This is a genomic window from Halomonas sp. DP3Y7-2 (assembly GCF_019800795.1).
GTDB lineage: Bacteria > Pseudomonadota > Gammaproteobacteria > Pseudomonadales > Halomonadaceae > Halomonas > Halomonas litopenaei_A.
Genome location: NZ_JAHVKJ010000011.1, coordinates 1 through 230,686 on the forward strand (window position 1 = coordinate 1; position 230,686 = coordinate 230,686).

General features: G+C 61.2%; 203 protein-coding genes, 6 tRNA genes and 2 pseudogenes (1 of these 211 cut by a window edge). 103 read left to right on the plus strand and 108 right to left on the minus strand.

Annotated elements, in window-relative coordinates; translation table 11 throughout:
- Positions 1 to 486, plus strand: a pseudogene (locus tag KUV45_RS15585) (aldehyde dehydrogenase (NADP(+))); the annotation flags it as partial.
- 411 nt (positions 487 to 897) lie between these two features.
- On the opposite strand, the gene KUV45_RS15590 reads toward KUV45_RS15585, so the two are convergent.
- On the minus strand, positions 898 to 1,764 hold the full coding sequence (locus KUV45_RS15590; protein WP_261315982.1) for a LysR family transcriptional regulator: 867 nt from the start codon (positions 1,762 to 1,764) through the stop codon (positions 898 to 900).
- A 278-nt stretch (positions 1,765 to 2,042) separates the two neighbouring features.
- Between KUV45_RS15590 and KUV45_RS15595 the strand changes: the two genes are divergently transcribed.
- The 12 genes from KUV45_RS15595 to KUV45_RS15650 all read left to right on the plus strand — a co-directional run bounded on the left by KUV45_RS15595 (position 2,043) and on the right by KUV45_RS15650 (position 17,071).
- Positions 2,043 to 3,380: an L-fuconate dehydratase gene (locus KUV45_RS15595; protein WP_206944526.1), complete on the plus strand. Its 1,338-nt coding sequence runs from the start codon at positions 2,043 to 2,045 to the stop codon at positions 3,378 to 3,380.
- A gap of 79 nt (positions 3,381 to 3,459) precedes the next feature.
- Positions 3,460 to 4,548, plus strand: a complete 1,089-nt coding sequence (locus KUV45_RS15600; RefSeq protein WP_224852082.1) for a TRAP transporter substrate-binding protein — start codon at positions 3,460 to 3,462, stop codon at positions 4,546 to 4,548.
- Positions 4,549 to 4,676: 128 nt separating this feature from the next.
- The gene (locus KUV45_RS15605; RefSeq protein ID WP_206944527.1) at positions 4,677 to 5,168 is read left to right on the plus strand and encodes a TRAP transporter small permease; all 492 of its coding nucleotides are present in this window, start codon (positions 4,677 to 4,679) and stop codon (positions 5,166 to 5,168) included.
- Complete coding sequence (locus KUV45_RS15610) at positions 5,165 to 6,421, plus strand: TRAP transporter large permease (RefSeq protein WP_206944529.1); 1,257 nt, start codon at positions 5,165 to 5,167, stop codon at positions 6,419 to 6,421. The genes KUV45_RS15605 and KUV45_RS15610 overlap by 4 nt, the downstream gene beginning before the upstream one ends.
- 130 nt (positions 6,422 to 6,551) lie before the next feature.
- A complete protein-coding gene (locus KUV45_RS15615) occupies positions 6,552 to 7,979 on the plus strand; it encodes an FAD-binding oxidoreductase (protein ID WP_206944531.1) in 1,428 nt (475 codons plus the stop codon).
- A 182-nt stretch (positions 7,980 to 8,161) separates the two neighbouring features.
- Positions 8,162 to 9,316: a fumarylacetoacetate hydrolase family protein gene (locus KUV45_RS15620; RefSeq protein WP_222163262.1), complete on the plus strand. Its 1,155-nt coding sequence runs from the start codon at positions 8,162 to 8,164 to the stop codon at positions 9,314 to 9,316.
- Positions 9,317 to 9,928: 612 nt separating this feature from the next.
- Positions 9,929 to 10,531, plus strand: coding sequence for a cytochrome P460 family protein (locus KUV45_RS15625; protein ID WP_206944536.1), 603 nt, complete (start codon positions 9,929 to 9,931; stop codon positions 10,529 to 10,531).
- A gap of 814 nt (positions 10,532 to 11,345) precedes the next feature.
- Positions 11,346 to 12,095, plus strand: a complete 750-nt coding sequence (locus KUV45_RS15630) for an SDR family oxidoreductase (RefSeq protein ID WP_222163263.1) — start codon at positions 11,346 to 11,348, stop codon at positions 12,093 to 12,095.
- An 89-nt stretch (positions 12,096 to 12,184) separates the two neighbouring features.
- Positions 12,185 to 13,036 (plus strand): fumarylacetoacetate hydrolase family protein, encoded by an 852-nt coding sequence (locus KUV45_RS15635; RefSeq protein WP_222163264.1) that lies wholly within the window; start codon positions 12,185 to 12,187, stop codon positions 13,034 to 13,036.
- A complete protein-coding gene (locus KUV45_RS15640) occupies positions 13,033 to 14,106 on the plus strand; it encodes a zinc-binding alcohol dehydrogenase family protein (RefSeq protein ID WP_224852081.1) in 1,074 nt (357 codons plus the stop codon). The genes KUV45_RS15635 and KUV45_RS15640 overlap by 4 nt, the downstream gene beginning before the upstream one ends.
- A 134-nt stretch (positions 14,107 to 14,240) precedes the next feature.
- Positions 14,241 to 15,902 (plus strand): UxaA family hydrolase, encoded by a 1,662-nt coding sequence (locus KUV45_RS15645; protein WP_222163265.1) that lies wholly within the window; start codon positions 14,241 to 14,243, stop codon positions 15,900 to 15,902.
- Complete coding sequence (locus tag KUV45_RS15650) at positions 15,899 to 17,071, plus strand: mannitol dehydrogenase (RefSeq protein ID WP_224852080.1); 1,173 nt, start codon at positions 15,899 to 15,901, stop codon at positions 17,069 to 17,071. The genes KUV45_RS15645 and KUV45_RS15650 overlap by 4 nt, the downstream gene beginning before the upstream one ends.
- 93 nt (positions 17,072 to 17,164) lie before the next feature.
- Here KUV45_RS15650 and nanR read toward each other — a convergent pair whose 3' ends face one another.
- The 5 genes from nanR to KUV45_RS15675 form a co-directional block, all read right to left on the minus strand.
- Positions 17,165 to 17,896: a transcriptional regulator NanR gene (gene nanR, locus KUV45_RS15655; RefSeq protein WP_222163266.1), complete on the minus strand. Its 732-nt coding sequence runs from the start codon at positions 17,894 to 17,896 to the stop codon at positions 17,165 to 17,167.
- A 174-nt stretch (positions 17,897 to 18,070) separates the two neighbouring features.
- Complete coding sequence (locus KUV45_RS15660; RefSeq protein WP_222163267.1) at positions 18,071 to 19,147, minus strand: Ldh family oxidoreductase; 1,077 nt, start codon at positions 19,145 to 19,147, stop codon at positions 18,071 to 18,073.
- A 96-nt stretch (positions 19,148 to 19,243) separates the two neighbouring features.
- Positions 19,244 to 20,623 carry a TRAP transporter large permease gene (locus tag KUV45_RS15665; protein WP_224852079.1) on the minus strand — a complete coding sequence of 460 codons (1,380 nt, stop codon included), beginning with the start codon at positions 20,621 to 20,623 and terminating at the stop codon, positions 19,244 to 19,246.
- A gap of 14 nt (positions 20,624 to 20,637) precedes the next feature.
- Positions 20,638 to 21,264: a TRAP transporter small permease gene (locus KUV45_RS15670; RefSeq protein WP_206944549.1), complete on the minus strand. Its 627-nt coding sequence runs from the start codon at positions 21,262 to 21,264 to the stop codon at positions 20,638 to 20,640.
- Between the two features lie 48 nt (positions 21,265 to 21,312).
- Complete coding sequence (locus KUV45_RS15675; RefSeq protein WP_206944551.1) at positions 21,313 to 22,311, minus strand: sialic acid TRAP transporter substrate-binding protein SiaP; 999 nt, start codon at positions 22,309 to 22,311, stop codon at positions 21,313 to 21,315.
- A gap of 723 nt (positions 22,312 to 23,034) precedes the next feature.
- Between KUV45_RS15675 and KUV45_RS15680 the strand changes: the two genes are divergently transcribed.
- From KUV45_RS15680 to KUV45_RS15705, 6 genes are all read left to right on the plus strand, one after another.
- Positions 23,035 to 23,679, plus strand: coding sequence for a response regulator (locus KUV45_RS15680; protein ID WP_045994188.1), 645 nt, complete (start codon positions 23,035 to 23,037; stop codon positions 23,677 to 23,679).
- A 306-nt stretch (positions 23,680 to 23,985) separates the two neighbouring features.
- Entirely contained in the window at positions 23,986 to 25,800 is a 1,815-nt protein-coding gene (uvrC, locus tag KUV45_RS15685) for an excinuclease ABC subunit UvrC (protein WP_222163268.1), read from the plus strand.
- 94 nt (positions 25,801 to 25,894) lie between these two features.
- Positions 25,895 to 26,443 carry a CDP-diacylglycerol--glycerol-3-phosphate 3-phosphatidyltransferase gene (pgsA, locus tag KUV45_RS15690; RefSeq protein WP_206944553.1) on the plus strand — a complete coding sequence of 183 codons (549 nt, stop codon included), beginning with the start codon at positions 25,895 to 25,897 and terminating at the stop codon, positions 26,441 to 26,443.
- Positions 26,444 to 26,513: 70 nt separating this feature from the next.
- Positions 26,514 to 26,588 (plus strand) — tRNA-Gly (locus tag KUV45_RS15695).
- A gap of 25 nt (positions 26,589 to 26,613) precedes the next feature.
- Positions 26,614 to 26,687, plus strand: a tRNA-Cys gene (locus KUV45_RS15700).
- A 105-nt stretch (positions 26,688 to 26,792) separates the two neighbouring features.
- A tRNA-Leu gene (locus KUV45_RS15705) sits at positions 26,793 to 26,879 on the plus strand.
- Positions 26,880 to 26,885: 6 nt separating this feature from the next.
- Here the strand turns inward: KUV45_RS15705 and KUV45_RS15710 are convergent.
- The 4 genes and pseudogenes from KUV45_RS15710 to KUV45_RS15725 form a co-directional block, all read right to left on the minus strand.
- Positions 26,886 to 27,917, minus strand: coding sequence for a site-specific integrase (locus KUV45_RS15710; protein ID WP_224852078.1), 1,032 nt, complete (start codon positions 27,915 to 27,917; stop codon positions 26,886 to 26,888).
- A 44-nt stretch (positions 27,918 to 27,961) separates the two neighbouring features.
- Positions 27,962 to 28,102 (minus strand): annotated as a pseudogene (locus tag KUV45_RS20490) (helix-turn-helix domain-containing protein); the annotation flags it as partial.
- A 203-nt stretch (positions 28,103 to 28,305) separates the two neighbouring features.
- Entirely contained in the window at positions 28,306 to 29,292 is a 987-nt protein-coding gene (locus tag KUV45_RS15720) for an HAD family phosphatase (RefSeq protein ID WP_222163271.1), read from the minus strand.
- Between the two features lie 125 nt (positions 29,293 to 29,417).
- Positions 29,418 to 31,055 (minus strand): arylsulfatase, encoded by a 1,638-nt coding sequence (locus KUV45_RS15725; protein ID WP_222163272.1) that lies wholly within the window; start codon positions 31,053 to 31,055, stop codon positions 29,418 to 29,420.
- Positions 31,056 to 32,313: 1,258 nt separating this feature from the next.
- Between KUV45_RS15725 and KUV45_RS15730 the strand changes: the two genes are divergently transcribed.
- On the plus strand, positions 32,314 to 33,111 hold the full coding sequence (locus KUV45_RS15730) for a hypothetical protein (RefSeq protein WP_222163273.1): 798 nt from the start codon (positions 32,314 to 32,316) through the stop codon (positions 33,109 to 33,111).
- A 71-nt stretch (positions 33,112 to 33,182) separates the two neighbouring features.
- Here KUV45_RS15730 and KUV45_RS15735 read toward each other — a convergent pair whose 3' ends face one another.
- From KUV45_RS15735 to KUV45_RS15775, 9 genes are all read right to left on the minus strand, one after another.
- Positions 33,183 to 34,091 carry a recombination-associated protein RdgC gene (locus tag KUV45_RS15735; protein WP_222163274.1) on the minus strand — a complete coding sequence of 303 codons (909 nt, stop codon included), beginning with the start codon at positions 34,089 to 34,091 and terminating at the stop codon, positions 33,183 to 33,185.
- 230 nt (positions 34,092 to 34,321) lie between these two features.
- The gene (locus tag KUV45_RS15740) at positions 34,322 to 34,732 is read right to left on the minus strand and encodes a hypothetical protein (RefSeq protein WP_222163275.1); all 411 of its coding nucleotides are present in this window, start codon (positions 34,730 to 34,732) and stop codon (positions 34,322 to 34,324) included.
- A 43-nt stretch (positions 34,733 to 34,775) separates the two neighbouring features.
- Entirely contained in the window at positions 34,776 to 36,326 is a 1,551-nt protein-coding gene (locus KUV45_RS15745) for a YqaJ viral recombinase family protein (protein WP_222163276.1), read from the minus strand.
- Positions 36,323 to 36,997 (minus strand): recombinase RecT, encoded by a 675-nt coding sequence (locus KUV45_RS15750; protein WP_222163277.1) that lies wholly within the window; start codon positions 36,995 to 36,997, stop codon positions 36,323 to 36,325. The genes KUV45_RS15745 and KUV45_RS15750 overlap by 4 nt, the downstream gene beginning before the upstream one ends.
- Positions 36,998 to 37,293: 296 nt before the next feature.
- Positions 37,294 to 37,545: a hypothetical protein gene (locus KUV45_RS15755; RefSeq protein WP_222163278.1), complete on the minus strand. Its 252-nt coding sequence runs from the start codon at positions 37,543 to 37,545 to the stop codon at positions 37,294 to 37,296.
- Complete coding sequence (locus KUV45_RS15760) at positions 37,542 to 37,814, minus strand: hypothetical protein (protein ID WP_222163279.1); 273 nt, start codon at positions 37,812 to 37,814, stop codon at positions 37,542 to 37,544. Before KUV45_RS15760 ends, KUV45_RS15755 begins: the two co-directional genes overlap by 4 nt.
- A gap of 85 nt (positions 37,815 to 37,899) precedes the next feature.
- A complete protein-coding gene (locus tag KUV45_RS15765) occupies positions 37,900 to 38,082 on the minus strand; it encodes a hypothetical protein (protein WP_222163280.1) in 183 nt (60 codons plus the stop codon).
- Between the two features lie 822 nt (positions 38,083 to 38,904).
- Complete coding sequence (locus tag KUV45_RS15770; protein ID WP_222163281.1) at positions 38,905 to 39,147, minus strand: hypothetical protein; 243 nt, start codon at positions 39,145 to 39,147, stop codon at positions 38,905 to 38,907.
- Positions 39,148 to 39,608: 461 nt separating this feature from the next.
- On the minus strand, positions 39,609 to 40,250 hold the full coding sequence (locus KUV45_RS15775; protein ID WP_222163282.1) for a LexA family transcriptional regulator: 642 nt from the start codon (positions 40,248 to 40,250) through the stop codon (positions 39,609 to 39,611).
- A 152-nt stretch (positions 40,251 to 40,402) separates the two neighbouring features.
- Here KUV45_RS15775 and KUV45_RS15780 point away from each other — a divergent pair, with 152 nt between their 5' ends.
- From KUV45_RS15780 to KUV45_RS15980, 41 genes are all read left to right on the plus strand, one after another.
- Positions 40,403 to 40,594, plus strand: coding sequence for a Cro/CI family transcriptional regulator (locus KUV45_RS15780; RefSeq protein ID WP_222163283.1), 192 nt, complete (start codon positions 40,403 to 40,405; stop codon positions 40,592 to 40,594).
- A gap of 64 nt (positions 40,595 to 40,658) precedes the next feature.
- The gene (locus KUV45_RS15785) at positions 40,659 to 40,985 is read left to right on the plus strand and encodes a hypothetical protein (RefSeq protein ID WP_222163284.1); all 327 of its coding nucleotides are present in this window, start codon (positions 40,659 to 40,661) and stop codon (positions 40,983 to 40,985) included.
- Between the two features lie 19 nt (positions 40,986 to 41,004).
- The gene (locus tag KUV45_RS15790; RefSeq protein WP_222163285.1) at positions 41,005 to 41,208 is read left to right on the plus strand and encodes a hypothetical protein; all 204 of its coding nucleotides are present in this window, start codon (positions 41,005 to 41,007) and stop codon (positions 41,206 to 41,208) included.
- A gap of 107 nt (positions 41,209 to 41,315) precedes the next feature.
- Complete coding sequence (locus KUV45_RS15795; RefSeq protein WP_222163286.1) at positions 41,316 to 42,344, plus strand: replication protein; 1,029 nt, start codon at positions 41,316 to 41,318, stop codon at positions 42,342 to 42,344.
- On the plus strand, positions 42,344 to 43,027 hold the full coding sequence (locus KUV45_RS15800) for a DUF6475 domain-containing protein (protein ID WP_224852093.1): 684 nt from the start codon (positions 42,344 to 42,346) through the stop codon (positions 43,025 to 43,027). Before KUV45_RS15795 ends, KUV45_RS15800 begins: the two co-directional genes overlap by 1 nt.
- A 185-nt stretch (positions 43,028 to 43,212) precedes the next feature.
- A complete protein-coding gene (locus tag KUV45_RS15805) occupies positions 43,213 to 43,488 on the plus strand; it encodes a hypothetical protein (RefSeq protein WP_222163288.1) in 276 nt (91 codons plus the stop codon).
- Positions 43,485 to 43,781 (plus strand): YdaS family helix-turn-helix protein, encoded by a 297-nt coding sequence (locus KUV45_RS20495; protein ID WP_222163289.1) that lies wholly within the window; start codon positions 43,485 to 43,487, stop codon positions 43,779 to 43,781. The genes KUV45_RS15805 and KUV45_RS20495 overlap by 4 nt, the downstream gene beginning before the upstream one ends.
- Positions 43,778 to 44,041, plus strand: a complete 264-nt coding sequence (locus KUV45_RS15815) for a hypothetical protein (RefSeq protein ID WP_222163290.1) — start codon at positions 43,778 to 43,780, stop codon at positions 44,039 to 44,041. The genes KUV45_RS20495 and KUV45_RS15815 overlap by 4 nt, the downstream gene beginning before the upstream one ends.
- Entirely contained in the window at positions 44,041 to 44,550 is a 510-nt protein-coding gene (locus KUV45_RS15820) for a hypothetical protein (RefSeq protein ID WP_222163291.1), read from the plus strand. Before KUV45_RS15815 ends, KUV45_RS15820 begins: the two co-directional genes overlap by 1 nt.
- Complete coding sequence (locus KUV45_RS15825) at positions 44,547 to 44,846, plus strand: hypothetical protein (protein ID WP_224852077.1); 300 nt, start codon at positions 44,547 to 44,549, stop codon at positions 44,844 to 44,846. The genes KUV45_RS15820 and KUV45_RS15825 overlap by 4 nt, the downstream gene beginning before the upstream one ends.
- Positions 44,847 to 44,893: 47 nt before the next feature.
- Positions 44,894 to 45,262 carry a hypothetical protein gene (locus KUV45_RS15830; RefSeq protein WP_222163292.1) on the plus strand — a complete coding sequence of 123 codons (369 nt, stop codon included), beginning with the start codon at positions 44,894 to 44,896 and terminating at the stop codon, positions 45,260 to 45,262.
- Between the two features lie 127 nt (positions 45,263 to 45,389).
- Positions 45,390 to 46,031 carry a hypothetical protein gene (locus KUV45_RS15835; RefSeq protein WP_224852076.1) on the plus strand — a complete coding sequence of 214 codons (642 nt, stop codon included), beginning with the start codon at positions 45,390 to 45,392 and terminating at the stop codon, positions 46,029 to 46,031.
- A 202-nt stretch (positions 46,032 to 46,233) separates the two neighbouring features.
- Positions 46,234 to 46,428 carry a hypothetical protein gene (locus tag KUV45_RS15840; protein WP_222163293.1) on the plus strand — a complete coding sequence of 65 codons (195 nt, stop codon included), beginning with the start codon at positions 46,234 to 46,236 and terminating at the stop codon, positions 46,426 to 46,428.
- 113 nt (positions 46,429 to 46,541) lie between these two features.
- Positions 46,542 to 47,093, plus strand: a complete 552-nt coding sequence (locus KUV45_RS15845) for a glycoside hydrolase family 104 protein (RefSeq protein ID WP_222163294.1) — start codon at positions 46,542 to 46,544, stop codon at positions 47,091 to 47,093.
- Positions 47,090 to 47,386 carry a hypothetical protein gene (locus KUV45_RS15850; protein ID WP_222163295.1) on the plus strand — a complete coding sequence of 99 codons (297 nt, stop codon included), beginning with the start codon at positions 47,090 to 47,092 and terminating at the stop codon, positions 47,384 to 47,386. The genes KUV45_RS15845 and KUV45_RS15850 overlap by 4 nt, the downstream gene beginning before the upstream one ends.
- Before the next feature lie 10 nt (positions 47,387 to 47,396).
- Positions 47,397 to 47,711 carry a phage holin family protein gene (locus tag KUV45_RS15855; RefSeq protein WP_222163296.1) on the plus strand — a complete coding sequence of 105 codons (315 nt, stop codon included), beginning with the start codon at positions 47,397 to 47,399 and terminating at the stop codon, positions 47,709 to 47,711.
- Positions 47,708 to 48,115 (plus strand): hypothetical protein, encoded by a 408-nt coding sequence (locus tag KUV45_RS15860; protein ID WP_222163297.1) that lies wholly within the window; start codon positions 47,708 to 47,710, stop codon positions 48,113 to 48,115. Before KUV45_RS15855 ends, KUV45_RS15860 begins: the two co-directional genes overlap by 4 nt.
- 77 nt (positions 48,116 to 48,192) lie before the next feature.
- The gene (locus KUV45_RS15865; RefSeq protein ID WP_222163298.1) at positions 48,193 to 48,699 is read left to right on the plus strand and encodes a hypothetical protein; all 507 of its coding nucleotides are present in this window, start codon (positions 48,193 to 48,195) and stop codon (positions 48,697 to 48,699) included.
- 924 nt (positions 48,700 to 49,623) lie between these two features.
- Positions 49,624 to 50,202: a hypothetical protein gene (locus KUV45_RS15870; protein WP_222163299.1), complete on the plus strand. Its 579-nt coding sequence runs from the start codon at positions 49,624 to 49,626 to the stop codon at positions 50,200 to 50,202.
- Entirely contained in the window at positions 50,186 to 51,796 is a 1,611-nt protein-coding gene (locus KUV45_RS15875) for a terminase (protein WP_224852075.1), read from the plus strand. Before KUV45_RS15870 ends, KUV45_RS15875 begins: the two co-directional genes overlap by 17 nt.
- Positions 51,797 to 51,815: 19 nt before the next feature.
- Positions 51,816 to 52,259, plus strand: coding sequence for a hypothetical protein (locus KUV45_RS15880; protein ID WP_222163300.1), 444 nt, complete (start codon positions 51,816 to 51,818; stop codon positions 52,257 to 52,259).
- Positions 52,259 to 54,559, plus strand: a complete 2,301-nt coding sequence (locus KUV45_RS15885) for a hypothetical protein (protein WP_222163301.1) — start codon at positions 52,259 to 52,261, stop codon at positions 54,557 to 54,559. Before KUV45_RS15880 ends, KUV45_RS15885 begins: the two co-directional genes overlap by 1 nt.
- Before the next feature lie 263 nt (positions 54,560 to 54,822).
- Positions 54,823 to 55,791, plus strand: coding sequence for a hypothetical protein (locus tag KUV45_RS15890; RefSeq protein WP_222163302.1), 969 nt, complete (start codon positions 54,823 to 54,825; stop codon positions 55,789 to 55,791).
- A gap of 53 nt (positions 55,792 to 55,844) precedes the next feature.
- Positions 55,845 to 56,786 (plus strand): P22 phage major capsid protein family protein, encoded by a 942-nt coding sequence (locus tag KUV45_RS15895; protein ID WP_222163303.1) that lies wholly within the window; start codon positions 55,845 to 55,847, stop codon positions 56,784 to 56,786.
- Between the two features lie 67 nt (positions 56,787 to 56,853).
- Positions 56,854 to 57,174 (plus strand): hypothetical protein, encoded by a 321-nt coding sequence (locus KUV45_RS15900; RefSeq protein WP_222163304.1) that lies wholly within the window; start codon positions 56,854 to 56,856, stop codon positions 57,172 to 57,174.
- 3 nt (positions 57,175 to 57,177) lie between these two features.
- The gene (locus KUV45_RS15905) at positions 57,178 to 57,840 is read left to right on the plus strand and encodes a DUF6682 family protein (protein WP_222163305.1); all 663 of its coding nucleotides are present in this window, start codon (positions 57,178 to 57,180) and stop codon (positions 57,838 to 57,840) included.
- Positions 57,827 to 58,381, plus strand: coding sequence for a hypothetical protein (locus tag KUV45_RS15910; RefSeq protein ID WP_222163306.1), 555 nt, complete (start codon positions 57,827 to 57,829; stop codon positions 58,379 to 58,381). The genes KUV45_RS15905 and KUV45_RS15910 overlap by 14 nt, the downstream gene beginning before the upstream one ends.
- Positions 58,382 to 58,388: 7 nt before the next feature.
- Positions 58,389 to 58,748 carry a hypothetical protein gene (locus KUV45_RS15915; RefSeq protein WP_222163307.1) on the plus strand — a complete coding sequence of 120 codons (360 nt, stop codon included), beginning with the start codon at positions 58,389 to 58,391 and terminating at the stop codon, positions 58,746 to 58,748.
- Complete coding sequence (locus KUV45_RS15920; RefSeq protein WP_222163308.1) at positions 58,745 to 60,676, plus strand: hypothetical protein; 1,932 nt, start codon at positions 58,745 to 58,747, stop codon at positions 60,674 to 60,676. The genes KUV45_RS15915 and KUV45_RS15920 overlap by 4 nt, the downstream gene beginning before the upstream one ends.
- Before the next feature lie 984 nt (positions 60,677 to 61,660).
- Positions 61,661 to 62,047, plus strand: coding sequence for a hypothetical protein (locus KUV45_RS15925; protein ID WP_222163310.1), 387 nt, complete (start codon positions 61,661 to 61,663; stop codon positions 62,045 to 62,047).
- A 467-nt stretch (positions 62,048 to 62,514) separates the two neighbouring features.
- Positions 62,515 to 62,817 (plus strand): hypothetical protein, encoded by a 303-nt coding sequence (locus tag KUV45_RS15930; protein ID WP_222163311.1) that lies wholly within the window; start codon positions 62,515 to 62,517, stop codon positions 62,815 to 62,817.
- 23 nt (positions 62,818 to 62,840) lie between these two features.
- Positions 62,841 to 64,466, plus strand: a complete 1,626-nt coding sequence (locus tag KUV45_RS15935) for a hypothetical protein (RefSeq protein WP_222163312.1) — start codon at positions 62,841 to 62,843, stop codon at positions 64,464 to 64,466.
- Between the two features lie 22 nt (positions 64,467 to 64,488).
- Positions 64,489 to 66,147, plus strand: a complete 1,659-nt coding sequence (locus tag KUV45_RS15940; RefSeq protein ID WP_222163313.1) for a hypothetical protein — start codon at positions 64,489 to 64,491, stop codon at positions 66,145 to 66,147.
- Positions 66,144 to 66,551 (plus strand): hypothetical protein, encoded by a 408-nt coding sequence (locus KUV45_RS15945; protein WP_222163314.1) that lies wholly within the window; start codon positions 66,144 to 66,146, stop codon positions 66,549 to 66,551. Before KUV45_RS15940 ends, KUV45_RS15945 begins: the two co-directional genes overlap by 4 nt.
- The gene (locus KUV45_RS15950; RefSeq protein ID WP_222163315.1) at positions 66,544 to 66,891 is read left to right on the plus strand and encodes a hypothetical protein; all 348 of its coding nucleotides are present in this window, start codon (positions 66,544 to 66,546) and stop codon (positions 66,889 to 66,891) included. Before KUV45_RS15945 ends, KUV45_RS15950 begins: the two co-directional genes overlap by 8 nt.
- Positions 66,892 to 66,937: 46 nt before the next feature.
- Entirely contained in the window at positions 66,938 to 67,420 is a 483-nt protein-coding gene (locus KUV45_RS15955; RefSeq protein ID WP_222163316.1) for a hypothetical protein, read from the plus strand.
- A complete protein-coding gene (locus tag KUV45_RS15960; RefSeq protein ID WP_222163317.1) occupies positions 67,417 to 68,052 on the plus strand; it encodes a hypothetical protein in 636 nt (211 codons plus the stop codon). The genes KUV45_RS15955 and KUV45_RS15960 overlap by 4 nt, the downstream gene beginning before the upstream one ends.
- 14 nt (positions 68,053 to 68,066) lie before the next feature.
- Positions 68,067 to 68,549, plus strand: coding sequence for a hypothetical protein (locus tag KUV45_RS15965; RefSeq protein WP_222163318.1), 483 nt, complete (start codon positions 68,067 to 68,069; stop codon positions 68,547 to 68,549).
- A 34-nt stretch (positions 68,550 to 68,583) separates the two neighbouring features.
- Entirely contained in the window at positions 68,584 to 68,823 is a 240-nt protein-coding gene (locus KUV45_RS15970) for a YMGG-like glycine zipper-containing protein (RefSeq protein WP_222163319.1), read from the plus strand.
- 10 nt (positions 68,824 to 68,833) lie between these two features.
- Complete coding sequence (locus tag KUV45_RS15975; protein WP_222163320.1) at positions 68,834 to 70,060, plus strand: hypothetical protein; 1,227 nt, start codon at positions 68,834 to 68,836, stop codon at positions 70,058 to 70,060.
- Between the two features lie 17 nt (positions 70,061 to 70,077).
- Positions 70,078 to 78,282 carry an LPD38 domain-containing protein gene (locus KUV45_RS15980; protein WP_222163321.1) on the plus strand — a complete coding sequence of 2,735 codons (8,205 nt, stop codon included), beginning with the start codon at positions 70,078 to 70,080 and terminating at the stop codon, positions 78,280 to 78,282.
- Here KUV45_RS15980 and KUV45_RS15985 read toward each other — a convergent pair.
- Together KUV45_RS15985 and KUV45_RS15990 are read right to left on the minus strand one after the other, a co-directional pair.
- Complete coding sequence (locus tag KUV45_RS15985) at positions 78,240 to 78,824, minus strand: hypothetical protein (RefSeq protein WP_222163322.1); 585 nt, start codon at positions 78,822 to 78,824, stop codon at positions 78,240 to 78,242. The genes KUV45_RS15980 and KUV45_RS15985 overlap by 43 nt on opposite strands.
- A 239-nt stretch (positions 78,825 to 79,063) precedes the next feature.
- Positions 79,064 to 80,689 (minus strand): arylsulfatase, encoded by a 1,626-nt coding sequence (locus KUV45_RS15990; RefSeq protein WP_222163323.1) that lies wholly within the window; start codon positions 80,687 to 80,689, stop codon positions 79,064 to 79,066.
- Positions 80,690 to 82,628: 1,939 nt separating this feature from the next.
- Here KUV45_RS15990 and KUV45_RS15995 point away from each other — a divergent pair.
- From KUV45_RS15995 to nadB, 3 genes are all read left to right on the plus strand, one after another.
- Complete coding sequence (locus KUV45_RS15995; protein WP_206944555.1) at positions 82,629 to 82,847, plus strand: hypothetical protein; 219 nt, start codon at positions 82,629 to 82,631, stop codon at positions 82,845 to 82,847.
- Between the two features lie 483 nt (positions 82,848 to 83,330).
- Positions 83,331 to 84,476 carry an FUSC family protein gene (locus tag KUV45_RS16000; RefSeq protein ID WP_222163324.1) on the plus strand — a complete coding sequence of 382 codons (1,146 nt, stop codon included), beginning with the start codon at positions 83,331 to 83,333 and terminating at the stop codon, positions 84,474 to 84,476.
- Entirely contained in the window at positions 84,457 to 86,025 is a 1,569-nt protein-coding gene (gene nadB / locus KUV45_RS16005) for an L-aspartate oxidase (protein WP_222163325.1), read from the plus strand. Before KUV45_RS16000 ends, nadB begins: the two co-directional genes overlap by 20 nt.
- Before the next feature lie 122 nt (positions 86,026 to 86,147).
- On the opposite strand, the gene KUV45_RS16010 is transcribed toward nadB, so the two are convergent.
- Both KUV45_RS16010 and purU read right to left on the minus strand, forming a co-directional pair.
- Positions 86,148 to 86,825 (minus strand): energy-coupling factor ABC transporter permease, encoded by a 678-nt coding sequence (locus KUV45_RS16010; protein ID WP_222163326.1) that lies wholly within the window; start codon positions 86,823 to 86,825, stop codon positions 86,148 to 86,150.
- Positions 86,826 to 86,888: 63 nt separating this feature from the next.
- Positions 86,889 to 87,743, minus strand: coding sequence for a formyltetrahydrofolate deformylase (purU, locus tag KUV45_RS16015; protein ID WP_206944563.1), 855 nt, complete (start codon positions 87,741 to 87,743; stop codon positions 86,889 to 86,891).
- Between the two features lie 288 nt (positions 87,744 to 88,031).
- On the opposite strand from purU, the gene KUV45_RS16020 reads away from it, so the two are divergent.
- Complete coding sequence (locus KUV45_RS16020) at positions 88,032 to 89,618, plus strand: ribonuclease J (protein WP_222163686.1); 1,587 nt, start codon at positions 88,032 to 88,034, stop codon at positions 89,616 to 89,618.
- Positions 89,619 to 89,914: 296 nt separating this feature from the next.
- On the opposite strand, the gene KUV45_RS16025 is transcribed toward KUV45_RS16020, so the two are convergent.
- The 7 genes from KUV45_RS16025 to mobA form a co-directional block, all read right to left on the minus strand.
- Positions 89,915 to 90,199, minus strand: a complete 285-nt coding sequence (locus tag KUV45_RS16025) for a hypothetical protein (RefSeq protein WP_206944564.1) — start codon at positions 90,197 to 90,199, stop codon at positions 89,915 to 89,917.
- Between the two features lie 301 nt (positions 90,200 to 90,500).
- Positions 90,501 to 91,493 (minus strand): GTP 3',8-cyclase MoaA, encoded by a 993-nt coding sequence (gene moaA / locus KUV45_RS16030; protein WP_222163687.1) that lies wholly within the window; start codon positions 91,491 to 91,493, stop codon positions 90,501 to 90,503.
- Between the two features lie 8 nt (positions 91,494 to 91,501).
- Positions 91,502 to 91,960: a molybdopterin synthase catalytic subunit MoaE gene (gene moaE, locus KUV45_RS16035; RefSeq protein ID WP_206944763.1), complete on the minus strand. Its 459-nt coding sequence runs from the start codon at positions 91,958 to 91,960 to the stop codon at positions 91,502 to 91,504.
- 2 nt (positions 91,961 to 91,962) lie between these two features.
- Positions 91,963 to 92,775 (minus strand): cyclic pyranopterin monophosphate synthase MoaC, encoded by an 813-nt coding sequence (gene moaC / locus KUV45_RS16040; RefSeq protein WP_222163327.1) that lies wholly within the window; start codon positions 92,773 to 92,775, stop codon positions 91,963 to 91,965.
- Between the two features lie 9 nt (positions 92,776 to 92,784).
- Positions 92,785 to 94,038: a gephyrin-like molybdotransferase Glp gene (gene glp, locus KUV45_RS16045; protein ID WP_224852074.1), complete on the minus strand. Its 1,254-nt coding sequence runs from the start codon at positions 94,036 to 94,038 to the stop codon at positions 92,785 to 92,787.
- Positions 94,038 to 94,598 (minus strand): molybdopterin-guanine dinucleotide biosynthesis protein B, encoded by a 561-nt coding sequence (gene mobB / locus KUV45_RS16050; protein ID WP_222163328.1) that lies wholly within the window; start codon positions 94,596 to 94,598, stop codon positions 94,038 to 94,040. The genes glp (KUV45_RS16045) and mobB overlap by 1 nt, the downstream gene beginning before the upstream one ends.
- Positions 94,595 to 95,203, minus strand: coding sequence for a molybdenum cofactor guanylyltransferase MobA (mobA, locus tag KUV45_RS16055; protein ID WP_222163329.1), 609 nt, complete (start codon positions 95,201 to 95,203; stop codon positions 94,595 to 94,597). The genes mobB and mobA overlap by 4 nt, the downstream gene beginning before the upstream one ends.
- Positions 95,204 to 95,380: 177 nt before the next feature.
- On the opposite strand from mobA, the gene KUV45_RS16060 reads away from it, so the two are divergent.
- Positions 95,381 to 95,962, plus strand: coding sequence for a cupin domain-containing protein (locus KUV45_RS16060; RefSeq protein WP_206944764.1), 582 nt, complete (start codon positions 95,381 to 95,383; stop codon positions 95,960 to 95,962).
- Between the two features lie 119 nt (positions 95,963 to 96,081).
- Here KUV45_RS16060 and KUV45_RS16065 read toward each other — a convergent pair whose 3' ends face one another.
- The 14 genes from KUV45_RS16065 to KUV45_RS16130 form a co-directional block, all read right to left on the minus strand.
- Positions 96,082 to 97,347 (minus strand): uracil-xanthine permease family protein, encoded by a 1,266-nt coding sequence (locus KUV45_RS16065; RefSeq protein WP_222163330.1) that lies wholly within the window; start codon positions 97,345 to 97,347, stop codon positions 96,082 to 96,084.
- A 308-nt stretch (positions 97,348 to 97,655) separates the two neighbouring features.
- On the minus strand, positions 97,656 to 99,395 hold the full coding sequence (locus KUV45_RS16070) for an ABC transporter substrate-binding protein (RefSeq protein ID WP_206944572.1): 1,740 nt from the start codon (positions 99,393 to 99,395) through the stop codon (positions 97,656 to 97,658).
- 76 nt (positions 99,396 to 99,471) lie between these two features.
- On the minus strand, positions 99,472 to 99,744 hold the full coding sequence (locus KUV45_RS16075; RefSeq protein WP_206944573.1) for a DUF2160 domain-containing protein: 273 nt from the start codon (positions 99,742 to 99,744) through the stop codon (positions 99,472 to 99,474).
- A gap of 11 nt (positions 99,745 to 99,755) precedes the next feature.
- Positions 99,756 to 100,532 carry a carbohydrate ABC transporter permease gene (locus KUV45_RS16080; RefSeq protein WP_374107045.1) on the minus strand — a complete coding sequence of 259 codons (777 nt, stop codon included), beginning with the start codon at positions 100,530 to 100,532 and terminating at the stop codon, positions 99,756 to 99,758.
- Positions 100,533 to 100,641: 109 nt separating this feature from the next.
- Positions 100,642 to 101,529, minus strand: coding sequence for a carbohydrate ABC transporter permease (locus KUV45_RS16085; RefSeq protein ID WP_206944575.1), 888 nt, complete (start codon positions 101,527 to 101,529; stop codon positions 100,642 to 100,644).
- Positions 101,526 to 102,626, minus strand: a complete 1,101-nt coding sequence (locus KUV45_RS16090; RefSeq protein ID WP_222163331.1) for an ABC transporter ATP-binding protein — start codon at positions 102,624 to 102,626, stop codon at positions 101,526 to 101,528. Before KUV45_RS16090 ends, KUV45_RS16085 begins: the two co-directional genes overlap by 4 nt.
- Positions 102,627 to 103,769 carry an ABC transporter ATP-binding protein gene (locus KUV45_RS16095; RefSeq protein ID WP_222163332.1) on the minus strand — a complete coding sequence of 381 codons (1,143 nt, stop codon included), beginning with the start codon at positions 103,767 to 103,769 and terminating at the stop codon, positions 102,627 to 102,629. It abuts the gene before it with no gap.
- Positions 103,770 to 104,130: 361 nt separating this feature from the next.
- Complete coding sequence (upp, locus tag KUV45_RS16100; protein ID WP_206944580.1) at positions 104,131 to 104,760, minus strand: uracil phosphoribosyltransferase; 630 nt, start codon at positions 104,758 to 104,760, stop codon at positions 104,131 to 104,133.
- Positions 104,761 to 104,936: 176 nt separating this feature from the next.
- The gene (gene ung, locus KUV45_RS16105; RefSeq protein WP_222163333.1) at positions 104,937 to 105,620 is read right to left on the minus strand and encodes a uracil-DNA glycosylase; all 684 of its coding nucleotides are present in this window, start codon (positions 105,618 to 105,620) and stop codon (positions 104,937 to 104,939) included.
- Positions 105,621 to 105,625: 5 nt separating this feature from the next.
- Positions 105,626 to 106,102, minus strand: a complete 477-nt coding sequence (gene gpt, locus KUV45_RS16110) for a xanthine phosphoribosyltransferase (RefSeq protein ID WP_206944584.1) — start codon at positions 106,100 to 106,102, stop codon at positions 105,626 to 105,628.
- Positions 106,103 to 106,105: 3 nt separating this feature from the next.
- Positions 106,106 to 106,651 carry an adenine phosphoribosyltransferase gene (locus KUV45_RS16115; protein WP_206944586.1) on the minus strand — a complete coding sequence of 182 codons (546 nt, stop codon included), beginning with the start codon at positions 106,649 to 106,651 and terminating at the stop codon, positions 106,106 to 106,108.
- 155 nt (positions 106,652 to 106,806) lie between these two features.
- Positions 106,807 to 108,138 (minus strand): NCS2 family permease, encoded by a 1,332-nt coding sequence (locus KUV45_RS16120; RefSeq protein ID WP_206944588.1) that lies wholly within the window; start codon positions 108,136 to 108,138, stop codon positions 106,807 to 106,809.
- A gap of 238 nt (positions 108,139 to 108,376) precedes the next feature.
- Positions 108,377 to 108,871, minus strand: coding sequence for a cytochrome P460 family protein (locus KUV45_RS16125; RefSeq protein WP_222163334.1), 495 nt, complete (start codon positions 108,869 to 108,871; stop codon positions 108,377 to 108,379).
- Between the two features lie 229 nt (positions 108,872 to 109,100).
- Positions 109,101 to 109,727: a riboflavin synthase subunit alpha gene (locus KUV45_RS16130; protein WP_222163335.1), complete on the minus strand. Its 627-nt coding sequence runs from the start codon at positions 109,725 to 109,727 to the stop codon at positions 109,101 to 109,103.
- Between the two features lie 493 nt (positions 109,728 to 110,220).
- On the opposite strand from KUV45_RS16130, the gene KUV45_RS16135 reads away from it, so the two are divergent.
- The 4 genes from KUV45_RS16135 to KUV45_RS16150 all read left to right on the plus strand — a co-directional run bounded on the left by KUV45_RS16135 (position 110,221) and on the right by KUV45_RS16150 (position 113,340).
- On the plus strand, positions 110,221 to 111,264 hold the full coding sequence (locus tag KUV45_RS16135; RefSeq protein WP_222163336.1) for a methionine ABC transporter ATP-binding protein: 1,044 nt from the start codon (positions 110,221 to 110,223) through the stop codon (positions 111,262 to 111,264).
- The gene (locus KUV45_RS16140; protein ID WP_206944596.1) at positions 111,245 to 111,898 is read left to right on the plus strand and encodes a methionine ABC transporter permease; all 654 of its coding nucleotides are present in this window, start codon (positions 111,245 to 111,247) and stop codon (positions 111,896 to 111,898) included. Before KUV45_RS16135 ends, KUV45_RS16140 begins: the two co-directional genes overlap by 20 nt.
- Before the next feature lie 96 nt (positions 111,899 to 111,994).
- Positions 111,995 to 112,789: a MetQ/NlpA family ABC transporter substrate-binding protein gene (locus tag KUV45_RS16145; protein WP_222163337.1), complete on the plus strand. Its 795-nt coding sequence runs from the start codon at positions 111,995 to 111,997 to the stop codon at positions 112,787 to 112,789.
- Between the two features lie 83 nt (positions 112,790 to 112,872).
- Positions 112,873 to 113,340 carry a GAF domain-containing protein gene (locus KUV45_RS16150; protein WP_222163338.1) on the plus strand — a complete coding sequence of 156 codons (468 nt, stop codon included), beginning with the start codon at positions 112,873 to 112,875 and terminating at the stop codon, positions 113,338 to 113,340.
- Between the two features lie 319 nt (positions 113,341 to 113,659).
- Here the strand turns inward: KUV45_RS16150 and KUV45_RS16155 are convergent.
- From KUV45_RS16155 to KUV45_RS16165, 3 genes are all read right to left on the minus strand, one after another.
- A tRNA-Val gene (locus KUV45_RS16155) sits at positions 113,660 to 113,736 on the minus strand.
- Between the two features lie 29 nt (positions 113,737 to 113,765).
- Positions 113,766 to 113,842: transfer RNA gene (locus KUV45_RS16160), tRNA-Val, on the minus strand.
- A gap of 90 nt (positions 113,843 to 113,932) precedes the next feature.
- A tRNA-Val gene (locus KUV45_RS16165) sits at positions 113,933 to 114,009 on the minus strand.
- Between the two features lie 282 nt (positions 114,010 to 114,291).
- Here KUV45_RS16165 and KUV45_RS16170 point away from each other — a divergent pair.
- The 4 genes from KUV45_RS16170 to KUV45_RS16185 all read left to right on the plus strand — a co-directional run bounded on the left by KUV45_RS16170 (position 114,292) and on the right by KUV45_RS16185 (position 119,691).
- On the plus strand, positions 114,292 to 115,050 hold the full coding sequence (locus tag KUV45_RS16170) for a DeoR/GlpR family transcriptional regulator (RefSeq protein ID WP_222163339.1): 759 nt from the start codon (positions 114,292 to 114,294) through the stop codon (positions 115,048 to 115,050).
- A 187-nt stretch (positions 115,051 to 115,237) separates the two neighbouring features.
- Complete coding sequence (gene glpK, locus KUV45_RS16175; protein WP_222163340.1) at positions 115,238 to 116,740, plus strand: glycerol kinase GlpK; 1,503 nt, start codon at positions 115,238 to 115,240, stop codon at positions 116,738 to 116,740.
- 21 nt (positions 116,741 to 116,761) lie between these two features.
- Positions 116,762 to 118,390: a glycerol-3-phosphate dehydrogenase/oxidase gene (locus tag KUV45_RS16180; protein WP_222163341.1), complete on the plus strand. Its 1,629-nt coding sequence runs from the start codon at positions 116,762 to 116,764 to the stop codon at positions 118,388 to 118,390.
- Between the two features lie 224 nt (positions 118,391 to 118,614).
- Positions 118,615 to 119,691 (plus strand): endonuclease/exonuclease/phosphatase family protein, encoded by a 1,077-nt coding sequence (locus tag KUV45_RS16185; protein WP_222163342.1) that lies wholly within the window; start codon positions 118,615 to 118,617, stop codon positions 119,689 to 119,691.
- Positions 119,692 to 119,802: 111 nt separating this feature from the next.
- On the opposite strand, the gene KUV45_RS16190 is transcribed toward KUV45_RS16185, so the two are convergent.
- Positions 119,803 to 121,182: a lyase family protein gene (locus tag KUV45_RS16190; RefSeq protein WP_222163343.1), complete on the minus strand. Its 1,380-nt coding sequence runs from the start codon at positions 121,180 to 121,182 to the stop codon at positions 119,803 to 119,805.
- Positions 121,183 to 121,528: 346 nt separating this feature from the next.
- On the opposite strand from KUV45_RS16190, the gene KUV45_RS16195 reads away from it, so the two are divergent.
- Both KUV45_RS16195 and KUV45_RS16200 read left to right on the plus strand, forming a co-directional pair.
- On the plus strand, positions 121,529 to 121,912 hold the full coding sequence (locus KUV45_RS16195; RefSeq protein ID WP_206944765.1) for a phasin family protein: 384 nt from the start codon (positions 121,529 to 121,531) through the stop codon (positions 121,910 to 121,912).
- A gap of 125 nt (positions 121,913 to 122,037) precedes the next feature.
- The gene (locus tag KUV45_RS16200) at positions 122,038 to 122,634 is read left to right on the plus strand and encodes a carboxypeptidase-like regulatory domain-containing protein (RefSeq protein WP_224852073.1); all 597 of its coding nucleotides are present in this window, start codon (positions 122,038 to 122,040) and stop codon (positions 122,632 to 122,634) included.
- Positions 122,635 to 122,662: 28 nt separating this feature from the next.
- Here KUV45_RS16200 and hda read toward each other — a convergent pair whose 3' ends face one another.
- Positions 122,663 to 123,364, minus strand: a complete 702-nt coding sequence (hda, locus tag KUV45_RS16205; RefSeq protein WP_206944611.1) for a DnaA regulatory inactivator Hda — start codon at positions 123,362 to 123,364, stop codon at positions 122,663 to 122,665.
- A complete protein-coding gene (locus KUV45_RS16210) occupies positions 123,361 to 124,467 on the minus strand; it encodes an AI-2E family transporter (RefSeq protein WP_206944613.1) in 1,107 nt (368 codons plus the stop codon). Before KUV45_RS16210 ends, hda begins: the two co-directional genes overlap by 4 nt.
- A gap of 172 nt (positions 124,468 to 124,639) precedes the next feature.
- Here KUV45_RS16210 and purM point away from each other — a divergent pair, with 172 nt between their 5' ends.
- A complete protein-coding gene (gene purM / locus KUV45_RS16215) occupies positions 124,640 to 125,710 on the plus strand; it encodes a phosphoribosylformylglycinamidine cyclo-ligase (protein WP_222163344.1) in 1,071 nt (356 codons plus the stop codon).
- The gene (purN, locus tag KUV45_RS16220) at positions 125,707 to 126,438 is read left to right on the plus strand and encodes a phosphoribosylglycinamide formyltransferase (RefSeq protein WP_222163345.1); all 732 of its coding nucleotides are present in this window, start codon (positions 125,707 to 125,709) and stop codon (positions 126,436 to 126,438) included. The genes purM and purN overlap by 4 nt, the downstream gene beginning before the upstream one ends.
- A 158-nt stretch (positions 126,439 to 126,596) precedes the next feature.
- Here the strand turns inward: purN and dcd are convergent, their stop codons facing one another.
- From dcd to arfB, 4 genes are all read right to left on the minus strand, one after another.
- Positions 126,597 to 127,163 (minus strand): dCTP deaminase, encoded by a 567-nt coding sequence (gene dcd / locus KUV45_RS16225; RefSeq protein ID WP_206944619.1) that lies wholly within the window; start codon positions 127,161 to 127,163, stop codon positions 126,597 to 126,599.
- Between the two features lie 161 nt (positions 127,164 to 127,324).
- Positions 127,325 to 128,128 carry an iron-sulfur cluster carrier protein ApbC gene (apbC, locus tag KUV45_RS16230; RefSeq protein WP_206944767.1) on the minus strand — a complete coding sequence of 268 codons (804 nt, stop codon included), beginning with the start codon at positions 128,126 to 128,128 and terminating at the stop codon, positions 127,325 to 127,327.
- 159 nt (positions 128,129 to 128,287) lie between these two features.
- The gene (locus KUV45_RS16235; protein ID WP_222163346.1) at positions 128,288 to 129,853 is read right to left on the minus strand and encodes a hypothetical protein; all 1,566 of its coding nucleotides are present in this window, start codon (positions 129,851 to 129,853) and stop codon (positions 128,288 to 128,290) included.
- A gap of 411 nt (positions 129,854 to 130,264) precedes the next feature.
- Positions 130,265 to 130,675 carry an alternative ribosome rescue aminoacyl-tRNA hydrolase ArfB gene (arfB, locus tag KUV45_RS16240; RefSeq protein WP_222163347.1) on the minus strand — a complete coding sequence of 137 codons (411 nt, stop codon included), beginning with the start codon at positions 130,673 to 130,675 and terminating at the stop codon, positions 130,265 to 130,267.
- Positions 130,676 to 130,792: 117 nt separating this feature from the next.
- Here arfB and KUV45_RS16245 point away from each other — a divergent pair, with 117 nt between their 5' ends.
- On the plus strand, positions 130,793 to 131,779 hold the full coding sequence (locus KUV45_RS16245) for a YihY/virulence factor BrkB family protein (RefSeq protein ID WP_206944625.1): 987 nt from the start codon (positions 130,793 to 130,795) through the stop codon (positions 131,777 to 131,779).
- Here the strand turns inward: KUV45_RS16245 and KUV45_RS16250 are convergent.
- The 10 genes from KUV45_RS16250 to KUV45_RS16295 form a co-directional block, all read right to left on the minus strand.
- Positions 131,715 to 131,936, minus strand: coding sequence for a LapA family protein (locus KUV45_RS16250; protein ID WP_222163348.1), 222 nt, complete (start codon positions 131,934 to 131,936; stop codon positions 131,715 to 131,717). The two genes, KUV45_RS16245 and KUV45_RS16250, sit on opposite strands and share 65 nt — an antisense overlap.
- A gap of 219 nt (positions 131,937 to 132,155) precedes the next feature.
- The gene (locus tag KUV45_RS16255) at positions 132,156 to 133,631 is read right to left on the minus strand and encodes a phospholipase D-like domain-containing protein (RefSeq protein ID WP_222163349.1); all 1,476 of its coding nucleotides are present in this window, start codon (positions 133,629 to 133,631) and stop codon (positions 132,156 to 132,158) included.
- A 127-nt stretch (positions 133,632 to 133,758) separates the two neighbouring features.
- Positions 133,759 to 134,370 (minus strand): HupE/UreJ family protein, encoded by a 612-nt coding sequence (locus KUV45_RS16260; protein WP_222163350.1) that lies wholly within the window; start codon positions 134,368 to 134,370, stop codon positions 133,759 to 133,761.
- A 62-nt stretch (positions 134,371 to 134,432) separates the two neighbouring features.
- The gene (gene ureG / locus KUV45_RS16265; protein WP_206944634.1) at positions 134,433 to 135,083 is read right to left on the minus strand and encodes an urease accessory protein UreG; all 651 of its coding nucleotides are present in this window, start codon (positions 135,081 to 135,083) and stop codon (positions 134,433 to 134,435) included.
- A gap of 127 nt (positions 135,084 to 135,210) precedes the next feature.
- Positions 135,211 to 135,915 (minus strand): urease accessory protein UreF, encoded by a 705-nt coding sequence (locus tag KUV45_RS16270; protein WP_222163351.1) that lies wholly within the window; start codon positions 135,913 to 135,915, stop codon positions 135,211 to 135,213.
- Positions 135,915 to 136,520 carry an urease accessory protein UreE gene (gene ureE, locus KUV45_RS16275; protein WP_222163690.1) on the minus strand — a complete coding sequence of 202 codons (606 nt, stop codon included), beginning with the start codon at positions 136,518 to 136,520 and terminating at the stop codon, positions 135,915 to 135,917. The genes KUV45_RS16270 and ureE overlap by 1 nt, the downstream gene beginning before the upstream one ends.
- 134 nt (positions 136,521 to 136,654) lie before the next feature.
- Complete coding sequence (gene ureC, locus KUV45_RS16280; RefSeq protein ID WP_222163352.1) at positions 136,655 to 138,358, minus strand: urease subunit alpha; 1,704 nt, start codon at positions 138,356 to 138,358, stop codon at positions 136,655 to 136,657.
- The gene (locus KUV45_RS16285; protein WP_222163353.1) at positions 138,355 to 138,693 is read right to left on the minus strand and encodes an urease subunit beta; all 339 of its coding nucleotides are present in this window, start codon (positions 138,691 to 138,693) and stop codon (positions 138,355 to 138,357) included. The genes ureC and KUV45_RS16285 overlap by 4 nt, the downstream gene beginning before the upstream one ends.
- 90 nt (positions 138,694 to 138,783) lie before the next feature.
- Positions 138,784 to 139,086 (minus strand): urease subunit gamma, encoded by a 303-nt coding sequence (gene ureA / locus KUV45_RS16290; protein ID WP_206944647.1) that lies wholly within the window; start codon positions 139,084 to 139,086, stop codon positions 138,784 to 138,786.
- Positions 139,087 to 139,143: 57 nt separating this feature from the next.
- Complete coding sequence (locus KUV45_RS16295) at positions 139,144 to 140,079, minus strand: urease accessory protein UreD (protein WP_222163354.1); 936 nt, start codon at positions 140,077 to 140,079, stop codon at positions 139,144 to 139,146.
- A gap of 485 nt (positions 140,080 to 140,564) precedes the next feature.
- Between KUV45_RS16295 and KUV45_RS16300 the strand changes: the two genes are divergently transcribed.
- From KUV45_RS16300 to KUV45_RS16320, 5 genes are read left to right on the plus strand one after another with little or no spacing between them, the layout of a single operon-like run.
- A complete protein-coding gene (locus KUV45_RS16300) occupies positions 140,565 to 141,926 on the plus strand; it encodes a TolC family protein (protein WP_222163355.1) in 1,362 nt (453 codons plus the stop codon).
- Positions 141,923 to 143,149, plus strand: a complete 1,227-nt coding sequence (locus tag KUV45_RS16305) for an efflux RND transporter periplasmic adaptor subunit (RefSeq protein WP_222163356.1) — start codon at positions 141,923 to 141,925, stop codon at positions 143,147 to 143,149. The genes KUV45_RS16300 and KUV45_RS16305 overlap by 4 nt, the downstream gene beginning before the upstream one ends.
- Entirely contained in the window at positions 143,142 to 146,294 is a 3,153-nt protein-coding gene (locus tag KUV45_RS16310; RefSeq protein WP_222163357.1) for an efflux RND transporter permease subunit, read from the plus strand. Before KUV45_RS16305 ends, KUV45_RS16310 begins: the two co-directional genes overlap by 8 nt.
- The gene (locus KUV45_RS16315) at positions 146,288 to 146,980 is read left to right on the plus strand and encodes a response regulator transcription factor (protein WP_222163358.1); all 693 of its coding nucleotides are present in this window, start codon (positions 146,288 to 146,290) and stop codon (positions 146,978 to 146,980) included. Before KUV45_RS16310 ends, KUV45_RS16315 begins: the two co-directional genes overlap by 7 nt.
- Complete coding sequence (locus KUV45_RS16320; RefSeq protein ID WP_222163359.1) at positions 146,958 to 148,307, plus strand: HAMP domain-containing sensor histidine kinase; 1,350 nt, start codon at positions 146,958 to 146,960, stop codon at positions 148,305 to 148,307. Before KUV45_RS16315 ends, KUV45_RS16320 begins: the two co-directional genes overlap by 23 nt.
- Positions 148,308 to 148,372: 65 nt before the next feature.
- On the opposite strand, the gene urtE is transcribed toward KUV45_RS16320, so the two are convergent.
- The 11 genes from urtE to KUV45_RS16375 form a co-directional block, all read right to left on the minus strand.
- Complete coding sequence (gene urtE / locus KUV45_RS16325) at positions 148,373 to 149,071, minus strand: urea ABC transporter ATP-binding subunit UrtE (protein WP_206944661.1); 699 nt, start codon at positions 149,069 to 149,071, stop codon at positions 148,373 to 148,375.
- Between the two features lie 139 nt (positions 149,072 to 149,210).
- Positions 149,211 to 150,044, minus strand: a complete 834-nt coding sequence (gene urtD, locus KUV45_RS16330; protein WP_222163360.1) for an urea ABC transporter ATP-binding protein UrtD — start codon at positions 150,042 to 150,044, stop codon at positions 149,211 to 149,213.
- Complete coding sequence (urtC, locus tag KUV45_RS16335; protein ID WP_222163361.1) at positions 150,041 to 151,180, minus strand: urea ABC transporter permease subunit UrtC; 1,140 nt, start codon at positions 151,178 to 151,180, stop codon at positions 150,041 to 150,043. Before urtC ends, urtD begins: the two co-directional genes overlap by 4 nt.
- Positions 151,181 to 151,182: 2 nt before the next feature.
- Complete coding sequence (gene urtB / locus KUV45_RS16340; protein ID WP_222163362.1) at positions 151,183 to 152,826, minus strand: urea ABC transporter permease subunit UrtB; 1,644 nt, start codon at positions 152,824 to 152,826, stop codon at positions 151,183 to 151,185.
- A gap of 105 nt (positions 152,827 to 152,931) precedes the next feature.
- Positions 152,932 to 154,182, minus strand: coding sequence for an urea ABC transporter substrate-binding protein (gene urtA / locus KUV45_RS16345; protein ID WP_224852092.1), 1,251 nt, complete (start codon positions 154,180 to 154,182; stop codon positions 152,932 to 152,934).
- A gap of 373 nt (positions 154,183 to 154,555) precedes the next feature.
- On the minus strand, positions 154,556 to 155,179 hold the full coding sequence (locus tag KUV45_RS16350; protein ID WP_222163363.1) for a 4'-phosphopantetheinyl transferase: 624 nt from the start codon (positions 155,177 to 155,179) through the stop codon (positions 154,556 to 154,558).
- Positions 155,180 to 155,426: 247 nt separating this feature from the next.
- The gene (locus tag KUV45_RS16355; protein WP_222163364.1) at positions 155,427 to 168,644 is read right to left on the minus strand and encodes a non-ribosomal peptide synthetase; all 13,218 of its coding nucleotides are present in this window, start codon (positions 168,642 to 168,644) and stop codon (positions 155,427 to 155,429) included.
- A gap of 666 nt (positions 168,645 to 169,310) precedes the next feature.
- A complete protein-coding gene (locus KUV45_RS16360; protein WP_222163365.1) occupies positions 169,311 to 170,399 on the minus strand; it encodes an isocitrate/isopropylmalate dehydrogenase family protein in 1,089 nt (362 codons plus the stop codon).
- Between the two features lie 132 nt (positions 170,400 to 170,531).
- A complete protein-coding gene (locus tag KUV45_RS16365; RefSeq protein WP_222163366.1) occupies positions 170,532 to 171,149 on the minus strand; it encodes an FMN-binding negative transcriptional regulator in 618 nt (205 codons plus the stop codon).
- Between the two features lie 65 nt (positions 171,150 to 171,214).
- On the minus strand, positions 171,215 to 171,976 hold the full coding sequence (locus KUV45_RS16370; RefSeq protein WP_224852072.1) for a GNAT family N-acetyltransferase: 762 nt from the start codon (positions 171,974 to 171,976) through the stop codon (positions 171,215 to 171,217).
- A 76-nt stretch (positions 171,977 to 172,052) separates the two neighbouring features.
- Entirely contained in the window at positions 172,053 to 172,514 is a 462-nt protein-coding gene (locus tag KUV45_RS16375) for a GNAT family N-acetyltransferase (RefSeq protein ID WP_222163367.1), read from the minus strand.
- A gap of 88 nt (positions 172,515 to 172,602) precedes the next feature.
- On the opposite strand from KUV45_RS16375, the gene KUV45_RS16380 reads away from it, so the two are divergent.
- Positions 172,603 to 174,135: a PLP-dependent aminotransferase family protein gene (locus KUV45_RS16380; protein ID WP_224852071.1), complete on the plus strand. Its 1,533-nt coding sequence runs from the start codon at positions 172,603 to 172,605 to the stop codon at positions 174,133 to 174,135.
- Between the two features lie 82 nt (positions 174,136 to 174,217).
- Here the strand turns inward: KUV45_RS16380 and KUV45_RS16385 are convergent, their stop codons facing one another.
- From KUV45_RS16385 to KUV45_RS16395, 3 genes are read right to left on the minus strand one after another with little or no spacing between them, the layout of a single operon-like run.
- Positions 174,218 to 175,741: a tripartite tricarboxylate transporter permease gene (locus tag KUV45_RS16385; RefSeq protein WP_206944684.1), complete on the minus strand. Its 1,524-nt coding sequence runs from the start codon at positions 175,739 to 175,741 to the stop codon at positions 174,218 to 174,220.
- On the minus strand, positions 175,741 to 176,196 hold the full coding sequence (locus tag KUV45_RS16390; protein WP_206944686.1) for a tripartite tricarboxylate transporter TctB family protein: 456 nt from the start codon (positions 176,194 to 176,196) through the stop codon (positions 175,741 to 175,743). The genes KUV45_RS16385 and KUV45_RS16390 overlap by 1 nt, the downstream gene beginning before the upstream one ends.
- A complete protein-coding gene (locus tag KUV45_RS16395; protein WP_222163368.1) occupies positions 176,193 to 177,182 on the minus strand; it encodes a tripartite tricarboxylate transporter substrate binding protein in 990 nt (329 codons plus the stop codon). The genes KUV45_RS16390 and KUV45_RS16395 overlap by 4 nt, the downstream gene beginning before the upstream one ends.
- 258 nt (positions 177,183 to 177,440) lie before the next feature.
- Between KUV45_RS16395 and KUV45_RS16400 the strand changes: the two genes are divergently transcribed.
- The 4 genes from KUV45_RS16400 to KUV45_RS16415 are packed head-to-tail and all read left to right on the plus strand — an operon-like array spanning position 177,441 to position 181,265.
- Complete coding sequence (locus tag KUV45_RS16400; protein WP_222163369.1) at positions 177,441 to 178,043, plus strand: helix-turn-helix domain-containing protein; 603 nt, start codon at positions 177,441 to 177,443, stop codon at positions 178,041 to 178,043.
- Positions 178,043 to 178,702, plus strand: coding sequence for a response regulator transcription factor (locus KUV45_RS16405; protein ID WP_206944692.1), 660 nt, complete (start codon positions 178,043 to 178,045; stop codon positions 178,700 to 178,702). The genes KUV45_RS16400 and KUV45_RS16405 overlap by 1 nt, the downstream gene beginning before the upstream one ends.
- Complete coding sequence (locus KUV45_RS16410; protein ID WP_222163370.1) at positions 178,699 to 180,111, plus strand: sensor histidine kinase; 1,413 nt, start codon at positions 178,699 to 178,701, stop codon at positions 180,109 to 180,111. The genes KUV45_RS16405 and KUV45_RS16410 overlap by 4 nt, the downstream gene beginning before the upstream one ends.
- Complete coding sequence (locus KUV45_RS16415; protein ID WP_224852070.1) at positions 180,108 to 181,265, plus strand: ABC transporter substrate-binding protein; 1,158 nt, start codon at positions 180,108 to 180,110, stop codon at positions 181,263 to 181,265. Before KUV45_RS16410 ends, KUV45_RS16415 begins: the two co-directional genes overlap by 4 nt.
- Before the next feature lie 159 nt (positions 181,266 to 181,424).
- On the opposite strand, the gene KUV45_RS16420 is transcribed toward KUV45_RS16415, so the two are convergent.
- The 6 genes from KUV45_RS16420 to KUV45_RS16445 all read right to left on the minus strand — a co-directional run bounded on the left by KUV45_RS16420 (position 181,425) and on the right by KUV45_RS16445 (position 186,554).
- Positions 181,425 to 181,739 (minus strand): septal ring lytic transglycosylase RlpA family protein, encoded by a 315-nt coding sequence (locus tag KUV45_RS16420; RefSeq protein ID WP_224852091.1) that lies wholly within the window; start codon positions 181,737 to 181,739, stop codon positions 181,425 to 181,427.
- Between the two features lie 178 nt (positions 181,740 to 181,917).
- Positions 181,918 to 182,757, minus strand: coding sequence for a uroporphyrinogen-III C-methyltransferase (gene cobA, locus KUV45_RS16425; protein ID WP_206944694.1), 840 nt, complete (start codon positions 182,755 to 182,757; stop codon positions 181,918 to 181,920).
- 179 nt (positions 182,758 to 182,936) lie between these two features.
- Positions 182,937 to 184,403, minus strand: a complete 1,467-nt coding sequence (locus KUV45_RS16430) for a sodium-dependent transporter (RefSeq protein ID WP_222163372.1) — start codon at positions 184,401 to 184,403, stop codon at positions 182,937 to 182,939.
- Between the two features lie 24 nt (positions 184,404 to 184,427).
- The gene (locus KUV45_RS16435) at positions 184,428 to 184,622 is read right to left on the minus strand and encodes a hypothetical protein (protein ID WP_222174271.1); all 195 of its coding nucleotides are present in this window, start codon (positions 184,620 to 184,622) and stop codon (positions 184,428 to 184,430) included.
- Positions 184,619 to 185,707: a 4-hydroxyphenylpyruvate dioxygenase gene (gene hppD / locus KUV45_RS16440; protein WP_222163373.1), complete on the minus strand. Its 1,089-nt coding sequence runs from the start codon at positions 185,705 to 185,707 to the stop codon at positions 184,619 to 184,621. The genes KUV45_RS16435 and hppD overlap by 4 nt, the downstream gene beginning before the upstream one ends.
- Positions 185,708 to 185,948: 241 nt before the next feature.
- Positions 185,949 to 186,554 (minus strand): LysE/ArgO family amino acid transporter, encoded by a 606-nt coding sequence (locus KUV45_RS16445; protein WP_222163375.1) that lies wholly within the window; start codon positions 186,552 to 186,554, stop codon positions 185,949 to 185,951.
- 226 nt (positions 186,555 to 186,780) lie between these two features.
- Here KUV45_RS16445 and KUV45_RS16450 point away from each other — a divergent pair, with 226 nt between their 5' ends.
- The 3 genes from KUV45_RS16450 (at position 186,781) to KUV45_RS16460 (ending at position 191,082) form a co-directional block, all read left to right on the plus strand.
- Positions 186,781 to 187,668, plus strand: coding sequence for a LysR family transcriptional regulator ArgP (locus KUV45_RS16450; RefSeq protein WP_222163376.1), 888 nt, complete (start codon positions 186,781 to 186,783; stop codon positions 187,666 to 187,668).
- 309 nt (positions 187,669 to 187,977) lie between these two features.
- Entirely contained in the window at positions 187,978 to 188,910 is a 933-nt protein-coding gene (locus KUV45_RS16455; protein ID WP_222163378.1) for a GGDEF domain-containing protein, read from the plus strand.
- Positions 188,911 to 189,099: 189 nt separating this feature from the next.
- A complete protein-coding gene (locus tag KUV45_RS16460) occupies positions 189,100 to 191,082 on the plus strand; it encodes an ATP-dependent DNA helicase RecQ (RefSeq protein WP_222163382.1) in 1,983 nt (660 codons plus the stop codon).
- A 10-nt stretch (positions 191,083 to 191,092) separates the two neighbouring features.
- Here KUV45_RS16460 and KUV45_RS16465 read toward each other — a convergent pair whose 3' ends face one another.
- Positions 191,093 to 192,649 carry a sigma-54-dependent transcriptional regulator gene (locus KUV45_RS16465; protein WP_222163695.1) on the minus strand — a complete coding sequence of 519 codons (1,557 nt, stop codon included), beginning with the start codon at positions 192,647 to 192,649 and terminating at the stop codon, positions 191,093 to 191,095.
- 320 nt (positions 192,650 to 192,969) lie between these two features.
- Here KUV45_RS16465 and phhA point away from each other — a divergent pair, with 320 nt between their 5' ends.
- Genes phhA through KUV45_RS16480 form a run of 3 tightly spaced genes read left to right on the plus strand, consistent with a single transcriptional unit; the run spans position 192,970 to position 195,434 of the window.
- On the plus strand, positions 192,970 to 193,848 hold the full coding sequence (phhA, locus tag KUV45_RS16470) for a phenylalanine 4-monooxygenase (protein WP_222163384.1): 879 nt from the start codon (positions 192,970 to 192,972) through the stop codon (positions 193,846 to 193,848).
- 44 nt (positions 193,849 to 193,892) lie between these two features.
- The gene (locus tag KUV45_RS16475) at positions 193,893 to 194,243 is read left to right on the plus strand and encodes a 4a-hydroxytetrahydrobiopterin dehydratase (protein ID WP_206944708.1); all 351 of its coding nucleotides are present in this window, start codon (positions 193,893 to 193,895) and stop codon (positions 194,241 to 194,243) included.
- Complete coding sequence (locus tag KUV45_RS16480; protein WP_222163385.1) at positions 194,244 to 195,434, plus strand: amino acid aminotransferase; 1,191 nt, start codon at positions 194,244 to 194,246, stop codon at positions 195,432 to 195,434.
- A gap of 123 nt (positions 195,435 to 195,557) precedes the next feature.
- Here the strand turns inward: KUV45_RS16480 and narL are convergent, their stop codons facing one another.
- Both narL and KUV45_RS16490 read right to left on the minus strand, forming a co-directional pair.
- A complete protein-coding gene (narL, locus tag KUV45_RS16485) occupies positions 195,558 to 196,202 on the minus strand; it encodes a two-component system response regulator NarL (protein ID WP_206944726.1) in 645 nt (214 codons plus the stop codon).
- Between the two features lie 48 nt (positions 196,203 to 196,250).
- Positions 196,251 to 198,092 carry a histidine kinase gene (locus KUV45_RS16490; RefSeq protein ID WP_222163387.1) on the minus strand — a complete coding sequence of 614 codons (1,842 nt, stop codon included), beginning with the start codon at positions 198,090 to 198,092 and terminating at the stop codon, positions 196,251 to 196,253.
- A gap of 271 nt (positions 198,093 to 198,363) precedes the next feature.
- On the opposite strand from KUV45_RS16490, the gene KUV45_RS16495 reads away from it, so the two are divergent.
- From KUV45_RS16495 to glp (KUV45_RS16530), 8 genes are all read left to right on the plus strand, one after another.
- Positions 198,364 to 201,084 carry an MFS transporter gene (locus KUV45_RS16495; protein ID WP_222163388.1) on the plus strand — a complete coding sequence of 907 codons (2,721 nt, stop codon included), beginning with the start codon at positions 198,364 to 198,366 and terminating at the stop codon, positions 201,082 to 201,084.
- 139 nt (positions 201,085 to 201,223) lie between these two features.
- Positions 201,224 to 204,991, plus strand: a complete 3,768-nt coding sequence (locus tag KUV45_RS16500) for a nitrate reductase subunit alpha (RefSeq protein WP_222163390.1) — start codon at positions 201,224 to 201,226, stop codon at positions 204,989 to 204,991.
- The gene (gene narH, locus KUV45_RS16505; RefSeq protein ID WP_222163392.1) at positions 204,988 to 206,544 is read left to right on the plus strand and encodes a nitrate reductase subunit beta; all 1,557 of its coding nucleotides are present in this window, start codon (positions 204,988 to 204,990) and stop codon (positions 206,542 to 206,544) included. The genes KUV45_RS16500 and narH overlap by 4 nt, the downstream gene beginning before the upstream one ends.
- On the plus strand, positions 206,537 to 207,307 hold the full coding sequence (gene narJ / locus KUV45_RS16510; protein ID WP_222163394.1) for a nitrate reductase molybdenum cofactor assembly chaperone: 771 nt from the start codon (positions 206,537 to 206,539) through the stop codon (positions 207,305 to 207,307). The genes narH and narJ overlap by 8 nt, the downstream gene beginning before the upstream one ends.
- Positions 207,304 to 207,981: a respiratory nitrate reductase subunit gamma gene (narI, locus tag KUV45_RS16515; RefSeq protein ID WP_222163396.1), complete on the plus strand. Its 678-nt coding sequence runs from the start codon at positions 207,304 to 207,306 to the stop codon at positions 207,979 to 207,981. The genes narJ and narI overlap by 4 nt, the downstream gene beginning before the upstream one ends.
- A gap of 11 nt (positions 207,982 to 207,992) precedes the next feature.
- Entirely contained in the window at positions 207,993 to 208,808 is an 816-nt protein-coding gene (locus KUV45_RS16520) for a peptidylprolyl isomerase (protein ID WP_222163397.1), read from the plus strand.
- 126 nt (positions 208,809 to 208,934) lie between these two features.
- On the plus strand, positions 208,935 to 209,516 hold the full coding sequence (moaB, locus tag KUV45_RS16525) for a molybdenum cofactor biosynthesis protein B (protein ID WP_222163398.1): 582 nt from the start codon (positions 208,935 to 208,937) through the stop codon (positions 209,514 to 209,516).
- A 1-nt stretch (position 209,517) separates the two neighbouring features.
- Positions 209,518 to 210,780, plus strand: coding sequence for a gephyrin-like molybdotransferase Glp (gene glp, locus KUV45_RS16530; RefSeq protein ID WP_222163400.1), 1,263 nt, complete (start codon positions 209,518 to 209,520; stop codon positions 210,778 to 210,780).
- Positions 210,781 to 210,884: 104 nt separating this feature from the next.
- Here the strand turns inward: glp (KUV45_RS16530) and KUV45_RS16535 are convergent, their stop codons facing one another.
- From KUV45_RS16535 to leuB, 21 genes are all read right to left on the minus strand, one after another.
- Positions 210,885 to 211,223 carry an antibiotic biosynthesis monooxygenase gene (locus KUV45_RS16535; RefSeq protein ID WP_222163402.1) on the minus strand — a complete coding sequence of 113 codons (339 nt, stop codon included), beginning with the start codon at positions 211,221 to 211,223 and terminating at the stop codon, positions 210,885 to 210,887.
- Positions 211,220 to 211,738, minus strand: a complete 519-nt coding sequence (locus tag KUV45_RS16540; RefSeq protein ID WP_222163406.1) for a GNAT family N-acetyltransferase — start codon at positions 211,736 to 211,738, stop codon at positions 211,220 to 211,222. Before KUV45_RS16540 ends, KUV45_RS16535 begins: the two co-directional genes overlap by 4 nt.
- A 4-nt stretch (positions 211,739 to 211,742) precedes the next feature.
- Complete coding sequence (locus KUV45_RS16545) at positions 211,743 to 212,084, minus strand: hypothetical protein (protein ID WP_222163407.1); 342 nt, start codon at positions 212,082 to 212,084, stop codon at positions 211,743 to 211,745.
- A gap of 160 nt (positions 212,085 to 212,244) precedes the next feature.
- Entirely contained in the window at positions 212,245 to 212,649 is a 405-nt protein-coding gene (locus KUV45_RS16550) for a hypothetical protein (protein WP_222163409.1), read from the minus strand.
- Positions 212,646 to 213,023 (minus strand): SH3 domain-containing protein, encoded by a 378-nt coding sequence (locus KUV45_RS16555; protein WP_222163410.1) that lies wholly within the window; start codon positions 213,021 to 213,023, stop codon positions 212,646 to 212,648. Before KUV45_RS16555 ends, KUV45_RS16550 begins: the two co-directional genes overlap by 4 nt.
- A 569-nt stretch (positions 213,024 to 213,592) precedes the next feature.
- Complete coding sequence (locus tag KUV45_RS16560; protein ID WP_222163411.1) at positions 213,593 to 214,852, minus strand: D-amino acid dehydrogenase; 1,260 nt, start codon at positions 214,850 to 214,852, stop codon at positions 213,593 to 213,595.
- Positions 214,853 to 215,092: 240 nt separating this feature from the next.
- Positions 215,093 to 216,379, minus strand: coding sequence for an MATE family efflux transporter (locus tag KUV45_RS16565; protein ID WP_222163696.1), 1,287 nt, complete (start codon positions 216,377 to 216,379; stop codon positions 215,093 to 215,095).
- 187 nt (positions 216,380 to 216,566) lie between these two features.
- On the minus strand, positions 216,567 to 217,148 hold the full coding sequence (locus KUV45_RS16570; protein WP_222163413.1) for a YceI family protein: 582 nt from the start codon (positions 217,146 to 217,148) through the stop codon (positions 216,567 to 216,569).
- A gap of 49 nt (positions 217,149 to 217,197) precedes the next feature.
- Entirely contained in the window at positions 217,198 to 217,779 is a 582-nt protein-coding gene (locus KUV45_RS16575; protein ID WP_222163414.1) for a cytochrome b, read from the minus strand.
- A gap of 465 nt (positions 217,780 to 218,244) precedes the next feature.
- On the minus strand, positions 218,245 to 219,435 hold the full coding sequence (locus KUV45_RS16580) for an O-succinylhomoserine sulfhydrylase (RefSeq protein ID WP_222163415.1): 1,191 nt from the start codon (positions 219,433 to 219,435) through the stop codon (positions 218,245 to 218,247).
- A gap of 78 nt (positions 219,436 to 219,513) precedes the next feature.
- Positions 219,514 to 221,031: an amidophosphoribosyltransferase gene (gene purF, locus KUV45_RS16585; RefSeq protein WP_206943213.1), complete on the minus strand. Its 1,518-nt coding sequence runs from the start codon at positions 221,029 to 221,031 to the stop codon at positions 219,514 to 219,516.
- A 70-nt stretch (positions 221,032 to 221,101) separates the two neighbouring features.
- Positions 221,102 to 221,764, minus strand: coding sequence for a CvpA family protein (locus KUV45_RS16590; RefSeq protein WP_222163417.1), 663 nt, complete (start codon positions 221,762 to 221,764; stop codon positions 221,102 to 221,104).
- Entirely contained in the window at positions 221,764 to 222,459 is a 696-nt protein-coding gene (locus KUV45_RS16595; protein ID WP_222163419.1) for an SPOR domain-containing protein, read from the minus strand. The genes KUV45_RS16590 and KUV45_RS16595 overlap by 1 nt, the downstream gene beginning before the upstream one ends.
- A complete protein-coding gene (locus KUV45_RS16600) occupies positions 222,456 to 223,874 on the minus strand; it encodes a folylpolyglutamate synthase/dihydrofolate synthase family protein (RefSeq protein ID WP_222163421.1) in 1,419 nt (472 codons plus the stop codon). Before KUV45_RS16600 ends, KUV45_RS16595 begins: the two co-directional genes overlap by 4 nt.
- Positions 223,875 to 223,877: 3 nt before the next feature.
- Positions 223,878 to 224,912, minus strand: coding sequence for an acetyl-CoA carboxylase, carboxyltransferase subunit beta (gene accD, locus KUV45_RS16605; RefSeq protein ID WP_224852069.1), 1,035 nt, complete (start codon positions 224,910 to 224,912; stop codon positions 223,878 to 223,880).
- A gap of 73 nt (positions 224,913 to 224,985) precedes the next feature.
- A complete protein-coding gene (trpA, locus tag KUV45_RS16610) occupies positions 224,986 to 225,789 on the minus strand; it encodes a tryptophan synthase subunit alpha (RefSeq protein WP_206943223.1) in 804 nt (267 codons plus the stop codon).
- A 19-nt stretch (positions 225,790 to 225,808) separates the two neighbouring features.
- Positions 225,809 to 227,023 carry a tryptophan synthase subunit beta gene (trpB, locus tag KUV45_RS16615; protein ID WP_222163422.1) on the minus strand — a complete coding sequence of 405 codons (1,215 nt, stop codon included), beginning with the start codon at positions 227,021 to 227,023 and terminating at the stop codon, positions 225,809 to 225,811.
- Positions 227,024 to 227,138: 115 nt separating this feature from the next.
- Entirely contained in the window at positions 227,139 to 227,792 is a 654-nt protein-coding gene (locus tag KUV45_RS16620) for a phosphoribosylanthranilate isomerase (RefSeq protein WP_222163424.1), read from the minus strand.
- Positions 227,789 to 228,760, minus strand: coding sequence for a tRNA pseudouridine(38-40) synthase TruA (gene truA / locus KUV45_RS16625; RefSeq protein WP_206943229.1), 972 nt, complete (start codon positions 228,758 to 228,760; stop codon positions 227,789 to 227,791). The genes KUV45_RS16620 and truA overlap by 4 nt, the downstream gene beginning before the upstream one ends.
- Before the next feature lie 258 nt (positions 228,761 to 229,018).
- Positions 229,019 to 230,131 carry an aspartate-semialdehyde dehydrogenase gene (gene asd, locus KUV45_RS16630; RefSeq protein ID WP_222163425.1) on the minus strand — a complete coding sequence of 371 codons (1,113 nt, stop codon included), beginning with the start codon at positions 230,129 to 230,131 and terminating at the stop codon, positions 229,019 to 229,021.
- Positions 230,132 to 230,269: 138 nt separating this feature from the next.
- Positions 230,270 to 230,686, minus strand: the 3' portion of a protein-coding gene (gene leuB, locus KUV45_RS16635; RefSeq protein WP_206943232.1) for a 3-isopropylmalate dehydrogenase. Its footprint extends 657 nt past the window's final position; the window shows 417 of its 1,074 coding nt (coding positions 658-1,074); its start codon lies beyond the right edge, outside the window; it ends in the stop codon at positions 230,270 to 230,272.

Below are 230,686 nucleotides of genomic sequence, written 5' to 3' on the forward strand. Positions count from 1 at the left end.
GCAGGCGACGGTCCCAACCAGTGTCAGGCAGGGCTGTTCGTGGCCGACGCCCAGGACTTCCTCAAGGATGACGCCCTGCAGGCGGAAGTGTTTGGCTCCACCTCCCTGGTGGTGCAGTGTGCCGACCTCGATGAGGTCAAGGCTCTGGCCGAAGGCCTGGAAGGCCAGCTGACCGCCACCCTGCAGATGGACGATGGCGACGTCGACGCCGCCCGTGGTCTGCTGCCGATCCTCGAGCGCCGCGCTGGCCGAGTGATGGCCAACGGCTGGCCGACCGGTGTCGAGGTATGTCACGCCATGGTTCACGGTGGCCCTTACCCGGCGACCTCGGACTCGCGTACCACCTCCGTGGGCAGCGCTGCCATTCATCGCTTCCTGCGTCCGGTGTGCTACCAGAACCTGCCCGACAGCCTGCTGCCTGATGCGCTGAAAGACGGCAATCCGCTCAAGCTCCGTCGTCTGGTGGATGGCCAGCGCGAGGCGTGAGACTTGCCGCCAGTCATCTAGCAGGAAGGTAGATGATTCGGCAATACGTCGTACTGCAAGGACCGGCATATCATGCTGGTCCTTGTTTCTCCCTTATCCCAGGTTGTGCTTTCCCTTTGGCAGGCTCGCCGGTCCCTTTTCGTGAACGCTATCGTCTGAATGACGAACATCAGGCGGCGACATCCGCTATCGACCAAGCTGAAGCATCCCCCTTACATCCGCCATGTCAGCAGTGCCTTTTCCTGCCCTTTATACCGAATTTCCGCGAAGCATTGACGTTGGAGTGATGCGCTCAGGTCATCCTGTCAGCCTTGGTGTCTCTTTGCCTATTGTGCTGAAATTGCGCACTGACATCGTCCGATGCCCCGGCTCCCAAGCCTTGAACAAGCGGGCGGCTGTATTGCGTCCGGTCTATCCGGTCAGCTCTTGCACCAGCTCCTTCAACGCTTGTGGCCAAGGCTCATTCTTGCGCGTGAGGATGCCGTAGTAGCCAAGCGGCTCACCGATGGTCAGCGGCAGTACCGCAAAGCGACCCTGAGAAAAGGCGGTCTTGACCACCGAACTCGGCAACACCGACAGGGTGTCCGATGACGCCACCAGCTGCAGCGACGCCTGGGTTGAGGTGGTTTCGATGACGTTGCGCGGTGACGCGACACCCGCCTCGGCCAGTGCCGCTTCAAACAGGCCGCGCATGGGACTGGCCATGGGATGCAATACCCAGGGCCAACGCACCACCTCGGCAAGCTCTGGCACCCCTTGGCACAGCGGATGCTCCGGACGCGCCACCACCGATACCGGTTCTTCCTTCAGCGGCAGAAAATCGAACAGGTGGCGCTGGGAGGGGTCGGTATATCGGCCAATGACCGCATCCAGCAACTTGTACTCCAGGTCCACCAACAGCCTGTCGCTTGAGTTTTCCATCAACGAGATCGCCAGACGCGGTCGCTGGCGTTTCAAGGCGGCCATGGCGTGGGGCAGCATCACCGGTGCTGCACCGGGTACTGAGCCCAGCGCCAACCGGCCATGCCCGCCCTCGCGCAAGGAAGACAGCTCTTCTACCAGCCGATCGGTATCGTTCAATAGCCTTCTGGCATAGCGCAGCACTGTCTCACCGGCGGCAGTCGGCTCCATCCGCCCTGGTTCACGCTCGAACAGCGGCAGACCGAGAAAGCCCTCGATGTCCTTGAGCATCTTGCTGGCGGCCGGCTGACTGATATTTAGCTGTCTGGCAGCGGCATGCATGTTACGACTTTCGTCCAAAGCAACCAGCAACATCATATGTTTTACCCGCAGCCACGTCTTGACGTGAACGCCGCTATCATGGGCCATTGCGTGCCTCCGATGGGGTCGGTATTCACGCATGATAACCTGTGGTTATCGGCACGACAAAAACTTCCATTGGCCGGTCTTTTTTCTGTCTGATTAGACTCTCCCTACGCCACTACATATCACAACAGATTTTTCTGACAGGGCTCTCTCTTCATCCTTTTCACAGCGCTTAATGGATGCGATATCGAGCCCTGCCTTTCAACAACATCAATGACAAGGCCGCCAGCATGACCACCATCACCCGCGTGGACGCCCGCGACATTCGCTTCCCCACATCCCGCCAGCTCGATGGCTCCGATGCCATGAACGAGGCCCCGGACTACTCCGCCACCTATGTCATCCTGCACACCGACCAGGAGACCGAAGGCCATGGCCTGAGCTTTACCATCGGCCGCGGTAACGACCTCTGCGTCGCTGCGGTAAAGGCGCTGGCGCCGACCCTGGTCGGGCGTCGGCTGGAAGACATCACCGCGAACATGGGCACCTTCTGGCGAGAACTGACCAGCGGCGATAGTCAGCTGCGCTGGCTGGGCCCCGAAAAGGGTGTAATGCACCTGGCCAGCGCTGCCCTGGTCAATGCGCTGTGGGACCTGTGGGCCAAGCACGAAGGCAAGCCGATCTGGAAGCTGCTGGTCGACATGCAGCCGGAAGAGCTGGTGCGCTGCCTCGACTTCCGCTTTGTCACGGATGCCATCACCCCGGAAGAAGCGATTGCCCTGCTCCGCCGCAATGCCGCCACCAAGGCGGATCGCGAAGCCGAGATGCGCGCCGACGGTTATCCCGGCTACACCACATCCGCTGGCTGGCTGGGCTACTCCGAAGAAAAGATGCGCAGGCTCTGCCGCGAGGCCCTGGCCGAGGGCTGGGAGCACTTCAAGCAGAAGGTCGGTGGGGACATCGAGGAGGATCGTCGCCGGGCCGCCATTCTGCGCGAAGAGATTGGCGAAGAGCGCACGCTGATGATGGACGCCAATCAGATGTGGGATGTGGACGAAACCATCGTCAACATGCGCCGTCTGGCCGAATTCAATCCGCACTGGATCGAAGAGCCGACCAGTCCTGACGATATCCTCGGCCACGCCGAGATCCGTCGACGTCTCGGTGGCGGCGTGTTCGGTCCCTCCCAGGGCAAGCAGCCGGGCGCCATTGGCGTGGCCACCGGCGAACACTGCCACAACCGGGTGATGTTCAAGCAGCTGCTCCAGGCAGGTGCGATCGATTACTGCCAGCTGGACGCTGCACGTCTGGGCGGGCTCAACGAAGTGATCATCGTGGTGCTGCTGGCGGCCAAGTACGGCGTGCCGATCTGCCCCCACGGCGGCGGTGTCGGCCTTTGCGAATACACCCAGCATATTTCGCTGTTCGACTACATTGCGGTCTCTGGCTCCCTCGAAGGTCGCCTGCTCGAATACGTCGACCACCTGCACGAACACTTCATCGATCCGGTGCGCATTCGCCACGGCCGCTACCTGGTACCCGAGGCGCCCGGCTACAGCATCACCATGAAGGCGGAATCTCTCGACGCCCACCAATTCCCCGAAGGCGCGGCCTGGCAAGACGCCTGAATCGCGCCCACCCCGGCCCATCCCACCCTGTCGGATGGGCCAGCATGCCACTCACCACCGCCTCTGAAAGGAGAGCACCATGACAACAACCACAATGCCCCAAGGCCCCTTCGCTCTTAGCCGACTCAAGCTGGCGATCTCAACCCTGACCGTCGCGTCGCTGGCCGCGGGCTTCGCCGCCACCAGCCAGGCGGCGACGGAAATGCCGCCGATTCCCGAGGTCTCCGGCAGCACTGTCGAGGGCGACGGCGACGACTACACCCTCAAGTTCAGCATCGGCACCACCCAGTCCGGTGCGCAGTATCGCGGACTCGAGTACTTCGAAGACATCGTCGAGACTCGCAGTGACGGCCACATCCAGGTCGAACTGTTCCACAGCGCCCAGCTGGGTGACGACCTGCAGGCCGTCAGCGCCCTGCAGTCAGGCACGCTGGAAATGACCGCCCCGTCGACCTCTCCCCTGGTCAACATGTTCCCGCAGTTCGCGGTGTTCGACCTGCCGTTCCTGTTCCCGACCCCGGAAGTGGCGGATGAGGTGCTCGACGGCGAGATCGGCGACAGCATGCTCGAGGTGGCCAGCACCAACGGCCTGAAGGCCATCGGCTGGGCCGAGAACGGCTATCGCCAGCTGACCAACAGCCAAACGGCGGTGGACTCACCTGACGACCTGGATGGCCTCAAGGTCCGCACCATGCAGAATCCGATCCACCTGGATATCTGGAAGACTCTGGGCGCGAACCCCACACCGATGTCCTTCGCCGAGCTGTTTACTGCACTGGAGCAGGGCGTGGTCGACGGCCAGGAGAACCCCTGGATCACGATCCAGTCGTCCAAGTTCAACGAAGTGCAGGGCTACGCGACCGAGTCCAACCACGTCTATACGCCGTTCATCACCCTGGTGTCGGAGCGCTTCTGGAACAAGCTTCCAGAGAGCTACCAGCAGCTGCTGGTCGAAGCCGCAGGCGAGATGGGTGACTACCAGCGCCATGTCAGCCGCACCCTGAACGGGCAGATCAAGCAGGAATTGATCGATGAGGGCATGACCATCACCGAGTTGACGCCGGAACAGGTGGCCACCTTCCAGGACACCCTGGCCCCGGTCTATGACGACTGGCGCGACAAGATTGGCGGCGAGCTGATCGACGATATCCGCGCCGTGTCCCAGTAAGTCGGCACGACACTGGATGCGGACCCACGAACGTCCATGACAGGGCTTGGCGCCACAGCACCGTGCTGTGGCGCCAAGCCCTGCCGCCGCCCGCGGCGGCGGTGCTGTTGTCACCACGGAGGTGACCCATGACCACCCTATCTTCCACGACCACCCCGGGCATTCTGGGATGGCTCATCACGACGCTGCGTGTGGCCGTTGGCCTGCTGGTCCTCGGCGTCGTGTTCTGTGTGACCGCCAACGTGTTCGGTCGCTTCGTGCTCAACACCTCCTACGCCTGGGCGGAGGAGATGTCGCGCGTCATGTTCATCTGGCTGGTGCTGCTCGGTGCCGGTCTCGGCAGCCTCGAGAAAGAGCACGTGGCCGTCACCTACTTCAAGGACCTCGCCCCGGCGGGACTGCGTCGCCTGCTCGGATTTGCCGCAGTCGCGGTGATCTACCTGGTCTGTGCCTGCATCCTGATTGGCTTCAAGGAGCTGATTTCGGGCTACACCAGTTCGACCCCGATGCTCGGCATTCCCAAGACCTGGCTGTACAGCGCAATGCCGGTCATGGCTGGCCTGACCCTGATCGCCAATACCCTCGCCCTGGTGGCCCTGTGCAGGAGATCTGAACCATGATCCTCTGGAGCATTCTGATCGGTCTCGCGATCTGCATCGTCATCGGCATGCCGATTTCGTTTGGTCTTGGGGCCATCAGCCTGTTTATCTTCTTCTATTCGGACTACTCGCTGTCCCCCATCGTCGACCAGGCGGTCAATGGTCTCGACTCGTTCCCGCTACTCGCCATTCCGCTGTTCATCCTGGTCGGCGAAGTCATGAGTGAAGGCGGCATTGCTACGCGCCTGGTACGTCTGGCCAGCGCCCTGGTGGGCTTCGTGGCAGGCGGGCTTGGACAGGTCGCGGTCATGACCTCGATGTTCTTCGGCGGCATCAGTGGTTCTGCCGTGGCGGATGCCTCGGCCGTAGGCAGCATGATGATCGAGCCGATGAAGCAACACCGCTACACCGCTTCCATGGCGACCGCCATCGTGGTGGCGGCGTCGGTGGTCGGTATCATCATTCCTCCGTCGATTCCGATGATCCTGTTCGGGGTCGTGACCAATACCTCGATCTCGCAGCTGTTCCTGGCAGGTATCGTGCCAGGCATCTTGATCACCCTGGCACTGGCAGGAACCACCTACGTGCAGTCGCGCAAGAACGGCAAAGGACAGGCGTTTTCCTTTCCGGAGCTTGCCAGCGCGCTCAAGGACGCGATGTTGGCACTGCTGCTGCCGGTCATCATCGTCGGCGGGATTCTGACCGGCGTCTTCACCCCCACCGAGAGCGCGGCTATTGCGCTGGTCTACGCCTTCGCGGTGTCGTTCTTTGTCTATCGCAGCCTGACCCTCAAGCGCTTCTTCGAGCTGTGCATTGCCACCGGCCGCCTCACCGGCGTGGTCATGCTGCTGCTGGCCTTTGCCAGCGTGCTGGCGTGGCTGCTGACCGCCAATATGATCCCGCAGCAACTGGTGGTCAGCCTGTCCGCGATCACCGAAAACAAGCTGCTGCTGCTGTTGATCCTGTCCGGTTTCCTGCTGATCGTCGGCTTCTTCATGGACCTGACTCCCGCCATGGTGATCCTGGCCCCCTTGATGACCCCCGTGGTCGTGAAGCTGGGTATCGATCCGGTGTACTTCGGCGTGCTGATGTCCTTCATCCTGGGCATCGGGTTGATCACGCCGCCGGTGGGAACCGTGCTCTACGTCGGCTGTGGCGTTGGCAAGGTGGGCATGGAAAGCCTGGTCAAGAGCCTGCTGCCCTTCTACTTCACCCTGGTGGCGCTGCTGGTGCTCTTCCTGCTCTTCCCTGGACTGGTGCTGTGGTTCAAGTGAGCCAGCGTGAACAACCCAGGGCGCCCGGAAAACCGGCGCCCTGGCCCCCTTTAGCGATGCGACCGAGCGCCTGTCTCGTCAAGACACTGGAGGGCGACGATCCATCGCCCACTAAGCGGAGTTGGCCCATATGAGCCCCCACGATCCTCTTTTGCAATTCCTCGTACAGACCCTCGGCAACAAGGGGGTACTGACCGAGACGAGCGACATGGAGCGCTACCTGGTCGACTGGGCCGGAGCACGCGGTGGCCTGCCATTGGCCGTCGCCCGGCCCGACACACCCCAGCAGGTGGCGGACGTGCTTGGCTACTGCCATCGTCACGATATTCCGGTGGTGCCTCAGGGCGGTGGCAGCGGCCTGGTGGAAGGTGCGCTGCCGGACAGCCATGTGCCTGAGCTGGTGATCAGCCTCGAGCGACTCAATCGCGTGCGCTCGATCGACCCCCTCAACTTCAGCATGAGCGTCGATGCAGGCTGCATTCTGCAGACCGTAAAGGAAGCCGCTGAGGTACAGGATCTGACCTTCCCGCTGTCACTGGGCGCCCAGGGCAGCTGCCAGATCGGTGGCAATATCGCGACCAACGCCGGCGGTCTCAACGTATTGCGCTATGGCATGATGCGCCAGCTGGTGCTCGGCATCGAGGTGGCACTGCCCGACGGTCGCCTGCTCACCGATATGAAGGCGTTGCACAAGAACAACACAGGCTACGATCTGAAGCAGCTGTTCATCGGCGCCGAAGGGACCCTTGGCATTGTCACCGGAGCGGTGCTCAAGCTCTATCCTCGTCCCCAGGTCACCCGCACGGCCCTGATCGGCTGTCCCAGCGTCGAGGCCGTGCTCGGGCTCTACGCCCAGGCACGCCGCCACTGCTGCGATCTGTTGACGGCGTTCGAACTGATTCCCCGCGCCTGCCTGGAGCTGGCCTTCGAAGCCGATGCAACGTTACCCGACCCGTTGGACGGTGCCCATCCGGTGTATGTGCTGATGGAGGTGGCCGCCAGTGGGCCAGCAGATCTGGATGCGATGATCGAAGCGCTGTTCGAGCGTGGTATGGAAGACGGCCTGCTCGACGATGGCGTGCTGGCCTCCAGCGAGACCCAGGCCGCCCAGCTGTGGCAGCTGCGCGAGGCCATGCTCGAGGGCCAGCAGCGCCGTGGTGAACACCTGCGCACGGATGTTTCCCTGCCCATTTCCCAGCTGCCAGCGTTTCATGCTCAGGCGGAGGCAGCGGTGCTCGAGTCGTCACCGGAGTCCCAGGTCATTGCCTATGGCCACGTCGGCGACGGCAACCTGCACTTCAACATCCTGCCTCCCGGCCACCTGGACGATGACGCCAAGCGCAGCCTGCTGCACGAGCTGGAGGAACAGATCTTCTCCATTGTCGGCGAGTACAACGGCAGCATCAGCGCCGAGCATGGGATCGGCCGCGTCAAGCAGCCTCCCTTCCTCGAGAGCCTGTCCGCCCCGGAACACGACATCATGCGCGGCCTCAAGCGACTTCTCGATCCACGTGGCCTGATGTGCCCTGGACGCATCCTGCCGCGTACCCAGGGTTGAGCCAGGGCTAAGCGATAGGTAAGCGATAGGTAAGCGGTAGGTGAGAAATAGTTCAGACATCGTTAAGAGCTAGTTAAGCCAAAAGTGGTCAGGGCCGAGACACGCCCTGCCCCATGTGACGCTCGAGCGGCTGACGCGACATATAGCAACGCGAACTGACAAACGAACCAAAGGATGACCCTATGAATAGCCTGCCTTCTGCCCACGACGTGCTGCCGCAAGACGCCGAGCGCGCCCTGCTGGTCGGCCGAATCTGGCGTGATGATCAGCGCGGCCCTGTCGTCGTGACGGTGCGTAATGGTGAGGTGATCGACCTGTCCGCCACTGTCAACGTGATGGCTGACCTGCTGGAGCGGGATGACGCTGCACATATCGTAGCCAACGCCGAGGGCGAGTCCCTGGGGACTCTGGACCGCCTACTCGACAACGCTGGCTCCTCCAGCGCTCCTTACCTGCTCGCCCCCTGCGACGTCCAGGCCATCAAGGCCTGCGGCGTGACCTTCGCGGTCAGCCTGCTTGAGCGAGTGATCGAAGAACAGGCCGGCGGCGACGCCGCCCGTGCCGGTGAGCTTCGAGAAGAACTCAAGCGCGTCATCGGCGGCGACCTGTCAAAGATCCGTCCTGGCTCGGACGAGGCCATGGCGCTCAAGGCAGAGCTACAGTCCCGAGGCGCCTGGTCGCAATATATGGAGGTCGGCATCGGCCCCGATGCCGAGGTCTTTACCAAGGCTCAACCGCTGTCCGCCGTTGGCCACGGTGCTGCCGTCGGCCTGCACCCGTCGTCACACTGGAACAACCCGGAACCGGAAATCGTGCTGGCAGTCGACGCCCGCGGCAACGCCCGCGGCGCTACCCTGGGCAACGACGTCAATCTGCGCGACATCGAAGGACGCAGCGCGCTGTTGCTGGGCAAGGCCAAGGACAACAACGCGTCTTGCGCCATCGGCCCCTTCATCCGCCTGTTTGACGAACACTTCTCCATGGATGACGTGCGCTCGGCGATGGTCAGTCTGCGTATCGAGGGGGACGATGATTTCCTGCTGGAAGACGCCAGCGACATGCGTGAGATCAGTCGCGATCCGCTGGACCTGGTAAGTCAGACCATTGGCGACCACCACCAGTACCCGGATGGCTTCATGCTGTTCCTTGGCACCATGTTCTCGCCCATCCAGGATCGCGATGGTCCCGGCCAGGGCTTTACCCATCATCTGGGTGATCGTGTCACCATCTCGACGCCACGCCTCGGCGCCCTGACCAACCAGGTCCAGCGCTCCGATCGGTTGCCCCCCTGGACCTATGGCATCCGCGCCTGGCTGAAGCATCAGAGCCGCGGCTAGCCCTTGATATGGCGCTTCGGTTGGCTCTTCGGATCCACAGACAGCGCCTCCCACTCCCTTTTGCCTCGTCTCGCGACGGGGCTTTTTTCGTTATAGCGGTGCCTACACCGCGTCTCCCCAACGGCCGCTAACTCTGAGCTGAACCGCGCGGATACTACAGAAATCTCGCATGCAGTATGCGAGTTCCAGCACCACCCGTAGCTGCCTTTTCGAGCTTGACGTATACCTTCCACGACACCGGGCGCCCGCGGCCGCACTCGCTGCACCCCATGGCGACACAGCCAAACAACATAGCCGAGCGACATAGCCGAGCGACATAGCCAAGCAGCGCAAGCCGCCCACGCCCGCGCTCCTATAAGAGCGACCGGAAACGTCTGATCAGAAACGCCTGTCCCGAAACGACTAACCGGAAACGCCTAACCGAAAGTCACTGGCTGGCAATCACTGGCCGGCAATTACTGACCGGCAATCACTGACAAAGGAACCGGACTGAATCCAAAAGGCCAGCCAAGAGCCTTATGACCGACCGACTACCGTGCACAGCCCACAAGCGAGGCGACATCAGGCCTACAAGGCCGTCCCCTGCGCAAGGGCGATCAAGGAGGAACTACCATGCTCAACCTGCTGCGCTACTCAGCCGCCATGGCTGCAGGCCTGATGGCTACCAGCGCCCTGGCCGATACCTACTTCGAGATCAAGGACGGGGAGTTGACCCGGCCTACCGGCTTCCGCGAGTGGGTGTTCGTGGGGACCCCGCTGACCCCCAATGACATGAACAATGGCAAGGCCCCTTTCCCGGAATTCCATGCTGTCTACCTTGACCCGGAAAGCTGGGAGCATTGGAAGGAGACTGGCGAGTTTCGCGATGGCGCGATCATGGTCAAGGAGCTGATCAGCGTCGGCAGCAAGCAGGCTGCAAGTGGCAACGGCTACTTCATGGGTGAGTACATCGGCCTCGAGGCCACCATCAAGAGCAGCGAGCACTTCCCGGACGAGCCAGGCAACTGGGCCTACTACAGTTTCTCGACGCCGGATCACTCAAGCCTCAAGGAGACTGCGGCCCCCTTTCCCACCGCCGCCTGTAACGCCTGCCATGCGGCAGCGGCGGCAGACGACTTCGTCTTCACCCAGTACTACCCCGTGCTGACAGCGGGCAAGGGTGCTGGTGTAGACGCAGGCGGCGGCACGCAGTCCCAACTGGGCACCACCCCATAGCCTGACTGACAAATTCCACCTTAGCGCCTGACGCTTACCGGTTCCCTGCCCTTCTGGCGGCCACCTACGGCCGCCTCTTTTTTACATCAAAGACCCTTCTTTACTGAGGCCTGCTGCTTGTTTCTGACGGCGCCGGTCACCGCGCTTTGCTGCGACCATGGCCACGGCGCCAGAGCGATACTTATGCACCCGTCCTCTCACCCCAGTTCTTTGCCCAGCCCTTTCCAGCTCAGCACTTTCAAGCTCAGCTCTTTCAAACCCAGCCCTTTCACCTTCGACTCAGTCCACCCCAGTCCCTTGAAGTGAAGCCTCTCATGGGTGGTTGCCGCCGTATCGCGATGATCAGGCTCGACCAAAGTCGACCCGTTCAGGCAATTGCAATCTCTCGTAGCTACGCCATACTGCACCTACCATCATGCTAGCATCCTGTCATACCACTAAGACTAACGTCGAACAAAAGGGCTCGCCCTGGCGATTCCAGCGTCACGGCCACCATAAGCAAGTCGCGATGCCCTGTTAGGTGCTGCATGACGACACCGCCGAGCCATAACTGAGGCATAACTGAGGCATAACTGAGGCATACCTGAGCCATCGCCGAGCCGTGACTGAGGAATGGCCGAGCCGTGACTGAGGAATGGCCGAGCTGCGAGACAGCAGAAGAGCACAGGCACGGGCCGGCGGGAGAAGTGAAGAAAAGGACTGAGGTTGCCTCTGAACTCTCGCCGCGGGTGCGGCAGATCAGCAGGTCGCTGTCGCCGAGCAACGAGGTCCACAACGATTCACAACAACGATGACCCGGATTACAGGAGTTGCCATGCGCCTGTCAGGAAAGACCGCCTTAATCACCGCCGCAGGTCAGGGCATTGGACGCGCCACCGTCGAACGTTTCTTGGCAGAGGGCGCCGAGGTCCACGCCACCGATATCGACGTGAGCAAGCTGGAGGATCTCGCCGGCACGCCCCGTCTTCACTGCCATCACCTGGACGTGACCCAGCCAAGTGCCATTGACGCCCTCAAGCACTCACTGCCAGGCCTGGATATTCTGTTCAACTGCGCGGGCTACGTGCACAGCGGTAGTCTGCTCGAATGCTCGGAAGACGCCTTCGAGCGCTCCATGGCGATCAACGTTACTGCCATGTACCACACCCTTCGCGCCTTTCTTCCCGGTATGCTGGACGCGGGCGGCGGCAGCATCATCAACATGGCGTCGGTTGCCAGCAGCCTCAAGGGGGTGCCGGGACGCTTCGCCTATGGCACCAGCAAGGCTGCCGTGATCGGCCTGACACGCTCGGTGGCGGCGGACTACGTCACCCATGGTATTCGCTGCAACGCCATTTGCCCGGGGACCGTCGAATCACCTTCCCTGAGCGAACGTATTCGCGCGCAAGCCGACGCGCTGGGCCAGGACGAAGCTCAGGTACGCCAAGCCTTTCTCGATCGTCAGCCCATGGGCAGACTGGGCAAGACGGACGAAATCGCGGCACTGGCCGTCTACCTGGGCTCAGACGAATCGGCCTATACCACCGGCACCTGTCAGATCATCGACGGAGGCTGGCTAGCCTGACGCCAGTCGACCGTGAGGTCTCGGCGCCTCACCTTGCCGCCCTGATATCGACGCCCTGTCATTGACACCACAACGCACAAGGACCACCCATGAAACTATTGAGATTCGGCAACCCAGGACAAGAAGCGCCAGGCATCCTTGATCAAGCCGGCCGCATTCGCGATCTGTCAGGCGTCCTCGACGATCTTTCCGGCGCAGCACTGGGTCGTGAAAGCCTGGAGAAAATCGCCCGCCTGGATCTTGAGCAACTTCCCCTGGTGCCTGCCGATACTCGTATCGGCCCCTGCGTCGGCAACGTCGGCAAGTTTATCTGTATCGGCCTGAATTACGCCGATCACGCCGCAGAGAGCGGAGCTGAGGTCCCGCCGGAACCGGTCATCTTCAACAAGTGGACCAGCGCTATTTGCGGCCCCGATGACGATGTCATGATTCCCCGCGACTCCAGCAAGACGGACTGGGAAGTGGAGCTCGGTGTCGTCATCGGCAAGGCCGGTCGCTATATCGACGAAGCGGAAGCGCTCGAACATGTTGCCGGCTACTGCGTCGTCAATGACGTGTCGGAGCGTGAGTTTCAGCTCGAGCGCAGCGGCACCTGGGACAAGGGCAAGGGCTGCGACACCTTCGGCCCCCTGGGCCCCTGGCTGGTCACCAAGGATGAAGTCGCTGACCCCCAGGCTCTCAACCTCTGGCTTGAAGTCGACGGCAAGCGCTATCAGGACGGCAGCACCAAGACCATGGTGTATCAGGTCGCTTTCCTGGTCAGCTATCTGAGTCGTTTCATGAGTCTGCAGCCGGGCGATGTCATCTCCACCGGCACGCCCCCAGGCGTTGGCCTTGGCCAGAACCCACCGGTCTTCCTGCGCCCGGGCCAGACCATGCGCCTGGGTATCGAAGGGCTGGGCGAGCAGACCCAGAAGGTCATTGCGGATCCGCTGGCATGACCACCCCCGCTGCCCAGATGGATGTCGCCGTCTGTGTCGAGCCCGGTCACCTGCGACTGGAACAGCGCCCCCTTCCCCGGCCGAAGGCCGGGGAAGCGCTGGTGCGCATTCAGCGTATCGGCGTCTGCGGGACCGATATCCATGCCTTCTCCGGTCGTCAGCCCTATTTCTCTTACCCTAGGGTTCTGGGACACGAGCTCGCCGGCACCGTTGAAGCCCTGGCCGATGACGTGCCGGGGGCCTTGCGGGCGCAGCTGCTGGGGCAGCAGGTCTACGTGATTCCCTACCTTCACTGTGGCCAGTGCCGCGCATGCCAGCGCGGCACCACCAACTGCTGCCAGCAGATGCAGGTCGTCGGGGTCCATCAGGACGGTGGTATGGCCGAGTGGCTCACGGTCCCCGTCGGCCATCTTGTTGCTTGCCAGACGCTGACGCTGGATGAGCTGGCGCTGGTGGAATGCCAGGCCATCGGCGCCCACGCGGTGCGTCGCGCCGCCGTCACCGAGCGCGACTTGGTTGCCGTTGTCGGCACCGGTCCCATCGGTATCGGCGTGGCCCAGGTCGCTCGTGCCCAGGGCGCGCGGGTGGTGGTACTGGATAGCAATGCCGAGCGACTGGCGTTCTGCCGCGAGGCGCTTGGCTTCCATGACACCCTACTGGTGGGACAGGACGACCCGGCGCAGCAGCTCGTACAGCTTAACCAAGGTGCCCTGGCCGACGTCGTGTTCGATGCCACCGGCAATCCCGCTGCCATGGAGGCGGGGTTCGAGCTGGTGGGCCACGGCGGACGCTACGTGCTGGTCAGCCTGGTCAAGGCCGACATCCGTTTTCATGACCCCGACTTCCACGCCAAGGAAGTGACCCTGCTGGCCAGCCGCAATGCCACCGGTGAAGACTTCGCCAAGGTGATTGACCTGCTGGCCACTGGCCAGCTCAAGGTCTCCCCGATGATTACCCACCGCGCCGAGTTATGCGAGCTGCCGGACACCATGGCGCAGTGGTGCGACAGCAGCAACGGGGTGATCAAGGCGATGATCAGCGTGCCCGACAGGACAGCGGATCAGTCCTAGAACGCGACAGGCCAGGACACCTATGAGCCAGCTAAAGGCAGACGCGCAATCGCCCCTCTTTCTGGCGCCTGGCCATACCCAGCTTCTCAACACATAACGACAGTATTGACCGTGACGATGAGGACATCACTATCATGACCACGCAAGCCAGCCACGGCGCCTCGACCGCGACCATCGCCACCGACCTGCCGCAGGAAAGCCTGCGCGTGCACCCCGACGACAACGTCCGCGTGGCCTTGCGTGATCTTGCTGTGGGGCAGCAAATCGAAGATGAAGCGGGTTCGCTGACCCTGGTGGAGGCGATCCGCCGCAAGCACAAGTTTGCCCTGGTGGACCTCGCCGAGGGCGACATCGTCACCATGTACGGTGTGACCGTGGGAAAAGCCACCCGAGCCATCACCAAGGGTAGTGCGATTCGTACCGACAACCTTGAACACTTTACCCATTCGGACACGCCCGTCAGCCGTCGTCAGAGCTGGCAGGGACCGGATGTCTCGCGTTTCGACGGCACCACCTTCGATGGCTACCATCGCCCGGATGGCAGCGTCGGCACGGCCAACCTGTGGCTCGTGGTGCCCCTGGTATTCTGCGAAAACCGCAACATCGAGGTGCTGCGCCAATGCGTTGCCGACGCCCTTGGTGACGATCCTTTCCGCGACTACAAGCAGCTGGCGCGCACCATGCTGCACGGCGACACGTCCGCCAGTCTCTCGGCTCCGCTGACGTCTCCCTTCCCCAACGTCGACGGGGTGCGCTTCCTCACCCATACCCTGGGCTGTGGCGGCACTGACGACGACGCCCAGGCATTGTGCAATCTGCTCGCCGGGTACATCACCCATCCCAATGTGGCAGGCGCTACCGTGTTGAGCCTGGGCTGCCAGAAGGCTCAGATCGCCATGCTCAGGCAGGCGGTCGCCACCAAGGATCCCGACGGCCTGCGGCCGGTACACTATCTCGAGCAGCAGGCCAGTGACAGCGAAGATGCGCTGATCGAGCGCGCGCTGGGCACTATCTTCGACGGCCTCAAAGAGGCCAACCAGGTGACCCGTCAGCCAGCTCCCCTTTCCAAGCTGCGCATTGGCGTCGAATGCGGCGGGTCCGATGGTTTCTCCGGTCTGTCTGCCAACCCGGTGGTCGGGGGCACCATCGATCGCCTGGTCACCCTCGGGGGTAGCGGGATTCTCAGCGAATTTCCCGAACTGTGTGGCGTGGAGCATGAGCTGCTGGCCCGCTGTGTCGATGATGCCACCGCCGAACGCTTCTCGAGCCTGATGCAGGCCTATCAGCGACACGCCGAAGCCGTCGGCGCGAGCTTTTCCATGAACCCCTCACCGGGCAATATCCGCGATGGCTTGATCACCGATGCGATGAAGTCTGCAGGGGCCGCCAAGAAGGGCGGGGACAGCCCGGTGGTGGAAGTGCTCGACTACACCGAGACCGCCACTCGGACGGGGCTTGCCCTGCTCTGCTCCCCTGGCAATGATGTCGAGTCCACCACCGCCCTGGCGGGCTCCCACGCCAACCTGATCATCTTTACCACCGGACTGGGCACGCCGACCGGCAACCCGGTCGCCCCTACCTTGAAGGTCGCCAGCAACTCGGAGCTGGCACAGCGCATGTCCGATATCATCGATTTCGACACTGGCGCTGTCATCCGCGGGGAGGCGTCCATCGACGAGCTGGCCGATGCGCTGCTGGCGCTGTGCATCGAGACCGCCTCCGGGCGCTACACCACCCGTGCGGTGGGCCTCGCCCAACATGACTTCATCCCCTGGAAGCGGGGTGTCTCACTGTGACGCTGGCGCCGACAGAGACACCAGCGGCATTGCCACCGGCGACGCTGATGCAGTTCGGCGTGGGACGTTTCCTGCTCGCCCACGTCGACCTGTTCGCCAGTCAGGCCCGCTCAGTCGGCGGTGACGTCGAGATCATCGCCGTACAGACCTCCGATCGCCCTGCCGGTCGCGGCAAGGCCCGCGCCCTCGCCCAGGCAGCAAGCTATCCGGTTCAGCTGCGCGGACGACGCCACGGCGAGCTGATCGACACACGGCTCGCTGTCGACAGCATCACCCGCTCGCTGGTGGCCGCGGAGGACTGGGCGGAGGTACACCGGTCCTTCTGCAACGACGTCACCCATGTGGTGTCCAACACCAGCGAATCGGGTTATCTCGTCGCCACCGGAGACAGCCCGCTGGCGCCATGCCCGGTCAGCTTTCCTGCCAAGCTGACCCAGTTGCTCAAGGCACGCTTCGACGCTGATCGCCACGGGGTCACGCTGCTCCCCTGTGAACTGCTGACCGACAATGCCGGCGTGCTCAGAGACGTGGTGCTGGGCCTGGCCCGGGACAGCTATCAGGATGCCGCCTTCGAGCAATGGCTCACCGCTGAGTGCGTCTGGGTGCCTACCTTGGTGGATCGTATCGTCTCCGCCGAGCTTGAGCCGGTGGGCGCCGTGGCTGAGCCTTATGGCCTGTGGGCGATTCAGCAGGTGGACGGGCTGACACTTCCCTTTCGGCATGACGATGTGCTGCTGGTGGAGGACCTGGGCCCCTATGAACGTCGCAAGCTTCATCTGCTGAACCTGGCCCATACCTGGCTGGTGGCACGAGCGCGGCAGCTGGGGGTGATGGAGCAGCTGCCGCTAGTGCGCCAGGCCATGGAGGATCCGCGACTCGGCGGTGAACTCATTGCGATGCTGAGAGAGGAAGTCGTGCCGGTGCTCGATCATGAGTACCCGGGGATGGCGCTCGACGAGTACGTCGACAGCATCATCGAGCGCTTCTGCAACCCCTGGCTGGACCACCAGCTGGTCGATATTGCCCAGAATCATGAACAGAAGCTGGAGCGAAGACTGGCGCCTGTGCTCGCCATGGCAAGACGCCAAGGCAGAGCGCTGCCTCGCCTCGCTGCAGCCCTTGCGCCACACACGAGAGACACGAGAGCGACCCCGCCATCAGCGCAATAGGCTGACAGCAGATACGACGCAGGCCCAGAGGGTTATGCCCCTGGGCCTGCACGTCTGGCGACCAGCGCCCACCACACCGACCACCAATGCGAGTCAGTCTGCGTCCTGTCGAGAACCCAGCCGTTGCTTCATCTGCATGTAGGTTCCGTAATGGCGGTCTAGATGACGTCGCATCGCTGACTCGGCAGCTTCGGGGTCATGGGCAGCAATCGCCTCCACAATCTCGGTATGCGCCTCCAGTGCCGCCAGATCCTCTCCGGGTTGTTGCAGCGCCTGGGCCCGACGATCGTCCAGCCATTCAGACAGGGCCTGATGGATGGCATCGTAGATGGGGTTGTGACCGATCCGCGCCAGCACCCCGTGAAAGTCGTTGTCGGCGCGTTTGACCGCGGCCTCGTCACCGATGACGGAGCGCTGCGTCTCCAGCGCATCCCTCAGGGCCTGAACCTCTTCATCGGTGGCATGCTGAGCCGCCTGGCGAGCCAGCGCCACTTCGAACAAGGCCCGCGCCTCCTGGAAGTACTGCTGCCCCTCGGGCTTGGCCAACAGCTGTCGAGTGACCCCCGACAGGCGCGCCATCACCGCCTCGGCGGTAGGTCGAATCACCCTGGCTCTGGTGCCACTATTAATGGCGATCAGCCCAAGCTGCTGCAGGTAGAACAAGGCCTCCCTCACCGCAGGGCGGCCAACACCGAACTGCTCCATCAACTCACGCTCCGAGGGCAGCTGATCATTCTCCCCCAACCTGCCTTCCAGAATCTCGGCCTCAAGTTGTTCGGCCACCTGCTCGGACAGCGTCTTGCGCTCCACCCGAAATCTGCTCATCGACGCGTCTCTCCCTCAATCACGCCCCCGAGACATGCGGGGCATGGCGCACATGGTACTGCAACAGGGTGGCCCTGTGGGACTTCCCGCGTCAGCCAGGGCCGCGATTCCCTTGTGCTTCGCCGCTTGTCTGCGGCCCATTGACATCGTTGGGCGCGACGAGTGACTTGCTCTTCAGCCCTCGGTGAGGGGCTCAACGCGGTATTGCTCGGCGATGCGGCGATAGGCATCCCGCTGGGCATGATCCAATGGAATCCCCTCGGCACGTCGCTCGCGACGGGTCTGCCACTCTCGGTCTCCTGGCGCCAATACCTTCGCTTCTGCGCTTGACGCCATACCGCGCAAATCCCTGAGGTAGTCACCCATGCGCTGCGCAAACTCCCCTTGTCCTGCAAAGGCGTCTGGATGCATCACCAGAAAGAAGTGACCGACACCTCTCGGTGTGTGCATGTCGGGCCCGCCCATGGGCAATAGATGGAAGCCGTGGACCATATTGGACAGCGTCGAGCTAAGCACCTCGACCATGCCCGCCAGCCCCGCCCCCTTGAAGCCGAAGCTGCCTCCACCTAATGGCAGCAGCGCTTCCACCCGCTTGGCATCAGTGGTAGTGGTGCCGTTGCCATCCGCGGCAATGTCGGGCGGCAGCGGCCGATCGATGGCGGCATACTGCTGCACCCTGTTCCAGGGCACCGCGCTGGTGGCCATGTCCAGCAGATAGGGGTCGTCGTTCTCCACCGGTGCGGCAAAGGCGATGGGGTTGGTGCCGTGGAAGGGGGCCTGACTACCATGCAGCAGAACAAACGGATCGGAATTGCAGAACGCCATGCCGATCAGCCCCTGTTCCGCCGCAGCCAGGGCATAGCATCCCGCCGCACCGAAGTGAGAAGAATGACCGACCGCAACCGCACCCATTCCGGCCTGCCTTGCCATGGCGGCAGCGTGCTCCATCGCCCGGTAACCCGCCAGGTGGCCCAGGCCATTGTCTGCGTCCAGCACTCCTGTGGCGGCGAGGCGCTGTTCAAAGCGCATCTCGGGACTGCCATTGATGCGCCCGCCCTGCAACGCCTGCAGGTAGTGTGGCAGCAGCCGCAGACCGTGACTGTCGGTGCCCATCAGTGACGCCGTGACGAGGGCTCGGCTCACCGCCTGCTGCGACGCGGTATCGGCCCCCGCCGCTGCCAGCGCCTGCTGGATAAAGCGACTCAGGTCGTCTTGGCCCACCCTGCAGGCCAAGTATTGGCTGTGACTCATGTCGAGATCCTTGCGTGTCCTTGCGTGTGGTGAAATCCGTCCGGCATGGCGGGGAGCCCTTCACTCACCCGCCACACCCCGACGCGATGGGGTAACTCAGCGATAGACCAGCGTCGGCAACCATAGGGAGATCGCCGGAATGAAGGTGACCAGCGCCAAAGCCACGACCAGCGGCACCAGGAACGGCAGGGTCCCCCGCATGCATTTCTCGAAGGAGATATTCGATACCCGGGACAGCACGTACAGCACCATCCCTACCGGCGGCGTCAGCAGCCCGATCATCAGGTTAAGCACCATGATGACGCCAAAGTGCACCGGATCGACGCCCGAGGCCACCGCCACCGGCAGCAGTACTGGCACCAGGATGGTGATGGCGGCGATGGTTTCCATGAAACATCCCACCACAATCAGCACCAGGTTGATGATCAGCAAGACCGCGATTGGATTATCCTGGAACGGGCCGAGCAGCCCCATCACGTGCTGGGTGACCTGGTTGCTGGTCAGTATCCAGGCAAAGATCGAGGCGCCGGCGACGATGAACAGGATCACCGCCGTGGTCTCGATGGTCTCGAAGCTGACCTTCAGCAGCCGTCGCCAGGTCAGGGTCCGGTAGACCAGTCCGCCAAGAATCAAGGCATACACCACCGCGGCGATGGCCGCCTCCGTGGGCGTGAACGCCCCGGTGACAATGCCGCCCACGATGATGACCGGAGTCAGCAGCGACAGCAGCGCCCTGGAAAAGGTCTGGCCCAGCACCGACACCGAAAAGCGCGCGTCACGCTGATAGCCACGACGACGGGACAACCAGGTAATCATCAGCATCAAGGTGAGCCCCATCAGCAGGCCCGGCACCAACCCTGCCGCGAACAGCTGGCCCACGGATACCGACGCCATCACACCATAGATGACCATCGGCAGGCTGGGCGGAATAATCGGGCCGATGGTGGATGACGCAGCGGTGATGCCGACTGCAAACTCCTGGTCGTATCCCGCGTCACGCATGGCTTTGATCTCGATGGTACCGAGCCCCCCGGCATCTGCCACGGCGGCGCCGGACATGCCAGAGAACACGATGCTTGCGCCCACGTTGACGTGCCCCAGGCCACCGCGCATCCAGCCCATCAAGGCCTTGGCGAAATCGAAGATGCGTGTGGTGATGCCGCCGTTGTTCATCAGGTTGCCAGCCAGGATAAAGAAGGGAATCGCCAGCAACGGAAAGCTGTCGATACCATTGATCATCCGGTGCACCACGACCACATCGGGCACCCGCCCGGTGAGCAGGACGTACATGAGGCACGAGCCAGCCAGACTGATCGCGATAGGCACGCCACAGACCAGCAAGGTGAACAGCGACGCAAACAAGAACGACAGATGGTAGTCAAACAGCGCCAGCCCAACGCACCCAACAACCGCCATCGCCGCCACGATGGGCGGGATGACGGAGCCGCGTCGAGCGCTGATCATAGCTTCAGTCATGTTGTTATTCCTTGTCAGTCGTCTTCACGGCACATCAGTTCGCTCTCGCCCGTCTTCCAGTGGCGAATCGCCAGCTGAATGGACCGCACCAGCATCAGCACCACGCCGACGAAGACCACGTAGTAAAGCAGGCTCTTGGGCAGGTCTATCGACACCATCATCGAATTGGTGCGTCCCGCCAGCTGCCAGGTAATCCAGGCCAGCATGCCGAGAAAGGCAATCCGCACCAGGTCGACCAGGGTCCACATGGTGCGGGCGACCGGCTCCGACAGATAGCGATAGAAGAACTCCACTGCGATATGCGAGCCCTTGCGCGCCGCCATGGCGCTGCCAAGAAACCCGACGGCGACCAGCAGGTAGCGAGCGATCTCTTCCGTCCAGGCCAGCGAGTTGCCGAGGACATAGCGGCTGAAGAACTGCACAAAGACATCCAGCGCCAGTAACCAGAACACCACCAGGGTCAGGTAGTCCTCGAGGCCAACGTCACCCTTGCGAATGGCGTCGTCGTCCTCGGGAACGTCAAATGCGACGGTTGTTTGCTGGCTCGGGCCTTGCCCCGAAGATGGGCCGGCATCGGGTGACGGGCGCGCCGCCCCATCAGGTGCATGATGGATGTCAGCACCTTCATCAGAATGTGTCATCGATAGTCTCCTTCGGGGAGGGCGTCCAGCGCCCTCCCCGGCCGTGGATTACTGGCCGATGGCCTGGAGACGGTCGTAGGTTTCCTGATCCCAGGTCGCCACGTCACCGTTATGGGCAGGCAATACCGCCTCACGGAAAGGTTCGGTATCGACCTCGTTGACCGTGACGCCCTGCTCTTCGAACCAGGCAATCAAGTCCTGCTCCTGTTGCAGGATATCTGCGGTGATTTTCTCGCCGGCTTGCTGGTAGACATCGCGGAAGATCGCCCGATCCTCTTCGGACAGCCGATTCCACAGCGGGCCGCCAGCGATAGTGATCAGCGAGTCGGTAATGTGGCCGGTCAGGTTGATGTAGTCCTGCACTTCATAGAATGCCTTGGCCTTGATCGTGGGCAGCGGGTTTTCCTGCGCGTCCACCACGCCCTGCTGCAGGGCCAGATAGACTTCGGCGAATGCAATCGGGGTCGGGTTGGCACCGACCGCCTCGGGGAACATCATGTACATCGGTGCGTTGGGCACCCGAATCTTGAGATCCTCCATGTCCGCCGGAGTATCGATGGCGACATTTGAGGTAGTGTGGCGCTTGCCATAGTAGTTCATGGCCAGCGGGACGTTGCCCGTAGCCTCTTCGTAGCCCTGGGCGATCTCGGCGAAGAGGTCACTGTCCACATAGGCCTGCCAGTGGTCGACATCGCGGAACATGTAGGGAGCCCCGGCAATGCCAATCGGTCCGTAGGAACGGCCAGCGAATTGATTGCCGGTAAAGATCAGATCGACGGTACCAAGACTTAGCCCCTCATTGATGTCCGCTTCCTTACCCAGAGAAGATGCAGGGTGCACTTCAACGGAATAGCGACCATCGGTTCGCTTCTCGATTTCTTCTCCTGCCCACACTGCCCACTCGTGATAGGGCTCGGACGTTTCGTAGACGTGGGCAAAGGTCAGGGTCTCTGCCTGAGCCGCAGCGGACATACTCAGGCCGACGGCGACCGCCAGGAGGGATCGACGTGCGAGACGGTGTGACGACTGGCGTTGGTTGGAGCGCATCTTGTTATTCTCCCGTGCTCTTGGACGGATGGATGTGGGACCGGTAAACCGCTCGTCAATCTGACGCCCTGATAGGACGACTGTATACGTGTCATACCAGTCAGGCTGAATCTAGATGTGCATCACATCCTGTGCAAGCGTGTCAGGGACCAACTTTGGTCGACCAGGTACCGCTAGAGTGCTATCGCTTCCATGCTACCGATGCCGTCCAGACGCTGCGTGGCGGGCGTCCCATACGCTTCACCCCGATGACTCGCACGACAACCTCACCCACGATTGATCTCGGTCAACCATCTGAGTCAGTTCAGAGAATAGTACGTCACCGAAGATCCCCCTCAATCACCAATAAAGTGTGCACTCTCACCTTTAACGGGGCATCGAGCATGCCTATTTTCACCCTTATCGTCATCACGACTGATACACTACAGCGGCAAAGTTGATAGAGGTAAGCCAGTTCGACCAATACGTTGCGAGCTCTGTAGCACTACTCATGAGGCGCCCGCATATAAGTAAAACGCAAAGCATTAACCGCTTAACAAAGAACGGGCACACTATCAATATTGCTATGCCGGAAACGTCGCCACCCCCTGGCAACCCAATTCCCCTTAGGAACAAACTGTGACAACCTACCGCAAAGCATCATGAGAAGGACTCTGACGGAGCACTTGCTCTACTCGGTCAACCCCATGGTCCCAGACATCACCTTTTCCAGGAGTATCGGCATTGATCAGAGTTCTCGTCGCTGACGATCATCACCTGGTTCGCACCAGTATCGTTCATCTGCTGAACGCAGAAAAAGACATCAATGTGGTGGGCGAGGCTGCCGATGGTGAAGAAGCCATTGCGCAGACCCGGCGCCTCAATCCGGATGTGGTGGTCATGGACATACGCATGCCAGGCATCGGGGGCTTGGAGGCGACGCGCAAGATTCGGCGCCTGACCTCGGATATCCGCATTCTGGTGCTGACCGCTTTTATCGAAGAGGCCTTTGCCCAGCGCCTGCTGGAAGCCGGTGCCCATGGATTTATCAGTAAGGGCTCCCAGCATGACGAAATGGTAAAGGCTATCCGCGCGGTATTTGCCGGCCAGCGCTTTGTCAGCCCGGAGATCGCTCAGCGGCTGGTGCTGTCACGCATCGATCACGAGGAAAACCCCTTCGATCAGCTGTCCCAGCGCGAGCTGCAAGTGGCCATGATGATTGTCAACGCTCAGCGCGTTGCCGATATTGCAGATCGCATGTTCTTAAGTCCCAAGACGGTCAACACCTACCGCTATCGCATTTTCGAAAAGCTCGGGGTCAACTCCGATGTGGCGTTGACTCACCTGGGCCTGCGACACGGGCTGGTCGAGGGCTTCAAGGAAGACTGACGATATGGCGGCGCGCCGAACCCTCTCATCTGCCATCAGATGTCGGCGCGCACACCCTGTGACGGTCTGTCGAACGTCCCTTCTCTTTTTCTTTTCTGTTTCAGCCCCAACCAACGCAGCATGTCGTCCCCCCGTTCCCTAGACCGTCCTTCCTGCTGATAGCGTCTTTCGCTTCCTTAAGGCGTTTACCTAGATTCTTGCCCTTCTGCACCGACAACCTGGTGCGCAGCAATTGACGCAGCGTGTTCATTGCTCTGGTAGCATGGCTCGACGATGCTACGCCAACGGAACACGCCACGCTCGCCTATGACCTTCGACGCTCGACGCTTTCTTGAGACGGTCAGTGAATCGCCCGGTATCTACCGGATGTACGATGACCAGTCCAACACCCTGTACATTGGCAAGGCTCGTCGTCTCAAGCCTCGTCTCGCCAGCTATTTCCGCGGCGCCTTGAATGCCAAGACACAGGCGCTGGTGAGCCGCATCCACGATATACAGGTCACGGTCACCAACAGCGAGACGGAAGCTCTGCTGCTCGAGCAGACCCTGATCAAGCAGCTGCGCCCGCCGTACAACATCCTGCTGCGTGACGACAAGTCGTATCCTTTTGTGTTTGTCAGCGATCGACACCCCTATCCCGCGCTGGAGTACAAGCGCGCCCGTACACGGCACCAGGACGGGCGCTACTTTGGCCCCTATCCCAGCAGCAACGCGGTACGAGACACCTTGTCCTTGATGCAGAAGGTGTTTCGCATCCGCAATTGCGAGGACAGTGTCTTCGCCCACCGCACTCGTCCCTGTCTGCAGTACCAGATCCAGCGCTGCAGTGCTCCCTGCGTCGACTACATCAGCGAAGAGGACTATCGCCGCGATATCGAGCATGCCATTCAGTGCCTGGAGGGACGCAGCGAGGCGGTCAGCAAGGAGCTGACCGAGGAAATGGAAGCCGCCAGTGAGGCACTGAATTTCGAGGAGGCCGCGCGCCTGAGAGACCAGCTTCAGGACCTTCGCCGCCTGCAGCAGCGCCAAGTCGTTGATACTGGCAGCGGCGACGCTGATGCCTTTGCGCTGGCATCGCAGCCCGGCGCGCTGTGCATCTCGGTGCTGTCTATTCGACAGGGACGCCTGCTGGGCGCGCGCCACTACAGTCCCACCAACAACCTGGACCTGGGGGAAGCGCAGCTGCTGGGCGACTTCGTCAGCCAGTACTATCTCGGACAGGCCAGGGAAATCCCTTCTGACGTGCTGACCAGTCACCCGGTACCAGATGCGGAGCTGATCGCTAGCGCGCTCAGCGAAAATGCTGGGCGACGCATTCGCCTGACTGACAAGGTACGTGGTCATCGCGCCCAGTGGCGGGAGCTGGCCAGGACCAACGCCGAGCAGCAGCTGGCGGGACAGCTGGCGAATCAGACCCAGCTGGCCAAGCGCTTTGAAGACTTGCGCCAGGCACTCGACCTTGAACACACCCCCCAGCGGCTTGAGTGCTTTGACATCAGCCACAGCCACGGCGAAGCGACGGTGGCCTCCTGCGTTGTCTTTGACCAGGACGGACCGCGCAAGAGCGACTATCGCCGATTCAACATCAAGAACATCGCGCCAGGGGATGACTATGCGGCGATGCAGCAGGCGTTGACCCGGCGCTTCAAGCGCCTGGCGGAAGGCGAAGGGGTGCTCCCCGATATTCTGGTAGTGGACGGCGGCAAGGGTCAGCTCAACATGGCACGGGACGTGCTCGCTGAACTCGGCGTTACCCAGGTCCAGCTACTCGGCGTCGCCAAGGGCACTACCCGCAAGGCCGGGTTTGAAACGCTGTACGTCGATACTGTCGATCGCAGCTTAGCGCTGCCCCCCACCTCGCCCGGTCTTCATCTGATCCAGCATATCCGCGATGAATCTCATCGCTTCGCCATCGCCGGTCACCGGGCAAAACGCGACAAGGCCAGGCGCACCTCAACCCTGCAGGATATCCCCGGCGTCGGGCCCAAACGCCGCCGCGAGCTCCTGCGCTTCTTCGGTGGACTGCAAGGCATCAAGCAGGCCACCAAGGATGAGCTGGCTCGCGTCCCTGGCATCAGCGCGACCATGGCCGACACAATTCACCGCGCTCTGCATGGATGAGTTGAGGTATCGCGGATAGAATGGATCACCCTGACGGGGCACCGCGCATCCCCGACCCCTATTACAGCACCCTCCAGCAAGGACAGCGGTATCCATGAACATTCCCAACATTCTGACCCTGGCACGCATCGTCTTCATTCCTCTGCTGGTGGTACTTTTCTACCTCCCTTTCGAATCCAGCATGCTGGTCGCTGCGGCGCTCTTCGGACTGGCCTCGGTGACCGACTGGCTGGACGGTTATCTGGCACGCAAGTGGGATCAATCCACGCCCTTCGGCGCCTTCCTCGACCCCGTGGCCGACAAGCTGATGGTGGCGGTGGCGCTGGCCCTGCTGATCGAGCGCTATGACGCAGCCTGGCTGACACTTCCCGCCCTGGTGATCATCGGGCGAGAGATCGTCATCTCGGCCCTGCGTGAATGGATGGCGGAGATGGGCAAGCGAGGCTCAGTTGCCGTTTCATGGATCGGCAAGGTCAAGACCACGCTGCAGATGGTGGCGCTGCTGTTGCTGCTGGCCTTCCCGCCTGGACACCTGATCGCAGAGGCGGGCGTCGCAACCCTCTACGCTGCCGCCATTCTGACCCTGTGGTCGATGATTCAGTACCTGCGGGCCGCTTGGCCCCATCTGGCTCGCTCGCTCTGATAAAAACATCGACTCGAGGAAAAGCGTTTGACAGTCACCGACTTATCCGTATAATACGTCCTCGAGTCAGGCGGGAATAGCTCAGTGGTAGAGCACAACCTTGCCAAGGTTGGGGTCGCGAGTTCGAATCTCGTTTCCCGCTCCATCAACAAACGATGGTTGACTCTTGAGGCTGGATGGCAGAGTGGTTATGCAGCGGACTGCAACTCCGTGTACGCCGGTTCGATTCCGACTCCAGCCTCCATCTTTTCTTTTCAGACCCCCATACTCTGGAAAGTCTGATGGTTGCCCTGCCGCACCAGGTACAACGGCACCCCTCCTCTATTGCCACATGGCTGGCGATCTTGTTGCCCGGATGGCGAAATTGGTAGACGCAAGGGACTTAAAATCCCTCGGTGGTAACACCGTGCCGGTTCGAGCCCGGCTCCGGGCACCAGTAATATCAATGCCTTACGCCACCTAGTCCCTCGGCGCCCTCCTCAGTGGTCGCAATTTGGTCGCAAAGCTTCGGCAACCTGCCCGCCACATGATCCAGACGCGAGTCGAACATATGCGCGTAGCGACTGGTCACCACCAAGCTGCTGTGGCCCAGTAACGCCTGCACCGTCGTCATCACTTCCCCTGCCTCAGCCAGTAGGCTGGCATAGGTGTGGCGAAGGTCATGAAAGCGCAGATCGTCACGCCTAATAGCCCGTCGCGCAGCTTCAAAAGCCCTCCTCAGTTGGTGAGGGTCAGATGCAAACGGAAGATTGGCCACCAAGGCCGCACCGTCTTCCGGGAGCGGCACTACCCGAGCCTTGCCGCTTTTGGTCTGCCCTGGTCGCAGCAGAATGCGACCACCTTGGATGTTGCCTGGTTCCAGCGACAGAAGTTCGCCGCGGCGCAGCCCAGTGAGAGCAGCCAACGTGATGATTCGCCGCTCCTCCGGACAATCCTCTGGCACCGCCTCAACCAAGCGCCGAATGTCTCCCGCAGTCAGGTAGACATGACGCTCGTTTTTCGGAGTAGGCTTGCGCAACTTGCCGTCCAGCGGCTGATCCAGCCAATCCCACTCCCGATACGCAAGGCTCAGCACTCGCTTGACCACTTGGGTTCGGTTATTGATCGTGCTTTGGCTGAGCCGCCTCTTGCGCATATCCTTCTGCATCGCCCGGGCGGCATCCAGCACCTCATGACCAAGAAGCACGTCCGGTGCGTTCTCGTCGAACCAGCGAGCGACTGCACGAATGCTCGCGCCCTGGCTGTTCGTGTCATACTCCTCGACCCAGCGCAGAAGCCCCTCCATGAAGGTTCTCCGCTCCTGCCTTCCCATGAGGCCATTGAATTGAGCCTCGTTCAGTTCAGCCTCTCGCTTCGTTGCGAACTGCTTTGCTTCCTTTTCCGTGACAAACGTTCGCTGATATCTGCCGCGCTCACCCGACTCGGTGACGATCCACCTTCTCCGAGATGCGCGGTATCGAACCGTGATACCCATTTTTCTTGCTCCCCTCGTGAGGGGCCGCGCTTGCAGCTCTCAATGTAAGCGTCGACCGCCTCTCGCTCAAACCTAACGTTGCCGCCCAGGGCGACATAGCCAATCAGGTGCTTGATCGCATAGACCTTGCGCTCACTGATGGCCAAGAGTTCCGCCACCTCGCTCGGCGGCATCAGAGGTGTCATGATCAAGCTCTCCTTTTGGGCAAAAAAAAGCCGCCTTGGTAGGCGGCTGTTGATCTCGCATCAGTTCTAGGTAGTGCTGTCTAAACAGCTCCAGTTGTGCCGGTGCCCGCTGCTAGGACTTTCTGCCACGTCGCCGTACATGTAATTGACGTTAGTAAGAATCAGTCCTATGACATTTCATCTTTAAGGATTTAATGCCAATATTACTGAGAATCAGAGGATGGATAAATTACTCGCCAGTCATTAGCCATATCGACCAACGCCCATTCCCTATCTGCTGCTTCTTTAAGCCCTTGATCCAAGCCACCTATGGCGCTGTCCCGATCGTAAGAGGCTTCACGCTCACTGTCTGTATGATGGATCATAATGCCTAATCGTGGCCCGTCCCCCTGAGTTGTCCATATCATCATCGGAACATCTCCATCAGAGTTGCCCCCGGCGATAATAGGCCTCTGTCCAATATGTCGATCAATAGCTATTATCTTAGAGTTTCCATCATTATACCAACCTATCCCCGGCGTCTTGCTTATAACCAAATCGCCATTCTCATCTGATACTTCAGTGTTTGTGGTGCTACCAATAACATTTTGTGGATCTATACCGTATGCCTTTGAAGCAAACGTTCTCATAAAGTGTAATCCACCAGCGGATACTATATATGTCTCAAATTCGTTGTCCCTCAGGTATGAAAGGAGCTCAAGCATTGGCTGATATATCATATCATCATATCTTAGATTTGTTTCAGGATGACGAGAGTTTTCAAGCCAGTCCGACACAGCCTCGCTGAATGCACCAACAGTCTGCCCCGAGTGTGTTAAATCAAAAACTTCCTGTAGTGATTCTTGTCCACCTTTAAGCATTCCTTCTGAATCACCTTGTGCCGCAGCTCTCTGAGCATCTGTCTCTAGCATCTCTGGCGGCATCTGAGATGCCCTGTTCATGGCAAAAATTATTTGAAAATATAAAGGCTGCTCGCCCCACAATGTACCGTCGTTATCAAATACTGCTATCCTCTTATTCTCAGGAACATATTCATCGCTACCGAAAGTGCTTACTGACTCCACGAACGAGATTATTTTTTCCTTGTTGTTTCCTTCGTTCCATGAGGGCAATGGATCAGCGTACACTACCGTAGGAAAGAGAAAGAAAAGTGCACTAAGTTGAAAGGTGCGTATGTGCGTAAGTTTCATATCGACTCCTCAGAAAAAAAATGGCACGCATCCATGCGTGCCCTAATGACTAGCGACCTACTGGGAACATCTTTTACTTCTACATCGCGCTAGTTCTTACACAACATCTACTACTATCTGACTCTTCATTGAACACTGGGAGGATCCTGAAGCTGCTCCATTACTTTATCCAAACTGAAGCTGGCTGCCTCCATACGTGGAGGAAAATCCTTGAAGGTTTGTAGGAACTGAGCAACATACTGCTGGGCTGGAACAAACAAGAATGCATGGTCGAGTTGCCAGTCGTAGAAGGTGTTAGAAGTGATCTGAGAGCGCTCATATGGATCTCGACGAAGATTAAAAATCAGCGGAACGCGGAGAGGTGTGAAGGGATTCGCCCATACCTTAAAGGTCCCAGTAGCTCTCTGCTCCATGAAAATCAACTTCCAATCATCGTAACGCATAGCGGTGAGGTCACCATCATCAGAGAAATAGAAAATCTCATGTCTCGGTGATTCTTCAGACTCACCTAAAAGAAATGGAAGGAAATTGTATCCATCGAGATGAACGTTGTACTCTCTACCTATTGCCTGCACGCCACCTTCCATCAAATCATCCTTGACTGAGTCGTTTCCGGCGGCTGCAAGTAGTGTAGGCATCCAGTCCATGTGATGCATTACTTCATTGGATATTGTGCCTTCTTCAATATGTCCAGGCCACCGCACCATCGCCGGCACACGCCATCCACCTTCCCAATTAGTATTCTTTTCGCCCCTAAATGGAGTCATGGCTGCATCAGGCCATGTGTTCATGTGAGGACCATTGTCTGTTGAGTAAAAAACAATGGTGTTTTCAGAAATTCCAAGCTCGTCAAGTTTCTCTAGGAATTGCCCAACATGCATATCATGTTCAACCATACCATCGGAGTATTCATCTTGACCAGATACTCCACGCATCTCATCTTTAACATGAGTTCTGAAATGCATCCGAGTAGCATTCCACCAAACAAACCATGGTGTTCCTTCTGCTGTCTTTCTTTCTATGAAATCAAGTGCTGCAGCAGATGACTCCTCATCTATCGTTTCCATACGTTGTTTTGTAAGAGGTCCGGTATCTTCTACTTCACCGTCAGCTGAGGACCGAATCACTCCGCGAGGTCCATACGCCTCACGGAACGTCTCCCCACTAGCCAGAACCATATCTCCCGGGTAGTCAGGAAGCTCTGGTTCTTCTTCTGCATTTAGATGATATAAGTTTCCGAAAAACTCATCAAAACCGTGGTTCGTTGGTAGATGCTCATCTCTGTCGCCAAGATGGTTTTTACCAAACTGACCTGTTGCATAACCCTCGGCCTTGAGAAGACCAGCGATTGTCGGGTCCTCTACACTTATACCCTCTTCAGCACCAGGCATACCGACCTTCGACAATCCGGACCTAAAGACACTTTGTCCGAGGATGAATGACGACCGCCCTGCAGTACAGGATTGCTCACCATAATAATCTGTGAACATCATGCCCTGGTCCGCGATACTGTCAATATTAGGTGTCTGATATCCCATCAATCCGTGAGTGTAGGCAGAAATGTTTGACTGCCCTATATCATCGCCCCACAGAACCAAGATATTTGGCTTCCCAGATGCGGTTTGTTCGCTTTCCTGTGCGTTCTCGTTTTCAACGCTCGAGCTTTCCTGAGCAAATACGCTACTACTGATTGTCGCAAAGAGCAGCACTGTTATTGGAACATGGCTGGGTTTGAAAAGCCCTATTCGTGTAGGTTTGAACACGACATACCCTCCAGAAGTTCGATGCAGGACTTACCTGTGACACGCCTAGATAACATCGGCGATGGCTGTAGTATAGGTTGTCTCACCACTCTCGCCAGCGCCATCACCCACTGAGTCGTCAACGGACAACTAAGATGTTGATAACTGGAAACATTTTCACTTAAAATTCTTAGGAAGCCTAATTTCTCGCCCTCACTTCAGACTGGGCAAACTGCCGTTTTTCCGGCTTTGGTAGCGTACTTAGGGCTTTGTCTATACTGTTTGTATTTTACTCTTAAATCACTTAGATTCTGCAAAAGGCAAGAGCTGCTACCAAGATGAAAATAAAGATGCCTTTTAGGTAGAGAGGATAATCATAACTGAGCATTATGGACATCAGGATTACATCTTAAGCCACGACACAAATATTGCAAGACGTGTCTCATGCGGAATCTGAGTCACCAACAAAGAAAGTATTAAGCCTACTGACATAATTTGTTTTTAGATTGCTATTAGGATATAAGCATTATTGCTTACACAACAGGATGGTGGCCCACAATGAAATTAATAGCTATAAAAGTCGAGTCTAGATTTTCAAAAGAATTCGATTGCACGATGTGGGACGTAGTAAGATATAGCGAGCATGGCGTTAGAAGGGTTTTAATGTCATACAAAAATGAGTTTCATGCACGCAGGGACGCCTCAATTATTGCTTTTGAAATAGCACCTCGCACAAGTTGTGATGACTGAATCAGTCTAAGAATCTCCAGGGTGTTCTGGCTCAAGCGACTAGGTCGCTGCATAAGCGTCAAATATTCATTGGGCTCTACTATCGACATATAGTTAACTTACTTTTAAGTAAACTGGCAGCGCCAAGTTCCCACAGTATGGTTCAGAGGATCTTCCCCGCCTGTCACTATTCACAGCCCTTCGGAGGCACGTATCCAGGCTTCTGTATATCGCAACGCGGTTCACTCGCGAGACCCGTCATCCTCACGGCTACCACCAGCGTGGCATGGGCAGATGATTCTTTGGCGCGAGAACCGTCAACGTGTACTACTCTTGTAGGCAGGTAGCAAAACTCCGGTCACAGGTGCTAAGAGCTGAATCCCTCACTCAGTTATAGAATGAGCAAGGAACAGCAGACAAGGCACCTAACAATTAGGTGATTGTGTGTAGAGATTTCACTATTAAATCGTAAATCTCAACACATTATAATATTGACATGATGACCATTAACGTTAAAAGCTTTCCAAATCCACATTAGCAAGGTGAGATGATGAACAGAAAATTTACAACTCTGGGTTGTGCAGCATCTCTATCGGTCTTTTACATTTCGTGCTCTTACGGTAGTGAAACTCCTGGATCTCCTGCGCAAGCAAATAATCCATTAGCGAACATGACTGCATTCAATATGCAGAATTATTTTATAGGGGACATATCAGGATCTGACAAGGAAGCTAATCAATTTTGGTTTCGTTATGCACAACCATTCAGCTTAGGTGAGTCTAACTGGCTCATGAGAGCGTCACTACCCGTCAACAGCTACCCAGTTATCGACAATGGAAGTACAGAGACAGGTATAGGCGATCTTAATGTATTTACGTCCTACTTGTTCGACACCGGTAATCCAGCTGTCAGCTTCGGCGTCGGACCACAGGTCACAGCACCGACGGCTTCAAAAGATGAAGTAGGCAGTGAAAAATGGTCGGCTGGCCTGGTCAATGTTTTATTTAATGGATCCTCTCCCGATTTTCAGTACGGTTACTTACTCTCATGGCAAGAGAGTTTTGAAGGTAACGCTGATAGAGATGATCTTGATGTTGCAGCATTCCAACCGTTTTCGTTCTATCAACTGGGCGGAGGCTCTTACTTAAGAAGTGCACCAATTTGGCAGTTTAACCTTGATAATGGTGACTACGGAATTCCTGTTGGGCTTGGTATTGGGCAAGTACTAAAAAGAGATAGCACGGTATACAATTTTTTCATTGAACCACAGGTATCCATAGCTGACGAAGGGCGTGGCCAAGCAGAGTGGCAAGTCTTTTTTGGTTTGAACCTCCAGTTTCTAAAATAATTAAGACACAGACTCAGCCTGACTTGATCCACTAGCTATTTTTGCAAGTCGTCCTTATGGCCCGCGCCGTACTACTGAGCTTCGCCGCCCATCCACTCCACGACGCGATCCACGCTTTCGCCCAGGGTTTGAGCCATCAGCAGGAAATCGGTCTCGAGGCGCGCTACAGCGTCATCGCCGTCATCAGCCTCGTTCGCCTCATCAATTAGCGCGTCATCGAAGCGAATTGCCTTGACGGCCAGGTCATCGTGGAGCACGAAGGTCATACACCCCTCGATCCCCAGGGCGAGCTTGCTTGCATGGCGCCCGCTCTCCAGCAGGTGCTGCATGTCTTCGCTGTCCAAGTCCACCTGGCGACCGCGCACGACGCCGTCATCGCCTTTCGCCTTGAGCTCGACCCGATCCCCGATCTGCATGTCAGCCGGTCGGCTGCCAGGATCGCGAAGCCAAGTCGTCATGGCGCGCATTGGAGGGGCCTGAGTGGCAAGAGGCGTGACCTTCAGGCTTCCCAGCGTCTCGCGCAGCAGGTCCAGTGCTTCCTCTGCACGCTTGCGGCTCGAGGTGGCCACGCCAACCAGGTTGCGGCGCACGTCCCACCACACATCCACTCGCTGCGTCCGCACGAATGCCCGCGGCAACAGTTCCTCGTAAACCTGCTCCTTGATTGCCTGCTTCTCTTGACGCCGCAGCTTTCTGCACTTCTCCCCCTCGATCACATCGACTCGCTCCTCGACTTCCTCTCGCACCACCGAGGCTGGAAGGATCCGCTCTTGCCGGCACATGCTCATGAGGCAATGACTCTGAAGCACATGCAGGTGGCGATTACTTCCGCGCCCTGCCGGGGTCACCCAGCCAACGCGACGCGCTTCGCTGCCACCGAGGGCGCGCAACGCCTGCTCGCCCAGAGCTTGCTCGAGCCACTCCAGGCTTGAGATATGAGCGCTGTGAACGCGGTAGAGATGAAGATTCTTGAACCACATGATCGTGCTCCCATGAAAAAGCCCCGGCGTGTGCCGAGGCTGGAGAAGAAATTGCCGCTTCACGTGCGGCACCCGGCCACCCCTGACGCCTCCCGCTTTCGGCGGTACTCACGTCTGGCTGACACCAGATAGCAAGGGAGGGCGGCGCCCGAGTGGCTGACGGTGTTATATCGCCACCTCCGCCTAGGCTGGGCTCCGGTCATTGGCGCCACCGGGCACGGCGCGTTTATTCATGCCGCCCGCTTGATCCGCAGGCGCATTCGATAGGCGTTGCTGGCTTGGCGACGGGCCGCGTTGATGCTGGCCTGAAACTGGACCGAAGCGGGCATCAGCTTTACCCGGTTATTGATGCTGGAATAACAGGTCGATATGCCCTGAAGCCGCAGGTAGCTGACGACCTGACGAATGGACATGCACTGGACTTCGATGCAGTCTCGCACCGTTCGATCGATGTCCGTCCAGTCACGCCGACGCCACGCCCCTTGGCGAATGGGATCGGTAAACCCACTCCGCCTGGCAAGGCCGCATACCTGGTCACGCCCAAGCCCCAGCTCTGTCGCGATGTCCTGGTAGGTGGCGCCCTCATCGAGACGGCGCTTCACGTAGCGTTTTTCCGTGGTCTTCCATTGGTGCTGTTCCATACCGCCTCCCACAAAAAAAGGCCCCGGTGTGGGGCCTGTTTGCTCAAGCGGCGCGAAGATGCTCCATGGCATCGTCATAACCGCTCCAGTTATCGACGCCGGCTGCCTCAAGTGCGTCCAGCTTGTCGCGGGCAGCCAGCAGCGCCTCGTACTCTTTACGGGAAATCGTGACGGTCTCTGGCTGAGCGATATCACTGCCTCGCTTGAAGCTGTCGGCTGCTGCATTCAAGCGGCTGGTGTCGATTGGCGGCCGATAGCCAGGGTCGCCCTTGCTCGGGCTGTGGGTCTGGATGGCTGGCTCTTGCTCAACCTCCTGCCGCTTCGCCTCCGCCTCCTTATGCTCGGCAACGCGCACCTTGATGGTTGCCACCAGATCATCCGGAGCCTTAGAGATCAGCTCTTTCCAATCCGCGAACAAGAACCCGTACTCACCTTGCTCCTGCTCGAACAGCTCCCGGTTGCTGTTGAGCTGCTGGGCCAGCTGCTGGCACTCGACCTTGGCCCGGGCTACCTCGTCATCGGCCGCAGACTGCAGGGTGGCGATGGTCTTCTTACCCTTCATGGCGCCAGCGACGTTGAAGCTGTGCTGCGGCTCCACCGGGCAATCCAGTTTTGCCAAGAAATCGTCAAAGGCCTGGTGCGCTTTCTGCTGGATCTCTAGTCGGCGGTTCTCTTTCTCCGCCTTCACCAGCTTGTCGAGATGCAGGCGCTTCTGGCGCATCGTCTCGCGCAACTCATCAATGGTGCTGAACAACTCCGAGATGCTTGCCGTCTGTTCCAGAGCAGCCTTCTTGCTGGCCTCGAGCTGTTTCTCCCCCTTCTGCAAAAACTTCACTGTCTCGGCGGCATCAGCGAAGTGCTGATCGGTAGTCAGCTTGGTGCGGATGCCTTCGATCATGGCCATGGCCCGCGCCTTGAACTGCGGCAGGTTGCTGGCCTTGACCATGCCGGTCAGGTCGATCTTGAGCGCTGGCAGGGCCTCGGGCGCCTCGCCCTGGGGCGCGACAATCTGCTCGCTAGGCTGATAGGCCTCGAGGTCTGCACTGAACTGCTCCCAACCAGCAATAAGCTGACTGGCATGGAAATCATCGAGTGTGACCCAAGTGCTGACAGTGTTTTCCTCGGTGCCGTCCGTGACCATGTAGAGCCACTTTTCTGCACCGCTCACCACCAGCTGCTGAACCACCTGCCAGTAGTCCTCTTGCGGCACCTCCCCCGAACTCACGACCTCAGCCTTCGCAGCGTTCCACTGTTTACACTCCCAGCCGACGTCCTCAAGCATCGTGATGCCATCGAACGAGGCCAGCAGAGCGCCGTCATCAGACACCGCAGTAACCGGGTACAGCTCCTCGCCAACGATGAGCTCCGCGATGGGGCGAGCCGTGGCCTCGATGCGGTGGCCCTTGTCAAGCACGTTCTTCTGGAACCACGCACTGAATTCCTGCTCTGAGCCGGTAGCCTTCATGTGCAGCAGCTCGTTGCGCTTCACGTTCTTCGAGCAGGCCATCATGATCGAGGCTTCGCTAGCAGTGAAATACCGGGAACGGTAGGCGCACCACTCGTCGCTACCCTGAACCAATTCGATGATCTTCATGCTGCTACCTCCAAGATCTGCTTTTTCTGTTCCTCGCTCAGCTCGGCTTTGCTGCTGACCATATTGATGATCTGCTCAGGCGTTCGCTTGCCGGCTTCGATGGCGTCTCGCCACTTCGGAAAATTCGCGTTAAAGGAGTCGGCGGGATAATGCTCAAGCGCTGGACGCGCCGGTTCGCTGGCTGCCGGATTGATTTCCCGCTCGGTAGGAATGTCCTGAGCCTCCTCGACGGTGATCAGGCCGCCCAGGGCGTCGGCAAACTTGTCTCGCAGCGCATAGCCGCGGGCGCGCCACATGAGCATCCGCTTGGGGTAGTTCTGCCAGGGGCCTTGCTTGCCCCATAGGGTGGCCTTCTCTGCATCAGCCTTGCTGAACGACACGGTATGGCGTGTGTCATCGCCCTTTCGCCAGACAGAGCAGGTGGCCGTCATAGTGGCGTCGTCAAAATATTCTTCGTGACCACCAAATTTCGGGTGGCTCTGCACGAGAGCCAACAAGGCATCGCCGTAGATGGCTGGCTTGCCATTGATGACCGCGATGTTCTGCAGTGACTGGATGGGATTGAGGCCTAGCTCAGAACCCATCATCATTGCGACCAGTGTGTCTTGTGGCTTTCCCTGGTAGGTCTTCGGGACCATCTGACTGGATGACAACATTTCAGCCATCTGCATGGCCTCATTCATAGTTGAGGGCTGCAAAGCGAACCCGCTTCCTTTAGTTCGTACTATCGAATTCATACTGCTATCCTCATACTTGATGGCATCGACAAGCGCTCTGGGTTGATGGCAGTCGGCTCCAGGGCGCTTCCACTTAATCGACGCCGTTACGCATCGGATTTGTGCTTCCCATCATCGATCGCATAGCCTCGTAGCCGTGGCGGTGCCCAAAGTCCTGGTCAATCGGCTGGCTGCTGCATCCAGCCAGAGCCAGAAACGACATCAACAACAGTATTCGCATGCTCCACTCCTCATGCCGCTCGAGCGTCCCGTTCTCTGCGGTACTCCTCGAGCAATCGGTCATAGTCAGTGTCAACGAGCTTAGCCTCGAGCCATGCCGCTGGATAACTGCGGCGGTCGAGGATGTCGAACTCGAACTCCTCAGGCTCGCCGGGATCACAATCGCCGTATCCCCAGCCAGTGGTGCGCATCGACGCCCCAGGGCTGTAGAACGTCACCTTGCACCGGCAGGGGATGCCGGCAACGGTGGTCAAAAACGTCATGCCGCTGCCCTCCCCTGTGTGCCTGTGGCGTGCAGCCAATCAGCCAGCATGTCGATGACACATCGATAGGCGTTGTCGCCGCCGCTGTGGCCCCCGCTGGTGGCCACTCGCTCCAAGGCATAGACCAAATCGCCCAGGCTGCCGGTGTGCACGGCATGAGTGATAGCCGCCTCAATGGCGTCTGTCGCTGACTGCGCGTCGGGCTGGCCAGCTGAAGTAATCAGCCACTTGGCGTCACTGCGGGCATCCACGTAGCGTTGGTAACTCATGCTCACCTCCTGCCGCACCAAGCGGCGCCGATGATGGCCAGAGTGATCAGGCCCGCCGCGATGACGAGCCAGCTATCGTTGGGAGTCATACTGCCCTCCAAATCTCGATCGGCGGCGTCACACCCTTCGCCGCCATGGTCTTGCGTCGCTGCCATCGCTCTTTGCGCAACCACCGCTTGCGGTGCTCGCTCGTGATGATCTTGTCGGCCCAATGCTCGCCGATGAGAGGCCGCAGTCCGAGGCGGCGTCGTGCTGTGTCTGCGGTCATGCGACCTCCTGGAAGAAAAAAGCCCGCTCGATGGCGGACAATGCAGAGAACAGATGGTGATGCGGCGGCTGGATGCCTCCAGCGGCACGGGGCCTCGCTCCGTGTTGTCACCAGCACTTCCGACTTAGCTAGTCGGCGCTTGCACCGCATCGGGGAGGGCTCGGGTTTGCGTTTGATACTGCCGTCCCGTTCAGCCAATTGGCGTCTCTGGCATCCCAGTCGCTGCTGGGGCGGTAGAATTTAAAGCGTCTACCCGACGCTCCGAACCCTCTCCGATGGGCAGATACTGTCAGCCTCTGCCGGGGCGCTGGTCCGCACTGCGCAGCGGATCGCGTTGATGCCTCTTACATCTACGTCTATGGTGTGAGGCACAGGGGATTAATAACTTGATACTGAGGCGATGATAAAAACAATGTTCAAATGCAGCGCGTGTGGAGGTGAAATCAAACCTCAACCGGATGCTCGCGACACATCGAACCTGCATCTCTGTACTTGCGTTAAGTGTCATAAACCCTTCACATCAACCGAGTATCGCGACCAGGTAGCTGAACAAGCCTGTGCGGCCTTCGCTTTGGCCTGTAAACAAATGGCCCGCCAGCGGGCCCAACAGGCTCGGCGCCGAAAGAGGACCATCTCCTAACTTCCTAAGCGTGCCGCCCCTCTGTAATGGCCCCGTACTCTGGCCCGAGGCGCTAGGCCGCACTTTCGCAGTGCATTGCGCTGCCGGTCAGCCCCGGCTGCCTCACCACTACGCAGGTGACGCGTTTCGCCTATGCTGAAGTTTCCACACATCAGCATAAGGAAAGCTCTATGGAAAACGGTTCATTCAAGTGCCCAGAGTGCGGCGGTCAAAACATCAAGGTTCCTGCCGAAACTAAGTCTCTGGAGGGCATGACAGGTGCCATCTGCGTCGACTGTAGTAGAGAGTTCACCAAAGATGATGTCATCGCCCAGGCTCGGGAGGTGGCTATCAATCGCGTTCGCGATGCGATCCAGCGAAGCCCGAAGTGATTCAACACCCTGCTGTAATTCCTTGAACTGGGCATCCAGCTCAGAGGTGTCCATGCTCAATGTCCATGAGCTGCCAGGGATAGTCTGTTCTCCTGTGCAACCCGAAAGCCCACTCACTGAATGAGCTTTCGGATGCGCCCTGGATTACCAAGGCGCGGAATCCTTTTCTCCCCGTGCCGCTGGACTAGCGCCGACTCAAGACAAGGTTTGCTGTCCCTTGCCCAGGCCTACACCCCACCTCTTTTAGGGGCGCCCGGAACGGTTCCCCTGCTGGGGGATTGCCGCCTGCTACCGGATGGCGTCACGGGTACTTCGTCGAACTCTTAAAGAGCGTGGCCAGGTGGCCGGTGGTGGGCTGCTGCCCTGTCCACGCCTCACAATGTAAGCCATACTTTCTCTAAGGATCAAGAAGAAAGTAAGCCTAGCTTTCCAATTGAAAGTAAGCATATGTTTTTCGGGCACAAAAAAACCGGCCAAATGGCCGGCTGGGTTAGCACTTCTTTCTTTCCTGCGTATCAATGCTTCCTGATGATCATTTGAGCCATGACTACGCCAACGATGCGGCAGTCAGACGTCAGGTCCATGTACTGCTGCCGCCAATCCTTATTCATAACCTTGAGCACCGGCCCCGACCCTGGCTCCAAGATGTAGCGCTTGAATGTCGCCTCAGCCACGCCGTGTTGCTCGCAGTGGACGATGACGTCGTCACCTGAGACCGGCTCGACGTCAGGATCAACGAAAATCAGGGTGCCTGGAGCGTAGACGTCGACCATTGATTCTCCGCGAACGCGCAAGCCAAAAGTGTTCGGTCCGCACCCTGGGGGTGCCGGATAGTAGTCAACTTCATCATCCTGCAAAGGTACAGCTTCGCACCAGGAGCCAGCCTGAACCCAACTGATGACTGGCACCATGCCCGTGATCGGCGGGACATCATCAAACTCACTGATATCAGCGCCGGTGAAAAAATAAATGAGAGGCTTGCCAGTGGCGGTCGCGACCCCGCGAAGGTTCTGAGCCGACGGGCTGGTGCGCCCCTTTTCCCACTGAGCGACAGCGGGCCGAGATACGCCAACCGCGGCAGCCAGCTGCTGCTGAGTTAATCCAGCCTCTTTGCGGGCTGCCGCGATCCGAGAGCCCACCTTCTCGTCTTCTGTCATTCCCTGCCCATCCCATGAAGTCGCACAAGGAATTGTGAAAGGATAGCTTACATCGGGCAACGGAAGAATGACTTGCCCTTTAAAGTAAGCCTGGCTTACACTGCAGTTAAATTAGTTAAGTATGGGTTCCATTCATGACTCCGGAACAAGCGATGCAAGAAGCAATCCGTTTCGCCGGTGGTGCCGCCGCGCTGTCGCGCGAGATCGGGATCAGCTCCCAGGCCATTTCTCAGTGGAATGTGGTACCGGCGGCTCGCGTCATGGCTGTCGTAAAAGCTGCCGGGGGCAAGATCAGTGTCAACCAGCTGCGACCTGACATCTTCGGTGAGCGCCCTGCCGCTTAACCAATCCCATCCGCCTGCCTGCGAAGGCCGCGATATTTCTGGTTCAGAAGAAGGAACTGTATCCATGCTTTCACACCTCAGTGATCGTCGCTGTAAGCCCGAAGGCGAACATCTTCAGCACCTCGTCAAGCCTCGTTTCACCGACGAAGAGTTTGAACGAATCCAGGCCGAGGCCGCTATGCGCCACAGTGGCCGACTGGCCTCGCTGGTGCATGAGGCAACGATGCTAGGGCTCGACGTTATGCGTCAGCGTCGCGAAGCCCTTCTCGCCAGGTTGGCCAACGGAGAGGCACCCCCACCGGAAGATCTGCAGGAGCTCGAGTGCCTCCTGGCCGAAATGGCCGATCGCCAGCTCTCCTCCAGCATTATTAATCAATCTCAGTCGGCCTGATAGGGCCAAGGAGTCCGCGATGATCAGTCGCGATTCATTGACGCGGGTGTTTGAACGTATGTCGCCCGAGTCTCAGAAGGCTGCCCAGTCCGAGGCAGCTGCTCGGCGCATGAGCGTAGAGGATGTAGTGCTTGAGGCTTGCTTAAACGACGTTCAAGGGCAGCTATACGCCCTTCGGCGTCGGGTGCCTGAGCTCATGGTGATGGAGGGTGGCCGCGCGTAAATCCGGCCATCGATACATGAGGCCCCAGTAGGCCTAAGACCAGACGCAAAAAAGCCCGGAAGGCGACCAAACCAATCCCGGGCTTTTCCAACAAGGCAAGGTGCATTATGACCGATACAGCAGAGATTATCCAGTTCCCCGACCGTCGTGATGACGGCCAATCGCCAGGCCCTGATAGGGCTGGCAGGAGTCCGCAAGTGGAGGATGGGTTTGTTCGCATCGCCAACGAGCTGCATCAGGCGCTTGCCCGGTCGAGAATGACGGGAAATGAGCGTGCCGTCGTTGATGCCGTCATTCGCCTGACCTACGGGTATCAGAAGAAAGAAGCTCGGATCACTGGGGAAACGTTTGCCAAATGGACAGGCCTGGACAGCAGTGACTGCGGGTCTATCGTTGCCGAGCTCGTTCGTCGACACATCTTGGTTAGGGCCGGCAGTCGCTCTCCGATCAGCCTGAACAAAGACTACAGCCAGTGGGAGAAGCCCCGAGGGGCGCAGCGTCGAGTCAAGAGGAAGGGTATCGAGTCGGGTGAAAACCGCCCTTCTCGGGAATCCGAGGAAGAAACGCCCCAGTTGGGTGATAACCACCCCACTCAGTCGGGTGATAACCGCCCGACATATAAAGACAGTAAAGACATACCCCCTCTCCCTTCGGTCGAGGGGGAAGGAACGCCGGACGAGCCCAACCTGAATTCCGATCCGGTCGGACCGCAGCCGGAGACGACTCACCAGAAGCCAAAAACTCAGCCGAGCAGGCTCGACCTGAGCAACCTGCCCGCCGCGGTATCTGTCGAGGCCGTCCAGGGTTTCATCGAGCACCGCAAGGCGCTCAAGAAACCGCTGACCCAGCGCGCACTGAACCTGAACGTCAACGAAGCCGTTCGAGCCGCAGAAATTATCCCCGGCCTGACGGCTGACCAAGCACTGGACGAGGCTGTGCTCGCTGGATGGCAGGGAGTCAAGGCTGACTGGCTGGCTCGCCGTTTCAGCACCCAGCAGCGCCCAGGGAACGGGATGAATCCAGCGCAGCGACTTCATGCTGCCAACCAGCAGGCCATTCGTGAAGCCGTAGCACGCCGTCAGGCCAACCCCGGTGACATGAGCGACCTGCTTGACGCAGAGGGAGGGCACTGGTGATGACTGAACAAGACTTTGAGGCATTCGCTGAGGTGTGGAGCCAGGCGCAGGAGATCTACAACCGCAGCGTCACGCCGGGAACCATCGAACTGGTGTTCCGCGCCCTCGAGCAACTCGATCTGAATGAGATTCGACGGGCCCTGACACTTCACATCCAGAGCCCAGACACAGGGCAATTTCCGCCAAAGCCCGGTGATGTCATTAAGTTCGCCCGGGGCGACAGTCAGAGCCGCACCCTGCAAGCCTGGGCCAAGGTCGAGCGGGCTATTCGCAGCGTTGGCCACTACCGGGACGTCGTCTTCGATGATCCTCTGATTCACGCCGCCATCGAGCGCATTGGAGGCTGGACCAAGGTGGCAATGATCGAAAGCGAAAAAGACATGGTATGGCTTCGCCAGCGCTTTGAGGCGCAGTACCGCGCCTATGCCGTGCACCGCCCCGATTCCTGGCCCGCGTTCCTGGCCGGCGCCGCTACCCTGCAGAACACGCTGATCGGACAACACACTCGGGGCAGCCTCCCAGGGAAAGACATCGCCGTCATCGGCAACCAACAGCGCGCATTGCGAGTCATGGAGGGAGGCCGCCAGGGTGTCGCCAACGGCACGAAGGTTCAAAGGATTACGACCAACAGTCTGGCTGGCGTGATCGAACACATGAAGAGAAAAGACCAGGGGGCTGCATAGGGATGAGAGTTTCAGCGGAAAAGCAGTTGCCAGGTGTGAGCCGCCGAGAGTCGTTTTGGTCCCGAGAGGCGCTCGACTTCCTGTCCACGCACTACGGTATGGAAGGCTGGCCAGTATCTAGGATCCGCAACGAACTCCCTGGCCTCCCTAAGACAGACCGAGCTATCCGCTCGAAAGCCGCCTACTTGGGCATCACCAAGGACCGCAAGTCAGGACGGCAGGCCCATCGGCAGCACATGATCGACGACATCATTGACATGATGCTGCTGGACAGCACACAGCGCGAGATCGCCGAGGAGCTCTCACGGCAGTACGAGACCAGGGTCCACCCGGACTGGGTCTCCAGGGTCATGCGCAAGGAGATCAATCCGTCATCGTATTTCGCCTGGCGTCAGCGCCAGATGGATCGCAACTCTCGTTGCATGAAGCGGACTCTCTTTCTCAGAAAGGTCGCCCAATGAAGATTACAGACTACGAGCGAGGCAGCCGCTCGACGCGCCACTTTTTCTCACCTGAACCAGGTCAAGAACTGCGAGGGCCTGCCGCTGCTTCCAAAAGGTACACGGCTGACGAGATTCATCGCCGGAAAGTCCTTAGCGAGAAGGCCTGCGAGATCACTGGATCTCGGCATGCGCTTGCAGAGACGCTCGGTGTAGCGAAAAGCACGGTAGACGCCTGGATCTCTGGTTACGGAGTCGTTCCAAACAAACGTCTTCCTACTCTGCAGCAGCTCATAGCCGAGGGTTGCTCGTGAACAACATGGCCGACGAGGCCGGTCTGCGAGACCACGAGAGCAAGATCCTGGCCGCCCTTTGCTGGTTCGGCCCGATGACTCGGCACCGGATCACCGAGATCACGGGTATCAAGCTACCCAGCGTGTACTGCCGATGCTGGGAGCTTTCGCGCGTCGGCCACATTCGCCTGGTAGGTCGTGAACTCCTGGGTAAAGGACGTACTCGAGGCATCATCGACGGCGTTCCAGACATGATCGATCAGATGAGGGGCAAGGCCTGATGGCAGCCAAGGCAAAGCGACAGCCGGTCTACCTGACCGTCAAGAAGCTGATCGACCCCGCCACTGGCGAGACCATCGCCGCCATGGTGCCGGCGTCCGCCGCCGACAGGTCGATCCTCCGAGAACGCAGGATTCGCGTGGGCCAGCAGCTGCGCAGCGATCTGACCAAGCCCAGGAATGACGGTTTCCACCGCCTAGTGCATGCCCTGGGCACGCTGGTGCGCGAGAACATCGACGGCTACCGCGACTGCACCGCCCACGAGGCGATCAAGCAGCTGCAGATGAATAGCGGCCACGGCTGCAACGAGACACGCACCCCAGTGCCAGGCATGGGAGAACTCGTCAGCCGTCAGCCAAAGTCGATCGCTTACGATTGCATGGACCAGGCCGAATTCTACCAGCTAGCCCGCAACCTCTGCCGGTACATCGCTGAGACCTACTGGCCGCAATGCACGCCGGAGCAGGTCGAGCGGATGGTGGACCTGATGCCCCAGGAGGAGACCGCATGATGCTCCGCCCTCGCCTGCAGCCCTTCCGCTCTGCGGACTGGCTGTCAGCCGTCCACACCATCGAAAACTGTGTACGCTGCGGCGCGCACGGTATCCAAGCAGCCCACCGCAACCAGGGCAAGGGAACCAGTATGAAAGCCAGCGACTGCCTCGTCGCTGCACTCTGCCCGACCTGCCACCACGCCATCGACAACGGCCAGCACATGACGCTCGCCGAACGTCGCGAAGAGATGGACACCGCCATCCTGGCCACCATCGAAGAGCTCGCCATCAATGGAAGGATCGGAGCGCAATGACTTGCAAAGCGACTGAAGGCTCACGGCGAGTTACAGGAGGTGACCCATTGATCACCCTGTTCATCCCCTTCATGGGGCCCAGCACAAACGACATCTATGCTGGCAAGCACTGGCGCCACCGAAAGGCCGACAAAGACTCGGCCAGGCTCTACGTCGCCAATGCTGTCCAACGCGCCGGCTTGGGTGCCCTCAAGAAGCGAGTCAGCCTGGTGTTCCGTCCTCAGCACGACAAGCACTCATCAATCCGTGACACCGGGAACTACTCCTACACCGCCAAGCTGATCGAGGACGGTCTGGTGTGTGCCGGTGTCCTGGAGGACGACAAGCCGCAATTCGTTGCCGACTTCTGCATCAAGCCTGCCATCCATCAGCCAGGTGGCCCCAACGGCGTCACCGTGGAGATCGTGTCGGTATGAGTGACAAGCACAACAACAATCCCCAGGACTCTCGATACGTGAACAAGCCGAGGAACCGATAGGGAAGTCATCGGCATCGTCTGAAGATAATAAATCGAGACAAATTGCAACACTTTCGGAGCGACTCATGAGATACGCCACCGCCAGGCAGATGGTGTTCGACGCATACCGTACAAGCCGTGGATCCGTGATCGCTGCCGCCATTGATCGCGCAAGGATAGGAGCCGAGATCCAGGAGACTGCGAGGGACCAAAGCTGGTGCATCGTCCATGGCTTGGAGGCCGGTGCTGTGATCAGTCGCGTTGAGGCGCTGTCACCCCATCTGCGCGACTTGGTGCTGGTGTGCTTCGGTCCCTACACCCATGACGAGCTGACAGATCGACGGGAAACGGTCGCCCTGGCGTTGTATCGCGCATTCCTCCTGACAGGTAGACGCCTACCAGGGCAAGGCAAGAGTGGCCCTACTGCAGCTGCCGTGGTCGAGCAATTGAGGGCGCTATGCCAGGCAGCGCTCTACCACCACAGCCAAACGACCTGGCCTTACCGTCGGCAAGGCCTGTCGACGCCCCAGGCTGTTCGCCGGTGGATGTGGGAGGAATGCGGAGTCAATCTTGAGGGGCGCTGGAGCAACGCCGGCAGGGTCGATTGGGACTCGGTGTGGGCCTGGCTGCGCACCAGGCTCGATGACTGGGAGGCTTCTGGCCTGGCTCCTGTTTCGGCACTGACGAGGCGTCAGACACAAAAACAACTTGCGGGTGCCGGGTCGTGACTGCGCGGGATACCATGCTCAAGGACCTGGTTGAGAAGTTGCCAACTGTGCAGGAATCTTCTACGATCTCCCCATGATCGACCACTGCGCCCTGACATTTATGTCGGGGCGTTTTTTGTGAGACCTCGCGACCAAGTATCGATTGTCCTGAATGGCGTGCAAGTGCATCCATTCCAACAATCTGTGATCTGATGGAGATATGGTGAAAAAGGTTATTGCTATGGCAGGCAAGGCCGATGGCCAATTCCCACGCTCTGCCTACGTCCAGAATGATCCCAAAGTTGGCGACACGCTGCCCTTTTTTGGTGAGCCAATGATCATCAGAGAGGTAATAAGCACGCCACACATTGCTGAGTACGATTTCATCGTGTCGCTTTCCCGGCGTCATGAGTCGTGACCAGATGAAGCTATCTTTCCGAGGCCTTGCCGGCTAAAAACGTCGGAGCTTTACCTTGACCGGGACGCCCGGCGCTCCTCTTCTCTCACGCCGTGACGGCGCTGGAGGTCACCATGCCCCGCATTTTCCCCGACCAGGCGGGAGGACTAAACGTCTGCGCCTTCCTGGATATGCTGGCTGTGTCCGAGATAGGCGAAGCCATGCTCGCCATGTCTGACGACGGCTATGACGTCCTGGTCGGTTCCCTGCCGAGCCGGATGTCCCTGTTCGACGACTACACCACGCACCCGCTGCCCCGCGGTCATGCCGTGGAGTATCGGTCAGGCCTGTGGTCAACCGCTGCCGGCCGATACCAGATCCTCTCCCGCTACTGGCCCCACTACCGTGACCAGCTCCGCCTACCCGACTTCGGGCCCGAGAGCCAGGACCGCTACGCCATCCAGCAGGTCAAGGAGCAGCGCGCCCTGCTCCTCGTCCAGGCTGGCGAGTTCACCCAGGCGGTAGACCGCTGCCGCAATATCTGGGCATCACTCCCTGGTGCCGGCTATGGCCAGCACGAGAACTCGATGGAGAAGCTGGCCCGCGCCTACGTCCAGGCTGGGGGCACCTTTGCCCGCGATGACGCCACCTGGTACGACCGCGTGGTCAAGGAGTCCGCTGTATGAGCGAGGTGCTGGCAGAGATTCTCGGTGGGGCCCACATCCCGCTGGGCGCCTATATCGTCTACCGGTGTGTCATTGCGCTGAGAAGCATAAAGGACGCGAGCGCCAGGTTTGCGGTCGAACTGGTGCTGGGCATCTGCGCCGCATTGATCGCGCTACGGCTGACCGATTACACCATGCCCCTCGAGGGCGATGCTCGATTCGCCGTGTGGCGGGCATTGGTCTCGCTGACCATGCTTTCGTTCCTCCCCCTCATCAACGCTCTGGCGAGGTCAGATCGGCGATCTGCGAGCTGAGAGGTGCGCCATGCCAGACCTGCTTCTGACGGCCTGGCTGTCCTTTCGGGAGTTCACAGCAGAGCCTCCCGTTAGTGCCGCGATTGCCGCAATGACCATGGCGGGACTGAAGATCCTCGGGTCTCTCCCTCCGCGACCGCCACGCAAATGGCTCGAGATTCCCATGGTGGGCCTCGCCAGCTACGGCATGGTGCCGATTTCCATCACCCTTGGTGCCGACCCGTCCTGGGCCGCCGGCATAGGCGCCGGCATTGGGTACGTCGGCATGGTGAAGCTGGAGACACGAATCGACCGCCTTCTGGGCGTCAAGGGTGACAAGAAATGACGCAGAGCGAGTACAAGGCGCTGAACGCGCAGATCCGGCGATACAGGCGCCTCTACCGTGGTTTTCTTTGGTCGTTCTGCCTGGCCGCCGCCTTCGGCGTCGCGCAGACGTTTGACAAGGCCGCGATCCGGGAGGAATACGCCGACACGGTGACCGCCTACCGGGCAGCTGTGTATGGGCTTACCTACGCCCTCTCCGAGGAACAGGCCAAGGCTGGCAGCTTCGAGGCCGAGGCAATCGACAAGAGCGAGGCGCTCGACGACGAGAAGGGCCATGCCTGGAATCTTCGTCGCCGGGTGGCACAGCTTGAGCAGGAGCTGCAGCAGTGTCGGGCGACCCAGGAGATGGTCACCAGCCCGGACTGGACCGGTAGCGCCGCCATCATCTTGGAGAACAACCAATGAAATGGAACGACGTAGGTGGCTTCCTATCAGAAATCGCCCCGAGCGTGGGCCAGGCGCTCAAGGAGGCTGCGCCGGGAATGGCCCAGGTCGCAGGCGCCGCGGCAGGTAATGCTGTTGTGCCTGGTGCTGGTGCTATGGTCGGCGCTGCTTTGGGTAAGCGCGTCGCTGACGCGCTGGGTACTGAGGCCACGCCGCAGGCGGTAATGAATCAGGTACAGGCTGACCCCGAAGCAGCAAAGACAAGGCTGCGAGAGCTCGACATCGAACTAACGCGCCTCTACCTGAACGACCGACAGGACGCCCGAGCGATGCAGGTCGCCACTCTCCAGGCTGACAACGCCGGCTGGCTGGCCCGCAATTTTGTGTACCTGCTCGGCACCTTGGTGATTGTCGCAGTGTTCGCCTACATCGGCGCGGTGACTTTCGTGGAACTGACACCTACTGGTGAGCGGTATGCCGATATTGCGGTAACTGGTATCGCAGCAGGCCTGGTCAGCAGTGTGATGGGCTTCTTCCTCGGCAGCCGGCAGCGGCAAGAGAGCCGAGCGCCCCGCACGTTCATGGACGCGGTCAAGACGAGGTAAGTTCGAACAGCAGTCAGTCAGAATCGCAATCGCGATTACGCTTCTCAGCTTCTCGCTCAGCTGCCTCGCAGTCGTGGTGAGAAGCAATCACGTCATCGTCAAGTTGTGTATCTACCACCTGCCAATAGTCGATCTTTTTACTATCGGGATCAGTGAGAACTGAGCGCACCTGATATCGGGCGGGCATTTTGAAGCCTCCTCGCAACCAAATGGAAAACACTTAGGATAGCTCAGGGGCAGACTGCAGATTGAAGGACAAAGCGGCTGCTTCAGCGCGAGCATCCTCCTCATACGCATGACGCGACACTACCTCCCTACTCTCCTCGTTAAAATGCCAAGTAAACTTGACCACAGCCCACCGCAGCTGACGGCGCTTGGGGGTCAGATAGCTCTCGACCACGTACTTGTTCACCTCAGCTACTCCTGATAGTTGACTGTAGCGAATGCAGGATATTCTTGGTGGGACATGGGGGCAACAGGCCAATCATCGGTTTATCAACGGTTGTGCTTTGGTTTCGCTACTCATGCGCCGAGGCTCAAGCCAATTCATCAAGTAGCCGGGCTGACCTAAACGTGCTCCAGCATCGGCGTTGGCAGGCAATCCGTGAACGACTGACCTATCCACCCAAGCGCACCTGCTGGCTACTTTTCCTCAAAAGCCGGGCAGATTATTGCCTGCGATGAAAGGCAGGTCAGAGTGCCCGTCGAGACCACAGCGATGTCGGTATAATTCAGATGTCGCGGCATAGAGCAGCCAAGATTCTGCCGCCGTAAGGCATTCGGAGATAATTGTTGGCTCCGCATGCAGCAACGGTAAGCGGCAGGGCCACGTCGAGAGACGCCGCCCGATCCCCGCCCGGCTCGTCGTGAGACGCCCGGGCACCTTTTTATGGAGGCGCTGCCCGTGAGGGCACCGCAACGCATATGACACGACAGCGATACGACTGGGAGGCGATCGAACGCGAATATCGCACCGGTCGCTTGTCTCTCCAGGAACTCTCCCGCCGATACGGTCCACACCCCTCGACCATCAGTGCGCGCGCCAAGAAGCGCAACTGGGCCCAGGATTTGACCGAAAAAGTCCGCCAGCGCACCCGGGAGAAAATCTCCCGCCGCATGGACGATGCCCACCTGGATGGCCTGGACCCCTCCAGCGACGAGGCCATTGTCGAGCTTGCAGCACAGGAGAACGCCGGTGTCGTGCAAAACCACCGCGCCCGACTGCAGCGCTGGCGTGACCTCGAGGAACGTTATGCCGCCCTGCTCGGCAACCAGATGGTGGCCGACAAGGTTACCACCCTCGACCGCAACGGCAACCTGGTAGAGATCGACCAGCCTCTGGAGTACTTCGGCAAGGCCATGGGCCACGGCACCCAGGCCCTGGATCGCCTACTGAAGCACGAGCGCTTGGCCTACGGACTCGATGACGACAATGACGACGAAGAGCAGACGTTCGAGCAGATGATGCGAAGCGTGGCGCCTGCGGATGATGACCAGGACTGATCGCGAGAAAGAGGTCAAGCGCGCCGCAGCCTATCTCCGGGCGCACGCCAAAGGACGGCTGACCGATCCTGAGGATCTACGCGAGGCCATGTCCCTGAAATGGTTCCGCCTGGCGTCGCTGTATCACATCAAGGACAAGAAAGGTCGCAAGGTCAGATTCCGCCCGAACCACGCCCAGCGTGAGCGGTACATCAACGACCACGTCCTCAACATCATCCTCAAGGCTCGTCAGCTTGGCTTCACGACCTTCGAGATGATCGACGCCCTGGACGACTGCCTGTTCCGTGACAATTTCAGCGCTGGCTGTATTTGCCACAAGCTGGATGACGCCCAGGACATCTTCCAGAACAAGATCGTTTTTGCCTTCGAGAACATCGACCCGTCATGGCGCCAGATCTGCAAGCAAGCCCTTGGCTTCGCGATCCCCAGGGCAAAGAGCGACAAAAGCGGTTCAGGCAGCTACACGTTCACCAACGGATCGAGCATCAAGGTCTCGACCTCCTACCGTGGCGGCACCCTGCAGCGCCTGCACGTCTCCGAGTTCGGGAAAATCTGCAAGCAGTTCCCGCACAAGGCACAGGAAATCGTCACCGGTGCCTTCGAGGCGGTGGGCCTTGGCAACGTCATCACCCTGGAGTCAACCGCCGAGGGGCGCGAGGGATACTTCTTCGACTACTGCCAGTCCGCACGCAACCTGCAGGACGAGCGTCGCCCACTGACCGAGCTCGACTTCCAGTTCCACTTCTTCCCCTGGTGGGGCGAGCTCAGCTACACCATGGACCCGGAGGGGGTGTCGATCCCCCAGCGGCTGCGCGAGTACTTCGAGGATCTCGAGCACAAACACGGGATCCCGACCACCGCTGGCCAGCAGGCCTGGTACGCCAAGAAGGCGGAGAAGCTTCAGGACGACATGCAGCGGGAGTACCCGTCCACACCGGACGAGGCATTCGCTCAGTCGATCGAGGGCGCCTACTACGCCACCCAGATGCGCGACGCGCGCAAGGGCAAGCGCATCACCAGCCAGGTCCACGTCAACCCGAGCCTACCGGTCTATACCGCTTGGGATCTGGGCATGAACGACACGATGTGCATCTGGTTCGCTCAGGTCGTCGGCCGGGAGGTCCACCTGGTGGACTACCTCGAGAGCGAGGGGGAAGGCATCGAGTACTACGCCGACATCCTGAACAAGAAGGGCTACCGGTATGGTGGCCACTTTGGTCCCCACGACCTAGCAGTCCGAGAGCTAGGCACCGGCATGAGCCGTGCCGACAAGGCCAAGGAGTTCGGCATCCGCTTCGAGATCGTGAGCAGGATCTCCAACCAGGCCGAGGGCATCCAGGCCGTGCGCAACTTCCTGCCGATGTGCTGGTTCGACGAGGAGGCGTGCGAGCAAGGGGTCAAATGCCTGGATAATTACCGCAAGGAATGGGACGAAAAGCGCGGCGTCTACAAGGACAGGCCACGACACGACTGGGCCTCTCACGGCGCCAAAGCCTTCGAGACGCTGGCACGCGCCCCGTTGTTCAAGCTCACGCAACTGCCGGCCAGCCGCCCCGCCCGCCGAGAGCGCGGTGGCTGGGGCGCCCACACATAACATCCTGCCGGGAGGCACCATGCAACCACAGCAGCACACCCAGCGAGATGTCGCCCGAGCAGGGCGCACCGTCTATCGCCTGACAGGCATGAGCCACGATCAGGTGGTGGCGACGATGCGCGACTACGGTCGGCAGATTGCCGAGGAGCTCACCCGCCATGGCATCCCGGTGCCATCGAAGCGTCACCGCCCGGACGTCGGCCATGTCCAGATCGACACCATCGTGATCCAGGAGAAGGTTTCCCATCCCGAGCCGGGCATCCGCATCGCCTTCGACGTGGAGGGCGATCTTGGCGTCACCTTCACTGTAAAACTACTCGAACTCCTTGAAGATCCGGCGGAATATCTTCGCAGCCTGTTCAACCAGCTTGGGCCGATGCGTCGCAACATGATGCGGCGTCGTCGCGACCGGAAGGCTTTAGACGCGGCCTTCTACAAAGCGCTGACTCAGGGGGCTAACTGATGGCAGGCCTAGGCCTTCTTCACTACCAGTCAGCCTCTGATCTGCGACAGCAGGAGATTGAGGCCGAGATGCAGGAGCAGGAGGAGCGTCGACGCATGCTCGTCGAGAGCTCCTTGGCCTCGCATATCCGCCGCTCGTGGGAGGACGCCAAGACCGCTAGGCGCGACATCGACTACCGCCTTCTGGATTGCCTCCGCCGTCGCAAAGGGGTCTACGATCCGAGCAAGCTGGCCAACATCCGCAAGGAAGGCGGCTCCGAGATTTATATGATGCTGACGGCCACCAAGTGCCGCGCAGCCGCTGCCTGGATCCGTGACATTCTGATGCCGGTGAACGAGAAGCCCTGGGGGCTCTCGCCGACGCCGGTGGCCGAGGTTCCTGATGCCTACCTCAAGCCGATGATCGGCCAGATCCGCCAGCAGGCCCTCGAGCTCCAGCAGCAGGGCCAGCAGGTGGACATGAGCCAGCTCATGGAGCAGGCGAAGGAGCAAATCCGTCAGGCCGCCCAAGAGGCCGCCGAGAAGGCCGCAGAACGCCATGAGGTGGTGGTTGACGACCAGCTTGCCGAGGGCGGCTGGGACGAGGCCTTAGAGGCCTTTATCGACGACTTCGTCACCTTCCCCTCCGCGTTCATCCGGGGTCCGGTGCTGGTCCGCAAGCCCACACTCGCATGGCGTGAAGGCTGGCAGCCCATCAAGGTCAGCGAGATCCTGCCCCAGTTCGTCCGGGTCTCCCCGTTCGACATCTACCCTTCCCCGGACTCGACCACCACCCAGGATGGCGCCTACCTGATCGAGCGCGCCAGGTTTACCCGGGGTCAGCTCAACGAGATGCTGGGAGTGGCTGGCTACAGTGACGACAGTATCCGCACCGTGCTCCGCGAGTATGGCCAGGGCGGCCTGCGCGACTGGATCTGGAACGACGGCGAGCGTGAGGAGCTCGAGGGCAAAGAGCACCAGTGGAGCAACCCCGGTGGCACGATCGACGGCTTGATCTACTACGGTGGCGCCCAGGGCACCACCCTGCTGCAGTGGGGCGTCAACCCTGACGACGTCCCCGACCCGTTGGCCGAGTACGAGGTCGAGGCGATCCTGATCGGCAACTACGTGATCCGAGCCAAGATCAACCGCGACCCGCTGGAGCGCCGCCCGATCAACGGAGCCTCGTTCCAGGGCGTCCCTGGCTCATTCTGGGGCACCGCTATCCCCGAGCTAATGGCCGACGTGCAGGACGTCTGTAACGCCACTGCGCGAGGCCTGGTGAACAACCTGGCGATCTCCTCAGGGCCCCAGGTCGAGGTCTACGAGGACCGCCTGGAGGCGACCGAAGACCCGACCGACATCTACCCATGGAAGGTCTGGCGCACCAAGGAAGGCGCCCTGGCGAGCAACAACCCCGCCATCCGCTTCTTCCAGCCGAACTCGAACGCCGGCGAACTGCTGTCCGTCTACGACAATTTCGAGCGCAAGGCCGACGACGCCACCAACATCCCGCGCTACATCTACGGCAACGAGGGTGTGGGTGGTGCCGGCGAGACCGCCAGCGGCCTGTCCATGCTGATGGAGTCGGCCAACAAGGGCATCAAGGATGCCATCCGCCACATCGATCGTGGCGTGATCCGCATGGCCATCGAAGCGCTCTGGCTGCACAACATGCAGTACAGCAAAGACAACTCGATCAAGGGCGACGCCTCCGTGGTGGCGCGCGGATCTAGCGCAATGCTGATGCGCGAGCAGACCAACCAGCTGCGCAGTCAGTTCCTACAGCTCACCGGCAACGAGCTCGACATGAGCATCCTCGGTCGGGAGGCTCGCCGCCGGCTACTGGACACCATTGCCGAGCGCCTGGATATGCCGGGCATCGTCCCCACCAAGGAAGAGATGGAGAGCCAGGCCGCCCAGCAGGCCGAACAGGCCAAGGTGCAGCAGCAGCTGTCCTTGGCCAAGCTCCAGGCGGAGATCGCAGAGCGCCAGGGCAAGGCTCAGAAGTACGGGGCCGACGTGGCAAAGACTCAGGCCGACGCCCAGCACACCCAGGCGGAGACCGCGCAGACCCAGTCGGACACCCAGATCAGCCAGGCGATGGCACCCCTCGAGGCGCAGAAGCTGCTGATGGAGATCATGTCCCTGCTGAACCACGCACAAGGAGCAACCAATGGCACTGGACGAGCGCAGATGGAAGGCCATGGCGCGCCTGGCGTCCTCCCCAGAGGGCAAGGAGCTGCGGGCGTACCTGGAGGAGCGCCTGGAGGAGTGCCGCGATTCCCTGGAGCAGATACCCGAGGGCTCGGAAATATCTAAGGCCCAGGGCCGGGCCAAAGAGCTCCGGCACCTGATCGAGAAGCTCGACCGGTCCGCCGAGGTGATTAGGACTCGATACAATTGACGCGTGGCCGGGGGTGACCCGGCCCCACCGCAAAGGTCTCTGACTCACCCAGTGACCTTTGTCGTGGGAAGCGCTCTCCGCTGCACTGCAGGCAGAGGGAGAACCCGCAACCCAGATCGTGAACCCCGGCGATAGTCCGGCTCACACGTCGCGCCGTGAGGCGCCACAGGAGCAGAAGATGTCCCTACCCAAGAGTGTTCAACGCCAAGCCGCCGCTGCTGCTGACCACTACAAGCCGAAGCAGGAAGACCGTCCTGAGGACGACTCCCGCGAGGACGTAGAGGCCAAGGAGCAATCCGGCAAGCCTGACGCTGAGCAACAGGCAGCCGCCGAGAAGCAATCCTCCCCCACCAAGCAGGAAGCCCCCCCGAAGGACGAGACGCCCCGCGACCAGGACGCTGCGTACTGGAAGCACCGGCATGACGTCATCCAGGGCAAGTACAACCGCGAGGTGCCGGAGCTACATCAGAAGGTGCGCGCGCTGGAGAAACAGCTCTCCGACAAGGACACCGAGCTCGCCACAGCGAAACAGGCCGGACCAGAGCCGACCGATGGTAACGGCAACCTGGACCTGAACCGCCTTCGCGAGACCTACGGTGACGAGATGGTCGACGACCTGGTGGCCCTCATCCAGAGTCAGGCAGGCAGCACTACAGCGAAGACTCCTGAAGAGCTCGAGCAGCTCAACCAGCGGCTCTCCTCCATCGAGGAAGACCGCCAGGTGGATGCTCAGGCCCGCTTCTGGACTGATCTGCAGCGACTGGTGCCCGACTTCAAGCAGGTGAACCAGGAGCCCGGCTTCCACAGCTTCCTGGCGGGCTTCGACCCTCAGACCGGCGAGCAGTACCAGCAGAGCCTGTCGTCTGCGCAAAAGCGCAATGACGCCTATGGGGTGGCGGAAGTTTTCAAGCTCTACAAAGAGCGATCTGGCAAGACCAAGCAGCGCGAGATCCCGGATGACGAGGTAACCCCTCACTCCACCCGTACCACCGATGCACCGCAGGGAAGTGGGCAGAAGCAGTGGACGCGGGCAGAGATCCGGCAGTTCTACCGTGACAAGACGTCCGGTCGCGTGAAAGGCAAGAAAGCCGAGGAGCTCGAAGCCGACATTTTCGCCGCACAGGCGGAAGGCCGGGTTACCGGCTAACCCCTGGCGGTTTCCGATTCCTCGCCGTGAGGCGACAAAAAAGGTAATTCACCATGGCAGGCCCGACTCGTGGTGCTCAGCACCCTGACTACTCCAGCTCTTCCTCCGCGGGTTTTATCCCGGAGGTATGGTCTGGAAAGATGATCGAAAAGCTGTACCAGCGCACCGTGTTCGCTGAAATCTCCAACACCGACTACGAGGGGGAGATCAAGAACAAGGGTGACACCGTACAGATCCGTACCACCCCCTCCATCACCATCAACGACTATGAGATCGGTGGCGGCCTCACCTACGAGAAGCCGACCAGCGACAAGGTCGAGCTGCAGATTGATCGTGGCAAGTACTTCGCCTTCGAGGTGAATGACGTTGACGAGTATCAGTCTGACATCAAGCTGATGGACGATTGGTCCGACGATGCTGGCCAACAGATGAAGATCGCCATCGACAAGGTGATCCTCGGTGAAGTCTATGCTGATGCCGCCGCTGAGAACGCCGGCGCCACTGCTGGTGCCGAGTCTGGTGGCTACAACATGGGCGAAGCCGGCGCGCCGGTGGCTGTCGACAAGACCAACATCCTCGACGTGATCGTGGACTGCGGTTCAGTGCTCGACGAGCAGAACGTGCCGGACGAGAACCGTTATATCGTCCTGCCGGCCTGGGCCAACGGCATGCTGAAGAAGTCCGATCTCCGTGATGCCAGCGCCATGGGCGACGACACCTCGGTATACCGCAACGGCAAGGTGGGCATGCTGGACCGCTTCATGGTCTACGTCAGCAACAACGCCTCCAAGGTCGTTGATGGCACCACCGGTCGCCAGGCCACCAACATCATCTTCGGCCACAAGAAGGCCCTGACCTTCGCCTCCCAGATGACCAAGATGGAGAACCTGCTCAACCCCAGCGACTTCGGCCAGCTGGTCCGTGGCCTGAACGTGTTCGGCTTCGAGGTCATCGACCCGGACGCATTCGGTCATCTCTACGCCGAAAAGGCGTAAGACCAACGCCGCCCTTCCTCTGAGGGGGCGGCGCTTTTCCATCCCATGACACCGAAGGAGGATCCTGATGGATCTGCTGAAGATGATCGAAGACGCCGAGACCAAGGACGAGCTCGAAGCCATTGGCAAAGAGCACCTGGGCACCGACGTCGACAAGCGCAAGGGCATCGAGACCATCCGAGCCGCGCTTGAGGAGCTGGCTGTCGAGAGTGCGGACGAAGAGCCGCAAGCTGCTGAGCCTGCCGCTGAGGCGAAGCCTGAGCCGGCCACGGCCCCGGTCAAGCCTAAGGGCAAGGGTGAGACCCGCCTGCTCAAGAACACCAAGAATGGCCGAGTGGTTGCCTATACCGCCGCTCTGGCGAAAGTTAAACACATGAAAGAGGTCTAACCCATGGCCTCGAGTGTCGGCACCGTCATCGCTCGGGCCAAGGCCATTCTCCAGGAGCGCGGCACCGGTATCCGCTGGACGGATAGCGAGCTGATCGACTGGCTGAACGAGGCCTATACCGCCATCGCGGTGGAACGGCCCGACGCTCACTCCGAGATCGTCACGCACGAACTCGTTGAGGGGGCGCGGCAGCAGCTGCCCTCCTCTGCCCTTCGCCTGATGGATGTGATCAGCAATCCCAGGGGTCGGGCTGTCCGCAATATCGATCGGGATGGCCTCGACCGCCTGCGGCCCACCTGGCGCAGCGAGCGTCCTACCGAGGACATTGAGCTGTTCATGGAGGACGTGCGGAAGCCCGATGTGTTCTGGGTATATCCGCCTGCCAAGAGCGGCATCGAGATCGACATGCTGGTGGTTGCGTCCCCTGGCGCTCACGCCACCGCCAACCTATCGGCGATCAGCGATGACCCTCTTCTGGTTAGCGCGCGCTTTGCTACCGCGGTGGTCGATTACGTGCTCTACCGGGCCTTCGCCAAGGATGCGGAAGGCCAGGCCAACTCGGCGCGCAGCGGCAGCCACTACCAAGCCTTCATGAACGCCGTCCAGGGCAAGGGTCGCGGTGATCTCCTGGTCACACCGGAGAGCGAGCAGAATGCGAACGGATGACCTGATCGACGAGATCCTGATGGATATCCCTGCTCCCCGGGCAACGATCCGAGAGGCCATCTCCCGGGCCGCCAGGCGCCTATGTACCGAGGCTGATGTCTGGGTGCAAAGGCGCGAGCCGGTGGTGGTGGCCGCCAATACCGACTATCCGCAGATCGCCGCGGCTGACGGCGAGCCCCTGCGGATCCGCTACCTGACCATCGGTGGAAGGAAGACCCGCGCTGGCGAAGGATGGGACCAGCCCGAGGCGTCGTTGATCGTGTTCCAGCAGAAGCCAAAGCAGAGCCTGATCTTTGGTGAGCTCGCCTGCCGCCCGGAACACGACGAGATGCCCCCGGACGACGTCGTCGACCGCTGGGCCGAGGTCATTGAGCACGGCGCGCGCTACCGACTGCTGATGATGCCTCAGGCCTGGGCCAATCCGAACCTGGCGGCCCATCACGACCAGCGCTTCATGTCAGGCGTGTTCTCTGCCCGCCAATACGTCAACCACGGCCACGCCCGAGGCACCGCCCGGGTGAAGGCCCGCCGATTTATCTGAGGTCGCCATGGTTTATCCAGGAGAGCTGGACATCGTCATCCTGCAGGGGGCGACCTTCCGGCGCAGCTTTGTGTGGAAATCAGGCCCACTACAGGAGCCGGTAAGCCTGGTGGGCGCTGAGGTCCGCATGCAAATCCGCTATGCCAAGCCGGATGACCAAGTGCTGATGGAGGCGTCGACCGAAAACGGCCTGATCGTCATTGAGGACGCTGAGAACGGAGCGTTCGCCATTGATATTCCTGGCGAGACGACGGCCGAGTACGACTTCCTCACCGGGGTCTACGACATCGAGGTGAAGGTCTCGTCGGGAGAGATTTTTCGGCTCATTGAGGGCCGCATGAAGCTAAGTCAGGAGGTGACCCGGTGAGCAATGGGATCGAGGGTCAGGCCATCATCGAGGTGACCGAGAGTGTCACCATCATCGAGACATCGGCCGATATCAACTCGCCGATTTATGCCGAACAGGCAAAAGCCAGCGCGGCCAAAGCCAAGGCGAGCGAGATATCTGCTGCTGCCGATGCTGTAGCAACGTCCGCCGATCGAGTTCAGACGGGCCTTGATCGACAGGCTGCCGACCAAAGTGCGAGTAATGCGCTCGCATCTGAGCAAGCCGCCCAGGCGAGCGAGAACGCCGCTAACCAGGATGCCCAGGCGACAGCCGCCGATCGCACCTATATCGACGGCCAGGTCGATCACGTCGACAGCCAGGTCGCGCACGTCGACTCCCAGGTCAATCACGTCGACTCCCAGGTCACCTATACCGATGGCCGCGTCGACTACATCGACAGCCAAGTTGAGCACGTTGACGACCAGCGCGCGCATATCGACAACCAGCGCACTCATGTTGACAACCAGGTCGATCACGTTGACAGCCAGGTGGCTCACGTTGACAGCCAGGTGACCTACACCGACGGCCGGGTCGACTACATCGATGACCAGGTGGCTCACGTCGATAGTCAGGCCACCTTTACCGATGGCCAAGCCGACGATGCTGCCAACTCAGCCTCCGCTGCTGCCGCGTCCGAGACCGCAGCCTCAGACTCCGAGGATGCCGCCCTGGCCTCGGAGAACAAGGCACGCCTCTGGGCCGAAGAAGACGAAGACATCGAGGTCGAGACTGGCGAATACAGCTCGAAGCATTGGGCCAAGAAGGCGCAGGCCTACGTCACAGGCACGCTCCGCTACCAAGGCGAGTGGGACCCCACCACTGGCGCCTACCCAACAGACGTGACGGTAGGCGACTTCTACAAGGTCTCCGCCGCTGCCGACTTCGACGGCAGGGAGTACCGGCCTGACGACTCGATCATCTACAACGGAGCCGGCTGGGACCATATCGACAACACCGAACGCGTCGTTTCCGTGGGTGGGTACACCGGTACTGTTACTGATGCCCAACTGCTCGCGGCGATGAAGCGGGTGGATGGCTCTGGTTCTGGATTGGATGCTGACCTCCTGGATGGTCTGCAGGCATCGGACTTTGCTCGAGATGACTCCACCCCAAGCCTCACTTTCTTGGTCGGTGACTACGCCAGGCTGTCCTCTGAAAGCTCAATTGCCGGGCCAGGGGCAGACGCTTCGATAGCCTCGATCCAGGGTAATAGCTGGCCAGAGCTCCGGGCCGTAGATACTAAGGGCCTGGCCGTCCGTCTGACCAACAACGCAGGCGATGACTGGTCGGACGTTCTACTGGCATACAACGACGGCACGTTTACTTTTTTAGGGAACGACGTCTGGCACGCCGGGAACGATGGTGCGGGCTCCGGGCTCGATGCTGACACCCTGGACGGAAAGCAACTCTCCGCCATCGAGAGCGAATACCGCTCCTATGCCGACCAGGCCGAGACTGATGCTAGGGGCTACACCGACACCGAAGCCGCTAAACGCCTGGCCAAGACGAGCAACCTGAGCGACCTAGCCAACAAAGCCACAGCTCGCACCAACCTGGATGTGGTGCAGACCTCCAAGGTCACCCAGCAAACAGGTGGCACCGGGGCGTCGATGCTGCCTGCAGGCACTACGGCGCAACGCCCATCAAGCCCCAACTACGGCTACACCCGGGCCAACACTGAGATCGGCCTGCTGGAGTGGTGGAACGGCTCAAGCTGGCAGCCTGTTGGCTCTGGTGCCACAGGCGGAGGCGGTGACCAGGTATTCGTGCTCAATGACCAGGTGGTCACAGAAAGCTACTCCATCCCGGTAGGTAAGAACGCCCACAGTGTTGGGCCGATCACAGTTCAGGATGGTGCGGTGGTGACCACCCCCGATAACTCTTACTGGGAGGTGTCTGGTGAGTAAACTATTGATGAAAGGCAACGCCTCGGGGACGGGGCGCCTGATCCTGGAATCCCCGGACACCAACGACGACATAACCCTGCAGTTCCCTAGCCAGAGCGGCACGGTGGCTACGCTGAACGGCAGTGGCATGCCTGTGATGTCCGACGGTACTCCGGTGGTGGAGTCAGGAAAGAACTCTGACGGCAGATGGGTGAAAATGGCAGATGGTACTCTGCTCATGGACTTCAACTACCACGCCGTGTACCGGTCTACCAACAACCCCAGGTACTTTACTAGCCCCTGGAACTTCCCACACCCGGTCAACCTTAACGGGAACAGTATATCGCTATCCCCCTGCCTTAGGCCCCCATCTCAGACGGACCCTAACTACGAGTTCTCCAGCGACACCGGGGTGTCCAGCATAGGCTGGGGTCCTGCGTGCTGGGGCAGCCTCAGCACAAACACAGTCCACGTGGGTATCCATTCCACCACAGATGCCATTTCCGGGTCCAAAGTGTTTATGTCCCTACAAGTTCAGGCCAGGTGGAAGGATTGAGGAGCTAACCGATGACTGTAGCCACAAACAACCTAGTGGGTGCCACGCTCGGCTCCTCTCCCGACTTCCCGAACGGCATGCCCACGGTAGAAGGCGTCCCTATCGTGGAGAGCGGGAGCAACTCTGACGGGACCTGGACCAAGTGGGCTAACGGTGACCAGCTTTGCCGTTTGGACACTCCAGGGATCACCACCTCGGACGTAGGGTCCTATACGTGGTCCTTCCCCGCTGCCTACCTGTCCAAGCCGTTTTGCACAGCGGAGACGGAAGTAACCAGTAACTCGCGCGGGTACAAGTTCCAGAACACGCCCTACGGTACGGCAACCTTAAACCAAGGCTTTTTCCTGCACAGCCTAAACGTGGGCTCAACACCATCGGCACAAATAGAACACACGACGGAAAGAACCCATTTCTTCGCGTTCGGCAAATGGAAGTAAGGGAGACACCCAATGAAAGTTCAAGTTCTGGCGGTAGCGGTAGCACCCGATTACTACACCTTCGCGGGCGACGTGGTAACAGCGCACCTGGACGGGGGATCCAAAGAGTACGATTTTGGGCCTCTGGAACCAGGTGATCAGGTTACCGTCGAGCTTATGGGCGGGGTGGCGCCGATCCGGAAGGCCACTCGGCTGGAGGACGGCACGCTGGAGCTTGTGCTGGTTCAGGCCGTGGGTCCTGGCCATTGGTCCGAGAGCGGCTGGATGGACGCAGGGGACTACGACCCCGACGGCATCAATGTGGAATTCAACCCTGCGATTGACTGGGACGGGCAGCCTAAGGCGAAAACTCGCCAAGGGTGGGTCAACCCCCTCAAATCCGGTTCCTTTGTCGCATAAGGAGTCATCATGGCCGTACAGATAAGCGGGTCTACAGGCATTACCACACCGGGGCTAGCAAGCGCAGCAATGCCGTCTGTGGCAGGCAGCCCAGTTGTGGAGTCCGGTAGCAACTCAGACGGATATTGGAGAAGAACCGCTGATGGGACGCAAGAATGCTGGGGGCTAATCCAGTTCCAGAACCTGGGAGGATTCGGTGATGGGACGGCGTCAAACCCCTATAGAACAGAGACCAACAACTGGTTTTATCCAGTCAGCTTTGCATCTTATGTGAGGCCGTCTGGGATATCTCTTGGTAAAAACGCTGGCGGCTCAGGTGCAGGTAGCCCCTGGTCTGTCAGAACAAACACTCTCGCTCTTAACACTACTTACCTGCCTGATGTGCAAATTGTGGGCGGAGATAACGATGGCTCTAGCTGCTGGGCGTCTCTTCACGCATACGGCGACTGGGCATAAGGAGAACTGAGATGACAGTAGTTATCAAGAAGAAAGCAGCGCTCGAGCAAGAAGCTCTGGAAAACTGGCGCGCAAACGCCCGAGTAACACCCTATCAGGCAAAAGCCGCTTTGCTGCGCGTAGAGCTGCTAGACGAGGTGGAAGCCATCATGGCAGACGAGACGACCCCTCGAGAGGTCAAGCTGGCTTGGGAGTACTCAGGGCACTTCGTTCGTAACAGTCCATTGATCAGTGCGCTACAAGGACATCCGCTTCTTGGCCTGAGCGATGACTCCGTGGACGATATCTTTCGCATCGCTCAATCAATCGAGTGACCCCCCCTTGAAGGAGGAAAGCTGTGAAGCTTGCCCACTCCGCATTTCGCGGCGAAGTGCCGCTCCTGGATGGCCGACTCCTCCCGGAAAATAACGGCCAGATCTCTCGCAACACCTTTCTGCGCCGCGGCCGCCTCAGCGCCGAGAAAGGCCTGGGGCAAGTCAGCGGTCTTCCTCCTGTTTTCAGGCCTACGTCACTCTACCGATATCCAAATGGCAATGGCGGCGCCGGCTTTTGGTTTGTGTGGGGTAGCGGCAAGGACGTCGACATCGAGCGATCTCCGCTGGCAGACGACAGCTGGAACAGAGTCTACTGGACCGGTGACGGCGCGCCCAAGATGGGCGGCATCGATCTAGTGACCAGCGGACAGGAGCCCTACCCCAGCACCAGCTATCGCATGGGCGTTCCAGCGCCTACAGGGACGCCGATCGCCACTCCGCAGTCCGGCCGCCCTTCTGTTGGCGATTACCCGGCAACTGCGCTAGAGACCGCCTACGTGGTGACCCTTATCACCAACTATGGCGAGGAGAGCCCGCCCAGCCCAGCGAGCAACACATTGCTGAGGTGGGACCAAGTGAGCGGTGCGCCCGCAGGTGGCGGTATTGTACTGACACTCCCAGGTCTTCCCAGTGGCGCGCAGAACATCGTCACCAAGCGGATCTACCGGGTCGAGTCCGGTGGCTCGTTCCAGTTCGTGGACGACGTCTCCGCCTCGACCAGTAACTACACCGACACCATCACCAGCGACCAGCTTGGCCTGGTGATTCCGTCTGCCGAGTGGGACCGTCCTGACGACCGCATGCGCGGTCTGACGGCGCTGCCTGGCGGGATCTTCGCCGGATTCTTCGAGAACTCGCTGTGCTTCTCCGAGGCCTATCTGCCGCACGCCTGGCCGGTGGGCTACCAGCTCGGCCTCAGCAGCGACATCGTGGCGATCTCCAGCACTGCCGCTGGCCTGGTCGTGGGGACCAACGGCAAGCCGATCCTGGTGACGGGTTCCTCCCCTGCCGCCATGGCGCCGATGGAGCTCGACGTCGATCAGCCCTGCCTCTCCAAGCGATCGATGGTCGACATGGGCGACTATGCCATCTACGCCGGCAACGACGGCCTGGTGGCGGTGGGTGGCTCTGACGCCCGGGTGATCACTCTGGACTCGATGACACGCGACCAGTGGCGCGCCCTGGGCCCGAAAACTATCCACGCCTACCGCTACGAGGAGCGCTATGTCGCCTTCTACGATGGCGGCTGCTTTGTGTTCACGCCTGGCCAAGGATTCGAGTTCTTCAACATCGAGGCCGATTCCGGCTACTACGACATCGCCGGCGACACGCTCTACGTCACCCAGGGCAATGACGTGAAGGCCTGGGGCCAGGGATCCCCGATGACCTATACCTGGCGCTCGAGGATCCACGAGGTGCCGCCTGGTGACGGCTCGTTTTCCTGCGCCAAGGTCGTCGCCTATGGCTACCCGGTAACCTTGCGCCTCTACGCTGACGGCGAGCTCGCCGCTGACATCCAGGTGGATGACGCGAATCTCTTCCGCCTGCCCCCTGGGTATACTCTCTCCCGCGACTGGGAGGTGGAGCTCGAGGGCAGCGTCGACGTTGCTTCCGTCCAGGTGGCCACCACCCCGTCAGAGATCGTTTAGACCGGCTCACCGTGAGGTGCCCATGACCACCAACCGTCGCAAGACGTTGCCGCCGGTATCCCCTAAGGTGCCGAGCGAGCTTAGGCCACTGATCTCGGCCATGACAGAGATCATCGAGACTGGCGAGGGGGTGCGCGGCAACCCGCTGGATCAAAAGCTAACCTATCGAGATCTTCTAGATAGCGGCCTCGCTGCGCTTCGCAACGGTGCGCGCCCAGGGCAGCCAGGGAGCCTCATCCCTGGTGTAAATATTCCAGCTCCCGATATGACCGTGCCACCAGCGCCTACCGGCTTTCATGCGGTGGGCGGTTTCTACGGCATGGTGACCCTGACTTGGGACAACCCGGGCGACGCCTACGGCAACCACGCCTATACGAACATCTACCGCAGCGTCGACGACAATTTTGCCAATGCTGAGCTGGTCGGTCGTGACTCGGGCATGCTCTACAGCGACATTGTCCGCAATGACGTGCTGGTAGGCATGTCGGTTGGCTACTACTACTGGATCACCTTCACGTCGACTGCCGGCGTCGAGGGCCCGCCCAACGATGGCGACGGCACCTATGCGGCGCCGCTGATCGATGTTCAGGTGCTGCTGGAGACCCTGGCGGAGAACCTAGCCGATGAGCCGTCTGACATCGGCAGCCCCGATGAGACCCTGATCCTGCACGCCAACCGATTCGCGGTGCGCTTTGGCGCCAATGAGGAGGAGTGGGTCTACCCGCTGGTGGTGGCCACCGTCAACGGCAAGCCTACCGTGGTGCTCGATACCGCCATCATCCGCGATGGCTCGATCCAGGAGGGCCAGCTGGGTCCGATCACGATCGGCAAGATTGAGAAGAACGACGGCACCCCGATCACCACCGTCTCCGGCCTGATCCGCGCCGACGCGATCGATGCTGATAACCTAAGCGTGGCCGAGGCTGCGACGTTCTACGGCGTCGCGCAGTCGAACAACTACGTCCCAGGGCAATCAGGCTGGATGCTTCACCCTAACGGCTTCGCTGAATTCGGCGGAGGCATCGACATTGACTACAGCCGCATTGGCGGGTCTAAACCCCCTTCTGATGCCGATAAGACGTCCACGCACACAGCCTATGACACTAGCCGTGTAGCCGGCACGAGCGCGTCAACAGTTCGCGATCGAGCCAATAATGGGAACGCAGCGAACTCACGGGTCAATCAGTGGACAAGGCCGGGCTCGACGCTGATCTGGGGGAACCAGATATCCACCGCTGACGCCTACGTCGACACGCTGCAGATCAAGGGCAACGCCGTCATCATTCCAGTGTCAGTGATCAGCAGCGGCCTGACAGTTCACAGCAGCGTCCCAGACCAGCGCTGGTACACCATGATCAGCGGGACCATCAATTCTGAGGGGCAGCCCGTCATCGTGACATTCTCGGCAGGTCTCGTGATCGGGGCATACATGGACCACCCTTCTTCAGTGGACATCCGTGTTCTAGTGAATGGGTCGCAACACCTGTTCTATGCGGAAGCTGCTGAAGCCAACGCAAGGACGCCATTCTCAACAACGTTCAAGCTTGGCGGGTCAAGTTCGGATCGAGCTATCACCGTCCAGATTAGAGCCAACAGGCCCACCATCGACGGCTTTGGTGACTCAAAGACGCAGATTGGACACCGCAACCGCAGCCTGACCATGATGGGTACATTGAGATGAGCCACGACACTTACGACTATGCAATCTATGACGAGGGCACCGGAAGGATAGACCGAGTCATCAATTGCCCTACCGATCAGGCAGGCTTTCAAGTTGGCGACGGCGAGGCGGCCGTCTTGTGCTTTGAGGTCGGCGTTGTGGCTGACGACACCCATTACGTTGATATCGAAAACGCGCAAATCCTCCCTCGGCGGGCACTGGAGCCGAACGTCCAGGTAGCCAACATGGAGATGACCATCACCAACATTCCGGTGGGATCGGTGGTCAATGCCCACGGCACAGAACTGATCGCAGACGATGATGGTGTGGTGTTCGATACCGAGCTGCCCAGCTATGGCTTCGTCATCATTGATGCTGGCACCGAATATCAGACCTGGATCGAGGAGGTCGCGATCGATGAATAGGGCCACCATCCGCAAGTTCCCCGATATTGAGCGCGCGCGCGAGCACTACCTGGCAGAGGTGGACCGTGTCGCCGCCCAGGTAGACGTCGAGCCCACCGTGCGCGCCAGGCGAGAACAGAAGCACCAGGAGGCTCTGGCCGGAGGCGGGCCCTTCCTGCACGCTGAGGCGGAGGCTCTCGGGGCGCCGCTGCAGCAGATCATCGATACCGTCCTAGATGCCCGCCGCGAAGCGGAGAAGACAGAGGCTCTGGCCGAGGCCGCCCGAATCAAAGCAAAGGCGGTGATCCGTGATGCCGGAACTGTGCGCGAGATGCAGCGGGCACTGTCAGGGCTGAGGTAGCCCTTCTGCTACAATGGTCGGCAATTCGCCCACCGTGAGGTGCGCTATGCCACGCCCCGACGAACATCAGTTCCTGCGCTATGTCCTCCGCGAGGACGCAGCGGCCATTGCTGCCTTCAAGACCATCTCCCGGGTATCCCAGACACTGGACGATCTGATCGACAAGGATCGTCCAGTGTCCGATGGCGACGTTATCTCGGCGTTCTGGATGACCATCGTCGAGCTTCCCGCCAACCCTTTCTATCGCGCCAACGAGATATACCTTCGCCCGCTGCTGGCCAGCGCCCTAACCGACTGGCAAGTGAGCGTATCCCTGGAGCGTGACGGAGATGCTCACGGTCGCCACCTCGCTTTCGTCCTGCGGGACCAGTTGGCCGGCGTGTTGTGCCAGATGGCCTATCTCGTGGGCGGCGAACAATGGATGAACCAGGTGGCGGCTGAGGTCCGCCGCCATGTCCACGAGGACTCCTTGCATGACTACATCAGGGGGCTCGATTCCCAACACGCATTGACTGGAGGTTGCGCATGAGCACCGGCGGTGGCGGCGACAACGACATTGAAGATACTCCCGAGCAGCGTCAGCTAGCGGCGGTAGCTGCCGAGAAATGGAATTTCGCGCAGCAAGAACTGGCGCCGCTTGAGGACGCCTACCTGGAAAGCGTGGGCGAGCTCACCAGTCCTGGCTCGATGAGCTACATTGCTGGCCGCGCCATGCAGGGCCAGCAGCAGGCGGAGAGCGGGCTCAATCAGCAGGCGACTGACACTCTGACGCGAGCTGGCATCGACCCGAGCAGCGGCCGCTTTCAGACCGAGGCGCACGGCCTGGCACTGGATTCGGCCAGCACCGGTGGCGAGACCCTTGGCCGAGCTCAGTTCTCCCAGGAGAGCGAGCAGATCAAGGGCTACCAGAACATCATCGCTATGGGCCAGGGCGAAGCCACCCAGGCACAGAACGGCCTGGCAGGCCTTGCCGATCAGGCGGCCACCGACGCGCGCAACGAGTCGGTGAACGAGTTCAACCGCCGCAGCGCCAACCTGCAGCTACTCGGCCAGGCGGCGGGGGCTGCAACCTCATATGGCATGAATGCCAACAGCGCCCCCACCGGTGGCACAACAACGCCCGGCCACCAGCCTGGTGTCGGCCTCGATCTCTACGGATAACCAGGAGCTAGTTAATGGCTGTCGACTTCACGACCAGACTGGCGTCGGTGTCTGTGCCGGACAGTGAAACCTCACAGATCACCGTGAGCCCTACCCAGGCCTTCCGAGGCGACCAGGGTGCATCCGAACTGCTGGGCCAGATCAACCGCGCCCAGTGGGACGACTGGCGCAACCGCTTTGCCCCCTACATCTCTGCACTGGCGGACATCGCTGACGATCCCCAGGCCGCGAGCCAGGCCGCAGAGAACGCACAGAACGCCATGGGTCTCGCTTACGACGTTGCAGAGCAATCTGAGGAGCAGCGCCGCCAAGCGTATGGCGTTGATCAAACAGCCGCCCAGAAGGCGGCCAACGATCGCGTGTCGAACTTGTCGCGCGTGGCCGATACCGTCACCGCGGGCAACCAGGCCCGCATCTCCGCCCAGGATCGCCAGAGCGCCATCCTGGCTGGCGGCCTGGGCCTTTCCAACGTCCCCGATCAGGTACTGAACAACTGATCCCCGATAACGACTCACCGGGAGGTGACTCACCATGTCTTACGGACTACTCGGCCTTCGAGGTCAGCTTGAAGGCGAGGCCATGCAAGGCCTTCAAGACATCTCCAATCAGCAGCGCCAGGCTGCCGCCCTCGAGGATCAGCAAGAGCAAGCCAAGAAGACGCAGACGATGAGCGCTACCGCCACCGGTGCCGTAGTCGGTGCTTCTTACGGTGGCCCCGTGGGCGCGCTGATCGGCGCCGGCGTCGGCTATCTCTCCGGCGAACTGATGTAAGGAGGCTGTCATGGCAGGACTTGATACACGGGGCTTCAGTGACGGCTTCCTTCGCGGCTTCGAAGTGATGGACCGGCACCAGGCTCGCAAGGATCAGCAACAGCGTGCGGACCAGCAGGACCGTCGAGCTGAAGAGCGGTTTCAGTGGCAGAAGGATCAAGCTGAGGCTGCAGGGAAAGAGCGTGCAGAAGAGAAAGATCTTCAGACCATCCAGTTCACACTGGGCAAGATCGCCCAGGGCATGGACGTGTCTGAGGACGAGCTAGCCGTCCTGCAAAAATACCCGAGGTTTCATGCGGCCTTTGACCCCGCAAGCGACGCGGCACTGGCCCAGGCTCAGGCCGTTATAGATCCGAGCAATCCTGCGAGCCTGAATCAGCCTGAAAGCATCGAGGCGCTCAATCAGCTTTTCGCTGCTGACATCAACAAGGGCGGAGGCGGCCAGAAGCGCATCGTGGCGGCTCTCCCAGGCCCGGATGGCGAGAGCTTGACGTTCGAGCTCGAAGTGGTGGGCGAAGATGGCCAAGCCTACCGGGCGCCGATGACTCAGGGTCGAGAGCCTGGTGGCGACGACGACATCGTCATGAACGTTTCAGTCGGCCGGCTGATTGAGGCCACCCAAGGCATCGGCGCCCTGCGCAAGGCCTTCTCCACGCCCCAGGCCCAGGATCAGGCAAGCAGGCTTCTGCAGGTGCTGCGCGGCGAACCGAGCGAATCCTGGGAGCAGGTCGAAGGGCCGGATGGATCCATCTTCCAGCGCAACACCAGGACCGGCGAGATGCGCAGTCTGTTGGGCCGCCGTCCTCGCAGCAGTGGCTCGTCCTACTACAACCGCCCCACTGCCACCCAGAAAGACATCGAATTCTTGGTTGCCAATGGCATCGCCCCGGACAAGGCAAGTGCTTGGGAGATGCTCAAGAATCGCGGCGACGATGGTTATGAGCGCGGCCAGGACGAGATCCGGTACATCGAGGGGCGCCTTGAAGAGATAGGCGACACCCTTGGGGACCGTGTGGCGCTCTCTCAGATGTCCGAAGAAGATCGCCAAGCTCTTGAGACCGAGCGGCAACAGCTACGCGCGCGGCGGGATAATGTCGCCTCTTCGCTGTTTGGTAGTTCGTCCAGTTCAGCGCCCCAGGGATCACCCCAGCCCTCCGGGCCCGGCCAGGAAAGCCCACAGGCCGCCAGCGAGGAATCGCCAGCCACGGCAGACGATATCCTTAGCAAGTTCCTCTGATCAAAAAGGAGCCGCGTGTGAACGCCGCTAGCCAAAACGCCTCCCCCAAATGGTCTGATGTTGCCGCAGACGAATCCTTCCAGAGGGCAACCCCCGAGGTTCGCCAGCAGGTGAGAGATCAGTTCTTCTCGAAGGTGGTCGAGCCGGCGACGCCTGAGGCGCTACGCGGCGAGGTCCGCGAGAAGTTCTATTCCCAGACCGCTGGCGATATCGGTGGTCAAGGTGGGCTCGCCATGCCCGAGGAGCAGCTCCCTGCCGAGTCCCAGCAGCAGGATCAACCGCAGCGCCCACAGGGCGGCCAGCAGCGTCCGTCCGGCCTTGCCATGCCCAACCACTCAGAGGAGGAGAGAAACGCTGCCTGGGAGGCTGCCTGGAAGGCTGAAGGGGTGCAGAACCCGCAGCAGGACACCGGCGTCAACATCGATGTATCCAAGGCGAACGCTGACAGCAACCTGCTTACCGACGCAGGGAACCTTCTGGCGATTGGCGCAGACAAGATGGCGCTCAACTTCCGGGAGGCAACACGCCAGGTGCTTGGCGAGAACGTGGTCAACGCGCTAGACCGCGTTGACGAGTTCTTGAACGGAAAGTCGAGCGAGGATCTTCTCTCCGACCGCATCGAGCACAACGAGAGCCAGATCACCGATGCCACCCAGGCTGCCCAGCAGAAGCAGTTCATCACCGAGGACGAGGACGGCAACTACCAGCTCGGCCCGGCCTGGAAGGATCCGCGCACCTACTTCGCGGGCATCACCGAATCCCTGCCTGAGATGGCGGCGACCATGGCACCGTCCACCCTGCTGGCAAAGGCAGCCTATGGCTATCGCCTGGCCCGAGGAGCCACCCGCGCTCAGGCGGCGGCCTCTGCGGCAAGAACGGCCACCGCGGCCGGCGCGCTGTCCGAAGGTGCTCTGGGCGGTGCTGCTGCGTCGCGTGATGTGCGGGAAGCCATCGAGTCGATGCCGGACGAGATGCTTCGCGAATCCGATGCCATTCAGATGCTGATGCTCGAGGGCAAGACCTTCGACGAAGCGAAAAAGACGATCACTGAGGATCTCCAGAGCCAGACCTTCATGGTGGCCGGCGCGATCACCGGCGCCTTTGGTGGCGCTGGCGACCGGTTTCTGGCCAAGCTGCTCACTGAGGGCGGCTCCGGCAGGTTTGCCGCCATGCTCCGAGGCGGGGTCGCCGAGGGTTTGCTTGAAGAGGCTCCGCAGGAAGGTGGACAGCAGATCGCCAAGAACCGCGCGCTCGGCGTTGTGGACGACTCAGTCGGCACCTTCGACGACGTGCCCAACGCCATGGCAGGCGGCGCCGCGATCGGTGGCGTCATGGGTGGCGGGCTTGGTCTCGCAGGGGGTGGTCCCCCAGCCCTGCCTCAAGACGAGGCGCCTGGGGCTACCCCTTCAGCTGAGGCCGCACCAGAATCCGCGCCCGACGTCGCTGATGCCGACGTCGTCGATCGTGTCACCAGCGACCTGGATCTTCTGCGGTCGAACCGTCGCGACCTGGACGACGCCGGCCGCGAGCGGCGGGACAGCCTGATCGATGGCGACGCCTACAAGGAGCTCCGCGCGCGCGCTGAAGACCTCGGCATGGACGAAGCGGTGATTGAGCTCGAGCAGGCCCGCCGTGTTGCTGGCGAGGCCTTCGAGCAGGAGACGCTGGCCGCTCAGTCCGGCAGCCAGGAATCCATGGAGGCAGCCCGGTCCCTGTCCACCCAGGCGGCAGATCGCCTGCAGTCCGCGCTGGTCATGATGCGTGGTGGTCCCCAGTCCCAGGCCGATACTCAGTCTGAACCCCAGATGGATCCAAAGGCAGAGCCGGAGGCTTCCCGGGACGAAGCCCCGGAAGTCGAGCCGGCCGTCAATCGTGCCCAGTCCGATATCGGCAACCGGATCCAGATCGCCCAGGACGGACTGGCCGACCTTGGTCGTGCCGCTCGACGCTCTGGCTACCAGGCAGAGACGCGCACCCGCACCGCTGATCAGCTGCTGCGGCGCGCGCGCCAGGCATTCGAGGCTGGGCGCGCTGACGAGGCAGAGCGCCTGCTGAGCCAGGCTGATCGCCAGGCAATCAGTCTGCGTCGCGACCTGGATCGACCCGGCACCACCGAGAGCCCCGCCCGCGCCACTGGCGAGTATGAATCCGACAGGCCTGTTGGGCTCCTGGGTATGGATGGGCGTCGCCTTAACGCTCCCGATGATGTCATCTACGCCGAAGGGCCGGCCGTCGACCGCACCGAATACGAGGCTCCCGCCAGGAAGGTTCGCCGCGACGAAGAGCTCCAGCGCCAGGCAGCGGCGCGGCGCAAGGCTGACCAAGATCTCCAGGCTCGGGCGCAATCCGACCAGCCCCTGCTGGATGACGCCGGCATCGTTTACGGCGAAGGCCCCGCTAGGCGCCGCGGCAACGCCAACACTGGCCTGGACATGCCCTCCTCCAGCGATCCTCGCTACGTCCAGGATCAGCTCGACCGTGCCGCCCAAGAGACCGACGTCAATCCGACGCCGGCGCAGGCCGAGGCTGGCAACTACCGCAAGGGCCGCGTGAACTTCAACGGCGTCGACATCGCCATCGAGAACCCGCGTGGATCCACTCGGCGCGGCAAAGACGCGGACGGCACAGCCTGGGAATCTACCCTGGCGCACCACTATGGCGACATCAAGGGCACCAAGGGCGCTGATGGTGACAACATCGATGTCTTCATCGGCGAGAACCTGGACAGCCCGAAGGTCTACGTCGTCGACCAGGTCGACCGAGACGGCAACTTCGACGAGCACAAAGTGATGATGGGCTTCCGCAACGAAACCGAGGCCCGTCGAGGCTACCAGGGCAACTACCCCAAGGGCTGGAACGGCATTGACGCCGTCACTGAGCTCACACCGCAGCAGTTCAAGGAGTGGATCCGCGACGCCGACACCACCCTGCCAGTCGGCGAGGTGGTTAATCGCGACAGCGCCGGCATGGGCACTCAGGCGAACACGGGTTCAGACCGCGCTGGCGACACCGAAGGCGCGCGCGACCAAGACGAAGATTCAGTTGCGCGTCCCGAAAAACGATCACCGCAAGGGGATGTTTCGTCAGGCACTAAACGACGCCAACGAGGCGTTACCGGAGAGCGACAAGCTGAAGCTGCCGCAGAGTCTGAAACAGACCAGCAAGACGTCGAAGTAGATCGCGAGCAGGCGCAGCAACAGGCAGAACAAGCCGATACCGATGCTCGTCGCCAGGAGCAGCAGCGTGCCCAGGCCGACCGCGACATTGACGATTTCGTCCTGGCCGGCAGCGATCTTCCCGCCGATCAGGCTGTATCCCGGGGCCAGAATCCTCTGTTTTCCTTTGCTGGTTCGCGCGCCAGTAATGCTGATCTTCATGCACTCGAGCGCGCACAGCGCATGCTTGAGAACGGCCAAGACCCTGAGGCCATACGCCAAGAGACCGGATGGTTTGAGGGCGTAGACGGCAAGTGGCGCTTTGAAATCGACGACAGTGATGCACGCTTCCTGCCCTTCGTAGATAAGTCAGCAGGAACCCAGTGGACTAAGCCACTGGAAGAGGTGATCGATCACCCTCGGCTGTTTGCCGCCTATCCCATGCTGCGAGATGTAAGCGTAGTGTCGGTCATAGGCATGGGGCGTAAGCGTGGTCGCTACGTACCGAAGCGCCGAGAGATCACGCTGAATGCTGAACTTGATCCGATGGAGCAATTCAGCACGCTACTCCACGAGGTCCAGCACGGCATCCAACATATCGAAGGCTTTGCATCCGGTGGCAGTCCGGAGAACTATCGATTACCACCCCGCCGGGAACAGTGGCTTCGCAACAAGATTCAAGAGCTGACCCGCGAATCTGGTGACTTTGCTCGTGAGGTCTTGGAACAATACAAGGCCGGGGAACTCACTTCAGATCAGGTTCAGCAACGCATTCAGCAGCGCGCTGATGAGATCGGGCTCAACGAGCTCCGCAAGAAGCTCAGCGAAGGCAATGAGCGCGGCGCCTATCGCTATTACCAACGCCTCTACGGCGAGACTGAAGCGCGAAACGTGCAGGCTCGTCAGGGTATGTCGGAGGTCGAGCGCAGAGACACTTCTCCTGCCGAGACCCAAGACGTGCCAGACAGCGAAGTTGTGGTGGTCTACAACGGTTTGGAAATGGCTGGCGCCCCGGGGCCCGCCAATGCGCGCGCCACGGCCGCCACTAATGGGCCCGCCATCACTCAAGCCAAAGACATCGCTGCAGCGCTTGAAGGCGTCAAAGAACTGTCTGACACCCGAGTGATCCAGGCGACGCAAGAACTACCGCCGTCAGCCTTGGTCGGTATGGCGCTACGTGGCATCGACCCAGCTGATGTTCGCGGTATGTACATTGGTGGTGATCTATACGTCATCGCTGACAACGTCGGAAGCATAAAGGAAGGCGTGCAAACCGCCGTGCACGAGGCAGTCGGTCACAAGGGAATCCGCGCTGTACTCGGAGAAGAGCTCGCACCCTCTATGCTCTCGCTCTACCACTCCCTGCCAAAGAGTAGGCGTGGACGCGAGGCTCTGGAAGAAGTGCGTCGTGACTATCCTTTTCTCGACCCGGCGAAGCGTGAAGACCGCATCACCATCGGCGAGGAGATGGTGGCCCATCTACTGGAGAAAGGATACCGCCCCAAAGCGTGGCAACGTGCAGTTGCTAAGCTCCGCGAACTACTGCGTCGTCTATTTCCCAGCATCGCCTGGACCTATGGTGACGTGTTGGCGCTGGGCGAAAAATCGCGAGACCATCTTCGCCGCCAACAGGCCGAACGTAATTCTGCACAGGCTAAGCGCACGATCACGCGCTACAGCAAGCGGAAAACAGAAAACCCGCTTCTCACTCCCATCCGACATGAGGCTGAAATCTATCGCCGTGACCTGAACAAGGCGATGAGTAGCAAGCATTCTAAGGTGTCTCCGATTCGGATGGGGCGCACGCCGCCGGTACTGGCGAGCCTGGGGGCGCCTGACCTGCCCATATCGATCACTCGTGACGTTGTGAACAAGGCCACCAGCGCCAAGCATCATGTCTCGATGGAGACGATTCAGCGATTGCCGGAGCTGCTTCATGATCCGGTGGCGATCCTCGACTCTCGAACAAGTCAGGATGCTCTGGTGGTGCTGGTTAATGCCGTTGACGCAAAAGGCAAGGCGGTACTGGTGCCGATCCACCTCAACAAACGTCAGCAATACATTCACGTCAACCGAGTCGCCAGTGTCTATGGCAAGGACGGTGCGCAACGATTCGTGGAGAGGGGCATCGAGGAAGGACGGGTGCGGTACGTCAATACAAGGAAAAGCCCCGAGTGGCTCCAGTCCTCCCGGCTCCAATTGCCAGGTGAGGGAGCTCCATCTCGAGGCTTTGACAAAAGCGTACTCACGCCAGATGACATTGTCAATCAGGCCCAGCGCTACGCCATGGCGCCATCGCCCAGTCCTGTTGGCGCCTACAGCGACAACGATAGCACCAACTTCTCGCTGCCCGACGAAGCCCTGGTGGGTAAAGCGCTTCGTGTCCTGACCGACAAGATGCGCCCGCTGAACAAGCTCCAGGAGGCGATCACCAAGCATGGCGGTCGTGTCACCCAAGACAACGATGTCTACCTGGCTGAAGAGCTCTTCCACGGCAAGGCCGAACACGACCTTCGCCAGATCCGAGAGCGGTATGTTGAGCGCCTGGCGGAAGGGATGGCGCAGTCCGGAATCAGCCAGGAGGCGCTTGACGAGTACCTCTATGCCCGCCACGCGCCGGAGCGCAATGCTCGCATCGCTGAGCGCAACCCTGGTGATCCTCGCTACTCTGACGGCGGCTCAGGCATGAAGACGCAAGATGCCCTGGATATCCTGGATCGTATCAACAGCGGGGCCAAGCGCGCCGAGTTCGAGCGCCTGGCAAGCATCGTCGACGACATGCTCCGCACGCAGCGCGAGGCGATCCGAGAGGGTGGCCTGGAGACGGATGAAACCCTCGACGCTTGGGAGGCAAGCTATCGCTACTACGTGCCGCTGAAGGGCTTCGCTGAAGACGACAAGGCCGACCCTGGTCGTCCTCGCATTGGTCGCGGATTCGAGATCAAGGGCAAGGAGTCCAAGACCGCCCTGGGTCGCCTGTCACGCGCCGACTCACCGTCCACTCAGGCGATCGTAGACACCACCCAGGCGATCATCCGTCGGCGCAAGAATGAGGTTGGCAATGCCCTCCTCTCGCTGGTGACCGACAATCCGAATCCCGACCTGTGGCAGGTGTATACCAACGACAACCCCGACACCCAGCGCGTCCGCGTCACCGTGAAGGATCCTGTCACAGGGCGTGACAAAGTCGAGGTGCGAGAGCGTCCGATCGCTATGGAGGGAGACGAGCGTTACTTCAAGACCAAGAAGGCGGGCCGCACGTTCTACATCAAGATCAAGGACGAGCGCCTGATGAACGCCATGCGCAACGTCGGCCCGGAGAAGAACGGGATGATCGTAAACGCCATGGGGGCCGTGACTCGACTGATGGCCAGTCTGGTCACCAGCTACAACCCGGAGTTCATGCTGACGAACTTCGCTCGTGACGTGCAGACCGCCCTGCTCAATCTCCAGGCCGAGCAGAGCAAGGCAAACGGCAAGATCCGCGGCAAGCGCATTGTCCGTCAGACCATGCGCGATCTGCGCCCTGCCATGGCAGCGGCTTACCGTGGCCTCTCCAGCCGCCAGGGCAAGACCCCGAAGGCTCGCCAGTGGGACCGTTATTTCCAGGAGTTCATGGAAGACGGGGCCAAGACGGGCTACTTCGATATGAAGGACATTCAGGGGCAGGCCAAGGAGATTTCTTCCATGATGCGGCGCGCAAGCGGCGGCACCATTGGTTCGGCGCTGGTGTTCAGGAAGAAGACTGCCGACTTCGTCGAGAACATCAACGGCGCAGTGGAAAACGCGTCACGCCTGTCGGCGTACGTCAACGCCCGGCGCGCCGGAGTCAGCCGCAAGAAGGCTGCTAGCCTGGCGAAGAACATGACGGTGAACTTCAACCGTCGGGGCGAGCTCGGCTCGATGTTTAACGCCTTCTACATGTTCTTCAATGCCAGCGTCCAGGGCACCCGCAATTTCGCTCGGACCATGGTTGGTCTGCGCGAAGTGGACGAGGACACCAGTCGCGCCAACGTCTGGGCCCGAATGAATACGGCGCAGCGCACCGCCCTGGCGATGGCGGCTGGCTCTTTCCTGCTGGCCATGGTCAACCGCTCGCTCTCTGAGGAAGACGACGACGGCGAACTGTTCTGGGATAAGATCCCGGCCCACGAGAAGGAACGGAACCTGATCTTCATGACCGGTGACAAGGACTACGTGAAGATCCCGCTGCCCTACGGTTACAACGTCTTCTCAGTGCTAGGCACCCAGGCAGAGGCCGCAGCCAGGGGCGGAAAGCCGTTCGATCAGGTGGCAATTGATACTGTCCTCGCCATTCTTGGCAGCTTCTCTCCGATCGGCTTCGAGGGGTCTGAAGAGTCGGTGAACGCCGTAGCTAAGAACATCACCCCGACGCTCTTCCGCTCGATCACTCAGGTGGCGGTGAACGAGGACTTCGCGGGACGTCCAGTCTACAAGGAGAACCTGCCCTTCGGCACGCCGAAACCTGACAGCACCCTGGCCTTCCGGTCAAATCCTGACGCCTACCAGGGCTTCACGCGGTTCTTGAATGAGAGGACTGGTGGCAGCGATTACCGCAGTGGGGGGATCGACATCAGCCCGGAGGTTCTGCAGCACATCGTCAACTTTTACGGTGGCGGTGCCTGGGGCTTCGCCGAGAAGACCGGCGACTTCGTTCATCGTCTGACCACTGGCGAGGACGTCGAGCGCTACCGTGTGCCGTTCGCCGGCCGCTTTGCCAGCAACGTCAGCGAATATGGCGACATCCAGCATTTTTACGAGCGCCGCGATGAGGTCGGCCAAATCGCCAAGGAGTTCGAGAACCTTACTTTGGATGAGGTCGAGAACTATTACGTCGAGTATGGACCGATGATCGAGTTGTTCGACCTGGCCAAGGATGTCGAGGAGAACCTGACCGCTCTGCGAGAGGTTCGTGACATCATCGAAGCCGACGAGTCGCTCACTGCGGTAGAGCGCCAGGAGAGGTTGAAGGAATTGGAGGAAGTGATGGACGCCGAGGTCGACTACTTTAACCTGGAGTACCGCCTGGCGAAGGAGTCCCTGTAGCGTTTGCCGGCCAAGGCGCCAAGGATGGCGCACCAGGCGGGAGTCGCAAATATGGCAAGCCTAGCGACAGCGCTATCGATCTCTTGAGGCAAGGGGCCTGACATCATCAAGAGGATGAAGCCCATCGTCACTCCTATGCCGGCGCCGGATAAGGGCGTAAGGGTGACGATGCGCCGATTGATGATATCCCCGAACGTTTCCGGCGGCGCGATTGCAATGACGGTCAGGTCGCTGCCTGTCCAGCGCTTCTGGAGAATAGGCCACCATACGTCTCTACGCTGACGATACACTTGCCAGCGAATTTCGTGCCATGTCCATAGGCCAACGATTAAGCCGATCGGAACTGACCACCAGGTAGCATAAAAGTGATATGGGTGCTGAACGCCATGCCAAGGAGCTTGCGATAGAAAAATAGCCACAGTTGTAGCAATACCGGCCATCGACGCATAGAAGACCCGATAGTCGTCTCGCCTAGCTTGCCTCTGGAAGCGAACGCGCTCTTCTTCGGTCAGGCAGAGGACGTAGCGCCACACTTGGTGCATTGAAATGTCCATGCGGGAATAGTAGCCAAGACAGGGGTGATCAGCGAGAACAGATGTGGCCAGGAAGCCAGCGAATCCGTTCCTTCCATCCTATTTGCTGTCTGAAGTCGGGACAGCGCCTGCCTCCAGCGGATCAGTTGAAGGCTACCGGAGCCGCTGAAGGCGATCAGCAGGAAGTGGAATTGAGGGGCCGTGGCCAACCACTAAGGCCAGCCAGAGCTCCCTCCTTGTTGCGATGGTTACTGCATAGCTTTAGAAGTGAAATCTTCGACAACATTGGACATGTCAAAAGAAGAGCCACCCTGCACTGGCGGGTACTCAGCCAATGACTCTAGGTGCTCCTGCATTAGCACGGACATTGGCTGAATAAGCCACGAAATCTTCTGCATCAGATGTCCATAGCTGTCTGAAGAATCGTAGCTCTCATAGGGATCCATTCTCAAATTGAAAACCAATGGAACGGTTCTCGGCACCAAGTTATCGTAATAATCTTCCTTTGTGGAGAAATGGAATTTCCATGGCCCCATGCGAATGGCGGTTAGCTTACTTTCGTAGTAGTGAAAGATGTGGTCACGGGCCGACTGGTCACGCTCACCCTTCCAATATGGCAAATTATTCACACCATCAATATATTGATTTTTGTTTGTCATGACTTGATCAGCTGGGTCATCTATACCAGCAGCTGCTGCCAGGCTGGTAAACATGTCCTGATGACCTTGAATACCGTTCAACACTGTGTTCGACGGAATCTCCCCAGGCCAGCGGATCATAGACGGCACTCGGACACCGCCCTCATAAGTCGTCATCTTCTCGCCGCGGAAAGGAGTTGTACCACCGTGAGGCCATGAGCTATGTTCAGGCCCGTTGTCAGTGGAATACCAAACAATTGTGTTGTCAGTTAGCCCTTGCTCGTCTAACCAATCGAGGACCATTCCAACGTCATGATCATGCTGGAGCATCCCTGACCCATGAATATCGGCCTCTGACGTATACTCTTCAGCGGCGTAGCGCCACTCATCATTGAGGTGGGTATAAAGATGCATCCGGCTCGTATTCAACCAAACAAAAAACGGATCTCCAGCATCGCTTGCATCGGCCATGAAGTCTATTGCGCGCGGGATAACCTCTTCGGCGTCAAAGTTTTCCATGCGCTTTCGAGTCAAGGGACCGGTATCCTCAATAGTCTGCTTGCCAACCACTCCAAACCTAGGCATTTCAGTATCATCGAACTCATTCGTTGCCACTGTGTGGAGTACTCCTCGGGTCCCGAATTGCTCTTCGTACGCTTCGAGCGACCCAGAGAAAGCTTCCCCAAAACGTTGATAGTCGCGCTGTTCGGCTTCCTCTTGTGTGTTGAGGTGATATAAGTTGCCAAAGAACTCATCGAAACCGTGAACAGTTGGTAAGTGTTCGTTGCGATCCCCCAGATGATTCTTGCCAAACTGGCCCGTGCGATATCCTTCTGCTTTCAACACTTCTGCAAGGCTGGGCGACTCTGCCTGCAACCCCAAAGCCGCACCAGGCTGACCGACGGTGGTCATACCTGACCGAATTGGATACTGTCCAGTTATGAAGGCTGCACGTCCCGCGGTGCATGACGGCTGCGCGTAGTGATCTGTAAACAGTGTCCCTTCATTTCCGATGCGATCAATATTCGGTGTAGAGTATCCCATGACCGACTGCTCATAAGCAGAGAGATTGCTCCAACCGATATCGTCACCCCATATCACGAGTATGTTGGGGCGCTCGTTTTTCTCACCAGATGTATCTCCAGGAGCCCCTGTACTGTCACTCTGGGTTTCAGCCGAGGTCGAACAACTTGCTGTCAAAGCAATTAGCGAAAATATCTTTACCGAGCTATTCATCAAGCATCTCCTTACCTCAAAGCGACCTTATGTAAAACTTTGTTACATTAAACATGCCAAGGTATGTTTGTCCTGGATCACCGCTAGGGTAAACCTAGTGTCCGCAGACCAATAGGTAAAGAAATTAGCCAGCAAAACCCTCTCACCTAACTACGGCAGTAGTGAGGCTCTAATACTCTTCTGACCACAAGCCTTGCACTCAATGATGAAACACCTTCCGCGTGGTCCGTCCGGCACCACTCTGAAACGGTCCCAAACATGCCCACCACTTACTCGTACCTCAACCGCGCTGCACTTCAGGCAGCGCATCTCAACCCCATCTTCCGTGACTTTGCAGCTAAGCATCTGCGTGCCCATGGCTTCGTCTCTCCCCGTGACATTGTGGGTGCCAGGCTAGCTTCATATCAAATTTTTACAACATCTCGCAAAGTCTAGGCCAAAAGAGCAGGTTTTTTTACTCAGTCGTTTACGAAAAATTTACAATAGTTTGCTCAAACGAGCGCAACCAACACCCTTAGATATCGTTCTGTTACTGTAAGAAAAGAAGTCTTAAGGAGGTCTGAGATGACACGTTCATCCCGTATAGTGGTTGAGCCCCACCATCACGGGCGGGGTGGGGAAACAAGCTGGGAGGTAGTCGAATACCAGCCAGGAAAGAAAAGGCGTGTTATCGAGACACACCGGAGAGAAACTCCTGCTCGAAACGCCGCAGCAATTCTGGCTTTCGAAGCGCAAGTGGGAGGGCCACGATCAACTGCTATTTGAGCCATCTAGGTCAGGCGATTGATTCTCTTTTCGCTCTGAAAGCTGCCCTTGCGCTATCAGTTCGTCAAGAATTTCTACCAAACAGGAGCCAGAGTGAGCCAAGCGTTCCACACGACGACGACTATGCTCGCTATGCCACTGACTTGATCTAGAAATGTCTTCAATCGACGTCAACAAAACCTTCAAGAGCTCAACTTTTCGCTTTAGCCTACTGAGCTCATAACTTTCAGATTCATTGTCCTTACTCAAGCGTGATCCCTATATCAGAGGCAAACGATACAATGCTTGCATACGCATTGCCGAGGCTCCACGTTTCTGAACACTAAATCATAATTAGCGCAAAGAAAACAAAGTTTAATTAAGATAGTAGGATCAATGTCAAGCGCCAAGTACGAAAATACTAATCCTACCGGATCATATTTTTGTTTTAGCGAAGGCCCCTTCAGCGGGGGATGTGTATTGGCAACGCTGGCTCCTGCTGCCTCCTGGTCAGTCGGGCCTTGCCAGCCCTGCCTCAATGAGCTGATCGCCCAAGTCGCGTCCATCGAGCAAAACCATCGAAGCGTTATCCTCAGGATGCAAGGCTGGGATAACTCGTAACTGCATGTTCACCTCTAAGCAGATTATTGGACTAAAGGATGAGGGTAGCGTGTGCAGCCCTTTCCGAAGAATTTTTTGCATGGCTTCACTCAGCACGACCTGTCAGAGGGTGGCCAATGGCGCATAGTGTTAGCGGGTGGTCGCAATTTGGTCGCACGCACCTAGCTCTGAGAGCGGATATGTCCACCAATGCACTCACATAACTCACTGATTTTAAAAGACTCCGCATTGCAAGCGCGGCCAAAAACTAGATCATATCGAACTTAAAATCCCTCGGTGGCAACACCGTGCCGGTTCGAGCCCGGCTCCGGGCACCAATAGTTTCAATGCCTTATACTACCTAGTCCCTCGACGCCCTCCTCTCTGGTCGCAATTTGGTCGCGCGAATCCGGCTAATGCCCCGCCCGCAGCATGTGTTAAGCGTCAGAATGAAACGCTACATCACGCTTTATGCGACCTTGCTCAATAAGTGGCCTAGACTACACTTCAGAAGTGCAGGTAGCAGTCGTCCGAGAAGTACGCAGCGCCTCATACCATGAGGCAACCAAGCAGTGACTTTTATTGGAGAGGCCGTATGAAGCTGAAGCTACTGAGCGCCATGGCGCTATCATCTCTCATGATGGCGGGTGCCGCATTCGCCATGGACTCCGAGATGCTCAACGAAAAGATGGCTGAGATCGAGGAGCGTACCGCGCAAGCAAGTGAGGAGGATCGTGTCGCAGCCCTTGAGCAGCAAGTGGAGGACCTCAAGGAACTTATCCATATGATGGCCGAGGAAGACCATAGCTCTTAAGAGTAGCTCTTGAGGACTGCACGGACATCCATCACGCTACTTAGTTAAAGATCAGGGCCACTACGGGGTAGTGGCCCTAGCCTTATCCGCGCCACTTGTATCCGCCCGATCTGTATCCGCCACATGTCATCAACCCTCGTCTTACTCACCACGCTCACATCTCAGGACGCGAGCTGGCTGCACCCAGCGCCTCACCTTCAGCGTGAGCCCTTCACCTGGCCCCTGCCCCTTGAGCCAGGCCTCAACATACACCTGCGTCCGGTACTGAATAGCCCCTGAGGCCAGGACGACGTCGCCGTGACGTGTTAGCATCTGCGCCTCTTTACGCCACTTCATAACGGCCGCCGAACCTTGAGCAACCGCTTGCTTCCGCCCGCCCTCCGCCAGACACCAATGACGCTTCCAGCCGTGACCGCACACCACTGCGCGGAACCCGCCTTGCGCACATTGCCGCTTTCACCCACGCAGGCCAGGAGCTGACCCATGTTACTCGGACGCCTGCGCGACCCCTTTATCAACCACCGACATCGGCGCCTATTCCATGTACTGCGCGTCACGCTGGCCCTGATGGTGACCTTCACCATTGTCGAGCTGTTGCCGCTGCAACATAGTGGCTGGGCCCTGGTCAGCACCGTTATGGTCATGGGCAATCTGCCCCATGTTGGCGGCGTCATCGACAAGGGCCGTCAGCGCCTGGCAGGTACGCTGATTGGTGCCGCCCTGGGCCTGTTGCTGATCAGCCTGCCCATCCCACCCTGGGCCGTTCAGCTGGGCTCTCTGGCCGGTATCGCTGTCGCCACCTGGTGGGTATTCGGTGCCCGCCAGGCGTACAGCGGCCTGATGTTTGCCATCAGCCTGCTGCTCGTTATCGGCGATGGTACCCAGCAGCTGGATGTCGCCCTGTGGCGGGGCCTCGACGTGCTGGTCGGCACCCTGGTGGGCATCGCCGCCACGCTGGTCTTTCTGCCCCACAAGGCCACGGACCTGCAGCGCTTTCTGCTGGCCGACTGCCTTGATCAGATGGCCCGGCTGTATCACGCCCACACGTCATCCACCGCGGCACCGGGAATCGACACCCGAGAGCTGTTCAAGGCGGCCAGTCAGCTACTGATCAAGCAGCGCGGACTGACGGATGCGGTGCACCGTGAGGGCAGGCTGTCTCGCACCGACGTCGACGGCCTTATTTCCTACCAACGACGCATGCTGTCGACGCTGGAGCTGCTGCTGGAGACTCACTGGAGCACCCGCCAGGGACACGAGCAGATCGATACCATGGAGGGGCTGCGGGCCCAACAGCATGTGCTCGCCAGGGATATCGGCACCCTGGCGTTCGAGATACGCACGGGTCGGCCCATCCAGGCCAACATCACGCCTTTTTCGCTGGAAGCCTTTGCCGCAGAGGCCTCCACCACGCGCAGTGATGATGGCAGAATGCTGTTTGGTCCCAGCGGCTACCTGTGGCTGAACCGCGAGCTGGCCCGCCTCTCCGGGTCCATCGCTGAGCAGCTTGGCAAACTCGAACGCCTCCCCAGCAAGCGACTGCGACGACGAGCCCCGCGTCACGGCCTGCACCAGGCACCCTCTCTCGACAGCAAGGAAGGAAGATCCCATGACCCACGCCAGTCATGACGTCCTGATCATCGGTGGCGGCGTCGCCGGTCTTGCCATGGCCCTGGAGCTGGCCGATCACCGCAGGGTGACGCTGCTGCGGCCCGGCAACGACGATAGAGGGGCCAGCCGCTGGGCGCAGGGCGGGATCGCGGCGGTATTATCCCCCCAGGATAATATCGAGGCTCACGTACAGGACACTCTGGTCGCCGGTGACGGACTGTGCGACGAGCAAGCCGTGCGCTTCACCGTGGAACAGGGTCCTGACGCCATCGACTGGCTGCTTCAACTCGGGGTGCCCTTCACCCCCGAGACAGATCCTAGCCTGGGGTATCCCTATCACCTCACTCGGGAAGGCGGGCACAACGCCAGACGGATCATCCACGCAGAAGATGCCACCGGTCGCGCGGTCATTGATACCCTGAGGGAGCGCGCCCTCCAGCATCCGTCCATTACCTTGCGTGATGACCTGGTCGCCTACGAGCTGATCAGCAACGCTCAAGGCCAGTGCTGCGGAGCCCGATGCCTCGATCCCCGGCATCAGGTCCAGGAACTCATTGCCCAGGACACGGTACTGGCGACCGGGGGCGCCAGCGGACTCTACCTGCACACCACCAGCCCCTCTCCCGCCAGTGGCGAGGGCATGGCCATGGCCTACGATGCCGGTGCGCAGCTGAGCAACCTGGAATTCCAGCAGTTCCATCCCACCTGCCTGTATGACCCGGAGGGTCCTCCTTTCCTGATCAGCGAGGCGGTACGCGGAGAAGGCGGCCTGCTGCTGAATGCGGATGGCAAACGCTTCATGCCAGACATCGACCCACGGGCCGAGCTGGCCCCACGCGATGTGGTGGCAAGGGCCATTGACGCCGAAATGCAACGCACCGACAGCCCCTGCGTGATGCTGGATATCCGCCATCTGGGGGCGGCGACCATTCGGCACCACTTCCCGACGATCCATGCCCACTGTCTGGGGCGTGGCCTGGATATCACCCAGCAGCCGATCCCCGTCGTCCCTGCGGCCCACTATAGCTGTGGCGGGATCAGCGTTGATCAACACGGCGCGACCAGCGTGACAGGGCTGTATGCGATTGGAGAGGTGACCTGCACCGGTTTGCATGGTGCCAATCGCATGGCCAGCAATTCGCTACTGGAGTGCCTCGTGTACGCCCGCTCGGCGGCTCGTCATCTCGCCACGCTGAGGGAGCCACCACGTCAGCATCCGGCGACGTCGGTCATCGCTGGCACCCGCCAGGCTAAGGCGTCCGACATCGTTGAACTACACCAGGAACTGCGCCGAGTCATGAGCGCCAGGGTGGCCATCGTGCGCTTCGACGAGGGCCTCAAGGAGGCGGCCGCCCGTATCGAGACCCTGGCCTCCCGCTATGCGGAGCTGGCCGACGACGCCTGCCCGACACCCGCCCTGCTGGCCCTCCGTCACGCCCTGACGCTGGCGCGATTGACCGTCGCCAGCGCCCTGGCACGCCGCGAATCAAGAGGCCTGCACTACAATCCCCAATGCCCGCGCCACGCAGACCCCGCGCCCCAGCCTTCACGCTACGCGAGACACTGACACGGAACGCCAACCGCCCATGGCCGTTGCCGCCGCTGACCGTTGCCGCCGATAGGCGCCCGCATTGACGGTTGGCCCAGCGGCCAGCACAGCAAGCCAAAGCCCCTCGACATCCGGGGGGCTCACTTCCGGTCATCATCGAGATAGCGTCGATCGTTGAACGTCGCGACCCAGTGCGGGTGATAGAACATCAGAATGCTGAGCAGCATGCCGCTGATAAAGGCTTCCGACGGCATCAGCAGCGGCAGAAAGCGTAGGTATTCACGGACCTGAAACAGCACCTCGGCATTCACCGCGGCAAACCACGCAACGCCCATGGCCGCGAGCCCCGAGGCCAGCGAAGAGAGCGCGGCACAGCCAAAACCGGCGACAAACAGAAACACCATGGGGTGGGCAGGGAGGCGCCTGTCGACCAAACGCCATATGGCGATGGTCACCAGCATGGGCACCACCCCTGTCACGACAAGATTGAGGCCGATAAGCGGCCAGGCCACCCTGCCGGTCACGCACAGCGACAGGTTGACCAGCAGACAGCTCAACAGCGCCAGCGGTGCCCGAAAAACCAGCGTCAGCAGGGTGGTGAAGAGCAAGTGCAAGCTCAGCCAGTCCACCGCCTGGGCACGCAACTGCCACAGCAAGGCCATCATCACGGTGGCGGCCAACCATCGGTGCTGCAGCCCGGCACTGGCCACCAGCGCCTGCCAGGGCCGCTGGCGCACTACCAGCAGCAAACACCCTGCTGACAGCGCCCCACCCAGCCACAGCATCCAGCCCGCCACCACTACCTCGGCGAACGACATGACCGCCCCCTCCTCTCGGCGAGCTCGACACGTCGCAGCAGGGGCTCCGGCCTGACGTAGCGCTCAGGCGAAGACGACGGTCTTGTTATCGTGGATCAGTACCCGATCTTCCAGATGCCAGCGCAGCCCCCTCGCCAGCACCGTCTTTTCCACATCTCGGCCGAAGCGAACCAGGTCGGTAGGCGTGTGGCAATGACTGACACGGTGGATGTCCTGCTCGATGATCGGCCCGGCATCCAGCTCCTCTGTCACATAGTGGCAGGTCGCACCAATCAGCTTCACCCCTCGCTGGTAGGCCTGATGGTACGGCTTGGCGCCGGCAAACGATGGCAGGAAGCTATGGTGGATATTGATCACGCGACCGCTGTAGCGCTGGCACAGGTCCGGCGGAAGAATCTGCATGTAGCGCGCCAGCACGATGCTGTCCGCAGCCGACGCCTCTACCAGACGCTCCACCTCAGCGAATGCCGCCTGCTTGTCACCAGCGACGACCGGCACATGGTGGTAGGGAATGCCATGCCACTCCACCATGCTGCGCATATCGTCGTGATTGCTGATCACCGCCGCAATGTCGCAATCCAGCTCCCCCGCCGTCCAGCGATACAGCAGATCGACCAGGCAGTGGGATTCCTTGGACACCATGAGCACCACTCGGCGCTTCTGACGAGTGTCACGCAGCGCCCAATCCATTTCAAACTCCCTGGCTACCGGGGCAAAGGCGTCACACAGCGCCTCCCGAGACATGCCAATCGAATCCGCCAGAATCTCGTAGCGCATGAAGAAGCGTCCCGACGCCAGGTCGGAATGCTGATTGGCCTCGGTAATGGAACCACCATGCCCAGCAATAAAGTTGGAGACACGGGCGACGATCCCCAGTCGATCAGGACAGGACACCACCAGACGATAGAAATGCGACATAACACTTGTCTCTTGAAGCCAACCCTTGGCGTGCCCTTGGCACCACCTCTCGACGCGCTCGATAGCGCGCCACGAAAACCGGCCATTGTAGCGAAAAGTGAGGTAGCGAACGACTCCTGCTGCGCTGCCAGGGGCGTCCTGCGTTGAGTGAGCCGACCTCCATCCCTTATAGTGGCGTTACCTGTCTTCACTATGCCGAGCCCGATGTCGATCCCTCGAATTCAGATTCGTCCACGCCGCCGCTCCCCCCTGCATTTCCTGCCCCTGGGCGGTTGCGGCGAAATCGGGATGAACCTGAGCCTCTATGGCCACCAGGGACGCTGGCTGGCGGTCGATTGCGGCATGATGATTCGCCAGGACCTGCCGGGCGATCCCATTCAAGTCCCGGACACCACCGTCCTGGAGACCCTCGGCATTCAGCCCAGCGCGCTGCTCATCACCCATGGCCACGAGGACCATATTGGTGCCGTTGCCTGGCTGTGGCCCCGCTGGGGCTGCCCGATCATTGCCACGCCCCTGGCGGCGGCCATGCTGAGGATCAAGTTCGCCGAACGCGGCCTGTCCAGCGATGCCATCGAGGTCATCACCCCGGGAGAGGCCAGGGACATCGCCGGTTTTTCCTGTCGCTTCCTCGCCCTGACACACTCGATTCCAGAAAGCTGCGCGGTGTTCATTCAAGCCGGCAATACGCGCCTGCTGCACACCGGTGACTGGAAGCTCGACCCGCAGCCGGTACTCGGCGAACCTGTCGATGAAGACGCTTTCCGCGCCCTGGCTCCCCTCGACCTGGTCGTCGCCGACTCCACCAACGCGAACGTGCCGGGGCATTCACGCAGCGAGGGAGACGTCGCCAAGGCCATGGCGGACACCATTGCCGGCTGCAGTGGGCGGGTCGTTGTCTCCTGCTTCGCCAGCAACCTCGCTCGTGTGCTCGCAATAGGCCGCGCAGCACGTCGCTGCGGCAGGCGCGTCAGCCTGCTGGGACGCTCGATGGAGAGGATGGTCGGGCATGCGCGCCAGCTCGGGTATTTTGACGATTTCCCGACGCTGGTCCCGGTCAGCGACCTCGGGTATCTGCCCCCTGAAGAGGTTCTGGTGATCGCTACAGGAAGCCAGGGAGAACCCCGCGCCGCCTTGTCGCGACTGGCCCAGGGACGACATCCGCATTTCGAGCTGACAGCGGGTGACAGCGTGATATTTTCGGCCAAGGCCATCCCTGGCAACGAGCACCTGATCGAACGCCTGAAACGAGGCCTTGCCCGCTTCGATGTTCATCTCCTCGACGACGCCAGCCACCCACAGCTACATGCCTCTGGTCATCCCGCCCAGGAAGAACTTGAGCGCCTCTATCAGTGGATACAGCCGGCCAGACTGCTACCGGTGCACGGCGAGGCTCCCCATCAGGCCGCCCACCAGGCACTGGCGGAACGGCTCGGCATTGATGCCCCGCTGGCACCCCAAAATGGTGACCTGATCCGTCTCGATCAGGACGGTTTGACGGTAGAGCAGCGCTTTGCGGTATCCCAATGCATCATCGAGCGAGGCGGCATCGATCGGCGCACCTCGCGCTCTTCCGCGCGTCAGCGCCAGGAAGAGCTGTATCTGGCCATCAGCCTGGTGGCAACCGAACGAGGCTGGGCAAGAATTGGGCGCCTGATGCTGGACACCAGCCATTCACTGGGCGTCGACGAAGATAGCTTCAGCGACTGGCTTGACGATCAGCTCGATGAGCTGACAGCCGACACCCTATCCGCCCTGCGCCATGGCCTTTATCCGCGCATTCTCGCGTGGCTTCATGACCATCTCCAGCGTCGACCGAAGCTGGAATTACAGCTGATGGCCACCGATATGGAAGGCATAGCAGGGGATCTCTAGGCCCTGCGTGCCCCCATCAGCCCTGCATACCTGCGGACCGACTTTCGCAACACGACTTTCGCAACGTAGCGTTCGCATACGCTCTACTAGTGGCACGCCCCTAGGTACGCCCCCTATGTACGCCTACATCGTATGAATGGCCCGAGCGTGGCCAGGCCCCAAACGAATGCGGCCCCGGAGGTATCCGGGGCCGCTTGCACGGAGGGGCATCATCGCTAACACGACACCCTCGGTGCCACACCTCAAGGCAGGGCCAGCAACGCTAGCGATGAAATACCTGCCTTGGGTGGTGTAACTTATTTGGCATTCTTGGGCGGACGGCCACGCTTGCGCTTGGGCTGCTCGGACACCAGGTCGTCCAGCGACAATCCCGCCTCAGTGATCTGCTCGCGGATTTCCGCCAGTTTCTGCGCTTTCTGCATCTCTTCTTGCTGGCGCTGGCGCTCTTCATCACGCTTTTGATCGATCACTTCCTCGACCACTTCCGCCAGCTTTTGCAGTTGCTCCATGCTGAGCTGTCGGGCCGCTGCGCGTGCCACATTCTTGTTTCGTGCAATGCGTTCCAATGTTTCGCTGGACATAGCTCACTCCATAGCCTTGGCATAAAACGGCGCGCGCCGTGATTCACTTGAAGAAAAGTATATGCAACCTCTGGCTCTTGGCAAGAAATGCAGCAAATATTTCCTGGTCAATTATCAAAAACCGGCGTGCCAATACCCATCATACATCGCCTTCCATTCCCCAGCATACCTGGCCATTCCCTTACATGGCGGAGCCTTCAACAGCGGGTTACCGTGAGTGAAGAAGCAGCACAACGCAACGCGGGCGCCCATGGCGCCCGCGAAAACTTATTCGGCAAATGGCAGATAAAGCCCCAAGCCATTAGCCACCTGTCATGTTCATGAAGCGCACGACCTGGACATCCCCGTCAGTCGTGAAATGATGCCTTTCCGGCTTCATGGGCATGGCCTCGACGATAGCTCGCTTGAGCCGCTCGATGTCGCCGGGATAACGTCTCAACACCGCCCTCAGGTCAACCGAGTGCTCGTTGCCTAGACACAGCAACAGGCGTCCCTCGACGGTGACGCGAACCCGATTGCAACTTGCGCAGAAGTTGTGGCTATGGGGAGAAATAAAGCCGATGCGGGTATCACTGTCCTCCATCCGGAGATAGCGTGAAGGGCCCGCCGTGGCTTCCGCCGTGGACAACAGCGGATGGCGCTGCTCAATCAGCGCCCTGACCTCATCGCTGGAACAGTATGTCTCTGCGCGTGAGTGATCCGAGACGTCGCCGAGGGGCATTTCCTCGATGAAGCTGATATCAAGCTGCTGGTTCCTGGCAAAGGTCACCAGATCCAGCACCTCATCCTCATTGCGCCCCTTCAGCACGACCGCATTGAGCTTGATCCGCTCGAACCCCGCCTCTCGCGCAGCCTCGATACCATCGAGTACTCGACTCAGGTCACCGGTACGGGTCAGGCGGCGGAAGCGCTGAGGATCCAGCGAATCCAGGCTGACATTCAGGCGTTTCAGACCCGCCTGACGAAGCTCGACAGCATGACGCCGAAGTCCGGCGCCATTGGTGGTCATTGCGAAATCCCTGAGCCCTGACAAGGCACCGATACGCGCCACCAGTTCACCGATATTACGCCGCACCAGGGGTTCTCCACCGGTCAGACGTATCTTTTCGACGCCAAGCTCGGTGAAGGCTCGCGCCACCTGGGCGATTTCTTCCAGCGTCAGCACCTGTGCCCGCGGGAGGAACGTCATTTCCTCGCTCATGCAGTAAACACAGCGGAAGTCACAGCGGTCCGTCACCGATAGCCTGACGTAATTCACGCGCCGGCCGAAGCTGTCGACCAAGCCGTCGCTCATGCTGTCCGTCATTGCACACCACCTTCCCATCGACGAGCGTCCGCATGGTCCTGACAGCGCTCGGATACCCAATAATCGCCGCTGGCCGTGTGCTCCTTCTTCCAGAAGGGTGCCCGCGTCTTCAACTGGTCCATCAGGAATTCGCAGGCCTCGTAGGCGGCGCGGCGATGAGCACTGGCTACCACCACCAGAACGATGGGATCACCTGGCGCAAGCCGCCCTACCCGATGGATGATAGACACGTCCTCGAGCGTCCAGCGCCGGCGCGCCTCATCCTCGATCTCGGCCAGCGAGGCCTCGGTCATGCCGGGATAATGCTCCAACGTCAACGCTGTGACGTCGGGGCGTTCATTGAAATCTCTGACCAACCCGGTGAAGCTGACGACAGCCCCCACATCGGAGCGACCTTGCAGCATCGCCTGCTGTACGTCACCTGCGTCAAAGCGCTCTTGCTGCACCCGAATCATCATCAACCTCCAGTGACCGGCGGGAAAAAGGCCACCTCGTCATCGCACGTCAGGCGTGTGCTGTCGCTGGCCATCACCTGATTCACCGCACACAGCACCCGACCTTCTTCCAAACCGGAAAAACGCTGGTCCAGCGTCTTCAAGGCCTTCTTGAGGCCTGCCACATCGGCACTGGGTAAACGGTCCAAGGGGACCGAGGTTTCCCCGATACCCAGGCGTTCTCGCAGCTCGGCCAGGCATTTCACCCTGACGCTTTGCTGCTCTGCAGAGGCAAGCCCCAAGGTCAATGCAGGACTGTTCTCCGGACTCGTCACGATGGGAGCGACGGTTTCCTGTGCTATCTCTCGGCGACGATAATCTCCGGATTTGCCACCCTGCTTGGCGTCCACATGGATCTGACCAATCTCCATCTCCTTGTCGACCGCCTTGCACATGTCATACAGCGTCAGACAGGCCACGGACACCGCCGTGAGCGCTTCCATCTCGACGCCTGTCTTGCCACTCAGCCGGCACGTCGCGGACACCCTGACCATGCTCGCCTCGCGATCGATATCGAAGTCGATACTGACCTTGGACAGGGCCAGTTGATGACACAGCGGAATCAACTCGTGGGTGCGCTTGGCCGCCTGGATACCGGCAATTCTGGCGGTGGCCAGCACATCTCCCTTGGGCAGCTGCCCATCGCTGAGCAAGGCCAAGGTCTCTGGCGCCATACTGATAGCCCCTGTAGCCGTTGCTTCACGTCGGGTAGATGCCTTGTCACCGACGTCCACCATATTGGCTTCGCCGCGGGCATTGAGATGGGAAAGCGTCATGTTCAAGCCTCAGGGGAAACGAAAGAGAGGGAATACGGTCACCATATCATTGATGGCAACCGCTGCCTTGTCGGCAGGAATTTCCACCAGACACTCGGCAGCCACCATGGAGGACAGGATACCGGAACCCTGGCTACCTGTGTTGACCACCCGCAAGGTCCCGTCATCACTTCGTTTGAGCACGCCACGACTGTAATCGGTGCGACCTTCACGACTGCGGAAGTCGCTGTCGGCCACCGCCTGCCACGCAGGCGAGCGCAGCTCACGTCCCTGCAGCTTGCGTACAAGGGGAATAACGAAGACCAGACAGGTCACCATGCAGGCCACCGGATTGCCGGGCAGGCCCAGAAATGGCGTCGCGCCGTCCCCCATCACGCCACATGCCATCGGCCTGCCAGGACGCATGGCGATTCGCCACAGGGTCAGTCGCCCCAGCCGCTCCAGGGCAGCTCGAGTATGGTCGGCCTGCCCCACCGACACGCCCCCGCTGGACACCACAAGATCAGCCAGCTGCGCCGCTTGTGCCAGAGCACCCTCCAGCGCCTGCGGGTCATCAGGTACGATGCCCAGATCCAGCACATCTGCGCCATGCTCCTGCAACATGCCCATCAAGGTGAAGCGGTTGGCATCATAAATCGCGGCATCAGCGCGAGGCTGTCCAGGGGCGGTCACCTCGTCCCCGGTGGAAAACACCGCCACACGGGGCAGGCGGCGCACCTCAACGGACGCGCAGCCCAACGACGCCAGCAACCCCAACGCCGCCGCCTCCAGCCGCCTGCCGGATTCTAGCGCCACCTCACCTCGACGTAGATCCTCGCCCGCCTGGCGGACGTTCTGCCCTCGCTTGACGCGGTCAGCCTGGAGGATGTCGACCACATCCCCGTGCTGCTGAAGTTGCTCGACCATGATCACCGTGTCGGTGCCAGCCGGCAGCGGCGCTCCGGTGGTGATACTGACGCACTCGCCACTGCCCACCCGCCCGGCAAAAGGCCGGCCGGCCAGGGCGGAACCGACGCGCCGCAGGGAGCCTGCGACGCCTTCCTCGGGCCAGCTCAGAGCGATGCCATCCATCGCCGAATTGGTGTGGCCTGGAACATTGAAGGGCGCCGTCACCGGCTTGGCCAGCACGCGTCCATGAGCCTGGGCCAGCGCCACGGACTCCGTCGCCAGCTGGCCATCCACCAGGGTAAGCAGCGCCTGACGTGCCTCGTCGACGCTCAGCATGTGCTCACCCAGGTCAAAGCAAGACAAAGAGGACATCATCAGCGTCCCTCCTGCGTCGCCAGCCAGCCGCTCCAGTCAGCAGCCCACCGCAACATCCACTCGACCAGCTGGTCGTGGGCATTCAGATCCAGCGTCTCGACCGCGGTGGTCAGGGGAGTATCACAGGCTACCGCCTGCACCCAGGGATCCTCGGTCGCCAGCAGCGGCTTGCCTAACGCGGCACGGTGCAGTTCCAGCTTGGGCATTGGCCAGTCCTTGAACCCCTCCACCAGCGTCAGGTCCGCCTTCAGTGGCGCCACCATGGCCAGCAGCGTCTGCAGGTCCGCTTCCTCAGCTTCGGGAGTCTCCAGCATCATCGCCACCCTTGCCCGGGAGGCGATCAGCACCGGCTCCGCCCCGGCCATTCGCAAGCGGTGACTGTCCTTGCCAGGCTGATCGACATCGAAACGGTGATGCGCATGCTTGATGACCGATACCCGCAGCCCTTTCGCCTTCAGCATCGGTACGATGCGCTCCAGCAAGGTGGTCTTGCCGGTCCCGCTCCAGGCGGCGATGCCCAATACCGGCTGTTGCACTTGCCATTGCAGCCGGGACCTCATGAGCCCTCCCCTGGAAAAGTGGGCTCAAGACGCTGACGCTCTTCTTCAGTGTTGAGGTTGGCAAAAGCGTCCGCACAGTCGCTAAGATCGACCGTGGCCCAGGCATGTCGCGCGTACCAGCGATCGATCTTGCGCTCTCCCTGCGCCAACGCCTGTGCCAGATCTTCACGCAGATGACCTGCCAGCAGCGCTACCACCGGGTGCAGACGCTCTCCGTCATGGGCCACCAGGATGTCCATCCCCTCACGCCAGCCCGCCAACATGCGTGGCACCAGGTCATGGGGCAGTAGCGGACTGTCGCAGGGCACGACCATGACCCAGGGGCTGTCCGCAGCCTCAAGCGCACTGTAGATGCCCATCAGCGGCCCCTGAAAGCCCTCGGCAGCATCCTTGAAGACACCATCGGCAAGCGCCGCATAGTCCTCATGATGCCGATTGGCGTTGATCAGTACAGAACCCACGTGGGGTCGCAGACAGGCGACCGCATGGGCGGCCAGGGGCTGACCCGCAAAGGACACCAGGCCCTTGTCGATGCCTCCCATGCGACGTCCCTGACCACCCGCCAGGACAACACCACATACCTCGCTTGCCTGAGGTTTCACCACAAGAAGCTCCTATTGCTATGTTCGTCATGCATCACTACATGATGCCTCAGGCCGTAGGTAGTCGCCATGCACGCATAGAGGTAGTCCGAGAGCGCGAGGGTGACCCACCCAGGCCATAGCAGGTATCATGTGTCCATCATTTTGCACGACAGCGACTCACGAATGGCGGACACCAGGATGGACGACGGTTTCGATGTCGGCGCTAGGTTGCGCCAACTACGTCAGGAAAAACAGTTATCTCAGCGCGAACTAGCGAAAAGAGCGGGCGTCACCAACAGTACTATCTCGCTTATCGAGCTGAATAATGTCAGCCCTTCGGTCAGCTCCCTTAAGAAGATACTTGACGCCTTGCCGGTCTCCATCAGCGCCTTCTTCGCCGCCGACGAGCCCAATCATCCGAGCCCCTTCTATCGCGCTGCGGAGTTGACCGAGATCGGTGATCGCCACCTTTCATGGCGACTTGTCGCCGCCAGACGCCCCGACCGGCGCATGTCGGTACTGCACGAGCGCTATCCACCGGGTGCCGATACCGGCGAGGAAATGCTGGAGCATGATGGCGAAGAAGGCGGTGTCGTCATCGCCGGGGAGATCGAGATCACCGTCAACGGAGAGACGGGGCTGCTTGGCCCAGGAGATGCCTACTACTTTGACTCCCGCCTGCCCCACCGGTTTCGCAATCTGGGGCAGGAAGAATGCGTGATCGTCAGCGCCAATACCCCGCCCACCTTTTCAGATGGTGGCGAACAGATCCATCACTGAGAGCTTGGCTGTTCAGCCCTTGTCCGATCAGGACCGCAGGGACAATCTCACCGCTCACCGAGTGAGCGTCAAAGCAGTGGACGACGCCGCCAGGCTGCGGCGTCGCCCCGGCACTTCGGCTAGGCCTCTTCCCGAGCGCGCGGCAGTACCAAGTTCAGCGCGATGCCCACCAGGGCGGCGAGGCTGACGCCCTGCAGGGCAAACTGCCCTCCACCAAACTGCATGCCACCAATACCGAAGACCAGAATCAACGACACGACCACCAGGTTGCGGGGCGCTGTCAGCGGCTTGCCCGCGCGCACCAGGGTATTCATCCCGACTACCGCAATGGAACCGAACAGCAGCGTCATGATGCCCCCCATGACCGGCGCAGGTATGGTCTGGAGCACGGCTCCCAGCTTGGCCACGAAGGCCAGCAGGATGGCCACCAACGCCGCCGACACCATGAACATCGGATTGAACGCCCGGGTCAGGGTGACCGCCCCGGTTACCTCGGAGTAGGTGGTATTGGGCGGCCCACCAAACATGGCCGCAGAGATGGTGGCGAGGCCATCGCCCAGCAAGGTGCGATGAAGACCGGGCTTTTCCAGGTAGTTGCGGCGCGTGACCGAACCGATGGCAATCATGTCACCAATGTGCTCGACCGCAGGCGCAATGGCCACAGGGATCATGAACGCGATGGCCAACCAGTTGAAGCTAGGAGCGGTAAAGGATGGCAGCGCCAGCCAAGAGGCTTCGCGCACCGGAGTAAAGTCAACGACTCCCATCAACAGGGCCAGCAGGTAGCCCGTCACGATGCCACCCATGATCGGCACCAGGCGCAGCAGACCACGTCCGAACACTGCCAGAATCAAGGTAACCAGCAAGCTCGACATGGACAGAACCATGGCCTGAGCGTAACCGATCCCTTCGCTGTTCTCACCGGTCGCCATATTGACCGCTACGGGCGCCAGAGCAAGGCCGATCACCATGATGACGGGCCCTACCACCACCGGCGGCAGCAACCGATGAAGCCAGCCGGTCCCCTTCAGACGCACCGCCTGCGAGATCACCACGTACACCAGGCCCGCCGCGATCAACCCGCCCAGAGTGGCGGACACCCCAAAGTGCGCAATGGAGCCCTGAATTGGCGCGATGAAGGCAAAGGAGGATGCCAGGAACACCGGCACCGTCATCCGCGTGGTGAAGTGAAACACCAGCGTACCGATACCGGCGGTGAACATAGCGACATTGGGATCAAGCCCGGTCAGCAGAGGCACCAGCACCAGGGCACCGAAGGCCACGAACAGCATCTGCGCGCCGACCAGCGCGAGTCTGGGCAATGAATCCGACGCCGTCGCTGAGGGTTCGGGTGGCTGAGTTGACGAAGAATGGGGGTCAGACATGAGGGGGCTCCGTGGTGAACAGGAAGTCTGTTGTGGGGCGAGAAGAGACTCATCGCGCCGACAGCCGATTCCAAACGCGGGCCATGTTACCAATCCCGGCGCCCCTTCAGGGCACAATTTTGCGCCAACCCCAGGTCGCCAACGTAGCAATCACGCAACCCTCCCCCTTTTTGCCAAGCGCTAGTCCCCCCTTTGGCTCCCCCTGATGGCTCACCCTAATGGCTCACTCAGTGCGACTGAAACTGCTCTGCAAGACAAAGCCCCCCATCCTGAGGATTGGGGGGCCGGCACACACCGCTATACCGGGATTACTCTCGGGTACCCGCGGACATCCAGTCTTCCATCATCTGGTCATAGGGCACCGTGGTGCCCTGGGGCATTTCATCGTCCAGCTTGGCCTTGGGCGAGCCAGGCTGGCTCAGCCACTGCTCGGGATCCTTGGGCTCGTTGAGAATCGGCTCGTAGGTGGCAAACACCTTGGCCCGAGCCAGTCGCGCCATGATGTTATCCAGATCTGCCGCCAGATTATCGAGCGCCTCCTGGGCGGAAATATCGCCATTCACCGCCGGTGCCAAGTTCTGCCACCACAATGGCGCCATGCGCGGATAGTCCGGCACATTGGTTCCCGTTGGCGTCCACTTGGCTTCGTTGGGGCTACGGTAGAACTCCACCAGCCCACCCAGCTTGGGCGCCATCTCGGTCATCTGCTCGGAGAAGATGTCCGACCGCCGAATCGGCGTCAGCCCCGCCATCAGCTTTTCCAGAGACACCGTCTTTGACACGCTGAATTGAGCGAACAACCAGGCAGCACTGCGACGGTCTTCAGGCGTCGAGTCGAAGAAGGTCCAGGCGCCAACATCCTGATAGCCCACCTTCATTCCTTCTTCCCAGTACGGACCCGTCGGTGATGGGGCCATCCGCCATTTGGGATTTCCCTGGTCATCGGTCACCGCCACGTCCGGGCTGACCATGTCGGCGGTAAAGGCGGTGTACCAGAACATCTGCTGCGCCACATTACCCTGGGCCGGCACGGGGCCCGCCTCACCAAAGGTCATGCCCTGTGCCTCGGGAGGAGCAAAGTCTCTGAGCCACTCGACCATCTTGGTGACGGCAAACACCGAAGCCGGGGAATTGGTGGCCCCGCCTCGGCTGACGCTGGCTCCCACCGGATGACTGTCCTCGTCTACGCGAATACCCCAGTCATCCACCGGGTTGCCGAACGGCACCCCAGGGCTGCCCATTCCGGCCATTGATAGCCAGGAGTCATGGAAACGCCAACCCAGCGAGGGATCTCGACGTCCATAATCCATATGGCCATAGACCTTTTGCCCGTCGATCTCGCCGATGTGCTCGCTGAAGAACTCAGCGATATCCTGGTACGCCGTCCAGTTGGTCGGCACGCCTAGCTCATAGCCGTAGAGATCACGGAACTGCTGTTGAAAGTCCTCTCTCTGGAACCAGTCGTAGCGGAACCAGTAAAGGTTCGCGAACTGCTGGTCCGGTAGCTGGTAAAGGCTGCCATCTGGCCCCGTGGTGTACTGAATCCCGATAAAGTCCTCCAGATCCAGGCTTGGCAGCGTCAGCTCCTTCCACTCGTTGGCCATGGCATCACTGAGATTGATGGTCGATCCGTAGCGAATGTGGGTGCCAATGGAATCGGAGTCATTGATATAGGCGTCGTAGATATTGCGACCCGACTGCATCTGGGTCTGCATGTTCTGAACCACATCCCCCTCGCCGATGATGTTGTGGGTCACCTCTATCCCGGTCAGCTCGAGAAAGGCCGGCGTCAGCACGTCCCGCTCCCAGGTATGGGTGGTCAACCCTTCCGCCACCGTGTTGATTGCCATGCCACGAAAGGGCTCCGCGGCCTCGGCAAACCACTCCAGTTCGGCGATCCGCTGCTCCCGCGTCAAGGTGGAGTTTGCGAACACTTCATCGGCCAGCCGCTCGATCACTGCGGCACGATCTTCCTGGGCAATGGCGTCGCCTGCCAATAGCAGCAATCCGGCTACACCTACCCTGCTGAGCTTGCGTCTCACGTTCATGGTCACCTCATTGTTATCATTGATGAAGGCCAGCCTCGCTATCGTCGCCAGCCAATGGGTGCAGGCATCCTGTCGGTTACCCCCAGCGCAACAGCAGCACCATCCACACCACCGATAACGCCAATGCCAGCCACAGACCAAGGCTGGTAAAGCCGATAACGGCGAGGTGGATATACGCCGCCGACAGCATGCCGATAAAGAACCGGTCTCCCCGCGTTGTGCTGATCGGAAGAAAACCGCGGCGCTCGCGGCTGGGCGAGATCAGCTCCCAGGTGGTCATCAGCACCAGCAGCAGTGCGATCACGGAGAAGAACATCGCCGTAGGTAGGGTCCACACCATCCAGTCCATGTCGCGGCTCCTTAGGTGCGCCCCAGAGCAAAGCCCTTGGCGATATGATGACGGACGAAAAACACCACCACGATGCCCGGCACGATGGTCAGCACTCCCGCTGCCGCCAGGGTTCCCCAATCGATACCAGAGGCGGTGGAGGTTCTCGTCATGACAGACACGATGGGCTGGGCCTCCGTGGAGGTGAGGGTACGGGCCAGCAGCAGCTCGACCCAGGAAAACATGAACAGAAAGAACAGGGTCACGCCGATGCCTGAGCGAATCATCGGAATGAAGACCTGGACAAAGAACCGCGGAAAGCTATAGCCATCGATAAAGGCGGTCTCGTCAATTTCCTTGGGCACGCTGGACATGAAGCCCTCGAGAATCCAGACCGCCAACGGTATGTTGAACAGGCAATGGGCCAAGGCCACGGCGATGTGCGTATCGAACAGGCCGACCGTGTAGTAGAGCTGAAAGTAAGGCAGCAGGAAGACGGCAGGCGGCGCCATCATGTTGGTCAAAAGCCAGAAGAACAGGTGCTTGTCACCGATGAACCGATAGCGACTGAAGGCATAGGCGGCGGGCAAGGCCACCACCATGCTGATGACCATGTTCATCACCACATAGGTCATGGAGTTGACGTAGCCCATGTACCAGCTGGGGTCGGTGAAGATCCGGGTGTAGTTGTCGAAGGTCAGCGCCTGAGGCCACAGGGTCAGCTCTCCCAGGATCTCGTTGTTGGTCTGCAGTGACATATTGACCAACCAGTAGATGGGTAGCAGTACGAACACCAGATAGGCCAGCATCAACCCACCGCGGCGTATCCTGCGTCCGGCCGAGCGCTGGCGACGCCGACGCCTGGCCGCCTGCCGTGCGGCGTGCTCGTTCACCTGGTCAGGGCTGGATGGCAATGGCCTAGTCATGGCGCGACCCTCCTTGGCGATCCTTCTGCAGATTCATGATGGCGGTATAGAACACCCAGCACACCAGCAGAATGATCAGGAAGTAGATCAACGAGAACGCCGCCGACGGCCCCACATCGAACTGGGCGGTGGCCATGATGGCGAGGGACTGACTGAGAAAGGTGGTGGCACTGCCCGGCCCACCGCCGGTCAGCACGAAGGGTTCCGCATAGATCATGAAGGAGTGCATGAACCGGAGCAGCACGCCAATCACCAGCACATTGGTCAACTTGGGCAATTGGATGTAGCGGAACACCGCCCAGCGTGACGCCCGGTCAATCCTGGCAGCCTGGTAGTAGGCCTCGGGAATCGCCTGCAGACCGCTGTAACACAGCAAGGCGATCAGCGATGTCCAATGCCACACATCCATCAGCACGATGGTGACCCAGGCATCCATCGGATTCGAGGTGATGTTGTAGGGATACCCCAGTTGGCGCAGGCTGAAACCCATCAGACCGATATCCCCGCGGGTGAAGATCTGCCAGATGCTGCCGACCACATTCCAGGGAATCAGCAGTGGCAATGTCACCAGCACCAGCACCAGCGAGGCCCGCCAGCCCCGCTTGGGCATCAGCAACGCGATACCGACCCCCAGGGGCACTTGAATCACCAGAATGGTCAGCGAGAAGGCAAACTGCCGACCCAGAGCCGCCTGCAAGGCGGGGTCATTGAGCATTTGCACGAACCATTCGGTTCCGGTGAAAAACCGCGTATTGGCGTCGAACACATCCTGTACGGAGTAATTGACCACGGTCATCAACGGCACAATGGCGGAGAATGCCACCAGCAACAGCATGGGCAGCACCAGCCACCAGGCCCGGTTATTCGGCACCTTGTTCATGACGCCACCTCCACCCGCCGTTCATCCACGTAGAGCCCCAACCAACGCTCGGGAAAGTACAGGTGAATGCACGACGTCGCTGGGTCGAGGGCATCGTCGACCCGTACCTTGCAGGTCAAACTGCCCAGCGAGGCAGTGACAATGCGGTAGGTACCAAGATCTTGAAGGTGGGAGACCGTGGCTAGCATGCCGCCGTCGTCCGCGGACACCACCTCGATGAATTCAGGCCGAATGCCGAGGGTGACTTTGTCACTGCGGGACATGGCATCGCGCAGGGCGTTCATAAAGCCGGGCGAAAGCGGCAGCGGCTGCCCACCCACGAGTGCCCCATCGGCGTCGAGCTGTGGCGTGAAGAAGTTCATGCCGGGACTACCGATGAAGTAACCGACAAAGGTATGTGCGGGGGCTTCAAAGAGTTCCCGCGGCGTCCCGAATTGCACGATGCTGCCTTGGTACATCACCGCGATCTTGTCGGCAAAGGTGGAGGCCTCCAGCTGATCATGGGTCACGTAGATCATCGTGACCGCAAAGCGCTGATGAATCTCCTTGAGCTTGCGACGCAGCTTCCATTTCAGCTGGGGATCGATCACCGTCAATGGCTCATCAAACAGAATCGCCGCAACATCGTCGCGCACCAGCCCCCGCCCCATCGACACTTTCTGCTTTTCATCGGCCGTCAGATTGCGCGCCTTGCGCGGCAGTTGCGCGGTCAGGTCGAGAATGTCCGTCACCTCCTCGACCCGCTCTCTGACGCGCTCCTCGGAAGTGCCGACGTTACGCAGAGGAAAGGCCAGGTTGTCGAACACGGTCATGGTGTCGTAGACCACCGGAAACTGGAACACCTGGGCAATGTTGCGCTCTTCCGGCGGCAGTTCATTGACCTGAACACCATCGAACAGCACCTCGCCCTGGGACGGCACCAGTAGACCGGAGATAATATTCAGCAGCGTCGACTTGCCGCATCCAGACGGCCCAAGCAGCGCGTAGGCGCCTCCCTGTTCCCAGGTATGCGTCATGCGCTCGATCGCAAAGTCAGCCGGACCGGACGGCTGCTGCAGATAGCTGTGCGCCAGTTGCTCAAGACGTATCTCTGCCATCTAGCGCTCCTCCCGATGGATCGCATTCGCGGGGGTGTGCTCGGCTCCGCGTGACATACTGGCCCCCACCTCAGCAGGCACAGCCACCGTCCTGCCCTCCATGTCGAACACGTACAGCCGATGCACCGGCACGTATAGCCGCAGCGGAGCGTCTACCTGAAAGCCGTGCACACCCGCCAGATGGGCCACCAGCGACATGCGAGCGTTGCCCACATGGAGAAACGTCTCGGAGCCACTGATCTCGGCCAGCTCGACGCAGACATCCAAGGCTAGGTCATCGTCGGATTGCGGCGCGATCGCCAGGTGGGCAGGACGTACCCCAAAGTGGTAGCGCCCCTCTTCGAGCCGCGACATGCCGGCGTCAACGGCGAAAGCGGGCTCGCCATCAAAACTGACGTGGCCGTCCCGGATCTCGCCTTCGAGCACATTCATGGGGGGTTCGGAGAACATGTCCGCAGCGGTCAGCGACACCGGCTCACGGTACACCGTCGCGGCAGGCCCATGCTGGACCAGGCGACCTTCATGCAGAATGGCGGTGTCGCCACCCAGCGCAAGCGCCTCTGCGGGCTCCGTGGTGGCGTAGACAGCGATGCAGTCCCGTCGGGCGAACAGCTCACGCAGCTCTTCCCGAAACTCTTCCCGCAGCTTGTAGTCCAGATTGACCAGAGGCTCATCGAACAACACCAGCTCAGCGTCCTTGACTAGCGCCCGCGCCATCGCGGTGCGCTGCTGCTGCCCGCCAGACAGCTCCAGCGGCTGACGATCCAGCAGTCCCTCGATATGCAGCAGCTCAGCCACCTCCTGCACCCGGCGCCGAAGTTCTGCCTTGGGAACCCGCGCCAGCTTGAGCGGAGATGCAATGTTGTCGAAGACACTCTGGTGGGGGTAGTTGATGAACTGCTGGTAGACCATGGCCACATTGCGTTGGCGCACGCCCTTGCCTGTCACGTCTTCACCGTTGATCAGGATACGTCCTCGGCTGGGTTGATCCAGCCCAGCCATCAAGCGCATCAGGCTCGTCTTTCCCGCCAGGGTTCGCCCCAGCAGAACATTGAACGAGCCTGGCGCCAGCGTCAGACTAACGTCGTCAATGTGGGTCTCGTTTGCCACCCTGCGGGTGACACCGTCGAGGATCAGGGTCATGGGCCGTCTCATTCCACCGAACATCGCCCTCCTTCGAAGGCGTCATCTGTACGGTAGTAGAGATTGTCGAAGGCACCCCGGTGTTTTTAAACGAAACCCCTCAATCACCCCGACACATCACCAACAATCCATTACAACACATTGAAATAAAAAGGTTTTCACCAATTCATCAACTTTTGTCTAATGCAGAACACTTCTGCGCAGCATCCTCTCGTGCGCAGGCAATGTTGTTTTAGTGAAAAAAAATGCGCCCAATGTTCGTAAAAGAACATTGGGCGCATGTCTTGACAGCCAGTCTGATCAACTCGCCGGGGCGACGGCCGTAACCGACCGCATCATGACCCCGCAGGCGTGGCTGGTCTCAACGAGTACCAAAGATCTTGTCGCCGGCATCGCCGAGACCGGGAACGATATAGCCGTTCTCGTCCAGGCGCTCATCCACGGATGCGGTATAAATCTCGATATCCGGGTAGGCCTCCTGCACGCGGCGAATGCCCTCCGGCGCCGCGACCAGCACGATCACACGCATCAGCTGACAGCCGCGTTCACGCAGCATGTCGAGCGTGGCGACCATGGAGCCACCGGTAGCCAGCATCGGGTCGATGACTACCGCCATGCGCTCATCGAGGTCGTTGGTAAACTTCGAGAAATAGGGAACAGGCTCCAGCGTTTCCTCATCACGGTACAGGCCAACGACGCTGACCCGCGCACTGGGAATCAGGTCGGTCACGCCCTCCAGCATGCCCAGACCGGCACGCAGGATCGGGACGATCGTCACCTTCTTGCCCTTGAGCTGCTTGACGGTAATGGTGTTGCCACTCCAGCCGTCGATGGCGTGATCTTCCAGCTCCAGATCCTGAGTCGCCTCGTAGGTGAGCAGTTTGGCCACCTCGCCAGCCAGCTCACGGAAGCTCTTGGTGCTGATACCGGCTTCACGCATCAAACCGAGTTTGTGCTGGACCAGGGGGTGATCGATGGCATGGACGCTCATGACGAGTCCTCTTAGATGACGGAGAGGGTGGGACTAGGACGACCTTCGTCGCATGGACGCGGGCGACAAATTGCGCGCCATTCTACCCGTATCCTGCTCTCAGGTTAACCCGCTGCGAACAATCGCCGCTGAGCCTTGCCACCGACGCCTGCACGGCCCGGTGGCGAGGCAGCCCGCTAGGGGCTAGACGGCAGCTGCCAGTCGATCGGCCCACGCCCCTGCTCTTGGAGAAACGCATTCGCCCGCGAGAAGTGGTGGTTACCGAAGAAGCCTCGATGGGCGGACAGCGGCGAGGGGTGCGGCGACTCCAGCACCAGGTGACGCTGACGATCCACCAGCGCTTTCTTCTGGCGCGCGTGGGAGCCCCACAGCAGGAACACGCAGGGCCCTGCTTCGGCGCTCACGGTCTGGATGGCACGATCGGTAAACGTCTCCCAGCCCTTGCCGCGATGGGAGCCAGCATTGCCCTCTTCCACCGTCAATGAGGTGTTCAACAGCAGTACGCCCTGCCTCGCCCAGGCCTCGAGATGCCCGTGGGGCACAGGCTCCACACCCAGGTCCTGGGCCAGTTCCTTGTAGACATTGACCAGGGAAGGCGGCGGCTTGATGCCGGCACGTACCGAAAAGCACAGGCCGTGGGCCTGGCCAGGACCGTGGTAGGGGTCCTGGCCGAGAATGACGACCCTGACGTCTTCGAGCGGGGTCAGTTCAAAGGCGCGAAACCAATCCGACGAATGCGGATAGATCACCTTGCGCGCAGCCTTCTCGTCAGCCAGGAAGGTCTTCAACTGCTGCATGTAAGGCGCGTCGAACTCTGCTCCCAGGTGACGCTGCCACGCTCCCGACAACACCTGCCCCATGGCCATCACCGACGCTGATCGGCCAGGGGTTCCACATAGGCCACACCCATGTCCCAGGGGAACTGGATCCAGCAGTCCTGAGCCACCTCCGTCAGGTACTGATCCACCAGGGGGCGCCCTTCAGGCTTGGCATAGATCGTCACGAAATGCGCCTTGGGCAGCATCTCGCGGACGGCCTTGGCGGTCTTGCCGGTATCGACCAGGTCGTCGACAAGCAGCCAACCTTCGCCGTCGTGATCGACGCCCTTGAGCACCTCGAGGCCCTCTTGCTCCATGTGGTCGTAGCTCTTGATACAGACCGTATCGATCAAGCGCACATTGAGTTCACGGGCGATCAAGGCGGCCGGAATCAGTCCGCCCCGAGTGATAGCGATGATGCCCTTGGTGTCGCGCTCGATCAGCCGATGACACAGCTCGCGCACATCGCGATGCAGCTGGTCCCAGGAGACGACAAAATGACGGTGATAACGATGGCTACTCATGGATCATTCGTCCTCAGTGAACGAGCAAACGGCGAATACGCTGTGACCTGCATCACGAATCTTCTGCGAACCACCCAGGTCGGGCAGGTCCACGATGGCAGAGGTCTCCACCACCTGGCCGCCACTGCGACTGATCAATTCAGCTGCCGCCAGCATGGTGCCTCCGGTAGCGATCAGATCATCGACGACCAGGATACGATCACCATTGCGGAAGGCATCGGAGTGCAGCTCAACCTCAGCCGTGCCGTACTCGAGCGTATAGGTCTGGCTGATGGTGCGAAACGGCAGTTTGCCCTTCTTGCGCACCGGCACAAAGCTGCAGCCCAGCTCGTAAGCGACGGGCGCGCCGACGATAAAACCGCGAGCGTCGATCGCCGCAATCGCGTCCAGATCCATCTCCTGATAGCGGTGCACAAAGCTATCGATGAGCTTGCGGAAGGCGGCACTGTTCTGCAAAAGCGGGGTGATGTCACGAAAATTGACGCCCGGCTGTGGCCAGTCGGGAACGGTGCGAATGACAGACTTGATGTAGTCGCCGTAAATGCTCATGGCGGTTCTCGCTAGAAATCGGGTACGAAGGAAATGACAACATCGGGTAGCCCCGCTGACAAGCTACCCGTCAGATTGACCGTTGCACGGTCCGTCACGCCACCCGCCGCCATTTGCGTCAAACCCGGCGGCGGAGAGAGGCGGAGGAGCGCCGGTCAATCGAGGAAAATCATCTTGATGGCAAACAGTACGCCCAGGATGACCACGGCAACGTTCAGGTCCTTGAAGCGACCTGACAGGGCCTTGATGGCGACATAGCTGACAAAGCCAAACGCAATACCCTCGGCAATCGAGAAGGTCAACGGCATGGCCAGAGCGGCGATCAGTACCGGGGCCGCCTCGGTGGCATCATCCCAGTCGGCGTGAGCCAGACTGCCCGCCATCAGGGAGGCCACGTACAGCAGCGCCCCCGCCGTGGCGTAGGCAGGTATGGAGCCCGCCAGCGGCGCAAAGAACAGGCTGAGCAGGAACAGTACGGCCACTACCACGGCCGTCAGGCCAGTCCGCCCGCCGGCAGCGATACCTGCCGTGCTTTCGACGTAGCTGGTAGTGGTCGAGGTGCCCAGCGCCGCACCTGCCATGGAGGCAGTAGAGTCGGCCATCAGCGCGCGCCCCAGACGAGGCAGCTTGCCATCCTTGTCCAGCAGTCCACCGCGATGAGCCACACCGACCAGCGTGCCGGAGGTATCGAACAAGTCAACAAACAGGAAGGCAAAGACCACGCTGATCATCGCCACGTTGAACGCGCCAGCGAGGTCCATCGACATCAAGGTCGGTGCAATGGAAGGCGGCATCGACACCACACCGCTGAATTCATTGTGTCCAAGCAGCATGGCAACCAGCGTCACGCCGAGAATGCCAATCATCACCGCCCCGGTGACCCGCAGGTGAGCAAGCGCGGTGATGACGAAGAAGCCGGCAAGGGCGTAAAGCGGCGCAGGCTCGGAAAGGTCACCGACTGACACCAGAGTGGCCGGGTTATCCACGATGATGCCAGCATTTTTCATGGCCACCATGGCAAGAAACAGGCCGATGCCGGCAGCAATCCCGAGCCTCAATGTGATCGGAATGGAATTGATGATCCATTCGCGAATGCGGAAGATACTGAGCAGAAAGAAGGTAACGCCCGACAGGAACACCGCACCCAGTGCCGCCTCCCAGGTATAGCCCATCCCGAGCACGACGCCATAGGTGAAGAAGGCATTGAGGCCCATACCCGGCGCCAGGGCGATGGGGTAATTGGCCCACAGACCCATGATCAGACAGCCCACCGCCGCGGCCACACAGGTAGCCACGAAGACCGCCCCGTAGTCCATGCCCGCTTCGGACAGGATGCTTGGGTTGACGAAGATGATGTACGCCATGGTCAGGAAGGTCGTGATCCCGGCGATGACCTCTGTCTTCACGGTAGTACGGTGTTCGCTGAGCTTGAAGAAGCGATCGAGGGGACTCTTGCCCTGGTTCGATTCAGGCTGGGGATTGGACATGCGCTAGGTCCTGCACGTGGAGTCAATGAGGGGGTGTCCAGGACGAGAGTCACCGACCGTGCCCCGCCACCCGGTGGCTAGAGACACCATATAGCAGGCCGCCGGGGGACGCACGACGATACTGCACAATGAAGCCAACGCTTGACCGCGTCTGCCACCGAACAGATCGGTGCCAAAACGCACATCGGGCGCGATGCAACAGCACCTGCGCCCGACGGTGGCGACTCTCGAAAGCGCGCTACTCTACCAGAATCGGGTAGGCTTCGGTATAGATCCAGTCCTTGTCCTTTGCCGGGACATGGCAGCCCAGGCAGTCGGTCTGGTAGTCCGCCGACACATTGGTCGCCGGGTCGTCAGTCTTGAACAAGGCCCAGCCCCAGCCGTCCCCCCAACTGCCATTACTGTCGGCAAAGCGGTTGGTCGCGTCCTTGACCATCACAAACCACTGTTTGATGGTGTCGTTCTCGTAGCTCACACCGGCGCCAGTGGTGTAGTCACCGGTGCTATGGGCGCGCAGCTCCTTTACCAGCACAGCACCGTCGGGGAACACGCCGTTTTCCCGATAGGCACCAATGCTCTCGGGCTCGGTATAGACGTTGTGGAAGCCGCTCGCATCTCCCCCTGGCACAAACCAGGAGCCCAGGTGGGCCATCTCGGTGCGGAAATTATCGGGCAGGTGAATGGTGCCGTCGTCGTCTACCCAGGGTGATAGATCACTTTCGGCGGTCGCCATCGTGGCAAACCCGCACGCTAGGATGCACGCCCCTGCCGCCAATACCTTGGCTGTAATTTTCATGGTCGTCCTCACTGATCACGGTCGGTGCAAAATCGGAATGTGGCATCCGATTAAGTTAGCACCGCCTCAAGCGAGGAAGGCCCTCGTCTCCTCTGCTACGGGCGCTACGGCACAGCGAGCAAGACGATCTCCGACGTCCACAGCGAACAAGGCCACCGCCCCTGATTCAGGCGCCGCCTTTCGCCGCCAGCACTCGCTCAACGGTCTCGACAATCGCCTGGGTCTGGGGGTCCACCTCGATATTGACCCTGTCTCCGGGTCGACGATCCGCCAGCGTCGTGCGGGCCAGCGTCTCCGGAATCAGGTCGACGCAGAATGCACCGCCACGGGTTTCCTGACGCAGTGCACCGATGGTCAGACTGATGCCATCGACGCCGATATAGCCCTTGGTGAAGACGAACCTGTCCAGCCCCTCCGGCAACAGAAACCAAAGGCGCCGATTATTGGGCGCCTCGTCCAGCTCCACCAGCTCCGCCTGCGCCATGACATGCCCTGACATGGCGTGCCCGCCGATCTCATCGCCAAAACGCGCCGCACGCTCGATGTTGACGCGGTCGCCAATGGACACCGCGCCTAGATTGGTCACCCTGAGGGTCTCGCGCATCAGGTCGAAACTGACCCGATCGCCGTCCACCGCAGTCACCGTCAGACACACCCCGTTATGGGCCACGGACGCGCCCAGCGCCAGACCTTCCAGCAAGTGCTCCGGCAGGCGCACGACATGGGTGCGAAACGCCTCAGCTTCGATCATGTCGACCACTTCAGCGGTGCCTTGCACAATCCCGGTAAACATCCTCATCTCCTCGCCAGCGAAAAGGCCTCGGCCTTCGATCGGGCCAGTCTATGGATCTCCGCCCTAAAGTTCCATGCAAGCGACGGCCCCGCCCCACGAAAGGCGATGATCAAGCGTCACCCTCTTGGCCTTCATGGGTCTTCTGCCGGCATTCCCCGTGGGTGGGTAAGTGGGCGGGTGACTCGGCGGTAGACGAACCTCCATCTTGACGCCCCCATCCACGTCGACAAGTGATTGACAGGACTCAGCAAGCCCCCTATTCTTGCCGGCTACATTTTTAGGCGCCGATTTGTACCCGGATTGCGGGCGCCCGTGCCATGACACTCACAAGGTGTCAGCGCATGAAGTGCAGCTAAAAGGGTGTGTCCAGCGTTGATGGCCACCCGCCAGGGTGGCCTTTTTTTTGGACACCCCTTGCTCTTGCCTGCCCTCTGCCTGACCTGCCCATGGTCCTGCCCGCCCCCGGTCACTCGGTGCCCACCCGGTGGCTGACATGATACGACTGACCAACCTCTCAAAGACCTTCGGCACCGGACCACGCGCGGTCCAGGCGCTGAAAAACGTCAACCTGCATGTGCCTCGCGGACAGATTCACGGCGTCATCGGCCTGTCGGGCGCTGGCAAGTCCACCCTGATTCGTTGCGTCAACCTGCTGGAGCGCCCTACCACGGGCACCGTAGAAGTCGACGGCCAGGAGCTGACCGGGCTCGCGGGGCCGGCCCTCAACCAGGCCCGCCATCGCATCGGCATGATCTTCCAGCATTTCAACCTGCTGACGTCGCGCACCGTGTTCGACAACGTGGCGCTGCCGCTTGAGCTGATGGGCGTCAAGGGAGCGGAGATCAAGGAACGTGTCACGCCTCTGCTCGAGCTGGTTGGCCTGGCGGACAAGGCCAAGCAATATCCCGCCCAGCTGTCCGGCGGCCAGAAGCAGCGCGTCGCGATTGCCCGGGCCCTGGCCAGCCGGCCACAAGTGCTGCTGTGCGATGAAGCCACCTCAGCGCTGGATCCGCAGACCACCGCCTCCATTCTGGAACTGCTTCAGGACATCAACCAGAAGCTCGGACTGACCATCCTGCTGATTACCCATGAGATGGAGGTGGTCAAGACCATCTGCCACCGAGTCGGCCTGATTTCCGGCGGCGAGCTGGTCGAGGAGGCCGATGTGGGTGACTTCTTCACCTCGCCACGCACGGCCCTTGGCCGCCACTTCCTCAATGACTTTCTCGAGCTGGAGCCGCCACGGGAGCTGATCGACCGACTCGAACCCCAGGCGGGCGAGCACACTCACCCGGTGGTACGCCTGGCCTTCTCCGGCGATGCAGTATCAACGCCATTGATCTCGCGCCTGGCCCGGGAGTGTGGAGTCGACGTCAGCATTCTGCAGGCCAAGGTCGAGTCCATCCAGGAACGCACCCTCGGCCTGATGATCGCCGAACTGATGGGAGGTGCCGACGACACTCGCCGCGCCCTCGACTATCTGCAAGCCCATGACCTGACAGTGGAGGTGCTCGGCCATGTCCAGCGCGATGTTTAATCTGATTCTCGAAGCCACTCTGGACACGCTGTACATGGTGGCGGTCTCGGGCATTCTCTCCGCCCTGGTCGGCATCCCACTGGGCGTCCTGCTGTACGTGACTCGGCCTGGCCAGATCCTGGCACAGCCGGTCCTTCAGTCGGTGCTCGGCATCGTGACCAATATCGGGCGCTCGATCCCCTTTATCATCCTGATGGTGGCCATCATTCCGTTCACTCGCATGCTGGTCGGCTCCTCCATTGGCACCAATGCCGCGGCCGTCCCCCTGACCATCGCGGCCATTCCCTTTATTGCACGTCTGGTGGAGGGAGCACTGAACGAAATCTCTCCCGGCCTGGTGGAAGCCGCGCAGTCCATGGGCGCCACGCCCTGGCAAATCATTTCAAAAGTGCTTCTGCCAGAAGCACGTGGCGGCATCTTTACCGCATTGACGGTCACCGCCGTCACCCTGGTCAGTTACTCCGCCATGGCCGGAGCCGTTGGCGGCGGCGGATTAGGCGACCTGGGCATCCGCTATGGCTACAATCGCTTCAATCCAACGATCATGCTGATCACCGTCGCTATTCTGGTCGTCATGGTGCAAGTCTTTCAGAGCCTGGGCGACTATCTGGTGCGCAAGAGCAACCATAAATGACCCTCAGCAACATATAGCGAAAACGAATTAGCAAAACCTTTGTTATTCCATTATCATCGCGGCACACGTCATCACCGCCTATGGGAGACACCGATCATGCGCAAGACATTGCTGGGCGCCCTTGCCCTTTCTACCCTGTCACTGGCCATCAGCCAGGCCAACGCTGACGAGCACAGCATCAAGGTAGGCACCGTAGCGGGCCCGGAGACCGACGTCATGCAGGTCGCCGCCGAGCTGGCAGAAGAGCGTTATGGCCTGGACGTGGAGATCATTGAGTTCACCGACTACGTGACACCCAATGCCGCACTCGCCGACGGCAGCCTGGACGCGAACGCCTACCAGCATGAGCCGTACATGAACGCCATGGTCAATGATCGGGGCTATGACTTCGCCATTGCCGGACGCACCTTCGTGTACCCCATCGGCGCCTATTCCGAGAAGCACACCAGCATCGACGAACTGCCGGAGGGCGCCACCATCGCCCTGCCCAACGACCCGTCGAACGAAGGCCGCTCGCTGATCCTGCTGCACAATGAGGGCCTGATCACCCTCGATGATCCGGAGAACCTCGAGGCCACACCGCTGAACATCGTGGAAAATCCCCACGACTTCGACTTCCGCGAAATCGAAGCGGCCCAGCTCCCCCGCGTACTGCCGGATGTGGACATGGCCTTCATCAATAACACCTTCGCTCAGCCCGCCGGCCTGACCCTGGAGGACGCGCTGGTCAAGGAAGGTCCCGAGTCACCCTACGTCAACATCATTGCCGTGCGTAGCGGCGACGAAGACAGCGAAGCCATTCAGCAGCTGGTCGACGCCTACCAGAGCGACGAAGTCGCTGCCAAGGCCGAGGAACTGTTCAAGGGCTCCGCGGTGCCTGGCTGGAAGTAACCCATACTGGCTCTTCGAGGCCGGCCAATGCTGATCAGCATGGTCGGCCTTTTTCACTTCTGCAGGACGGAATCAAGACCCTCATGTCATCCTATGACCTTCTGGTGCGTCAGCTCAGCGCCCTTCTCGACAGCGATGATTGGCTGACCAACGCCGCTCAGACCAGCGCCTTTATCATGCAGGAAGTCGAAGCGCTGAACTGGGCAGGCTTCTATCTTCACAAGACGCCACAGGTGCTGTCGCTTGGCCCTTTCCAGGGCAAGCCAGCCTGCCACCCCATTCCGTTCAACAAGGGGGTTTGCGGTGCGGCGGCCCGAAGCCTTGAGACCCAGCGCGTCGACGACGTGCATGCGGTAGCGGACCACATCGCCTGCGACAGCGCATCCCGCTCCGAGCTGGTCGTCCCGATTCTCGATGCCGCAGGCCAGCTGTGGGGAGTCCTCGACCTGGACAGCCCACAGCAAGGGCGCTTCAGCGCCGACGACCAGGCAGGCATCGAGCGCCTGGTAGAGGTCTTTCGGCAGGCCAGCGGGCTGAGTTCTGAGCTCTGAGTTCTGAGTTCTGAGTTCTAAGTTCTAAGTCCGGAGGCCTAAGTCTCACCACATCGCTGCCAGCTCAAGGGCAGTGACGCCTCCAGGGCGTTACTGCCCTACTCTGCCGGCCGCTACCCCTTCCGCCTGCTCTCTCGTCACCTACCCCTCGCCAGCCTGCCCCTCGTCACCACGCCTCTCGTCACCACACCTCTCGTCAGCGAGGGCATCCTGGGGCTTTACGAGGGGCCACTGACAGGCAGCGGCGCGCTGAAGACACAATGATCCACCAACGAAAAAGGCCCCGAGCAAATAGTGCTCGGGGCCTTTCTCTGGAATCTGGTAGGACCAGGCGGATTTGAACCGCCGACCTCCACGATGTCAACGTGGCGCTCTAACCAACTGAGCTATGGTCCTGCTGTATAACGCTAACTGCGGCTACTGACTGGTAGGACCAGGCGGATTTGAACCGCCGACCTCCACGATGTCAACGTGGCGCTCTAACCAACTGAGCTATGGTCCTGCAAAGATCAGCCTTGCTATTACTGCATGTGCCACTACTCCCTGTACCACTACAACAGGCACCGGCAAGAAATGTGGCAGAAATGCAAAATGGTAGGACCAGGCGGATTTGAACCGCCGACCTCCACGATGTCAACGTGGCGCTCTAACCAACTGAGCTATGGTCCTACACTGTCCAGAGGAACGAATTACCCTTGAGCAACCTTCCTTTACTGGACCTGTCCGGGCGACGCCTTGAAGGGCCTCATCCCTGACAACGGATGCGAATTCTACGGGATCGTCAGAATAATGCAAGCCCTTGAGTTCACCGAATGATTTTTTCTGATGGAGCGTGCTCGGCCATGCGCTTCGCCCTCCCCCAACATGAACCACGAGCACCGGGTGAAGACCATCGCCAACCACTGCCAAGTTCGTTTACGATCACCAGATATCGCTTAGGGAACGCCTGAGATGAATCAGCAACAGCGTCAGGATGCCATCATCGACCTGGTCAGCCGCCAGGGGTACGCCAGCATCGAGCAGTTGACCGACCACTTTGGCGTGACACCGCAGACGATCCGGCGCGATCTCAATGCACTGGCCGAAACGGGACGCATCAGGCGTGTTCATGGTGGCGCCGGCCTGGAATCCAGCACCGTCAACACCGCCTACGCCACCCGCAAGACGCTCAACCTGGATGCCAAGCGACGGATCGCCGCCAGCGTCGCCCGCCAGGTACCTCATCACGCCTCGCTGTTCATCAACATCGGAACCAGCAACGAACTGATCGCTGAAGCGCTGCTGGAGCATCAGGGACTGGAAGTCATCACCAATAACCTGAACGTGGCGTCCATCCTCCACCCCAAGGAAGATTTCAAGGTGATCGTGGCTGGCGGCCAGGTTCGCCCGCGGGATGGGGGAATCATCGGCGAAGCCACCATCGACTTCATCCATCAGTTCAAGGTCGACATCGGCCTCATCGGTATCAGCGGGATAGACGAGGATGGCTCACTGCTGGAGTTCGACTATCAGGAAGTGCGCGTCGCCCAGGCCATCATCCAGAATTCACGTCAGGTATTTCTTGCCGCTGACCACTCGAAATTCCGCCGCAACCCCGTGGTGCGGCAAGGCAACGTCGCACAACTCGATGCGTTGTTCACCGACCGTCAGCCACCAGAGCCCATTGCCCGCCTTCTCAGGACACATGACGTGGCCCTGCACATCGCGTGACTCGCCTGTCTCCGCGACCTGAGGCGAGCCTCCATGGTCGTTTTTCGCGCATGCATTTGTTCGTTAGCCAACATCTGTCTATGCTTATTTTCGAATCCGAAACCCTCTGAACCGTTACCGCCTCTGGCCAAGCGTACGTTCATCCACCACGCTGAAGTCGTCATTCGCGTTTCAGGAAACCTTGCCCATGCAACGCCCCTACATTCTTGCCTTCGACCAAGGGACCACCAGCTGTCGCGCGATCCTGTTCGACCAGGCGACCCGTATCGTTGGCATCGCCCAGAAAGAGTTCACCCAACACTACCCACAGGCGGGCCGTGTTGAGCACGACGCGATGGAAATCTGGGGCTGCCAGATGGGGGTGGCCCGGGAGGTGCTGGAAACCCAAGGGGTCAAACCCAGTCAGGTCGCGGCGATCGGCATCACCAACCAGCGTGAGACCACCCTGGTCTGGGACCGACACACCGGCAAGCCGATCCATAACGCCATTGTGTGGCAGGACCGGCGCACCGCACCCTTGTGCGATGCGCTCAAGGACAAGGGGCTTGAACAACATATTCGTGACACCACCGGGCTGGTGGTGGACGCCTACTTCTCCGGCACCAAGATCCGCTGGATACTCGATCAGGTCGACGGTGCCCAGCAGCGAGCAGAAGCCGGCGACCTGCTGTTCGGTACCATGGACAGCTGGCTTTTGTGGAATCTCACCCGTGGCGAACAGCATGTCACCGATGTCTCCAACGCATCACGCACCATGCTGTTCAATATTCACTCCCTGGAATGGGATGCTCGCCTGCTGGAGGCTCTCGATATTCCGCTGGCCATGCTGCCGCAGGTCAGGTCATCCAGCGAGGTCTATGGCACCACCGCCAAGGAAATGTTCGGCGGGGCGCAGATCCCCATCGCCGGTATTGCCGGGGATCAGCAAGCGGCGCTGTTCGGCCAGGCCTGCTTCGAAAAAGGCATGGTCAAGAATACCTACGGCACCGGCTGCTTTTTGCTGATGAATACCGGCGATACCCCCGTACCGTCGCCGTCAGGCCTGCTGACCACTGTGGCCTGGAGCCTGGACGGCAAGGTCACCTATGCCCTGGAGGGCTCGATTTTCATCGCCGGCGCCGCCATTCAGTGGCTGCGGGACGAACTCAAGATGATCGACGCGGCGGAAGACTCCGAGTACTACGCCAGCAAGGTCGAGGATGCCGACGGTGTCTATGTGGTACCGGCCTTCGCGGGTCTCGGCGCCCCCTACTGGGACATGTACGCCCGAGGCGCCATCTTCGGCCTGACCAGAGGCTCGAGCAAGGAACATATCACTCGCGCTACCCTCGATGCGCTGGCCTACCAGACCCGCGACATCATCGATGCCATGCAGGCCGACTCGGGCATCACCCTGAAGGCACTCAGGGTCGACGGAGGTGCGGTGGCCAATAACGTCATGATGCAGTTCCAGGCGGACATGCTCGCCGTCAACGTGGAGCGCCCCCAGGTCATCGAGAGCACGGCGCTCGGCGCCGCTTATCTGGCCGGCATTGCGGTCGGGCACTGGAGCCTGGAGCAGCTGGCCCACAGTGGCGATATCGAACGCACCTTCTGCCCGGCGATGGCCGAAGAGGAACGCGAGCGGCGCTACAAGGGTTGGAAGAAGGCCGTGCGGCGGACCATGAACTGGGAGCGCGACGACACCTGACACCTCCAGGGAGGCGGACTCATGCAGCTGCGTGATACCCATGTGCAACGACTCAAGACCGAGCACTTCGATGTAGTGATCGTCGGGGGCGGCATCAATGGTGCCGCCAGCGCGGCCGCCCTGGCAGGCAAGGGCGTCAAGGTCGCCCTGATCGACCGGGGCGACTTCTCCGGCGAAACCAGCCAGCATTCCTCCAATCTGGTCTGGGGCGGCATCAAGTACATGGAAAGCTATGACTTTGCCCTGGTCAGAAAACTCTGCAAGAGCCGCAACCATCTGATTCGCAGCTTTCCCTCGACAGTGCAGGAGATTCGCTTTCTGACCACCGTCGACAAGGGCTTCCGGCATCACCCACGCACACTATGGCTCGGCACCTGGCTGTACTGGCTGATGGGCAATGCCTTCACCCGGCTACCGCGCTATCTCAACCCCAAAGGCATCAAGGCCAGGGAGCCGATCGTCGATACCGGCAATGCCGTGGGTGGGTTCGAGTACTCTGACGCCTATCTACACGACAATGACGCCCGCTTTGTCTTCAACTTCGTGCGCACCGCCCTGGACTATGGTGCTGCCGCTGCCAATTATGTCGAGTCCAGGAGTGCCAGCCGCCAGAACGGGCACTGGGTGGTCGATGGCTGGGACCATCAGGCGCAGACCTCACTGCGCATCAATGCCAGCGTGTTGATCAACGCCTCGGGCCCCTGGGTGGATGACCACAACCAACGCAGTGGCCAGGTCACCGAGCACCACCACGCCTACTCAAAGGGCATCCACCTGATCGTGCCGCGGCTGACCGATCACCATCGAGTGCTGGCCTTCTTCGCCGACGATGGCCGGCTGTTCTTCGCTATTCCCATGGGCCCCCGTACCTGCATTGGTACCACCGATACTCGAGAGCAACGCCCGGAAGTCGCCGTCACTGACCAGGACGTCAGCTTCGTTCTCGACAACATCAACAAGCGTCTGACGCTGGAGCGTCCACTGACGCGCAGCGACGTCATTGCCAGCCGTTGTGGCGTGCGTCCGCTGGCGGTCAAGGCCAGTGCCGACGGCCAACGGGATTTTCTGCAAATGTCACGCAAGCACGCCATCGACACCTCAGGCGAGGATCGTCATATCAGTATCTTTGGCGGAAAACTCACCGACTGTGTGAACGTCGGCGAAGAAATCGTCGCGGAAGTCGCCGCCCTGGGCGTCACCATCCCTGACCCGGATGCACGCTGGTATGGAGAACCCCACGCGGATGATCGACGGGAGTTCATGCACCAGGCACGCCTGCTCGAACTGGACACGATGACGCCGGCCTCATCCAGCGAGGCACTGAGCACGCGACTGTGGCGCCGCTACGGCCTGAGCGCCTTTGGCATGCTTGATCAGATCCGCAGAGATCGCCGACAAGGGGAACTGCTGATAGCGGGCACCGAGTACCTTCGCTGCGAGCTGGAACATGCCGCCAGCAAGGAGATGATCACCCGGATGGACGATTTCCTGCGCCGTCGCTCGAAGATTGCGCTAGTGGTGGACCACGAAAGCCTGCGCGACGCCCCCGGCCTTGAAGAGGCCGCGCGCATTCTTTTCGGCGACGACGCCGAGCAGCAGCTACAGGAATACTTCCACACCCACCGCCCTGCCCCCCGCAAGCTCGCCTGAGCCCACGATGGAGTCAACCCCGGTGCGGGCTCAGACCACCGGGGTTCAGACCGACGAGGCTCAGCCCGAAAGCTGGTGGTCCCGGTCACTTACGCTGCCGCGATCCACGCTGCGCTGTCGAAGCCCTAGCGAAAAGACGGCTCTCGTGGCCCTATCGTCCAGCGCTACATCTCGTTAGTCTGATCAACGATCTCCCGTTTACCACCACGTCGAAGGACCGCCGAATGGTTGAGTTGATCGCTGATGTCATACTGGTGTCTGTCGTGACGGTGCTCGCAGCTGCGACCCTGATCGCCAGAATCCCCACCCACTGGTGGTGGCTTAGAGCCTGCGAATTTCCGCGCCTGCAGCTAGGACTCACCGCTCTGCTGTGCGCCCTGGCAAGCCCCCTGGCCAGCCCGCTATTGACGCCTTGGTTGATGATCGTCGCCTTGGTGGTGGCGATCATACAGGCGGGATACGTGCTGCCCTGGACACCGCTCTGGCCGGTACAAGTGAAATCGGCGGAAGACGATGTCGCTGACCGCTGCCTGACGCTGATGGTCGCCAACGTGCTGACACCCAATCGCAACAGTGATGGGCTGCTCAAGCTGGTCAGGGACCACGAGCCGGATATGCTGCTGACGCTAGAATCGGATGACTGGTGGGGCAGCCAACTGGATGAGGGGCTCGCTGACAGCTACCCCCACGCTGTTCGCGTCCCCCTGGACAACCTCTACGGCATGCACCTGTACTCTCGCCGCCCGTTGCACGACACCAAGGTCAAATGGCTGATACAGGATGACATCCCCTCCATCCACTGTGGCGTCGAGCTGCCCAGTGGCGAGCAGATACGCTTCCACGCGCTGCATCCGCGCCCCCCGGCCCCCAGCGAGAGCGAAGAGTCGCTATGGAGAGACGCCGAACTGATGCTGGTGGCCAAGCTGATCCATCAGGACCCCGTTCCGACACTGGTCGCCGGTGACCTTAACGATGTTGCCTGGTCCCGCAGCACGCGACTGTTTTGCCGCGTCAGTGGGATGCTGGACCCCCGCCGCGGGCGCGGGCTGTTCGCCAGTTTCCATGCCAACATACCGCTGCTGCGCTGGCCGCTGGACCATGTCTTCGTCAGCGAGCATTTCACCCTGGCGCATATGGAGCGACTTCCCGCCTTCGGCTCGGACCATTTTCCGATTCTTGCTCGGCTCTGCTACCGACCGGCCAGGGCAGACGAACACGACACCCCCGAAGCGGCACCGGCGGAGTTTCGTGATGCCCGGGATACCGTGGAAGAAGCCAAGGAGCGGGACGAGCCTAGCTGACGTCAGCGACCAAAGCGGCGAAGCCCTGACCGTGCAGGGCTTCGCCAAAGGCATCAGCGGGTCTCGTTGCCTCCACTCGACAACGCTATTCGTCAACGCTGCTCGTCAGCCTTATTCGGGAATGCCCCCTTGGGTAAGGGCGACAGGATCAAGCAGGCGCTGCAGCTCCTCACGTCCCAGCTCGGTTTCTTCCTCGGCCACGTCAATGATCGGGCGCCCTGCCTGGTACGCCTTCTTGGCAATCGCCGCCGCGGCGTTATAGCCGATCACCGAATTCAATGCCGTCACCAGGATGGGATTGCGCGCCAGCGGTTCACTCAGGTTGTCCTCGCGCACCTTGAAGGTCGCGATGGCCTTGTCCGCCAGCAGTACCGAGGTTTGGGTCATCAGGGTAATGGCCGTCAGCAGGTTGTTGGCGACCAGCGGAAGCATCACATTCAACTGGAAGTTGCCGCTCTGCCCGGCCACGGTCACCGCAGCATCAAGCCCGATCACCTGAGCGGCGGCCTGGGCCGCAGATTCGGGTATCACCGGATTGACCTTGCCCGGCATGATCGAACTGCCCGGCTGCAAGGCTTCAAGCTCTATCTCGCCAAGCCCAGCAAGCGGGCCGGAGTTCATCCAGCGCAGATCATTGGCGATCTTCATCACCACACAGGCCAGCCCCTTGATCTGACCCGACAGCTCCACCGCTGCATCCTGGGAGCCAAGGCTGGCAAAGAAGCTGTCATTGGGTGTCAGAGCGAGCCCGGTCCGGGCGGAGAGCTCAGCGGCCATGCGCTCGGCAAACTCGGGATGGGCATTGATACCCGTGCCCACGGCGGTCCCCCCCTGGGCAAGGCGACAAAGCCGAATCAGGGCACTGTCGAGACGTTCGATGGCCTGGCCTACCTGACTGGACCACCCCCCCAGCTCCTGACTCAGGCGCAGCGGCATGGCGTCCATCAAGTGGGTGCGCCCGGTCTTGACCACACCGTCGAGCTCGTTGGCACGCCGAGCAATCGTGTCACGCAGGTGCACCAGTGCCGGGCGCAAGCGGCCCGTGACCTCAAGGGCGGCCGATAGATGCAGCGCCGTCGGGATGACATCGTTGCTCGACTGGCCCATATTGACGTGATCGTTGGGCCCGACTTGAAGGTCATCACGACTGGCCAGGTGGGCGATGACCTCATTGACGTTCATGTTGCTGGAGGTACCAGATCCGGTCTGAAACACATCGATCGGGAACTGGTCGTCGTGGCGTCCCTCGATTATCTCATCGGCCGCCTCGATAATGGCCTGCCCACGCGCATCATCCAGCAGGCCGAGGGCCACATTGACCACGGCGGCGGATCGCTTGATCCGCGCAATGGCATGAATGAAGGCGACGGGCATGGCCTGCCCGGATACGGGAAAGTTATTGACCGCACGCTGGGTCTGGGCGCCGTAGAGAGCACCGGCGGGAACCTCCAGTTCCCCCATGCTGTCGCGTTCGATACGTGTCTGCGTCATGGATCACTCCTGATCGATAGTGGCAAGGGTCACGGTCTTCTCCCCCTTCCTTCACCATGGTGGCGCCAAGGCCTGCTTGCAAGCGTCATCTCGCTGTCACTGTGCCCTGTCATCGTTGTGCCCATGCGCTGGCGGCAAAATGCCCGGTCCGGTCGGCTTAAAACACATGCACTGTGCCACTTCACGTTTTCCCGCACCTATCGCCAGACTCAGCCCACACACATGTTGCGATGCACAAAACGCTCTGCTATTGTGCACTGCAACAGAAGACACCCAGGCAGCGACCTACAGGGCAACTCCCACGGTCCGGCCTAGCGTGAGTTCGATAACCCAGGAGGTTCTGATGATGCGCACTTTTGACGCCAAAGCACTGTTCAACAACGAGCAAGTCGAGACTCTGTTCTTCGGTCCGGCTCGCGCCTACGCCAACCTGACTGTCGACTTCGCCGAGAAGCTCGCCAGCGCTCAGCTGGACGCTGCCAAGGCTTACGCCGAGACCGGTCTGGCCCAGGCACGCGCCTTCACTTCCGTCAAGGATGCAGAAGGCCTGCGTTCCTACATGGAAGGCCAGCAGAAGGTCGCCAAGGACCTGACCGAGCGCATGAAAGGCGACGCCGAGAAGGTCGTGGCCCTGCAGCAGGACTTCGTCTCCAAGAGCCAGAAGCTGGCCGAAGACAACGTCAAGGCAGCCACTGACACTGCTACCAAGGCGACCGCCAACGCCAAGTAATTCGGCAACGGCACTCGCCTGAACGACGCCAGTCGTTCATCAGCGGCCCCCGATCTCCATCGGGGGCCGCTTTGCGTTAAGCTGATGGGGCACAGGGCCTAATGACATGAAAAGGAGACCTCGCCATGAAGGCATTCCCCCTGCTGTCACGCGCAACCCCACTATGGGCCGTCATGCTGCTGGCCGCCCTGCTGACCGGGTGCCAGGGCATCAGTACGACGGGCACGACTCGCGCACCAGACGTGATCGATATCGGCGAGCCGGATGTGACAGTGGAGCAGCCAGGCCCAAGGGATGACCAGCCCACCGCCGACCAGGCTCGGGTCCCGCGTGAGATTCCTTTCCCTGAGGACGTCTACGCCAAGCTTCCCAAGAGCGGCAGTGCGGTGCTGTCGGGTCGCCTCACGCTCAACACCGACGCCGGACCGGTGATCGGTGCCAACGAGACCGTCTCACTCGCCCCCATCACCAAGTATTCCGCCGAAGCGGCGGCCCAGGCGCTGGCAGGCCGTGCGGTGGAACGCGCAGATCCGCGGGCGCGGGAATACACCCACACCACGCGAACTGACGGCAATGGCTACTTTCAGCTGCGAGACCTTCCCCCTGGCGACTTCTACGCCTCCGGGACGGTGGTGGACCCCGCCACCGGCATGCGCCAGATCGTGATAAAGGAAGTCTCGCTAAGCAACGGCGGGCACAGTGAACTGCAGTTGAGTCGGTAAGTCGACGGCGGCAACCCGGTTGCCGCCTCTACCAATCCAGAGCGCGCTTGACGAAAGGGATCGTCAGCTTGCGCTGCGCCGACAAAGAGGCGCTATCCAGCACATCAAGACAGCGAAACAACTCGCCAAGCTCGCGGGGACCACGGTGCAGGATATAGCGCGCGACTTCGCCGGGCATTTCCATGCCCCTCACCCGTGCTCGCAATGTCAACGCGCTCATGCGGTCCTCGTCGGACAAGGGTCGCAGGTGAAAGGTCATGCCCCAGGTCAGCCGTGACGCAAGATCTGGCAGCTGGACATCAAGCTGCCGGGGGGGCCTGTCCGCCGCAATCACCAGCCGCTTGCCGCTGTCACGCAGGCGATTGAAGGCATGAAACAACGCCTCTTCCCAGCGCTTGCGCCCGACTACTCTGTCCAGATCGTCGATGGCCAGCAGATCGAGCCGCTCGATATCCTCCAGCATCAATGGAGGAAAGTGTCCGAGTTCTTCCAGGGGTAGATACAGCGTCCTGAAATCCCGGCCTGAAGCCTCATGGCAGGCCGCCTGGAGCAAGTGACTGCGCCCGACCCCCTCGCCGCCCCACAGATACAGAAACGACTCCCCATCGTCCTCGAACTGCTGACGCAGGCATTCCACCACGGGGCTGTTACCCCCCGCGTGATAGTTCTCGAAGGTGGCATCATCACGCAGCCCAAGCCCCAGGGGCAGCTGTGCAGGAGACCGGCTCATCGCACGTCCTCGTCGGCATTGGCTGCGGGCTGGCGAGCGCCGTCACGTCCCTGCTGATGGGCATCGTACAACGACGAGTTCTTGTACGTTTCATGCAGGTAGCGCAGCACGACCATCACCATGGCGGCCACCGGCAAGGCCAGCAGCACCCCGGTGAAGCCAAACAGCTGGCCACCGGCAAGCACCGCGAAGATGACCGCCACAGGATGCAGACCGATTTTGTCGCCCAACAGCTTTGGCTGCAGCAGCGTACTCTCTACCAGCTGCCCGAAACCGAACACCAGCGCCACCCCCAACAGAATCAACCAGTCGCCGAACTGGAAAAATGCCACCACGCCAGCCACCGTGATGCCGACGATGACGCCCAGGTACGGAACGATACTGGCCAGCCCCGACAGCAGGCCGATCAACAGGCCAAAACGCACACCCAGAAGGGTCAGGCCTACCGCGTAGATCACACCCAGGCACAGCATGACGATCAACTGCCCGCGCAGAAACGCCGCCAGCACCTCGTCACACTCCTTGGCCAAGCGCACGGCGGTGGGCTCCCACTGTCGCGGAAGCAGGCGCCGCACCTTGCCTACCAGCACGTCCCAGTCCAACAGCAGGTAGAAGGTCACCACCGGTATCAGGGCCAGGTTGGCCAGCCACCCGGCCAACACCAAGCCGGAGCGAGACACCTGTGCCAGCACACTGGCGGCCAGGGTGCCGGTTTCTTTCCAATTGGCCAGCAGCGCCTGGCGCAGCTGATCGAAGTCGGTGCTCAGGTCGAGTCCGGTCCAGGATTGGAGCTGAGGCAGTACCGTGCTCTGAACCCAGTTCAGGATCGCCGGCAGAGCCTCGGCCAGCTGACCAATCTGCCGCCCGAGCAGCGGCACTACCAGCAGCAGGGTCAATCCCACCAGCAGGGTCAGCAGCACAAACACGACCGCCACCGACCACTGCCGCGACAACCCGCGATCTTCCAGGCGATCGGCAATCGGGTCCCCCAGATAGGCCAGCACCATGCTGACAAAGAACGGCGCCAGCACCGGTTCGATACTCACAAAAAACCACAGTACGGCAGCTGCGACGGCGACGACGATCCACCACTGCTTGTTCATTCGCTGTTCCCCAAGAGACCACGTTTCCATGTGATGACGGGCCGGCCATGCATCATGGCTGCGACGGACGGTGCACAGTGCTACAATCCTCGCCCCCAACGTGCCCATTGTCTCACGTTCGCCCGGTGGTGCGCACCACGCCCGCGGGTCGACCGACTCCACAGGATCTGTCATGACCGACTCCTCCTCTTCCAAGAAAGCCTCGCTCAGCTACAAGGATGCCGGCGTAGATATCGACGCTGGCAACGCTCTGGTTGACCGCATCAAGGGTGTGGCCAAACGCACCACTCGCCCCGAGGTGATGGGCGGTCTCGGTGGCTTCGGCGCGCTGTGCCAGCTGCCCACCGGCTACCGCGAGCCTGTTCTTGTGTCCGGCACCGACGGCGTCGGCACCAAGCTGAGACTGGCCATGGACCTCGGTCGCCACGACACCATCGGCATTGACCTGGTCGCCATGTGTGTCAACGACCTGGTGGTGGCGGGAGCAGAACCCCTGCTGTTTCTCGACTATTACGCCACCGGCAAGCTTGACGTCGACATTGCTGCCGACGTGGTGACGGGCATCGGCGCCGGCTGCGAGCAGGCGGGCTGTGCCCTGGTGGGTGGTGAAACCGCCGAGATGCCTGGCATGTATGAAGGCAGTGACTACGACCTGGCCGGCTTCTGCGTGGGCGTCGTGGAAAAGGACGAGATCATCGACGGCTCCAAGGTCGGCGCGGGTGATGTCCTGCTTGGCTTGACCTCCTCTGGCCCGCATTCCAACGGTTACTCACTGATCCGCAAGATTCTGGAAGTGTCTGGAGCCAAGCTCGACACCGACATCGACGGTCAGCCGCTGGGTGATGCCCTGATGGCCCCCACCCGGATCTACGTCAAGCCGCTGCTGGAGCTGCTGCGTCATGACGACTATCAGGTCCATGCGCTGTCGCATATTACCGGCGGCGGCCTGCTCGAGAACTTGCCCCGCGTGCTGCCGGAGCACCTGACGGCCCATGTCGACACCAGCCGCTGGCAGCGCCCCGCCGTGTTTGACTGGCTACAGCAGCAGGGCAACGTGGACGAACATGAAATGCACCGCGTGTTGAACTGCGGCATTGGCATGGTTCTGGTGGTGCCTGAGGCACAGGCCGACCAGATCAGAGCCCATCTGCAGGCCCAGGGTGAAGGCGTGCACCGTATCGGTGTCATCGCCGAGCGCCAGGGTGATGAGGAGCAGGTACAGCTGGAGCAGTCCGGGTCATGAGTGACGGCGTCAACGATGGAGAGCTGAACGGTTTCACTCCCGAGCAGGCCTCCCTGCCCAGAGTCGTCGTGCTGATTTCTGGCGGCGGCAGCAATCTTCAGGCACTGATCGATGCGCAGACCCACGATGAGCTGGGCGGCGAGATCGTCGCAGTCGTCTCCAATGTTGCCGATGCCCATGGTCTCAAGCGGGCTCGGGACGCAGGCATCGACGCCGTCGCGCTGCCCCATCGCGAGTACGAAAGCCGCGAAGCCTTTGATGGTGCGCTGATCAAGGTGATCGAGCGGCATGAGCCTGACCTGGTGGTACTGGCGGGCTTCATGCGAATCCTGACGCCGCGCTTTGTGCAGCGCTTCCTGGGCCGGATGCTCAATATCCATCCCTCCCTGCTGCCTGCCTATCAGGGACTGCACACCCATGCCCGCGCGCTGGCCGACGGCGTTGCCGAGCACGGCTGCAGCGTGCACTTCGTGACCGAAGAGCTGGACGGTGGACCGGTGGCTATCCAAGCGGCGGTCAAGGTGCAGGCCGATGATGATGAAGCCAGGCTGAAAGAGCGTGTGCTCAGCCGTGAACACCTGATCTTCCCAATCGCGGTACGCTGGTTCCTGGAGGGACGGCTACGCCTCGAGGGCGACATTGCCACCATCGACGGCCAGCCTCTGCCGCCAGGGGGCATGCGCCTGTCTCATGAGGATGCCGCCGAAGAGCTGGACGAGGATGAGTAACAGCGCCACGCCATAAGCTTGCCGGACGCCAACTCCGTCAGCGCCCACGCTGTCTGGCGCCACGAGCTGCAGTCGAAAAAGCCCGCTGACATGGTCAGCGGGCTTTTTTCGCTACCCAGCGCTGATACCCCCTACCGAGGGCTAGCGCTCTTTAGCCATCAGGTACGCGGCAGGGTGACGCCGCGCTGTCCCATGTACTTGCCGCCACGATCCGCGTAGGAGGTGGCACACACCTCGTCGGACTCGAGGAACAGCATCTGCGCCACGCCTTCGTTGGCGTAGATCTTGGCCGGCAGGTTGGTGGTGTTGGAGAATTCCAGGGTCACGTGACCTTCCCACTCGGGCTCCAGCGGGGTCACGTTGACGATAATGCCACAGCGGGCGTAGGTCGACTTGCCCAGGCAGATGGTCAACACGCTGCGCGGGATGCGGAAGTACTCAACGGTGCGCGCCAGCGCGAAGGAGTTCGGCGGAATCACGCAGACGTCACCCTTGACGTCGACAAAGCTCTTTTCGTCAAAGGCCTTGGGATCGACCACCGCCGAGTGAATATTGGTGAACACCTTGAATTCATCGGCGCAGCGAACGTCATAGCCGTAGCTCGAGGTCCCATAGGAGATGACCCGCCGTTCGTTGACGTAGCGAACCTGGTCGGCCTCGAAGGGCTCGATCATGCCCTCGTTTTCGGCCATGCGGCGGATCCATTTGTCGGACTTGATGCTCATGGGACTTCCTGCTGGGTGCTCAAAGAGTGGACGCGTTCGGTGGGGCCACATGATAGCGGCCCCCCGATGCCACGTCACGATGCAATAGTCACGCCTGCCCTGTGGGTGCTTGACCCGGGTCAGCGCCACCAGGCTACGTTCGTGTCGCTGGGACTGATGCTCTAGTCGCTGAAGCTGATGCTCGGGCCATCATCACCGCCCTGGGCACCAACCTGCTCTGCCACCTGGCGAGCCATCTCACGGAAGGACGTCGCGACCTCGCCTTCAGGCTCTGCCACCACGCTCGGCCGCCCACTGTCCACCTGCTCGCGAATCGTCAGGGAAAGTGGCAGCCGGCCCAACACTCGGGTGTCGTACTCTGCGGCGATCCGTTCGCCACCGCCTTCACCAAAGACCGGCTCGCTATGGCCACACTGGCTGCAGGTATGCAGGCTCATGTTCTCGACAACGCCTAGCACCGGCACCTTGACCTTGCGGAACATCTCGATGCCCTTGCGCGCGTCGAGCAGGGCAATATCCTGGGGCGTGGTGACGATCACGGCGCCATCGACGGGCACCTTCTGCGCCAGTGTCAGCTGAATGTCGCCGGTGCCCGGGGGCATGTCGATGAACAGGTAATCCAGTTCGTTCCAGCGGGTCTGGTTGAGCATCTGCTGAAAGGCGCCAGCCACCATGGGTCCGCGCCAGACCATCGGCTCGCGCACATCCACCATAAAGGCCATGGACATCGCCTGGAGCCCGTGAGCTTCGAGGGGCAGGAACTGGTTTTCCCCACTCGCCTGTGGCCGCACACCCTCACCGACACCCAGCATCTGGGCCTGGCTCGGTCCATAGATGTCGGCATCGAGAACGCCGACACGATAGCCCTCGGCGGCCATGGCCAGCGCCAGATTGACGGTCACTGTCGACTTGCCTACGCCACCCTTGCCGGATGCCACGGCGACGATATGCTTGACCCCTTCGATCACGTCTCGCTCCTGTTACCAGATGGGTGCGGATAGCCCGCCGGGCCAGTATAGAGGCAGCGACGGGCGAGGTTAAGCCGGATCACGCATGAATGGCGTCCACTACGCAACGAGCGAGCCCGTGGGCTCGCTCGTTGCGGGTACTGCGTTCCATCGTTGTTACTGACGGCTATCCTCGGCGGCGTCATCTCCTGTTACCGCGGAAGCGGCATCACGTACCTTCTCGGCGGCCTGGCGGGCGACATCCTTGACGGTTTCCACTGCACCGGCAGCGCCTGCGGCGACTTCATCCGTCCACCCGTTGGTGGACGCTTCATCCGCTTTGGAGGTCTGCTCGCTCGCGGCGGTGCTGTCTTCTGCACCCGAGGCCGTGCTCTCTTCAGCGCCCGAAGCCGTGCCTTCTTCACCAGCACCGGCACCAGCGCTCTGCTGCGAGGACTGCTCCTCGTCGCTGGAGGGCTTGCCCGTGGCTTCAGCCGACGCCACATCCTCGTCGTCCGCCGCGCTTTCATTAGAGCCTTGCTCGCTGGCGGCTGCCGCGCTCTCACCGGACGACTCGGTGTCGCTCTGGCTGGCCGGATCGGCAGCCGAGCCGGTGGATGAGGCGCTGTCGTCGCCATTGACCGAGGCCCCATCAGCGACGGAAGTCGGACGCTGGCCGTCCCCCTGGCCGCTGCGGATGACCTCGACCGACCCAGTGCTACCTCCGTTCTGCGCGGTGGAGCTGGAGTGACCGGCCGCCTCAGCGGTAGCACGATCCAGGTTTTCCAGCTCGATGCGCCAGGTATCCAGCTGTCCATTGAGGCGCGCCAAGCGCTGGCGGCGCTCTTCGGCTCGCGCTTCGAGCTCCTTGACCTTGGCAAACAGTTCGTCGCGACGGGCCACTGCCTCTTCGGCGCGGGCCTCGGCCTGACGTACGCGGGCCTCGGACTGCTCGCGCTCTTCGGCGTTCTCGGCAAGAATCTGTTCGAGGCGGGACTGAGCCTGCTCGGCTTGCTGCTGAGCCTCCTGCTGCTCGGTCTCCAGCCGTGCCACCTGCTGCTCGAGATCGCCCACAGACGTCTGTTTTTCCTCGATGCTGCTGCTCAGGTCGGCAAGCCGTTTTTCGGCGTCATCGATGTCACTGGTCAGCGACTCTGACTCGGCCCTGAGGGTATCTCGCTGTTCGATCAGCGACTGCTGCTCGCTCTGGGCTTCTTCCAGCCGGTTGCGAGCGGCCACCAGATCAGATTCCAATGCGGCTTGGGTGGCTTCCAATTCCTTGAGGTCCGCTTCCACCTGGGCAGCCTGTTCCTCGGCGCTGGCGCGAGCAGAGCGAGCGGCCTGCTCCTGTTCCTTCAGCGTCGCCAGCTGTCCGCGCAACTCCTCAAGCGAGGTCTCCGCTTCCTGCCACTGCGCCACCTGGCTTTCCAGCTCGTCACGCTGAGCGGACAGGGTCTCTTGGCTCTCTTCCAAGCCTGCTACCTGCTCGCGCAGGGTCTGAACGCGAGACTCGCTCGCTTCTAGCTCCTTGGAGAGCGCGGTGCGAGCCTCATTATTGGAGCTGGCACTCAACTGGGCACCGATGGCCCAGATCAAGCTCACACCCGCTACCGCTGCAATGCCCTTCACCCGATGATCCGAGAACAAGCCAGAGCCACCTGAAGAGGCGGGTGCAGGCTGAGTCTCGCTACCACGGCCATGTTGCTCGGTATTATTGTCCTTGTCGGGGTTGATCTCTTCCATTCGGGGTCTCCCTGGGGGTGCAATGATTAGCGTCCGTTATCTCTTATCGCGCCACGCCACACGCCTGCGCCGTGGCAGCGATCCTTTCTTGTGCCGTTACTCTTGCGTCGCGCTGTCCTTCGCAATGCCCTTCGCCATATTCTTCAACAGGCCTTCGCCATGTTCTTCACCAGGCCCTTCACGATGCCCGCCGGAACGCTGGTCCAGCTAGTCACAGCATACTGCCAGTGGGCTACAACGTCAGGGGCAGCCATTGGCGAAAGTAGGCCTTAGCAAGCATTATCAAACACTACTCCTGGGCCTGACTCCTGCGGGCTCTAACCGCCACCGCCTGTCTCGGCTTTGACTGCTGGCCGGCCCAGCGGTTCCCCCTGTTGCGTCCTCTAGCGATGGCTCGCTCAAGCATGGTGACTAGCTATCCGGTCTGGCACGCAGGGCCTTGACCTTGCCGCGTTGCTTCTTGCCCTCGAGCCGACGTCGTTTGGCCGCCTTGCTCGGCTTGGTCGGCCGCCTCGCCTTGGGCACTACCAGACCTTGCTGCAACAGCGACTGCAGGCGTGCCAGTGCCGCCGCTCGATTGGCTTCCTGGGTGCGTTCGGACTGCGCCTTGATGATGACCACGCCGTCCTGGGTGATGCGGTGGTCGTTAAGCGCCAGCAGTCGCTCCTTGACGTCGTCAGGTAGCGTCGAACTGGCGATGTCGAATCTCAGATGGATCGCTGACGCTACCTTGTTGACGTTCTGACCACCGGCGCCCTGGGCACGTATCGCGGTCATCACGATATCGCTGTAGGGGATCGACAGGCGTCGACTCAATTGCATGCTCTGCACCTCCTTCGTCCATGCCGGTGCCGTCGTGGCGGTGGGTTCACCGCGCGTTTGACGCTAATGGTGCGTCCGAGCGTATCATGCCTTATCCCTCAAGGACGATTTGGGCCCATGACCGCACCACGCTGGTATCAACACGCCATGTTCACCCTGCTGCCCCGACTGGCTTTGTTCATGTGGCGGGTCTTGAGCCAATTCCTGCATAACCGGGGGATGCTGCTGGCCGGCGGTGTTGGCTTCAATATCCTGCTGTCGACCATTCCACTGTTTGCCCTGATGGTGGTCGCCATGGCCCAGGTGGTGGACGAAGATCAGCTGATCAATGTCATCACCCTGCAGGCGCGCCACATTGCCCCGACCCACGCCGAGGTCATGCTGGAGTCCGTGCGTGCGCTGCTCGACTCGCGGGATGCGATCGGGATCTACGGTATCCCGGTGCTGCTGCTGTTCAGTTCCTTTGCCTTTCGCATGCTGGAAGACGCGCTGGCACTGATCTTCCGCAAACCCGACGTCAAGGATAGCCGCAGCCTGTGGGTCTCCTTTCTGCTGCCCTATGCGTTCATGCTGGTACTCAGCGCTGCGCTGCTGGCGCTGGCCATGGCAGTCAGCCTGGCTAACACCTTGAACGGTCTCTGGATGGCGATCAATGGCAAGGAACTGCCGCTGGCATCTCTGTCGGACACCGCCCTCAACCTGACCAGCTTTCTCGGGGTTTTCCTGCTGTTCAGCGCCATCTACAAGGTTCTGCCGGTAGTGCGAATATCGCTCAGGCGGGCACTGGCGGGCGGGTTTGCCGCCGCCTTGATGTGGGAAGGCGTCAGGATCGCGCTGGTCTACTATTTCGCTAACCTGTCGCTGGTCAGTGCCGTTTATGGCCCGCTGGCCACGCTGATCGTGGTCCTCTTGAGCCTGGAGATAGGCGCCGTCATTCTCCTGTTAGGCGCCCAGGTCATCGCCGAACTCGAACACAACTGCCGGCTCGGACTGGCATGGCACCAGGATCCACGCCGGCGTCTGGCCACCGCGTCAGCGGTCAATGCCGATGGGTCTCCTTGCCCTTCAGGCGACGAATCAGCCCCATCAGACCCCGGCCGCTGACCATGCCCAGCAGATAGATCACCACGACCAGCAAGGCCATCGGCATCGCGAGCGTCCAGCCAAGCAGATTCACCTGCACCATGTCGATGTTCTGCACCACCACAATGGCCACCAGCGCCAGAATCACCACCTTCACCACCAGCCAAACCTTGTCCATTGCTTGAGCACTCCTTGTGCCAATTTTCACTCAATGACATCGTCGCCACGCCGGCCGGACGTGGCAGACAGCCTCCAGGGGGAACGTGGCCCAAGGCACAGGCGACATACCGGCCCAACCGTGCAAAACATGGGCACGCTGGTCAAAACTGTCAAGTTGCAGCGCCAACGCGTCTCACCGCGCCCGCGTTAGCCCGCCAAGCTCCCGGCTCCGCGTCGCTCAGAAGGTCGACAGGCCGGTGGCTTCCATCACACGATAGCGCCACGCTGCCAGCCGGCCACTGGCGTCCCGCTCGCTCCAGGCGCGGCTGGCCCGGTGATGGGGAGGCGACTCCCAGCGCAGGTCGAACCATTGCCCCAGGGCATCGATCACCGGCAGCTCCCGACCTGTTACCTCGACACTGCTTTCGAGATTAAGGTCATCCAGGTTGCGCCGGGTCAGATTGGCGGAGCCAAGGATGACCGCATCGCGTGCAGACGGATCAGCCGTCGCCTCCTTGCGTAGCAGCACAACCTTGCTGTGACATTGTTCTCCCGACGTCAGACACCAACGCACCTGAACCCCCGAGGCCAGCAGTTCCTCGGCAACGGGCTGGTTGGGCAACCCACCCTTGCTGAAACCGAATGCCTCGCGGTTGGGGTCCAGCAGCACCCTCACCGTGGCGCCGCGTGACGCGGCGCGTTTCAGTCCCGCGATCACCTCGCGATGGGCCAGGTAGAAGGCGGCAAGATCGAGCCTGTCGCCTGGGGAAGCCTCTTCGATACGCGCCAGCACGGCGTCACGGATGGCTGCCTCTGTCAGCAGTCTTGCCTCGGCGCCTGACGACTGGCGACGGTCAGCGTTGCCTGGTCCTGTCTCTCGACTATCGGGCAAGGCCACCTCAACGCCGGACCATGACGCCACCTCAGCCTCCGAGGCGATCACATCCCCGGCCAATGCACCATCGATACGTAGCGCTACATTGGAATGCAGGCTACTGGCGTCATGGGGATTTGCCGTGGAAATCAGCGTCGACCAGCCTTGGGGCGTATCGACCGTCAGTGTCTTGCGATGATTGGCACGGAAATTGAGCAGCGCCAGATAGCTTCGTAGCGTCACCGGCTCGCCGCCAAACGCATTGGGCAACCAGCCTCCTTTACTATCGTTGCCGAGACGATGCAGGCCGAGATGCCAGAGTCCGGACCACAGCGGGTTGGAGGCGCGCAGTCTATCGAGCCGAGTCATGACCAGCTCTACCCCGGCGTCTTCCAGGCGCTGGTAAAGCGCCACCTGCTGCCCCCCGTAAAGGGTATTGAGAGGATCGGTGATCACCACGATACGCGGCGCGGGATCACGCTGTCGTGCCGCTACCAACGCGTCCGTCAGACGTTTGGCGATAGGCCTGAAACGGGCGCTTCTCGCCCCCGTCTGGCCCTCCAGGCGATTGAACAGGAACATGTCCATCACGATCAGGCGGCGGGCCTCGCCGATCATCGACACCGCCTCGTCGAAGATCTGCTGATCCAGCTGCTGTTGTCCCCGCCGGTCGTACCAGGTGCGATCGGCAAGCAACGACACCCGCTCGACCGAGCGCATCGGCCACGCCTTGCCCACGTCGCTGGGCAACGGCTTGACACTTTGCCAGATGGCCATGCCTGGCCATGCCAGCAACACCACCAGCAGGCTTCCTTTCAGTGCTTTACCCAGCCATCCCATGGCGCTTCCTTTTCGTTGGTCGAGTGGCGCCGATGATAGCGTAAAACCCCGGCCGACAACGGAAGCGCCCGGCACGAAGCCGGGCGCGGTCCCTGAGTCACACCAGCGGGCGTACCCCGCGGCGGCCTCAACTCATGGCCAGGATCCCGCCGCACAGGGCAATGACGGCACCCAGCGCGCGCAGCAGGCGCTGTTCGCGCGCAGCCAGCCAGCCACCCAGCGAGCGTGCCAGCAAGGTAATCGCCAATGTCGAGATCGAGAACCCGATGACATAGCCCACCAGAGACGCGGCGGCCGGCATCTCGGCGCCGTGGGCGATGCCGTGCAGCGCCATCACCGCCACTACCAGCACGCCGCCTAACGCTGTCGGTAAACGCAGCAGCGCCGCTGTCATCACACCGGCCACCAGCACCGACATGGCGATGCCGCTCTCGACGCCCGGAAGCAGCGACGGAGAGACCCAGCCCGCCAGGGCGATACCAGCACCCACCAGCATACCCACCAGCGCCAGCAGCGGCGTCAGTCGACGCATGCTGGCGCCCTGCCCAAGACTCCACAGGCCGATGGCTGCCATGGCCAGCAAGTGGTCAAGCCCAAGCCAGGGATGCATCAAACCGCTGGCAAGACCACCGTGCTCTACCCCATGACCGGGATGTGCAAACACCACCGGCGCGGCCAGGCTCAAACCCAGGGCGGCCACCGCCGGAACAACGTGAGACGCAGTGATGCGCTGTGTCATGACAAACTCCTTGCAGACAAAAGACGCCACGCCAGGCGCGGCCTTATTCCCTTGCGAAACGCTCAGGCTTGGACCGCCTCGGTACGACGATCGGGCAGCATGCCCCGCTCGAGTATAAAACTGATAATGGTCTCTAGACCGACCCCGTCGTACAGGTTGGCAAAGACAAATGGTCGATCTCCTCGCATCTTGCGAGAATCACGCTCCATAACGTCCAGAGAAGCATGCACCTGCTCAGCGATGTCGATCTTGTTGATGATCAAGAGATCGGACTTGGTAATCCCGGGACCACCCTTGCGCGGAATCTTGTCCCCCGCCGACACATCGATGACGTACAGCGTGAGGTCAGACAGCTCCGGGCTGAAGGTCGCCGACAGGTTATCGCCTCCGGACTCCACCAGTACCAGCTCGAGCCCCGGATGACGCTGATGGAGATCATCGATGGCCGCCAGATTCATCGAGGCATCCTCACGTATCGCGGTATGCGGACAGCCACCGGTCTCGACCCCGAGAATGCGATCGGGCGACAGCGCCTCATTGCGGGTCAGGAAGTCCGCATCTTCCTTGGTGTAGATATCATTGGTCACCACGGCGATATCGTAATGATCTCGTAGCGCTCGACAGAGCTGCCTAAGCAATGCGGTCTTGCCGGAACCTACTGGACCGCCGACACCGACGCGTAGACATTGGGAGGGAGTCGTAGTGCTGATCATGGCCTTCTCCTGGCGGTCGTGTCTGGCCCACGCTCGGGGCCAGGATGATGGTAAGGGCGACGTTCGGTCATGACGTCGATACCTTGTCTTTCATGTCGTCAAGCCATAGCGCTGGGCAAGGGCTTGCTTAGCTGCGAAACAGGCGCGAGTACTGGGTCTCGTGCAGGCTGCTGGCAAGCGCGACGCCAGGCAAGGCCGGACCGAGCTCGTCATCTCGCAGCGCCTCGGCGCGCTCCACCGCGTGGACCAGCGCCGGACGCAGCCGTTCTACTATTCGCTGTGCCGCGGTATGCCCCAGGGGCAGTGCCTTGCAGGCCGCTGCCAGCTGGTTCTCAAGCCAGGCCCAGGCAAACCCCAGCATGGCGCTGTGCGGCAGCACCTGGCGCTGCACCGACAGCGCCGCAAAGGCGGTCACATAGCCTGGCGCAGCAGGCAACGCTGTCTCGGGCAGCAGGCCAAGATTGCCCATCAGGCGTGTCAAGGAAGCCCCCAGCTGGCGATCTTCCTCCAACAGCTCACGGGTCTCGCGGACTGCGGCGAGCCAGCGGTCCCACTCTGCAACGAGGGACGCGTCGCCTGCCTGCCAGGCCGTCATCTGGCGCATCAGCACCGGCAGTTCACACATCGCCAGGCCATCCTCCAGCACCCCCTCCAACCAGTCACCCAGGCTGGACTCGTCGGTGACCCAACCCAGCTCAAACGCGCTTTCCAGCCCCTGGGACCAGGCGAAGGCCCCAATCGGCAAGGCTGGACTGACGAGCTGCAACAGGCCCAGCAGCGCCAAGTCGCCTAGCGCAAGGTCCGGTGAGGAAACCGTCGCGATCCCGGACATCAGACCGGCTCCCTGGACGGGTCCTGAGACTGGCCGGAAGGCTCCTGCGAGTGCGCATGGGCGTGATGGTGCGAGTGATCATGCGAGTGCCCGTGCGAATGCTGGTGCGAGTGCCCGTGCGAGTGCCCATGGGAATGTCCGCCCATGGTGTAGGCGCCCGGCTCCGGATCGAAGGGCGCCTGGTGTCGCTCGAGGATGGCGCCCAGCCGCTCGGCGAGTTCTTCCAGCACATGATCAGGGGCAATCCGCACGTAGCGGCACTCCTGCCCCTGGAAAACGCCGCACCCGATGCCCAGCGTCACATGCCGGTTTCCCAGGTGATAGCACAGTCGCGCCAGGGCCAGGTCCGATTGCGGTCCAGGCAGAATCCAGGCACTCACTACCGGTTCTGGGGCCGCCACTACCCTTACGCACACGCCATCGTCGCTGGCCAGTCCGTCACCATGGCGCAGCACCGGTCCGCGCTCCAGGAACAGTCCAGCTCCGCGCCCGCTATCCAAGGTGACCCTCAGGCGGCCCTTGATACGATCGTCATAGGCCAGGGTCAGCGTGTCTTCGGCTTGGTCCTCCGCCAGCGGGCCAAGACGCTGTGTCAATGACAGCAACGTGCTCATCGATATCTCCTAAAATGTAGTGCGGCCGCGACGTGCGGTTCTCCCTATTTCCACCACCTCACCCCACGGGCAGCCCTAGGGTTTGTGCGAAAAGTCGACGAGCGCAGGCACTTTTCTGACACGCCCTAGAACAGGTGGTAGCGCTGTGCAAGGGGCAGTACGTCCAGCGGCTCGCAGGTCAAAAGCTCGCCATCACAGGTCACCTCATAGGTCTGGGCGTCAACCTTGAGGTCGGGGCAGCGATCATTCAGTTTCATGTCGCGCTTGCGGATGCCGCGCACGTTGCGACATGCCACCAGCCGGCTGGCCAAACCCAGTGACTCCTTGAGTCCTGAGTCCAGCGCTGCCTGGGACACAAAGCTCACCCGCGTCGCCGCGGCCGCTTGCCCCAGCGCACCGAACATCGGCCGATAGTGCACGGGCTGTGGCGTCGGAATCGAAGCGTTGGGGTCCCCCATGGGCGCCATGGCGATCATTCCGCCCTTGAGAACCAGAGCGGGCTTAACCCCGAAGAACGCCGGATCCCAGAGCACCAGATCCGCCAGCTTGCCCACCTCGACCGACCCGATTTCTTCGGCCATACCATGGGTGATTGCCGGATTGATGGTGTATTTGGCGATGTAGCGCCGAGCGCGAAGATTGTCTGCACCGCACGCCTCATCCTCGGGCAGCAACCCGCGCTGGACCTTCATCTTGTGGGCCGTCTGCCAGGTGCGGCATACCACCTCGCCCACTCGCCCCATGGCCTGGGAGTCAGAGGCGATCATCGAGATCACCCCCATGTCCTGCAGGATGTCTTCGGCGGCGATGGTCTCCCGACGAATACGCGAATCAGCAAAGGCCACGTCTTCGGGAATATTCGGGTCCAGATGGTGGCACACCATCAACATGTCCAGGTGCTCATCGACGGTATTCACCGTGTAAGGCCTGGTGGGATTGGTCGAGGATGGCAGCACGTACTCTTTCGAGCAGGCGGTGATGATATCCGGCGCGTGCCCGCCACCCGCTCCCTCGGTGTGATAGGTGTGGATGCCCCTTTCCTTGAAGGCGGCCAGCGTATCCTCGACAAAACCTGACTCGTTGAGGGTGTCGGTGTGGATCGCGATCTGCACGTCATAGCGCTCGGCAACGCTTAGACAGGTGTCGATGGACGCAGGCGTGGTCCCCCAGTCTTCGTGCAGCTTGAGCCCCATGGCGCCTGCCTCGATCTGAGCTTCAAGCGCCTCGGGCAGGCTGGCGTTGCCCTTGCCCAGTAGGCCGATGTTCATCGGCAGGCTGTCGCAGGCCTTGAGCATGTGATGAATGTGCCAGGCGCCAGGCGTGCAGGTGGTGGCGTTGGAGCCGGTCGCAGGCCCGGTGCCACCTCCCAGCATGGTGGTGATGCCGCTGGCCAGGGCCTCATCCACCAATTGAGGACAAATGAAATGCACGTGGGCATCGATGGCACCCGCCGTAAGGATCTTGCCTTCCCCTGCGATGACCTCTGTCCCCGGCCCGATGACGATGGTGACATCCGGTTGGGTATCCGGATTACCGGCCTTGCCGATGGCAGCGATTCTGCCCGCCTGGAGCCCGACGTCGGCCTTGACGATGCCCCACCAGTCGAGAATCAGCGCGTTGGTGATCACCGTATCCATCACCGCCTCATCGACACGCTGGCTTTGCCCCATGCCATCACGGATCACCTTGCCACCGCCGAACTTGACCTCATCACCGTAGTGGGTCGCATCCTGCTCGACCTCGATCCACAGCTCGGTATCCCCCAGGCGCACCCGGTCGCCCACGGTGGGTCCGTAGATGTCGGCGTAGGCTTGACGACTGATCTTCATGACGGGTCTCCCTGAACATCCGGTGCAGTACCCAAAGGCCCCATGACCTCACCACGAAAGCCATAGATGTGACGAGTGCCGGCAAAGCTGACCAGGGTGACCTCACGGGTCTGGCCGGGCTCGAAACGCACGGCGCTGCCGGCAGCAACATCCAGCCTGAAGCCACGCGCCTTGACGCGGTCAAACAAGAGCGCGGGATTGGTCTCGGCGAAATGGTAGTGCGAGCCGACCTGGATCGGCCGGTCGCCACGGTTGGCCACCTCGATGGTCACCCGCTCGCGCCCTTCACACAGTGCGATCTCGCCGTCCTTGAGTTGGTATTCTCCGGGTATCATGCCTCGCCCTCTGATGGTCCGTTGGCAACGGCCTGCCCCCATGTCGCTGCTGCAAGCCGCTGCGGCAGACGACACTGAGCAGGCATCCGTTCAGGTAATCGGATGATGGACGGTCACCAGCTTCGTGCCGTCAGGAAAGGTGGCTTCGACCTGAACTTCGTCGACCATGTCGGCAACGCCCTCCATGACATCGTCACGGCCCAGGATCTGCTTGCCGTAGCTCATCATCTCGGCGACGCTGCGACCCTCACGGGCCCCCTCCATGATCTCGCAGCTGATCAACGCGACCGCCTCGGGATAGTTGAGCTTCAGGCCCTTGGCCCTTCGCCGTTCTGCTACCAACCCCGCGGTAAACAGCAGCAGCTTGTCCTTGTCTCTCGGTGTCAGCTCCATCGTTACTTCCTCAAGGTCAGACGACACGACGCTCGCTAGACGACGGTCGGCGTGGAGTCAGGTGAACCAGATGCGCGGCGGACAGGCCGTGCGCTCCAGCAACATCGGTCTCAGCAGTTTCCAGGCAGCCTCACACAGCGTCCAAGCTTCATGCCGCGAGTGCCCGAGATAGCGCAGCAGCAATACGCCGTCACGCAGAGTGACCGCCCATGGCTGTTGCATCATCGAGGGTGAAGACAGATCGACAGCATCGTCGGTGCGTCCCTGTCGGCCCGCCAGCTGTTCACGCAGCATCTCCACCGCTGCCGCGCCATCGTCCAAGCCTACGGCCCAAAGGGTGGCCTGAACGCTGCAGCCACGCTGGCCCCAGGCGCCGCTGAAGCGGCGGTGAAGCGGATCAAGCGGCTGACGCTCGATCCACAGCGGCTGGCCATCTCGGGCTAACCTGAAGCTCTGTTCCAGGTAGCCGCTGGCAAACGGCAGGTCACTGGCTGGCCGGCCCAGGGCGAGCACCTCCCAACCCAGGCAGCGCGCGTCCCCTTGCAACTCGATCTCGGTGGATTGGCGCCCACGAGAGCCATCGAAGGCAATGGTTTCCTGCGGCAGCCACTCGAGGCTGGCGCCGGGCTCGACCACCAGCCGGGTGCGCTGGGACCAGCTCACCTCGTTGCTGTCCGCCCGATACAGCTTGCTGGCGGCAGGGGTCGTGAGTAGTGCGCTGGCACCCCTTGCCACCCGTGCTTGAATGTCCAGCGCATCACCGCTGACCAGCCCGCCCGGTGGATGCAACAGGTAGACGTGGCAGGTGCCGTCGCGTCCTTCGGGGTAAAAGGGCCGCTGCACCCTCAAGGGGCCACGGTGATCCACTCGGTGTAATCGAGTCGCCGCACCATCATGGCGAAAGCCCAGTGACAGGCTCGCCTCCCAGCGCCGTCCCGCGTCGAAGCGATGGCCGTGCCGATCGGTCACATCCTGTAGTGTCTGCGCGCTCATGGTTCTCCCGGGCGATGGTTCGTGGTGACGCCGTCTGGCCACGCCACACAATACTGCCCGATGACGGTGCAATGGTCGTACCACCTCACCTCTAAATCCTATTTTTTACTTTATTATCAATGATATATAGTGCACCGAAAGTGCACCAGGAAGCCCCCTTAGCTATCAAAGGCACCAACTCGGTGCACCGCTAAGCGCATCCAGCATCATTTTGGTGCGCATGTCGCTATTGCTGTGGACCTCGTCGCCAGGACTGTGCAGCGTGGTCATTTGTCTGCCTGAGACCTCCCCCGCCCTTTCTGCCGCCCTTTCTGCCGCCCTTTCTGCCGCCCTTTCTGCCGCCCTTCCTGCCGCCCTTCTTCTACCTTCCCTCCACCGTCCTTCGATCGCCTTCCTGTCACGCCGCTTGCTACTGCCGTTAACCCTGCCTTAACCCCCCGCTCGGCTATGCTGCGCGCCTTCGAGAACCCAGGAGATCCATTATCATGGTTCGGGCCCCTTTCCCTGCCTTGCTGGCGGGCGTCCTGCTGTTGACGCTGGCTGGCTGCTCCATGATCGACGAGCCAACCTCCTACCCTGACAGGACCGACGCCTTGATCGCCCAGGTGCCGGACTGGTCGGCAGCTGTCGGCGGTAGCGACGTCGGCTCACTCAACGACCTAATCGCGTCCGATGCGCTCGATCAGCTCGTTGAAAGGGCGCTGCAGGCCAACCCCGGCCTGCAACAGACCCTGTTGACGCTGCGTATCCGCCAGACACAGCTGCGCCAGACCGGTGCTGACCGCCTGCCCGAGGTCGAAGCCGGCTTCAGCGCCAGTGACAGCGAAGACAGTGCCAGCACCTACAGCGGCTCAGTCTCGGTCAGTTGGGAAGCCGATCTGTGGCAGAAGATTGCCGATCGCACCGCCGCCGCCGATCAGGACGTCGCACAACAGGCGGCCCTGTATCAGGCCGCCCGGGACACCTTGGCGGCCGACGTGATGACCAGCTGGCTTGCGCTGATCGCGCAGCGTCATGCCATCACCATCCAGCAGCAGCGCCTGTCCACCCTTGAAAGCAACGAGTCCCTGATCCTTGAGCGCTATCGCAGCGGGCTCGGCAGCCTCGAGGATCTGGACAGCGCGCGAAGCTCCACGGCCAGTGCCCGTGCCAGCCTGGTGGAGTATCAAGAAAGCCTGGCGCAACAGCAGCGTGCACTGCAGACCCTGCTGGGCGAGATTCCCGATAGCGGCGAGGAGGTGGCCGACGACTATCCCGCGGTACTGACACCGCTGGCAGAGCTGCCAAGCCAGTCGCTGCGTCGCCGACCGGACCTGATCGCGGCCTACCACGCCATTCAGGCGGCCGACTATCGCACCCAGGCCGCCTACAAGGACCTGCTGCCAAGCATCAGCCTGCAGGCCGCCATCGAGGACGTGGCCGACTCGCCATCCCAGGCGCTGCTGACCGATCCGGTGTGGTCGCTGCTGGGTCAACTGACGGCTCCGCTGTTCCAGGGAGGCGAGCTTCGCGCAGCCGCCGAAGAAGCCGAACTGGAGACCGCGCAGGGCTACCAGGCGTACCGCGAGACCCTGCTCGAGGCGGTTGGCGAGGTGGAAGATGCCCTCGGGCTCGAGCGCTCTCTCGCCCTGCAACAGCAGCACATCGCCAATGCCCTGGACCGCCAGCAATCTACCCTGGCCCAGTACCAGTCGAGCTACCGCTCGGGGCTGGTCGACATCCTCGACCTGCTTTCGGTGCAACAACAGACCTACGACCTCGAGGCGCAACTCGATGACCTCAACTATCAGCGCCTGGCCAATCGCATCGACCTCGGCCTGGCACTCGGACTGGGAGTGACCCCATGACACGTCGCTGGAGCAAAGCGCTGCCCCTGAGTCTGGCCCTCGCGGTACTGGCGGCGGTGGTGGTTCATGTCGTCACGCCAGGTCAGGCACGAGGCCAGCACTCGCCACCCAGGCCTGGTGGCCAGCCGGAGGCCGATTCAGGCCAGGTGCAGGCGCGTCAGTCAGACCGCCAGCAGGCCCCCCAGCGCACCGAGGTAACGGTGGTCACCGCAGAGACCGCGGCCCACGCTGCCCGCATCATCGCCTACGGAGAAGCCAGCGCACATTTCGAGCTGACCCTGAGCGCCGAGGTGTCCGGGCGCGTCGACGGCCTTGCCGACAACTTCGAGGGAGGTCTTCGTATCGGTAAGGGCGAATTGCTGGCCACCCTGGAGGACAGTGGTTACCAGGAGGCCCTGGCCGTCGCCCAATCGACGCTGGCCACTGCCGAGGTGAGCCTGCTGGAGGAACAACGCCAGGGAGAACAGTCCAGAATCGAGTGGCGCTCGTCGGGGCTCTCGGGCGAGCCTGACTCGCCGCTGGTACTTCGCGCCCCCCAGCTCGCCGCCGCGCAGGCGGCGGTCGATGAGGCCAAGGCGTCGCTGGCCGCCGCTCGCCAGGACCTCGACCAGACCCGCATCACCGCCCCCTTCGATGCCCTGATCACCGATCGCCACATCGCCCCGGGCAGTTTCGTGCAGTCTGGCACCGAGATCGCCACCCTGGTCAGCACCGACCGCATCGAGATCACCGTGAGCCTGTCCGCCGCGGAATGGGCGCAACTACCGGACTCGGCCACGCTTGCTGCGGGTGACTGGCCCGTCACGCTGACCGATATCGAGAGCGGAGAGCAATGGACCGGACAGGTCATCCGGGCGCATCAGCACCTGGACGCCACCAGCCGCCAGCGCTCGCTGGTGATCGGGGTTCAGGCCCCGTTCGACCAGACCCCCGCCCTGCTGCCCGGCACGTTCCTCGAGGCGAGCCTCAGCGGACGTACGCTCGATGGGTTGTGGCAGCTCCCCGCCACCGCCCTCGGCCAGTCCGGACAGCTCTGGTACGTCACCGACGATGACGCTCTGGCCAGCGTCTCGACCGAGGCCGTCTTCAGCGACGGTGCCACGATATACGTAAGACCGCCCGAGGCGATCGCTGATCAGCCGACCCGGGTGGTCGTGCAACCCCTGAGCAGCTACGTCCAGGGCATGCTGGTGACCACCGTGGAGGCCCGACAGGATGTCTGACACGAGCCATCGCCAAGGCGTGATCGCCTGGTTTGCCCGCAACCCGGTCGCTGCCAATCTCTTGATGTTGCTGGTGATCGCGCTGGGCGTCAGCGCCCTTGGCACCCTCCAGAAGGAGGCCTTCCCGAGCACCGAACCCGACAGCCTGAGCATCTCGGTCAGCTACGACAGTGGCTCGGCAAGGCAGTCAGAAGAAGGACTCGCGATCAAGATCGAGGATGCGCTGGAAGGGGTCATCGGTATCGATTCGATCGTCAGCACCTCCACCACCAGTGGCACCACCGTGACCGTGGAGAAGACCTCCGACTACGACCTGGATACCCTGCTTAGAGACGTCAAGACCCAGGTGGACGCTATCTCCAACTTTCCGGCCGACGCTGACAATCCGGTCATCAGCAAGGCTGAGCGCGAGGAGCACTCGCTGTGGATTCAGCTCTATGGCGACGCTGACCGCGCCACCCTGCAGCAGTTGGCCGACGACCTCAAGGCAGACCTGCTGGCCCATCAGGACGTCAGTCGTGTCTCGATCAGTGGCTGGCTAGATCCAATGATGGCCATCGAGATCGACGAGGGTCGCCTGGAAGCCTACGGCCTTTCGCTCACCGACGTAGAGGAGGCGGTCAATGCGAGCTCGACCAGCACTTCCAGCGCCGTATTGCGCAATGCCGATCTCTACCTGCAGCTCAAGGCGTCGCGCCAGGCGTACCTCAAGGATGAGTTCGCCGCCATTCCACTGATCACCACCACCCAGGGCGATCAGATCCGCCTCGGTGATGTGGCCAGGATCCGCGACACCTTCGACGACACCACCTCCAGCCTGTCGCGCTTTGATGGCGAGGACAGCATCGCGCTACAGATCGTCACCACCGGCACCGATGACATTTCAGACTCGGTCATTGGCGCCCGCGAAGTGATTCAGCAGTGGCGTGACGATGGGCTTCTGCCCCAGAACGTGCAGCTGGCCACCTGGTACGATCGCAGCACCTCGATCAACGAACGCCTGGCGCTGCTGATCGACAATGCGCTGTACGGCATTCTGCTGGTGTTTACCCTGCTGGCGCTGTTTCTCAACCTGAGGGTCGCGCTGTGGGTGGCCATGGGTCTCCCCTTTGTGTTCTGCGGTACGCTCTACTTCATGGGCGAGCCCTTGCTTGGGCTTACCCTCAACGAATTCACCACCTTTGGCTTCATCATGGCGCTGGGCATCGTGGTCGACGATGCCGTGGTCGTGGGCGAAAGCGTCTACGCCGAGCGCCGCGCCCATGGTGACACCCTGGACAACACCATTCGTGGCACCCTGCGCGTCGCGGTGCCCACCCTGTTTGGCGTGTTTACCACGGTGGTGGCCTTCTTTGCGCTCTCGCAGATAGAGGGCAGACTGGGCAAGCTCTACGCCCAATTCGCCGCCGTGGTCGGCCTGTGTCTGGTGCTGTCGATCATCGAGTCGAAGCTGATTCTGCCGGCCCACCTGGCGCACCTGAATACCCGCTCCTCGACTTCCCGTCATCGTCTTGGCCGGCTGTGGGGGCGGCTACAGGACGCCGCCTCTGGCGCGATGGAACGCTTCACCCAGGCCGTCTATCGTCCGCTGGTCAAGCTCGCTCTGGTGCATCGAGCAAGCGTCACAGTGCTGTTCACGGCGCTGTTGATCCTGGTCCTGGCCATGCCGTTCAACGGCAGCATTCGCATGAGTTTCTTCCCCGATATTGCAGGCGATACGGCGCGCGCCAACATCACGCTGGAAAACGATGCGAGTTACGGCTTGACCCACCGGGCGCTGGACCGCCTGCAGGACAGTGCCATCGAGGCCGATACCACGCTGCGCCAGGGCAAAGGCGTCAGCGCCATCGAGCACCTGCAGATCACCTCGAGTGATGACCAGTCAGGGACTGTCACGGTCAAGCTTGCCGATGATTCGCCCTACGACCTTGACCAGTTCGCACACCAGTGGACGGCCCTTGCCGGGCTCCCGGAAGGCACCCGCACGCTGAGTGTTCAGAGCCGGCGCAGTGACTTCTCTGCGCTTCGCGTCGAGCTTCGCGCCAGCGACGATACCCTGCTGAGCGCGGCCGGCGACGAGTTCCGCGCGCGTCTTGAAGCCATCGATGCCGTCAGCGGCCTGGAAGACAATCTCCGCCCGGGCCAACCTCAGCTTCAGCTCGACCTCACCGCCCAGGGGCGCGCGCTTGGCATGACCACCGACGAGCTGGCAGAACAGGTCATGCAGGGCTTCAATGGTCAGGTGGTGCAGCGCTATCAGCGCGGCAACGACGAGATAGAGGTGAAGGTGCGCTTTCCCGAGAGCGAGCGCCAGTCGCTGGTCGACGTGCTGTCGTCGCGGGTACGTGCACCGGATGGTACCGTGCTGCCGCTGTCCAGCGTCGCTACAGCGAGTCTCGGCTACACCCGCGACACCATCACCCGGATCGATAACCAGCGGGCCATCTATATTTCCGGCGACGTGGACAAGGAGCTGATCTCGGCCAGCGAACTGGTGACCCTGCTCGAACAGGAGGTCGTCCCGGATATCCGCAGCGCCTACCCCGGCGTCGACATCCACTTCGCTGGCGAGGCCGAGCAGCAGCAGGAAACCCAGTCCTCGATGGTCACGGTCTTCGCCTTCGCCATACTGCTGATCTACATGCTGCTGGCGGTCCCCCTGAAATCCTACGTTCAGCCTCTGCTGATCATGACCGCGATCCCCTTCGGCGTGGTCGGGGCGCTGCTCGGTCACTGGCTCAATGACCTGTCCCTCGGGATCCTGTCCCTCAATGGCATCATTGCCCTGTCCGGCGTGGTGGTAAACGACAGCCTTTTGCTAGTGTCCCGTTTCAACGAGCTGCGAGACGAAGGCCTGGCCATCCCGGACGCCATCGTCGCCTCCGCCACAAGTCGCATGCGTGCCGTCGTGCTGACCTCGGCCACCACCTTTGCCGGGCTCTATCCCCTCCTGGGAGAAACGTCCCATCAGGCCCAGTTTCTGATTCCGGCCGCAGTGTCGCTGGCATACGGTATCCTGTTCGCCACCCTGATCACGCTAATCCTGATACCGGTGCTGCTGAGCCTGCAGACCAGCCTCGAGCAATGGCTCACACGCTGGAGGCGACGCACGCCCGGTGAAGACGAGGCCGAAACCCCATGCTGAACGTGCTGCTGGTGGAAGATGACCTGGATCTGGCCATGACCATCGTGCAATACCTGGAGATCCAGCAGATCCGGTGCGATCACGCCAGCAATGGCCAGCGCGGCCTCACGCTCATCCGCGACAATCGCTATGACGTCATCCTGCTGGATCTCAATCTGCCGCGACTGGATGGCCTGAGCGTCTGCCGCGAGGTTCGCCACGCGGGCGATGACACCAGCATCCTGATGTTGACCGCCCGCGACCGCCTCGACGACAAGGTCGATGGCTTCGAGGCGGGCGCCGATGACTACCTGGTCAAGCCGTTCGAACTGAAGGAGTTGGCGCTGCGCATTCGCGCCCTGGGCCAGCGACGCAGCGGGCAGATCAAGCGGCTGCACTACGCTGGCCTGGTGATGGATCTGGTCTCCCTGACGGTGCTTAGAGACGGTCAGCCGCTGCACCTGTCACCTACCGGCTGGCGACTGCTGGAACCCCTGCTGCGCGCATCGCCCGGGGTCGTCAGCCGCCGCGCTCTGGAGGAGGCGGTGTGGGGCGAGGAACCTCCCGACAGCAATAGCCTCAAGGTACATATGCACCATCTGCGCAAGGCCGTGGATCGAGACTTCGATCCGCCGCTGATACACACGATCCCCGGACGCGGGTTCGCCTTGAGGGAGGCACGGGATGATCCGTCAGATACGCCTTAAGCGACAGCTCGCGGCGATCCTGCTCACCTTGGGTGCGCTGCTGGTGGGAGGCTACTCGCTGCTGGCGGCCCACTACTTCAAGCTGGGGATGGACAGCACCATGGTGGGGGCCATGGAACAGGCGGTGCATCAGCACATTCGACAGCGGGCCAAAGGCACGGCAGAACCCGACCTGGACGCCTTCACCGTCACCTCGACCTGGCAGCAACAGCCCAGGCAGATCCGCAGCTTGTTGCCACAGCCGCCGCAGCAGGATACGCGCCTGGTCACGTCGCGTGAGACGAAGCCGAATGGTCGCCGCGGCAGGCTGGTCTTCGCCATGCGCTTTCCCACCGACGAGGGGACGCTGTTTGTCAGCCACACTCTGACACGCCAGCAGATGTCGAGCCTGGTACATCGCACCATCCGTGACAACCTCACAAGCCTTCTGCTTATCAGCCTCAGTACCGCCGTCGCCCTGGCACTAGCGATCTGGCTACTGCTGCGTCAGCTAAGCAAGCCGGTAGCGCGCCTGGGCCGGTGGGCGCGTGATCTGGAAAGCGCCAACCTGCAGGACCCTCTGCCGGACTTCCGCTACCCCGAGCTCAACGAACTGGCCTCGCTGGTACGCGACAGCCTGTCCTCCCAGCAAGACAGTCTCGAACGGGAACATCGCTTCCTGCGACACTCAAGCCATGAATTGCGCACGCCGATCAGTGTGATGCGAAGCGGCATCGAACTGATCCGCTCGCTACCGCCGGAGCAGGCGCCTGCGGCCCGATCCGTGCTGGCGTCGATCATCGATCGCCTGGATCGCGCCAGCCTGAACATGAAGCATCTGACGGAAACCCTCCTGTGGCTAAGCCGCGACGAGCCCATCGATCTGCCCACCCGTCCCATCGCACTGGATCAGCTGGTACAGGACATCGTCGAAGAACACCGCTACTTGCTACGCGACAAGGACGTCGCCCTCAGCGTGACCACAAGCCCGGCCACCCTGGAACAGTCCGAGGTGGCACTACGCATGGTCCTTGGCAACCTCATCCGCAACGCCTTCCAGCACACCTGGGCGGGTGACGTCACCCTGCGTCAGCAGGGTAAGACGGTCTTTATCGACAACCTGCAGCGCGCCGACGGGCAGGAAGACGGAAGCGGTGACAGCCAAGATGCCGACCACGATGCCCCCGCAGGCTACCCAGATACTGTCGACGACCTGGGCTTCGGCCTTGGCCTAGAGCTGACAGCTCAGCTCACCGAGCGGCTCGGCTGGCACTATCACAACCAGCCGGTGCCAGGGGGACACTACGTCCAGCTCACCCTGGTTGATGCCGCCGAGCCCCACGGCTAAAGGCTCCCGTTTCACTCGAGCCCGAGCAAGGCTGGTGCTGCGAGCTGTCGACCGCCACTTTCGCCCTAGACGGTCAGGTAGCGCTTCACCACGTCATCACTCAATGCTGCTATGTCGCCCTCCGCTACGCGCCGGCCACGATCAAGGATGGCAAAACGATCTGCAAAACGGCGAGCAAAGGGGAGCTTCTGCTCCACCAGCAGTACGGTCAGCCCATCATCGGCGATAAGACGGCGAATGACCTCGCCAATCTGGGCGACGATGTTCGGCTGGATGCCCTCCCCCGGCTCATCGAGGATCAGTAGCTTGGGCTCGAGTACCAACGCACGCCCGATGGCCAGCTGCTGCTGCTGGCCGCCCGAAAGATCCCCGCCACGACGCTGGCGCATTTCCTTGAGCACGGGAAACAGCTCGTAGATGCGCTCGGGTACCTGGCGCAGGCCATCCCCGCGCGCTGCCAGACCGGTACGCAGGTTCTCTTCCACCGTCAGCAGTGGAAAAATCTGCCGTCCCTGAGGCACGTAACCGATGCCAAGGCGCGAGCGATCTTCCAGCCGACGGCGCTCCAGAGCCACGCCATCCGCGTATTCCAGCGCTCCTCCACGGATCGGCACTTCGCCCATGATGGCTTTCATCAACGTCGTCTTGCCGACACCATTGCGCCCCAGCACGCAGGTGCAGGCCGCTTTGGGCACCTGCAGATCCAGGTCCCACAGCGTATGGCTTTCGCCATAGAACTGGTTGAGCCCACGAATGTTCAGCATTGGCGGGCCCTCCGATGTGCCAGCGCAGCGAGCCAGCGCGGATATCGCCGTCTTTTCATGCGGGGTCCCGTGACGCGATCCCATGCGACGACATAGGCACTTCTTACACCGGGATCCAGTGGAAAGCGTTCCAGTCCCATCATGCAGCCTCCTCATCGCCACCCAGATAGACCTCGACCACCCTGGGGTCGCTGGCCACCTTGTCCATGCTGCCTTCCGCCAGCACGGAGCCTTGATGCAGCACCGTGACGGTGCGCGCGATGGACCTGACGAAGCCCATATCGTGCTCCACCACCACCACCGAGTGCTTGCCGGCAAGTCCCTTCAAAAGCTCGGCCGTGCGCTCCATTTCCTGCTCGGTCATGCCCGCCACCGGCTCGTCGACCAGCAGCAGCCGAGGACGCTGCATCAGCAGCATGCCGATCTCGAGCCACTGCTTCTGTCCGTGGGACAGGATGCCCGCCTGGCGACGGCTCAAGGCTGACAGGCCGACGGTTTCCATGACCTCTTCGATACGATTGCGCAGGTCGGCATTCAGTCGAGCGACCAGGGTGGGCCACAGACTCTTGTCGGTGGCCATGGCAAGCTCCAGGTTCTCGAACACGCTGAGCGCCTCGAACACCGTGGGTTTCTGGAATTTCCTTCCAATACCCAGGCGTGCGATCTCCGGCTCGTTCTTGGTCAGCAGGTTATGACGGCTGCCAAACCACACGCTGCCCGTATCAGGGCGGGTCTTGCCGGTGATGATGTCCATCATGGTGGTCTTGCCGGCACCGTTGGGCCCGATGATGCAGCGCAGCTCACCATCATCGATCGTCAGGTTGAGCCCATTGATGGCCTTGAACCCATCAAAACTGACGGAGACATCCTCCAGATAGAGGATGGGGCCATGGCGGACATCGACCGGCGACGCCTGCGGCACCAGAAAGTCGAAGACACGATCGCGATCGGCCAGACCATGCAGAAAACTCATGGGGTCGCCTCCTGTTTTACCGCCATGTTGTTAGGTGCATCATCGTGCTGACGGCGACGCGACAATAGCCCGGCGATACCCTGAGGCAGCAGCACGGTGACCAGCACGAACAGCGCCCCCAGGGCAAACAGCCAGGCCTCGGGCATGATCCCGGTGAACACGCTCTTGGCATAGTTCACCGCCAGCGCGCCTATGACCGCGCCATACAGGGTCGCCCGCCCACCAAGGGCCACCCACACCACGATCTCGATGGAAAACAGCGGGGAGAATTCGCTGGGATTGATGATCCCTACCTGGGGCACATACAGGGCGCCAGCAACCCCGGCCAGCATCGCCGAGACGACGAACACGAACAGCTGGTAGCGCTCTACCCGGTAGCCGAGAAAGCGAGTGCGCGACTCAGCGTCACGTACTGCCACGCAGACGCGGCCAAGCTTGCTCACGACAATGGCTCGGCACAACAGAAACCCTATTGCCAGGGCGACGCCTGAGGCGATGAACAAGCCCAGGCGCGTGCTGTCGGCGGACAAGTCGAAGCCCAGCAGCTCCTTGAAGTCGGTCAGGCCATTGTTGCCGCCAAAGCCCATCTCGTTGCGGAAGAACGCCAGCATCAGCGCGAAGGTCAGGGCCTGGGTGATGATCGACAGGTAAACCCCGGTGACCCGTGAACGGAACGCCAGAAAGCCGAACACCAGCGCCAGTAGGCCCGGCGCCAACAGCACCATCGCAAAGGCCACGCCCGGCATGTCGAACCCCAGCCAGTACCAGGGAAGGCTATCCCAGTCGAGGAAGACCATGAAATCGGGCAGCAACGGGTCGCCATAGACGCCGCGGTCGCCGATCTGGCGCATCAGGTACATGCCCATGGCGTAGCCGCCCAGCGCGAAGAAAGCACCGTGGCCAAGGCTGAGAATGCCTAGATACCCCCAGACCAGGTCCACAGCGACCGCCAGCAAGGCATAACACAGATACTTGCCGAGCAAGGTAACGGTATAAGTAGAGACGTGAAGCGGGTGATCGGCGGGCAACAGGTTGGCCAGCACCACCAGAGCCATGGCGCTACAGAGCACCGCCAGGAAGGTCAGCGTTGAGCGCTCGCCAAAGGGGCGAGCAAGCCAGTGTCGGGATGTCATCATGCTCAGCCCTCCGCCGCGCGGCCTTTCTGCGGGAACAGTCCCCGCGGCCGCTTTTGAATGAACAGAATGATGAACACCAGCACCAGAATCTTGGCCAGCACTGCCCCGGCCCAGGGCTCAAGTACCTGATTGATCACGCCAAGCGAGAGCCCGGCGACCAGGGTGCCCCACAGATTGCCGACGCCACCGAACACCACCACCATGAAGGAATCGATGATGTAGTTCTGACCCAGGTTGGGACCCACGTTGGTCAGCTGGGACAGCGCCACGCCAGCAAGGCCTGCCACGCCGGAGCCCAACGCAAACGTCAAGATATCGACACGGGTCGCCCGAATCCCCATAGAACGCGCCATGGCACGATTCTGGGTGACAGCTCTCACCTCCAGGCCCAATCGCGTCCTGCGCATGACCAGCATCAGCGCGGCAAAGACCAGCACCGCAAACCCGAGCACGTACAGCCGGTTGAGGGTCAGCGACAGCGCATCGTTGATGACCAGCGAGCCGCTCATCCACTCCGGCGTCACCACGGTACGATTCAGGGGTGAAATCAGCGTACGTACCAGCTGCTGCAAGATCAGGCTGACACCAAAGGTGGCCAGCAGGGTTTCCAGCGGACGCCCCTTCAGAAACTGGATGACGCCCCGCTCGATAGCGACACCCACCAGTGCCGCCACCAGAAAGCCTGCCGGTATCGCCAGCAGCAGCGCCAGCCCCGGCTGCCCCGGCAACAGCTGCTGCATCGCCCAGGTGGTGTAGGCTCCCAGCATGATCAGTTCGCCGTGAGCCATGTTGATCACACCCATCACGCCGAAGGTGATCGCCAGACCAATAGCGGCCAGGACCAGGACAGAGCCCAGCGAAAGGCCAAAGTACAGCGTCTCTGCGGCGCGATTGAGCTTTAGCGACTGCTCAATGTCAGCCAGCGCTGCGGACGCCGCGTCGGCCACCATGGCGTCTTCGCTGCGGCTGGCCTGCATCAATGCCGCCCTGACCTGTCCATTCAGACTGCCGGCGAGATCCGCGACAGCGGCGCTGTCGCCCTGCTCCAGTCGGTGAATGGCAATCGCCTGGGTCAGGGCCGCCGCCACCTCCGGGTCACTCTCGTTCTGGGCAAGTTCCGACAGGGACTCCACCACCTCGGTATCGACGTCCCCCAGCAGCGCTTTCGCTGCAATCAGCCGCTGCGCGGGATCATCGACGCGCAGATCCAGCAGGGCCAGAGTGCTGTCCAGGTGGCCACGCAGACGATTGTTGATGGCGACCCGGTCAAGCTCGCGCCGCGACACCTCCCCCGCCTCTTCCATGGTGAGGGCATCTGCCACCGGCCATTGACGGCCTCGGTTGGCCAGAATCACGACGATGTCGCCGCTGTCCTTGACCTGGGCCAGCTTGCCCTCGGCGAAACTCTCGAGCCATCCGCGTGCGCGCGTGTCACCACTCGCGGCAATGGCATCGATAGCCGCCTCCTTTTCGCGAAAGTTGGCCTCAGCGAGTGCCTGCAGCAGCTCGCGACCAGCGTCTTCCTCTGGAGTTGCACTGGTGTCCTGCGCTGCGGCGTTGTCCTGTCCAAGAGCACATGGCCCAAGAGCGACCAGGCTGACCAGCAGCAGCGCCTTCAACCAGTATCGCCATGCTGTTGTGTTCATAGCGGAATTCCGTGAGCGCCCTTGTCAGATCGTCAAGGGCATCATGATGGGCGTGGTCCTGGCCGGGACGTCATGGCGCCCCGGCCGTGTTTTTGGTAGCGAATGTCACTCCGTGGCAGCAACGTCGGCGCCGCCGCCGCAGCTACCCTGCACCACGTTGTAGTTGCCGCACTCGAGCGGTGCACGCCAGTCGCTGATGAGATCGCGGGAGCCTTCCAGGTAGTCTGACCAGGCATCCCCAGCGACGGTGGAGGGCGTTTCCCACACGACCGAGAATTGGCCGTTGTCCTGGATTTCACCGATCAGCACGGGCTTGGTGATGTGGTGGTTGGGCATCATGGTGGCGTAACCACCGGTGAGGTTGGGCACCGACACCCCAATAATGGCTTCCTTGACGGCGTCCACCTCGGTGGTACCAGCCTTGCGCACCGCTTCTGTCCACATGTTGAAGCCAATGTAGTGAGCTTCCATGGGGTCGTTGGTCACGGCGTTGTCGTCCCCCGTGTAGTCGTACCAGGCGTCGATAAAGTCGTAGTTGGCGTCTTCGTCGACGCTCATGAAGTAGTTCCAGGCTGCCAGGTGGCCTACCAAGGGAGCCGTATCCAGGCCGGAAAGCTCCTGCTCACCTACGGAGAAGGCGACGACTGGAATATCAGCGGCATCAACGCCCTGGTTGGCCAGCTCACGATAGAAGGGAACATTGGCGTCGCCGTTGATCGTGGAGACCACGGCGGTTTTCTTGCCCGCTCCGCCAAACTGCTTGATCTCGGAGACGATGTTCTGCCAATCCGAGTGACCGAAAGGGGTGTAGTTGACCATGATGTCCTCGTCGGCCACCCCCTGGGACTTCAGGTAGGCCTCGAGGATCTTGTTGGTGGTGCGCGGATAGACGTAGTCGGTGCCCGCCAGCACCCAGCGCTCCACGCCGACATCGTTCATCAGGTAGTCGACGGCCGGAATGGCCTGCTGGTTCGGTGCAGCGCCCGTGTAGAAGACGTTCTCGGAGGACTCTTCCCCCTCATACTGAACCGGGTAGAACAGCAGTCCATTAAGCTCTTCCACCACCGGCAGCACGGACTTGCGAGAGACCGAGGTCCAGTTGCCGAAGATCACGTCGACCTCATCCTGGGCCAACAGCTCACGCGCTTTCTCGGCAAACAGCGGCCAGTTGGATGCCGGGTCAACCACCACCGGCTCCAGCTCGCGACCCAGCAACCCCCCCGCTTCATTCTGCTGCTCGATCAGCATCAGCATGGTGTCCTTGAGCGTCGACTCGCTGATCGCCATGGTGCCGGACAGGGAATGCAGGATGCCGACCTTGATCGGGTCCTCGTCGGCAACGGCGGGAGCCGCCATCGCCACAGACAGTGCTGACAGCGCAAAGGCAGAAAGCGCCAAGGAACGGCGGGCAGGATTGAGCACAGCAGAGGCCGAAGCTAAGGACATGGGAAATTCTCCAGGGTGACGTTGTCGTTATCGGAGTCGTGGCGACAGGCCGCGGTGCGCGATCGTCGCCTCACTCTGACAAAGCAAGTTCCATGCCACTTATGTTTTCACGGGCCCCGGTGTTATCTCCCGTTCTCTTCGGGCTGGCAAAGGCACCCTCTTGGTGCATCCATTCTTGCTGACTTGCACCAAAAGAGACCTCCACGCCTGGCGTCCGACGGCTTTCGCAACGCTCTTCGTATCGATCTTCAAGACGCTCCGCGCCATTCCGTCAAGAGCCGCCTTACGACTCACCGCCGAGCAGGCACAGGGTGATGACCTTGCCCCCTTCAATATGAAAGGCCACAGGCCACTCGATATGCTCGTGCCAAGGCGCTCTCCCGTGGGGTGGTCCAGCAGATTGCCATGCGCACGACGGACGAAAGACAAGAAGGCCAGGCAGCGCACGATGCAGACAGACCTCCGCGAAGTCCACGTAGCGCTTTACGCCCGGAAAGATGGCCTTGTAGATCGCCTCCTTTGCACTGAAAAGAAGCGTCACCGCCATAGACCTCGATAGCCACCCTGGAAGGTGCAGGAGTTCAGCACCACTCGCGACCACCTCTGCCACGCTATCGGTCTCATCAGCGTCCAGACACTGCTCCACGTCAATGCCCACCCCTGCATATAAATCAGAGGGTGCCACGGCGGATAACGCCAGATCGCTGCAGTGAGAGATGCTGCCAAGCACGCCAGGGGGCCACCGCGGAAGACGGTCAGCCCCCCTGCCCGGCACGCCGCTGTCGATGCCCAACAGACCAAGCGCATAGACCGCGCAGAGTCGCCCGGCCCGGTACTCATCGCGCCGTTTCGCCACAGCGCCCTCCAGTTCGGACGGCAACGGCACCCTGGCCAGCGCTTGTCGCACAGGCTCTTTGCTGCACGCCCACGACGTTTGACCCGCCCCACTGCTAGCGAGCCAGAAGCCAGCGATAGCGAGCCCAGGCCGGTGCAGTGCCCTCACCTGAAAGGGCTGGCCGTAGGCCTGTCGGTCGCCCGTGAGCGGAGTGCCAGCCCCGCCGATCGAGATGAAGGTCATTGCCCTTCTCGACCGACGGGGGCTAAACGGCTCAGGCAGTCACATTTCAAATACTGCATCACCTTCGCCGATACGCTTACGTCTTCAAGGGGTCGGTCAGGTCGTTGACCAGCACCTCGGCGATCCAGTCAACGGCATCCAGCATCCCCATATGGGTCACTCCCGGGCATGGAATGAGGGCGGGTACCGAACTTGAGAACTCGGCAACGTTGTTGTCAAAGACCGAGCTCAGCACCAGATCATCGGGGACACCACCAGGTCGGCCCTCGACGGGCGCCACCTCTTCCAGCGCCTTGAACAGCACGACCTGAGTGCTCGTCAGCGGTCGCTCATGGGCGGAGCGAAGCATGTCACGGTTGACCTCGTACAGCTCCTCCCAGCGGTTCAACAGAAATTCATCCGGCGGGATACCCTTGTTGACCAACTCCTTCTCGAAGTCATCGCGCACGTCCTTGGCATTGCCGAGAAAGTCCGCGTCCCCCATGTTGAAGTAGGTGTCCAACAGGTACAGACGAACCTTGGTGAAGCCGCGCTGCTCCAGCTGCCAGGCCATCTCGGTGGCGATATTGCCGCCCAGTGACCAACCCAGCAGGCGCACCTCCTCATCCACCGCCAGATGCTCCTCCATGACCTTGAGGTAGAGCGCCGCAATATTGATCAAAGAGGCTTCCGGTTGGACCACGGTGTGGTTGTAGTTGTCGATGCCGTAACAGGCGTAGTGCTCGCCCATGGCGTCGACCAAAGTCCTGTAGACATCACTGTTGCCGTAGCCTGCATGAACCATGAACAGCTTACTGCCGCTCTCCCTGCCGCCGCCGAGGAAGCGCATCAGCATACTGAGCTCCTCGCCTTCCCCGCTGGCGATGAACTCGGCCAGCTGGGACACCGTGGTGTAGCGATAGAACGCCGATACGGACACCGTGTGCCCTGCCTGGGCCCGCATCAGGGAGGTCAACTTGATCAGCTTGATCGAGTCTCCTCCCAGCAGGAAGAAGTCATCCTCGACGCCGACCCGCTCATGGCCCAGCACCTCTTGCCACTGCTGGCACAGCTGAGCCTCGAGTGACGTCCTGGGCGCCACGTAGGCTTGGGCGGAACCTTCCAGGGTCGGTGCAGGAAGCGCCTTGCGGTTGAGCTTGCCGTTGATGGTCAACGGAATCGCGTCAATGAACTGGCAGCTGGCTGGCACCATATAGGACGGCAGCCGCTCCGACAGACGCTGCTTCAAGGTGGCGACCTCGATCTGCTGTTCCTCCGCGGACACCACATAGGCGGCAAGACTTTGCTGACCGGCGTCGCCATAAGCCACCACTACCGCCTGGCGTACCTCCGGCTGAGCCGTCAATGCCGCTTCGATCTCACCCAGCTCAATACGATTACCCCTGATTTTCACCTGAGCATCATTACGCCCCAGGTAGAGCAGGCCACCATCCGGTAGCCAGCGGACCAGGTCACCCGTGCGGTAGAGACGATGGCTACCGGGACAACGTGCATCCGGCTCCGGCGCCAGCGGGTTCTCGAGGAAGCGCTCCTGGGTCAGGCTGTCACGGTTCAGATAGCCCCGTCCTACGCCGGCTCCACCAATGTAGAGTTCTCCCGTGGCGCCCACCGGGACAGGCCGCATGCCTTGATCAAGAACGTACACCTGGGTGTTCAACAGCGGCGTACCGATCTGCTGGGCGGCGTCTCCTGGGTGATAGCGATGGGCCGTCGCACAGACCGCAGCTTCGGTGGGACCATAGGCATTGTAGAGACGCAGATTGTCCCGATAAAAGCGGTCAAGCAGTTCGGTGACAGGCGCCTCTCCACCCACCACCAGGGTCTTGAGCGAGCGCCAGTGACTCGGGTCAAGCTGCCCCAGCATGACTGGGGGCAGGATGGCCAGTTCGATTTTCTGCTCTTTGGCCACTCGGTCAAGCTCGAGCACATCTCGCCTGACCTCGTGAGAACACACGACACAGCGAAGACCACAGGCAAGGCTGACAAACAGCTCAAACACGCTGGCGTCAAAGATGACGTCGGCGAACAGCAGGCTGGTGGCACACTCTTCCACCCCAAACCGCTGCCGCTGGGCCGCCACCAGATTGACCGCGTGACGGTGCTCGATCATCGCCCCTTTCGGCACCCCCGTGGTGCCTGAGGTGTAGATCACATACGCCAGATTGTCCGGCGTTGCGACCGCTGTCGCGTCGTCTTCCGAGCCAAGCCAAGCGGCGTCATCGGTCAGCGTCACCAGCCCGGGCATCTGCGCCATGTCGGACCACCATTGCTGTAGCCTTGAACGGTACTGCTCATGACACAGCACCAAGCCGAGGCCAGCATCCTCCACGATAAAACGGGAACGCTCGTTCGGATGCTCCGGCGACATCGGTACGTAGGCGGCCCCCGCCTTGAGAATCCCGAGGATGGCCACGACCAGGTCGACATCGCGATCCAGGTAGAGGCCAATCAACGTATCCGCGGTGATCGGTCGCTGGAACAGCTCGACGTGCTGCTGACGCAGACCATGCGCGACGCGATTGGCTCTGCTGTTCAGCTGCGCATAGCTTAGCTGGACCGCGTCATCGACAAGGGCAATGGCGTCAGGGGTCCTTGCCACCTGGTCCTCAAACAGACCATGCAGGGTCATGGCGGAGGTCAGCGGCTGATGAGTGCTGTTCCACTGGTCCAGCAGTTGCGCTTTCTCCTCTTTAAGCAACAGCTCAATCTCGGAGTGGCGACCGCCCGTCGCCGCGATATGCACCATCTGCCCCACCACATGGGCCAGACGCTCGAGCAAACGCTGAGCGTTGTCTTCACTCAACCAGCTGGCGTCAGACTCCAGCTTGAACGACAGCCGACCCTGGTCCATGAAGACGATCAGCGACAGCGGGTAGTTGACCTTTTCCTGGGCCCCGCGCACATGACGCTTGGTGTCTCCGCTTTCACCGTCGGCCTTGGCCACCGGGTAATTCTCGAACACCACCAGGCTGTGAAACAGCCGCTGCGCCCCAGGCTGCAGCTCGGCCAAGGGAATCCCACAGTGGGTGTTCATCTCCAGGGTCGTGGCCTGAACAGTGGCGAGCACATCACGTACCCTACCATCGGAGGGCCAGTCGATGACCAGCGGCAGCGTATTGATGAACAGACCCGCGCTCTGCTCGATCCCTTGTACCGCGATATCGCGCCCGGAAAGCGTCATGCCGGTAATGGTCTGGGAGGCTCCGCTGTAGACCTGCAAGAGCTTGTGCCAAGCCGTGTGCACGATGGTGTTCAGGGTGACACCCAGCTCGTGACACAGAGACTGCATGCCGTCTTGCACCCGCTCATCCAGCACCAGACCTGCCGCTACCGGGCTCCGTATGACTCGAGTATCACGCCACTCGCGACCCTCGAGCAGCCCCTCCAGACTGGTCTCACCTTCCCAGGTCACCTTCTTGGCGGTCCAATACGAGCGGGTAGCGTCTGCTTGTCGCAGTTGATAGCGCTGGGCCTCGGCGTAGGCATCATCGCGCCCCGGACGTGGATGCTCCCCGCGCTCGATGGCATCGAAGTAGCCATGCAGGCTTTGCCACAACAGGGCGGTCGACCATCCGTCGGTCACCGCATGATGAGTGTTGACCAGCACGGTCACTCCGTGAGTGCCGCGCTGAATCAGCGTGACGCGGAACAGTCCCGGGCGCGACAGGTCGAAACTCTCCAAACGATCCTGCGCCTGAATCTCCTCAATGGTTCGATCATGCTCCTCAAGCGGTACGTCGCTGATGTCCTTAAGACGGAAGCAGTGTTCATCCAGCGTCAGTGATCTCGCCACCACCTGCAGGATATCGCCTTCCTCCCAGTCAAAGCCGATACGCAGGCTCGGATAGTGCTCAACCAACAGCTCCCATGCGCGGCGATAGTGGTCGATGCGCAAGCCCTCTGAATAGTCGACCAGCAGCTGCACGCGGTAGGCATCGTCCTCGGGATGATTCAAGGCATGGAAGATCATCCCCACCTGCAGGCTGTTGGCGGCATACAGCGCCTCGACATCGTAGCGCTGCTCCAGAGAACTCAGACGAGACAGGGTCAACCCTTTGACATCGAAGTCCGAAGGTGTGCGCACGCCACCAGTGCGCGCCGCACCCATGGCCGTGGCGGCCACCTCTTGAAGTCGCTCCTGCAGACGGTCTCTTACCTCGATGGAAACGCTTTCTCCCAGCTGGGTGGTGACGTCGAAGAACAGCTGATCGTCGAGCACGGCGCCGTTGATGTTGATGATAAAGCGATCGCGGTTGTCCGGAGACATGGCCCGCCCGCAGGGCTCCACCACCAGTCCATAGGTCGCCTGCTGCGGCGCTGAGAACTGGCCAAGATAGTTGAAGCTGATCCGCGGCATCGAGGCTTCCGGCAACCAGCCGGCCTGCTTCAGCGCACCGAAGCCAAGACCGCCGTCGGGAATGCCACGAAGTCCTTCCTTGGTCCTGATGATCACCTCTTCAGTGTCACCCTCGGTATTGACCCGCACCGGATACTGGACCGTGAACCAGCCCAGGGTAGACGACAGGTCGATTCGATCGTCCAGGGGCTGACGACCATGGCCTTCCAGCAGCAGGGTCACGTCTGACTGCTTCAGCACATCTGCCAGAGCCAGGGACACGGCACTCACCAGCAGGTCATTGATCTGGGTGTGATAGCCGGCAGGGGCCTGATGCAGCAGTGCATCGGTGTCCTCTCGAGAAAATTCCAGCGTCGCCGAGGCAGGTGCTTGCAATGCCTGCTGCTGGCACCTTTCCTCGAGCCACTGCTCCCCGCCATCCGCGGCCACGACATGCCGCCAGTAACTGGCCTGCTCGGTGTGCTCCTGGGCGTAGCGATGGACCGCCGCCACCCACTGACGATAGCTGGTTGTCTTGGACGGCAGGCTGCCACCTTCCAGCAACTGCACCAGATCCCGTGCCAGAATCCGCCAGGACACTGCATCCACCACCAGATGATGCAGGGCAAAACAGAGGCGCGAGCGGCCATCGTCATAGCCGCTGAGGTGGATCACCTGCCACAGCGGTCCACGCTCGATATCAAACTGGCTCTGATGCCGCGTCAATTCCTGCTGGAGCCACTCATCGTCACCCTCCGTCACCGACAGGGTGATCACCGGGGCGGGCATCATGTCCGGTGCATAGCACTGCCGATACCCTGACTTCTCACGCACGAACCGGCAGCAGAGCATGTCGTGCTGGTGGCTTAGCGCCACCAGGGCCTCTTGCAGCTCGGGCACGGTCACTCGCTCGGGTATGGCCACCATGAAGGCCTGATTCCAATGCCCCGGCTGGGCAAACTCCTGCTCGAAAAACCACGATTGAATCGGCAACAGCGAGAACGTGCCGGCAAGCCGGCCCTGCTCGGCATCGATGTCGGCCCCATCCTGACGCTGGGCCAGGCGGGCCGCCAGCGACGAGATGCGAGGCGCGTCAAAGATGTCCCGACCCTGCAAGGCAATCCCCGCCTGCCTCAGTCTGGCGACCAGCTGAATACTGATGATGGAGTCGCCACCAATCTGGAAGAAGTCGTCCTCGATGCCGACCCTTTCACGCCCCAGTACCCGCGCCCAATGCTCGCAGAGTGTTGCTTCCAGGGTGGTGCGAGGCGCCACATAGGACTGCTGGCGATCCTCTTCCTCGGGTTCGGGAAGCGCCTGACGATCCAGCTTGCCATTGATCGTCAGGGGAATCGCATCGATGCAGGTGCAGCTCGCCGGCATCATGTAGGACGGCAGCCGCTCCGCCAGCCGATGACGTAGCTCCGCCATGCTGATGGTTCGCTCTGGCGCCAGGATCACATAGGCCGCCAGACTCTGCTGCCCTGGCTGACCGTGGGCGACGACCACCGCCTGGCTGATCTCCGGCTGCGACGTCAATGCGGTCTCGACCTCACCCAGCTCGATGCGGTACCCGCGTATTTTCACCTGGTCATCGTTACGTCCGAGATAGATCAGGCTGCCGTCCTGCAGCCACCTCACCATATCGCCCGTGCGATACAGACGTGCCCCTTGCTCACCGTGAGTGCTTGCCCCCGCGAAGGGGTCCGCCACGAAGCGCTCCCGGGTCAACGCATCGCGATGCAGATATCCCCGGCCCACCCCAGCGCCACCGATATACAGCTCTCCAACGGCACCGACGGGTACCGGAGCCATCTGCTCATCAAGCACATGCACCTGCACGTTGGTCAGTGGCTTGCCGATCTTGGCGGATGGATCCCCAGGCTGATAGCGGTGAGCCGTGGCACAGACGGTGCCCTCGGTAGGTCCGTAGGCGTTGAAAAGCCTCAGGTCCTCGCGATGGAAGCGGTCGAGAAAGTCCCTGACCGGCGCCTCTCCTCCCACCACCAGCGTCTTCAACGAACGCCAACAGGCTGGATCCAGCTGCCCGAGCATGACTGGCGGCAGTATGGTCAGCTCGATCTGGTAGCTCTGGGCCAGGTCATTCAGCAAGGCCACATCCCGTCTGGCCTCCTGCGAACACAGCACGCAGCGAAGTCCCGACGCCAGACTGACGAACAGCTCGAACACGCTGGCATCGAAGATAATATCCGCATAGAGCAGGCTGGTAGTGCAATCCAGCACGCCAAAGCGCTCTTGCTGGGCCTCGACCAGGTGGACCGCATGGCGGTGCTCGATCATCACGCCCTTGGGGGTCCCCGTCGTGCCCGAGGTGTAGATCACATAAGCCAGGTGATCTTCCTGGGCCATCGGTGCCACGGGCTCAGACGCCCCCAGCCAGGAGGCATCGGCCGCCATTGTCAGCAATACAGGCTTCGATGCGACTTCCTCCATGCATTCGCTCCAGCGGGTCTGATACTCCTGCTGGCAAAGCAGCACTCCCAGCTTGGCATCGTCGGCCATGAACACGGACCGGTCCCGCGGATGCTCGGGCGACAGGGGGACGTAGGCGCCTCCTGCCTTGAGAATGCCGAGGATCGCCACGATCATGTCGACACGACGGTCCAGGTACAGGCCTACCCGAGTATCGGGTGCCATCGGCTGTCCGGCATGGGCGCTGGCGTACTCGTGGCGCAGCCCATGAGCGACTTGATTGGCCCGTGCGTCCAGCTCTCGATAGGTAAGCGAGGTGTGCTCATCCACCAGCGCCGTGGCCTCCGGTGTGCGCGCCACCTGGGCCTCGAACAGTCCATGCAGGGTCGCACCAGAATGACGGGGAGCGCTGGTTGCGTTCCAGTGCTGGATCAACTCCCGCTCACCCTTCAGCAGTAGTGACAGATCCACATGGCGCGCATCGGGAGCATCCACCACTTGCCCAATGACCCTTATCAGCCGTTGCAGCAACGCCATCGCATCGGCATCACTCAACCAGCGGCTGTCCGAGTCCAGGCGGAAGATCAGTTTCCCGCCCATCTCTCTGGCGACAAGGGCGAGCGGATAGTCCAGCTTTTCCTGGATCGCCCGTACCGAGCGTGTCTGCTCCAGGGCGCCGCCCTCTGCCGGCGCCGGATAGTTCTCGAATACCACCAGGCTATGGAACAGCCGCTGCCCTCCCTCCTGCAGCTCCGCCAGAGACACTTCGGTATAGGTGTTCATATCGACGGTCGCACGCTGCACCGCGTTGAGCACATCGCGCACCGTCGCCTTGGCCTCCCAGTCGATAACGAGAGGCAAGGTATTGATGTAGAGACCGATGCTGTGCTCGATCCCTTCTACGGGCAGATCGCGGCCCGACAGCGTCATCCCGGTAATGGTCTGGGTGGCGCCACTGAACCCTTGCAGCAGCTTGTGCCAGGCCATCTGAACCAGCGTATTGAAGGTCAGACCGGAGGCGTGACACAGGGCCTGCATGCGACGATAAAGGTCCTCATCCACGGTCAAGGCCGACGATAGCGGCTGCTGAACCACCCGCGCCTCACGCCATCCGCGGCCCGCGAGCAATCCGTCGAGCGTTGTGGGGCCCTGCCAGGTATTCCGTTTTTGTTGCCACCAGGCCGCGGAACGTCTGCGATGATTGAGATAATGACGCTGAGCCGCACCATAGGCACGGTCGCGACACACCGTGGGGCAGCGTCCCTGAGTCAGCGCATCGTAGAAGCCATGCAGGCTCTGCCACAGTAGCGAGGTCGACCAACCATCGCTGATGGCGTGGTGAACGGTAATCAGCACCGTGGCGTTGCTTTCTCCTCGACTGAACACGGTAACCCGGAAAAGTCCAGGCAACGACAGGTCAAAACCTTCGTCGCGATCAGCCTGGCGGGCCTCCTCGACGATGTGTTCATGATCTTCCGGGCGAACGGACGAAAGGTCTCGAACCCTGAAATGGCGATCAGACAAGACAATCTGACGTTCTGCCAACTGCAGAATCTCGTCGCCGTCCCAATCGAAGCCAATCCTGAGGCTCTCGTACTGAGCTACCACCAGTTCCCAGGCTCGCCGATACTGATCGAGGTTGACACCCGCCGTGTAGTCCACCAGCACCTGCACACGATACGCATCATCCTCGGGATAGTTCAGCGCATGGGAGATCATGCCCTTCTGCAAGCTCGTTGCAACGTAGACCGCCTCCACATCGCGGCGATCTGTCAGGCGCAGCCACCTCTCCATCGAGATGCCTTGAATAGCAAAATCAGATGGCGTGTGCCTGCCGCTACCACGGGAGGATTCCAGCGCCAATTGCACGACTTCGGCCAGTCTCGTCAGAAAGGACTCGGCCAACGTGCAGGCGGTCTCAGCCCCCAGGCAGGTCACCAGATCCACCTGCAGCTCACCCCCGACCACCCGACTGACGACCTGCACTTGCAGCATCGCCATCGACTCGCCAGCAGGACCTGGATCCACCGTGCCGCTCAACTCGGCGTCGAGCAGGTGCTGAGTGTCTTCCGCCACGTCACCCAGGAAGCAAAAGCTGGCCAGGGACTGTGCTCCGCCCTGTGATGCAGAGAGTGACGAAGTGTCTGGCAAAGGGGCTGGCGAAGGTCGCAATAAGGGGGCTGACGAGCCGCCCTGTACCATCGGGGCGAGCGCGCAGTTCAGGTGTGCTCGCACCGCCTCCTTGACCCCCATGACCAAGGTATCCAGCTCCCCCGTCGCCGACACGGAAAGCATGTAGGGGAAGGTAAATTGCCCGACCGTCGCGTCAAGGTCGAGCGAGGCGCTGCCGCCATGACGCCCACCATGATGGCCAGCATGGCGATAGTCTCCCTCCAGCAACAGCATGACCTCCGGCTGCTCAAGGGTGTCAGCAAGGGCCTGGCTCAGTGCACTGATCAACAGCTCGTCCACGCGGCTATGAAAGCCGGCAGGCGCTTCCTTCAGCAGCACCAGGGTGTCTTCCGTCGACAGTGACCGAGTGACACGCTGCCACTCCTGGCTTGCCCCCGCGACAAGCGCGTCTGCCTCAACAGCATGCCTTTCACCGTCCAACGCAGCAGGTAACGTCTGGCCATCAAGCGTAGAGGCGCTTCCTGACGACTCCACCCACTGACGAAAACTGCTGGTCTTGGCGGGCAGCGGCTCGCCCGCCAGCAGCCTTTGCAGATCCCGCCGCAGAATCTGCAGAGATGTGCGATCTGCCAGCAAGGGGTGAACGAACAGCATCAGCGCGCCAGGCTTTCCCGCTCTTGCCGTCAGCGCGGACTGCCACAAGGGGTCCACCGCCACGTCACAAGCCATCCATTGGCGGGCCAAGGCCAGCGCCTGGGTCGTCACGTCATGGTCACACCCCTCGAGGGTCGCTAGCGCAGGCAAAGGGGCGTCGGCGATATAGTGCTGTTGCCATTCACCGTCAACCAGCAAGGGGCGACTACGCAGCATGTCGTGCTGATCGGCAAGCCGCCCCAGGGCGACCTTGATCTCCTGTTCACCGACGCCCTCTGGCGTTTCTACCAACACGAGCTGCCCCGAGTCACGTGCCAGCTTGAAAGCGTCTGTCAGCATACTGGTGGCGGCGCCAGCCTGGTAGGCGCCCGAAGACGCCTCCGCCACCGCCGCTGTGTCATGGTCCTGTGGCAACACGGTTAGCTGCTGCGCGTCCGGCTCCACCTGAGTTGCACGGTCTCCCTGACACCTGCCGGCACCGCTCGAAAGCCAGTGACGTTGGGTCGACGCCAAGGCGAAGGCTCCGGACAGCGTTCCCTGTTCCGCTTCATCGACGCTGATGCGTTGCTGCAGCAGTGCTGCGAGTGACGAGATGCGAGAGGCTTCGAAGAGATCGCGTCCCTGCAGGCGAATGCCCGCCTGCCGCAGACGCCCCACCAGCTGAATGGCAATGATGGAATCACCGCCAATCTGGAAAAAGTCATCCTCGATACCCACCCGCTCCAGGCCAAGTGCACTGGCCCAGTGCTCGCACAGCGACTGCTCCAACGCGGTGCGAGGAGCCACGTACTGATCCCGGCCTACCGCCGTCTGGCTAGGGGCCGGCAACGCTCGCTTGTCCACCTTGCCGTTGATGGTCAGCGGAATCGCGTCGATTCCCTGAATGCTTGTCGGCAGCATGTAGGGAGGAAGTCGCTCGGCCAGCCGCTGCCTCAGGCTCGCCAGCTCGAGGCTCTGGCCGTCGACCATCACCACATAAGCCGCCAACGCGTAATGCGGCGACTCCCCCCAGGCAATAACGGCCGCCTGGTGTACGTCAGGCTGGGCCACCAACGCGGCTTCGATCTCGCCGAGCTCGATGCGGTAACCCCGCACCTTGACCTGGGTATCGTTACGTCCGAGGTATAGCAGGTGACCACTAGGCAACCAGCGCACCAGGTCTCCGGTGCGGTAAAGTCGCGTATGCCCGAGGGCGCGCTGTTCATCCGTGGCAAAGGGGTTGTCGACGAAGCGCTCCCGGGTCAGCTCGTCCCGACCAAGATACCCCCGGGCAACACCAGCCCCACCTATGTAGAGCTCACCAATGGCGCCTATCGGCACCTCAGCCATGTGCTTGTTCAGTACATGCGCCTGAACATTGACTAACGGCGTGCCAATCATTGTCGCCGGGTCACCGGGACGATAGAGATGAGCCGTGGCGCATACCGCTGCTTCGGTCGGACCATACCCATTGAACAGGCGACGTCCCTCGTTGAAGAAGCGATCCATCAACTTGGCGGTCGGTGCCTCTCCACCTACTACCAATGCCCGCAGCGACGACCAACGCTTAGGATCAAGCTGACCGAGCAATACCGGGGGCAAAGTGGCCAGCTCTATCGCCTGCTGCTCGGCCAATTGACTCAGCAGTGCAGGGTCGTGTCGTGCGGCCTGGGAACAAATGACACTCTTCGAGCCTGCTAGGAGGCCCACAAACAGCTCCGATACGCTGGCATCGAAAATGGTATCTGCGTACAGGAGGCTGGTAGCACAATCATGGGCATCCAGGATCGCCTGCTGAGCCAGTACCAGATGGACAGCATGTCGATGCTCCACCATCACACCCTTAGGCTGTCCGGTGGTGCCTGAGGTGTAGATGACATAGGCAAGATGGTGATCGCTGGCCACCTTAGAGGGACGAGTCTCTTCACCTAACCAGGCGGCATCCGGCGTCATCGTCAACACGATGGGGCTATCGGTTACGCCGCTCAGGCCATCGCGGAGACGCTCCTGGTATTGCGCGTGACACAAGATGAACGCAGGAGCGGCATCTGCCACGATAAAACCCAGGCGCTCGCCAGGGTGCTCTGGCGACAATGGGAGATAACCGGCGCCTGCCTTCAGCACTCCGAGTATCGCGACCACAAGATCCACGGTGCGATCCAGATAGAGTCCCACTAAGGAATCTGGCGCCAGCGCGTCTCCCCGCTGCTGCTCACTCTGGAACCGCAGACCATGTGCCACACGGTTGGAGAGCACATCGAGTTCGGCAAAGCTCAGGGTGACCTGGCCGTCCGTCAACGCTGGCGCCTGTGGCGTCCGACGCACCTGGGCCTCGAACATATCGGTCAGGGTCGTGCCCACGGGTAAGGGAGCCGTAGCCGAGTTCCACTGACGCATTGCGGCGAGATCATCTGCGCTGGGAAGACACAGGCTGGCGACCGAGCGGTCGGCTGCCCGCACGCCTCGCGCCATAAGATCGATCATGGCACTCATCAGCTGCTCGGCATCCGACTCACTGAAGTAGTGATCGGAATAGATCAAGCGAATCTGCAGGCTCCTGCCACTACCGTAGTCCAGCAGCTTGATCTGCAGTGGCAGGATCACATCCGTGGGATTGAGCTCTTCTGTATAGGACGCCACCTGATCGTCAAAGTTGTTGTACATCATGACGATATCGCAGTGATCCTGGCTGCTGTCCTGCTGCATTCGCCGCACTTCGGCGGCCGGATAGCAGCCGTGCCTGAACGCCTTGAGGGTATTTCGCCCCGCTCTCGCCACCAGGTCGGAGAACGACGCCTCTCGCATCTCTGTGACTGGACAGTGCACCAAGGCCGCATTCGCCTGCATCCCGATGGTCTGCTCTGCACTCTTGCCGCGACGCCCATGGAGAGCCAGACCAAAGACCAGGCTATCTCCCGCCGTCTGTGTCGCAAAATGACAGCCACAGGCAGCCATCAAGACGCTCAAGGGGCTCGCGCCAGTGCTTTCACAATATTCTTTGATCGAGCGGTTCACCGCTTCAGGCAGGTCTCTGTTCAGCCACTTTCCTTGCTGCCTGGTGGAGCTCCGGTACCAGGCATTCAGACGCGTCACCTCGTGGGATGACAGAAAGTCACGCCAATACGCCTCGTCTTTGCGGTACCTTGAAGACATCAAATAATCGCGAGCCGAGTAGACTTGTGGCAGGTAGGCGGGAGACGCCTTCAACCATTCGACACTCGTGTCATCGAGAAGACATTGATACGCCTTTCTCAATGACTCACGCAGCACCGCCAGGCCAACACCATCGACAAAAACGTGGTGAGTCATCAAGCACAGAAAGTAGGAATCCTCACCCAATCCCAGCAAGCTTAAAGACACAGGACCTGTGGATCTATCGGTAAAGTCTGGCGCCCCATCAATCTGTTCTTTCATCCACTCCCTGGCGGCTGACCGGGGGTCTTCTTCCCGAGAAAAGTCCAGGCATGCCAGTGATGTCTTCAGTTCACCAAACGGCAGCACCTGCTGGCCTACGCCCCCGTCAGGAGTGATCTCCAGCACCAGCCGCAGGCAATCGTGCTGCTTGACCAACAGCGTCCAGGCGTCAGCCAGGCGATCCACTTCGCTCTGAGAACCCAAGCGAACTTCATCGTACCACCCCAGTCGAAATTTCGAACTCTTCGGCTCGATCATCTGGGAGACATAGACGCCTTCCTGGACAGGATGTAGAGGATGGATAGCGGATTCTTTTGATGCATCTGAGAGCAATGAAGCAGACATGATCTTGGGCACTCAATTAACGGACTTATTCCGCCATAGATAACCCAACACCATCCACAAAAACACCCTAAACGACATTCAGAGTCAATCACTGACAGAAAAAGGTACGACAAAGCACAGGCTAGGCTACAAGTGCACAAATATCGCACTAACATCTCACGCGAAAAGACCTATATAAGCGAAAATAATAGCCACAATAACCACACAAAAAACGGCGAAAAAAGCCAATACAACGCAGAAATGCATGAAAAATCATCTACTGAATGATGGATTTTCTCACACCACAAAAGACAATAACTTCTTCAAGATAATCTGTTATATCGGTTTATCTTTAGTAGATATTACTAAGTCAATATGCACACACATCACTAACATTGATGGGAACAGCAAGAACAGCACATAGCTGCCCTGACCTTTCCCCTCATCAGCCGCTCGTTGAAAAGGATCTTACTCGCACCCAGCTCCGAGCCCAGTGCCGAGCCCAGTGCCGAGCCCAGTGCATTAGAACAGCCGCTCGTCTCGGGAGTGACGAGAGCTACCGACAAAGAAAACCGCCAGACCATTGGTCTGGCGGTTTCGGGCACTCACTGCTGTTGACTCAGCCAAGCGCTATACCGAGCCTCTACATCATCGAGCCTCTATATCATCGAGCCCCTGTATCAAGCCCTATGTGCGCCCCAACTGATCCAGCACCGCTTCGGTGAAGTCTCGACATCCCGCCTGTCCGCCAAACTCGCGGGGGCGGTGCTGGCCAGCTTCCAGCACCTTATCAATCGCCAGGCGCAAGCGCTCCGCCGCCAGCGACAGCCGCTCATCATGGTGGCCCGTGGCCAACCATTCGAGCATCATGGCCCCGGACAGCAGGGTCGCGATCGGGTTGGCGGCATCCTGCCCGGCAATATCCGGTGCGCTGCCGTGGGCTCCCTGGAACAGACCATGTCGGTCACCAAGCTCCGCCGATGGCGATACGCCCATACCTCCCACGGTGGCAGCGCCAAGATCGGAAATGATATCGCCGAAAAGGTTCTCTGCGACGATGACATCATAGAAGTCGGGACGTTTGACCAGGTGTACCGTCATGGCGTCCACGTAGGCGTAGTCCCGCTCAATGTCATCGAATTCGGTGCCGACCTGGTCACAGACCCGTCGAAAGAAGGCATAGCTTCTCAAGATATTGGCCTTGTCGCAGACGGTCACGCGGTGCTTGCCATCGCGAGGGGCACCTTGACGTCGGCGCGACAACTCGCAGGCGAAGCGAGCTACCCGTTCGGTCCCCTTGCGAGTGATCACCAGACTATCGCTGGCCATCTCGTCTCTGAGTACCACCCCCGCTCCGCGGCTGGCATACAGCCCTTCGGTGTTCTCACGCACGATCACGTAGTCGATGGTGCCGGGCTGGTGATGCCTCAGCGGCGACTCCACCCCAGGCAGCAGCCGAATGGGCCGCACGTTGGCATACAGGTCAAGGCCAAAGCGCAGCTTCAAGTGAAGGTCGTTGCCCACTTCGATGCCATCGTCATAGGTCACCCCGGGAAGCCCCGCAGCCCCGTGCAGAATGGCATGGCTGTCTCGGCATGCCGCCAGCGTCTCTGCAGGTAACACCTCTCCGGTCTTTTGATAGTGACCTGCACCACCATCCAACCACTCAAACGTCAGTACATCCGGCCCCAGCAGGGCGTCCAGCACCCTTACCGTAGCCTCAGTGACCTCTGGGCCAATGCCATCACCGGCAATGGTTGCGATGCGATAGCTCACGTGGCGTCCTCTTATGGTTATTGTGTTCAAGAGAACGATCATAACGCATGATTCGGGCATGCTCGGAGAGCATCTTTCCAACGACGGGGGAGGACACCGGTTCGCACCGACATCGTGTTTGCTTGCCGATCGCTAGGACAAACCACTCAGCAGCACGGCCGTGCCCCCACTACGGCCTTGGGCCTCAAGCCCCGCGCGAATCCCCGCCCGCTCTTCGTCGCTCTTGTTCTGGCTGGCCTTGTGCTTGCCGCTCAATGACTCCACCACCAACTCTACCCCGACGATGCCTCGCTGCATTTTTTGCAGGTAGTCATGCGGCGCATCGTCGATGCTCCACGGGTCGTCCCTGGGCTGTTCAAAGCGATCCACCAGGTCACGCAGGTGTGCCGCAAACCAATCACCATCTTCGGGAAAGCTCAACTGGCCTTGCGCGTGCACCACCTGATAGTTCCAGGTAGGCACCACACGACCATGAACCTGTTTATCGGGATACCAGCTCGGAGAGATATAGGCATCCGGGCCCTGAAACACCGCCACCGCGTGCGCCAACCGGCGCTGCCACAGACGATTGCCACGTGCGATGTGCCCTCGCAGTACAGCGCCTCCCGACGTCTCCGTGTACAGCAGCGGCAGGTGGTTGATATGCATGCCATCGTCGCCATGGGTCACCAGTGTCGCGAAGGGATGGCGCTGCATCACTGCCACCATGGCAGCATGTTCCGTCATGGCAAAATGCTTGGGTTGGTACATAGTGCGTGTTTCCTTGGTAGGGGTATAGAGGCGTCAGGTGTGGAGTGAATGGTGGCGCGTCAGATCTACGCACCACACTCGACAATCGCCTTCGTCATGGCGGACAGTGACCGCTTCTGCCGCCCGTGCTGATCAAAGTTGTCAGCCGCCAGCCACTCACGATAGAGCGGCTCCAGCAGGCTCCATTCGTGATCCAGCAGAGAAAACCAGGCGGTGTCGCGATTGCGGCCTGCCACTATCCGGTGCTGGCGAAAGATGCCTTCAAAGGTGAAGCCAAGCCGCTCTGCGGCACGCCGCGAGGGCGCGTTCAACGCATCGCACTTCCATTCAAGGCGGCGATACCCCAGCGCAAAGGCATGAGCCGCCATCAGTATCAGGGCTTCACTGGCAATGCGCGTGCGCGATAGAGCGCGCGAGAAGCTGATATGCCCTAGCTCGATGGTGCCATGCTCAGGTTCCAGGTTGAGCCAGGACGCGGTACCCAGCGCCCGTCCTGTGTGACGGTCGACGATGGCCACAAACACGGGGTCCGACTGTTTGGCCCGTTCCTCTGCCCAGCGGTAGCAGCCATCTGCGTCATGGAAGGGACGCCCGCCCAGGTAAGTCCAGCGCCCGACGCCATCGTCTGGATCGCTCGGATCGTTGCCTTTCCAGACCTCCCACAGCGAGCGCGCGTGACGCTGGCCATCGAGTCGCTCGACCCGGCATTGCTGACCTTGCAAGGCCGCGCCAGAGGGGATTGGACAAGGCCCATTCCAGCCCTTCACCTCGGCACCCACTGGTTGACCGAACGCACTTTTACCTTCCCATCTACCGTCCATCGGCATGTATCACTCCTTTCTCTCTTTGCTGCCCGAGGGTCGCTGCCTGAGGGTCGCTGCCTGAGGGGCGCTATCTATGCCATCAAGCGTCGGACGAGGGGGCCAAGGTCAGGGTGTAGCCAAAGAAGGCATCGTTGCGTTGCCAGCCGAGCGCTTCATAAAGCCGCTGGGCAGTGTGGTTGTGGGTCTGCGTCAGCAGGGTCAATTGGCCAACACCGTGTTCCTCGGCCAATCTGACGGCTGCCTTCATCAACGACCTTCCCACCCCTTTGCCACGCCCTTGCGGGGCCACGAAGAGATCGGCAAGCGTCCAACGTGGGCCTAACCGAACCGATGACAGCGTGGGATACAGTTGGACAAAGCCCGTGAGCCCCCCGTCGGCCTCGCACACCAGAATGCGCGAGTCCGCCAAGGCCAGCCGTGTGGTCAGGAAGTCACGAGCGGCAGCGGGATCACTTGGCTGGTCGTAGAACACGCGATAGCTGTCGAACAACACAGACAAGCGATCAAGATCCGCCGTTGTGGCGGGACGAATCATCGACATGTGACTTCCTCCAGAGGTGACAGACCCTGAGTGTGAGAGCATAGTGGTTCTACTTGAAGCACCAGTTACGAATAAATTGAGGGAACCAGTGATCCACTCATCGTCCCATGCCTCCTGGGTTATCGAGGCCCTGGCACTGACGTTTGCCACAGATGCGGAGGGTACGCTTTCTCATCGGCTGTATATGGCACTGCGCAACTGGATCGTCCAGGGAGACCTCCCCCAGGGCTGCGCCTTGCCATCGTCGCGCCGACTGGCGTCCACCCTGGGAGTGGGACGCAACACCGTCCTGGCCGCGGTGGAGCGACTCAGCGCCGAGGGTTTTGTGGTGTCTCGACCGGGAGCGGGCCTTTACGTGGCGCGTCTCGACCTGCACGACGCCTGGCCACGAGACGTCGATGTTGCCGCCTCCCTCCCCACCTCTGGACCGACGGCCAATCCGTATTCCAACCGCGGTCAACAGCTGCTGGCCAGCTGCGGTGCCATGGACGGACAGCGCCGGGCCTTTACCCCCGGGATGCCGGCCATCGACCAGTTTCCTCGAGAGCTGTGGCAACGCTTGCTCAAGCGACACCAGCACCGTGCCGATGACGATGTCTTTGGCTACGCCACAGGAGGTGGCCACGGGCCGCTACGGGAGGCATTGTGCGACTACTTGCGGCTGTCACGCTCGGTGCGCTGCCACCCACATCAGATCCTGATCACCCAGGGCGCTCAGCAAGCGTTCGAGCTGGTGACACGACTACTGGCAGACCCAGGCGACCGGGCCTGGGTTGAAGACCCCGGCTACGCGGGGGCAAAGGCGTGCTTCGCCTCATCGGGACTCGAGCTGACGCCCGTCCCCGTGGACGATGCGGGCCTAAAGACTGACGCGGCGGACAGCGCCAAGCCCCCTCGCCTGATCTATGCAACACCGTCCCATCAGTACCCCAGCGGTGCGACCATGAGCATGGCCCGGCGACTGGCGCTGCTCGAGTGCGCCCGACGCCATGGCGCCTACATCATCGAAGATGACTATGACAGCGAGTTTCGCTACACCACTCCTCCGCTGGCATCACTGCAGGGGCTCGCCGGAGGAGACCCGGTCATCTATGTAGGAACCTTCAGCAAGGTGCTCTACCCAGGTCTGCGGCTTGGCTATCTGGTCCTGCCGAAGCCGCTGTTCGATGACTTTCGACGGGCCAACGCGAGACTGCACCGGGAAGGACAATATGTGGCCCAGGCGGCGCTGGCCGACTTTATCAAGGAGGGGCACTTCTCTCGCCATGTTGCCCGCATGCGGCGCTGCTACCGTGAACGCCAGGCCTGCCTGCGACAGGCCTTGGCCCCCGCCGTGGCGGCAGGCCTGTCACTGTCATCGGGGCAATCGGGCATGCACCTGGTGGCCCATCTCGATTCGGTGGCTCAGGAGCAACAGCTGATACACCGTGCCGATCAGGCAGGCATTACGTTATCCGCACTGTCCGATCACTATCTCTGTGCATCACCCAAGGCGGGGCTGGTACTTGGCTACGCGGGATCTACACCGGTACAGCTAGAGCAGGCCGGGAGCTGGCTGGCAACAGCCTGGCTAGCGCAGCGCGGGGGTAAGCCAGCAACCACCGGCTCCGCCGCTCCCTAGCCAACAACGAAAAAGGGCACCCCTAGGGGGTGCCCAACAACGTCAATCGACCAATACGCACTACCGGGATGTCTTCTGCCCTTCAATCGCCCGGCGTGGTATGGGCCGTCTTGACCGCCATCCGCTTTCTGAGGATGGGACCCACGATGTACGGCAGGATCAGGCCAATACCGGCGAACAGCCACAGACCGATGGCCAGACCGCTGTCCCACAGGATCGTCCAGTCACCGTCAGAGATATCCATGGCATGACGCAGGTTCTTCTCCATTTCCGGACCCAGCAGCAAGCCCAGGATGACCGGTACCAAAGGTATCTCGAGCTTGCGCAGGACATAGCCACCGACCCCAAAGGCCACCATGAAGTACAGATCGAAGGTGGTGTTGGAAATCGAGTAGATCCCCACGAAGGCCACCATGGTCACGATCGGCAGCAGGTACATCGGCGGCACCGATAGCAGCTTCACGAAGATGCCCACCAGCGGGATGTTCAGCACCAGCAGCAGGAAGTTACCGATCAGCAGCGCGGCGATGACGCCCCAGACGATATCGGCGTTCTGGGTGAACATCAGCGGACCAGGGGTGATGTTCAGGGAAATCAGCAGCGCCAGCAGTACCGCAGTGGTGCCGCTTCCCGGCACACCGAGGGTCAACATCGGCACCAGGGCGCCGCTGGAAGCCCCGTTGTTACCGGCTTCAGGGCCTGCTACACCGCGCGGGTCGCCCTCACCGAAGTAGCCCTTCTTGCCCACCACCTTCTTCTCGAGGGTGTAGCCGATAAAGCTGCCCAACGAGGCACCGGCACCTGGCAGCACGCCAGCGATGAAGCCCAGGATGCCACCGCGAATGCTCGAGGGCATGATGCCCTTGATGTCTGCCCAGCTCAGCTTGAGCTTATTGACCTTGATAAGCTTCTGACCTTTACCGACACGGTCCTCGATAAAGAACAGCAGTTCCGAGATGGCAAACAGGCCAACGATGGCGATGATGAAGTCGACGCCCTCGAACAGCTCCAGGGTCCCGAAGGTGTAGCGCTGAACACCGGTGTTATCGATACCGATCGTCGCAATCATCAGACCGATACAGGCTGCCACGACGGTCTTCATCGGGTTCTTGCCAGTGATGCCGCCCAGGGTCGCAAAGGCCAGCAGGAACAGGGCGAAGTACTCCGCAGGTCCGAAGGTCAGAGCGAAGTCGGCCAGCACCGGCGCCAGCAGGATCAGTCCCACGGTGGCGATCAGGCTGCCCATGAAGGACGCCACCGCAGAAATCGCCAGAGCCTCGGCCGCCTTGCCCTTCTGCGCCATGGGATAGCCATCGAGGCAGGTCATCATGGCCGGTTCGTCACCGGGAATATTCAACAGGATCGATGAAATACGCCCGCCATACATGGCCCCGGCGTATACCGCGGTCAGCATAATCAGGGCCGTTTCCGGCTTCAAGCCAAGGGTGAACGCCAGCGGGATCAGGATCGCCACGCCATTGGCCGGACCAAGTCCAGGCAGGGCCCCGATCAGGGTACCGAGAAAGGCACCCAGCAGAGCAAACATCAGGTTATGAGGCGCGAGAGCGACCCCAAAACCATCGATCAGGTAGCCAAGGGTTTCCATCAGCCCACCTCCAGGAAGGACAGCACGCCCAGAGGCAGGGGCAGGTCCAGCGCAAAATTAAAGATCAGATACACCGCGACACCGGAGATGCCACCCACCAGGTATGCCTTGCCGGGACGCGCGCCCATGCGCCAGCACAAGGTACCGACCGCCAGTAACGTCGACAGGATAAAGCCCAACGGCTGCAGCAGGCCGGCGTAAAGTACCAGCACAACCAGTGCGATGATCAGCTCGACACCCGTACGACTCCACGGCCAGGCATTGTCCGGGTCAGGGCGCACCACCATATAAAGGCTGGAAAGACCCAGCACTACCGCCAGCAGGTAGGGAAAGGTCTCGGGGCCGACCGCTTCGGCCCCACCAAACGGCTCGGGAAACTGGGAAGCGCCCCAGCCGTACGCGACGGCCAGGACGATCATCAAGACCCCGAAGATGCGGTCGTTGAACATGCTCATTGCTGAATCAGCCCGATGTCTTTGGAGAGCTGGTTGATGTCGGCGATCTGATCCTTGACGAAGGTTTCAAATTCCGCCGCGCTCATGTGGAAAGGCATCAGGCCGTTGCTTTCCATCACGTCCTTCCACTCTTGGCTCTGGTAAATGGTGTCCATGGCATCGACCCAATACTGCTTGGCGTCGTCGGAGATATCAGCCGGCATGTAGAAGCCACGCCAGTTGGGGCCCACCGCATCGATGCCCTGCTCCTTGGCAGTCGGAATATCACTGAATTCCCCCGGCAGCCGCTCATCGGACAGCACCGCCACGACGCGCAGGTCACCGGACTCCATAAAGCCCTGGGCTTCGGTAATGTCACCGGTGAAGGCGTCGACGTGGCCACCGACGACCTGAGTCATGGCTTCGCCACCGTTGTTGTAGGACAGGTACGGAATGCGCGGCAGGCTCTCGACGCCAGCTGCCTGTGCCGCGATCAACACCTTGAGGTGATCCCAGCCACCCTTGGCGCTACCGCCTGCAAACTTGACCGAGCGGGGATCTTCCTTCAGCGCTTCCATGATGGCGTTGAGGTCCTGGTACTCGCTATCAGCACTCACCGCGATAACGCCGTAGTCGGCACCCAGCGCACCGACCCAGTTGACCATGTCAGCGGTCATGCCCGGGAACTGGCCCTGGGCCAGACGCGTCGTCGTCGCGGTCGATGCCGCCACCAGCAGCTGCTCATCCCCTGCGCGCTTGCTCACGGTGTGGGCGTAAGCCACACCGCCGCCAGCGCCCGCCATGTTGACGGTCTGGACGCCACGGGGCACCAGATCCAGCTCCTCCAGCACCGTACCGACGCTGCGGCAGGTGAAGTCCCAGCCACCACCCGGATCCGCCGGCGCCAGACACTCCACCTTGCCCTCTGGCTCAAAGGCGGCAGCAGAACCGGCGGCGCCGGTGATGGCAGCAATGGCAATCCATTTGACTGGCGTGTTCATGGACATGAGATAGCCCTCTGTTGTTGTCGGGTGAGCGATGTCACCGCTGATGACATCTGGTCACGGTTGACGCCGGGATGACGTCTGAAAAAGGTCCTTGTTGGGAGCTGACGCCTAGCTTACAATTCTGTAAGGCAGAATGCCGTTCCCTTGGGTGGAAAGCTAAGCCCGTGCCGTTCCGCGGTCAACGCGCAAAGGCACAATTCCGACCAAAGTTGAATGCAAGACGCATCGCGTTATTGCCACAAAAGGAATGTCCCATCCATGGCACAGGATCGCGTTGAAGCCGTCGAAAGAGCCCTATCGGTGCTGAACGTCTTCGATACACCCCAGGAGAGTTTCAGCCTGGCAGAGCTCGCCGAGGCGACGGGCTACTACAAGAGCACCCTGCTGCGGCTGCTGGCATCTCTCGAGCGTTTCGACTACACACAACGTGGCAGCGATGGTCGTTGGCGGATCGGCAGTGCGCCGGTGCGACTAGCCCGCAGACACGCCCCCAGCCGTGAGCTCGCTGCTCAGGTACAACCTTGGCTTGACGAGCTATCCCTCGAGCTTGGCGAGACCGCCAGCTTGCTCGAGATGATCGATGGCATCGTCCAATGCCGATTGGCGGCGCGGCCCGACCACAGCCTGCGTCACGATCTATTGCCAGGCCATCAATGGCCTGCGCCATCCCCCAGCGACCCGTGCGCGGAGATGCCAGGGGGAATCATGGTCTGCCGTCCTCTCGAGCTGGCGGACCAGCCAGCCATGTGGCTGGCCGTATCCGGCCCCAACGGGCGTGTGAATGAAGATCAGGCCACACTCAGGCTGGATCAGGCGGTCAAGGCACTGACCGCGGGACATGATCATGACGGGAGACACTGATGACGCTGCTGCTGGTGGAAGACGACAGGTTGCTGGCTGAGACATTGGTCGATGCACTGGGCATCGGCGGCCAAGACGTCCACCACCTGGACAACGGTGATACGGCCTACGCCCTGCTGAAACGACAGCACGACTACGAATTGATCCTGCTTGACCTCAATCTTCCCGGGCGCGGGGGACTCGACGTACTCGAAGCCCTGAGGGCACATGATACCGTCACGCCTGTGCTGATACTCACGGCTCGCGGGGCCGTCGAAGACCGGGTTCGCGGGCTGGATCTTGGCGCGGACGACTACCTTGCCAAGCCTTTCTCGCTGGAAGAGCTGGAGGCCAGAGTGCGCGCGCTGCTGCGACGCAGAGCGCCATCTGGGCTGATGACCGTGGGAGAACTCGGTTTTGACAGCCTGGCTCAGCGTTTCACCCTGGGCGACGAGGCGCTCGCCCTGCCCCCGCGCGAGCAGCGACTGCTGGGCTGTCTGATGCGCCATGCAGGCCAGCCGGTGGACAAGGCGACCCTGGTCCATGAAGCCTTTGGCGATGAGGAGCTGGGCGACAACGCCGTCGAGGTGTACGTGCATCGTCTACGCAAGCGACTTCACGGCCACCAGGTGACGCTGCGTACCGTGCGAGGACTGGGCTATCTGCTGGAAGCCTCATGAGAGGCGATTCCCTGCACAGCCGACTGCTGACCTGGCTGCTGCTGCCCATGCTGCTGGTGGGTACCGTGGTGCTCTGGCGCGCCTGGCTCGATGCGCGCCAGACGGCAGACCGTGCCTTCGACAGACTGCTGGATGCCGCGACCCTGGCTATCGCCGAGCAAGCCCAGTGGCAGGAAGACCGACTGTGGCTCGACCTGCCACCAGCGGCTCTCGAGATGCTGGCCACTCAACATGATGAGCGGGTGTTCTATCGTCTGGTGGACGCCCGCGGTGATCACGTCACCGGCAACGCTGACCTGCCCGGCATCGATCTCAGCGGTCGTCGTGCCAGCGACATGGGCTACGCCAACATCAGCTGGAATGGTATGCCGATGCGTCTGGGCGTGCGGCGCTCGCGCCTGGAGGATTGGCGCCTGAGAGAACCCTATGAAATCCGGGTCGCCCACACCCTGGAGGGTCGTGACGCACTCAGCCAGGAGCTCTTCCGTCAAAGTCTGGCCTACCTGCTGGCGGTGGCGGTGCTGTCCGTCGCCGCCCTGATCGTTGCCATACGCCTTGCGCTGGAACCGCTGACCAAGCTTCGACGCCAGATCAGAAGCCGAGACCCGCGCACGCTGGCTCCCCTGGAGCTTGCGTTGCCACGGGAGCTGGCCGAATTAAGGGATACCGTCAACGAACTGCTGGCTCGCATGCGCCGCGTCAAAGCCAATCAGGAGCGGTTCATCGGCGATGCCTCCCACCAACTGCGCACCCCTCTTGCAGGCCTTTCCGCCCGCGCCGAGCTGGCCTTGCGTCAGACTGATCCGGAGGCCTGGCGGACTGCCTTGAGCGCCATGCATGCCACCAGCCAAGGCGCATCGCGACTCGCCATGCAGCTGCTGTCGCTGACCCGCCTGGACAACCCTGAGTACCAGCCCCAACTGACGCCCACAGGACTGGTGCAGGTAGCCCGCGAGGCCGTGATGACCCACTGGCAACGCTGCCAGCGCAGTGGCGTGGACCTGGGCCTTGATGCCCCTGAAGGGGAGGTCACGGTGCTCGCTCTGGACTGGCAGCTAGGCGAGGCGCTGGCCAACCTTATCGACAACGCCTGCCGCTATGGCGCTCGCCACGTCACGATCGTCGTTACCAATACACCCCCCACCCTGGCGGTAGTGGACGACGGCCCCGGCATCCCCAGCGAACGGCGGCTACTGGCGCTGCGCCCTTTCCATCGCGGCCAGCAATCCGGCGAAGGCTCAGGCCTTGGCCTGGCGATTGTGGACGGTATTGCCAGGACCCATGGTGCCAGGCTAACCCTGGCCGATGGCGGCACTGCACCTTCTCCCGGCCTTAGCGTGAGCATGGAATTCCAGGCCACGGTAACGCCGGACGACCCACCGGTGACGACAAGGCATTCGCTATCATGACGCTGTCCCGCTACGCCTCATCCTCCTGGCGCTGGCGCCGTCTGGGCGCCGTGCTGCTGCTTGGCCTTGCGGGGGTCGTCAGTTCGGCGATGGCGCAACAGGACGAGACTCCCCAGCAGCCCCTGCCCCCTCATGAGCAGGCGCATTTTGCAGCAAAGACGGATGAAGGCGTGCCCCTGATCATTCACGCGGCACTCGACATTCCGTACGCCATGCCGCTGCTCGAGGACTTCCACCAGCGTCACCCGCAATACGACATTACCTACCGCAACTTCTCCACCCTGGACGTGCATCAGCGCTTTCTCGATGCGCCCGCAGAGGCCGACGTGGTGATTTCGTCCGCGATGCCCTGGCAATACCTGCTGGTCAACGCGGGTCACGCGCAAAGCATCGAAACCCCCACGACGCGACGCTGGCCCAACGACGCCAAATGGCGCCACGAACTCTTCGCCTTCACGTTCGAGCCCATCGTCATGGTTGTCAGTCGGGCCCTTGAAGAGCGCGTTGGCCCAATCAACAGCCATGCCGACCTGCTCAGCCTGCTGGTGGAACAGTCCGACGCCCTGCAAGGGCGAGTCGTTACCTACAGCCCCGTCAGCGCGGGTGCCGGCTATACCTATGCCATTGAGGAGTCACGCCTGTCACCCCGCTATTGGGATCTGGTCGCGGCACTTGGGCGTGCCGACACCCAGCTGGTAGACACCACCAGCAGCATGCTGGATGGCCTGGCCGACGGGCGCTTTGACATCGGCTACAACGTGCTCGGCAGCTACGCCAGAGAAAGCGTCGCCGCTAGCCCGTCGCTGCGCATGGTGATCCCCGACGATTACGCGTTGGTGATCCGGCGACTGGCCTTTGTCCCTCGCCAGGCCCCCCACCCCTCAGCAGCGCGCCGTTTCATCGATTACCTGTTGGGCAGCCACGGACAACGCGTGATCGCTGAGGCCAACGAGCTGGGGGCGTTGCACCCGGAGCTCGATGGCCCAGGCACCGCCAATGCATTGCGCCGCGCACAGCCGGAAGGCCTGCGTCCTACGCCGCTCAGCCCCGGCCTGCTGGCCACGCTGGATGACCTCAAGCGTCGAGCCCTGCTAAGCCGCTGGCAGAGAGAATTCCACGACCAGATCGCCGGCAAGCCAGTCAACGGTCGCTAGACTGGCGTCACCCACACCAACGCAAGAAGGCCCGCCGTTGAACACATATCCAACAGGCGGGCCTTCTCACTTGACGACTTAGCGACTTCAACGACGTGCCGGCGCTTGTGACCCCTGGGAGATGCTGTGGCGTTGCTGGCCATAGCGCCCTGTTACCGCTCAGGGAAGGTAGGTCAAAAGGACCGGCGCGGTACCGCGTTTCAACATGCCAAGCTGGCGTGCTGCCTGCTTGGAGAGATCTATCACACGTCCCTTGACGAAGGGGCCGCGATCATTGATCTCCACTTCCACACTCTGTCCCGTGTCCCGTCGAGTCACCAATACCTTGGTACCAAAAGGCAGGCTTCGATGGGCGGCGGTAAGAGCTTGCTGGTCGAAGGTGTCGCCACTGGCCGTGCGACGTCCCTGGAACCGATCACTGTAGAACGACGCTTGGCCACGCTGGGAGGCGACATCGCCGTCATCTCTGGCCATCGCCGGGTCACTGGTCAGTGACGTTATCGATAGCAGGATAGCGGCCGCCCAGGCGGCCTGGGTCGATCGCGCAAAGCGTCGACGTTTACGCAAATGGGAGAACATCATCTTGACCTCAGCTAGCCCGCGATGCGCGGGGTTCGTTGCCTGGTGCGACATCTCCAGCAAAGGCGCGCGCTCAATCCGAGCGTTCCCGGGGCGACGGATGCTTGCCATGCATCCACCCACTACTCCCCGCTTGCGCATTATCGAACCAGGCTAATTGTTTGTGCAGCGACACAACGCTACCAACAATAATCAAGGTGGGCGGACGAATAATATCCCGATCATTCAATGTCGGCAAATCACCCAGACAGGTCAGATGGACGCGCTGACGTTGGGTAGTGCCCTGCTCTACCAGCGCTACCGGCGTGTCAGACGCCAGTCCTGCTGCCCCAAGCCCATGGCTGATATGCTCAAGACTGCCCAGTCCCATGTAGAACACGAGCGTCTGCCCGGGGCTGGCGAGGGCCCGCCAATCCAGCTCGCAGCCGCCCTCCTTGAGATGCCCGGTGATGAACCGCACCGACTGAGCATGGTCACGATGGGTCAGCGGGATGCCTGCGTAGGCGCTGCATCCGGAGGCCGCCGTGATGCCGGGCACCACTTCCACCGTTACCCCAGCCTCCACCAGCGTTTCAAGCTCCTCACCGCCTCGCCCGAAGATAAAGGGATCGCCCCCCTTCAGCCTGACCACGCGCTTGCCCTCGCGGGCCCACTTGACCAGCGCCAGATTGATATCTTCCTGAGGCAGACTGTGATCCGAGCGCGCTTTGCCGACGTAGTAGCGCTCAGCCGTCTCCGGCACCAGCTCGAGGATCTCCGGACTCACCAGACGATCATGCAAGACGACCTCGGCCTCGCCGATCCGCCGCCATGCTCGCAGCGTCAATAATTCGGGATCGCCGGGCCCAGCCCCTACCAGACTGACGCTGCCTGCCGGGAACGGGCTTCGATTCGGCAAGGGATTGTGACTCATGGGATGCGACTCCAACGTCAGGACATACGGACGGCGACAAGGCGCCATTATGCCATAATGGAATCAATCATCCAGTTCTTATTCCCTTACTCCCTTTAAAACGAAAGACGCCGCGACGACTGACACGTCACGGCGTCTTGTGCTCATGCAGCAAATGGCTGCGACATGTGAGCGTTGATCTAGTCGCTGGTCTGCAAACTGCGACGCAGTCGCGGGCTTACCAGCTCTCCAGCCAGGGTCAGGACCAGCAGAATCAGTACCAGCCACAGCCAGTGGGCACCGAAGTCCACGGCCACCAGACCCAGCGCATCCACAAAGATCACCAGGATGGCCAGCGGGCTCACGTAACGCACCATGAACAGCCACAGCGCGTAGATGCCGGCCGGCAGATTCAACTCGTCCTTCACCGCCTGACTCTTGAGTACGAAGCCAGCCAGCAGCGCCATGCCAAGACCACCCAGCGGCATCATCAGTCGCGATGTCAGGTAGTCAAGCCAGTCAAAGAAGTGCTTGCCTGCCAGCGTCCAGTCGGCGCCAACGTTGAAAGAGAGCATCGCCAAGGTACTGATCACCCAAAGCACAATGCCGGTCCCCCAGGCGGCAGCCTTACGGCTGACACCCTTGTTATCGGCAAGCCATGACACGGTTGCCTCGACCATGGAGATGGACGATGTCAGGGCGGCCATGGACAGCATGATGAAGAACAGGATGCCGAAGAGCGTGCCGAGTGGCATCGCCTGGAAGGCCAGCGGCAGGCTCATGAAGATCAGCCCCGGACCGCTGTTGGGCTCCATGCCATTGGCGAAGATGACGGGAAAGATCGCCAGGCCAGCCATTAACGCCACCAGCGTATCGGCAATCGCCACCGTCAGGGTGGTGCGGCCGATGGAAGCGCGACGCGGCAGGTAGCTGCCATAGGTCAGAATGGCACCGGAGGCCAGGGACAGGGTGAAAAAGGCATGGCCCATGGCCGCCAGCATGCCCTCGCTAGACAGACTGGAGGCATTGAAGGCAAACAGGAAATTGACGGCCTGACCGAAACCTCCGGAGAACATGCCGTAAATGATCATGACCAGCAGCATGATCACCATCCCCGGCATCATCCAACCCACGCTTCTTTCGATGCCTTGCTGCACGCCCTTGCCCACAATCACCATGGTGGCGACCGTCACCAACGTACTCCAGGCGCCAAGACTGAAAGGATTGGCGTTATTGGCACCAAAAATCGCCGCCATATCGTCGACGCTGGACCCGGCCAGGCCACCGGAGACCATCTTCCACAAATAGGCAAAGGACCAGCCCGCGACGACCACATAAAACGACAGGATCATGAAGCCACAGAGCATCGCCATCCAGCCCAGCAACGACCAGCCAGAGCTACGGCCCGACTCGGTGACAACGCGCCGAATGGCATCGATGGGACTACCTCGACCACGACGACCGAGCGCTATCTCGGTCATCATGATGGGCACGCCGACGCACAAGATGCAGGCCAGGTAGACCAGTACAAAGGCCCCTCCGCCATACTCTCCGGTCATGTAGGGGAACTTCCAGATATTGCCCAGACCGACGGCAGAGCCGGTAGCGGCCAGAACGAAGCCCCAGCGGCCAAGCCACTGAGTACGAGAGGGTTCGTTGGTTATCATGAATCACCAGAGATCGCTTGCGCACTATTGTTTGCCCACCATGGCGGTGGCGTCCTCCACATCAGCCTGTGGCCGAATCAGGGTGGAGGCCAGCGCGCCATTGTGACGGATTTTGTCGCGCTTGGGCAGGCCCGTCATCGTCGCGACTGGCTGCCAACGCAGTGTATCCCGGTTGACGCCACACCAGCCTCGACGATAACGCTCCTGCCTTGTGCTCAATCGGCGTCGAGCACACCTCGGCGGATCTGGTCTTCCTCGATGGATTCAAACAGCGCCTTGAAGTTGCCCTCACCGAAGCCGTCGTTGCCCTTGCGCTGAATGATCTCGAAGAAAATCGGGCCAATCACTGTCTCGGTGAAGATCTGCAACAGCACGCCCTGATCAGGCCCGCCATCGATCAACAGGCTCAGCTCGCGCAGGTCCTCTAGCTGCTCTTCGTGATTGGGCACGCGCACATCGACCTTTTCGTAGTAAGTATCCGGTGTGGACAGGAAGCGAACACCGTTGGCCCTGAGGGCTCGCACCGTGGCGTAGATATCCTCTGTCGCCATCGCCAGGTGTTGAATGCCCTCACCCTTGTACTCGCGAATGAACTCGGCGATCTGGGAGTTATCGTCGGCTGATTCATTGATCGGAATGTGCATCTTGCCGCAGGGCGCTGTCATGGCCCGGGAATGCAATCCGGTCTTCTTGCCCTCGATATCGAAGTAGCGATTCTCCCGAAAGTTGGCGATCCGGGTATAGAAATCTGCCCACGGATCCATCTGCCCCCGCTCCACATTGTGAGTCAGATGGTCGAGGTAGCGCAGACCGACGCTATTGTCGTTGGCTGAGCGCCCCTCGATGGCGTCGAAGTCAATGTCGTAGATGGTTCTGTTGTGCTCATCGGTTCGCTCGTCGACAAAGTAGAGCAGCGAACCTCCGATTCCCTCCACGGCAGGAATACCCACTTCCCCAGGCCCCACCGGGACATCAACGGGACGCGCGCCTTGTTCCACCGCGTAATCCAGCGCCTGTCGGGCATCAGCGACCTTCCATGCCATGGCGCAAGCACCGGGCCCATGCTGCTGGGCGAAGCGCGCCGCATGGCTGTCAGGTTCCGCGTTCAGTACAAAATTGACGCCCTCTTGCTGGAACAGACTGACGCCTTTGCTGCGGTGGCGCCGAGTCTCCGTGAATCCCATCGCCACGAACAGCCCACGCAAGGCCGCTATTCCTTCCGCGTCGGGAGCACTGTACTCAACGAATTCGAAACCATGGGTGCCGATAGGGTTATGTATGTCGATGGGAGCTACTGCGGTCATGTGTGCCTCCGATAGTGTCATGGTGGTGTCCGTAAGAGCCGAACCCATGCATCTATCCTAGGCGCCCCCTCCTTCGAGCCACATGCCTCCGAGCGGCGGGCTGCCAGCTGTGTGGCTGCCCAGGCTACCCTGAAGAGCCGCGGGGTGTAGCGCTGGCCTGACAGCCCTCGACCTTGCACAAGCCCTGCGTAACGCTAGCGTGACAGGCCGTCATGAAACGCTGACAGTTGACGAGATGCCGCTAGGCCGGATCCAGGGTGAGGATCTGCCACGCCACCAACAGCATCACCGCCGCGATAGCGCCATCGACCCACTGCCAGGCGCGTGGACTGGTCAACCGAGGCGCCAGCGCGCGGGCCAGTGCTACCAATCCGAAAAACCAGGTGAACGATGCCATGGTCGCCCCCATGTAGAAGCCCAACGGGCTGTCCTGCAGTGAGCCGATGGCTCCCAGCATCACCAGGGTGTCGAGATACACCTGGGGATTCAGCAACGTCACTGCCAAGGTGGCCACAATCACGCTGCCTAACGTGGTGCTGGCGTCCCTGCTGGCTTTCAGCCCTCGCGGATGCATGACGCGCTTGAAGGCCAGCCACGCCTGCCAGACCAGGAACCCTGCACCTCCAATACGCGCCAGCCACATCGCTCCCTCGCTTTGGGCAATCAGTGCGCCGAGCCCGAGAACCCCCAGACCGATCAATAGCGCATCGCACAGGGCGCAGATGCCGGCAACCCACCAGATGTGCTGGCGCCGAAGCCCCTTGGCCAGGACAAAGGCGTTCTGTGCGCCAATCGCGATGATCAAGCCCGCGCCAGTTACCACGCCTTGCAACACTGACAACCACATGCCGAAAACTCCTTTATCAAGGGCAACACCGCTGATCTCATCTCTCGCCACGTCAAGCAAGGCGGGGCGCGACAAGGCCGGCATGCCGGGCAACGAAAGCCATACAGGTCCGGGTGCAAGCCACCCAGGTAGACAAGAGTAAGGAGCGCGCTAGAATTAGAGAAACAACTTATCCGACTGCCTCATTAGAAATTCTAATGAGGCAGCGTCACTTCCAGGGCGACCCATGCTCGATTACAAGTTATTGAATGCCCTCGCCGCGATACTCGAGCATCAGGGTTTTGAACGCGCCGCCCGAGCGCTGGGACTGACACAGTCCGCCGTGTCACAGCGCGTCAAGCTATTGGAAGCACGCCTGGGACAGCCCGTACTGATCCGCGGCACGCCCCCTACCCCCACCGGGCTGGGCCGGCGACTGCTCAACCACGTCCAGCAGGTTCGCCTACTTGAGGCCGAGCTTATCGAGGAGGCCCCCTCACTGACCGTCGGCTATCGACAGCTGCGCATCGCCATCAACGCCGATAGCCTGGCGACCTGGTGGCCCCAGGCGGTGGGCGACTATCTCAAGCATCAGGCCATCACCCTCGATTTGGTCATTGAAGACCAGGACGTGGGGCTTGAGCGCATGCGCAAGGGGGAAGTCGCCGCCTGTCTATGTGCCAGCGACACCCCTGTACAAGGAGCACGCGTCATTTCACTCGGTGCCATGCGCTACCGAGCGCTGGCGAGTCCCGACTTTCTTGCGCGCCATTGTCCTCAAGGCGCTACCGCAGAGGCGTTGCAGCACTGCCCGGCCATCATCTTTGGCCCCAACGATCAGCTTCAGCACCGTTTTCTGGATGCCCAGGGCGTCACCGGGCCCTTCCCTCACCATCGCTGTGCCAGCGTCGAGGGATTCATAGGACTGGCCAAGGCGGGTCTGGGCTTTGGTCTGGTGCCGGACATTCAAGCCCGGCGAGAGCTGGCCGAGGGAACGCTGGTCGACGTGGTCGACGGCTGGTATCTCGATGTGCCGCTGTTCTGGCATTTCTGGCGCCACGGTGGCGATCCACTTGAACGCCTGGGACATCAATTGGCACAGGCTGCAGCCCATCACCTCATTCCTCTTACCTAAGCCTTAGGAAGGACGGAGCACGAGAACGTGCCTAGTGACTACTGCAACAGCACAGCCGACATGGCGCTGGCGAGCCTTTTTAGAGCGCGCGTCATCGGCGCAAGAAGTTCCTGTAACACAATGTATTACATACACATTTGTCACAGGCGCCCGCAGCATCCAGATACTGCATACCTGTAAAAGCAGAAAAACGTCGTTTTTTCTTAGCCCTTAAGGCTGATATACCCCTTTCGGCTAGCCCTTAAGATGGTGAGTTAAGCCCGATACCTCGGGTTGATCACTCTTCCTGCGGCCAAGGACTGCCTGACCATGGATGACTGCGCTAACACTTCCGCGACCAAGACGCATGCCGATGCGCAGCGTCTTGCTTGCCTACAGCGCGTACCCGGCGTGCTCTTCACTCTTCAACGTGACGCCAGGGGTCGTCTGCAGCTTCCTGCCTTGACCGGCGACGACCCGATGACCCGACGGCTCGCTCCCCTGGCCACTGCCAATGACGTGCGCCAGCGGCTCGGCGACCTGCTGGGAGAAGCCTACGGGGAATTTATCCGCGCCATCGAGCATTCCGCCCATTGGCTGTCTCCCGTGTCCACTCGGCTGCGCCTGCCCGTGGGCGAACTCAACCCCCACTGGTATTCCCTGGAGGCCCTGCCCGAGCGCTGCGACGACAGCATCCTGTGGCATGGGCTGCTCATCGACATCGAAGATCAAGTCGCGGAAGAGCAGCGCCTGCGCTACCTCTCTGGTACCGATGAGCTGACAGGACTGGCCAATCGGCGCTCGCTGGTCAGCCAACTGGATAAGGCAGCGTCCATGTCCAACCGCCACGGCGTGCCGTTATCCCTGCTGTTCGTCGACCTGGACCATTTCGCCCTGATCAACGACACCTGGGGGCGGGGGCTGGGCGACCGAGTGCTCTGCCAGATCGCCGCGCTGGCCTCCAGCCAGCTGCGTCAGGAGGACTATCTGGCGCGCATGGGCAGCGATGAATTCGCCCTGCTGCTGCCCATGACCCCCGCCGGCCGGGGGCGCGAGCTGGCGGAGCGCCTGCGCGAGAACATCTCACGCCATGACTTCGGTATCGGCCGGCACAAGGTGACGGTCAGCGTGGGGGTCAGTGACTATCAGCGAGGAGTCACCGGCGCCCAACTGATGCAGCAGGTGCACGCCAATCTGGTAGAGGCGAAACAGCAGGGGCGAAACCGGGTCATCCAGCGCTGGAGCCCACAGCGTAGCGAATAACCCTCGGCCCTTTCTGTACGCTAGCGAGTGTCACCCAGCGTGTTTCGACGGCGTCACTGCTGCGGGCCGGCTGCCAACCTGTACTTCATCCCCGGCCCACAACAAGGTAGCCTGTCACGCTGCAAATACTGCCACGTCACCCCAGCCTGTCCGCTAGGTGGCAAGGCTCCATTTTAGAGACTACCTATATTGCCTTCTGCCTCTCCCCGCATCGATGACACCTTGGCATCGGTCTTCGGATATCGTGAGTTTCGTCCCGGCCAGCGCGAGACGATCAACGCCCTTGTCGCGGGTCGCAGCGCTGCCGCCATTTTCCCTACCGGCTCCGGCAAGTCACTATGCTATCAGTTAGCCGCCCTGCACCTTCCTCATCTGACGCTAGTCGTGTCGCCGCTATTGGCGCTGATGCAAGACCAGCTCGCGTCCTTGCAACAGCGAGGTATCGCTGCGGCCAGCATCGACTCCAGTCAATCGCCAGAGCAAACGCAGCAGGTCATGTCGGCGGCTCGATCGGGCCACCTGCGTGTGCTGATGGTATCGGTCGAGCGTTTGAAGAATGAGCGCTTTCGCCACTTCTTGCAGGACGTGCGGGTATCGTTACTGGTCATTGATGAAGCGCACTGCCTGTCGGAATGGGGACACAACTTCAGACCCGACTACCAGAAGCTGCCGCACTACCGTCATGAATTCGGCATCCCTCAGGTGCTGCTGCTGACCGCTACCGCCACGCCCAAGGTGATTGACGACATGCGGGCCGCGTTTTCCATTGCCCATGAAGACGTGATCACCACGGGCTTTTATCGCGCGAACCTCGACCTCACCATCGCTCCCGTGCCCGCCGATGAACGGCCCCGATATCTTGCCCGCTGGCTGATCGCCCAGCGCGACCAGGCCCATGGGGAACATGGCAGCACCGTCATCTATGTCACGCTACAGCAAAGTGCACAGCGGCTCGCTGCCTATCTCAAGGCCGCCGGCCTGGAAGCGGCGGCCTACCACGCGGGCCTCGACGCAGACACCCGCGCCCAGCTTCAAGCGGCGTTCATGTCGGGCCAGTTACCGATCATCGTTGCCACGATTGCCTTCGGTATGGGCATCGACAAGTCAGACATTCGCTGCGTCGTGCACTTCGACCTGCCCAAATCCATTGAAAACTACAGTCAGGAAATTGGTCGAGCAGGCCGCGACGGTGCCCGCGCCGAGTGCCTGATGCTCGCCGGGCGAGAGAGCCTCCCTGTGCTCGAGAACTTCGTCCATGGCGATGTACCACCCCGGGCAGGCATCCAGGCGGTACTGGATGATCTCGCGGCGGCGCCGGGTGCCTGGGAGCTATCGCTCAATGCATTATCGCGGCAGACGGATATTCGCGAACTGCCGCTGAAGACGCTATTGGTCAAGCTAGAGCTGATGGGCATCATCCGCGCCAGCCACAGCTATTTTGCCGAGTACCGTTTTCGCCTCGAGATTGAGCAGGAAGCGCTTCTCGCTCGCTTCCCTGGAGAAAGAGGGGCTTTCCTGTCCGCCATCATCGAGGCGTCCGACAAGGGGCGCAGCTGGTATCGCCTGGACTTTGAACGCCTGTACCAGCTTGGCAAGGCGCGAGGCCTGGATACCTCCCGGGCAAGAGTGCTGAAGGCACTGGACTATCTCGACCAGCAACAGTGGATTCGTCTCGAGAGCAAGCAGATCACTGAGGTGTATAGCGTCCTGTCCGACGTGGACTCCCAGCATCTGGCCAGCGAACTCCATCAGCAGTTCGTGGCCCGTGCCGACATGGAGCTTCAGCGCCTGGAGGCCATGCTGGCGCTGTTCGAATCCACCACCTGCATCAGCGCTGGTCTTGCGAACTGGTTCGGAGATAGCGACGCGCCAAGGGCATGCGGACATTGCTCGGCCTGCCGCGGAGAGCGGGCGAGCCTGAGCGCCGCCTCACCGACGCTGCCTGCCGATGAGCAAACCCTGCATGGCTGGTTGACGGAGCTCAGTGACGCGCTGAGCGCAACGAAACCGCCCAGAAAGCTGGATGCTGACCTGGCCACACGTTTTCTGTGTGGCATCGTCAGTCCTGCGCTAAGTCAGGCAAAGGCGCGTAAACTCGCCGGCTTTGCAAGTCACGAACAGGTTCACTACCCCCAGGTGCGTGCCGCCGTGATCCAGGTCATCGGATCCTGACACGCCCTGCTCAGGTGCCCCCCAGCCCGTATCGCTTCAGCTTGTTGGCAATGGTGGTGTGGGAGACGCCAAGCCGCCGTGCTAACTGCCGGCTGGAGGGATGCAGCGGATACAGCGCGGCCAGCACCCGACGCTCCACGTCGGCCAGAATATCGTCGAGGGTCCCGTCCAGCTCGATGCCGGCCAGATCGCCAGAGGCCGGCCCTTCAGGCAAGCGCAGGTGCTCCGGCTCGATGCGACCGCTTTCACACAGCGATACCGCCTGGAACAGCACGTTTTCCAACTGCCGCACATTGCCAGGCCAGTCATAGCCGGCCATTCGCGCGACAGCGGCGCTGGACAGCTCAGGCAACGGGCAGCCAATCTGACGGGCAGCGCGGTCGACGAAATGATCTGCCAGCGCCTGAATCCCGTCCAGGAAGTCTCGCAATGGCGGTACGTTCAAGGACAGCACGTTCAGGCGATGGTAGAGGTCCTGGCGAAACAGCCCCTGATCGCACAGCGACAGCAGGTCCTGCTGAGTGGCGCACACCACCCGCACATCAAGGTAGGTCTCTTCGTCAGCGCCGACTCGACGGAAGCCGCCGTCCTGCAAGAACCGCAGCAGCTTGGCCTGAAGGCGCGGACTCATCTCTCCCACTTCATCGAGGAAGATGGTACCGCCCGAGGTCAACTCCAGCAGGCCCAACTTGCCCTCTGGCCTGGCGCCATCGAAGGCCCCCGGTACATAGCCAAACAGCTCCGTCTCGGCCATGGACTCCGGCAGGCCTGCGCAGTTCAAGGCCATGAAGGGTGCCTGCCCACGGGGGCTGGCCAGATGACACGCCCGCGCCAGTAACTCCTTGCCGGTGCCTGTTTCACCGAAGATCAGCAGCGGGGCATCCAGCGGCGCCATTCGCCGAGCCTCATGAATCAGCGACGCAAGCCGGGGGCTTGCGGTGAACATTGCCTCGAAACCACGCATTTCCTGGCGCTGTATCTGGTAGATCCGCTCGCCAATGCGATCAGCGCTATGCAGCGTCACCACCGCCCCCGCCAATGACTCGACATCGTCATGATGCTCACGGTGCAGCGGAGCGATATCGGCAAGAAAGGTGGCGTTCTTCAGGCGGACTCTGAGTCCGTTGACCCTGGCATTGTTGCGCCGAATCACATCGGGCAAGTCACAGTCCGGCAGATATCGATCCAGCGACAGACCTGGCACTTCATCTACCCGCACCCCCAGCAGCTGACTCGCCGCGCGGTTGGCCGCGACCAGATGCCCCTCCATGTCGATGGACATGACCGGGTCTGTCAGCGATGAAAGCAGCGCCTCGAGCTCAAGCTGGTGACGCTCACTCGGCATCAGGCTGACCTTGCGCACGCCAAAGACGCCAGACACGTCTTCCAGACGAGGCTTCAATGTCACCCATTGCGCGTTAAGCAGCAATGGCACGTGGAGATAGATGGCATTGCCGCGCTCGCCACCCACTTCGCCACGCGCCACGTTGGCGCCGTAGTCGGCAAGAAGTGACACGATGTCACGCAGGATACCGACGCGGTTCTGGCAATGTACTCTCAGGCGCATGCTGGCTTCGCGCTCCTTATCGATAGGCAGAAGACCCACGGGCAGAAGTTTGCTGTCACGGCGTCCGACCTCCATTGTCACGTTTTCCTTACAGCTTATCGAAGTCATTGCACACGAGACCTGCCTCTTTGGTCGAGCTATGGCCATGGGCTAGTGCCCTTGCGGCCCTGCTGTCACGTTTTTCTTACACTCGCCTCCCCTTCGTCACCAGATCGACCCGGTTTCTCTACCACAACCCCCTCGCACATGGCCTGCACTCGACCGACACTCTGTTGCAGGACAACACCCGCCTTTTCCGCTCACCATTATCTGGAGGCGCCATGAGCGCACCGTCTACGCACTCGCCTCTCGTTGGCTCACTTCACTCTCCTTCGAACCACTCCGCGGATGCGTCCGTCTCTGGCAAAGCGACGGCCTACGAGGCTCACACTCCTGACCACGATGGCAAGATCCACTGGAGCGAGACGGAGCACCGCACCTGGCAGACCTTGATGGAACGTCAACTGGCGCTGATCGAAGGACGTGTTTGCCACCAGTACCTGGAGGGGCTGGAGCGCCTTGCCCTGCCCACCGATCATATCCCGCAGCTCGATGCGATAGATCGGGTGTTGGACGACGCCACGGGATGGCGAACCGCCGCAGTCCCGGCGCTGATCCCCTTCGATACCTTCTTTGAGCTGTTGGCCAACCGGCGCTTCCCCGTCGCGACCTTCATCCGCACCCCGGAAGAGCTGGACTATCTCAAGGAGCCGGATATCTTTCACGAGATCTTTGGCCACTGCCCCATGCTGACCAATCCGGCCTTCGCTGAGTTCACCGCCACCTACGGGCGGCTGGGCCTGGCAGCCCAGCCCAAGGATCGGGTGTATCTGGCCAGGCTCTACTGGATGACGGTTGAATTCGGCCTGGTGGACACGCCAGAGGGCCGACGCATCTATGGGGGAGGCATCATTTCATCGCCACGGGAGACGCTCCACGCGCTTTCCGACGCACCGGTAACGCGTCGCTTCGATGCCCTCGATGCACTGCGTACGCCCTACCGCATCGACATCCTGCAACCGCTTTACTATGTTCTCGACAGTCTTGACGACCTCCAGACACTGGCCCAGCAGGACCTGATGGCGCTGGTGGAACAGGCCAAGGCGCTAGGACTCTTTGCCCCGCTGTTCACGCCCAAGGCGCGGTCACCCCGCGCCTGACGACCGGCAATTTCTGCCCTACCACTAGCATTTGGAGCTATCCCATGAGCGAACACCCATCGTCCCTGTCACAACAATCCTGCGAAGCCTGCCGCTGGGACGCCCCTCATGCCAGCGAGAGCGAGATGGCCAGCTGGCAAAAACAGCTGCCCGAGTGGCAGATCGTCGAGCGCGATGGCATCATGCAACTGGAGCGGAGCTATCGCTTCCGCAACTTCAAGCAGGCCCTGGCGTTCACCAACAGAGTCGGCGAGATCGCTGAAGAGGCTGGTCACCATCCGGCGCTGTTGACCGAGTGGGGCAAGGTCACCGTGACCTGGTGGTCCCACGAAATGAAGGGCCTGCACAAGAACGATTTCATCCTAGCGGCTAGAACCGACGAGGTAGCAAGTTAAATGTTCGAGAAGATTGAGCGGGTTCCCGGGGATGCCATCCTCGGGCTCATCGAGGCCTTCAAGAAGGACACCAATCCCCAGAAGGTCGATCTTGGCGTCGGCGTCTACCGCGATGCAAAGGGCAACACTCCGGTGATGCGTGCGGTCAAGGAGGCCGAGGCCCTGCTGCTCAACAACGAGACCACCAAGACCTACATCGGCTCACACGGTGCTCCCGAGTACGGTGCCGTGGTCTTGCCCATGGTGCTGGGCCAGGACTCACCGGTGCTGGAAGCTGGGCGTGCCAGTGCCACCCAGTCTCCCGGTGGCACCGGCGCTCTGCGCCTGGCGGCCGACTTCGTTGCCAGCCAGCTGCCTGGCAAGGGCATCTGGGTCAGCGATCCCACCTGGCCAAACCACCACGGCATCTTCACCGCCGCCGGTATCGCACTACACAAGTACCCCTACGTGGATGCCGACAACCGTCTCGACTTCGACGGCATGCTGGCGGCTCTGAAGCAGATTCCCCAGGGCGACGTGGTGGTCCTGCACGCTTGCTGCCACAACCCGACGGGCTTTGACCTGAACCACGAGCAGTGGCAACAGGTGCTTGAGGTGCTGCAGGAGCGTGACCTGCTGCCGCTGGTGGACTTCGCCTATCAAGGTTTCGCTGAAGGCCTGGATGAAGACGCCTACGCAGTGCGACTGTTGGCCGAGAACCTCGACAATGTGCTGATCACCAGCTCCTGCTCGAAGAATTTCGGCATCTACAACGAGCGTACCGGTGCGCTGATCGTGGTCGCGAAGAACAACGAAGAGATGGAAAACGTTCGTTCGCAAATCGCCATTGTCGCCCGCGAGAACTATTCCAACCCGCCCGCCCACGGCGGAGCTATCGTCGCCGAAATTCTGCACTCGGCCGAGCTCGCAGGCGTCTGGCGTGAGGAACTCACGGAAATGCGTGACCGCATCAACACCCTGCGTCGCGACTTCGTCGAAGCACTGAAGCCTTACGGGCTGAGCGAGAAATACGCGCACATTGCCGAGCAGCGTGGCATGTTCTCCTACACCGGTCTGTCACCGGAACAGGTAGATCGCCTGCGCGATGAGTTTGGCATTTATATGGTGCGCTCCGGCCGTGCCAACGTGGCGGGCTTCTCTCAGGAAAACCTGCCCTACCTGGCCAAGGCGGTTGCCGCGGTCAATAGCTGAGACACCACTGACGCCTCGCCACTACCGCTAAGCGGTGAGGCGTCATTGGAGAAAGCGATAACGCCCGGGTCCAGCCCGGGCGTTGTCGTATGCAGGTCAGCGCAGCAATGCCGGTAGCGCCGTTCAGCCCAGGCCATGCTTGGTTGCCCACACCGCCGCTTCCACTCGGGAGCGCAGGTCCAGCTTCTTGAACAGATGCTTGACGTGCACCTTGACGGTGCCCTCGGCGATGTCGAGTTCACGGGCGATCATCTTGTTGGACAGCCCCCGGGCCAGGGTGCGCAGAATATCTCGCTCTCGCGCGGTGAGGCAGGACATGCCATCGTCGCCCCCCGCCGGCAGCTCGCCCTTGACCACGCTGGCCAGCAAGGACGCCATTTGCGGCCCCAGCACCACCTGCCCCTGCGCGGCCTCGCGAATCAAGCGCAGCACCTCTTCCGGGTCCATGTCCTTGAGCAGGTAGCCGTCGGCACCTTCCTTGAGCGCCCGCACCACATCATCGTCGGCATCGGATACGGTCAGGATCACGATACGACTCTTGACCCGAGCGTCGCGCATCCGCCTCAGCACCTCAATCCCATCGATCGGATGCATGTTGAGGTCCAGCAGGATCAGATTGGGCTGAAGGTCAATCGCCTTGCGCACCGCTTCCGCACCGTCGGAGGCCTCGCCCACCACCACCAGGCTCGGGTCCATGTCCACCAGCTGGCGAACGCCACGCCGAAAGAGAGGGTGATCGTCCACGATCATCAATCGAAGCATGCTCATTGCCAAATCTCCTGAGTGAGTGCGTCCGACCTATGCCGGACGACACGTTCAGCTGACCGCGACAGGTAGCTGTACCAGCAGGCGCGGCAGAAAGCGGACGGTCACCACGGTGCCACATGGCTTGATGCCATTGACCGAGAGCTTTCCACTCAGGCTCCTCGCCCGCTCTTCCATGATGGCCATCCCATGGGAAATGGATGGATCTGACTGGGGACCGATACCGACCCCATCGTCCTTGATCGACAGCTGATAATGACCCGTCTCTTCTGCGGCAAGACTGACCGTACAGTGGCGGGCCCTGGCGTGGCGCGCCACGTTGGACAACGCCTCGCGCACGATCTGCAGGACATGAATTTCTTCGTTGGGCGTCAGCGCAAGCCCGCTCCATTGCCCTTTCAAGGTCAGCTCGAAGTCGCCCCGCTTGGAATACTCCTGCACCGTCTCATCCAGCGCCGCCTCCAGGCCCGCCTCGTGGATGCGCAGACGGAAGGTATTCAGCAGTTCGCGCAGCTGACGATAGGACGAGTTCAGCCCATGCCTCAGCTCGGCCACCACTTGCGCGACCTGTTCGTGGCGCTGCTGGTCCAGCTGCATCTGCAATCGCGTCACCTGAATCTTCAGGTAGGACAATGATTGCGCCAGGGAATCGTGAAGCTCTCTGGCAATGACGGCGCGCTCATCCATCAGCGCCAGCCTGCGCTGCTCATCGGACTTTTCCGACAATGACAGGGCCGCTGCGATCAGCCCTGCCACGGTTTCGACCAGCTCGATCTTCCACTGTGCCAACATGTGCCCAGGGGGCTGCTGGACCCGCAGTTCGCCGAAGTCGCGCCCTGCCTCGCGCACGCGCACCGCATACTCATTGCCGCTGCCTGGCGATGGAGAAGATGTCATACGACTGCCCGACTCCGATCGCGCTGTCGCAGCCTCGGCTTGATGATGGGCCGCGGGCCGAGGCACAAGGCGAATCATTTCCTTGCCGGCCCCACCGGTAGTGAGCCTCAGTTCGAACGGTCCCTCGTCGGTGACCGCCTCCAATTGACGCAGCACATCTTCAAGTTCCTCACGGGTCAATGGCGTCACGCCATTCAAACGTCGCGCCGTCAGGTAAAGCATGCGCAGCGCATCATTACTGCGCTTCAACTCATGCGTCTTGGCCGCCACTCGCTTTTCGAGCTGCCCGTACATTTCCGAAAGACTGGCATTCATCTTGTTGATCGTACGCGACAAGAGGCCAAGCTCGTCATTCCCACGGTAGGTCGTTCTACCAGAGAAGTCACCCACCATTACACCATTTACCACCCGAATAAGATCTCTAAAAGGCGGCATGACGCCACACACAATTCTGTACACCACCATCACCATAAAAACAACAAGAATGGTCAGCGACACACCCTGAAAAACTTCCAGAAAGACCACCTTAGACTCGGCATATTTTTGCAGACTCCCAACTAGAATATCCACTTTATCGACGAACTCTGCCACCTGGTCATCGAGGCGAAAGGCATTGCCGCCGTCAAAGGCATGGATATTGGGTCGCAGGTTTTCGTGCCAACATTCGACCACTCTGTCATAGGCGTCTCTCAGGGGGTCATCCACATCGCCAGGAATCAGACTGACAATGGCTGGGCTGGCAAGAGTGGCTTCCATCTGTTCCTGCTGCCAACGGCGCCGGGGATGGTCGGCAGGCAGCAATTCACTGGTCGACAGCAATCGGTAGGCCTGCATCCTCAGCGACCCCGCCTGATTGATGGCATCGGCGTAGCCACCCGCGCTCTGGGCGATAACAATCGAGCCCAGCAGGCTGACCAGCGCCAGACAGGCAATCGCGGCCATCGCGACCAGCATGCGCAGCATCAGAGAGCGGCGCAGGTAAAAGGCGCCGTTCATGGCTGCCCCTCGTGTCTTGTCTTCCACCACCCACTTCTATTGACCCAGATCAAGGGAGTTATCACCTAACCAATATCAGAATGTCTCATTAATGTTTCGAGGCAGATAATACGTGACGAATCTCTTAAAAACACCCGCATACCCCCATGGAGGTAAGAGATCAACGACGCTGGATATACCCTCCCATTCTGTTGATCACAATCAAGTGCCTTGCAGATACATTGTAGCAATGTTTAAGGGGACAAACCGGCCCCCCTACTGAGGAAAGCACATGCTTCAACATGACTCCGTACCGCGGCGTCAGCAGAATCAAGCGCTAGGTCTGGCCACCCTGGCCTTCACTCTCTGCTTCGCTGTCTGGACTCTCTTCTCGATTCTCGGCATTCAGATCAAGGAAGACTTTGGTCTTTCTGACACTCAACTCGGCCTGTTGATGGCCACGCCGGTACTGACCGGCTCCATCAGCCGTCTATTCCTCGGCGTACTGACTGACCGTTTCGGTGGCCGTTGGGTGTTCGGCCTGCTGATGCTGATCACGGCCACCTGCGTCTATCTGCTGACCTTTGCCAACAGTTACTCGATGCTATTGGTCGGCGCCCTGGGTATCGGCCTTGCGGGTGGTTCCTTCATCGTCGGCGTCGCCTACACCTCCGCCTGGTTTGAAAAGGAACGCCAGGGAACGGCTCTGGGCATCTTTGGCGCCGGTAACGTGGGGGCTGCTGTCACCAATTTTGGCGCCCCTTTCCTGCTCCTGGCACTGGGCTGGGAGAGCACCGCGCTGGTCTATGCCACCATCATGGCCATCATGGGCGTCGCCTTCATTGTGCTGGCCAAGGAAGATCCCGGCAGTCGCTCCCGCAACGCCGTGCGCCAGCCGCTGTCCGAGCAATTTGCGCCGCTGGCCGACCTGCGCGTGTGGCGCTTCTCGCTGTATTACTTCTTCGTCTTCGGCGGCTTTGTGGCCCTCGCCCTGTGGCTGCCCCACTACCTGATCGAGGTCTACGGCCTCAGCCTGGGCGCAGCGGGTATCGTCGCGGCGCTGTACACTATCCCAGCCTCGCTGTTCCGCATCCTCGGCGGCTGGATGTCGGATCGCTACGGCGCTCGTCGGGTGATGTACTGGACCTTCCTGGCCTCGGTCATCTGCACCTTCCTGCTGAGTTATCCGCCCACCCAATACACCATCGACGGAGTGCGTGGCCCGGTCGAATTCACCTTCGCCATGCCCCTGGTCGGCTTTATCCTGCTGACCATGGTGCTGGGCTTCTTCATGTCCCTGGGCAAGGCCGCCGTGTACAAGCACATCCCGGTCTACTATCCCAAGAGCGTAGGTCTGGTGGGCGGCGCGGTAGGCATGGTCGGCGGACTCGGCGGCTTCTTCCTGCCACTGACCTTCGGCATGCTCAACGATGTCATCGGCATCTGGCAGAGCTGCTTCATGCTGATGTTCGTCGTGGTCGCCGCGGCGCTGCTGTGGATGCATCACGCGATTCGTAAAGCCGAACGCATCGAGGCTCGCGACCGCTGCGAATCCACCGATCTGCCGGAGCTTTCTACCCCCAGCAAATTCGTGCTGCAGGACTGGCGCCCGGAAGACGAGTCGTTCTGGCAGACCACCGGCCGCAAGATTGCCAGTCGCAATCTATGGATCTCGATCCCCTGTCTGCTGCTGGCCTTCAGCATCTGGATGGTGTGGTCCATGGTGGTGGCCAAACTGCCCCAGGTGGGCTTTGACTACAGCCCGAACCAGCTGTTCTGGCTGGCCGCCCTGCCGGGACTGTCCGGCGCTACGCTGCGCATCTTCTACAGCTTTACCGTGCCGATCTTCGGCGGGCGTCGCTTCACCGCTTTCTCCACGGCCTCACTGATTCTGCCGGCACTGTGGATCGGGTTTGCGGTACAGAACCCTGACACCCCCTACCTGGTGATGGCGATCATTGCCCTGCTGTGTGGCTTCGGTGGCGGAAACTTTGCCTCCAGCATGGCCAACATCGCGTTCTTCTATCCCAAGCGCGAGAAAGGCAAGGCACTGGCCATGAATGCCGGTCTTGGCAACCTTGGCGTATCGGTGATGCAGTTTCTGGTGCCCGTGGTAATTTCTACCGGCAGCTTCGTGATGTTTACCGGAGACGGCCAACCGCTGTCAGACAGCGGCATGCTGTGGCTGCAGAACGCCGGCTTCGTGTGGGTGCCGTTCATCGCTATCGCCACCGTTGCCGCCTGGTTCGGCATGAACGACATCGCCAGCGCCAAGTCCTCGTTCAAGGAACAGTCGGTCATCTTCCAGCGCAAGCACAACTGGCTGATGTGCATTCTCTATACCGGCACCTTCGGTAGCTTCATTGGTTTCTCTGCCGGCTTCCCGCTGCTGACGAAGACCCAGTTCCCGGCCATCGACGCCTTGCAGTATGCCTTCCTCGGCCCGTTTGTCGGCGCCCTCAGCCGTGCTTGGACCGGCGGTCTTGCCGATCGCTTCGGCGGCGCCCGGGTCACCTTCTGGACCTTCCTGACCATGATCGCCGGGGTCATCGGCGTGCTGTTCTTCCTGATAAACAAGACCATGCCGATGGCGTTCTACGGTTTCTTCGCCTCGTTCATGCTGCTGTTCTTTGCCACCGGCGTCGGCAACGCCAGTACCTTCCAGATGATTCCGTCGATCTTCCGTAAGGAGGTGCCGCGCCTGATGCCCAACCTGACCAGTGCCGAACAGCTGGTCCACGCCGAGCGCGAATCGGCCGCCACCATTGGCTTCACGTCGGCCATCGCCGCCTACGGCGCCTTCCTGATCCCGAAGTCCTTCGGCACCTCGATTTCGCTGACGGGAGGACCGGAAGCCGCCCTGCTTGGCTTCATCGTCTTCTACCTGCTGTGTACCGCCCTGACCTGGTTCTACTACAGCCGCAAGGGCGCAGAAATCGAACTCAATCTGGACGCCGGGCCTGCCTGCAAGGGCCGCAGCAAGGACCACCCCAAAGAGGCTTCGGACGCATAGCACTGACATTCAGGACTGACGTTCAGTGCTGACGTTGAGAGCTAGCTCTGAGCTTCAAGACTCCACCAGACCGTGACATTCGAGTCCACAAGGACCGCCTAGCATGGCCCCCGCAAGGGGGCCTTTGAGGAGACCCCCCATGAGTCACTTTCTCGATCGGCTGAGATACCTGACCAAGCGTCCTCCCCAGTTCGCCAATGGACATGGCGAAACGAGGGAAGAGACCCGCGACTGGGAAGATGGCTATCGCGCTCGCTGGCAGCACGACAAGATCGTGCGCTCCACCCACGGGGTGAATTGCACCGGCTCATGCAGCTGGAAGATCTACGTCAAGAATGGCCTGGTGACCTGGGAAACCCAGCAGACCGACTACCCCCGCACCCGCGCCGACCTGCCCAATCACGAGCCACGTGGCTGCCCGCGTGGCGCCAGCTACTCCTGGTACCTGTACAGTGCCAACCGCCTCAAGTACCCGCTGATCCGTCAGGAGCTGGTCAGCCTGTGGCGTCGGGCGCTGGACAAGCACGAAGACCCGGTGGAGGCCTGGGCCTCCATCGTCGAAGATCCGGTGCTGGCCAACCAGTACAAGCGTGCCCGTGGCATGGGCGGCTTCGTTCGCGCCGACTGGGACGAGGCCCAGACCCTGATTGCTGCGGCCAACGTCTATACCGCCAAGACCTACGGTCCCGACCGCATCATCGGTTTTTCACCGATTCCCGCCATGTCGATGGTCTCCTACGCCGCCGGCGCTCGCTATCTATCGCTGATCGGTGGTGCCTGCCTGTCCTTCTATGACTGGTACTGCGACCTGCCGCCGGCCTCCCCCCAGACCTGGGGCGAGCAGACCGACGTGCCGGAGTCCGCTGACTGGTACAACTCTGGCTATATCATCGCCTGGGGCTCCAACGTGCCCCAGACTCGCACGCCGGACGCTCACTTCTTTACCGAGGTGCGTTACAAGGGCACCAAGACCGTGTCCATCACCCCGGACTACGCCGAGGTGTCGAAGCTCACCGACGAATGGCTGTCCGCCAAGCAGGGTACCGACGCTGCTCTGGCCATGGCCATGGGCCACGTCATCCTCAAGGAGTTCCACCTCGACTCCCCCAGCGCTTATTTCACCGACTACGTCAAGCGCTACACCGACATGCCCTTCCTGGTGGCGCTGGAGCCCCGGGAAGACGGCAGCTACGCGCCCGGCAAGCAGCTACGGGCGGCTGACTTCGATGCTTCGCTTGGACAGGACAACAATCCCGAGTGGAAGACCGTCGCCTGGGACGAGAAGCGCGACCAGCTGGTCGTGCCCCGTGGCTCCATCGGCTTCCGCTGGGGGGAAAATGGCGGCGAGGAAAAAGGCAAGTGGAGCCTTGAGTCACTCGACGCCGACGGCCAGGAGGTCGACCTGCGTCTGTCCCTGGCCGATGCCCATGACAGCGTCGCCAAGGTGGCCTTCCCCTACTTCGGCGGTATCGCCCACGAGCACTTCGACCACGTCGAAGGCAACGAGGTGCTGCACCACTGCCTGCCGGCCAAGAAGCTGGCCCTGGCAGACGGCAAGGAAGTGCTGGCCGTCACCGTGTTCGACCTAATGTGCGCCAACTACGGTATCGACCGTGGCCTCGGTGCTGACGGCGAAGACGACGGCGCCACCTCGCTAGACCAGCTGCGTCCCTATACCCCTGCGTGGCAAGAAAAGATCACCGGTGTGCCGGCCAGCCAGTGCATTCGCATCGCCCGCGAGTTCGCCAGCAATGCCGACAAGACCCAGGGTCGCTCCATGATCATCGTCGGTGCCGGGATGAACCACTGGTACCACATGGACATGAACTACCGTGGGCTGATCAACATGCTGGTGCTGTGTGGCTGCATCGGTCAGTCCGGCGGTGGCTGGTCCCACTACGTGGGGCAGGAAAAGCTGCGGCCCCAGACCGGCTGGCTGCCGCTGGCCTTTGGTCTGGACTGGCAGCGTCCGCCGCGCCAGATGAACGGCACCTCGTTCTTCTACAACCACTCGAGCCAGTGGCGCTACGAGAAGCTCGAGGTCAAGGAGCTGCTGTCACCGCTGGCCGACCCCAGCAAGTACGACGGCAGCCTGATCGACTTCAACGTGCGCGCCGAGCGCATGGGCTGGCTGCCCTCCGCTCCTCAGCTCGGGATCAACCCGCTGCGACTGGCGGGCCCCGCTCTTGAGGCCGGCATGTCCACCGCCGCCTACACGGTCAACGAGCTGAAGGCGGGACGGCTCAACTTTGCCTCAGAAGACCCGGACAACCCCCAGAACTTCCCGCGTAACATGTTCGTGTGGCGCTCCAACCTGCTGGGCAGCTCCGGCAAGGGCCACGAGTACATGCTCAAGTACCTGCTGGGTACTCGTCACGGCTTGCAGGGCAAGGATCTGGGAGAAACTGGCGGAGCCATGCCCAAGGAAGTCACCTGGCACGCCGAGGCGCCCGAGGGCAAGGTGGACCTGTTCACCACTCTCGACTTCCGTATGTCCACCACCTGTCTGTATTCCGACGTGGTGCTGCCCACCGCAACCTGGTACGAAAAGGACGACCTCAACACCTCGGACATGCACCCCTTCATCCACCCGCTGACCGCCGCTACCGATCCGGCCTGGGAAGCGCGCAGCGACTGGGACATCTACAAGGGCATCGCCAAGAAGTTCTCCGAGGTCTGCCCCGGCCACCTGGGCGAGGAGACCGACCTGGTCACCCTGCCGCTGCAGCACGATAGCCCAGGCGAGCTGGCCCAGCCCGAGGTGCTCGACTGGAAGCGCGGCGAGTGCGAGCCGGTGCCCGGCAAGACCATGCCGAGCCTGGTCGAAGTCAAGCGCAATTACCCTGAGACCTATGAGCGCTTCACCTCGGTAGGACCACTGCTCGAAAGCATCGGCAACGGTGGCAAGGGCATCAGCTGGAATACCGAGAAGGAGGTCGAACTGCTGCGGGGCCTCAATCACGTCAAGCTGGACGGCCCGGCCAAGGGGCAGCCGCGCATCGAGACCGCCATCGACGCCGCCGAGGTGATCCTGTCACTGGCACCGGAGACCAATGGCCAGGTCGCGGTCAAGGCCTGGGAGGCGCTGTCGAACATTACCGGACGGGACCATACCCATCTGGCGATTCCCAAAGAAGAGGAAAAGATCCGCTTCCGCGACGTGGTGGCGCAGCCGCGCAAGATCATCTCCAGTCCGACCTGGTCAGGCCTGGAAGACGAGCATGTCTCCTATAACGCGGGCTACACCAACGTCCACGAGTTGATCCCCTGGCGTACCGTGAGCGGCCGTCAGCAGTTCTATCAGGACCACGCCTGGATGCGCGACTTCGGTGAAAGCCTGCTGGTCTATCGTCCGCCCATCGACACCAAGGCCACCAAGGCCATGGCGATGCCGCGTCCCAACGGCAACCCGGAAATTGCGTTGAACTGGATCACCCCGCACCAGAAGTGGGGCATCCATTCCACCTATTCCGACAACCTGCTGATGCTGACCCTGTCTCGGGGCGGCCCCATCGTCTGGCTGTCCGAGGATGACGCCCGCGCCATTGGCGTCGAGGACAACGACTGGATCGAGCTGTACAACGCCAACGGCGCCATTGCCGCCCGCGCCGTCGTCAGCCAGCGGGTCAAGAACGGCATGGCGATGATGTACCACGCCCAGGAACGCATCGTGAACGTGCCCGGCTCCGAAGTGACCGGCACCCGCGGAGGCATCCACAACTCGGTGACCCGCGTCTGTCCCAAGCCGACCCACATGATCGGCGGATACGCCCAGCTGGCCTACGGCTTCAACTACTACGGCACCGTCGGCTCCAACCGCGATGAGTTCGTCATGGTGCGCAAGATGAAGCACGTCAACTGGTTGGACGGGGAAGGACAGGACAGCGTTCAGGAGGCAGTGAAATGAAGATCCGTTCACAAGTGGGCATGGTGCTCAACCTCGACAAGTGCATCGGCTGTCACACCTGCTCGGTGACCTGCAAGAACGTGTGGACCAGCCGTGAAGGCGTGGAATACGCCTGGTTCAACAACGTCGAGACCAAGCCGGGCATCGGCTACCCCAAGGAATGGGAAAACCAGGCCCGCTGGAAAGGCGGTTGGCTTAGGCGCGAGGACGGCACCATCGAACCGCGTATCGGCGGCAAGTGGCGGGTACTGGCGAACATCTTTGCCAACCCGGACCTGCCGGAGATCGACGACTACTACGAGCCGTTCACCTTCGACTACCAGCACCTGCACCAGGCCAAGCGGGGGCGCCACCAGCCGGTGGCCCGTCCGCGCTCGCTGGTCTCCGGCCAGCGCATGGAAAAGATCGAGTGGGGCCCGAACTGGGAAGAAATTCTTGGCACTGAGTTCGCCAAGCGGCGCAAGGACGTCAACTTCGATCAGATCCAGGCGGACATCTACGGTCAGTTCGAAAACACCTTCATGATGTACCTGCCGCGCCTGTGCGAGCACTGTCTGAACCCTGCCTGTGTGGCCAGCTGCCCCAGCGGTGCCATCTACAAGCGCGAGGAGGACGGCATCGTCCTGATCGACCAGGACAAGTGCCGCGGCTGGCGGATGTGCGTGTCCGGCTGTCCGTACAAGAAGATCTACTACAACTGGAAGACCGGCAAGTCCGAGAAGTGCATCTTCTGCTACCCGCGTATCGAGTCCGGCCAGCCGACGGTGTGCTCCGAGACCTGTGTCGGCCGCATTCGCTACCTCGGCGTGCTGCTGCACGACGCCGATCGTATCGAAGACGTCGCCGCCTCCAAGGACGACCGCGACCTCTACCAGCGCCAGTGCGAGATCTTCCTCGATCCCCACGATCCTGAGGTCATCGCCCAGGCCAAGCGTGACGGCATCGACGACAACGTGATCAAGGCCGCCCAGGAGTCCCCAGTCTACAAGCTGGCCATGGACTGGCAGCTGGCCCTGCCGCTGCACCCGGAATACCGCACCCTGCCGATGGTCTGGTATGTGCCGCCGCTCTCTCCCATCCAGTCGGCGGTGGATGCCGGTCACGTGGAGAGCGATGGCGTGCTGCCCAAGGTCGAGTCCCTGCGCATCCCGGTGAAATACCTGGCCAACATGCTGACCGCCGGTGACGAAGCCCCTGTGCTGCGAGCGCTCAAGCGGATGATGGCGATGCGCGAATACATGCGTGGCAAGCACGTGGATGGCGAGGCTCGCCTCGACGTACTGGACGAAGTCGAGCTGAGCGTGGCCCAGGTCGAGGAGATGTATCGCTACCTGGCCATCGCCAACTACGAGGACCGCTTTGTCATCCCGACCAGCCATCGCGAACTGGCCCGCGAGGCCTTCCCGGAGCGTGGCGGCTGCGGCTTCACCTTCGGCAATGGCTGCCAGGGCGGAAGCGACGATGTCAGTCTGTTCGGCGGACGCAAGCAGACCACCACCCTGGTCGACGTTGAGCAGTACGATCCCGCTCATCCGGAGGTCGAGCATGACTGATGCCGCCACTCAAGGGCCACTCGCCCAGGGCCTGCGTGCCCTGGCCCGGCTGCTCGACTATCCCGACCGAGAGCTGATCGCGGCTATCGATGAGGTCAAGGCCGCCATTGCCGCCATGCCACTGCCGGGGGGAGCCCCCCGGCAGGCCTTGCTTGACTGGTGCGATCGCCTGCGTGATGCCCGCCTGCTGGACGTCCAGGCGGCCTATGTCGCCCAGTTCGACCGCGGCCGCGCTACCTCGCTGTTGCTGTTCGAACATGTCCATGGCGAGTCCCGGGACCGCGGCCAGGCCATGGTCGACCTGCTCAGCGAGTACGAGGCGGCTGGCTTTGCCCTGGACAGCCGCGAGCTACCCGACCACCTGCCGCTGCTGCTGGAATTCCTGTCTACCCGTAGTGCCAACGACATCGCCAGCTGGATCGGCGATGTCAGCCATATCCTGGCGCTGCTCACGGCCCGCCTGGAGAGCAAGCAGTGCGATCAGGCGCTCATCACGCGCACGCTGCTGGCCATGATCGGCGCCGAGGATCAGGTGGACACCCACCGCGAGGCGGTCGAACAGGAGTCACCCGACAACACCCCTGCTGCCCTGGACGCCGTGTGGGAAGAAGAAGCCGTCCGCTTCTCGGCCGAATCGGATCAGGACTGTGCACTGACCTCGGCGGAAGGCAGGCGTCTTGCCGAACGTCGTGGCAGCGTCCAGCCCGACACCATTCGTCTTCCCGATGCCATGCCCTCTCGACCCACTGGAGGTCTGTCATGAACTACCTGCATACCCTGCTGTTCGGCCTCTACCCTTACCTGGCGGGCAGCGTCTTTCTCATCGGCAGCCTGCTACGCTTCGACCACGGTCAGTACACCTGGAAGACCGGTTCCAGCCAGATGCTATCGTCCAAGCGCATGCGCCTGGCCAGCCCGCTGTTCCACGTTGGCATCCTGGTGATCTTCTTCGGCCACCTGGTCGGCCTGCTGACACCACACTGGGTCTACGCGCCCTTCATCAGCGCTGGCACCAAGCAGGTGTTTGCGATTCTGGTGGGGGGCCTTGCCGGTATCGCCTGCCTGATCGGTGGCGCCATGCTGCTTCACCGCCGCTTCACCGATCCCCGGGTCAAGGCGTCCTCCAGCGTCATGGACAACCTGATCATCGTGCTGCTGGTGGTCCAGGTCACCCTGGGCCTGTTGACCATCCCTGCCGCCATGCACCACCTGGACGGTGGAGTGATGATCAAGCTGGCTGAGTGGGCCCAGGCCATCGTGTTCTTCCAAGGGGATGCCGCCTCCCATCTCGAAGGCATTGGCTTCATTTACCACCTGCACATCCTGGTGGGACTGACCATCGTGCTGATCTTCCCGTTCACCCGTCTGGTGCACGCCTGGAGCGCCCCGCTTGGCTATCTGGGCCGCCGCTATCAAATCGTGCGGCGACGCGCCTGAGGATCCTGATGATGAAAACCATTCCCTTGGAAACCTTGCCGGCCACACCTCGCCTGAGCATCCGCGTTGGCGGCGCCGTCATCGATGAGGCAGATATTGCCGGGGAAATGCAGTTTCATCCGTCATCGGATCGCGAGGCCGCCGCCAGGGCGGCGGCCCGCGCCCTGGTCATCCAGGCCCTGCTGCGACAGCGCGCCGAGATTCTGGGGATCGAGACGGGCACCCTGCATGAACCCGACGAGCGCGCCATTGCCGTCATGCTGGAGCAGGAATTGCAGATTCCGGCACCCGATGACGACGCCTGCCTGCGCTACCACGCCGCTCACCCTGAGCGCTTCTGCGAGCCCGCTCGCTACAAGGTCAGGCACATCCTGCTGGCGGCCGCCCCGGATGACGTAGCGGCCAGGGACGCCCAGCTGGCCCAGGCGGAAACCCTGATCAAGACCCTTCGCCAGCGCCCTGAGCGCTTCACCGAGCTGGCCCAGCGGCATTCTCAATGCCCGTCCAAGGACCAAGGCGGCAGCCTCGGCTGGGTGGCGCGAGGTCAAACCGTCAGCGAGCTGGATCGCGCCCTGGAGACCTTGCCGGAGGGACTGCATGACCGCGCGCTGCCCTCGCGCTATGGCTGGCATGTGGTGTGGGTCGATGCACGCCTCGATCGTCAGCCACTGCCCTACGCCGAGGTGAAGGAAAGCGTTCAGCATGAGCTGACCGAGCAGGCCACTCGAGTGGCCCTGCGCCACTACCTGCTGGCCCTGGAGAGCGAGATTGGCGTGGAAGGCTTCACCCTCGCCGACGAGGATGCCGACGGACCGCTGATGCGCTGAACTCGATGCACAGAGTCCGGGCCCAAGCCGTGCGCCAGCGCAACCTCGACAGCATCACCGTGGCTGGCGCCGAGCTCTGCGACTGACACTCACCCGCACCCTTTTCTTGCTACACGGAGGCCTTGCATGTCACATACGTCAACGAGCGCCGTCTTCATCCCTCTGGATGTTGCCCTGCTTACCGTCTCGGATAGTCGGGGCCTGGCGGAGGACGGCAGCGGCGACTTGCTGGCTGAACGTCTTGCCAACCACGGCCATCGCCTTACCGCGCGGGCGCTGGTCCCCGACGACATCTACCGCATCCGCGCCCAGGTCAGCGCCTGGGTCCTGCGCGAAGACATCCAGGTGGTGCTGGTCAACGGCGGCACCGGCTTTACCGCACGGGACAATACCCCGGAGGCACTGACGGTGCTGTTCGATAAGGTCGTCGAAGGCTACGGCGAGCTGTTCCGCCAGCGCTCGTTCGGGAGTATTGGTACCTCGACGATACAGTCCCGTGCCATCGGCGGCATCATCGACCGTACCCTGGTCTTCGCCATGCCCGGTTCCCCCAAGGCCTGCGCCATGGCCTGGGATGAGATACTGGCGGCCCAGCTCGATGCGCGCACGCGTCCCTGCAACTTTGTGGCCATGGTCGTCAACGACCCGCAGCGCTGCGCCAGCCGCCAGTCCTCGCAGGCGATGGACCACCGTCTGGAGGAGGTCTGATATGAGCGACACCTGTAGCTGTGACACTTCCAGGGAATCGCGCCCGCTCATCGACCTGTGGCAGGCCCGGGATCAGGTCGTTGCGCTGGCCACCCCGGTGACGGGAACAGAATGCGTGCGCAGCCACCACGCGCGAGGCCGTGTGCTGGCAACGTCCCTGCATGCCCGCATGGACGTACCCAACGTCGATAACAGCGCCATGGACGGTTACGCGCTGCGCCTGGCCGACCTCAAGGACCATGTGGGCCTACCGGTACTGCTGCGAGTGCCCGCTGGAAGCATGCCTGAACCATTGCCCTTCGGCGGCTGCGCTCGGATTTTTACCGGGGCTCAGATTCCCCATGGCGCCGACGCGGTGGTTCCCCAGGAACACGTGCGACTGGACGACAAGGGGCAGATCTACTTTCCCAAGGACCTGCGTCAAGGCCAGCATATTCGCCGTCGCGGCGAAGAGCTACGCGAGGGCGCACTACTGCTGGACGCCGGTGAACGTCTGGACGCCATTCGCCTGGCCTTGCTGGCCGCGCAGGGCTTGACCGATGTGCCCTGCCGTCGGCGTCTGCGTGTGGCGATCATCAGCACCAGTACCGAGCTGGTCAACCCGGGGCAGGCGCTGTCGCCCGGGCAGATCTATAACTCCAATGCCGAGATGCTGCATGCCCTCGCCCAGGACCAGCATGTCGAACTGGTAGATCTTGGTAACATCGAAGACACCCGTCAGGACCTCGAGAACGCCCTGCGCTATGCCTCCCGCCAGGCAGACCTGATCGTCTGCTCCGGTGGCGTATCCGTGGGTGAGGAAGACCATGTCAGGCCCTGCCTGGAGCAACTTGGCGGCATCAGCCTCAGTGGCGTGGCGATGAAGCCGGGCAAGCCCTTCACCCTGGGCTACATCGGCGAATCCCAGGCTAGCGGCACCCCATTGCTGGGACTGCCCGGCAACCCCACCGCAGCGCTGGTGTCATGGCACCTGCTCGGGCTTCCGCTATTGCAGCGGCTGCAAGGGCGCAACCTGGCGCCCCTCGCCCGCTTTCCCGTCCATGCAGGGTTTACCTTCCGCGCCAATCCAGCACGCCACCAATTGCTGAGGGTATATCTCGACCACAGCGATGTGGCCCCGGTGGCACGCATCGCCGGCGCCCAAGGCTCCAATATGCTGAAATGTGCCGCCCACGCCGACGGCTATCTGGTGGTACCACCAGGCCTTCAGGTGGTGCCCGGTCAACGCCTGGACTACCTGCCCCTGAGTCAGTTTGCCCGTTGATGCTGACACCGCAGCGACGCTGCCAGCACAGGGGCCGAGTATGGACCGTGGCCTCTCACTGTCAGCGCCCGACAGCGTGCTAGCGCCTGCGTCGGCGCCTGCACCTAGTGGTGTGACAAACCATATTCCCGCTCCACCAGGGAGACTCGGACCCTGTAGCTGGCATACCAGCGCTCGCGCCCCATGGTCTGAGCTTGACGATGGTCGAGCTGGGCCTTCCAGGCGCGGATGGACACCAGGTCGGCCCAGTAGGATACGGTGATGCCGAGGCCATTTTCGCCGTCCTCACGGGCCGATTCGATGCCAAGAAAACCCGGCTGCTGCGCGGCCAGTTCGACCATCTTGTCCGCCATGTCGGCGTAGCCGTGATCGCCGGCAGTGCGTAAGGACGTGAAGATGACCGCATAGTAGGGTGGCGTGGGGGTAGCGGCAAAAAGGCTCACCGGGGAAGGTCTCCTTGGGCTGTCTGATCGTTCACTCGGGCCATGGAGTAGGCGCTGACGTAGGTCCCGTTTCTGAAGGCAAAATGTCGCGACTCGCCCTCGATGTCAAAGCCGAATCCATGGTACAGCGCAACCGCTCGCGCATTGTCGACGTAGACCGTGAGCTCGATGCGTGTCACTGCCAGCCAGTTGTCGCATAGATCCAGCATGCTGGCCATCAGCGCGCGGCCCACCCCCTGTCCCTGGACATCATCTCTCACCCCCATGCCGAAGGTCGCCACGTGACGCCTTCGCGGAGAACGACACTGCTCGAGCCCCAGGCTACCGACAAGCTCATCGTTGAGCGCCGCCACAAGGAAGTGGAAGTGCTCATCGAACGACGCCAGGCGTTCCTTCCACAGACGGGTGCTGGGAAATGGCAGTTGCAACGTGTCGGCAAAGACAGGGGCTCGTTCATAGAGGCTCCTGAGGCCTTCCGCATCTTCGGGCTCTGCCCGCCTGACGACAACGTCCATATGGCTAACCTCCCTTCAAGCCATGCTCATTGACGTACTCATCGACGCGACGCCATTCATTGCTATCGATGCTCTGCAGATCGACTTCCTCGACGCTGTCCCAGAGCAGACCTGGCGCCACTCTCACGGTGCGCCTCAAGTACCCCCTCGCCCCAATATCTTTCATCTGCAATTCGATCACGAGGTCCGGAGTATCGACATGCCGATAGAGGATGGTCTGTGTTTTATAGGGCGTGACGAGCTCGAAAAGACGCAGCGTTGTCGTCGAGTTGATACTCTTTCCGATGCCAAAAAACACACTGACAAGCCCGACAACCAGCACAACAACAACGAGAAACCGTTTCACATGACGTCACCTCGCGGTACTTTAGCTTGCAGAGCTTTACCTCGCAGCGCTTTACCCCATAGCGCTGACCCTCGCACTGCTATGACTCACCCAACCATCACACCATGGCTCATCAGCGTCGTGTACCGACGCCATCGTTCGATAGCGTTGGCTAACAGCCTCATAGCTCGATGTACCACTTTGGCTTTATTCGCCCAAAGTCTCTGCGGACGTTGTTTTTCAGTGACTTCTTCGAGTCCAGCACGACAGCACTCCCGTCCCGCCGGTAAAACACCACCCAATGCCAGAATGGCGTGCCTCTCTCCAGGCGCCACTTGATCGCCAGCAGGGCCCTGTCGGGAAGCTGGTCCCAACCGCTGAACGCCGCTTCCCCGGCTGCTGCTTCAACACCCAATGCCTTAAGCAGGCGCCGAACATGATCCGTGCCGGACCACAGCGTGGGATCCTCGGCGAAGATCCCCAGCGCGTTCGCCTCAACCTTCGCCTGGGCGTAGTCGATACCGGCAAGGGTGGCGCAAGCGGCGATGCCACAACCGGAGATTTCTTCCTGCACCACGGGCGTCATTTCCCTGCACCTGCGTTATCAGTGTCCATCAAGCCCTCCACCGTGCTCAGAGGAACCCATCCCACCTGCCCCAACGCATTCTCGACACGGCCCCATCCCATCAGCTGATCCAGCACGTGCAGGCGCTCACCCACCTGGGTATTCAATTCCGTGGCGTCATAGTCCCGTGTGGCGATCCCCCTTTGCGGGTCGTCTGTCGCCTCGAGATAGGCAAGAGGCGCCCAACCGACCTTGCCGTCCCGGGTGGTGGTTCTCACCCAGCCCGGATATTCCAGATCCTCGTCACCCAGATGCACCTCATCGCCGCTCTTGAAGGTAATGGGGTCCGGGTATTCAGAGATGTGGGCCCAGATCACGACCACCTTCATCGTCATCTTCCCTCCTCTTCTTCTCTCTTCTCTCTTCTCTCAACCTCAGCTCCTTTCCACCTTTCCTGCTCAGCGCCTCAGCTCCTCTGCCACGGCTGTCTCGAGAAACATTGCAGGCAGGCGATGATCGCCAAGGGGCCAACGCCCTCAGCTTACCCGCGCTCAGCAGTAAACGCCCCACCGTGCCAGTGCCGAAAACGGCAGCATCGTCACCGTGCTAAAGCAAACACCAGCGCCGAGGATCATCACCCCACCGGTTGCCTCAAAATAACTTTCTACCAAGTTCTTCTTGCTGTTATCGCCGGATTGACCACCCGCCCAAAGGCCTCTTCCCCCTAAGTAAACTTGGCTTTTTCAGCATAGACCCACTTCTTTGCCCTGACGACAGCGGGTAACAATCCCTGGCCTTTTTTCCCCCCATAAACGACGACACCCCGGCGGGCGTTGCCCGTCGGGGTGTCGTGGTGTTGGCGTTGTGCCTGGTAGCGTGTTACGCCACCAGCCTGCCCTGGCGGTCTATCGGTTGGGTTTTCACCCTATCGCTTTGCCTTGGCTTTCCTCTGCGGGTTGTCGCTTCACGCCGCGTAGCGAGACACGGCCAGCCCGTTGGGGTCGATGGCGGGTGCACGACCGTCGATCAGGTCAGACAACAGCTGAGCGCTGCCGCAACTCATGGTCCAGCCCAGGGTGCCGTGGCCGGTATTGAGCCACAGGTTGTCGTACTTGGTGGCACCGATGATCGGTGTGGAGTCCGGGGTCATGGGACGCAGTCCCGTCCAGAATTCGGCCTTGGCCAGATCACCACCTTCCGGGAACACGTCGCGCACCACCATGGAGATCGTCGCACGACGCTTTTCCGCCAGGCTGAGGTCATAGGAGGCAAGCTCCGCGGTGCCGCCAACGCGAATACGGTTGTCGAAGCGCGAAATGGCTACCTTGAAGGTCTCATCCATCACCGTGGACTGGGGCGCACCGCCATCATCGAGCACTGGCAAGGTCAGGCTGTAGCCCTTGACCGGATAGATGGGCAGGCGGATGTCCAAGTCCCGCGCCAGGAACGGCGAGTAGCTACCCAACGCCATGACGTAGGCATCTGCGGTCAACTCTCCGGCACTGGTGTGCACTGCCTCGACCTTGCCAGACACGCGAGTCAGCCGCTCAATGGTGGTGTTGAACATAAACTCGACGCCGAGTTTCTCGCGGCAGTAGTCCGCCAGGCGATTGGTGAACAGGTGACAATCACCGGTCTGGTCATCGGGCAGGTGAAGACCACCCACGAACTTGCCGGGCACCCGCGCCAGCGCCGGCTCGACGTCAGCGATGCGACTGGCATCCAGCAACTCATGACGCACACCGCACTGCTCGAGTACCTTCATGTCCTTGCCGACGGCCTCGACCTGCTTTTCGCTGCGGAACAGCTGCAGCAGCCCCTTCTGGCGGTCTTCATAGCGAAGGCCAGTCTCATCACGCAGAGCATTGATGCAGGCACGGCTGTGTTCGGCGACGCGTACCATGCGCTCCTTGTTGATGGCGTAGCGCTCGGGGTTGCAGTTGCTGAGCATCTGCATCATGAAGCGACCCATGGTCGGGTCCATCTTGGGCTGGATCTTGAGCGGAGCGTGCTCCTGAAACATCCACTTCACGGCCTTCTGTGGAATGCCCGGCGCTGCCCAGGGAGAAGAGAAGCCGAAGGACACCTGGCCCGCATTGCCATAGCTGGTCTCCATGGCAACGGAAGGCTGGCGGTCCACGATCCGGACCTCATGACCCTGACGTGCCAGATAGTAGGCCGTTGTTACACCCACCACACCTGCGCCCAGAACCAATACCTTCATGTCGCCGCTCCTCTATTCTCATTGTTGGTGCCACGCCCGTCAGGGGCGCTGTCATGCCAGCCGTTGATGCAATGAGCCGCAGCTACGGGCTGCGGCTCGACATGACGCGAGTATAGAGGGGCTCAACCAGTGTTTTATTCTTTTTTTGCCCTTATGCACGAGATGGGAGAACGTTTTTTACCCACTAAGTAGAAGCATTAATCGCTTAACGACACAAAAAAAGCAATATCCACTACCCCTTCAAACCGCAGTGCCGCAGCGCTTGGGTCGCGACAGGGTGCGGCGCAACAGCAGGTAAGCGGCAAGGCCCGCCAGCAGGTTACCCAGCGCGGCTCCCATGCCGAGACCGCTGACCCCGCCTATCAGGATCACCCCGAGCCACAGACAGGGTAGATAGCACACAAACAGCCTGGCCGCGGACAGCAGCATCGCCCGCATCGGCCAGCCAAGCGCATTACCGGCGGACACTACCAGCATGCAGACTCCCAAGGCGGCGTAGCTGGGTGGCATGAAATGCATCAAGGTCGCCAGTGATTGGCTGACATCCTCCGTCCCGGCCAGCATGCCGGCCAACCATGGCGCGGCCAACGCCAGGACGATACCAAGGGCCAGTTGCCACCCCACGACTACCTTCAATGCCAGCCGCATCAGACGGTGAACTTGAGACCAGTCCCCCGCCCCATAACAGCGTCCGAGCCAAGGTGGCAGCGACATGGTCAGCGCCAGCACCACCATCAGCGACACGGTTTCCAGGCGGCTGGCCAAGCCCCAGGCCGCCACTGCCGCATCACCCAGCCCCGACACGGTCGAAATCGCGAGCATGGCCGCGAGCGGCGGCATTAGCTGGCTGATCATGGCGGGACAGGCAACACTGGCAAAGGCCTTGCCAGAGCTTCGCCACTCCTCGCCGAGGCCTTTTAACGCGAGCCACTCGCGCCCCTTCAGCTGCCAGGCCAAGACGCCAAGGCCGCTGCCGAAGGCCAGTACCGTTGCCCAGGCAGCGCCGGGCAGCCCCAGCCCCTGCCAGTCACCGATACCAAAGATCAGCACAGGGTCGAGGGCGAGGTTCACCAGGCTGGTCAGGACCATCATGCTGCCAGGCAGGCTGGTATTGCCGTGGGCACGAAACAGGCTATAGCCAAAGTACACCAGGGCGCCTAGCCAGGCCGCGATCAGCTGTGGCGCCCAGTAGGCACGAATCAGCGCTCGCGCATCGCTGTCAGCCCCCAGGGCACTGAAGATCGGGGTCTGCAGGACCCACAGCAGCAGCGCCAACGCCCCGATGGCGAGCGTACCCATCATCAGCGACAGGCTTCCCAGGCGCTGTGCTCTCACCGCCTCGCCCGCCCCCAGCGCGCGCGATATCAGGGCGGCAATGGCGATCCCCATGCCAACCTGGACACCAATCACCAGAAACGACAGGGGAAAGGTATAGGACTGCGCCGCCAGGGGAGCTGTCCCCAGGCGCGCCACAAATGCAGAGTCGACGAGTTGAAAGCCGAGCAGCGATAGCACCCCGATCGCCATCGGCCAGGTCTTGCGCCACAGGGTTGGCCCTAAGGCGCTGGAGTCGGAACTTAGGTGCACGGTATCTCCGATTGGTAGGTCTGGCCGCGTATGGTATAGCAACGCCGCAGCGCGCTCACCCTATCCCGCAACCACAGACCCCGGGCCTGGGCCCGGGGTCGTTGTACAGCCTGCGTGACGCCGCGTGTTACTGGCGAATGCCTTCGAACGTCACGTAAAGCTCAAGGCTGCGCATCGCTTCGGGGAACTTGCTCATGTCGATGTCGTAGTCGCCCAGCGCGAGCTCGGTCGAGCCCTCGAAACCTGCGCGGTAGCCACCCCAGGGATCTTCGCCCTCGCCCAGCAAGGTCACCGGCATTTCGATGGTATTGGTCACGCCATGCAGGGTCAGGTCGCCGGTCAACACGCCTTCTCCCTCGCCGGTGGACTCAAACCCGGTTGAGGTGAAAGTAGCCGTCGGATACTCGTCGGCGTTGAGGAAGTCGCCGCTCAGGATATGCTTGTCGCGTTCAGCGTGATTGGTCGTCAGGCTGGTCACGTCGACCTCGAGCTGTGCCGAGGCGCTGGCAGTGTCTTCACTATCGTAGCTGAAGGAGCCGTCAAACGACTCGAAGCTGCCGAGAATGTAGGAGTAGCCGAGGTGGCTGATCTTGAACTGGATAAAGGCGTGCTGCCCCTCCGAATCAATGGCGTAATCAGCGGCCTGAGCTTGCGCCAGGGGCAATAGAGAGCCAGCGGCCAGGGCGGCAATAGCGGTCTTCTTGAGCATGTCTTTCTCCTTGTGATGACGTCAGTCGTGCGTGAGTGACGTAACGCGTTCAACGACCTTTCGATTCGGCCGCATGTCGTCCTTGCTGTGACAGCCGAGGATCGAGCATACGCCGCAATGTGTCCTGACGGTCGACATAGTGGTGCTTGAAGGCCGCCAGTGCATGTCCCGCCGACAGAATGATCAGCACCACAGCGCTGTACCAGTGCACCACCCCAGCCCGTGACGCCTGCTCAGGCAGGTCACTGATCACCGCGGGAAGCGTGAACATGCCGAGCACCTCGATGCCCTTGCCATCCGCGGTAGAGATCAAGTACCCGCTGATCAGCACCGCCAACATCAGTACATAAAGCGCCAGATGCCCCCAGGAGGCCGCCTGACGTTCCAGCCGCGACCCGTGGGCGGCAGGCGTCGGCTGTGCCAGGCGCCAGGCTATCCTGCCCAGAATCATCAGCATGACCAGAACGCCGATGCCGCGGTGCCACCAAGGTGCCAGGTGATACCACTCACTGTAGTAGTCGAGCCCCGTCATCCACCAGCCCAGGGCGAACAGCCCGACGATGGCTACTGCACTGCTCCAGTGCAACACAATGGCGAGAAGCCCCCAGCCCCTTGGTGAATTGCGCCACATGACGGCGTCCTCTGATTCATCGATGAAATCGAGCTTAACTCATGTTGAGGCGCCAATCCGTGGAAAAATTCCGAATGATTGGTTCAATAAAACTGAGTCTGTCGTGGGGCTGAGCCCTCACGCTGCGTCGGCGTTATCGCTTGCGCAAAGATCGGACAGCTACACAGAAACGCTGCGAGCACCATCGGCTCTCCCGATGGCTGTCAGACCAGGCCCCAGCTCCGACGTTGGAGCCAGAGATGGTAAGGACGGAGTGCCAGACGGCGATATTAGGTTCGTCTGGATAGAACGACGCTAGATAGAGTACGGCTGGACAAGGACGGCAGAGCAGTGAATACCGCTCAACGAATAGCATTGGAAAGACCCGGACGGTGACGCAGACAGGAAGGAAGCATCAGCGGTCCATGAGACGGAAGTAGATCTGCTCTTGCGGGGGCCAGGCGGCCCCCGCAAGAGGGAAAACGATCAGCGAAGCGCGTCCAGGCCGCGAGCCAGATCAGCCTTGATATCGTCAAGATGTTCGAGCCCGACCGCAATACGAATCAGATTCTCGGAAATCCCGGCGATGGCTTTCTGCTCATCGGACAACCGCCCATGCGTGGTGGTGGCCGGGTGAGTGATGGTGGTCTTGGCATCGCCAAGGTTGCCGGTGATCGATAGCATGCGGGTCGCATCGATCACTGACCAAGCCTGCTCGCGGCCCCCTTTCACCTCGACCCCAAGCACCGCGCCAAAGCCCTGCTGCTGCTCACGCGCGACCTCATGCTGGGGATGGCTTTCCAATCCACTGTAGTGCACGCGCTCCACTGCAGGGTGGGCTTCGAGCCACTGTGCCAACGCCAGCGCAGAGGCGGCGTGGGCCTGCATGCGAAGACTCAAGGTCTCAAGACCCTTGGTAAAGATCCAGGCATTAAAGGGGCTAAGGCACGGCCCACAGGTCCTGACCACGCCAAAGACTTCCTCGAGCTCCTTGTCACGGCCCACCACAGCCCCACCAATCGCTCGCCCCTGGCCGTCCAGGTACTTGGTAGCAGAATGCACTACCAAATCCGCACCTAGTGCGAGTGGACGCTGCAGCGCAGGGGTCAGGAAGCAGTTATCGATGGCCAGCAATGCATCGTGACGATGGGCCAGGTCTGCCAGTGCACGAATGTCCGCCACCTCGGAGAGAGGGTTTGACGGAGTCTCGGCAAACAGCAGGCGAGTCGCCGGCGTGATGGCCGCTTCCCAGGCTGCCAGATCCGACAGCTCGACGTAGCGGGTCTTGATGCCGAACTTGCCCAGATACTTGTCGAACAGACTGACCGTCGACCCGAACAAGGAGCGTGAGGCCACGATCTCATCGCCTGAGGACAGCAATGCCAGCGCCGTGGACAGAATGGCTGCCATGCCAGAACTGGTCGCGACACAGCGCTCGCCGCCTTCCATCGCGGCCAGGCGGCGCTCGAAGGTGCGCACCGTGGGGTTGGTGAAGCGCGAGTAGATATTTCCCGGCTCCTCACCACCAAACTTGCGCGCCGCTTCGGCTGCACTGCCGTAGACAAAGCTCGAGGTGGTGAAAATCGGCTCACCGTGCTCCTGCTCGTGGGTGCGATCGTGCCCTGAGCGAATCGCCAGGGTGTCGATGTTCCACGTATCCTGCGTCGAATCCTGCATCTTGCTCTCCCTGACTGACGGCCGACGACCCCGGCACCGGGCCTGGTCAGGAATCGACCCGGCCCGATGCGCTGGCTATCAGTCTATATCGTCCTGATTGTGCATGCCGACCAGTGCGTGATCTCCGGCACTTTGTTCCTGCTTGGCACCGTCATTACGCGACGCTTCCAACTCGGCCAGGTACGCCTCGTCGATGTCTCCGGTAATGTATTTGCCATCAAACACCGAGCAGTCGAACTCGTCCAGAGCAGGATTGACTTCACGGCAGGCTGCCTTGAGGTCCTCGAGATCCTGGTAGACGATGCGATCGGCACCGATCAGCTCGCCCACTTCGGCCTCGCTGCGCCCGTGGGCAATCAGTTCGTTGGCCGCCGGCATATCAATGCCGTACACGTTGGGATAACGCACGGGCGGTGCGGCAGAGGCAAAGTAGACCTTGTTGGCCCCGGCGTCGCGGGCCATCTGAATGATCTGTTTGCAGGTGGTCCCGCGCACGATGGAGTCATCGACCAGCAGTACGTTCTTGCCCTTGAACTCGACATCGATGGCATTGAGCTTCTGGCGCACGGACTTCTTGCGCTGGGTCTGCCCCGGCATGATGAAGGTACGACCGATATAGCGGTTCTTCATGAACCCTTCCCGGTACGTCACGCCCAGATGCTGTGCCATCTCCAGCGCCGAGGTGCGGGAGGTGTCGGGAATCGGAATGACCACGTCGATATCGTGCTCTGGCCATTCGCTCTTGATGCGATCGGCCAGCTTACGGCCCATCTGCAGGCGCGTGCCATAGACGTAGGCACCGTCCAGCAGAGAGTCGGGGCGAGCCAGATACACATGCTCGAAGATACAAGGCGCCAGCACCGGACGGTCCGCACACAGCTGGGTGTGATAGTTGCCGTCCATGTCCACGAAGATGGCCTCGCCCGGCGCCAGGTCACGCTCAAGCTCAAAGCCACCCACGTCCAACGCAACAGACTCGGACGCAATCATGACTTCCTGGCCGTCACCCTGGTCACGGGTACCAAATACCACGGGGCGAATACCTTGAGGATCACGGAAGGCTACCAGGCCAACGCCGTTGATGACCGCCACCGCGGCATAACCACCGCGGCAACGCCGATGCACGCGACGCACCGCGTCAAAGATATCGCCAGGTTCCAGGTGCGGCCCCTGCTTGCCCAGCTCATGGGCGAACACGTTGAGCAGAACCTCGGAATCGGAGCTGGTGTTGATATGGCGCAGGTCCGACGAGAACAGCTCTTTCTTGAGCTGCTCGGAGTTGGTCAGATTACCGTTGTGAGCGAGCGCCAGCCCGTAAGGAGAGTTGACGTAGAACGGCTGGGACTCGGCCTCGCTGGAAGAACCGGCGGTAGGGTAACGGACATGGCCAATACCCAGATTGCCCTTGAGCCGCGCCATGTGGCGAGTGTGAAACACATCACGAACCAGACCATTGCTCTTGCGCAGCAGGAAACGGCCTTCGTTCCAGGTCATCATGCCCGCCGCGTCCTGACCGCGATGCTGTAGCACCGTCAGAGCGTCGTAGATTGCCTGGTTAACCGCCTGCTTGGCCATCAGGCCGACGATACCGCACATTCAACTTACCTCATTTGCCGTGAAACGCCGGCCGCAAGGCCAGCGCAAGAGTCGTCTGTCACTGCCGAAGTCAGAGCGCCGTACCGTTTGCTCTGCTCGCATCGTCGATGGCAGGTCCTTCTGCCTCACCGCCCGAAGACGGCGAAGATGGTACCGGGGACTGTCCTTGAGAGTGCCCTTCAAACTGTCCTTGAGACGGCGTCTGCATGTCTGGCTGCGGAAGCTCGCGCAGAGACTCGGGGAAATCCGGCAAGCGCCCGTCAAAGTCACTCAGCTGCCCCAGCCCCCAGTCACGCAATTGCTCGAAATGGGGGCGCACGCTGGCGTCTTGCCAGGCCTTCAATTGATCCAGCGGGGTAAATCCGATCAGCAGCGTCACAAGGGTCAGCACGGCTGTCGCCTTCACCCCGCCAAACACTGCGCCGGTGAGTCGGTTGAGAAACCCCGCCCCGACCCACTCCACCGCTGCCTGCACCATGCGGATCAGAATACCCCCGACCAGGATGGTAACGATGATGATCAACACGAAGGCGACGATCAGGCGGCCGTCCGGGCTCTCTATCCACTTGCCCAATAGATCGGCAACGGGCTCGGAAAACATCCGCGCCGCCAACAGGGCCACGATCCAGCTCGCCAGGCCAAGCGCTTCCCTGACCAAGCCTCGCACGAAGCCCGCGCCCACTGCCAAGGCCAGTGCCGCCACAAATACCCAGTCCACCCAGGTCGCAAGCATCAGCTATCCACCTTGACCAGCAAGCCCTGAAGGTTCTCACGAGACTTGAGCTCGCCCATGACCCCCTCGGCATCTTCCGAGGCCGCAAAAGGCCCCACGTAGACGGTTGTCAGCGAGTTGCTGCGGGCACGCGAGTAGGCAGGATAACCTTGATCGCGCAGCTTGTTCATCAGTCGATCAGCATTGGCGGACTCACCGAAACTGCCCACCTGAACGGCCCATTCACCGCCCTGCACCGCGGACGTGGCGGCGCGACCCTCTCGCTGATCCGCCTGGCGCGCCAAGGCAGCGATGGGGTCTTCAGCAGGTTCCTGACGCGGCGAGTCGGTGGAGGAAGACGACGTGGAAGCAGAGGACGAAGCGCCCTGGCCTGCCCCATTCTGGCGATCGGCGTCGGCGTTGGTGCCGGCAGTCACCTGCTCTGCGGGCCCCGGGTCAACCTGTGACTGGGTGGACGCATTGGCGCTGTTCTGCTGCTCACCCGATGAGGCTGACTCGTTGGCCCCCAGCGTGCTGGGCGGCGTGGGGTCCGCCACATCACGGCGCTCTACGTCCACTGGAGGGTCGATGGTCAGCACCGGCTCGGGCCGCTGCTGCTCTGACTCCGGCTCATCGAACAACAGGGGAATAAAGATGACACCCAAGGCCACCACGATGATGATTCCGCTAACGCGCTCGCGCATTCCGTATTTCATGTCGCTCCCTCGCAGGCATTGCCGGTTCCGGTCTGTCGGTCGCTCTGACGCTCCCCCTGACATTCCCTCTGACGTTCCCACCTCGCCAGTATGGCAGCAACGGTGAAGAAGGAACCGGTGACCAGAACGTCATCCGCTTCGCCGAAGCGCGATTCAAGCCAGTCCGCCCCTGCGTCAGGCGTGTCAGCCTGGTGCATCACGACGCCTCCCAGCTGTTCAATGCGCGCGGCCAGGTCCTGGCTGGGGCGACCTCGCGCCCCCTCGAGAGTCACCGGGACCCAACCGTCGACCACCGGCGCCAGCTCAGCCAGGACGCCATCGGCATCCTTGTCCTCCAGCATACCGATCAGGCACCACAGGCGCCCGCTTGGCTCGTCACCCCCTAAGGCGTGTCGACGGCTGTGGAGACGAGTGGCCAGGTAGGCGGCGGCATGAGGGTTGTGGCCGACATCCAGGCACCAGCGACCCTGCCACTGCATGCGCCCCGGTAGCGATACCTGGGCAAACGCGGCTTGGCAGGCCGATGCCTCCAGACTGCCCCGGGCCAGCCACAGCGCCTGTAGCGCACTGGCGGCATTATCCCGCGGCAAGCCCGGGTCGGGTAGATTTCCCACGCGAACCGTCGCGCCGTCCAACGCAGTGCCCTGCCAGGACCAGCTGGCACCGCTGTCCTGCTGGGTGACTGAACCAGAGGGCGACTGGGGAGTCGACGGATACGAGGCGTGTTGGAACGCCTGGCCAAGGGCGAAGACTGTCGCACCAATGCGGGCAGCATGCCCCGGCACGCTGTCGGGTAGAGCGGTACTACCGAGCACGGCGGGCTTGCCGGAACGCATGATGCCGGCCTTCTCGCGGCCAATCACGGTGATATCGTTGCCGAGAAACGCCGCATGGTCCTGGGCCACGGTAGTGACCACGGCCACATCCGGGTCGACCACATTGACGGCATCCAGCCGCCCTCCCAGACCCACCTCAAGAACGGCCAGCTGAGGCTTGGCTTGGGCGATGGTCCACAGCGCCGCCAGGGTTCCCACTTCAAAATAGGTGAGGCTGACCGGCGTTGGCGACAGACGGGCCTGCTCAACCCGAGCAAAACCCTCCATCAACACCGCATCGCTGGCCTCACGCCCGTCGAGGCGCAGGCGCTCGTTGTACCGCACCAGATGCGGCGAGGTGTACGCCGCCGTCGTCATCCCGTGGGCCCGCCCCAAGGCTTCCAGCATGGCCACGGTGGACCCCTTGCCGTTGGTGCCGGCCACTGTAATCACAGCCTCGGCGATGGGCTCAGCGGTCAGCCCAAGCCTGCCGGCGACCGCGGCAACGCGCTCGAGACCGAGGTCGATGCCCACAGGGTGGGCAGCTTCCAGCCGAGCCAGCCAAGCGTCCAGAGTGGTGGGAAGGGCGTGCTCGTCCATGAATCAGCGCGGAGCGTCCTGGGGACGGTCAGCGTGGCTGTCCTCCGACGCAGACCCGACATCCTCATCGTCCACTGCACGCAGAGCCTCTGGCTGTGGCGCGTCGGCCATGGCCAGGTTGCGCTCGGCTGCCTCGGCGGCATCCACCAGGTCGGGCGCATCCTCATCCGGCAAGCCTGCCGCCGGTTGATGGGTCAGCTTGCGTAGTACTCCACCGATACGGGCCCGCATGTCATGGCGATGGATAATCATGTCGACGGTGCCGTGCTCGAGCAGAAACTCGCTGCGCTGGAAGCCTTCAGGCAGCTTTTCGCGCACGGTCTGTTCGATAACGCGGGGCCCGGCAAAGCCGATCAGCGCGTTCGGCTCGGCCACGTTCAGGTCGCCCAGCATGGCCAGGGAGGCAGACACGCCGCCGAAGACCGGATCGGTCAGCACCGAAATGTAAGGCACACCCGCCTGCTTCAGGCGCTCCAGAGCGGCAGAGGTCTTGGCCATCTGCATCAACGAGAACAGCGCTTCCTGCATGCGCGCACCGCCGGAGGCAGAAAAACATACCAGCGGCTGGCCCTGCTCCAGGGCAATGGTCGCGGCACGCACGAACTTTTCACCCACCACGGCGCCCATGGACCCGCCCATGAAGGTGAACTCGAAGGCCACCGCCACCACCGGGATGCCATCCAACGAACCGCGCATGGCGATCAGGGCGTCATTTTCGCCGGTATCCTTCTGGGCCGCCGCCAGCCGGTCCTTGTACTTCTTGGAGTCACGAAACTTGAGACGATCTACCGGCTCCAGGTCAGCGGCAATCTCTTCGCGACCTTCCTTGTCGAGGAACCAGTCCAGGCGCTTGCGTGCCGTCAGGCGCAGATGATGGTCACACTTCGGGCACACATTGTGATGCTTTTCGAGTTCGGGCAAGTACAGTACCGACTCGCACTTGGGGCACTTGCGCCACAAGCCATCCGGCACGCTCGCCCGACGATCCTTGCGCTGAATGCGGCCCACCGAGGGCACAATCTTGTCTAGCCAGCTCATGTCAGAAGTCTTCCGTTGCAACGGCCGCCGGCCATGGCCGACGACAGGGTCGAATCTCTACCCTGGATGCCTGTCAGGCGTCCAGGGCATGGCGTATCTCTGTCATCACCGCCTTAATCTCGGCGATGGCGTCATGAGGAGCGTCACAGTGTTCAGCAATGCGCGATACCAGGGCGCTGCCGACGATCACACCATCGGCGACCTTGGCCACCTCTGCTGCAGAGGCCCCATCCCGAATGCCGAAGCCGACGCACAGCGGCAGATCGGTCAGCTGCCGCAGGGGCGCCAGATGCGCCGCTACGTCGTCAGCATTGAGTCGCGCCGAACCAGTCACTCCCTTAAGCGACACATAGTAGAGATACCCATGCGCGTGGGCGCATATTGTAGCGGCACGCTCAGGTGAAGTGGTAGGGGCGACGAGAAAGATTGGCGACAAATCCTCAGCTTCCAGCAGCGGGCCAAGCTCGTCTGCCTCTTCCGGGGGCATGTCGACCACCAGCACGCCATCGACACCGGCGGCACGTGCCTCCCGTGCGAAGCGCTCGATCCCGAGGCGCTCGATAGGATTGAGATAGCCCATCAATACCACCGGCGTCTCCTGGTCACGCTGGCGGAAGGTAGCGACCATCTCCAGCAGGTCCACCAGGCGGGTACCATGCTTCAACGCCCGCTCACAGGCCTTCTGAATCACCGGACCATCGGCCATGGGGTCGCTGAATGGGACGCCGAGCTCAATGACATCGGCGCCCGACTCAACCAGTGCGTGCATATAGTCCACGGTCACGCCAGGCACCGGGTCGCCCCCGGTAATATAGGGCACCAGCGCCTTGCGGCCCTGCTCGGCGAGAGAACGAAACCGCTGTTCGATTCGAGACATGGGATCCCCTTGTGCTTCCTTAAAGGTCGATACCGTCGATCTTGGCGACAGTGAGGATGTCCTTGTCACCGCGTCCGGACAGGTTGACCACAATATTCTGGTCGGGTGACATGGTCCGCGCCAACACCTTGGCATGGGCCAGGGCGTGGGCCGATTCCAGCGCTGGCATGATGCCTTCCACATGGGTCAGTTCACGAAAGGCCTCGAGCACCGCGTCGTCATTGGCGGCCACATAGTTAACCCTGCCCACGTCCTTCCACAGCGCGTGCTCGGGACCGACACCGGGGTAATCCAGCCCGGCCGAAATCGAATGCGTGTCGCTGACCTGGCCTCCTTCATCGGACATCAGGTAGGTACGATTACCGTGGAGTACGCCGCGAGGTGCGCCGGATGCCAGGGGCGCCGCATGACGGCCGCTGTCCAGGCCATCGCCACCCGCCTCGACGCCGTACATCTGCACGCCATCATCCTCGACGAAGGGATAAAACAGGCCCATCGCATTGGAGCCACCGCCTACACAGGCCACCAGGGCGTCGGGCAGACGACCAAATTCGTCCAGCGACTGCTGCCTGGCTTCCCGTCCGACCACGGCGTTGAAGTCGCGCACCAGCTGCGGATAAGGGTGAGGGCCTGCCACGGTGCCGATGATGTAGAAGGTATCATCGACGTTGGTGACCCAGTCTCTCAACGCTTCGTTCATGGCGTCCTTGAGCGTCCGCGTGCCCGACGTCACCGGGATCACGTTGGCCCCCAGCAGACGCATGCGATAGACGTTGAGCTTTTGCCGCTCCGTATCAGCCTCACCCATATAGACATCACAGCGCAGCCCAAGCCGCGCCGCCACGGTAGCGGTCGCCACGCCATGCTGGCCTGCTCCGGTCTCGGCAATCACCCTTGGCTTGCCGCTCTTCTTGGCCAGCAGCGCCTGGCCGATGGTGTTGTTCACCTTATGGGCGCCGGTGTGGTTCAAGTCTTCACGCTTCAACCAGATCTGTGCGCCACCCAGTTGCTGCGACCAGCGACGAGCGTGATACAGCGGCGACGGCCGGCCCACGTAATGGGCGAGGTCATGATCGAATTCAGCCTGAAAATCAGGGTCGTTCTTGAGGCTCTGATAGGTGCGGTCCAGCTCATCCAGGGCGAAGCTCAAGGTCTCGGATACGAAACGCCCGCCGTAGGCCCCGTAATGGCCCCTGGCATCTGGCCAGCGGGACAGCTCACTGAACTTGCTCATGTCGGACTCCTTCAGAGTTGTCTATTGGGCTCTGCGTCTTTGGCATGTAGCAACACCCCCGCCCCTTCGGCGACGACTGTTGCCCCCAAGCAAGCGCCCGTCTTGAGCGCCCTTCCTAGACGCTTGTCTGGTTCGCGACCCTGTCGCCCAATGCCACCGCATTGACGAAGGCACGCATCCGCCCAGCATCCTTGATCGCGGCAGCACTTTCGATGCCCCCCGACACATCCACCGCATGGGGCCTCACCTGGCGGATCGCCTGGCTGACGTTGTCGTCGGACAAACCGCCCGCGAGGATAACAGCTTTACCCAGCCCTGGTGGAATTCGGCTCCAGTCGAAAGTATCACCGGTACCACCTGGCACACCTGGGCGGTAGGCATCGAGCAGCAGCCCCCGGGCGCTGTCGTAGCAGCGTGCGGCGGCGTGAACATCCAGCCCGTCACGCATTCTCAGGGCCTTGATATAGGCACGATCATAGCGCTCGCACTCGGCGGCGGACTCATCACCGTGAAATTGCAGCAGGTCCAGCCATGGCAGGGCCCGACTCACCTCTTCCGGGGCGGCATCGACAAACAGCCCCACCCGCGTAATGAACGCCGGCACCCGAGTCGACAAGCGCGCCAGCTGATCCACGTCGACGGCCCGCTTGCTGCCCGCCCACAGTACGAAACCGATGGCATCAGCACCCAACGCCACGGCGGCGTCGACGTCCTGTTCCCGGGTGAGGCCGCAGAACTTGACCCGAGTACGCTGCATTGCTGCTGTCATGACCTTTCCTCAGACGTCTTGGACGGTGCTCCATCCAGCTCCTCGGCGCGAACGGCTCGGCGTGTCTCGGCAATCGGGCGGCCACGTCGGAACTCGACCATCGGACAGTCCGGCAAGGGACGCTCACCGGTCCACTCGCCCAGAAAGGCCAGTAGGTTGGGCCCCAGAGGCTCCGCCGGTAACTGCCACTGCTCATCATACAGGGTGTCGACAAAGTGCAAGCCGCAGCCGGGGGCGGTGACGTCACTCTTCTGGCGGTCGCGCAACGCCAACAGCCGCTGAATATAGTCGGTGCCCTGCTCGCCACGTCCAACGGTGACCAGCGCGCCAACGATGTTACGGACCATGTGATGCAGGAACGCATTGGCCTGCAGGTCGACCACCACCAGCGGGCCATGCCGATGGACTTCTATGAAGTGCAAGTGCCGCCAGGGCGTCTTGGATTGGCAGCCAGCCGCGCGAAAGCTTGAGAAGTCATGCTCGCCTACCAGAGCCTGGGCAGCCACGTGCATGGCGTCCGCATTCAGAGGGTCACGGCACCAGGTGGCATTGGCACGCTCCAGCACCGGCCGACTGGGCTGATTCAAGATCACGTACCGGTAGCGACGGGCCAGCGCCTTGAACCGGGAGTGAAACTCATCCGGCACCTGACGAATCCAGCGGATGGCGATATCGCGAGGAAGGTTGGCGTTACCGCCAAACACCCAGGCCTTTTCCGAACGCTGCACAGGCGGATCAAAGTGGGCGATCTGCCGCGTGGCATGCACGCCCGAGTCAGTGCGGCCGCTACAGTGCAAGGTGATCGGTGCGCCCGCCACCTTGGCCAGCGCCGCCTCTACTGCGCCCTGAACAGAGGGCGCGTGCTTGAGCCGCTGCCAGCCACAGTAATGGGTTCCATCGTACTCAACGCTGAGCGCGAGCCGACCCTCCATGGGAGTACGTTCGTCAAGGTGATGAAAGAAGGACATACGACCTGCAAGCCGAAGAAAGCGGTGGCCACGCAGGAATCTGCGCGAATGAGAGGTGCATTATCCCTTAACCGCTCGGTGACGACCAGCCTTGCCACAGGCAGGCGCTGCGACCAGCGCATCTTGCTCGAGGAGCGTCCGTCTGGTCGACCAACCGGGGCACTCCAGACCGTGACGATGCAGCCGAGAAACGACATCGGGGCACCCTGAGGTGCCCCGATACGTTTCACTACCTTATCCACTGCCTTGACGCCAGTCTTAGCGTTCGCGCAGCACCTTGAGCATCCGCTTGAGCGGCTCGGCGGCCCCCCACAGCAGCTGGTCACCCACGCTGAAGGCGCTGAGATACTCGCCGCCCATGTTCAGCTTGCGCAGACGTCCCACCGGGATGTTCAACGTGCCGGTTGCCGCGGTCGGCGTCAGCCCGTCGATGGTGGCGTCCTTGTCATTGGGAATGACGCTGACCCACTCGTTGTGGGCAGCAATGCGCTCTTCGATCTCATCCAGCGGCACATCCTGGCGCAGCTTGATGGTGAACGCCTGGCTGTGGGAGCGCATGGCACCGATACGGACGCACAGACCATCGATCGGCACCGGCGTGTCCTGGCGACCGAGAATCTTGTTGGTCTCGACGAAGCCCTTCCACTCCTCGCGGCTCTGACCGTTGTCGAGCTTGGAGTCGATCCACGGCAACAGGCTACCGGCCAGCGGCGCACCAAAGTTGTCCGTCGGAATCTCGCCGGAGCGCATGGCCGCAGTGACCTTGCGATCGATATCCAGAATCGCGCTGGCGGGATCGGCCAGCTCGCTGGCCACGCTGTCACGCAATCCGCCCATCTGGTTGAGCAGTTCGCGCATGTGCTTGGCACCGGAGCCTGACGCCGCCTGATAGGTCATGGACGTCATCCATTCGATCATATCGGCTTCGAACAGACCGCCAAGGCCCATCAGCATCAAGCTGACGGTGCAGTTACCGCCGACAAAGGTCTTCGCGCCAGCATCAAGCTGAGCGTCAATCACCTTGCGGTTGACCGGATCAAGCACGATGGTGGCATCATCGCTCATGCGCAGGGTGCTGGCAGCATCAATCCAGTAGCCCTTCCAGCCACCGCCACGCAGGTCCTCATAGACCTTCTTGGTGTAGTCACCGCCCTGACAGGTGATGATCACGTCCAGCGCCTTCAACGCCTCGATATCGAAGGCGTCTTTCAGCGGAGGCACGTCCACACCTACGTCGGGGCCGGCCTGACCAACCTGGGAGGTGGTGAAGAACACCGGCTCGATGCCGTTGAAATCCCCATCTTCCACCATCCGCTGCATGAGCACGGAACCCACCATGCCACGCCAACCGACGAAACCGACTTTCAACATGTGAAGTCCTCTAGAAATCGAGTGAGACAATCATTATACAGAAACCGGCAGCACCTTTCAGATGCTGCCGGTAGGCTTTCCGCTTCACCTTCGCGAGACGCCGATGGCCCCTCGCTCAGCGTTGTGTTCCGCTCTCGCTCAGTCCAGTGCGGCGAGCACCGCGTCACCCATCTCGGCGGTGCTGACCTGGCGGGTGCCCGGATAGGCGATATCCGCCGTGCGAAGCCCCTGATCCAGCACCTTGCCCACCGCCGCCTCGATGCGCTCAGCCATGGCTGGCTCATTAAGAGAGTAGCGCAACATCATCGCCACCGACAGAATCGTGGCGAGCGGGTTGGCAATGCCCTTGCCGGCGATATCCGGAGCACTACCGTGACAAGGCTCGTACATGCCCTGACCGGATTCATTGAGAGACGCTGAAGGCAGCATGCCGATGGATCCCGTCAGCATGGCGGCGGCGTCCGACAGAATATCGCCGAACATGTTGCCGGTTACCACCACATCAAACTGCTTGGGCGCACGCACCAGCTGCATGGCCGCGTTGTCCACGTACAT

Excerpts from the sequence above, each read along its gene's own strand:
- KUV45_RS16490 (WP_222163387.1), bottom strand. The coding sequence starts at position 198,092 with ATGAACGGCGCCTTTTACCTGCGCCGCTCTCTGATGCTGCGCATGCTG.
- KUV45_RS16255 (WP_222163349.1), bottom strand. The coding sequence starts at position 133,631 with ATGGGATGGCTGGGTAAAGCACTGAAAGGAAGCCTGCTGGTGGTGTTG.
- KUV45_RS15895 (WP_222163303.1), top strand. The coding sequence starts at position 55,845 with ATGGCAGGCCCGACTCGTGGTGCTCAGCACCCTGACTACTCCAGCTCT.
- KUV45_RS16390 (WP_206944686.1), bottom strand. The coding sequence starts at position 176,196 with ATGAGCATGTTCAACGACCGCATCTTCGGGGTCTTGATGATCGTCCTG.
- KUV45_RS15660 (WP_222163267.1), bottom strand. The coding sequence starts at position 19,147 with ATGAGTCACAGCCAATACTTGGCCTGCAGGGTGGGCCAAGACGACCTG.
- KUV45_RS16445 (WP_222163375.1), bottom strand. The coding sequence starts at position 186,554 with ATGTGGTTGTCAGTGTTGCAAGGCGTGGTAACTGGCGCGGGCTTGATC.
- KUV45_RS16570 (WP_222163413.1), bottom strand. The coding sequence starts at position 217,148 with ATGCTCAAGAAGACCGCTATTGCCGCCCTGGCCGCTGGCTCTCTATTG.
- KUV45_RS15950 (WP_222163315.1), top strand. The coding sequence starts at position 66,544 with ATGAATAGGGCCACCATCCGCAAGTTCCCCGATATTGAGCGCGCGCGC.
- KUV45_RS16355 (WP_222163364.1), bottom strand. The coding sequence starts at position 168,644 with ATGTCTGCTTCATTGCTCTCAGATGCATCAAAAGAATCCGCTATCCAT.
- KUV45_RS16150 (WP_222163338.1), top strand. The coding sequence starts at position 112,873 with ATGTCATCCTATGACCTTCTGGTGCGTCAGCTCAGCGCCCTTCTCGAC.
- KUV45_RS16185 (WP_222163342.1), top strand. The coding sequence starts at position 118,615 with ATGGTTGAGTTGATCGCTGATGTCATACTGGTGTCTGTCGTGACGGTG.
- KUV45_RS16115 (WP_206944586.1), bottom strand. The coding sequence starts at position 106,651 with ATGAGCATTTACGGCGACTACATCAAGTCTGTCATTCGCACCGTTCCC.
- KUV45_RS16465 (WP_222163695.1), bottom strand. The coding sequence starts at position 192,649 with ATGCGCCTGAGAGTACATTGCCAGAACCGCGTCGGTATCCTGCGTGAC.
- glp (WP_222163400.1), top strand. The coding sequence starts at position 209,518 with ATGAGCGACACCTGTAGCTGTGACACTTCCAGGGAATCGCGCCCGCTC.
- KUV45_RS16415 (WP_224852070.1), top strand. The coding sequence starts at position 180,108 with ATGACGCTGTCCCGCTACGCCTCATCCTCCTGGCGCTGGCGCCGTCTG.
- KUV45_RS16210 (WP_206944613.1), bottom strand. The coding sequence starts at position 124,467 with ATGAACAAGCAGTGGTGGATCGTCGTCGCCGTCGCAGCTGCCGTACTG.
- KUV45_RS15635 (WP_222163264.1), top strand. The coding sequence starts at position 12,185 with ATGAAACTATTGAGATTCGGCAACCCAGGACAAGAAGCGCCAGGCATC.
- KUV45_RS15960 (WP_222163317.1), top strand. The coding sequence starts at position 67,417 with ATGAGCACCGGCGGTGGCGGCGACAACGACATTGAAGATACTCCCGAG.
- KUV45_RS16025 (WP_206944564.1), bottom strand. The coding sequence starts at position 90,199 with ATGTCCAGCGAAACATTGGAACGCATTGCACGAAACAAGAATGTGGCA.
- KUV45_RS16500 (WP_222163390.1), top strand. The coding sequence starts at position 201,224 with ATGAGTCACTTTCTCGATCGGCTGAGATACCTGACCAAGCGTCCTCCC.
- KUV45_RS16370 (WP_224852072.1), bottom strand. The coding sequence starts at position 171,976 with ATGCCGATGGACGGTAGATGGGAAGGTAAAAGTGCGTTCGGTCAACCA.
- KUV45_RS15780 (WP_222163283.1), top strand. The coding sequence starts at position 40,403 with ATGCAAGAAGCAATCCGTTTCGCCGGTGGTGCCGCCGCGCTGTCGCGC.
- KUV45_RS16580 (WP_222163415.1), bottom strand. The coding sequence starts at position 219,435 with ATGCAGGATTCGACGCAGGATACGTGGAACATCGACACCCTGGCGATT.
- ureC (WP_222163352.1), bottom strand. The coding sequence starts at position 138,358 with ATGAAGATCAGTCGTCAAGCCTACGCCGACATCTACGGACCCACCGTG.
- KUV45_RS15890 (WP_222163302.1), top strand. The coding sequence starts at position 54,823 with ATGTCCCTACCCAAGAGTGTTCAACGCCAAGCCGCCGCTGCTGCTGAC.
- urtB (WP_222163362.1), bottom strand. The coding sequence starts at position 152,826 with ATGAACACAACAGCATGGCGATACTGGTTGAAGGCGCTGCTGCTGGTC.
- KUV45_RS16590 (WP_222163417.1), bottom strand. The coding sequence starts at position 221,764 with ATGCTTGCGACCTGGGTGGACTGGGTATTTGTGGCGGCACTGGCCTTG.
- KUV45_RS16095 (WP_222163332.1), bottom strand. The coding sequence starts at position 103,769 with ATGACCCTGATCCTCGACGGTGTCACCCGCAGGGTGGCAAACGAGACC.
- KUV45_RS15730 (WP_222163273.1), top strand. The coding sequence starts at position 32,314 with ATGAACAGAAAATTTACAACTCTGGGTTGTGCAGCATCTCTATCGGTC.
- purF (WP_206943213.1), bottom strand. The coding sequence starts at position 221,031 with ATGTGCGGTATCGTCGGCCTGATGGCCAAGCAGGCGGTTAACCAGGCA.
- urtE (WP_206944661.1), bottom strand. The coding sequence starts at position 149,071 with ATGCTGAACATTCGTGGGCTCAACCAGTTCTATGGCGAAAGCCATACG.
- narJ (WP_222163394.1), top strand. The coding sequence starts at position 206,537 with ATGACTGATGCCGCCACTCAAGGGCCACTCGCCCAGGGCCTGCGTGCC.
- KUV45_RS15765 (WP_222163280.1), bottom strand. The coding sequence starts at position 38,082 with ATGACCGCAGACACAGCACGACGCCGCCTCGGACTGCGGCCTCTCATC.
- KUV45_RS15965 (WP_222163318.1), top strand. The coding sequence starts at position 68,067 with ATGGCTGTCGACTTCACGACCAGACTGGCGTCGGTGTCTGTGCCGGAC.
- purU (WP_206944563.1), bottom strand. The coding sequence starts at position 87,743 with ATGTCGCATTTCTATCGTCTGGTGGTGTCCTGTCCTGATCGACTGGGG.
- KUV45_RS15870 (WP_222163299.1), top strand. The coding sequence starts at position 49,624 with ATGACACGACAGCGATACGACTGGGAGGCGATCGAACGCGAATATCGC.
- KUV45_RS16455 (WP_222163378.1), top strand. The coding sequence starts at position 187,978 with ATGGATGACTGCGCTAACACTTCCGCGACCAAGACGCATGCCGATGCG.
- KUV45_RS16075 (WP_206944573.1), bottom strand. The coding sequence starts at position 99,744 with ATGGACTGGATGGTGTGGACCCTACCTACGGCGATGTTCTTCTCCGTG.
- KUV45_RS15985 (WP_222163322.1), bottom strand. The coding sequence starts at position 78,824 with ATGCACCAAGTGTGGCGCTACGTCCTCTGCCTGACCGAAGAAGAGCGC.
- KUV45_RS16375 (WP_222163367.1), bottom strand. The coding sequence starts at position 172,514 with ATGTCGATGATTCGTCCCGCCACAACGGCGGATCTTGATCGCTTGTCT.
- KUV45_RS16495 (WP_222163388.1), top strand. The coding sequence starts at position 198,364 with ATGCTTCAACATGACTCCGTACCGCGGCGTCAGCAGAATCAAGCGCTA.
- KUV45_RS16315 (WP_222163358.1), top strand. The coding sequence starts at position 146,288 with ATGCTGAACGTGCTGCTGGTGGAAGATGACCTGGATCTGGCCATGACC.
- KUV45_RS15745 (WP_222163276.1), bottom strand. The coding sequence starts at position 36,326 with ATGAAGATCATCGAATTGGTTCAGGGTAGCGACGAGTGGTGCGCCTAC.
- KUV45_RS15750 (WP_222163277.1), bottom strand. The coding sequence starts at position 36,997 with ATGCAGATGGCTGAAATGTTGTCATCCAGTCAGATGGTCCCGAAGACC.
- KUV45_RS16085 (WP_206944575.1), bottom strand. The coding sequence starts at position 101,529 with ATGAACAAGGTGCCGAATAACCGGGCCTGGTGGCTGGTGCTGCCCATG.
- KUV45_RS16595 (WP_222163419.1), bottom strand. The coding sequence starts at position 222,459 with ATGAAATACGGAATGCGCGAGCGCGTTAGCGGAATCATCATCGTGGTG.
- purM (WP_222163344.1), top strand. The coding sequence starts at position 124,640 with ATGACCGACTCCTCCTCTTCCAAGAAAGCCTCGCTCAGCTACAAGGAT.
- KUV45_RS15785 (WP_222163284.1), top strand. The coding sequence starts at position 40,659 with ATGCTTTCACACCTCAGTGATCGTCGCTGTAAGCCCGAAGGCGAACAT.
- mobB (WP_222163328.1), bottom strand. The coding sequence starts at position 94,598 with ATGAGGTCCCGGCTGCAATGGCAAGTGCAACAGCCGGTATTGGGCATC.
- KUV45_RS15795 (WP_222163286.1), top strand. The coding sequence starts at position 41,316 with ATGACCGATACAGCAGAGATTATCCAGTTCCCCGACCGTCGTGATGAC.
- KUV45_RS16145 (WP_222163337.1), top strand. The coding sequence starts at position 111,995 with ATGCGCAAGACATTGCTGGGCGCCCTTGCCCTTTCTACCCTGTCACTG.
- KUV45_RS16540 (WP_222163406.1), bottom strand. The coding sequence starts at position 211,738 with ATGGACGTTGTCGTCAGGCGGGCAGAGCCCGAAGATGCGGAAGGCCTC.
- KUV45_RS16235 (WP_222163346.1), bottom strand. The coding sequence starts at position 129,853 with ATGGAAGAGATCAACCCCGACAAGGACAATAATACCGAGCAACATGGC.
- glpK (WP_222163340.1), top strand. The coding sequence starts at position 115,238 with ATGCAACGCCCCTACATTCTTGCCTTCGACCAAGGGACCACCAGCTGT.
- KUV45_RS15845 (WP_222163294.1), top strand. The coding sequence starts at position 46,542 with ATGCCCCGCATTTTCCCCGACCAGGCGGGAGGACTAAACGTCTGCGCC.
- KUV45_RS15865 (WP_222163298.1), top strand. The coding sequence starts at position 48,193 with ATGGCCCAGGTCGCAGGCGCCGCGGCAGGTAATGCTGTTGTGCCTGGT.
- KUV45_RS16130 (WP_222163335.1), bottom strand. The coding sequence starts at position 109,727 with ATGTTTACCGGGATTGTGCAAGGCACCGCTGAAGTGGTCGACATGATC.
- KUV45_RS15620 (WP_222163262.1), top strand. The coding sequence starts at position 8,162 with ATGAATAGCCTGCCTTCTGCCCACGACGTGCTGCCGCAAGACGCCGAG.
- moaE (WP_206944763.1), bottom strand. The coding sequence starts at position 91,960 with ATGATTCGGGTGCAGCAAGAGCGCTTTGACGCAGGTGACGTACAGCAG.
- KUV45_RS16020 (WP_222163686.1), top strand. The coding sequence starts at position 88,032 with ATGAACCTGAGCCTCTATGGCCACCAGGGACGCTGGCTGGCGGTCGAT.
- glp (WP_224852074.1), bottom strand. The coding sequence starts at position 94,038 with ATGATGTCCTCTTTGTCTTGCTTTGACCTGGGTGAGCACATGCTGAGC.
- KUV45_RS16550 (WP_222163409.1), bottom strand. The coding sequence starts at position 212,649 with ATGACGCCCGTGGTGCAGGAAGAAATCTCCGGTTGTGGCATCGCCGCT.
- KUV45_RS15675 (WP_206944551.1), bottom strand. The coding sequence starts at position 22,311 with ATGCGCTCCAACCAACGCCAGTCGTCACACCGTCTCGCACGTCGATCC.
- KUV45_RS15605 (WP_206944527.1), top strand. The coding sequence starts at position 4,677 with ATGACCACCCTATCTTCCACGACCACCCCGGGCATTCTGGGATGGCTC.
- KUV45_RS16190 (WP_222163343.1), bottom strand. The coding sequence starts at position 121,182 with ATGACGCAGACACGTATCGAACGCGACAGCATGGGGGAACTGGAGGTT.
- cobA (WP_206944694.1), bottom strand. The coding sequence starts at position 182,757 with ATGAGTCACAATCCCTTGCCGAATCGAAGCCCGTTCCCGGCAGGCAGC.
- accD (WP_224852069.1), bottom strand. The coding sequence starts at position 224,912 with ATGAGCTGGCTAGACAAGATTGTGCCCTCGGTGGGCCGCATTCAGCGC.
- KUV45_RS15880 (WP_222163300.1), top strand. The coding sequence starts at position 51,816 with ATGCAACCACAGCAGCACACCCAGCGAGATGTCGCCCGAGCAGGGCGC.
- KUV45_RS16555 (WP_222163410.1), bottom strand. The coding sequence starts at position 213,023 with ATGACGATGAAGGTGGTCGTGATCTGGGCCCACATCTCTGAATACCCG.
- KUV45_RS16195 (WP_206944765.1), top strand. The coding sequence starts at position 121,529 with ATGCGCACTTTTGACGCCAAAGCACTGTTCAACAACGAGCAAGTCGAG.
- KUV45_RS16200 (WP_224852073.1), top strand. The coding sequence starts at position 122,038 with ATGAAGGCATTCCCCCTGCTGTCACGCGCAACCCCACTATGGGCCGTC.
- KUV45_RS15925 (WP_222163310.1), top strand. The coding sequence starts at position 61,661 with ATGAAAGTTCAAGTTCTGGCGGTAGCGGTAGCACCCGATTACTACACC.
- KUV45_RS16310 (WP_222163357.1), top strand. The coding sequence starts at position 143,142 with ATGTCTGACACGAGCCATCGCCAAGGCGTGATCGCCTGGTTTGCCCGC.
- KUV45_RS15740 (WP_222163275.1), bottom strand. The coding sequence starts at position 34,732 with ATGGAACAGCACCAATGGAAGACCACGGAAAAACGCTACGTGAAGCGC.
- KUV45_RS16170 (WP_222163339.1), top strand. The coding sequence starts at position 114,292 with ATGAATCAGCAACAGCGTCAGGATGCCATCATCGACCTGGTCAGCCGC.
- KUV45_RS16305 (WP_222163356.1), top strand. The coding sequence starts at position 141,923 with ATGACACGTCGCTGGAGCAAAGCGCTGCCCCTGAGTCTGGCCCTCGCG.
- KUV45_RS15640 (WP_224852081.1), top strand. The coding sequence starts at position 13,033 with ATGACCACCCCCGCTGCCCAGATGGATGTCGCCGTCTGTGTCGAGCCC.
- KUV45_RS15855 (WP_222163296.1), top strand. The coding sequence starts at position 47,397 with ATGCCAGACCTGCTTCTGACGGCCTGGCTGTCCTTTCGGGAGTTCACA.
- narL (WP_206944726.1), bottom strand. The coding sequence starts at position 196,202 with ATGAGCATGCTTCGATTGATGATCGTGGACGATCACCCTCTCTTTCGG.
- KUV45_RS15625 (WP_206944536.1), top strand. The coding sequence starts at position 9,929 with ATGCTCAACCTGCTGCGCTACTCAGCCGCCATGGCTGCAGGCCTGATG.
- KUV45_RS16385 (WP_206944684.1), bottom strand. The coding sequence starts at position 175,741 with ATGGAAACCCTTGGCTACCTGATCGATGGTTTTGGGGTCGCTCTCGCG.
- KUV45_RS15820 (WP_222163291.1), top strand. The coding sequence starts at position 44,041 with ATGGCAGCCAAGGCAAAGCGACAGCCGGTCTACCTGACCGTCAAGAAG.
- nanR (WP_222163266.1), bottom strand. The coding sequence starts at position 17,896 with ATGAGCAGATTTCGGGTGGAGCGCAAGACGCTGTCCGAGCAGGTGGCC.
- ureA (WP_206944647.1), bottom strand. The coding sequence starts at position 139,086 with ATGGAGCTGACACCGAGAGACAAGGACAAGCTGCTGCTGTTTACCGCG.
- KUV45_RS16600 (WP_222163421.1), bottom strand. The coding sequence starts at position 223,874 with ATGGACGAGCACGCCCTTCCCACCACTCTGGACGCTTGGCTGGCTCGG.
- KUV45_RS16565 (WP_222163696.1), bottom strand. The coding sequence starts at position 216,379 with ATGGCGATCGGGGTGCTATCGCTGCTCGGCTTTCAACTCGTCGACTCT.
- KUV45_RS20495 (WP_222163289.1), top strand. The coding sequence starts at position 43,485 with ATGAAGATTACAGACTACGAGCGAGGCAGCCGCTCGACGCGCCACTTT.
- KUV45_RS16180 (WP_222163341.1), top strand. The coding sequence starts at position 116,762 with ATGCAGCTGCGTGATACCCATGTGCAACGACTCAAGACCGAGCACTTC.
- KUV45_RS16620 (WP_222163424.1), bottom strand. The coding sequence starts at position 227,792 with ATGACAGCAGCAATGCAGCGTACTCGGGTCAAGTTCTGCGGCCTCACC.
- gpt (WP_206944584.1), bottom strand. The coding sequence starts at position 106,102 with ATGAGTAGCCATCGTTATCACCGTCATTTTGTCGTCTCCTGGGACCAG.
- pgsA (WP_206944553.1), top strand. The coding sequence starts at position 25,895 with ATGAACATTCCCAACATTCTGACCCTGGCACGCATCGTCTTCATTCCT.
- KUV45_RS15850 (WP_222163295.1), top strand. The coding sequence starts at position 47,090 with ATGAGCGAGGTGCTGGCAGAGATTCTCGGTGGGGCCCACATCCCGCTG.
- KUV45_RS16285 (WP_222163353.1), bottom strand. The coding sequence starts at position 138,693 with ATGATACCCGGAGAATACCAACTCAAGGACGGCGAGATCGCACTGTGT.
- moaB (WP_222163398.1), top strand. The coding sequence starts at position 208,935 with ATGTCACATACGTCAACGAGCGCCGTCTTCATCCCTCTGGATGTTGCC.
- KUV45_RS16450 (WP_222163376.1), top strand. The coding sequence starts at position 186,781 with ATGCTCGATTACAAGTTATTGAATGCCCTCGCCGCGATACTCGAGCAT.
- arfB (WP_222163347.1), bottom strand. The coding sequence starts at position 130,675 with ATGCAATTGAGTCGACGCCTGTCGATCCCCTACAGCGATATCGTGATG.
- KUV45_RS16400 (WP_222163369.1), top strand. The coding sequence starts at position 177,441 with ATGGCACAGGATCGCGTTGAAGCCGTCGAAAGAGCCCTATCGGTGCTG.
- KUV45_RS15945 (WP_222163314.1), top strand. The coding sequence starts at position 66,144 with ATGAGCCACGACACTTACGACTATGCAATCTATGACGAGGGCACCGGA.
- KUV45_RS15600 (WP_224852082.1), top strand. The coding sequence starts at position 3,460 with ATGACAACAACCACAATGCCCCAAGGCCCCTTCGCTCTTAGCCGACTC.
- KUV45_RS15835 (WP_224852076.1), top strand. The coding sequence starts at position 45,390 with ATGAGATACGCCACCGCCAGGCAGATGGTGTTCGACGCATACCGTACA.
- KUV45_RS15915 (WP_222163307.1), top strand. The coding sequence starts at position 58,389 with ATGGTTTATCCAGGAGAGCTGGACATCGTCATCCTGCAGGGGGCGACC.
- KUV45_RS15955 (WP_222163316.1), top strand. The coding sequence starts at position 66,938 with ATGCCACGCCCCGACGAACATCAGTTCCTGCGCTATGTCCTCCGCGAG.
- KUV45_RS16120 (WP_206944588.1), bottom strand. The coding sequence starts at position 108,138 with ATGTCCAATCCCCAGCCTGAATCGAACCAGGGCAAGAGTCCCCTCGAT.
- upp (WP_206944580.1), bottom strand. The coding sequence starts at position 104,760 with ATGAGCGTCCATGCCATCGATCACCCCCTGGTCCAGCACAAACTCGGT.
- moaC (WP_222163327.1), bottom strand. The coding sequence starts at position 92,775 with ATGACGCTTTCCCATCTCAATGCCCGCGGCGAAGCCAATATGGTGGAC.
- KUV45_RS16420 (WP_224852091.1), bottom strand. The coding sequence starts at position 181,739 with ATGGCCAGAGATGACGGCGATGTCGCCTCCCAGCGTGGCCAAGCGTCG.
- KUV45_RS16410 (WP_222163370.1), top strand. The coding sequence starts at position 178,699 with ATGAGAGGCGATTCCCTGCACAGCCGACTGCTGACCTGGCTGCTGCTG.
- KUV45_RS16575 (WP_222163414.1), bottom strand. The coding sequence starts at position 217,779 with ATGTGGCGCAATTCACCAAGGGGCTGGGGGCTTCTCGCCATTGTGTTG.
- KUV45_RS15940 (WP_222163313.1), top strand. The coding sequence starts at position 64,489 with ATGACCACCAACCGTCGCAAGACGTTGCCGCCGGTATCCCCTAAGGTG.
- KUV45_RS16090 (WP_222163331.1), bottom strand. The coding sequence starts at position 102,626 with ATGGCAGAGATACGTCTTGAGCAACTGGCGCACAGCTATCTGCAGCAG.
- KUV45_RS16140 (WP_206944596.1), top strand. The coding sequence starts at position 111,245 with ATGTCCAGCGCGATGTTTAATCTGATTCTCGAAGCCACTCTGGACACG.
- KUV45_RS16260 (WP_222163350.1), bottom strand. The coding sequence starts at position 134,370 with ATGACACAGCGCATCACTGCGTCTCACGTTGTTCCGGCGGTGGCCGCC.
- KUV45_RS15595 (WP_206944526.1), top strand. The coding sequence starts at position 2,043 with ATGACCACCATCACCCGCGTGGACGCCCGCGACATTCGCTTCCCCACA.
- KUV45_RS16060 (WP_206944764.1), top strand. The coding sequence starts at position 95,381 with ATGGACGACGGTTTCGATGTCGGCGCTAGGTTGCGCCAACTACGTCAG.
- KUV45_RS15885 (WP_222163301.1), top strand. The coding sequence starts at position 52,259 with ATGGCAGGCCTAGGCCTTCTTCACTACCAGTCAGCCTCTGATCTGCGA.
- KUV45_RS15720 (WP_222163271.1), bottom strand. The coding sequence starts at position 29,292 with ATGAAACTTACGCACATACGCACCTTTCAACTTAGTGCACTTTTCTTT.
- KUV45_RS15875 (WP_224852075.1), top strand. The coding sequence starts at position 50,186 with ATGATGACCAGGACTGATCGCGAGAAAGAGGTCAAGCGCGCCGCAGCC.
- KUV45_RS15930 (WP_222163311.1), top strand. The coding sequence starts at position 62,515 with ATGACAGTAGTTATCAAGAAGAAAGCAGCGCTCGAGCAAGAAGCTCTG.
- KUV45_RS16270 (WP_222163351.1), bottom strand. The coding sequence starts at position 135,915 with ATGTCCGGGATCGCGACGGTTTCCTCACCGGACCTTGCGCTAGGCGAC.
- KUV45_RS15900 (WP_222163304.1), top strand. The coding sequence starts at position 56,854 with ATGGATCTGCTGAAGATGATCGAAGACGCCGAGACCAAGGACGAGCTC.
- KUV45_RS15610 (WP_206944529.1), top strand. The coding sequence starts at position 5,165 with ATGATCCTCTGGAGCATTCTGATCGGTCTCGCGATCTGCATCGTCATC.
- ureG (WP_206944634.1), bottom strand. The coding sequence starts at position 135,083 with ATGATCAGCACTACGACTCCCTCCCAATGTCTACGCGTCGGTGTCGGC.
- KUV45_RS15590 (WP_261315982.1), bottom strand. The coding sequence starts at position 1,764 with ATGATGTTGCTGGTTGCTTTGGACGAAAGTCGTAACATGCATGCCGCT.
- KUV45_RS15755 (WP_222163278.1), bottom strand. The coding sequence starts at position 37,545 with ATGACGTTTTTGACCACCGTTGCCGGCATCCCCTGCCGGTGCAAGGTG.
- moaA (WP_222163687.1), bottom strand. The coding sequence starts at position 91,493 with ATGAGCGACGGCTTGGTCGACAGCTTCGGCCGGCGCGTGAATTACGTC.
- KUV45_RS16300 (WP_222163355.1), top strand. The coding sequence starts at position 140,565 with ATGGTTCGGGCCCCTTTCCCTGCCTTGCTGGCGGGCGTCCTGCTGTTG.
- dcd (WP_206944619.1), bottom strand. The coding sequence starts at position 127,163 with ATGAGCATCAAGTCCGACAAATGGATCCGCCGCATGGCCGAAAACGAG.
- KUV45_RS16125 (WP_222163334.1), bottom strand. The coding sequence starts at position 108,871 with ATGGCGACCGCCGAAAGTGATCTATCACCCTGGGTAGACGACGACGGC.
- KUV45_RS16560 (WP_222163411.1), bottom strand. The coding sequence starts at position 214,852 with ATGAAGGTATTGGTTCTGGGCGCAGGTGTGGTGGGTGTAACAACGGCC.
- narI (WP_222163396.1), top strand. The coding sequence starts at position 207,304 with ATGAACTACCTGCATACCCTGCTGTTCGGCCTCTACCCTTACCTGGCG.
- KUV45_RS15905 (WP_222163305.1), top strand. The coding sequence starts at position 57,178 with ATGGCCTCGAGTGTCGGCACCGTCATCGCTCGGGCCAAGGCCATTCTC.
- KUV45_RS15775 (WP_222163282.1), bottom strand. The coding sequence starts at position 40,250 with ATGACAGAAGACGAGAAGGTGGGCTCTCGGATCGCGGCAGCCCGCAAA.
- KUV45_RS16365 (WP_222163366.1), bottom strand. The coding sequence starts at position 171,149 with ATGTACCAACCCAAGCATTTTGCCATGACGGAACATGCTGCCATGGTG.
- KUV45_RS15975 (WP_222163320.1), top strand. The coding sequence starts at position 68,834 with ATGGCAGGACTTGATACACGGGGCTTCAGTGACGGCTTCCTTCGCGGC.
- KUV45_RS15760 (WP_222163279.1), bottom strand. The coding sequence starts at position 37,814 with ATGAGTTACCAACGCTACGTGGATGCCCGCAGTGACGCCAAGTGGCTG.
- KUV45_RS16080 (WP_374107045.1), bottom strand. The coding sequence starts at position 100,532 with ATGCTGGCCTATCTGGTGTTCGTACTGCTACCCATCTACTGGTTGGTC.
- truA (WP_206943229.1), bottom strand. The coding sequence starts at position 228,760 with ATGTCCTTCTTTCATCACCTTGACGAACGTACTCCCATGGAGGGTCGG.
- KUV45_RS16295 (WP_222163354.1), bottom strand. The coding sequence starts at position 140,079 with ATGAGCGCGCAGACACTACAGGATGTGACCGATCGGCACGGCCATCGC.
- ung (WP_222163333.1), bottom strand. The coding sequence starts at position 105,620 with ATGGGGCAGGTGTTGTCGGGAGCGTGGCAGCGTCACCTGGGAGCAGAG.
- nadB (WP_222163325.1), top strand. The coding sequence starts at position 84,457 with ATGACCCACGCCAGTCATGACGTCCTGATCATCGGTGGCGGCGTCGCC.
- KUV45_RS15825 (WP_224852077.1), top strand. The coding sequence starts at position 44,547 with ATGATGCTCCGCCCTCGCCTGCAGCCCTTCCGCTCTGCGGACTGGCTG.
- KUV45_RS15670 (WP_206944549.1), bottom strand. The coding sequence starts at position 21,264 with ATGACACATTCTGATGAAGGTGCTGACATCCATCATGCACCTGATGGG.
- urtA (WP_224852092.1), bottom strand. The coding sequence starts at position 154,182 with ATGGCGGCTCCCGCCGTTGCCGACGAGGACCCGATCAAGGTCGGCATC.
- KUV45_RS15990 (WP_222163323.1), bottom strand. The coding sequence starts at position 80,689 with ATGAATAGCTCGGTAAAGATATTTTCGCTAATTGCTTTGACAGCAAGT.
- KUV45_RS16395 (WP_222163368.1), bottom strand. The coding sequence starts at position 177,182 with ATGTCCATGAACACGCCAGTCAAATGGATTGCCATTGCTGCCATCACC.
- KUV45_RS15710 (WP_224852078.1), bottom strand. The coding sequence starts at position 27,917 with ATGGGTATCACGGTTCGATACCGCGCATCTCGGAGAAGGTGGATCGTC.
- KUV45_RS16520 (WP_222163397.1), top strand. The coding sequence starts at position 207,993 with ATGAAAACCATTCCCTTGGAAACCTTGCCGGCCACACCTCGCCTGAGC.
- phhA (WP_222163384.1), top strand. The coding sequence starts at position 192,970 with ATGAGCGCACCGTCTACGCACTCGCCTCTCGTTGGCTCACTTCACTCT.
- KUV45_RS15970 (WP_222163319.1), top strand. The coding sequence starts at position 68,584 with ATGTCTTACGGACTACTCGGCCTTCGAGGTCAGCTTGAAGGCGAGGCC.
- KUV45_RS16475 (WP_206944708.1), top strand. The coding sequence starts at position 193,893 with ATGAGCGAACACCCATCGTCCCTGTCACAACAATCCTGCGAAGCCTGC.
- KUV45_RS16405 (WP_206944692.1), top strand. The coding sequence starts at position 178,043 with ATGACGCTGCTGCTGGTGGAAGACGACAGGTTGCTGGCTGAGACATTG.
- urtC (WP_222163361.1), bottom strand. The coding sequence starts at position 151,180 with ATGATGACATCCCGACACTGGCTTGCTCGCCCCTTTGGCGAGCGCTCA.
- KUV45_RS16430 (WP_222163372.1), bottom strand. The coding sequence starts at position 184,403 with ATGATAACCAACGAACCCTCTCGTACTCAGTGGCTTGGCCGCTGGGGC.
- KUV45_RS16065 (WP_222163330.1), bottom strand. The coding sequence starts at position 97,347 with ATGTCTGACCCCCATTCTTCGTCAACTCAGCCACCCGAACCCTCAGCG.
- KUV45_RS15665 (WP_224852079.1), bottom strand. The coding sequence starts at position 20,623 with ATGACTGAAGCTATGATCAGCGCTCGACGCGGCTCCGTCATCCCGCCC.
- purN (WP_222163345.1), top strand. The coding sequence starts at position 125,707 with ATGAGTGACGGCGTCAACGATGGAGAGCTGAACGGTTTCACTCCCGAG.
- KUV45_RS16000 (WP_222163324.1), top strand. The coding sequence starts at position 83,331 with ATGTTACTCGGACGCCTGCGCGACCCCTTTATCAACCACCGACATCGG.
- KUV45_RS15645 (WP_222163265.1), top strand. The coding sequence starts at position 14,241 with ATGACCACGCAAGCCAGCCACGGCGCCTCGACCGCGACCATCGCCACC.
- trpA (WP_206943223.1), bottom strand. The coding sequence starts at position 225,789 with ATGTCTCGAATCGAACAGCGGTTTCGTTCTCTCGCCGAGCAGGGCCGC.
- asd (WP_222163425.1), bottom strand. The coding sequence starts at position 230,131 with ATGTTGAAAGTCGGTTTCGTCGGTTGGCGTGGCATGGTGGGTTCCGTG.
- urtD (WP_222163360.1), bottom strand. The coding sequence starts at position 150,044 with ATGAGTTTTCTGCATGGTCTGGCCGATCGCGATCGTGTCTTCGACTTT.
- KUV45_RS16010 (WP_222163326.1), bottom strand. The coding sequence starts at position 86,825 with ATGTCGTTCGCCGAGGTAGTGGTGGCGGGCTGGATGCTGTGGCTGGGT.
- KUV45_RS15615 (WP_206944531.1), top strand. The coding sequence starts at position 6,552 with ATGAGCCCCCACGATCCTCTTTTGCAATTCCTCGTACAGACCCTCGGC.
- KUV45_RS15770 (WP_222163281.1), bottom strand. The coding sequence starts at position 39,147 with ATGGACACCTCTGAGCTGGATGCCCAGTTCAAGGAATTACAGCAGGGT.
- KUV45_RS16070 (WP_206944572.1), bottom strand. The coding sequence starts at position 99,395 with ATGAACGTGAGACGCAAGCTCAGCAGGGTAGGTGTAGCCGGATTGCTG.
- KUV45_RS15630 (WP_222163263.1), top strand. The coding sequence starts at position 11,346 with ATGCGCCTGTCAGGAAAGACCGCCTTAATCACCGCCGCAGGTCAGGGC.
- KUV45_RS15790 (WP_222163285.1), top strand. The coding sequence starts at position 41,005 with ATGATCAGTCGCGATTCATTGACGCGGGTGTTTGAACGTATGTCGCCC.
- narH (WP_222163392.1), top strand. The coding sequence starts at position 204,988 with ATGAAGATCCGTTCACAAGTGGGCATGGTGCTCAACCTCGACAAGTGC.
- KUV45_RS16320 (WP_222163359.1), top strand. The coding sequence starts at position 146,958 with ATGATCCGTCAGATACGCCTTAAGCGACAGCTCGCGGCGATCCTGCTC.
- KUV45_RS16480 (WP_222163385.1), top strand. The coding sequence starts at position 194,244 with ATGTTCGAGAAGATTGAGCGGGTTCCCGGGGATGCCATCCTCGGGCTC.
- KUV45_RS16135 (WP_222163336.1), top strand. The coding sequence starts at position 110,221 with ATGATACGACTGACCAACCTCTCAAAGACCTTCGGCACCGGACCACGC.
- KUV45_RS16245 (WP_206944625.1), top strand. The coding sequence starts at position 130,793 with ATGACCGCACCACGCTGGTATCAACACGCCATGTTCACCCTGCTGCCC.
- hppD (WP_222163373.1), bottom strand. The coding sequence starts at position 185,707 with ATGACCGCAGTAGCTCCCATCGACATACATAACCCTATCGGCACCCAT.
- trpB (WP_222163422.1), bottom strand. The coding sequence starts at position 227,023 with ATGAGCAAGTTCAGTGAGCTGTCCCGCTGGCCAGATGCCAGGGGCCAT.
- hda (WP_206944611.1), bottom strand. The coding sequence starts at position 123,364 with ATGAGCCGGTCTCCTGCACAGCTGCCCCTGGGGCTTGGGCTGCGTGAT.
- KUV45_RS16250 (WP_222163348.1), bottom strand. The coding sequence starts at position 131,936 with ATGGACAAGGTTTGGCTGGTGGTGAAGGTGGTGATTCTGGCGCTGGTG.
- KUV45_RS15910 (WP_222163306.1), top strand. The coding sequence starts at position 57,827 with ATGCGAACGGATGACCTGATCGACGAGATCCTGATGGATATCCCTGCT.
- KUV45_RS15735 (WP_222163274.1), bottom strand. The coding sequence starts at position 34,091 with ATGTGGTTCAAGAATCTTCATCTCTACCGCGTTCACAGCGCTCATATC.
- KUV45_RS15800 (WP_224852093.1), top strand. The coding sequence starts at position 42,344 with ATGACTGAACAAGACTTTGAGGCATTCGCTGAGGTGTGGAGCCAGGCG.
- uvrC (WP_222163268.1), top strand. The coding sequence starts at position 23,986 with ATGACCTTCGACGCTCGACGCTTTCTTGAGACGGTCAGTGAATCGCCC.
- KUV45_RS15995 (WP_206944555.1), top strand. The coding sequence starts at position 82,629 with ATGAAGCTGAAGCTACTGAGCGCCATGGCGCTATCATCTCTCATGATG.
- KUV45_RS15860 (WP_222163297.1), top strand. The coding sequence starts at position 47,708 with ATGACGCAGAGCGAGTACAAGGCGCTGAACGCGCAGATCCGGCGATAC.